Genomic DNA, 230,686 nt, shown 5'->3' on the forward strand with positions numbered 1-230,686 from the left:
TTGGCTTGGCTTGGCTTGGCTTGGCTTGGCTTGGCTTGGCTTGGCTTGGCTTGGCTTGGCTTGGCATGGCTTGGCTTGGCATGGCATCAGCCAAACAAACGGCCCGGCAGGATGACCTGCCGGGCCGTTTGTCTTGTTCACTGCCGGCCTTCGCGCCGCCGCGCGCCGCCACTCGGCATGAACTACTGAATGACTTTCGCGCCAGACGCCGGAGCCGGCGCGGCCGCGGGCGCGGCGCCGGTAGCGGCGATTTCGTTCGATGCGCCGCCGTTCTTGTCGAGCGGAATCTTCACCGTGTGGACGGCGCCGTTACCGAGCGGAAAATCGGCCAGCGCGCTACGCGCCAGATACGGCATGGCCCGCACGAGCGACGACTCGCCTCCCGAATTGCGCGCCGTCACGTTGTACACCTCTTTGCCGGTTGCCCGCTCGGTGATCCGTATGCCCAGCAGATGCGTGAAGATCGGATAGCTCTGGTTCACATACGTAGTGGGAAACGGTCCCCACGGACCCCAAGGATCGAATGGCCGCCCCCAATACGGCGCGGGCCAGGGGTTGTAATACACCGGCTCCGCGACCGTCACCATATCCGAACGGATGCCGTACGACAGTCCGACCAGATAGCGCGCCTGGCCGCTATCGACCTGGCGGAAAGCATGCGTGGCGAGTTCATTCGCGACAAAGCGCTCGTAGGTGCTCAGTTCGAGATTGTTCTGCTGGTCCGCGGCCCGTGTGAATGCATAGGTGCGGGTGGCGTCGTTGCCGCTCCAGTCGGAGAAGGCCGTGACCTGAGTGGTCACGTAGGTCGTGCAGCCGGAAAGCAGCACCGTCAGCGCGGCTAGCAGCAGCGTGGCGCGGCGGGTCCATCGATCGAATTTCATGGTCTACCTCGTGAAGCTTCTCAATGTCTCTGTATTGTCCGTCATGACCGGCCCCGCAGGCGCGCAGGCTTTTTCATCACGCGGGCGCCCGATAATACGCTGACCGGTAAATTCGGTAAAAAGTTCGCTCCGCACAATTTGCCGAGGCTTTGTACAATGGCTCGACATGCCCGGCTCGCGCGCCAGAAGCGCGCCTGCCGACTCGAGTTCCAACACTACAGAACGCCATGGCCGATACCGCAACGCCCAATGTGATTCGCCGCGCCGACTACGCGCCGCCCGCCTTCCTGATCGACACCGTCGCACTGGAGTTCGATCTGGTTCCCGAACGCACGGTTGTCCGGAACACGATGCGCGTGCGTCGCAATCCGGAGGCGTCGCGCGCCGCGCATCTGGAACTGATGGGCGAACAGCTGGAGTTCGTCAGCGCCGCGATCGACGGCCAGCCGTTCACCAATGCGCACGCGCACGAACACGGCCTGCTGCTCGACAATGTGCCGGACCAATTCGAACTCACGCTCACCAGCATTTGCAATCCGGCTGAGAACACCACGCTGTCGGGCCTCTACGTGTCGGGCGGCAACTTCTTCACGCAGTGCGAGGCCGAGGGCTTCCGCCGCATCACTTACTTCCTCGACCGCCCGGACGTCATGGCGACCTTCACGGTCACGCTGCGCGCCAGCAAGGCCGATTATCCGGTGTTGCTGTCGAACGGCAACCTGCTCGAAGAAGGCGATTTGCCGGACGGCCGCCACTTCGCGCGCTGGGAAGATCCGTTCAGAAAGCCGAGTTACCTGTTCGCGCTGGTCGCCGGCAAGCTCGTCGCGCTGGAAGAACGCGTGAAGAGCGGCTCGGGCAAGGAAAAGCTGCTGCAGGTGTGGGTCGAGCCGCACGATCTGGACAAGACCCGTCACGCCATGGATTCGCTGATCCATTCGATCCGCTGGGACGAGGAACGCTTCGGGCTCGAACTCGATCTGGACCGCTTCATGATCGTCGCGGTGAGCGACTTCAACATGGGCGCGATGGAGAACAAGGGGCTCAACATCTTCAACACGAAGTACGTGCTGGCGAATCCCGAAACGGCAACCGACACCGACTTCGCGAACATCGAGGCCGTGGTCGGCCACGAGTATTTCCACAACTGGACCGGCAACCGCGTGACGTGCCGTGACTGGTTCCAGTTGAGCCTGAAAGAAGGCCTCACGGTATTCCGCGACCAGGAGTTCTCGGCCGACATGGCGGGCGGCGCAACGGACGAAGCCGCGCGCGCCACCAAGCGCATCGAAGACGTGCGCGTGCTGCGTCAGATGCAGTTCGCCGAAGACGCGGGCCCGATGGCGCACCCGGTGCGCCCGGAAAGCTACGTCGAGATCAACAACTTCTACACGATGACCGTCTACGAGAAAGGCTCGGAAGTCGTGCGGATGTATCAGACCCTGTTCGGCCGCGACGGCTTCCGCAAGGGCATGGATCTGTACTTCAAGCGCCATGATGGCCAGGCCGTGACCTGCGACGATTTCCGTCACGCGCTCGCCGACGCGAACGGCCGCGATCTCGCGCAATTCGAGCGCTGGTATAGCCAGGCCGGCACACCGCGCGTGTCCGTGCGCACGCAGTACGACGCCGCGCAGAAACGTTACAGCGTGACGCTCACGCAAGGCTACGGCGAAGGTGCGCCGGCCGCGCGCGAAACGCAAAAGGGTCCGCTGCTGATTCCGTTCGCGATCGGTTTGATCGGCAAGGACGGCCGCGACCTGCCGCTGCAACTGGAAGGCGAAGCGCAGGCCGGCCACGCGACCACGCGCGTGCTCGAATTCACGCAGACCGAACAGACCTTCACGTTCGTCAACGTGGCGCAAGAGCCGCTGCCCTCGCTGCTGCGCAATTTCTCTGCACCGGTGATCGTCGAATACGACTATTCGGCGGAACAGCTGGCGTTCCTGCTGGCGCACGACAGCGATCCGTTCAACCGTTGGGAAGCCGGCCAGCGGCTCGCCACGCGCGAACTGCTCACACTCGCCGGACGCGCCGCCACGGGCGTGTCGCTGCAACTCGACGATTCCGTGGTCGCCGCGTTCGCACGCGTGCTGACCGACGAAACGCTCTCGCCGTCGTTCCGCGAACTGGCATTGATGCTGCCTTCGGAAGCGTATCTGGCCGAACAGATGGCCGAATCGAATCCGGCCGCTGTGCATGCCGCGCGGCAATTCGTGCGCGAGCGTCTCGCCAATGCGCTCAAGAGCGACTGGCTCAAGGTGTACGAGCAGCATCGCACGCCGGGCGCATACGAGGCCACGCCGGAAGCGTCCGGTCATCGCGCGTTGAAGAACCTCGCGCTCTCGTATCTCGCTGAACTCGACGATCCGGCCGAAGCCGTGCGTCTCGCGTCCGCGCAGTACGACTCGGCGAACAACATGACCGACCGTGCGGCGGCATTGTCCGCGTTGCTCAATGCGTCGGCGGCCAATGGCGGCAGCGCCGAGGCGCAGCAGGCGCTGGACGACTTCTATCGGCGCTTCGAAAAGGAACCGCTCGTGATCGACAAGTGGTTCGCGTTGCAGGCCACGCAGCGCGGCAGCGCGCAACGTCCGGTGATCGACATCGTGCGCAAGCTGATGGCCCACCCGGCCTTCAACCTGAAGAACCCGAATCGCGCGCGCTCGCTGATTTTCAGCTTCTGCGCGGCGAACCCGGCGCAGTTCCATGCCGAAGACGGTTCGGGCTATGCGTTCTGGGCCGATCAGGTGATCGCGCTCGACGCCATCAATCCGCAAGTGGCCGCCCGCCTCGCCCGCTCGCTGGAATTGTGGCGCCGCTTCACGCCGACGCTGCGCGACGGCATGCGTGCGGCACTGGAGAAAGTGGCCGCGCAGGTGAAATCGCGCGACGTGCGCGAGATCGTGGAGAAAGCGTTGGCATGATGCGCGCCTGAGTGCTGTTGTCGCTTCAAAGAGCCGGCACCTGTTGCCGGCTTTTTTTCGCCTTGCGCTCGCCCACAAGGCGCCGCGCGGCTGCAACGTTGGCCATCCGGACGACTGGTCGGCTCGCGCCGGTGGGGTGAAAGTAAACGCATTCACTTAACGGTTTACGTTTAACGCATCGCGTTATATCATCCCATGATCACGACATTCGGCGACAAAGCTACGGCGAGAATTTTTCAGGGCAAGTTCGTGTACTCACTGCCGCTTCACATGCAAACGCTCGCCTACCGCAAGCTGCTCATGATCGACGCCGCAGAGTCCGTCCGCGACCTGCACGCGCCGCCGGGCAACCGGCTGGAAGCGCTGCAAGGCCAGCGCAGCGGGCAATGGAGTATCCGGATCAATGCGCAATGGCGCATCTGTTTTCATTTCGTCGACGGGGAGGCGCTCAATGTCGAGATTGTCGACTATCACTGACTATTGGGAGACCGGCATGGTCATCAAACGCTCCGATCTGGATAACATCGATTTCTCGGATATCGACACTGGCAAGAGCATCCCGGAAATCCATCCGGGCAAGATTCTGTACAGCGAGTTCCTCGAACCGCTCGGCATGTCCGTCAATGCGCTGGCGCTGGCGCTGCGCGTACCGGCGCCGCGCATCAACGACGTGGTGCGCGGCAGGCGCGCCGTCTCGGCCGACACGGCGCTGCGGCTCGAACGCTACTTCGGCGCCAGCGCGCAGTTCTGGCTCAACCTGCAAATCGCTTACGACCTGCGCGTCGCCACCGCCGCCGCCGGCGAACAGATCGAACGTGAAATCGAACCCATGCCGAAGGCGGACCGCCCGAAAATGCCCAAGGTGTCGAGCGAACACGCCCGGGCCGCGGCGCTTGCGGCGAGCGTAAGCGGCAAACTTACGGCCGGCAAAGCGCGCCGCAAAACCTGATTTTCGCCACGCGTCGGTATGCCCGGCGGCATTGCCGCACACGGTTCGCGCGCAAAAGCACGGAGCGGACACAACGAACGGTTAAAATCGGAATATTCCTCAAGCCTTCCCGGAGTACAGCAATGGCTTTGCAACGTCGTACCACTCTCACGAAGTACCTGATCGAGCAGCAGCGCGAGACCAACAACCTGCCGGCCGATCTGCGCCTTTTGATCGAAGTCGTCGCGCGTGCGTGCAAGGCGATCAGCTATCACGTCAGCAAGGGCGCGCTGGGCGATGCGCTTGGCACGGCGGGCAGCGAGAACGTTCAAGGCGAAGTGCAGAAGAAGCTCGACATCCTGTCGAACGAAATCCTGCTCGAAGCGAATGAATGGGGCGGCAACCTCGCGGGCATGGCGTCCGAGGAAATGGAGCAGTTTTTCCCGATCCCGGCGAACTATCCGAAGGGCGAATACCTGCTCGTGTTCGATCCGCTCGACGGCTCGTCGAACATCGACGTCAATGTTTCGATCGGCACCATCTTCTCCGTGTTGCGCTGCCCGGACGGCCAGCAGCCTACGGAACAGTCGTTCCTGCAACCGGGCACGCAGCAGGTCGCCGCGGGTTATGCGGTGTATGGTCCGCAAACCGTGCTGGTGCTGACCACGGGCAACGGCGTGAACTGCTTCACGCTCGACCGTGAGCTCGGGTCGTGGGTGCTCACGCAAAGCGACATGCGCATTCCGGTCGAAACGCGTGAATATGCGATCAACGCTTCGAACGAGCGTCACTGGTATCCGCCGGTCGAGCAATACATCGGCGAGTTGAAGGCCGGCAAGGACGGCTCGCGCCAAAGCGACTTCAACATGCGCTGGATCGCGTCGATGGTGGCGGACGTGCACCGTATCCTGAACCGCGGCGGTATCTTCATGTATCCGGCCGACAAGCGCACGCCGGACAAGCCAGGCAAACTCCGCCTGATGTACGAGGCGAATCCGATGGCGTTCATCGTCGAGCAGGCAGGCGGCGCTGCGACCAATGGCGAGAAACGCATTCTGGACATCCAGCCGAAGAGCCTGCATGAGCGCGTGGCCGTATTCCTCGGCTCGAAGAACGAAGTGGACCGGGTCACCCGCTACCATCTCGAAGCAAAAAAGTGAGTTCAGGGGCTTGCCAAACTCCTAAAGAAGTCCATATAATCTCGTTTCTCCTGATGCCGGAATAGCTCAGACGGTAGAGCAGCGCATTCGTAATGCGAAGGTCGGGGGTTCGATTCCTCTTTCCGGCACCAACAAGATTCAAGCAAAAAGCCCAGTCCTCGTGACTGGGCTTTTTGTTTTCCAAGCCTGCTTTCCCGCCTCTGCGCTCACTACAGCGAAAGCACACCGCACCGCCGTCTCATCCTCAAAACCCCGGCCGGTCGAACTGCGCCGTCACGAAAAGATTACGCGCCACGATCGAGTCTTCCACACGCGCCGGCTCCGCCCGCTGAGGGCCGTAGGCCGCGACCGCTTCCTGCGGCGCCGAAGAAAACCACAAAATCCGGCCGGCGCACTCGATTCCGACCTGACGACCTTTCCAGTACACAGCGTTTTCCATGGCGAAACTCTCCGAAGGGCGAAGACTGCCATCTTCCGCGCTGGCGGCGGCGCGTCCGTTATCCACCGCACCCTGCATCTCAGATAGCTGTTATCCATGATAGGCGGTGGATCCTGCTTAACGTAACGCGTGCGCCGCCCTTACCGTTCACTGGCATCATCACCAATTCGTCGGGCATGTTCCGTGCAATCTCTCAAGCGTTCGCCCGCCCCAGCAGGCCTCGCTCATCCGCTATTCATCGATATGGACGCCATTCGCAACAAGCCTCGCCCGGCACCGCCCGCTTCCGGCTCAACCACATTCACTGGTTTCGTGCGCGTGCGCGGCGCTCGGGAACACAACCTGAAAAACGTCGACGTGCAAATTCCGCGTGACGCGCTGGTCGTGTTCACCGGCGTGTCCGGTTCGGGCAAATCGTCGCTAGCGTTCGGCACGCTTTACGCCGAGGCGCAGCGGCGCTATTTCGAATCGGTCGCGCCGTATGCGCGGCGCCTGATCGAGCAGGTCGGCGTGCCTGAAGTCGACGCCATCGAGGGCCTACCGCCCGCAGTTGCGTTGCAGCAGCAGCGCGGCACGCCGAGCGCACGCTCGTCGGTGGGCAGCGTGACCACGCTGTCGAGCCTCGTGCGCATGCTGTATTCGCGCACTGGCGACTATCCGCCGAAGCAACCCATGCTGTTCGCCGAAGACTTCTCGCCGAACACGGTGCAGGGCGCCTGTCCGACTTGCCATGGACTTGGCCGCGTGTACGAAGTCACCGAAAAGTCGATGGTGCCCGACGACTCGCTGACCATTCGCGAGCGCGCGATTGCCGCGTGGCCGCCCGCATGGCACGGACAAAATCTGCGCGACATTCTGGTGACACTCGGCTACGACGTCGATACACCGTGGCGCGACTTGCCGAAAAAGGACCGCGACTGGATCCTCTTCACCGACGAACAGCCCACCGTGCCCGTCTACGCCGGCCTTACTCCCAAGGAAACCCGCGCCGCGCTCAAACGCAAAGACGAGCCGAGCTATCAGGGCACTTTCACCGGCGCGCGCCGCTACGTGCTGCACACGTTCGCGAACACCCAAAGCGCCCTGATGAAAAAACGCGTGTCGCAGTTCATGGTCGGCAGCGTGTGCCCGACCTGCCATGGCAAGCGGCTCAAGAAAGAAGCGCTGTCGGTGAAGTTCGCCGGACTCGATATCGGCGAATTCTCACAATTGCCGCTCGCGCGGCTCGCCGCGATGCTCGAACCGATCGCGCGCGGCGAATGGCCGGAACCGGACGCCGCGAATGCTGGCAACAGCGCGAGCAAAACCACCGGTAAAGGCAGCGTGCTCAGCAAGAGCGCCATGCGCGATGCCGTCGATAAGCGGGTCGCGGCAGGCGGTTCCGCGCACAAAGCCTCGCCCGACGTACGACGCACGCCGAACCTGTCGGAGGAGAAGCGCGTCGCTGCCCAGCGCATCGCGGCCGAACTGCTCGAACGCCTGACGACGCTGGTCGATCTGGGCCTCGGTTACCTCGCGCTGGAGCGCAGCACGCCCACGCTGTCTTCCGGCGAATTGCAGCGCTTGCGACTCGCCACGCAGTTGTCGTCGCAATTGTTCGGCGTCGTGTACGTGCTCGATGAGCCATCGGCCGGCCTGCATCCCGCCGATGGCGAAGCGCTCTTCAGCGCGCTGCAGGGATTGAAGGCGGCGGGCAATTCGCTGTTCGTCGTAGAACACGATTTGCAGATGATGCGGCGCGCCGACTGGCTGGTCGACGTCGGCCCGGCGGCCGGCGAAGCCGGCGGCCATGTGGTGTATAGCGGCCCGCCCGCCGGACTCGCGCAGGTCGAAGCGTCGCAAACGCGTCGCCATCTATTCGCGCCGCCTGCGCCGGTGAAACGCAGCCCGCGCGAACCTGCCGGCTGGCTGCGGCTCGCCGGCATCACGCGCAACAATCTGCATGGACTGGACGCCGCGTTTCCGCTCGGCTGCCTGACGGCCGTTACGGGCGTGTCGGGCTCGGGCAAATCGAGTCTCGTCAGCCAGGCACTGCCCGAGCTGGTCGCAAGCCGCCTTGGACGCGTCTTCGACAATCCGGACGACGACGAGCAAGACCCGCTGCTCGCCGCGACCAACGTGCCGACCGGCGGCCACATCGCCGAAGGCATGGATGCGGTACGGCGGCTCGTGCGCGTCGACCAGAAACCGATCGGCCGCACGCCGCGCTCCAACCTCGCCACCTACACTGGCCTGTTCGACCACGTGCGCAAGCTGTTCGCCGACACGCCGCTCGCCCGCAAGCGCCGCTACAGCGCGGGCCGCTTTTCGTTCAACGTCGCGCAAGGCCGTTGCCCGACTTGCGAAGGCGAAGGCTTTGTCAGCGTCGAACTGCTTTTTCTGCCGAGCGTCTATGCGCCTTGCTCGACGTGTCACGGCACGCGCTACAACACGCAGACGCTCGAAATCACATGGCGCGATAAAAACATCGCCGAGGTGCTCGGCCTGACCGTCGACGCCGCCTGCGACTTCTTCGCCGACGAAGGCAGCGTGATGCGCGCGTTAAACGTGCTGCGCGACATCGGCCTCGGCTATCTGCGGCTTGGCCAGCCGGCCACCGAATTGTCCGGCGGCGAAGCGCAGCGCATCAAACTCGCCACCGAACTGCAACGCGCGCAACGCGGCGACACGCTGTACATCCTCGATGAACCGACCACCGGCCTGCATCCCGCCGACGTCGACCGGCTCATGGTCCAATTGCAGGGACTCGTGGATGCGGGCAATACGGTGGTGGTCGTCGAGCACGACATGCGGGTCGCCGCGCAGAGCGACTGGGTCATCGACGTCGGCCCGGGCGCCGGCGACGCCGGCGGCAAGATCGTGGCGAGCGGCACGCCGGCCCAGGTCGTGCAGGTCAAAGAAAGCCGCACAGCCGACTATCTGCGGCAGCAACTCGTAGCGTGATTGCAAAGGAAGCGTGCGCGCTAGCGAGCGCCGCGCTTTTCGTTCAGCCAAGTTCAAGTCGACTTCACCGGCAAACCAGCCGCCTACCCGGTGCCGGTGAAAACTCCCACGCCTAACGCACATGAAAAGCGAACGACAAAAGCCCACCGTTCGCACTGCGCCGCTGGGCCGATTTATTCACGCACAAATCAAGAAAAGTGTTTTTCTCGTCAACGAAACCCGCAAACCGATCGTTTACGAAACAATGAGGGCTGAATGTGCCCGGACTGAAGCGCTCGGTAATTAACGAACGTTCGGCCCATTAAGAAGAAAATCCTGCCGATGCGGCAGCGCACAAAATCCGCGACTACTGGCTGATATAACTCAGTAGAAAGTGAGTGCCGCACAAAAACCGCGGCTATGCGCTCAATCGCCCGTGGGACAAGGCTGGGAAGGACGTCGAAGAATTAGCGGACTGGTCTGACCGGCAACGAACCAATCGGTGCATCAACAGTGAACCGATAAATTCTATTCAAACATTCCGTTCCATTGTTGGCCTGTGCCGTTAAAGCAACAAACAAGATGTGACCCGCATCAGGCTCTGGTGCAAAACGGGGACCGAGGCAGATAATCGGTTTGTAAAGGAGAAAGATCATGGATGCCAAACCACCGAAAGTTCCGACCCCGGATAAAGTCTTTTGCCCGGATCCGGAACCCGCTGGCGTCGAGTTTCTGGGTGCAGAACTGCCTGAGCACGTTCGCGCCTTTTTCGACGAACAACGCAAGTCGTGCGATTCGAAGTAACTGTGCAGTTGCGCGATGCAGCATCGGAGTCCGCGCGCGCGGCGCGCGGCGCGCGGCGAATGCTTGCACGCGTCCAGTTTCTCGTGTTTTGCCCGATATCGTGACGCGGGGTAAATCCGCCTGATTGGCACGAGCCTGGTCGAGCGGCTCGCGCATGTTTTTGCTCGCCTTCTGGATGCCAGGCGGAAGTATTGCCAGCATTGCCGGCGTCGTTTGCTTTCGGCGCCGTTAGCTTTCGGCGCCGTTAGCTTTGCGTGAAAACGAAGAGACGCCGTACGAGCGGCGCATCGTCTATTCTTCTGGTTTTTCCTCCGCGGCCGTTTGGCCACTGCCATCTTCCATGAATCGTTCGTACCGCTTCGGCGCGTCATGCGCGCTCGCGCTCTTCGCTACCCTCGCATTCACGCCAGTTCCCGCTCTCGCGGATGGCGACGACACTGCGCTCACCAATCTGATTGCGCTCGCTTCGCAGCGTCTCGCGCTCGCGGAACCGGTGGCGCGCTGGAAGTGGGCGAATCACCAGGACATCACCGACACGCCGCGCGAGAAAGCGCTCCTCGCCGATGTCGAAAAGCGCGCCGTCGCGGCAAACGTCGACCCTACATTCGCCCGCGCCTTCTTCCAGGATCAGATCGACGCCAGCAAGGAGGTGCAAAACGCCCTGTTCGAGTCGTGGCGCAGCACGCAAGCGCCGCAAGGCCCCGCGCCCGATCTGGCGAGCAGCACGAGACCGCAGTTGGACCGGCTGACACAATCGCTCATGGCCGGCCTTGCACGCGTGCAACCGCTGCGCGCTGCTCCGGATTGTCCGTCGCGCGTTGCGCAATCGCTAGCCAACTGGAAGTCGCTGACGCGCTACGATTCGCTTCGTTCGAGCGCCTTGACTCGCGCCCTTGGTCACGTGTGTGAAACGGGCGGAGTGGGCGCGACGGGCTAATGGGTGGCGGCGTGGAGCGCGCAGCCTGAAGCTTGACAGTCTGGCGCAGCGGCCGCGTGTACTTGTCCGTCCTGAACGGCCGGAGATCTATAGGCTGGAAACCAAGCGAGGTACAACGAAGCCGCCCAATTCCCAACCGGCTGACTCTGTCAAGCTACATTCGCCACGGGCGTCACGCTCGATACGCCCAGCGGCATCACACGCAAGCCGCGGGCAAGATGGCTTTGCAAAATGCGGTACGTCGACAGTTCAAATGCTCCCTCAGCGTTCGACGCATGCAATTCGGCGGCCTGCGCGAGCGACGCCGCATGGCCCACATAGCGCCACCGGTCGACGACATGAAACGCGCGCGCCTGCGACGCCTCCTCCCGCTCCTCGAAGACGATCGGCCCCTCGAACGGCCAGGGCGCATCCGCCGGATCGCTCTTTGCGACACGCGGCAACCTGTTATGGCCGGGGCGCAACTTCGCGATCCATTGCGCCTCGGCCAGCATGGCGCCCAATTCGCCGCCGGTTGCCCGCCACTCGACACGCCGCACCTGTTGCGCAAGCCGGATATCTTTGGACGAGCGCCGCTCGCCGGTCAGGTGTGAACGCAGTCGCTGACGCACGCGCACACTTCGTCCGACATACAGCGGCATGTCCTGGTCTCCGTAGAATGCATACACGCCACAACCTGCAGGCGCGGTGTCGAGCAGATCTTCCGTGATGTCGCCGGCAAGCCGATACCGCCGCGTGCTGCGCTCGATCTGGGCGCGCAGTACGTCGAGCGGCACGAGGCCGTGCAGACGCTGCCAGAATTGCCAGATCAGATCGGCGTCGGCGAGTGCCCGGTGACGGTCAGACGGCACGAGCGTGTGGCGTTCAACCAGAGCGTCGAGACCGTGGCGTTTCTCGGCCGGGAACAATGCGCGCGACAAACGCACGGTGCACAGCACATCGGGATCGAACGCCAATCCTGCCCGGCGAAACTCGCCGCGCAGAAAACCACGATCGAAACTGGCGTTATGCGCCACGAACAGTTTGCCGTTCAGACGCTCAAAAAGAGCGGGGGCGATAGCCTCGAAAGTCGGCGCTCCCCGCACCATCGCATTCGTGATGCCGGTGAGCTGCTGGATAAACGAGGGAATCGGTTGTTGAGGGTCGACCAGACTGCTCCAGCGCGACACGCCGGCAGGTCCGACTTCGACCACGCCGACCTCGGTGATGCGATGCTCGGCAGTCGAGCCGCCAGTAGTTTCAAGGTCGACGAATACGATCGGACCATTCAGGGCCGGTTCCGGCAAAAACTGTTCAGACATGGAAAAGGATACTTTGGACGCGTGGCTTTGCGGCAAGTATGCACCAGTTGGCCCCGGTGGACCCGGACGGCATCGTATTACGTTTGCCCCGCGAGGCGCGAACACACTGTTTTCGCGCGGGCGAGCGGCGGCACTAAAACGATCACTCGTTATGTTTCTTCGCGGCGAACTTCCAGGAACTGCGCCGAAGGTATTCGGTGATTCTCTGTGCCATTCAAATCATTCCGCACCAGATAGTCAAATCAGTCTTCCGCGGAAAGACAATAAACGACATAAAAAACCCTCGCGTTTTGCGAGGGCCTGCACGCACTGCGCTGTTAGGCGGAACACGGATCAGCAGAGCCGGCTATTACAGCGGCTGGATGTTCGCTGCCTGCTTGCCCTTCGGGCCCGCCTTGACGTCGAACGAGACGCGCTGGTTTTCTTTCAGCGATTTGAAACCGTCAGCGCGAATCTCCGAAAAGTGCGCGAAGAGATCTTCGCCGCCCGAATCCGACGTGATGAAGCCAAAGCCCTTAGCATCGTTGAACCATTTGACGATACCCGTTTCCATTTTCCAGTTTCCCTCAATGATTTTTTAAAATCGGGCATTGCCCTCATGCCGAATATCACCTGCCCATGCGACAGGATCTGTCGGGCGATAATCGGAATTGCCGTTATACGGGGAACGACGAAATTCCGTCAAGCGAAATTTTCATATACGTTTATCGCGCTACCCGATAAAGCTGCCTCATTTTAATAAAATCCCTCATTACATTATTCAGTAAAAACCGAATAACTACACGTCATTATTACTTGTCCGGTTGCGAAGCATGCTCTAAAACGGGAAAAACTTCCGTGGTATGCGAGTCATGTAACAATCCATGTTTTCAGTAAGTGTTTGTCCGACTTGCTGCATCGCATTCACGACGGGATGATTGAGAGCAGTAGTCAGTAGTAACGCGCTTTAGGAGATTGCCATGCTGTTCAACGAAATTCGTCGTCTCGTGACCTGGCTGACCCACTCGCACGCGAACACGCCTTCCGGCGCATCCGCGCCGCTCGCCGAAACACCGTCCGCATTCGAATTCGATCCCATGTGGCACGGCGATCATTGGCAGAACCTCCTGTCGTCGCCCATGGACGCGCGCCGCTATGTCATGGAGGACTGGAGCGTCGCCACCACGGACAACTGGGACGAACAGGACGGTACTGCGCCGGCACACTGATCGCATTTGCCAATTAGCGAGTGCGGCGCGCGGACGAAAAAAAGCGCGACTGGGAAGTCGCGCCGACAAAGGTTTGGAGATCTTTCTCGTCAACGAAAAAGTCTGCTTCGGAAAGCAGAACTTTCAGTATAGCGTTTCAGCCCATTTCGATTATTCACACAAATAACAATCATCTATTTCAGTAACAACAACAATCCTATTTTTACGAATTATTGCGTTGTTTTTTTGCATCGATTATTGTCGCGGATCAGCAACGCAAGTTCACCTCCTCGCATTCCCCATCCCTTCAAAACCGCCGGAAGCCTTTGTTTATAAGGCTTAAACTGCATTCGCATATCGTTTCCGAACGCGTAATACTTTATTGCGCAAATCGGAACGTCCAATTCGCGAAGTGTCTCTCTACACTCTGCCTAACCGGAAACCGGCGCGATTTGGTTCACCGCGCTTCTCACTCGGATTACGCCTCTCGCAGCGCCCGCGTGAAGGTCTCCTTAAGCCTGGGTTCATACCCACTCTCGCTCTCGGAGTTACAAAATGAAAAAGACACTCATGGTCGCGGCCCTCACGGGGGTTTTCGCAACGGCTGCTCACGCCCAAAGCAGCGTCACGCTGTATGGCTTGCTCGACGCCGGCATCACCTATACGAACAACCAGCACGGTCATAGCAACTGGCAAGAAACGAGCGGCTCGGTGAACGGCAGCCGCTGGGGCCTGCGCGGTTCCGAAGATCTTGGCGGTGGTCTGAAGGCCATTTTCACGTTGGAAAACGGCTTCGGCATCAATGACGGCACGCTCAAGCAAGGTGGCCGCGAATTCGGTCGTCAAGCGTTCGTGGGCCTGACGAGCGATCAGTTCGGCTCCGTCACCCTGGGCCGTCAATATGACAGCATGGTCGACTACGTCGGCCCGCTGGCTCTGACCGGTACGCAATACGGCGGCACGCAGTTCGCGCACCCGTTCGACAATGACAACCTGAACAACTCGTTCCGCGTCAACAACTCGGTCAAGTACCAAAGCGTGAACTACGGCGGCTTCAAGTTCGGCGCGTTGTACGGCTTCTCGAACCAGGCCGATGGCTTCGCGAACAACCGCGCCTACAGCGCGGGCGCATCGTACAACTGGGGCGGCCTGAACCTTGCCGCTGCTTACCTGCAACTGAACAGCAACGGCGCGACCAGCGCGGCTGCGGCGTTCAACTCGGGTGGCGCGGTGTCGAGCGACAACACGTTCTTCGCGGGTCGGCAGCAAACGTGGGGCGCGGGTGCCAACTACTCGTTCGGCCCGGCAACGGTCGGCCTGGTGTACTCGCAAACCAACCTGTCGAGCCTCGCCGGTATCGGCGCTAGCGCATCCGGTCAAACGGGCGGTATCGGCTTCGCTAACAACAGCGCTCACTTCCAGAACTTCGAAGCGAACGCTCGTTACGCGCTGACGCCGGCGGTCAGCATTGCCGGTTCGTACACGTACACCCGCGCAAGCCTGGCTGGCACGCGCCCGCACTGGAACCAGTTCAACCTGCAAACCGCGTACGCGCTGTCCAAGCGTACCGACGTGTATCTGCAAGGCGAGTACCAGCAAGTCAACGAAAACGCTATCGTCGATGCCGACATCAACGGCTTGGCCGCTTCGAGCAACAACAAGCAAATTGCTGTGACCGCAGGTTTGCGTCACCGCTTCTAAAGCTGCGTAGCGTAACCGCAGTGTCGAAGGCGCCGTTTGCGGCGCCTTTTTTTATGCCGCGTCGCCCGAGGTTCCTGGTTAGAACACGATAGACCGCGCATTGGAGCCCGGCCTAACCGCCGGCATCAGGCGGAGGATATTTGACGTCCAGTATGTCGATCGGCTGCGGGCCGGCAGGGGTATACAACGTCACCGTATCGCCGATTTTCGCCTTCAGCAGCGCCCGCGCAATCGGCGAAATCCAGCTCACGTGGCCGATATCCAGATCGACTTCGTCGACACCGACAATCGTCACCGTGTGCACCTCGCCATCTTCGGTCGCGTACTCGACAGCCGCGCCGAAGAACACCTGGTCGACGTTCTCCTGCTTACTGCTGTCGACGATTTCAGCAAGATCGAGGCGCTTGGTGAGAAAACGGATGCGTCGGTCGATCTCGCGCAAGCGGCGTTTGCCGTAGATGTAATCGCCATTTTCGGAGCGATCGCCGTTTGAGGCGGCCCACGAGACCAGCTTGACCACTTCCGGCCGCGCGACGTCGATCAGATGCAGCAGTTCGTCGCGCATGCGCCGGTAGCCGGCGGGCGTGATGTAGTTTTTTGTACCAGCGGGCACGTCCGGCTGGGCGACGTCGAGATCGTCGTCATTCTCTTCGCTCGACTCTTTGACAAAGGCCTTGTTCATGATGGTCCGGTAACTGCAGCAAGCGACTGCCTATCAAGGGTACACGATCACGACTATGAGACAAATCGCAGTTACATGCTTCCCTTTTTCAAAACCTTTGCTATAATCTCGTTTCTGCGTGCGGCTGTAGCTCAGTTGGATAGAGTACTTGGCTACGAACCAAGGGGTCGTGGGTTCGAATCCTGCCAGCCGCACCACTTATTCGAGGGCCTTCCTCCTGGAAGGCCCTTACGTTTTACCCAGTTTCAGTGCAGTAAGTAAGCATCACCCGTTTAGCGTGCGGCTGTAGCTCAGTTGGATAGAGTACTTGGCTACGAACCAAGGGGTCGTGGGTTCGAATCCTGCCAGCCGCACCACCTATAGAGGGCCTTCCGATCGGAAGGCCCTTTGTTTTTGCCGCTCAGCTTTTTGTCCCCCAGCCTTTTTGTCCCGCAGCACCGCCCTCGCAGCTTCCCGCCGCGGCGCAGCATGCTGCCATTACCGTGGCGGTGACTGAATATCCCCGATCTGCCCGTCCGGGCTGGGCGCATCTCCAAACGAATGTCCCGCCACGTGATCGCCGGCGATTTCCCGCTCGCCGATCGGTTGCGCCCGGCCGCCGGTCAGCGCCTGCGCCTCGTGCAGCACATCGCCGACGGTATCGCCGAAACGGCTTTCGACGAACGCCCGCAAGAGCGCGACCCGCAATGAGTCGCCCCGCCCTTCCACCGTGCGGTGCCCGCCTTCGAATTCCGCGATGCAGTGAGCCGCGCCGCGGTGGGTTCTCTCGCGCACCTCGAGCCGCTGCGCGCGCTCCAGTACCGCCGCCGCCGCCTCCCACGACGTGGACGGCGTGAAACGGCCATCCCACGGACGCCCGCGGTCATTGCCGCGAATCGACACGGTTTCGCCGCTATCGGTAAAGTGGATTTCGCGCACGAAGTCGTGCAGGCTGCGGGCGACCCAATAATCGAGCGCCAGTCCGGTGAGGTCAGCTACATTCACAAGCGTTCTCCCTGAGTTTCGGGTGAGACTCGCGCGTAGCCGGTGCGTTCAGATTCGAACGAAGAGATTGGACGCGCCCCGAAAACGACTCAGGGCAACTGCCGCCGATCAGTAATCCGCCCGCTCGCGGTCGATCCGCATCCCGCCGTCGTGACGGTGATGCCCTTCTTCGCTCGGTCGCTCCCGTGCAATGCGCATGACGTCCGGGTTTGTCCGCACCCGTCGCATGACATTGGCCAGGTGCACGCGATCGCTGACCTGGATCACGAAGCGCAACACGGTGGATTCCTGCGACAGATCCTCGTCCATTGCAATGTGGACGATGTTGGCGTCCGCCGACGTGATATCCGCCGCCACGCGGGCAAATACACCCTTAGTGTTCTTGACCAGCACTTTCACCGCGACGTCGAACAGACGGCCCGGTTGCGGCGCCCATGCAACGTCGATCCAGCGGCCCGGATCGCGCCGGTGGATACGCTGCGCAACACGGCAATCCGTAGTGTGGATCGCCATGCCGAGGCCAATGCCGATATAGCCCATGATGTCGTCGCCCGGAATCGGACGGCAGCACGCGGACAGCTGCACCGACATCCCCTCGGTCCCGGTGATGACGACCGGCGGCGCATGCGGCGCGTTGCTGTCGGAGCGCGAGCCGTCGTCGTCGGCGTCGCGGCCGCTCATCAGCACTTCGATGCGCTTGGCCATGACCGCCGCGACGCGCCGGCCGAGACCGATGTCCGCGAAAATTTCCTGACGGTTCTTGTTGCCGGTCCACTGCACGAGCTTTTCCCACGCTTCCGGCGTCACATCCGAGAGCGCCAACCCATAGCCCTTCAGCGACTGATCGACCAGACGCTCGCCGAGCTGAACGGATTCGTTCAGCCGCATGGTCTTCAGGTAATGGCGGATCGCCGAGCGAGCCTTGCCGGTGCGCACAAAACCGAGCCATGCCGGATTCGGCTTCGAATAAGGGGCGGTGATAACTTCGACGATATCGCCGCTCTTCAACTCAGTGCGCAGCGGCAGCAGTTCATTGTTGATCTTCACGGCGACGCATTGGTTGCCCAGGTCGCTGTGGATCGAGTACGCAAAGTCGAGCGCCGTGGCGCCGCGCGGCAGCGCCATGATCTTCGACTTCGGCGTGAACACGTAGACCGCGTCCGGGAACAGATCGATCTTGACGTGCTCGAGAAATTCGCTCGAATCGCCCGCTTCGCTTTGAATGTCGAGCAGCGACTTGAGCCATTGATGCGCGCGCTTCTGCACATCGTTCAGATCCGCGCCGCCGTTCTTGTACAGCCAGTGCGCGGCCACGCCCGCTTCGGCGATTTCGTGCATCTTGCGCGTGCGCACCTGAAACTCGATCGGCGCACCGAACGGGCCGACCAGCGTGGTGTGCAGCGACTGATAGCCGTTCACCTTCGGGATCGCGATGTAATCCTTGAACTTGCCCGGCACGGGCTTGTACAGCGCATGCAACGCGCCGATGCAGGTGTAGCACTCCAGCGCGCTATCCACGACCACACGGAAGCCGTACACGTCGAGCACCTGCGAGAACGACAACTGCTTGTCGCGCATCTTCTTGTAGATACTGAAGATGGTTTTCTCGCGACCAGTGACTTCGGCGTCGAGCTTCGCATCGGCAATGGCGCGCTGCACCGACTCGAGAATCTTGCCGACCACTTCACGCCGGTTGCCGCGCGCCGCCTTGACGGCTTTTTCGAGCGTGGCGTACCGATGCGGATTGAAGTTCGCGAAGCTCAGGTCCTGCAGCTCGCGATAGGTATTGTTCAGGCCGAGCCGGTGAGCGATCGGCGCGTAGATATCCAGCGTTTCGCGCGCCACGCGCCGGCGCTTCTCCGGCGGCACCGCGCCCAGCGTGCGCATGTTGTGCAGCCGGTCGGCGAGCTTCACCAGGATCACGCGGACGTCGCGCGCCATGGCGAGCAGCATCTTGCGGAAGTTTTCCGCCTGCGCCTCTTCGCGATTGCGAAACTCCATCTTGTCCAGCTTGGACAACCCATCGACCAGTTCCGCGACCTTCGCGCCGAAACGCTCGGCGAGTTCGGCCTTGGTCACGCCCTGGTCTTCCATCACGTCATGCAACAGCGCCGCCATGATCGACTGCGCGTCGAGATTCCAACCGGCGCAGATTTCCGCGACGGCGACCGGATGCGTGATGTACGGCTCGCCACTCTGGCGGTACTGGCCGAGGTGGGCTTCGTCGCTGAAATGGAAGGCCGCCTTGACGTCCTTGATCTCTTCCGGCTGCAGATAGCCGGACAAGGCGGAGGTCAGCTTGGCAATGGAGACGACGTCATGCCGGCGCGGTTGCTCCGGCGTGGCGGTCGGGCCGAACAGATGGCGAAACGACTGTTCGAGGACCGCGTCGATGTACTTGCGTGCAGACGAGGGTGAGTCGACGTCGTGTTCCACTTCCGTGGCGGTGGGCGGGGTAGCACTCATGTTCGCCTCCGTAGCGGTTAGGGTTGGACGCCGGTCTGCACGTGGATCAATTACAGGTGTGGCAATGCGCAATCGAAAACGGAACAGTGCGCCTTAAACAGGCACCTTCTTCAGCATTTCGACGCCGACCTGACCCGCCGCGATTTCGCGCAGCGCGACGACCGTGGGCTTGTCGCGGCTTTCGATCTTCGGCGTGTGGCCTTGCGCGAGCTGACGCGCGCGATAGGTTGCGGCAAGCGCGAGTTCGAAACGGTTCGGGATCTGTTTGAGGCAGTCTTCGACGGTAATGCGGGCCATGTTGGGTTCCTTCTCAGTATGTTGCTTATTCTACCTTATGTGCTGGCGTCACCGCCGCGCTCACGCGTGTGGCAGGTGAATGCCGAGCTGCACGAAAAGCTGCGTGTGGCGCGCGTATTGCGAGGCGAAGCGCGAACGCGTCGCCGCCACGAGACATTGCAGTTCGCTGAGCGCGCGATCGAACTTCTCGTTGATCACCACGTACTCCGCTTCCGCCGCGTGCGCCATCTCACTGCCGGCCGCGAGCAGCCGCCGCGTGATCACGTTCGGCTCGTCCTGGCCGCGCTTCTTCAGACGCTCTTCGAGCGCTTCGAGCGAGGGCGGCAAGATGAAGATTTCGACCGCGTTGTGAAACTGCTTTTTCACCTGCTGCGCGCCTTGCCAATCGATTTCGAGCAGCACGTCATGGCCGCTTTTCATCTGGTCTTCGATCCACACGCGCGAGGTGCCGTAGTAATTGCCATGCACTTCCGCGCTTTCCAGAAACTCACCGGCGTCGTGCCGCCTCATGAAATCGTCGACGGTCGTGAAGTGGTAGTGCTCGCCGTCCTGCTCTTTCGGACGCGGCGGGCGCGTGGTGTACGAAATCGACAGACGGATCGCGTCGTCGCCGGCGAGCAGCGCGTTCACGAGCGTCGACTTGCCGGCGCCCGAGGGCGCGACGACCATGAACAGGTTGCCGGGGTAAGCACCGGCGTACGGATTGCGCGGCGTTTCGCGGGTGTGGTGGTCGGTCATTTGTGTGGTGCTCCAGCCTTATTCCAGATTCTGTACTTGCTCGCGCATCTGCTCGATGAGCAGCTTCAGGGTCATCGACGAATCCGCCAGTTCCTTCGCGGCCGCCTTCGAACCGAGCGTGTTCGCTTCGCGGTTGAGTTCCTGCATCATGAAGTCGAGGCGCTTGCCGACCTTGCCGCCCTTCTGGATCACGTGACGCGTTTCGTTCAGGTGAGCCGTGAGGCGCGACAGTTCTTCCGCGATGTCGATACGGATGCCGTACATCGTCACTTCCTGGCGAATCCGTTCGTTGATTTCTTCGCGCGAGACGCTCGTCGCCGCCGTATCCGGCGCGGCGATGCCCAGCGCTTCCTGCAAGCGTTCGACAATCTTCTGCTGATGCTTGGCGATCAGTTCCGGCACGAGCGGCGTGATCTTCGTGACGATCGCTTCCATTTCGGTGACGTTGGCGAGCAGCATGGTCGCCAGTTGCGCGCCTTCGCGGGCGCGCACGTCGATCAGGTCGGTGATGGCCTGCTTGCCGCAGGCGAGCACGGCGTCGCGCAGCACTTCGGGCGCCACGCCGGTTTCGGCCAGAATGCCAGGCCAGCGCAAAATTTCGCCGGTGCGCAGGCGCCCTGCTTCCGGAAAAGTGGAGAGCACCGTGCGTTCGAGCAGCGCGAGTTGCGCAAGCGCGTCGCGATTGATCGATCCCGCGTTGGCGGACTGTTCGCTGCGTTGCAGATTGATACGGATATCGACCTTGCCGCGCGACAGCTTGTTCATCAACATTTCGCGCAGCGTGGGTTCGCACACGCGCACGTCTTCCGGCATACGGAAGTTCAGGTCGAGAAAGCGTGAGTTCACGGTGCGCAGTTCGACCGATACGCTCACGCCGCCTGTGCCCGAGGCCGGGACGAGTTCGCGCGTGGCGCTCGCATAGCCAGTCATGCTGTAGATCATCGTATTTCTCGCGATTGTGGCCATGCGTTCGACGATGGCCGGAGACTCGAATCGCCCGGCGTGTACGAGACGCGGGGCGGGGAAACGCCATTATCCCATTTTTGGCGATGAGCCCCTTGGAGAGCCAAGGCACATGCGGGCAGCCGCCTCGCCCGATCGGCTGTAAAATCGCGCTTTCCCTCCTGCTTTTCTTCCTGACCGATTCCAACATGACCAACGACACCCAACGCCCCAGCGGCCGCCAGGCCAATCAGCTGCGCGACGTGCGCATTACGCGCCACTATACGAAGCACGCGGAGGGTTCCGTGCTGGTCGAATTCGGCGATACGAAAGTGATCTGCACGGCGAGCATCGCCGAGAGCGTGCCGTCGTTTCTGCGCGACCGCGGCCAGGGCTGGCTCACTGCCGAATACGGCATGCTGCCGCGCGCCACGCACACCCGCAGCGACCGCGAAGCCGCCCGCGGCAAGCAGACTGGCCGCACCCAGGAAATCCAGCGCCTGATCGGCCGCGCGCTGCGCTCGGTGTTCGATCTGGAAAAGCTCGGCGCGCGCACGCTGCATATCGATTGCGACGTGATCCAGGCCGACGGCGGGACGCGCACGGCCAGCATCACCGGCGCGTTCGTAGCGGCGCATGACGCGGTGGCCAAACTGCTGGCCACGGGCCGCATCGAAAGCTCGCCGATCACCGACTTCGTCGCGGCGATTTCGGTAGGCGTGTACGACGGACTGCCGATGCTCGACCTCGACTACGACGAAGACTCGCAGTGCGACACCGACATGAACGTGGTGATGACGGGCGCGGGTGGCTTCGTCGAAATTCAGGGCACCGCCGAAGGCGTGCCCTTCTCGCGCGACGAAATGAACGCGCTGCTGGATCTGGCAAGCGACGGCATCAATACGCTGATCGCGAAGCAAAAAGCGGCGCTGGAGCAAAAGGGTGAATGAGGTGAGTCAAAACAATGGCGCAGCCGCATCCGCTTCGCCGTTGAAGAAAGTCGTGCTGGCGTCGAACAACGCGGGCAAGCTGCGCGAGTTTGCGGCGTTGCTCGGCGCGGCCGGCATCGACCTGATTCCGCAAGGCGAGCTGAACGTGCCGGAGGCTGAGGAGCCGCACCCCACGTTCGTTGAAAACGCGCTGGCCAAGGCGCGCCACGCTGCGAAGCTGACCGGCCTGCCCGCGCTCGCCGACGACTCGGGCCTCTGCGTGCGCGCGCTGCGTGGCGCGCCGGGCGTCTATTCGGCGCGCTACGCACAACTCGCCGGCGGCGAAAAGAGCGACGCGGCGAATAATGCCCATCTCATGTCGGCGTTGCGAGGCGAAACCGACCGGCGCGCGTATTACTTCTGTGTGCTGGCTTTGGTGCGTCACGCGGACGATCCCGAGCCGCTGATCGCCGAAGGCCGCTGGCATGGCGAAATGCTGGACGCGCCGCGCGGCGCACATGGTTTCGGCTACGACCCGTACTTCTTTCTGCCCGCGCTGAATGCGAGCGCCGCCGAACTCGAACCGGCGGTGAAGAACGCCAGCAGCCATCGGGCGATTGCGTTGCGGCAACTGCTCGAGCGCCTGACGGAGGAAGCGTGATTCCGATCAAACCCGTGCCTGCCGATATCGGCAACGGCGTCATCAAGGCCTTCACGTCGCCGGGCAGCATCCGGTTGACGTCGCTGCCGCCGCTGGCGCTGTATGTGCATTTTCCGTGGTGCGTGCGCAAGTGTCCGTATTGCGATTTCAATTCGCATGAATGGAAAGGCGACACGTTCCCTGAAAACGAGTATCTCGACGCCTTGCGCGCCGATCTCGAGATGGCGTTGCCGCTCGTCTGGGGACGGCAGGTGCATACGGTGTTCATCGGCGGAGGCACGCCCAGTCTGCTTTCGGCGGCCGGGCTCGATCGGCTGCTATCGGACGTGCGCGCGCTGCTGCCGCTCGACGCCGACGCGGAAATCACGCTCGAAGCCAACCCCGGCACGTTCGAAGCCGACAAATTCGCGCAGTTTCGCGCGAGCGGCGTGAACCGGCTCTCGGTGGGCATTCAGAGTTTCAACGAAGCGCATCTGAAGGCGCTCGGCCGCATTCACGATTCAGCGCAGGCGCGCCATGCCGTTGAAGTGGCCTCGACCACCTTCGACAACTTCAATCTCGACCTGATGTTCGCGCTGCCGGGGCAGACGCTCGCCGAATGCCAGGCGGATGTCGAGACGGCGCTGTCGTTCGCGCCGCCGCATTTGTCGCTCTATCACCTGACGCTCGAACCGAACACGCTGTTTGCAAAGTTCCCACCCGCGCTGCCCGACGACGATGCATCCGCCGACATGCAGGACTGGATTCATGAGCGCACAACGGCCGCGGGTTACGCGCGTTATGAGGTGTCGGCGTATGCGCAGCCGCACAGGCAGAGCAAGCACAATCTGAACTACTGGCGTTTCGGCGATTATCTCGGCATCGGTGCGGGCGCGCATACCAAGCTGTCGTTTCCGAATCGCGTGCTGCGCCAGGCGCGCTACAAGCATCCCACCACGTTCATCGAGCAGGCGAAGGCCGGCACGGCAGTGCAGGAAGAGCATGAAGTCGGCACGCGCGACCTGCCGTTCGAGTTCATGCTGAACGCGCTGCGACTGGTGGAAGGGTTTCCGGTGCATCGGTTCATCGAGCGCACGGGCATGTCGATGACGTCGATCGAACCGGCTTTGCAGGAAGCCGAACGGCGCAAGCTGATCACGCGCGACCACGAAAAAATTGCGCCGACGCCGCTCGGCCAGGCTTTCCTGAACGATTTGCAGGAGCTGTTTCTGAAAGATCCGCAGTGATTGCGGATCGACAGCATGCCGCAGCGAGGTTTTTTCAGGTTACAATTTAGGGCTTGGAGGTGTGGCCGAGTGGTTTAAGGCACCGGTCTTGAAAACCGGCGAAGGAGCAATCTTTCCGTGAGTTCGAATCTCACCGCCTCCGCCAGAACATCAATGAAACGGGCCTTTGGGCCCGTTTTCATTTGTACCGCATCTGCGCGGTCCTGGCTGATCAGCCTTCGTTGCACGAGCGCTGCATGCGCGACAAGCGCCGCCAGAAGGTCTAGACTTCACAAAATCCGATTTGCCATCCAGCCCGCCTTGAGCGGGCTTTCGCACATTCAGCTATCGAAATTGAGGTGCGAAATGGCAGGTACAGCGCGGCGCCGGGCAGACCGGGCGCGAATTATGAAAAATCGGCGCTTCTATTGGTGGGGGCGTCGCCTGACTTCCGAGGAACTCGGTAAGGTCGTCGATACACCTACCCCATGCAGTTGCTGGATGTGCGGCAATCCGCGGCGGCATCTGAAAAAAGACAAGCTCTCCGTATGGGAGAAACGGTGGTTTCAGGAGGTTGAGGACGTGTCTTAGCAAACAGAAAATCCGATCCTTGGGATAACCACTGCGAACACGGAAGCCGCAGGGAAAGCCAGTTAGCGGACCGATGGCGGTTTGAACCGGGCCTTTCCTATAACGCCACAACGACGCCACAACGCAACTGAAGTTGAACAGTGATGTGACGTGAACTAGCCTTAACGTCTACCCGGAAGCAAGACTGCCGCGTCGAACCTGCGCAAGAGGTCCGAGCCCTCGCAGCGAACGTTCGACCCACGTGGTCCCAGCCCGCGCTCCGGGACGCTAACAAAGGAAATCCATTCGAGTCAGGATGTCCGGAGTGCCGCGCTCCCCTGGATTCCTTCGCGCCGGCACTTCAGCAGGCGAGGTCGTCGCCTTGATGGCGAGATAACGGAGGCAACATGTCACTGGACAACATCAAGACCATCATCGTCGTAATGATGGAGAATAGGTCGTTCGACCATGTGCTTGGCTACCTGAGCCTCAAGGGAAAGGATGTCAACGGACTCTCGGCCGATCCCGCCTGGCAGCAGAATTTCACGAACCTCTACGACGGCAAGACCTACCCCATCCATGCTCTTTCACCGTCGACCCAACTCATCCCCGACCCTCCGCATGACCGCACGCCGATTTCGACACAAATAAACACCCCCTGCGCGAACGGAGGCTGCCCGGAACTGGGCGGATTCGTCGCGAGCTACGCGACACAAAATCCTCCGCCAGCCGACCTTTCGATGGTAATGGGCTACTACTCCGCCGACGCACTGCCTGTTTTCGATTTCTTCGCCAGGAATTTCATGGTGTGCGATAGCTGGTTTGCGCCGCTTCCCACGGGAACTCAGGCAAATCGCCTGATGGCAATGTCGGGAGAGAGCGCGATTAGCGACAACGTTTCGGGTTTTCTTCCTGAGCAGTCCCTGGTTTATGACTGGCTGACCGCACACGCTGCGAGTTGGTGCGTCTACCAGTCGGGAGGATTTTTCCCGTTCTTCAGCCTGATGCCCAAGTGGCTACCTGAAATCGTGACTTCTCTCGCCTTGCCGCTAAACGGCAACGGAGGCAGGTTCAGGCGATACTCGCGCTTCAAGGCAGACTGGACGAACGGTGCGAACATGCCTCAGGTCATTTTCATCGAGCCGGAATACACCGACGGCCCGCATCTCGCACCGAATGACGATCACTCACCTACCGGCGTCGCTCCGGGGCAAGCGTTCCTTGCCGGCATTTATCAAACCATCTCCGCGTCCAAACGCTGGGATGAGACGCTGATGATTGTCACGTATGACGAGCATGGGGGATTTTTCGATCACGTCAGTCCCCTTGCGATTCCCACCGACGTCGCCGGCTATCAGTTCCAAACCACCGGGCTGCGGGTACCGGCGTTCCTGATCTCGCCCTACGTGACACCGGGCGGCGTCCATTCCGGCAACCTGGACCACACGTCGATACTTCAGCTTCTCGCGGACAAGTTCAATGCGGGTGGCACGTACTCCGCTCCAGTCAGCGCGCGCACACAGCTTTCGAAACTCAGCTCCGCGCTTTCTGAAGTGAAAACGCCGGGCCCTGCTCCCAAACTGAATCTGCCGACACCAAAGAGCTCGCCTGTCGCGCCGCCCGTCACGCCGCCAGCCGACCTCTCCGCATGTGCGCAAGCCTTTCGCAGCGTCGCGCTGAAGGTTCAACAGGACCATCCGGAGCTGCTGTCTTCGCCGAACTGGGGAGACCTTGCGGGCGTTGTTGCAACCTATAAAGGCGGGTCGTGAAAGAAGCTGGCGCCGTCTATTGCTTGACCACACGGAGAAACCTAGTCCCGTGGATGGCGATGACAGTTTGCCGCAATGCGCGCAACCAATGGCGCCACGCGAGGATTGAATACCGGGATTGAACTGCCACGACATTCAGCGCGTGCAACGATGGCATCGATCGTGACTCGTGCGACCGCGCGTTGCGCCCGTCTCGCGAAGTGCTTCAAGCGACGGTCGCTGACTGGATACCGCGCCCACACCAGCGCAGCGAACCAACCGATCACCGTCCACCCGAGCAGGATGTTCACCATGGTCACCGCGAAGGCATATTCCCGATCTCTGGCGTCCGCAATCATGGATGGAACCAGATAAAGCATCAGCGCACCCAACAGAGCCGCACCTTCAATAAACTTCAGCATTTCGACACCTCGCTACAGCCTTGGCCAGCAAACCACGCTCAAGTTAGTGACGTGAGTACACGCTACCAACCGCCACGTCAGGTTGACGACTGCCCGACGCGAATGTTTGCGCCACCACACCACCATACGAATCACTGACAGAACCAGCCGCATCGTTGCGTTCCACTGCAATGGTTTGCGCGCTCTGGCCTCGTTGTGAAGCAGGAGCCCCGACTGAAGGACGATAGGAAGGTGCCGGCCCGTAGCCGCTGGCGAACGCGGGCGCAGCGATCGCGCTGGTAACTGCGATGAGCAACGCCGCAAGAAGTTTGCTTTTCATGGTGAATCCCCAATCCGGTTTCAAGAGCGCCGCACGCCGGTTAAGACGCGCGCCGCTGACAAGATTGAGTTTAGTTGGGACCTATCTTTTTTCTATGCCGATAGCGTGAAATCACAATTGCTACCAGCCGAACAATGTGGCGCTGGCCCTGGCATGTGGAGCGTGCGGGTATGACCAGGCGGTTAGCCGATTTGCGCAAGCGTTTTGTCGATTTCGTCTGCTTGCGGGACCCGTTGCAGGTCCCGCTTTCACGCGCACGGTCGAAAGATTCAGCGACCACGCGGCTTGATATCGCTCATTGCCGATGTTTTGCCGTCACCTAAACCAGCGCGGTCGCCTCGACCTCGATCTTGAAACCGTAATGCAGTTGAGGAACCGGCACGACGGCACGTGCGGGTCGAGCCTCGCCCGCCCACCGCGCGTAGATCTGATTGAAGCTCATCCAGTGCTCGACATCGACGATGTAGACGCGCACCTGCACCAGTTGCGCGATGCTACTGCCCGCGCTTTCGAGCGCAGCTCGCACATTGGCCAACACCTGTTCGGCCTGAACCTCGAACGAAGCCTCGGAGAGCTTGTCGCCTTGCGCGGTGATCGGCAGTTGTCCCGAGACGAACACGAAACCATTCGCGATTGCGACGTGGCTGTAATGACCGCCCGGCTTGGAGAGCGTAGCGGGATTTTCTGTATGTGGAAGATGCGAGTCGTGTTGACTACCAGACATGAAGACCACTCCAGATGTGACGGCGCATGACGCTGCACGCGGCACATTCGCGCGAGAGCATGCCATTACGCCGAAGCGATGAAGCGACGACGCGAGAATCATGCGACGTGGAAGCGCTGGCCGTTTCCGGCACAACACCTCACACGATTGGCACACCTCGATGCGAGAGCCGCTCGACCGCGCACGTCTCGCGTTGGACGTCACACGCCAAGCATCTCGAGTTTCTCGCGCGCATCCGCGCAACGGCGATTCAGGTCGCGATGCATCAGTTGGCTGTCGAGCAGCGCCGATACATCAGACAAGCCGTAATCAAAGCGCAAGACGTATTCGATGTCCGTGTAATCGTGATAGGCGCCGCTGTCCGCCAGCTTCTGCGCTTCAGCGAAAGCAGCGTGTTGCCGTTCGCCGTTCATCAAATCTCTGATCGCCATGATTGCCGCTCCGAGGAACAGTGGCTCCATCATAGCAATGCAAATTGAAACGCACGGTCGCGCGCGCGCAACACCTGGTGTTTTCCGTAGACGCCGCGCGGTTCGCGCCTCATTGCCCTTTAAACGGCCGCGACAGGCGCCTTGGTTCCATGCCACCTGACAACCAGGATCCGGCCGAGATAACAGAGCAAGCCTGCCACTCCCACCGTGACGCCCATGCCTTTGGGCGAGCCGTCCTGCCAGAGTCCAACCGCGAGACTCGACAAGGCGCCGAGGGCCAACTGGACGGCGCCGAACACGGCGGCCGCGGCGCCGGCATTCACCGGATAGCGATGCATCAGATCGGTCGTGCAGTTGGCGGACAGAATACCAACCACGCCGACCACGAAGAACAGGCCGAACACGATCGACCACAGACCGCCCCATCCGGTCAGCGATACCAGACAGACAAACAGCGAGGCAATGCAGCTCACGGTTGCGGCGAACGATATGATCGGCAGCGAACCGAGCCGGCCGACGAGTCGCGTATTCATGAAGTTGCCGAACATGATGCCGACGATATTCAGCGCGAACAAAAACCCGTAGTGCTGCGCGGACACATGGAAATACTCGATGTAGACGAACGGCGTCGCCGTGATATACGCAAACATCGACGCGAACGCCATGCCGCCGCACAGCATGAGCCCCCACGCAACCGGATCGCGCAACAACTTGCCATACGCGCCGAACGATTTCAGCAGCGCCGACTGGGCGCGCTTCTCGCGCGGCCACGTTTCCGGCACCTTGAGAAACGCGGTGACCGCACACACCGTGCCGAACAGCGTGAGCACGACGAAGACGACACGCCAGCCGCCGAGCAGCAACAACTGCCCGCCGATCAACGGCGCAAGCAACGGCCCGATCGACGTGACGATGGCGAGCATCGAGAGTACGCGGGCGGCATCGGTCGGACCGTGGGCGTCGCGTGCAATGGCTCGGGCCAGCACCGAAGCCGCGCCCGCGCCCAGCGCCTGCACGAAACGGAACGTGACCAGGGAACCGATCGAGAACGACAGCGCACAGGCCACGCTGGCCAGCGCATACATGACGATGCCGCCGAGCAGCACCGGCCGGCGGCCATACGTATCCGACAACGGACCGTAGAGCAGCATGCCGATCGAAAAGCCGAACATGAAGCTGGTGAGCGTGGTCTGCGCGGCGCCGGTGCTGATAGCGAATGCCTGCGCGATAGTAGGCAGGCTCGGCAAATACATATCGATCGAAATCGGCCCGCACGCGGCGAGCGCGCCGAGCAACAGAATCAGCCGGCCATCGGGCCGGCTTCTGGTGACGTGAGACATGGGATTCCAGATGAAGCGCCGCGCCGCCATCGGCAGCGCAACAGGTGAAACGGGGACAGCAGCAGCGTGATAGATTCAATTGTACTCGACGGTTAACCGCCTGCGGCTTCGGGGACGATGGCGACGGTGGGCGCGGGTCGGGTACGGCCGCGTCGAGGAAGCCGGTCGGTTACTTCGTTAGGCGGCCCCGGGGACTTCTCACGGCGCAGCCCGCCGCACATCGGCCACGCACGGCAGGCGCACCGCCGATCGGCTATGCTGCCGCCTGAACGGCTGCGGCCACATTCCAAGTGTTCGCGGCGCTCTTCCCCACTATTCCGCTCATTCCGCGATGACCGCATTCCTGCTGATCTGGAGCCCCAAAAAATGGCCCTGGCCCGAGTTGCCCGACGTGGCCAAACGCGTCTCTACCGGCGTCGCGGTGGCTGACGTGTGGGGCTGCGGATTTGCGCGCAGCATCCTGCCAGGCGACCGAGTCTTCCTGCATCGGGTCGCGCAGGAACCAAAGGGCATTTTCGGCTCCGGTTATGTGACGCGTGCACCGTACGAGGTTCCGGATGCGGCGACGAAACGGGGCTACCGTTTATGCATCGACTTCGTATACGACTGGCTGGTCGATGCACACGAAGGCGTGGTGATCTCACGCGAGACGTTGCGCACGCATCCTTTCTCGGTACAGACATGGGACGCACAGAGTTCGGGCACCGTGATCAAGCCGATCGCCGAAGGCGCATTGGAAAAGCGCTGGGCGGAGCTGACCGGCAAACGCAAACCGCCGAAGTTCGATACGCCGGCGGGCCCAACCCATTCGAGTAAGGTCACGGCTCACGCGGCAGCGAAAAAGCGCGCAGCCACCAAAGGCCCGCGTAAAAGCTGAGAGAGCCGCACGCGCCACGAGCGCGTGCGGGAAACCTGTTCACGCTGACTCCGGTACAATTTCTCCACTTATCCCAGCGCCGCGCGACTCGCCGACAGGCGATCTGCGCCGCTGCGCAACCCCAATTCCAGTCATCGCCATGTCCAAAAACGAAACCCTCTTCGAACGCGCGCAACGCACCATTCCCGGCGGCGTGAACTCGCCGGTCCGCGCTTTCCGCTCGGTCGGCGGCACGCCGCGCTTTATCGAGCGCGCGCAGGGCCCCTACTTCTGGGACGCGGACGGCAAGCGTTATATCGACTACATCGGCTCATGGGGCCCGATGATCCTAGGCCATGTCCATCCGGAGGTTCTCGAAGCCGTGCAGCGCGTGCTGGGCAACGGCTTTTCGTTCGGTGCGCCGACCGAATCGGAAGTGGAAATCGCCGAGGAAATCTGCAAGCTGGTGCCCTCCATCGAACAGGTGCGCATGGTGTCAAGCGGCACCGAAGCGACCATGAGCGCGCTGCGCCTCGCTCGCGGCTTCACGAACCGCAGCCGTATCGTCAAGTTCGAGGGCTGCTATCACGGCCATGCGGACAGCCTGCTGGTGAAGGCCGGTTCGGGCCTGCTGACCTTCGGCAATCCGACTTCGGCGGGTGTGCCGGCGGATATCGCCAAGCACACTACCGTGCTCGAGTACAACAACGTCGCCGAACTCGAAGAAGCGTTCAAGGCATTCGGCAACGAGATCGCCTCGGTCATCGTCGAGCCGGTGGCCGGCAATATGAATCTGGTGCGCGCCACGCCCGAGTTCCTGCAAGCGTTGCGACGCCTGTGCACCGAGTACGGTTCGGTGCTGATTTTCGACGAAGTGATGTGCGGCTTCCGCGTCGCCCTGGGCGGCGCGCAAGAGGTCTATGGCATCACGCCCGATCTGACCTGTCTTGGCAAGGTGATCGGCGGCGGCATGCCGGCGGCGGCTTTCGGCGGCCGGCGCGACATCATGGCCCACCTAGCGCCGCTCGGCGGCGTCTACCAGGCGGGCACGCTGTCGGGCAACCCGATCGCGGTGGCGGCCGGCCTGAAAACATTGCAACTGATCCAGGCACCGGGCTTCTACGACACGCTCGCCGCGCGCACCACGCGCCTCGTGCAAGGTCTCGCGGGTGCCGCGCGTGAAGCCAAGGTGCCGTTCGCAGCCGATTCGCTCGGCGGCATGTTCGGCCTCTACTTCACGGATTCGATTCCGACGAGCTTCGCCGAAGTCACGAAAAGCGACGTGCCGCGTTTCAACGCGTTCTTCCACAAGATGCTGGACGCCGGCGTGTACTTCGCGCCGTCGGCCTATGAAGCGGGCTTCGTTTCGATCGTTCACGACGACGCGATCGTCGACACCACGATCGAAGCCGCTCGCGGCGCGTTCGCCTCGCTTGTGGCCTGAGCGCGGCGAGACGACGCATCGTTAAAACTGCAGCTCATGACAGCCTAGTCACCGTACCCGACCGGACACCGATGTTTTCGCAAACCGATTTCGTCCATATGGAACGCGCGCTCGCGTTGGCCAAGCGCGGCATGTACACCACCGACCCGAATCCCCGGGTCGGCTGCGTGCTCGTCAAGAACGGCGAGGTGATCGGCGAAGGCTTCACCCAACCGGCCGGTCAGGATCATGCCGAGATTCGCGCATTGAAAGATGCACGCTCGCGCGGCCACGATCTGCGCGGCGCCACGGCTTACGTGACGCTTGAGCCATGCAGTCACTTCGGACGCACACCGCCGTGCGTCAACGCACTGATCGAAGCTCAGGTCGCGCGCGTGGTCGCGGCGATGGAAGATCCCAATCCGCTGGTATCCGGACGTGGCCTCGCCATCTTGCGCGACGCCGGCATCGAAGTGCGCTGCGGACTGCTCGCCACCGAAGCATACGAATTGAATATCGGCTTCGTCTCGCGCATGACCCGCGGCCGCCCTTGGGTTCGCATGAAAGTCGCGGCCTCGCTGGACGGCCGCACCGGCTTGCCTTCAGGCATCAGTCAATGGATTACCGGCGAAGCGGCACGCGCCGACGGCCACGCCTGGCGCGCTCGCGCGTCGGCGATCCTGACCGGCATCGGCACCGTGAGAGAAGACGATCCGCGCATGACGGTGCGCGCCGTCGACACGCCGCGCCAGCCACAACGCGTATTGATCGACAGCCAACTCGATGTGCCGCCGCAGGCACAGATTCTGGCCGGTGCGCCAACGCTGATCTTTTGCGGCAATCTCGATCAGCGCCATGCCGAGCGCGCCACCGCGTTGCGCGAACGCGGCGCCGAAATCGTGCAACTGGCGAACCCGGCCGGCAAGGTCGATCTGCCCGCAGTGCTGAAAGTGCTCGGCGAGCGCAACGTGAACGAACTGCACGTCGAGGCGGGCTACAAGCTGAACGGCTCGCTGCTGCGCGAAGGCTGTGTCGACGAACTGCTGGTATATCTCGCGCCGAGCCTGCTCGGCATGGATTCGATGAGCATGTTCAGTCTGGGCGCGCCCGAAACACTCGAGGCCCGCGTCAAACTGAACTTCCACGCGGTCGACCGGATCGGCGACGATTTGCGGATTCTCGCGCGCTTCATGGCCGAGCCCGCGCCGGAGTCAGCACCCGAACCCGAACCCAAGCCCGGCGGCGATCCCGCGTCCCAACCCGTTTCGAAATGATCAAGGATTAGCACGATGTTCACTGGAATCGTCGCGGCCGTGGGCCGCATTGAATCAGTCAAGCCGCTCGGCACGGACGGCGACGCGGGCGTGCGCCTGAACGTCGAAGCCGGCGGCCTCGATCTCGGCGACGTGCAGCTCGGCGACAGCATTACGATCCAGGGCGCCTGCATGACCGTGGTCGCCAAGACCGGCCATTCGTTCGAAGTCGACGTGTCGCGCGAAAGCCTGAACTGCACGGCGGGCCTCGGCGAAACCGGCGAAGTCAATCTCGAGAAGGCGCTGCGCGCGCACGACCGGCTCGGCGGCCATATCGTTTCCGGACACGTGGACGGCCTCGGCACGGTCACGCATTTCGCGCCGGTCGGCGAATCGCACGAACTGCGCGTGCTGGCGCCGCGCGAGATCGGCCGCTATCTGGCGTACAAAGGTTCTATCACCGTCAACGGCGTGAGCCTGACCGTCAACTCGGTTAAAGATCGCGACGACGGCTGCGAATTCTCGATCAACCTGATTCCGCACACCGTGGAAGTGACCGCGCTCAAGCGGCTGCGTGAAGGCACACAGGTGAATCTGGAGATCGATCTGATCGCGCGGTACGTGGAGCGCATGCTGAACGCGCCCAAATAACAGGCCGCAAGCCCGGCCACGCATGGGCTGGCGGCGGCGCCCTGCCGCTTTCAGCCGGTTCATGCGTCTATCGTTTTCAACGAGCATAGCAACGGCGGACGGCTCATCGCCAGTCGGCCAAACGGCCTATGCCGTTCGGCGGAGGCGACTTGGGCTCGCGCGTGGCGTAAAATACGCGCTTTCTTCGAAACTCTCGCCAACATGACGCTCGCCTCCACTCCAGAGATCATCGCCGAACTGAAAGCCGGCCGGATGGTGATCCTCGTCGACGAAGAAGACCGCGAAAACGAGGGCGACCTCGTGATCGCCGCCGAATTCGTCACGCCGGAAGCGATCAACTTCATGGCCCGCTACGGCCGTGGCCTGATTTGTCTGACGCTCACGCAGGAACGCTGCAAGCTGCTGAACCTGCCGCTCATGACCTACCGCAACGGCACCCAGTACGGCACCGCGTTCACCGTGAGTATCGAAGCGGCTGAAGGCGTCACGACCGGCATCTCGGCGGCCGACCGCGCCCGCACGATCGCTACGGCGGTCGCGCCGGACGCCAAGGCCGAGCACATCGTGCAGCCCGGCCACGTGTTCCCGATCATGGCCCAGCCCGGCGGCGTGCTCGTGCGCGCCGGCCACACCGAGGCGGGCTGCGACTTCACCGCGCTGGCAGGCCTCACGCCGGCCGCTGTGATCTGCGAGGTCATCAACGACGACGGCACGATGGCGCGCCTGCCGGACCTGCTGGAATTCGCCAAAGAGCACGGCCTGAAAATCGGCACGATCGCGGACCTGATCCACTATCGCAGCCGCACCGAGTCGATCGTCGAACGGATTTGCGAGCGCACCATGCAGACGGCGCACGGCGCGTTTCGCGCGGTCATGTATCTCGACCAGCCGAGCGGCCAGCCGCATATCGCACTTGTGCGCGGCACGCCCTGCGCGGATCAGGACACGCTGGTGCGCGTGCATGAGCCGCTGTCGGTGCTGGATCTGCTCGAAGTGGGCGAATCCACCCACTCATGGACGCTGGACGCGGCCATGAAAGAGATCGCCAGACGCGACTGCGGTGTGATCGTACTGCTGAACTGCGGCGACTCGAAGGACCATCTGATCGACGTTTTCAAGGCGTTCGACTCGAAGGAAAGAGCGGAAGCACTCAAACGCCGGCCGGTCGACTTCAAGACGTACGGCATCGGCGCGCAGATTCTGCGCGAGCTCGGTGTCGGCAAGATGCAGGTGCTGTCGAACCCGCGCAAGCTGGGCAGCATGTCGGGCTACGGTCTCGAAGTCACGGGCTTCGTACCGATGCCGGGCAGCACCGCGCAGGCTCCGCAACAAGGCTGATCCGACCATTCACGCGCTTAGCGCCCACTCAAAACACCACGGAATTCTCATGGAAATCGGACAATACCAACCGAATCTCGACGGCGACGGACTGCGTATCGGCATCGTCCAGGCGCGCTTTAACGAACCCGTTTGCAACGGCCTCGCGGACTCCTGCATCGAAGAACTCGAACGCCTCGGCGTGACGGGCGAAGACGTGCTGCTGGTCACCGTGCCGGGCGCGCTGGAAATCCCGCTGGCGCTGCAAAAGCTCGCCGAAAGCGCGCAATTCGACGCACTGATCGCGCTCGGCGCGGTGATTCGCGGCGAAACGTACCACTTCGAACTGGTTTCGAACGAAAGCGGCGCGGGCATCACCCGTATCGGGCTCGACTTTGGCATTCCGGTCGCGAACGCGGTGCTGACTACCGAGAACGACGAACAGGCGGTTGCACGCATGACCGAAAAGGGTCGCGACGCAGCGCGCGTGGCCGTCGAAATGGCGAATCTCGCCGTCGCGCTCGAACAACTCGGCGGCGATGACGAGGAAGAAGACGAAGAGGAAGAGGCATGAAGAGCGCACGCCGACGCTCCCGCGAACTGGCCACGCAGGGGCTTTATCAGTGGCTGCTGTCGGGCTCGCCCGGCGGTGAAATCGACGCGCAACTGCGCGGCGCACAAGGCTTCGACAAGGCCGACCACGAGCATCTGGACGCCATCCTGCACGGCGTGATCCGCGATTCGGAAGCACTGTCCGCGGCCATCGCCCCGTGTCTCGACCGTCCGATCGAGCAGCTCTCGCCTGTCGAACGCGCCGTGCTGCTGGTGGCCGCGTTCGAGCTGAAGAATCACCTCGATATTCCGTATCGCGTGGTGATCAACGAAGCGGTTGAACTCGCCAAGACGTTCGGCGGCGCGGACGGCTATAAGTACGTGAACGGCGTGCTGGACAAGCTGTCGGCGCAACTGCGCGTGGATGAAACGCAGGCGGCTCGCAAGCGTTGAGCGCAAGGCGCATGGCTTACTGTGTGAGTCTTGCCGTGTGCCCTGCTGAACGCAGCGAAACAAAACCGCTTGCAAGGACGGCGTGTCGCGCGGAAACACACGCGCAACACGTAGTCCCGTTTTTGCTCCTGAACTGGATTTGATCGTATGAACTCCGTGACCGAACCCTTGGTACGGCTTGCCGCACGCGTGGACGCCATCCAGCCTTTCTATGTGATGGAGCTGGCCAAGGAGGCCGCGCTTCTCGAGCGCGACGGACGCGACATCATTCACATGGGAATCGGCGAACCCGATTTCACGGCGCCCGAGCCGGTCATCGAGGCCGCCGCGAGCGCGCTGCGCCGCGGCGTCACGCAATACACCAACGCGCTTGGCCTGCACGCGCTGCGCGAAGCGATCTCAGCGCATTACGCCGACTTCTATGGTGTCAGCGTGGATCCGGCGCGCATCGTCGTCACTGCCGGCGCGTCGGCAGCGTTGCTACTGGCTTGCGCGGCGCTGGTCGATCGCGACGACGAAGTGCTGATGCCCGACCCGTGCTACCCCTGCAACCGTCATTTCGTGATCGCCGCCGAGGGCAAGCCGGTGATGGTGCCGAGTGGTCCGGCGGAGCGTTTCCAGCTAACCGCCGCCGACGTCGAGCGGCTCTGGAACGAGCACACCCGTGGAGTATTGCTCGCGTCGCCGTCGAATCCGACCGGCACGTCGATCGAACCGGCTGAACTGGAACGCATCGTCAAGGCCGTGCGGGCGCGTGGTGGCTTCACTATCGTCGATGAGATCTACCACAGGGCCTGAGTTACGACGCCAAGCCCGTCTCGGCGCTCTCATTCGGCGACGACGTGGTGACCGTCAACAGCTTCTCGAAGTACTTCAACATGACCGGCTGGCGCCTGGGCTGGCTGGTGGTGCCGCCCGGCATGGTGAGCGCGTTCGAAAAGCTCGCGCAAAACCTGTTCATCTGCGCCTCTGCGCTCGCCCAGCACGCGGCGCTCGCCTGCTTCGAGCCGGAAACGATCGCGATTTACGAAGCTCGGCGCCTGGAGTTCAAGCGTCGCCGCGACTTCATCGCGCCGGCGCTGCAATCGCTCGGCTTCTCGGTACCGGTCATGCCCGACGGCGCGTTCTACGTGTACGCCGACTGCCGCACGGTCGCGCATCCGGCAGCCGGCGACAGCGCGGCGCTCACGAAGGCCATGTTGCACGATGCCGGCGTGGTGCTGGTGCCGGGCATGGATTTCGGTACGCATGCGCCGAAGGACTACATCCGGCTTTCGTACGCCACCGCGTATCCGAAACTGGAAGAAGCGGTCGAGCGATTGGCGAAGCTTTTCGGAAAAGGCTGAGCGAAGCAACACACTTCTCAATCAGCAGACGAAAAAAAAGGACACTCAACCGGGTGTCCTTTTTTGTTGCGGCTGCTGCGTCGAGCCGCCAGCGCTGCCAGAGTTACGCTGCCAAGCTTCGGCCCAACCTCAAGCGCCCAACTCCGAAGCCGACGCCACGTGCTTCGTGACGTTGGAGCTCGCATCATCCTGCTCGGAGGAAACCGGCGTCTTCACCGAAGTCGCCGCGCTCAACGGATGGCTACCCTCGAGCGTCACCTGCACGCGCTTGCCGTTGCTGGCAGCCGCGCCGCTGCTGGTCGACGCGGTCAGAACCGGCGCCTGCGGTGCGTTGATCGGCACCTTGCGGCCACGCGCCACGTCGCGCAGACGACCACGCTCGGCCATCACCTTGGCGCCGTAGCCGCCATCGTCCTGCGAGGTCGAGCCGACATACAGGCGCAAGCCGCCCGGAAGCGAGCCGCCGCGGGCGATGCAATCCTTCAGCACCAGTGCGCCGACCTTGATGTTCGCGACCGGTTCGAGGGCCGCGCTCTGGCCGCCGAAGTACTGGAATTTGTCCGAGTGCACCTTCGACATGACCTGCATCAGGCCTTGCGCGCCGACGCCGCTCTCGGCGTACGGGTTGAAACCCGATTCGATCGCCATCACGGACAGCAGCAACAGCGGATCGAGACCAACTTCGCGGCCGGTGTCGAACGCGGCTTTCACGAGCTCGCTGACGGGCTCCTGAGCGACGCGATAGCGCCGTGCCAGATAGGATGCAACCAGATCCTGCTCGCGGGTCGAGACCAGCACGCGATCGTCACGCGCGTCGGCGGACACGCGTTGCGACGGAATCAGCCGCGCCAGCGCGGTGACGCTTTGCATGGTGCGCGGGTCGAGGCCATTCAGCGCCGCAACGCCCATACCGGTCGAGCCGGAGGCGTCGAACGCGCCGTCAAAACCCGTGTTGCTCGCAATAACGGCCGTGTTGCCGTTGCTAGCGTTGTTCGTGCTGCTCACGGCATCGGAACCGTTCGAGCTGGCCGACAGCGAGTCGTCAGAGGGCGCGCCTGCGGGCGGTCCGAAAGCCGGCAGCGGGTTGCCCTGCAGCAAACGGGCGGGGCCGGCTTGCACAGCGGCGGAGATGACCGGCATCAACTTGGCGGCAAGCGTGCCGCGCAGGGCCGGCATCAGCCACAGTGCGACTGTCAGCACGACGGCGATACCGCCCACGATGCTGAACAGGTGATGACTCATTCGCGTCCCGCGACGCAGCACACCACGCACAACTTGCGCAATACGCTCATCGGGACGCCACGATAACCAGGCGTTCATTCAGATCTCCCATGTTGCATGATCCGCGAACCCCGCCAGATGAAAAGGCGGTACAGCACATTCGCAGAGTCAAGACATCGCGTGCTCTGTCTGGTTAGGGCAGCAGCGACGTCGGGAAAACGGCAAATACCGTCTGTGGGGAGCCATCCTGAAACGGGTCCGCGGCATGTCAAAAAAGCATGCGGGCGGTGGCTCCCACGCGAAAAACCAGCGTCAGTTGGCGCTGGCGAAGACTTCAATAAGGCCGTCAGATACCGTGCAGGGGTTCGGTAAACGGTGACGCGTTGCGTCTGATGGGACCGGGGGCAGTGGTAAAAAGGTTCACGCCCTGCAACCAATGTGGACGGATTCTATGCAGGGTTTTATAGATCGTCAACACTATAGATAGGCAAAAGTATAACTAATTGTAATAAAGAACGGCGTTCAGCCGGTCCAGAACCATGCGGCATGCGCCTTTTGAGGCATCGCCAGTCCTCCGTCTCGCCTAGCCCGTTTAGCCGAGCTACGTGCGCCAGCCAACACAGGTAAAATCGACAATCGTTCTGGCGCCGCAAAGCCTGCCGCGCCCCTCCTTTTCGCCGCTTGCGCGGCAATGAACCGCACCAGATGAAATACAAAGACCTGCGCGATTTCGTCGGCCGTCTCGAGACGATCGGGGAACTGCGCCGCATCTCACAAAACGTCTCACCTGTGCTGGAGATGACCGAGTTGTGCGACCGTGTGCTGCGCGCCGGCGGTCCGGCTTTGCTCTTTGAGAGCAAGGCGCAGCATGGGTTCCCGGTACTTGGCAACCTGTTCGGCACACCCCGGCGGGTCGCGCTCGGCATGGGTGTCGACGCGCAAGCGGGCGAAGGTGACGGCGCCGCACTCGAGTCGTTGCGCGACGTGGGCCGGCTGCTCTCCGCGCTGAAGGAACCGGAGCCGCCGAAAGGCCTCAAGGACGCCGGCAAACTGTTCTCGCTTGCGAAGGCGGTGTGGGACATGGCGCCTAAGACCGTGAGCGCGCCGCCCTGCCAGGAAATCGTCTGGGAAGGTAACGATGTCGACGTCGCCAGGCTGCCAATTCAGACCTGCTGGCCGGGCGACGCCGGCCCCCTGATTACATGGGGCCTGACCGTCACAAAAGGTCCGAATAAGCCCCGACAAAATTTAGGCATATATCGCCAGCAACTGATCGGGCGCAACAAACTGATCATGCGATGGCTCGCGCATCGCGGCGGCGCGCTCGATTTCCGCGAGTTCGCACTACAGAATCCGGGCAAGCCTTATCCTGTGGCGGTCGTTCTGGGCGCCGATCCGGCAACCATCCTCGGGGCGGTCACGCCGGTGCCCGATACGCTTTCCGAATACCAGTTCGCCGGCCTGCTCCGTGGCGGCCGCACGGAACTCGCGAAGTGCATCACGCCGGGCGTCGACGGATTGCAGGTGCCCGCGCGCGCCGAAATCGTGCTGGAAGGCTTCATCTATCCGCAGGAAGGCACGCCCTCGCCCGCTCCGGCAGGCGCGCCGCCGCGTCCGGTCAAGGGCGCGTCGGCGGCCTACGAACATGCGCTCGAAGGCCCGTACGGCGACCACACCGGCTACTACAACGAGCAGGAGTGGTTCCCCGTCTTTACGGTCGAGCGCATCACCATGCGGCGCGATGCGATCTATCACTCCACCTACACCGGCAAACCGCCTGACGAGCCCGCTGTACTCGGCGTCGCGCTCAACGAAGTGTTCGTGCCGCTGTTGCAGAAGCAGTTCACCGAGATCACGGACTTCTATCTGCCGCCTGAAGGCTGCAGCTACCGCATGGCCATCGTGCAGATGAAGAAGAGCTATCCCGGTCACGCCAAACGCGTGATGTTCGGCGTATGGAGCTTCCTGCGGCAGTTCATGTATACGAAGTTCATTGTCGTGGTGGACGAGGACGTGAACATCCGCGACTGGAAGGAGGTGATCTGGGCGATCACCACGCGCATCGATCCGGCGCGCGACACCGTGCTGGTGGATCGCACACCGATCGACTATCTGGATTTCGCCTCGCCCGTCGCCGGGCTCGGATCGAAGATGGGTCTCGACGCGACCAACAAATGGCCGGGCGAAACCGATCGCGAATGGGGCCGCCCAATCGTGATGGACGAGGCCGTCAAACACCGCATCGATACCTTGTGGAACGAGTTGGGCCTCTAAGACAAGCCGTACAACAAGACTGAAATAACAAAGCTAACGGAGCAGTTGCGCGGATGCATGCCTTTTCAATGATGTCGGATGGATTCTTTCTGTCGTTGTCGCTGTGCCTGGATATCGGTCTTGTGAACGTCGCCATGATTTCGCTGACGCTTTCGCATGGCTTCAAACCGGGCTTCTGGCTCGGCCTCGGCTCGTGCATCGGCGATCTGATTTATGCGGCGCTCGCGCTCGCGGGCATGGCGGCCTTGCTGCAGTTCGAATCGGTGCGCTGGGTGGTGTGGATCGGCGGCGCCGCGATTCTGCTCTTCCTGACCTGGAAGATGGCGCGTGAAGCCATGTACCCAGCCACGGCGCCGGCGGTGGCCGGCGAGGCGGACGCCAATGCGCCGCATCTGTCAGCGTGGCGCGGCTTTTTGCGGGGCGTCTTGCTGGCGGTGTCGTCGCCTTCGGCGATTCTCTGGTTCGCTGCAGTGGGTGGCGCGCTGATCGCGAAAGCGGGCGCCACGAGCGTGACCACTGCGCCGGTGTTTCTGGGCGGATTCTTTCTCGGCGGTCTGTGCTGGACGATCTTTATCTGCGGGCTCGGCAGCCACGGACGCAAGCGCGCCGGCACCGGTTTGCTGCGCGCCTGTCACGTGCTGTCCGCGTTGCTGTTTGCTTACTTCTCGTACAGCGTGATCGTCAACGGGTATCGCGATCTGATCGTGCAAACCGCGCACGCGGCAAGCTGATGCAAAAACGGCTCGCATTGTGCGAGCCGTGTTCGATCAGATATCACGCACCACGTCCGGCAAGCGCAACGACACCCGCCGACGCGCTGTATCAGGCCAGATACTGCGCGAGCTTTTCCAGGTCCACGTTGCCGCCGCTCACCACCACGCCGACACGCTTGCCCTTCACCGGCACGATGCCATTGAGTACCGCGGCCGCGGCGAGGCAGCCCGTCGGTTCGACCACGATCTTCATGCGCTGCGCGAAAAAGCGCATGGTCTCGATCAATTGCGCGTCGCTAACCGTTTCAATACGCGCGACCAGCTTCCGGATGATCGCGAACGTATAGTCGCCGAGATGCGTGGAAGCGGCGCCGTCGGCAATTGTGCGCGGCGTGTCGATATGCACGATCTCACCACGCGCGAGCGACTGCTGGCCGTCATTGCCCGCTTCCGGTTCAATGCCGATCACCGTGCAAGCCGGGCTCAATGCCGACGCGGACAACGCGCTGCCGCCGATTAGTCCGCCGCCGCCGAGGCACACGAAAAGCATGTCGAGCGGGCCCGTTTCATCGATCAGTTCTTTCACGGCCGTGCCCTGCCCGGCGATCACATGCGGATGGTCGTACGGCGGAATCAGCGTCATCCCGCGTTCCTCGGCGAGCCGCCGGCCGATTTCTTCGCGGTTTTCCGTATAGCGGTCGTAGGTGATCACCTCTCCGCCGTAGCCTTTGGTCGCCGCGACTTTGGCCGCGGGCGCGTCGTGCGGCATGATGATCGTCGCGCGAATGCCGGCGAGGCGCGCGGACAATGCAATCGCCTGAGCATGGTTGCCCGACGAATACGTCAGCACGCCGGCTTTGCGTTGCTCCGCGTCGAAATGCGAGATCGCGTTATAAGCGCCGCGAAACTTGAAGGCACCCATGCGCTGAAAATTCTCGCACTTGAAAAACACCGACGCACCCGTTCGTTCGTTGAACGTGCTCGAGGTCAGAACGGGGGTGCGGTGGGCGACGCCTTCGAGACGCGCTGCGGCGTCGAGTACGTCGTCGAAAGTGGGAGCGGGAAGCGCTTGCATCGGCGAAACTCTCCAGGAGCGGTGGCGAAACAGCCATTCTCCCAGCTTCGACCGAGGTTTGGAACGTTGGCAGCGAAGCGAAAACACAAACGGCGTAACCCGGCATTCAAGCCGGCGTTACGCCGTCGATACAGCCACCGCCCTGCTTTCCGCAATTAGCGGCGATAGTAACCGTGGCCGTAGTAACCGCGATAATAGCCGTGGTGATAATAGGGACGGCCGTAGCCATATCCACCCACTACCACTGCGGGCGGCGGCGCGTAATAAACCGGCGGCGGCGCATAAACCGGCTGCGGTGCGTAATACACGGGCGGCGGCGCAGCATAAACCGGGTAGGCGGGCGCAATTGGAACCCCAATGCCGATCCCGACAGAAACGTGCGCCTCAGCGGCACCGGCAAGTCCCAAGCCGAGTGCTGCGGCAACGACAAACGGAACGATCTTTTTCACTTTATTCTCCTGGCGCGGCCTACCGAGGTCGCCAACTTCGCATGCCCTGCATGCCATGAAATCAATGTATCGAAAAAGATCAGGCCTATCTGTTCGCATTTGTTGCAAATTGCAATCGGCCAGAAGGGTTCGTAATTTCCGCTGAGGCAATGCGCCGCGCACGAGCTTCGCAAAGCGCTGAAAACTCAGGGATTCACCGGCTCAAGCGCAGGGCAATCTGGCGCGATCCTGGCTTGCCGCCAAGCGGCATTCGCGTTCCAGTAATCTTTGATTACAAATTAGATTCAATCCTGACGGCATCGATTGATGCCTCAAAATGAAAAATGCCCGGCCAACGGACCGGGCATTCGTTACTGGCGAAGGGCGCTACGTCAGCCGACCTTCACGTAGGCAAATTCGCGGGACACACTCGGCGGAACGTAGGCACCGCTAATCCGCACGCGCGGCGTCAGGCGCTTTTTCTGGTCCCACCAGCGACGGCGCTGTGCGTGAGTCAGGAACCGCAAGTGCTTTCGGTAAGAAAAAATATTCATCGTGAACCTCCCGAATCTGACTGCGAGACGAAATACCCAGAACAGCAACTGCCAAACCGGCTAACCAGACTGATGCAGCAATTGTGAGCAGCTTTCAAGCCTGCGGGGCGCATCGCGGCGGATGACCGGCCAAACGCGCCATATCGCGCTCGCACTGATCGGAGCAAAGTCGCCGCCAAAGCGAGCCACAGGCGTAATGGATGCGCGATACTTCAGCTTTCCCGGTTAAATATTCCGTCTGGAGCAGGCAACCATGACCCAGTCCTCTTTGCCGCGCCTCGGTTTCATCGGCGCGGGCCGACTCGCGCGTTGTCTTGCGCTGAGCTTTTCACGGGCCGGTTACCCGGTCGCAGCGGTAGCCAGCCGCTCGGCGGCCTCGGCCGGCAGGCTTGCCAGTCAAATCGAGCATTGCACGGCATTCGAGAACCCTCAACAGGTGGTCGACGCCGCCGACATCATCTTTTTAGCCGTTCCCGACGACAGCATCGGTACGTCAGCGCACACACTCCGATTCAGTCCGGACGGCGCGGCTGGCCCGCACGGCAAGGCGCTCGTTCATTGCAGCGGCGCTTCGTCCATCGAATTGCTTGCCCCGGCGCGGGACCAGGGCGCCGCGATCGGCGGCTTTCATCCACTGTACCTGTTTAGCGGCGACCTCGCCGATCTCGAGCGCATCGCAGGCTGTTCGGTGACGATCGAGGCCGATAGCGCGCTCAAGGACGAGCTGACGGCGCTGGCCGTCGCGCTGCGCTGCCATCCGCTGTCGATTCCGGCGGGCGGCCGCATGCTTTATCACGCGGCGGCCCACTACGCCGCCAGCTTCGCGCTGTGCAGCCTCGCGGAATGCGTCGCGCTGTGGCGCACGCTGGGCTTTGCCGAAGAGGACGCGCTGCGCGCTTTGCTGCCGATGCTCTCCGGCACCATCGAAACCGCGCGCGACAAGGGTCTGCCCAATGCGCTCGCCGGCCCGGTGTCGCGGGGAGACACGGGCGTCGTGCAGAAACAGTTGGCGTTGCTGGAAGGCCTCGGGGGCGACCACGCGGCACTCTACGGATTGCTCACGCGGCGCGCGGTGGGGCTGGCGGAACGCCGCGTGACGCCGCCCATCGCGATCGAGGCGATCTCCGAGGCCGTGGAAGAATCGCTCAACCGGTCGCTGAATCAGGCCGCAGCAGGTGCAAGCGTCAAGTAAGCCGTGATAATGTGACGTCCGGCGCCGCGCGCAATCCGCCAGCGCCGCGCATCGGGACCAACAGACGAGAACGCACAATGATCAAGGTCAGCATCCTCTATCCGTACCGGGAAAACGGCCATTTCGACGTGGACTATTACTGCGTCACGCATATGCCGCTAGCGGCCAGGCTGTTCGGACCGTCCCTGAAGGGCTGGTCGGTCGATGTCGGCATCAACGCCGGGCCGCCCGGAACGCCGCCGCCGTACGTCGCCGCGGGTCATTTCCTGTTCAACAGCGCGGACGACTTCTACACAGTCTTCAAGCCGGCTTCCGAACAACTATTGGCGGATATTCCCAACTACACCGACGGCGGCAACGGCGCGATTCTGATCAGCGAGATCAGAATTTCCGTGTGATGCCCCGCGGAAGCGGAACGGATGGCGGCCTTTAATACTGACAGGCGTCGTCGAACGTGAAGCCGCAGCCGCGCACGGCTGCTCGAAACAACGCATCACGCGCTCCATAGCGGCAAGAGCGCGGGCAATCCAGATGAAACCGCCGGCGCGCCGCTCGGAAAGCGCCGGTACCCTGCGGCCGATCGGCGGCCGTTATACGAAGGAAAAGGACACGAGATGTTTGGCGATATCGCCCGTTTTCTGCTTAATACCGTCTTCACGCTGTTCGGCGCGGCGCTCTTGCTGCGCGCATGGCTGCAGGTCGTGCGCATGCCGCCCTACAACCCTGTTACGAACGCCGTGCTGCAAGCCACCAACTGGATTGTGCTGCCGTTGCGGCATATTCTGCCGAGCACGCACAAGATCGACTGGGCGAGCCTTGTCGCGGCGCTTCTTGCGGCTATCGTGTATGTAGTGCTGATGGTGGTCCTGACCGGCGCCGATCCGCTCACGCTTTTGCCGACACTGCTGATCGTGGCGGTGCTGACGCTGATCAAGTGGGCGCTGAATCTGATCATCTGGATGACGATCCTGATAGCGCTGCTGTCGTGGCTCAATCCGCGCTCGCCCGCCATGCCGATTCTGTACCAGTTGACGGCGCCGTTTCTGAATCCGTTGCGCCGCGTGGTGCCGCAGCTCGGCGGCATCGACCTCTCGCCGATCCTGCTGTTCGTGATCGTGCAGGTACTGCTGATGGTGGTCACGCGCGCGGCCGTTCAACTGACTTACTTCGTGATCTGATCCGCCCGTTGCAAGCCGCAATCAGCCGCCGCCAGCCTGGAAAGGCGGCGGCGGCTTTGCTTTCTGCGTCGCTTAGGCGCCCTATCAAGCAGACTCTCTGGAGCAAGGCTGCCGGCAGGTTGGCAAAGATTCATCACGCGGTCGGCGCCGAACAAGCTATTCACCTCACAAGTGTTTCCTTGGCGAACAAACTCTTCGGCAGCGCATCGATCTCCGGTTTGCCAAACCGCGCGAATCCCGCGTAGAATGGCGTGCTCTGCGGGCGTCGTATAATGGTAATACCCTAGCTTCCCAAGCTAGAGCCGTGGGTTCGATTCCCATCGCCCGCTCCAGATATCTTCCATTCGCCCTGTGAACAATCGGGCAACTCCGCGAAAGTATCTGCCTTTATCGCTCCTCCGGTCCGGGCCGCCTAACAAGGCTTTTTCTTCATCATCCCATTCAACAATTGATTCGCTTGCCATAGCGGGTGAGCAGACGCGGAATCGAAATGGCGGCGGCGATCGAAATGGCATTCGCCCGGATAATCGTCCTGCGAAAATACCTTACACAATTATTAAATTGATTGGACCGGGCTCTTCATTATTAAAACGTACTGTTTTAGCCGCTTTCCCTAACCCGCCGCCGCGCGCTTCGTCTGGACGCACCCTTTTCGGGTGTGCTACCTTACGCGCACTTGCAACGCCCGCTCCACTTTCCTGCTGATGCGTTCAGTGGAAATCCAGCACGAGCCGCCTCCATGAAGGCGGCTTTTTTGTCGTGGCGGCGGCCCCGCGCTGCGCTTCTTAGGCGCTGCGTGTGCCGGTCGCGCGTGCGACTCGCGCCCACTGCCACGCGAGCGCGTACAAGCGCCGCGCGGCACGCCAGGCAAGCCGCATAGCCCTCACCCTTGTAGCAGTATCGAAGATGATCCACGATCCAAACGAAGCCGCCCCGCCGGACGAACTCCCGACGCCCTCCACCGAAGCCGAAGACGCACTCGCCGGCGAAGCCGCGCCGCAAGAAGAAGCCTTGCATCGGCGCCGCATCCGCAGCTTTGTCACGCGCGCTGGCCGCGTCTCGACCGGCCAGCGCCGCGCGATGGACGAACTCGGCCCGCGCTTCGTGGTGCCCTTCGCGCCGCAGCAGCCGGACTGGAACGCCGTGTTCGGCCGTGAGGCGCCACGCGTGCTCGAAATCGGCTTCGGCATGGGCGCGACCACGGCGGAAATCGCCTCGCACCGTCCCGACGATGATTTCCTCGGCGTCGAAGTGCACGAGCCGGGCGTGGGCGCGCTGCTGAAGCTGATGGGCGAGCAGAACGTGTCGAACATCCGCATCATTCAGCATGATGCGGTCGAAGTGCTCGAGCAGATGATCGCGCCCGACAGCCTAGACGGCGTGCACATCTTCTTCCCCGACCCGTGGCACAAGGCACGTCACCACAAGCGCCGGCTGATCCAGCCGAAATTTGTCGCGCTGCTCGTATCGCGCCTGAAGCCGGGCGCCTATCTGCATTGCGCGACCGACTGGCAGAACTACGCGGAACAGATGCTCGAAGTGCTGGGTGCCAAGCCGGCGCTGGAGAACACCGCCGACGGCTATGCGCCGCGTCCCGAATACCGCCCGGTGACGAAATTCGAGCGGCGTGGGCTGCGGCTCGGCCACGGCGTGTGGGATCTGGTCTACCGCAAACGCGGCGCCGAGTAAGACTGGCAATTCGCCTGATCCGGCGATAAGGAAAGGTCCGGGAAGGGTCCGCAAAGGCAAAGGTCCGCGAACGCGGACCTTTTTTCATGGCGCGAGCAAAACGAAGCGGCTCACTCCGTCCAACTCAACGCGCCGCTATAGCCGACCAGCAGAATCAGCAATCCGAAGGCGATCCGATACCACGCGAACGCGGTGAAATCGTGCGCCGCGATATAGCGCAACAGCCAGCGCACGCAGGCAAAAGCACTGACGAACGCGGCCAGGAAGCCGAGCGTGAAGGTGCCGAGTGCGTCGACGGAAAGCAGATGCCAGTCTTTGTGCAACTCGTAAGCGGTCGCGCCGAAAATGATCGGAATCGCAAGGAAGAACGAAAACTCGGTGGCGACGCGCCGGTCAAGACCGAACAGCATCCCGCCGATGATCGTCGAGCCCGAGCGCGACATGCCTGGAATCAGCGCAAAACACTGCGCGAGGCCGACTTTCAGCGCGTCAAGCGCGCTAAGGTCGTCCACGCTTTGCACGCGTGCCGCCGTCTCGCCACGGGTGCGCTGACGCGCTTCCGCCCACAGAATCACCACGCCACCCGCCACCAGCGCGAACGCGACCGGCACGGGCGAGAACAACGCGGCCTTGATGGTCTTTTCGAATAGCAAGCCGAGCACGATCGCCGGAATCGTGGCGATGATCACGTTCAGCGTGAAACGGCGCGCATCGGGCCGGCTCGGCAGGCCCGCCACCACACTGCCGATGCGGCGGCGAAACTCCCAGCACACGGCGAGAATCGCGCCGAGCTGGATCACGACATCGAAGGTTTTCGCGTGCTCATCGGTAAAGTTCAGCAGACTGCCCGCGACGATCAAATGCCCGGTGCTCGACACGGGCAAAAATTCCGTCAACCCTTCGACGACGCCCAGAATCAGCGCCTTGCAAGCCAATAGCCAGTCCATCCCTGCCCCTTTATCGCTGTATATAGTCGGAACGAACAGGGCCGACACGGAATGACGCGGCCCTGCCGGCCGCGCACCGCGTCATTTTTCGACGATTTGTACGCGTATGCCGTTTGTAAGGATGGTAATTGTACCGGGTTCGTAATTCACACCGGCAAATTGCAGCTGTTCAGGCTTGAAGGTGTAGATCGGATAGTTGGCCAGCAACTGCGTGGCGAGCAGCCCCGCCGCGGCATTGATCTGCTGCGTATAGGCCTGCGCCTGCCCGCTCACGCTGACGTTGTCGACGTTCGGCGACCTGAGCACGACCGATTTGCTGGCGGCGTCGTAGGCCAGTTCGCTCGACAGCATGAACACGCCATCCACCGGCTGCGGCATGAAGGGACTGGCGAAACGTGCGTCGAGCTTCACCGAGACGCGGTTTGCATCCGGCAGGAAACCGACCACGGGGTTGGCCAGCGCGACTTCGAACACCTGCGAGACCGTGCGTTGATACGGGAATTTGCGCTGCACCGCGTCCTGCACCTGCTGCTGCGAGAACGTGTAGTGCGAAGGGATGAACGGAAAAGTCGGCGTTGCGCAGGCCGCAAGCGAAACGGTGATGCCGAGCGCGCTGGAGCCTGTCAGCGCGGCAAGCAGGAAGCGGCGCCGGGCCGGCGCAGCGGGTCGAGTCATGCGAAATCTCCTGTGGAAACCCTTTCGGACATGCGATTGCGTGGTTCGTTTTCGGCGTGCGGCGCGTCGCTCATGCGTGCGCTCGCGCGCGTTTATCAGCGGGCCGACTGTTGAACGTGCGGTTGAGTCTGAGCTTCGAGCTGCGTGAGCCACGCGAGTGCTTCGCCGCGATTCGTGCCGCACATTTCAGTCTGCGGTTGCAAACCGGAACAGCACGCCGGCCGCTCCGGCCGGCCGAAGATCGCGCAGCGCAGGTCGTCGCCGAGTTGTACGCAGCGCACGCCGGCCGGCTTACCGTTCGGCATGCCCGGAATGGGACTCGAAATCGACGGCGCAATACAGCACGCGCCGCAATCGGGGCGGCACGCATGATCGGTCACGTGGAACGCGGACTCGCCCTTCACCGCGTACTTCGAGATTTCAGACACTTCATTCACCGCGTTCTTCCTGAACCCGACAACGGGCAATGCATTATCAGACCCGCATTGTGCCACTGCATTCCATGCGACCTTTTTACGCAATCGCGCGCGTGCGCGCTCACGTACACTCGGGGGCATCCTAAAGGCCATGTTCAAGAAGCGTCCGCGCTGTTCGATCCGGTCTCGCGAATCACACCGGTTCCGCCTCTTCCTCGATGGCCGTCTGCCCTCGAGCCCCCCATGTCCACCGACAACACGCTGTTCCGCCCCGACCTGCTCGCCAAATACAGCGCGAACGGCCCACGGTATACGTCCTATCCGACCGCCCTGCAGTTCCGCGACGATTTCGATCCGGCCGACTATTTGCGCGCCGCTGCGGACCCGGGCGCATCGTCGACGGATCTCTCGCTGTATTTCCACATTCCGTTTTGCGACACCGTGTGTTTCTACTGCGGCTGCAATAAGGTCGCCACAAAAAACCGCGCCCACGCCCGCCCGTACCTCGATCAATTGAAGCGCGAGATAGCCTTGCAGGCGGCCTGTTTCGACACGCGGCGTCCGGTATCGCAACTACATTGGGGCGGCGGCACGCCGACGTTTCTGTCGCACGATGAGACGGCCGAACTGATGGCCGCCACGCGTGAGCATTTCACACTGCTGCCCGACGCCGAAGCCGAGTATTCGATCGAAGTCGATCCGCGCGAAGCGTCGCCCGAGACGATCGCGCATTTGCGCAAGCTCGGCTTCAACCGGCTGAGCCTCGGCGTGCAGGATTTCGATCCGGTCGTGCAGCAGGCCATCAACCGTATTCAACCGCTCGAGATGACCGCGTCGGTCATGCAGGCCGCGCGCGACACCGGCTTTCACTCGATCGGCGTCGATCTGATTTATGGGTTGCCGCATCAAACGGTCGAGAGCTTCAGCCGCACGCTCGACACGATGATCGAACTCGCGGCCGATCGCCTCTCGGTATTCGCCTATGCCCACATGCCGCAACTCTTCAAGATGCAACGGCAGATGGACCCCGCCACACTGCCCTCGCCTGATGCCCGGCTCGCGATCCTGCAGCGCGTGGTCGAACGTCTGACGGGCGCGGGCTATGTGTACATCGGTATGGATCACTTCGCGCTGCCCACCGACGAACTCGCGCGCGCCCAGGCGCAGCGAACCTTGCATCGCAACTTCCAGGGCTACAGCACGCGGGCCGATTGCGATCTGATCGGCTTCGGCGCATCGTCGATCGGCAAGGTCGGCGACGTCTACGCGCAAAACGCCAAGGACCTGCCTGGCTATGCGGCGGCGGTCGATTCAGGCAAGCTCGCCATCGCGCGCGGTGTGCGCCTGACCGCCGACGACCGACTGCGCCGCGACGTGATCACCCAGTTGATGTGCAACCTGGAGTTGCGCTTCGATGAATTCGAAGCGGCCTATGGCATCCACTTCGCCAACGCGTTCGAGCCGGAGCTGGAGCGTTTGCGCGGCTTCGAAGAGGACGGCCTGGTGTCGCTCGGCGCGCGTAAGCTCGAAGTGCGAATGGCCGGCCGCATGCTCGTGCGCAACATCGCAATGGTGTTCGACCGTTACCTCGGCCAACAGGCACTCGAACGGTTTTCGCGTACGGTGTGAACGCTTTGACGCGGATGAAAGCAACTGGCTTGCCCGTCGTCCAATTTTCGGCCATAATCTGCGTCTTCGCCGCGCGCCAGCTTCTGACGCGTGCGCTGCAAGACCTGCCCAGGTGGTGAAATTGGTAGACGCAGGGGACTCAAAATCCCCCGCCGCAAGGCGTGCCGGTTCGATTCCGGCCCTGGGCACCAAAGAATTCGAAACCGCAGCGAAAGACCGCAGTTTCAGCATCCCCTCGACCCCGCCAGCACATGCTGCCCGCGGGGTTTGTCGTTTCTGGCCGGCATGAAAACCTTGGCTGGCCTCGACAAAGACCTCGAAGAATTTCAGTGGCGTGAGCGCGACCATCGCCTCTCACGCCATTCGCCCACTTTATCGCCCCACGATTCCCGCGCCGCCGTGTACCGCGGCGCGCCGGCGCTTGAACACATACCCGGCCCACATCACCACGAGCCACGCCGGCACTAGCCACACGGACACGGAAAGACCCGGCGTCATCGCGAGAATCACGAGGATCAACGCCATGAACGCGAGGCAGATCCAGTTGCTGACCGGGAACCAGAACGACTTGAACACGAGCGTCTCGCCGGCCGCGACCATCGCCTTGCGCGATTTCAGATGCGTCAGGCTGATCAGCGCCCAGTTGAGCACCAGCGCCGCCACCACCAGCGCCATCAGCAAGCCGAGCGCTTCGGCGGGAATCAGATAGTTGACGATCACGCACGTGAACGTGGCGAGCGCCGACAAACCGATCGCCATATACGGCACGCCGCGCCTGTCGACCCTCATCAGCGCGCGCGGCGCATTGCCCTGCTCCGCGAGACCATAGAGCATGCGGCTATTCGCATAGACGCCGCTGTTGTACACCGACAGCGCCGCAGTCAACACCACCACGTTGAGGACGTTCGCGGTCAGCGTCGAACCGATCTGCGAGAAGATCATGACGAACGGACTGCCACCGGCCGCCACCTCGTTCCACGGGTACAACGACAGCAGCACCGTCAGCGAACAGATGTAGAAAATCAGAATCCGGTAGATCACCTGATTCACGGCCTTCGGAATGCTCTTCTGCGGCTCGTCGGCTTCCGCCGCCGTAATGCCGATCAGCTCCAACCCGCCGAATGAGAACATGATGACCGCGAGCATCATGAAGAGGCCATGAAACCCATGCGGGAAAAAGCCACCGTGGCTCCAGAGGTTGGCGATCGACGCTTGCGGGCCGCCGTGTCCGCTGATCAGCAGATAGCCGCCGAACACGATCATGCCGATCACCGCCACGACCTTGATGATCGCGAACCAGAACTCGGTTTCGCCGTAGGCTTTGACGTTGGTGAGATTGATCGCGTTGATGCCGGCGAAGCAGACCAGCGCTGACACCCAGGTCGGCACGCCCGGCCACCAGTAGTGAACGTAAGTGCCGACGGCGGTCAACTCGGCCATGCTCACGAGCACATACAGCACCCAGTAATTCCAGCCGGACAGAAAGCCCGGAAAATCGCCCCAATACTTGTAGGCAAAGTGGCTGAACGAACCGGCCACGGGTTCCTGCGCCACCATTTCGCCCAACTGCCGCATGATCATGAAGGCGATGATGCCGCCGATCGCGTAGCCGAGAATCATCGACGGGCCGGCAGCCTGCAACACGCTGGCGGAGCCGAGAAACAAGCCGGTGCCGATCGCGCCGCCCAGCGCGATCAGCTGGATATGGCGATTCTTGAGCCCCCGCTTCAGGCCGTCTTGCTGCTGTGCACTATTCAAATTGCGCCCCAGTGTATGGATATCGATCACCCGATCGGACTTATGGTCCGGCCCGGCAGAACCTGAAATTTTACCGTGGCCGATATTACCTAAATACTGGGAGCAACCCGCGCTTGGTTCTGCGCCGCACGCAACGTCGAGGATAGTGATTGTCACTGGCGCAGGGCTTCTGTATGTTGCCCTAGTCGAGCTTTCAGCCTCCGGAGATTCAACATGTCGCCCAAACGCCTGCTTTGCGCCGCTGCTGTGTGTCTCTGCTTTCCGTGGGCTGTTGCTCTCGCCCAAACCAACGCACCGGTCACGGCACCCACCGCCACGCCCACGGTGGAACCCGCTGCCGAGCCGCCGAGCCAGCCGCGCATGGAGACGGCCGCACCCGAAGCGCCGGCGCCTGCAGCCATGGCGCCTGCCACCCCGCCCGCCAAGGCCGCCGCCGCACCGCCTTCCGCCGCGCCCATGACCGGCCCGGTGCGCAACGTCGTACTGGTGCACGGCGCGTTCGTCGACGGATCGAGCTGGAATGGCGTGGTCGCCAAGCTGCAGCAGAAGGGCTATCACGTGAGTTCGGTGCAGAACCCGCTCACCTCCCTCGCCGACGATGTCGCCGCGACCCGCCGCGTCCTCGCGCGCCAGGAAGGACCGACGATGCTGGTCGGGCACTCGTGGGGCGGCGTCGTGATCACCGAAGCGGGCGCGAACGCGCCGAACGTCGCCGGCCTCGTCTATATCGCGGCGATCGCGCCGGACCTGCACGAGTCGACCGTCGATCTGATGAAGCGCGCCGCGCCGATGCCCGCGGGCGCGAGCATCATCAAGGATCCGAGCGGCTTTCTCTGGCTCGACCGCACCAAATACCACGCCGACTTCGCGGCGGACGTTCCCGAGAACCTGACACGCGTGCTCGCCACCGCGCAGGTGCCGATCGCGGCGACGGCCTTCAGTGAAACGGTCAGTCAGGTCGCATGGAAAGAAAAGCCGTCGTGGTATGTGATCACGACGCGCGACCGTGCGGTCTCGCCGGAAGTCGAGAGATTCATGGCTGAGCGGATGGGCGCGAAAGTCGTGCCGATGGCGTCGAGCCACCTGGCTCCGGTGTCGCACGCAGGCGCGATTGCCGACGTGATCGATCGCGCGGCGCGTGAACTGAGCCGGCAGCAATAGGTCTGTTCAGGCGTATGCGCGAGTGTTGTCGCCCAGACGCCGGCTCGATGCGCTCCGGGGATTTGGTTCGGATTCCGTAGATTCCCGTGCTTAGCGCAATTAGCGCAATCAGCGCAACATGAACGACATCGCCGACAGGCAATTCAGCATGCGCACCACGTGTTCCGCCGACGCCGCGCTAAAGCGCAATGTGACCGCGTCGACGCGCGTGAGCGTCGGCCATTGGCAGAACAGATCGGCAAGCCCGCTGGTTTGCACGCGCAGCTCGCATTCCATCGGCTTGACTTCGGCGCGTGTGGATCCCAGCGCATGGCCGTCGGCCAGATGCTGCTGAACCACCTCACGCGCGGTACTTTCTATGGCAGCGCGAGCGCTTGCCGGCGATTGCGTGACGCCGCTTGCCTGCCCCGTCGCGTGCTTGGTGACGACAAAACGCGCGCCCGGAAAACGCGGCGCGGTTTCTTGCGCGAACACATCGTCACCGGATAACAGCGCGACGCGTGCGCCATATTCTTCCGCCAGCGCGCCATATAGGCCCGCCTCGCCCACCTCGACGCCGTTCAGCGAAACGCGCGCGAACGCAAAACTGTTGATCGTGTGCGCGAGGATGCCGTGCGTTTGCGACATGGCGTGATAGCCGATCATGAAGACCAGCGCCGCGCCGTATTCGAGCCCGGCCATCATGCCGAGCGTGCGCGGCTTGCCGAGCACCACCTGAGCGCGTGCATCGAGCAGGTCCGGAAGCAGATTGCGAAAGCCCCCGTGAGAATCGTTGACCCACACCTGTGTCGCGCCGCCGGCGAACGCGCCTTCGATTGCGGCGTTGGCTTCGAGCGTCATCCAGCGGCGCGCGGCTTCGTATTCGCCGTTGCCCGCGCGCGTTTGCTCAGGATGAAACACGCCGGCAATGCCTTCGATGTCGGCGGAAATGAGGACTTTCATCAGGGAGTGCGCTTGAGTAGTTGAGCAAGATCGGGAACGCTGTCACGCAGCGACAGCCGCCGATGGCCATCGCGCCCGGTCACGGACGCGGCACGCCACAAGGCGTCGAGAATCGCCTGCTCGACGCTGTCCGCGCAAGCGCGAAAGAGCGGATCCAGACGCTCGTCCGCGAGCAACCGTGGCGGCGTCACGAAGTCGGCCCCGTGAGGCACGGTATGCGCCGTTGAAAACGCCAGCGCGATATCGCCGCTGCCGTGGCCGTACACCGAGCCGGTGCGCGCGAGACCCGCTGCCGCGCGCAACGAGAGGCGCTTGAGCTGGCGCGCGTCGAGCGGCGCGTCGGTGGCGACGATCATGATGATCGAGCCTTGCTCGGGTTTCGTCGCCGGCGTGGCTGACAATGCCGTGGCTTCGGCTTTGGCCGCGCGTTCCGCGAGCACGCGGCCGAGCGGCGTGCCGTCGATGGTCAGCATCGGCAGGCGGCCGAAGTTCGCCAGCACGAGTGCGCCGACGGTATAGCTGCGGCCTGCCGCGCTCGCCACGCGCGACGCGTTACCGATACCGCCTTTCAGATCGAAGCACGACATGCCCCGGCCCGCGCCGACCGAGCCGCTCGCGACATTCGCGCTGGCGGCCGCATAAGCGTCGTCGAAATGCTGTGCAGTGACGGCCAGCGCCTGAATGTCGTTCAGGTAGCCGTCATTGCATTCGAACACCACCGGATTGACTGTCGACCACTCGCGTCCGATCCGCGGATTCGCGCGCACGGCCGCGCGAATCTGCGCCTGCGCGACGGCCGCGACGCCGAACGTATTGGTCAACGCGATCGGCGTTTCCAGCGTGCCGAGTTCTTCCACTTGCACGAGCCCGATGCTTTTCCCGAACCCGTTGATCACCGAGGCCGCCGCGGGCACCTTGTCGAGAAACGGATCGCCACGATGCGGGCGGATCACGGTCACGCCGGTTTGCACGGCGCCTTCATCGAGCGTGCAGTGTCCGACTGTCACGCCCGGCACATCGGCAATCGTGCCGAGCGGACCTGCCGGCAACGTGCCGATATGCGGCGCGTTTTCAAACTCGGGAGAATTCATGGCCGGTCGAGCTTCGGATCGAGCGCGTCGCGCAGACCGTCGCCGAGCAGGTTGAACGCCAGCACGGTCAGGAAAATCGCCAGACTCGGAAACAGCGCGATATGCGGCGCCGTCACCATGTCGGCGCGCGCTTCATTGAGCATCGCGCCCCACTCGGGTGTCGGCGGTTGTGCGCCGAGGCCGAGAAACGACAGGCTTGCCGCCGTGATGATGGAGGTGCCGATACGCATCGTGAAGTACACCACCACCGAAGAAATCGTCCCCGGCAAAATGTGCCGCACGATGATCGTCCAATCCGACGCGCCGATGCTGCGCGCCGCTTCGATATACGTGAGTTGCTTGAGCATCAGCGTATTGCCGCGCACGAGCCGCGCGAACGCCGGAATGCTGAAGATCGCGACCGCGCAGATCACGTTGATCATGCCGTTGCCGAGAATCGCCACCACGCCGATGGCGAGCAGAATGCCGGGAAACGCGAACAGCACGTCGGCGACGCGCATCGTGATGCGATCCCACCAGCCTTCGTAGTAGCCGGCCAGCAGGCCGAAGAACGTGCCGATCACCGCACCGATCGCAACGGACAGAAAGCCCGCTTCAAGCGAAATGCGCGAACCCGCCAGAATGCGGCTGAAAATATCGCGGCCCAGCGAGTCCACGCCGAACCAGTGCGCCGCGGACGGCCCCGCGTTCAATGCGTCGTAATCGAAGAAATTCTCCGGGTCGTACGGCACGATATGCGGCGCAATGATTGCGACCGCGATCAACAGCAGCACGAAGATGCCGGCGGCAAGCGCTACATGCTGCTTACGGAATTTGCGCCAGAATTCGCTCCACGGCGTGCGGATCGCGCGTTCGGCTTTGACGGTGCTGGCCGCATTCGGCTCGGTGGCGGTCGTGCTCATGCGGGCCTCACTTGAAACGGATAGTCGGGTTGATCACGGCGTACAGCACGTCCACGACCAGATTGATAATGATGAATTCCAGCGAGAACAACAGCACTTCGGCCTGAATCACCGGATAGTCGCGCATCGACACGGCATCCACCAGCAGGCGTCCGAGGCCCGGCCAGTTGAACACCACTTCGACCACGATCGAGCCGCCCAGCAGAAAGCCGAATTGCAGGCCCATCATCGTAATGACGGGAATCATCGCGTTACGCAGGCAATGTTTGACGATCACGAGGCGTTCAGGCACGCCCTTGGCGCGCGCGGTGCGCACGAAATCTTCATTCATCACTTCGACGAACGACGCGCGGGTGAAGCGCGCCATCACCGCCGCAACCGCCGCGCCGAGCGTGAGCGACGGCAGCACGTAGCTCTGCCACGAACCGTCGCCGACAATCGGCAGCCAGCCGAGCTTCACCGAAAAGATTTCCATCAGCAGCATGCCGAGCGCGAAGGCGGGAAACGAAATACCCGACACCGCGAGCGTCATGCCGAGCCGGTCCGGCCAACGGTTACGCCACACCGCGGAGACGATGCCGATGCCCATGCCCAGCACGACCGCCCACACCATGCTGGCAAGCGTGAGCAGCAGCGTCGGCATGAAGCGCTCGCCGATTTCCTGGCTGACCGGGCGCTTGCTGCGCGTCGAGATGCCGAAATCGCCGTGCGCGATCTTCACGAAGAAGTTGGCGAACTGCTGCGGCATCGGCTTGTTCAGGCCGAGGTCGGCACGCACCAGCGCGACCGTCGCCTCGTCCGCATCGGGACCGGCGGCGAGCCGCGCCGGATCGCCCGGCAACAGATGCACGAACAGGAACACCAGCACGGCGACGATGAAGAGCGTCGGCAGCAGGCCAAAGAGACGTTTGACGAGAAAGTTCAGCATGAAACCCAATCCGGCAATGATGCGGGCAACGAAAGATTCTGTGCGGCGGTCGAGCGACCGTGCGTGGCGGCGTGCCAGTGAAACACGGCACGCCCGCGCGCACGGTCAGCTCATCACTTGATCGCGATTTCGTCGAAGTTGAACGAACCGTCCGGCGCCACGTAAGCACCCGACAGACGCTTGCTGCGCGCATACACCACCTTCTCCTTGACGAGGAAGATCCACGGCGCGTCGGTCCAGATGCGTTTTTGCGCGTCGGTGTAAAGCTCGGCTTTCTTCGCGCGGTCGGTGGTTTCGAGCGCCTGCTTCAGATCGCTGTCGACGGTGTCGTTCTTGTAGTAAGCGGTGTTGACCATCTTCGGCGGGAACGAGACGGACGCGAGCAGCGGCGTGATGGCCCAGTCGGCTTCACCCGTCGACGACGACCAGCCCGCGTAGTACATGCGCACCGGCGCGGTCGCCGCGTCCTGCGCGCTTTCCACCTTGGCGACGCGCTGACCTGCTTCGAGCGCTTCGACCTGCGCCTTGATGCCGACCTGCGCGAGTTGCTGCTGCACGAACTGGATCACCTTCTGCGCGGTCGAGTAGTTATACGCGGACCACAGCGTGGTTTCGAAACCGTTCGGATAGCCCGCTTCCTTCAGCAGCTCACGCGCCTTGGCCGGATCGTACGGCCACGGGCCCTGCTTCACCGCATAGTCGACGCCTTGCGGCACCACGCCGTCGGCCGGCGTCGCGTAACCGGCGAACACGACCTTGGTGAGCGCGTCCTTGTTGACCGCATAGTTCAGTGCTTCACGCACCTTCGGATTGTCGAACGGCTTCTGGTTCACGTTCAGGCTGATATAGCGCTGAATGATCGACGGCGACGCGATCAGATCGACCTTCGGGCTCGTCTGCAATTGCGCGGCCTGTTCGAACGGCACCTGGAATGCGAAATCCGCTTCGCCGGTACGCATCAGCGCAGCGCGCGTGTTGTTGTCGACCACCGGCTTCCAGTCGATCGCGTCGACCTTCGGGTAGCCCTTCTTCCAGTAGCCGGCGAACTTCTTCACCGTCAGATCGCCCGCCGGGTCCCACTTCACCAGTTCGAACGGACCCGTGCCGACCGGATGGAACGCGATGTCCTTGCCGTACTTCTTCAGCGCGTCCGGCGAAATCATCACCGCCGACGGATGCGCGAGCACGTTCACGAACGCCGAGAACGGCGCCTTCAGCGTGATCTTCACCGTGTACGGATCGACCACTTCGGTCTTCTCGATACGGTTGAACATGTTGTAGCGCTTGAGCTTGTTCGCCGGATCGGTCACGCGGTCGAAGTTCGCTTTCACGGCGGCGGCGTTGAAGTCGGTGCCGTCCTGGAACTTCACGCCGTGGCGCAGTTTGAACGTGTAGACCTTCGCATCCGGGCTCGCTTCGTAGCTATCGGCCAGCACGTTGACCAGCTTCATGTCCTTGTCGAAGCCGAAGAGTCCCTGATAGAACGACTTCGCGACAGCTTGCGAGAGCGTGTCGTTGGCGTCGTACGGATCGAGCGTCGTGAAGGTCGAGGCGACGGCCATCACGGCCGTGGTGTCGGCGTGCGCCGCATTGCCCGCGAGCATCGCGAACACCACCGCGCCGCCGCTGATCAGCGCGCGCAAACGAAACGGAGAAGACGGGACCAGCAGGTTCATGAGGTTGGCTCCAGGCTGCGAAATGAAAACAGGTTGTGATGCTGCGAGAAGAAGTGTGTGGCTTGGGTTTTTTGTGCCGCTCTTTGGTAAGTCTCTTTAGTACCGCTCTTTAATACGCACCACCCACGCGATGCTGGGCAACGAAATGATCCGGCCCGACCGCGACGAGCGGCGCCACGACCGGTTCATCGCTCAGCGCGCGGATCGGGCTCGGAATCTCGTCGGCGGCGAGCATGCGTTTGGCGTGACGGCGCGCCGGATCGGCGACCGGCACCGCGCCCATCAGCTTGCGCGTGTAGGGATGCTGCGGCGCTTCGAACACCGCGCGGCGCGGACCGATCTCGACGATCTGGCCGAGATACATGACCGCGACGCGATGACTGACGCGTTCGACCACGGCCATGTCATGCGAAATGAACAGATACGCGACGCCCAGTTCACGCTGCAGATCGAGCATCAGGTTGACGATCTGCGCCTGCACCGAAACGTCGAGTGCGGAGACGGATTCATCGGCGATCACGACTTTCGGGTTCAATGCCAGCGCGCGTGCAATCGCAATGCGTTGCCGTTGACCGCCGGAAAATTCGTGCGGATAACGCCGCGCGGCTTCGGGCGGCAGGCCGACTTTTTCGAGCAGCCAGGCCACGCGCGCCTGCGCTTCGGCGCCCTGCGCGACGCCGTGCACGAGCAGCGGCTCCATGATCGAAAAGCCCACTGTCAAACGCGGATTCAGCGAGGCGAACGGGTCCTGAAAAATAAACTGGATGTCGCGACGCAGCGCCTGTAACGCGGGGCCCGACAGCGAACTGATTTCCTTGCCGTTGAATTCGATCGACCCGCTTTGGCTTTCCACGAGGCGCAGCAGCGAGCGGCCCGTGGTGGATTTGCCGCAACCCGATTCGCCGACCAGTGCCAGCGTTTCGCCGGGCCGCAAATCGAAGCTGACTTTTTCCACCGCGTGGACGCGGCCGGTTACGCGGCCGAACAGCCCGCTCTTGACTGGAAAGCGCGTAACCAGATCGCGCACGCGCAGAATCGGCGGCGTGGTTTCCCGCACCAGCGGTTGAGTTTCTTCGGCGACGGCGGCAGCGGGACGCACGGCTTGATCGGCGCCGCTCAAACTGGCCTGCTCGACAGTCAGGATCGGAAATTTGGCCGGCTGATCCGTGCCTTGCATTGCGCCAAGACGCGGCACGGCAGCGAGCAACGCCTTCGTATAAGGATGCGACGGCGCGGCGAACAGCGCGTCGGACGCGCCCTCTTCCACCTTCTCGCCGCGATACATCACCAGCACGCGGTCCGCCACTTCGGCGACCACGCCCATGTCGTGCGTGATGAAGATCACGCCCATGTTCATCTCGTCCTGCAAGCCGCGAATCAGTTGCAGAATCTGCGCCTGGATCGTCACATCGAGTGCGGTGGTCGGCTCGTCGGCGATGAGCAACGCGGGCTTGCACGACAGCGCCATCGCGATCATCACGCGCTGGCGCATGCCGCCCGACAGTTGATGCGGGAAACGCGCCGCCACGCGCCGCGCTTCCGGAATACGCACGAGTTCGAGCAGGCGCAGCGTTTCGGCGTGCGCGGCGGAACGGCTCTTGCCCTGATGCAAGGCGATCGCCTCGCTGATCTGATCGCCCACCGTGAAGACCGGATTGAGCGAGGTCATCGGCTCCTGAAAGATCATCGCGATGTCGGCGCCGCGAATCGAGCGCATCGTGCCCGACGACGCTTTCGCGAGGTCGAGCACGCTGCCGTCGCGGCGCCGGAAAGCGATGCTGCCGCCGGCAAGGCGCCCACCGCCGTGCTCGATCAGCCGCATCAACGCGAGTGAAGTAACCGATTTGCCCGACCCCGATTCGCCGACGATCGCGAGCGTCTCGCCGCGCTCGACCGTCAGCGACAGATTGCGCACCGCGTTGAACGTGGTCTCGCCGCTGCGAAAGGCGACTGACAGATCGTCGACCGCGAGCACGCGCTGCGGCGGCAAGGTGTCGATAAGCGGACGGGCAGTGTGCGATGGAGTCGGCACGGTGGTTCCTTTGAATTCGAACGCGGCTAACGAAATGTCAGGCGAAGGGTCAGGCGCCAGGCGGACGCACGACTAGCGGTAAATCGCCGTCACCGGCGTTTCACCGAGCCGCGCAAAGCCGCGATACATGCCTTCGGTATTGAACGGCAGCGTGACGTTGCCGCGCGCATCCACGGCGATCAGTCCGCCGCGGCCGTCGATTCTCGGCAGGCGGTTCATCACCACGTCGTCGGCCGCTTCCTGCAGCGACACATTGCGGTAGGCCATTTGCGCGGCGACGTCGTAAGCCGCGACCATGCGCATGAACATTTCACCCGAGCCGGTGGTCGAGACGGCGCAGGTCGCGTCGTCCGCATAGCAGCCCGCGCCGATCAGCGGCGTATCGCCGACCCGGCCGACCTGCTTGTTGGTCACGCCGCCCGTCGATGTCGCCGCCGCCACGTGGCCGTGCTGATCGAGCGCGACCGCGCCGACGGTGCCGAACTTGCGGTTCGGGTCGATCGGTTCATGCGGTGTCGGGTCGTCGTCATTCGCCGACGGTGCGGCGGCCAGCGTCGCGCCGTCGTGATCCAGCATGGCGCGCTGCTGATCGCGCGCGAGCAGCCATTGACGATGGCGCGCTTCGGTATGGAAATACTCGGGCTCGACGAATTCGAGCCCTTGCGCGGCGGCAAATGCTTCCGCGCCTTCGCCTGTAAACAGCACATGCTCGCTGCGTTCGAGCACGCGCCGCGCCGCCAGAATCGGATTGCGCACGCGCTTCACGCAGCAGATCGCGCCGGCGTCGAGGGTGCGGCCGTCCATGATCGCGGCGTCGAGTTCGTGCGTGCCCGCCGCCGTATAAACGGCGCCGCGGCCCGCGTTGAAGAGCGGACAGTCTTCGAGCAGGCGCACGGCTTCGCTGACGGCGTCGAGCGCGCTGCCGCCGTCAGCGAGCACGCGCTGGCCGGCGCTCAGCACCGCATGCAAAGCGGCGTGGTATTCGGCTTCGGCGTTAGCCGACATCGACGCGCGCAGGATCGTCCCTGCCCCGCCATGAATGGCAATGACTGCGTTGGAGTTCATCGTTTGGTTTTGCTTGTGCGAGTAGTACGGGCGGTTCGAATGGTCCGAGTGGTTCGCGTCGCGTTGCGCGCGGGCCGTGCGTTCGTGCCGGTGGATTCGGCTTGCGGGTCGACGAGCCACGGCAGCAGGAATTCGCTGACCTCGGCGGCGGCTTTCACCGAGCGTTTGGCCCGATACGCCACCGCGTCGCACAGCGCTTCGATGACAGCGAGCACGGCCGAATCGGCGTTCGCCGCAAGCCGCCGATCCGCGCGGATGTACAGCGAAAGGTCGGCGAATTGTGCGAGCGGCGAGCGCGGACTGTCGGTCAGCGCGAGCACGCGAGCGCCACGGCCTGCCGCGCGGTGCGCGAGCTCGATCGTGTCTTCGACGTAGCGCGGAAACGCGATACCGATCACCAGATCGCCCTCGTTGCAGGCAAACAGACGCCGCGCGGCATGCGAAGGTCCGCCCATCAGCGCGAGCGACTGCACGTTGTCGTGATACGGCATCAACCCATGTTCCATCAGGCCCGCGAGGAACGCGCTCGCGCCGTAGCCGAGCACGAATACGCGGCGCGCGGCGATGATCGCTTCGACGGCGGCTTCGGCCGCGACGCTGTCGATTGCCGTGCGGGTGGCGTGCAGGTTATTGGCGGCCTGTTCGAGCGACGCGTCGACCACGTCGTCACCGGCTGCGAGCGACTCCTGCGCACTGCGCAAACGCTCGACCGGCGCGAGCGTTGCCTCGAAGCCGCGAACCAGCGCCTCGCGAAACTGCGGATAGCCGTCGAAACCGAGCGCGCGGGCGAAGCGATTCGCCGTCGCCACCGACGCGCCGACCACGCTGGCCAGTTCGTCGATCCGCATGGTCGCCGCGCGAAACAAATTGGCCAGCACGTATTCGCCCATGCGCCGATGAATCGGCGTCAAGGTCGGCATGGCGGCGGCGATACGCGCGGCGATGGCCTGCTCGGCGGAGTTGGTGGCCACGGACGGTTGATGAATCATGCGAGCGGTGCGGTGTCCCCGGCAGGACTTCCCGCCGGGCGTAATGAAAATGAATGAAAGTATATTTACATAGAAATCCCATCCGAAAAAATTCATTTTCATTTTCGAGGGTTTTCACGGATGAACCGCGTCCGAAAGACGCATCCCATCCACGCAGGCGCGCGGCCGCCTGAAAATCGGTTTTCAGCAAACCGCGGCGCTTTGCTCTGGAATGCGCGCGAGCCGCGCCGCCGGCGACATGAAGATGATCAATGCCTGCGCGAGGAAGGCTGCCGCCGCGGCGACCAGACACGCGTCCATGCCCCAGCGCGAACTGATCGCCGCGCCGAGCAATGCGCCGAGCGGCCGCGCGCCATACGTCGCGGTACTGTTGAGCGCGGACACGTGGCCCATCATCCGTTCGGGCGTGATGGCCTGGCGCAGGGTGGTCGAGCCGACCACCCACAGAATCGGTCCGGCGCCGAGCAGGAAAAAGCTCGACATGGCCAGCCAGAACGACGGCGCAACGAGCGTCGCCACCATCACGAGCGAGGCGAGCAATCCGCACGACGGTCCGATGATCAGCACACGGCCGAACGCAAGGCGCCGCGCAATGGCGGGTGCGGCCAGCGCGCCGCACACCATGCCGACACCGTAGGCGCCGAGCGTCACGCCAACCGCGGAAGCGGTCAGACCCAGCCGATGCACCGCGTAGGGCACGTACACCGCTTGCAGTACGAAGAAGCCGAGGTTGAAGAACACCGCCGTCGCAAGCATGGGACGCAGCAGCGCATCGCGCAGCACGAAACGCGTACCGTCGCGCAGTTCCAGCATGAAGTGTCGCTGCGGCGCCGCCACGCGCGGCGGTTCACGCAAGCCCGCCAGCAACGCGACGGCCAGTGCGGACAGCGCGGCCGCGCAGCCATACGCCCAACCCGCGCCGATCCAGCCGACCAGCAGGCCGCCGAGCGCCGGCCCGGCCGAATACGCCACGCTGCGCGCGAGTTCGAGCCGGCCGTTCGCGCCGGCGTACGCTTCGCGCGGCACGAGCGCGGGCACCAGTGAAGGCGCGGCGACGTTGTAGGCCACCGTGCCGGTCGCGGCGATGAAACCGAGCGCGGCGAGAAGCGGCAGGCTCAGCGCGTGAGTCATGACGAGCAGCAGCACGCACAGCATGGCGAACACGCGCACGCTTTCGGCGAGCGTCATCAGCGTGCGGCGCGAGCGGCGGTCGGCCCAGACGCCGAGCGGTATCGACAGCAACAGGAACGGCAACGTCTGCGCGGTTTGCAACAGGCCCGTGTCGCGCGCGTCGGCGCCGAGTGCGAAGACCGCCACGAGTGGCGCGGCCGCGAGGCTGATCTGCTCGGCGGATTGCGCGACGAGGTTCGACCACGCGAGCCGCCTGAATGCGGCCGGCAAACGCTGCGCGGATGAGGTGGAAGAGGTAGCGAGCATCGATGAACTCCGGCGACGTGAATGAAGTGAAGCAAAGGCGTTCATCGTGGTCCGACTCGCGCAGCGGGGCGCTCCGCTTCTTGCGGTGTTATTCTTCGCTCGCCATGAATCTCGAAAGCATTCTCTTCACTCAAGGGTTCGGCTCGCGCCGTCAATGCCGCGCGCTGATCGCCGACGCGCGCGTGAGCATCGGCGGCGCAGTCTGCACCGATGCCGACGCCGATTTCCCGACCGGCGACTCCACGTTTTCCTTCAGCGTGGACGGTGTCGTCTGGCCGTATCGCGAGCACGCCTATCTGCTTCTGAACAAGCCGGCGGGCTACGAATGTTCGCGTGATCCGCAGCATCACCTGAGCGTGTTCAGCCTGTTGCCGCCGCAGTTCGCCGAGCGCGGCGTGCAATGCGTGGGACGGCTGGATCAGGACACGACCGGCCTGCTGCTGCTCTCTGACGACGGCAAGTTCGTGCACCTGTTCACCTCGCCGAAACGCAAGGTGCCCAAGGTGTATGTCGCCACCACACGCCATCCAGTCGACGACGCGCAATTGAGCGCGCTGCGCGACGGCGTGCTGCTGCACGGCGAGGCCAAACCGATTGCCGCTGTGGACGCCCAGGCGCGCGGCGCTCACACGCTCGCGCTCACCGTGATGGAAGGCAAGTATCACCAGGTCAAGCGGATGATCGCGGCAGCGGGCAACCGGTGCGAGGCGCTGCATCGCGAGCGGATCGGCGGCCTCGCGATGCCCGAAGCGCTCGCACCGGGCGCATGGCAATGGCTCGACGAAACCGACCTCGGATCTTTACGGAGCGGGTAAACCGGTAGTGGCCCTTTAAGGCCTTGATGCAACAGGAAAACGCGTGCGCGTCTGTGCACTCAGCGTGCATGCCGCGGGCCCAGGCGCTGCGCCGCAGCATGATCTTGCTTACATGTCGCCCTATACTCGTTTAAACAAAGACTACAAAGAGTTCAGGGAGGGCACCATGGTTATCCACGACAGCTTTCAGATTTCGTCCGTGATGGTTGCTTTTCTGTGCTTCGGGCTGGTCCTGATCGGCGGATTGCTGGTCATGATGCGGCTGCGGCACAACTATCAGCCGAACCTGATCGGCGCACTGATCGGCGCGATGCTCTGTTTCGTGCTGCTGGAAGCATTGCCTGCGCTGACGTAGGCATCGCGAAGCCGCGCGGCGCCGAGGCAGCGGGCACGGCGCGGGCGGAATTGTCCGGGCGATGCCTGGGAGGATGGCTTTTTGCCGTGCTTTTCTTCCTTCTCTTGCGTGCAGGCTGTCACGCCTTCACGCCTTCACGCCTTCACGCCTTTAGGCCTTTACGCCTTTACGCCTTTACGCCTTTACGCCTTTACGCCTTTACGCCTTTACGCCTTCACGCCTTCACGCAAAAAATCTTCGACGCTCGGATAGCGTAAGCGCACCCTCAATTCCTGTTTGAGACGCCGGTTCAGGAGCCGCCTCGACTCACGCATGAAAGACAGCAAGGTCGGCTCGATCTGCCGCTCCGCTTCGGCCCGCGTAATGCGCGGCGCACGCGGCAGTCCGAACGCATCGGCCACTTCGTCGAAGTACTCGCCCATTTTTAGCGATGAGTCGTCGGACGCGTGGACCACCCGCCCCGGCCGTCCGTGCGTGGCGAGTCGCACGAGGATCGCGGCCAGATCGTCGGCGTGAATGTGATTGGTGTAGACGTCGTCGGCATCGATCAGGGCGGGCGTGCCTCTTTCGAGCCGCGCGAGCGGCAGACGATTGCCCGCATAAATACCCGGAATTCGCGCGATGCTCGCCGCAACAGCGCCGCGCGCCGTCGCGCGCCGCAATTGCCGCTCGGCCGAGACACGGCGCTTGGCGCGCGCGTTGGCCGGCTGCGTCACACGCGTCTCGTCGATCCACGCGCCGCCGCAGTCGCCATAGACGCCCGTCGTGCTCGCGTACACCAGGCGCACGGGTGCGTGCGAACCGGCGGTCCGGCGCACCCCGTCGGGTACAATATCGGCTGTTTCAGATCCCGCCCACGAGGCACGAACGCGGCGCAACCGTCCAACTGGCGCCACCATGCCACGCGCGGCCCGTAGCGCTGAAGCGCGGCGCGCGCCTAGCGTAGCGAGCAAGGCGCGGGTACGGCGGTCGTCGTCGCCGGATTTCTGCGGCGGCGCGAGATGCAGCACCGTCGGCGCGAGGCCCGCGAGCCGTTTCAGGCTGCGGCGCACATCGAGATCGCCGACCAGCGGCGTGACGCCCGCCGCGCGAAGTTCGGCGCTGCGCCCGGCATGACTGGTCAGTGCAAAGACGTGCGCGCGCGGTTGTAGCAAGGGCACGCAGCGCATGCCCACATCGCCGCAACCTACGATCAACACACGTGGCCGGCGGAAGTTTCGTGTCGCTTTCATGGTGGACGCATTGTAGCCGTCAAGCGCGACAGGTATCGCGCGGTGGATACGGCGAGTCCGATAACGATTACCGACTTTTCGATTTCGAACACTCTATGGCATTTAACGTCACGCTCCGGCAAACCGGCCGGCAGTTTCAGGTGGAACAGGACGAACCGGTGCTGAGCGCCGCCTTGCGCCAGGGCATCGGCCTGCCCTACGGTTGCAAGAACGGCGCCTGCGGCTCATGCAAGGGCACTGTGGTCAGCGGCGAAATCGAGCAGCGCGCGCATTCGTCGTCGGCTTTGTCGAACGACGAAAAGACGCGCGGCATGGCGCTTTTCTGCTGCGCGACCGCCTGCACCGATCTCGAAGTGGACATTCGCGAAGTGGCCGGCGTCGGCGACGTGCAGGTCAAGAAGCTGCCGTGCCGCGTGAACGCAATCGAGCGCAAGGCCGACGACGTCATCGTGCTGAAGCTGCAATTGCCCGCCAATGAGCGTCTGCAATATCTCGCCGGTCAATACCTGGAATTCATTCTGAAAGACGGCAAGCGTCGCAGCTATTCCATGGCGAATGCACCGCACGCGGAAGGCCCGATCGAATTGCACATCCGTCACATGCCCGGCGGCGCTTTCACCGATCACGTATTCAACACCATGAAAGAGCGCGACATTCTGCGCTTCGAAGCGCCGCTCGGCACGTTCTTCCTGCGCGAAGATTCGGACAAGCCGATCGTGCTGCTCGCGTCGGGTACGGGCTTCGCGCCGCTGAAGGCGATCATCGAGCACGCGGTGTTCAAGAACCTGAACCGGCCGATGACACTTTACTGGGGCGCACGCCGCAAGAAAGATCTGTATCTGCTCGAACTCGCCGAACAATGGGCGCGCGAGATTCCGAACTTCAAGTTCGTGCCGGTACTGTCGGAGCCGGACGCGAGCGACGCATGGACGGGCCGCGTCGGCTTCGTGCATCGCGCGGTGATCGAAGACTTGCCGGACCTGTCGGCGTATCAGGTGTATGCGTGCGGCGCGCCGGTGATGGTCGAGTCGGCGCAGCGCGATTTCACGCAGCATCATGGACTGCCGGAAGACGAGTTCTACGCGGATTCGTTCACGAGCGCAGCGGATCTGGCCAATCCGGTTTGATGGGAGGGGCATTGGCGCGTGAGCGTCGATGCTCGCCGTGTGCGTTTCGGGAAGCGCGGCTATGCAAACAGCCGCGCTTCGCGCATTGATGTTTCGCGGCGACGCATGTCTCGATTCCGAGCCAAACCATGCCCGCCTGACAAGCAGATCAACCCGCCGCCGTCACATCCGCCGTCACATCCGCCGTCACATCTTAGTCAGCCGCACATCCTATAATCGGCAAGCAACATCGCTTCTTTCGGCGGAAGAAATATCCGCCCGACGCAAATTCATGGTTTACACCAGCGCTTTCCTTGTCGTATTCTTTCGCGCATGAACCGCATCCAGTCCGAACTTCGACGTCGCCGCTCGCCGCTTCCCTAGGGACGCCGCTGGCTTCGTCACGGATTCGCGCCACACAAAGGCGCAAGCTGTTCGAATCATGAAAGCCACGGCATGCCGTGGCTTTTCTGTTTTTCCGGCTCTTATTTCGTAGTTGGCCAACTTCATCCACCCTTCACCCCCGCTGTCTGGAGCCTGCCGTCATGAATTTCAATGAGTATCCGATCGAGTCGCTGATGTACATCACGAACCGGCCCGAAATCGTTTTCACGCACGGCAAAGGCTCGTGGCTCTACGACAACAACGGCAAGCGATATCTGGACTTCATCCAGGGCTGGGCGGTGAACAGTCTCGGTCACTGCAACGACGGCATGATCGAAGCGCTGAACAAACAGGCGCAATTGCTCATCAACCCGTCGCCGGCCTTCTACAACGAGCCGATGGCAAAACTTGCCGACCTGCTCACCCAGCACAGCTGCTTCGACAAGGTGTTCTTCGCGAACAGCGGCGCCGAAGCCAACGAAGGCGCAATCAAGCTCGCGCGCAAGTGGGGCAAGAAGTTCAAGGACGGCGCGTTCGAGATCATCACGTTCGACCACAGCTTCCACGGCCGCACGCTCGCCACCATGTCGGCCAGCGGCAAGCCGGGCTGGGACACGATCTACGCACCGCAAGTGCCGGGCTTTCCGAAGGCGGACCTGAACGACATCGCGTCGGTCGAGAAGCTCATCAACGCGAAAACCGTTGCCGTCATGCTCGAACCGATCCAGGGCGAAGGCGGCGTGATTCCCGCGACGCGCGAGTTCATGCAGCAACTGCGCGAGCTGACGAAAAAGCACAACCTGCTGCTGATCGTCGACGAAGTGCAAAGCGGCTGCGGCCGCGCGGGCACGCTGTTCGCGTACGAACTGTCGGGCATCGAGCCGGACATCATGACGCTCGGCAAGGGCATCGGCGGTGGCGTGCCGCTCGCGGCGCTGCTCTCGAAGGCAGAGGTCGCCATATTCGAAGCGGGCGACCAGGGCGGCACCTACAACGGCAATCCGTTGATGACGGCAGTCGGCTATTCGGTGATCTCGCAGCTCACCGCGCCGGGCTTCCTCGAAGGCGTGCGGGCGCGCGGCGAGTATCTGCGCTCGAAACTGCTGGAGTTGTCGGAAGAACGCGGCTTCAAGGGCGAACGTGGTGAAGGCCTGCTGCGCGCGCTGCTGCTTGGCAAGGACATCGGCAACCAGATCGTCGAAAAGGCGCGCGACATGCAGCCTGACGGCCTGCTGCTGAACGCGGCGCGTCCGAACCTGCTGCGCTTCATGCCGGCGCTGAATGTGACCACCGAAGAAATCGACCAGATGATGGCGATGCTGCGTTCGATTCTCGACACGCTGTAATCGACCCGGACCGCGTATATGACGTCGAGCGCAACATTATCGATCCGATGCTTCGACGCGAGCGACACCGATGCCGTGGTCACGCTGTGGCAACAAGCCTTCCCGGAGTATCGGGACGTCACGAAGCCGCAGCGCAATCCGCATCTGTCGATCGCCAACAAGCTGGCGACGCAGCCGGAGCTGTTCTTTGTCGCGGCGCTCGGCGAACGCATCGTCGGCACGGTGATGGGCGGCTACGACGGCCATCGCGGCTGGCTGTATTCGCTCGCGGTGGATGAGTCGCTGCGCCGTCATGGAATCGGCACGCGCCTCGTCGCGCATGTCGAAAACGCGCTGACGCAGCGTGGCTGTCCGAAGCTGAATCTGCAGGTTCTATCCGCGAAGGCCGACGTGCGCGCGTTTTACGAGGCGCTCGGTTATCGCGCCGACGCGGTGATCAGTCTCGGCAAACGCCTGGGTGAACTGGCGGATCCTGCGGCCGCCAGCGCCTAGATTAGCGTTGCGCCCAATGAAAAAGGTCGCATGCGAAAACGCATGCGACCTTTTTTCATATGCACGGCAAACTAACCAGGCTTATTCACCCAGATAAGCCGCCCGCACCTTCGGATCATCGAGCATCTGCTTCGCGTCACCCGACATCGTGACCAGACCCGAGTCCATCACGTAGCCGCGATTCGCCGCCTGCAACGCCAGACGCGCGTTCTGCTCGACCAGCAGCACGGTCATGCCTTCAGCCGAAATCGCCCGCACCACTTCGAAGATCTTCTCGACCATGATCGGCGACAGACCCATCGACGGTTCGTCCAGCAGCAACAGCTTGGGACGCGAGATGATCGCGCGCGCCATGGCCAGCATCTGCTGTTCGCCGCCCGAGAGCGTGCCCGCGTATTGCGTCGCGCGTTCTTTCAGACGCGGGAAGAAGCCGAACATGCGATCCACGTCTGCCTTGATGCCGTCCGTGTCGGTACGCAGATAAGCGCCCATCTGCATGTTCTCGACGATCGACATGCGCGCGAAGATGCCGCGCCCTTCCGGCACCATCGCGAGACCGCGCTTGAGCAACAGATGCGGCGGAATGCCCTTGATCGACTCGCCCATGTACTCGATGTCGCCGATCGTGTACGGCTTCAGCCCCGTGATCGCCTTCATCGTCGTGGTCTTGCCCGCGCCGTTCGCGCCGATCAGCGTGACCAGTTCGCCCTGCGCGACTTCGAGATCGATACCCTTGACTGCCTGAATGCCGCCGTAATTGACCTGCAGGCCCTTGATTTTCAACATTGCCGTTGCCATTAGTGGACCCCCGCACCCAGATAAGCTTCGATCACCTTCGGATCCTTCTGCACGTCCTGCGGCAGACCCTGAGCAATCACCTTGCCGTAGTCGAGCACCGTCATCTGGTTGCACAGACCCATCACGAGTTTCACGTCGTGTTCGATCAGCAGGATCGTCTTGCCGTCGGCGCGGATCTTGTCGAGCAGCTTGGTCAGCTCGACCTTTTCCGTCGCGTTCATGCCGGCAGCCGGTTCGTCCAGCGCGAGCAGCTTCGGATCCGTTGCCAATGCGCGGGCGATTTCCAGACGGCGCTGGTGACCGTACGACAGATTGCGCGACGTGTAGTCCGCGTACTGCGCAATGCCGACGTACTCCAGCAGTTCGATCGCGCGTTCCTTGATCTCGCGCTCTTCCTTGCGCTCGGCCGGCGTCTGGAACACCGCGCCCAGCAGACCGTGCTTCGTGCGCACGTGGCGCCCGACCATCACGTTTTCCAGCGCGGTCATTCCGCCAAAGAGACGGATGTTCTGGAACGTACGCGCAATGCCCGCCTTCGCCACCTGATACACAGCGGTCGGCGTGTACGGCGTGCCGTCGAGCTTGAACTCGCCCGAATCCGGCGTGTACAGGCCCGTAATCACGTTGAAGAAGGTGGTCTTGCCGGCGCCGTTCGGGCCGATCAGACCGTAAATCTGGCCCGACTTGATCTCGAGACCGACATCGGACAGCGCCTGCAAGCCGCCGAAGCGTTTGTTCACGCCTTTGACGGACAGTCGAATGTTATCGCTCATATTTATTCTCCCAGTCCGTTAGGCCCGCACCGGCTTCTTGCCGTTACGCTTCGACAGTTTCGCGATCTTGTCTTCATGCTTGGGCGACGGCCACAAGCCTTCGGAGCGGTACAGCATGATCAGCACCATGGCGAGTGCGTAGACCAGCTGACGGATCACTTCCGTATCGACGATTTCGTGGCCGAAGATCATGTTCTGCAGCGGACCCATCGTCGAGCGCAGGAATTCCGGCAGCACCGCGAGCAGCACCGCGCCGAGAATCACGCCCGGGATGTGGCCCATACCGCCCAGCACCACGCACGCCAGCACCACGATCGATTCCGGCAGCGTGAACGATTCCGGCGACACGAAGCCCTGGAACGAACCGAACATCGCGCCCGAGAGGCCGCCGAACGACGCGCCCATCGCGAAAGCCAGCAGCTTCACGTTACGGGTGTTGATGCCCATTGCCTTGGCGGCGATTTCGTCTTCGCGGATCGCGGCCCATGCACGGCCGATTCGCGAGTGCTGCAAACGCGTACACACCCAGATCACCAGCAGCGCGGCGAGCACGAACAGGTAGTAGTACGAGTAGACCGACGGGAACTGGAAGCCGAACAGCGAGTGCGTCTGCGCGAGGCTGAAGTCGCCCACGTGCACCGGGTCGATCGCCGTGATCCCCTTCGGGCCGTTGGTGATGTTCACCGGACGGTCGAGGTTGTTCAGGAAGATCCGCACGATTTCCCCGAAGCCCAACGTCACGATGGCGAGGTAGTCGCCCCGCAGACGCAGCGTCGGTGCGCCGAGAATCACGCCGAAGAACGCGGCAACCGCCATCGCACAAGGCACGATGATGAGGAACGGCACATGCAGGCCATTCGGCGCGAGATGCGCGATCCACTCGAACTGCGACGCCAGGTGCGGTGAGCTCAGCAACGCGGACGTATAGGCGCCGACCGCGTAGAACGCGATGTAGCCCAAGTCGAGCAGGCCGGCGAAGCCGACCACCACATTGAGGCCGAGCGCGAGCATCACGTACAGCATCGCGAAGTCGAGCACGCGGACCCAGTAGTTGCCGCCTGCCGTGCCGATGATCATCGGCGCCGCGATCACGAAGATCGCGGTGATGATGCCCACCGTCAGCGTCTTGGTGAGGTTCTTCTCAGGGATGAGCGTCGTGGACGGCTCGATCGGTTGAATTGAGGTCATGTTTGCTTTCTCCCAGGATCAGGCGCGATCCGCAACGCGTTCGCCGAGCAGGCCCGACGGACGGAACACCAGCACGATGATCAGCACGATAAAGGCGAACACGTCCTGATAGTTACTACCGAACACACCGCCGGTGAGGTTGCCGATATAGCCGGCGCCAAGCTGTTCGATCAGGCCCAGAATCACGCCACCGACCATCGCGCCGCCGAGATTGCCGATACCGCCGAGCACCGCCGCGGTAAAGGCCTTCAGGCCGGGAATGAAGCCCATATAGAAGTGTGCGTTGCCGTATTCCGACGCGATCATCACGCCGGCCAGAGCGGCGAGCGCCGAGCCGATCATGAAGGTGGCCGAGATCACGAAGTTCGGGTTCACGCCCATCAGCGACGCGTTACCCGGGTTCTCGGCGATCGCCCGCATCGCACGGCCGAGCTTGGTCTTGTGAACCAGCAGCAGCAGGCCGCCCATCACGAGGAACGCCACCACGATGATCACGATTTCGGTCATCGAGATCACGGCGCCAGGCGTCGTGTCCGTGGCCTTGATCACGTTCAGCGGGTCGGTGGGCAACAGCTGCGGGAACGGCAGCGGATTGCGCGACCAGATCATCATGGCCAGCGTCTGCAGCAGGATCGACACGCCGATCGCGGTGATCAGCGGGGCGAGACGCGGTGCTTTACGCAACGGCCGGTAGGCGACGCGCTCGATCGTGTAGCCGACCGCCGCGCACACAATGGCCGCGATGATCAGTGCGATGACGAGCGTCGGCACATTGCCGAGGCCGGGGAAGTGGTTCTGCAGCACGCCTATGGCTGAGAGCGCAACCATCGCGCCCACCATCAACACATCGCCGTGAGCGAAGTTGATGATGCCCAGAATGCCGTAAACCATCGTATAGCCCAGTGCGATGATGGCGTAAACGCTGCCAAGCACCAGCCCGTTGAGAACCTGCTGGATGAAGATATCCATTTAATGCTCCTTAGCCCGTGCGACTGGATTCGCGTTCTTCATCAGCCGGTGGGCGGTGATGCGGTACGCCAATCTCAACGGCACTGCGGGTACTGATGTAAAAGACCGGTAAGGGTTATCCGCTGCCGGTTCGCCTTGGCGACTGGATGACAGTCGCGGGCTCGCCTTGGGCGGATGCAAAAACGGCACCGTTGGGTGGTTTCGGTGCCGTCAGGCTGAACGTCCCGTCATCACATCTTCACGACGTCGAGGACCGTTTTTTTACCGTCCTTGAAGTCGTAAAGCGTAATGGCGCCCTCTTTCAAATCACCCTTGTCGTCGAACGCGATGTGACCGATTAACCCGTTGTAATCGGTCGACGGCATCGCAGCCAGCACCTTGGGCGCCTCGATCGAATTAGCGCGCTTCATTGCATCGACAATCACGTACACAGCGTCATACGTGAACGGTGCGTAAATCTGCACCGGTGTGTGGAAGCGGTCCTCGTACTTCTTTTCGAAGTCCGCTCCCTTGTCCATCTTCGAAAGCGCGAGGCCCGCTTCCGAACAGACCAGGTTTTGCACGGCGGTTCCCGCCAGCTCACCCACCTTGTCGGTACACACACCGTCGCCGCCAAGGATTTTTGCCCTGATACCGAGCGCTGCCGCCTGCTTCGTGAACGGCCCGCCCGTCGCGTCCATGCCGCCGAACATGATCACGTCCGGCTGAACACTCTTGATCTTTGTGAGGATGGCCCGGAAATCCGTGGCCCGGTCGTTCGTCGCTTCCCGCGCGACGATCTTCGCTCCGCTCGCCTGTACGGTCTTCGCGAATTCGTCCGCGAGCCCCTTACCGTAGGCGGTTGCATCGTCCACTACCGCGATGCGTTTGGCGCCCAACGCCTTCGTGGCGTAATCGGCGAGCGCCGGACCTTGCTGCGCGTCGGTGGCGACGACCCGGTAGGTCGTCTTGAAACCCTGCTGCGTGTACGCCGGATTCGTCGACGACGGCGAGATCTGCACGATGCTGGCATCGCTATAGATCTTCGAAGCCGGAATCGACACGCCCGAATTCAGGTGACCGACCACGGCCACCACATGATCGTCGACCAGCTTTTGCGCGACCGCCGTGCCCGTTTTAGGGTCCGCGGCGTCGTCTTGCGCATCCAGCACCAACTGGATCTTGTGGCCGTCAATGGTCAAACCCTGCGTATTGATTTCCTCGACCGCCAGACGCGCGCCGTTTTCGTTGTCCTTACCGAGATGCGCAATCCCGCCCGTCAAAGGGGCCGCATGACCGATCTTCACGATAGTCGCTTCAATAGCGGGTGCCGATACCGCCTTCGCCGCCGATGCACCCGCTCCCGCCTCGCCATCCTGTTTCTTGCCGCACGCAGTCAACAACACGACCGCGGCCGCGATGGACACGGCGTAAGCAAACTTGACTCGCATTAAGTAGGTCTCCTGCGCCTTGCAAAATCTATTGTTCGGGGACCCTAAGGCCTTGAGAACGCGCGCATTGTAACTCCAATTTTGCGACGGGCAATATTGTTGAACCGGTGGGGTTTTCCTGCATTGCAACCTTATTTTGAGAACGAAACCCACTAAAAGGCGCAACCCGGTTGCGACTGTTTTTCGTGCATCAGTTGCACCATCGTCGCACCCAATGGCATCAAGTGTTGCGGCGAATTTCCTGCACGCCCGATTTCACCGAGCCTCGCGTTAGGTATTACGTTTCTACCGATATCGAGATACACGCACTATCTTAGTGCGTCAAAAAAACACGTAGTCCGTTTGCCCCCTATAAAACGGGGCCGCATCACAGTTAAAGGTATAAAAATTCGGATCACATTTCAAAGAAATTTGTGTGAGAGGACACCAAAACAGGCTGAAACCGATGATCTGACACCTTTATTCTTGCCTGCTGTCTGAGGTTCGGACATAAAAAAAGCGCGCCCTTGGGCGCGCTTTTCTTTCAGCAGTCAGCGGATTGTCAGGCTGGCAGACCCAAACCACGCGGCAGCGGAAATGCGATGTTCTCCTCGATGCCTTCCAGCGCGCGCACGTTGCGCACGCCGAGCTCACGCAGACGGGCGATCACCGCCTGCGCCAGCACCTCCGGCGCCGAGGCGCCAGCCGTGACACCAATGCGGCGTTTGCCTTCGACCCACACCGGATCGATCTGATCGGGCGAGTCCACCATATAAGCAGGCACACCGAGCTTTTCGGCCAACTCGCGCAGCCGGTTGGAATTCGAGCTATTCGGGCTGCCCACCACGATCACGACGTCGCACTGCGGCGCCATGAACTTCACCGCATCCTGGCGGTTTTGCGTGGCGTAGCAGATATCCTGCTTTTTCGGTTCGCGGATGGACGGGTATTTGGCCTTCAAGGCGTTGATGATCTGCGCGGCGTCGTCAACCGACAGGGTGGTTTGCGTAACGAAGGCGATCCGCTCGGGATCGGCCAACTGCAACGCCTGCACGTCTTCGATGTCTTCCACCAGATGCATGCCCTCGCCCGCCTGGCCCATCGTGCCTTCCACTTCAGGATGACCCTTGTGGCCGATCATGACGATGTCGAAACCGTCCTGGCGCATCTTCGCGACTTCGATATGCACCTTGGTCACGAGCGGACACGTAGCGTCGTACACACGCAGCCCGCGAGTCTCGGCCTCGGAACGCACAGCCTTCGACACGCCATGCGCGCTGAAAATGACCGTATTGCCGGCCGGCACCTCTTCCAGCCGCTCAATAAAGATCGCACCCTTCTTGCGCAGATCCTCGACTACATAGGCGTTGTGGACGATTTCATGACGCACGTAGATCGGCGAGCCATGCAGCTTGATAGCCCGCTCGACGATCTCGATCGCCCGGTCGACGCCGGCGCAGAACCCGCGCGGCTGCGCCAGCAGGATCTCGGTTTCAGCAAGAGTCGTGTCCGTGATGCTCATGTTTACAGAATCCCGATGATTTTCACTTCGAACGCCAGCGTCTGGCCGGCAAGCGGGTGGTTGAAATCGAACAGGGCCGACGTTTCGCCGACTTCTTTCAGGACGCCCGCGTAACGACCGCCACCCGGCGCGTTGAATTCGACCAGATCACCCGGCGAAAAATCCTCGCCGATCATGCTGTTTTCTCGCAGCGTGGCGAGCGAAACGCGTTGGATCAATTCCGGATTGCGGGGACCGAACGCCTGGTCCGGCGCTAGCTGAAAGGTCGAATGGTGGCCGACCTTCAAACCCAGCAGAATATCTTCCAGCGGCGGCGCCAGCTGGCCGGCGCCGAGCAGCAGCGTGGCCGGCTTGTCGCTGAAGGTACTGATGACTTCGGCGCCATCGGCAAGGGAAAGCCGGTAGTGAAGCGTCACGTGTGAACCGGGTTTCACTTCGGAAATGTCGATGATGCTCATGCAATGCTCGCTCAGTCGAAGCGCGCTGCACGCGTGCGCCGCTGGCGCAGTCGACGCGTGTGGCAAACCGTCGGGGTGCCGTGCGCAAAGCGCCTATTGTAAGCCACATAGCGGGCGGCGGCTTGCGCGCGTCGCGCGCATTGCCGCGCGGCCGCAGCGCAGGGCCATGCCCCAAACCCCAAGCGGAGGACACTATATATATGGCAGATCACGCCACCCTGATTGACGATGCACCCGTTGTCACGACCGCACACAACCCCGAACTGCCCGACCCGGAGGCTTGCGGCGCGCCTGCGGCGAGGCCGCTAGTGCGAGGTAAATGGCTTAAAAACGACATGCCGCGCGAGCGGCTGATCGAACAGGGGCCCGGCGTGCTGTCGGATACCGAGATGATCGTGCTGATACTGGGCTCGGGACTGCCGGGCCACGACGTTTTCAATGTCGCGCGTGCGTTGCTGAACCGCTTCGGCTCGCTGCGCGCGATGCTCGATGCGACCTACACGGACTTCGACGGCCTGCGCGGCATTGGCCCGGCGAAAAAAGCACAGCTGCTCGCCATCATGGAAATGGCGCGACGCTCGCTAGTCGGTAAAATGCGCACGCGCTCGCTGATGAATTCGCCCGAAGCCGTGGAAAGCTACCTGCGCCTGCTGATCGGTGGCCGTGCGCAGGAGGTTTTCGTGTCGCTTTTTCTCGACGCCCGGCATCGGCTGATTCGCTGCGAAGAAAGCGCCCAGGGCACGCTCACGCGCATGGCGGTGTATCCGCGAGAAATCGTGAGGCGCGCACTGTGCCTGAATGCGGCCAGCCTGATCGTCGCGCATAATCACCCCTCGGGCGCCGTCCAGCCAAGCGCAAGCGACTGCCGGTTGACGCACACACTGCGCGACGCCCTCACCCTGATCGATGTGCAACTGGTCGATCATCTGGTGATCGGCGCCGACAGTGTCTACTCCTTCGCCCGTGCTGGCTGGCCGTGACACGGCGCGAACCGGGTCGCGCAGAGGTCGCGCCATATGCGGCATCGCAAATAAGGTTTGATTTTGCGGCTTTTTTTCTGCTAGAATTCCGGTTTGCCTATTTCCAACCCCCTGTTCCGAAGCCACCAAGGCGTTCCGGAAAGGAAACGTGTCTAAAGTTGTATCAACAACTCGGCGCGGCTCTTTTCGGGAAACTTTCACGGCGTTCGAACTCAGAATTAGCGTATTAGGAGTGCTCTCATGGCACGCGTATGCCAAGTAACTGGGAAAGCGCCGATGAGCGGCAACAACGTTTCCCACGCGAACAACAAAACCAAGCGCCGGTTCCTGCCGAACCTGCAAAACCGCCGTATTTGGGTGGAAAGCGAAAACCGTTGGGTGCGTCTGCGCGTTTCGAACGCCGGCCTGCGCCTGATCGACAAGAACGGTATCGACGCTGTGCTCGCAGATCTGCGCGCACGCGGTGAAGCCTAAGGAGTAAATCATGGCGAAAGGCGCACGCGACAAGATCAAGTTGGAATCGACCGCAGGCACGGGTCACTTCTACACGACGACGAAGAACAAACGCAACATGCCGGAAAAGATGCTGATCAAGAAGTTTGATCCGGTCGTCCGTAAGCACGTTGAGTACAAGGAAACCAAGATCAAGTAAGTCTTGGCTCCTGCCTGACGAAGGCAAAAGACATGCAGAAAAGCCTCGCACTCGTGCGAGGCTTTTTTGTTTTTGGCTGCCGTCTTTGTTCTGGTCTTTGCGTTGCCGCATCTCCATTTGCGTCGCCGTCTCTCCATATTCTCCCACGCGAACAGTCTTATGCCGTTCGGCCAGCTTTCCCTCGTCCGTCGCGGCGCGTATCCTTTCTCGTTTTAGCGGCGAGCGAATCGCACGCCGTCAACGCAAAACGAAAGACGGAGATGTAGGCAATGGAATTCGATGTGGCGATTGTCGGTAGCGGTCTGGCGGGGTTGAGCGTGGCGCTCAATCTTGCGCAGAACCGGCGCGTTGCAGTGGTCGCCAAGCGATCGATGACCGAAGGCGCGAGCGACTGGGCGCAGGGCGGCATCGCGGCGGTTCTGGACTCGGCGGACAGCATTGAGAATCACGTGAGCGATACGCTGATCGCCGGTGGCGGCCTGTGCGACGAGGCGGCAACGCGCTTTATCGTCGAACATGGGCGTGCCGCGATCGAATGGCTAATCGCGCAAGGCGTGCCGTTCACCAAAGACGACGCCGCCGAGCTCGGTTTCCACCTCACGCGCGAAGGCGGCCATAGCCATCGCCGGATCATTCATGCAGCAGACGCCACGGGCCATGCGGTAGTGGCCACGCTCAGCGAGCGGGTGCGCCGTCATCCGAACATCACGCTGCTCGAAGATCACTACGCAATCGACCTCATCACGTCCGACCGCCTCGGTTTGCCAGGACGGCGCTGCCACGGCCTTTACGCGCTCGATCTGCAAAGCGGCCGCACCGTCACGATCGAGGCGCCGCATACCGTGCTCGCCACTGGCGGCGCCGGCAAGGTGTATCTCTACACCACGAATCCCGACACCGCGACCGGCGACGGCATTGCAATGGCGTGGCGGGCCGGTTGCCGCGTGTCGAATATGGAGTTCATCCAGTTCCATCCGACCTGCCTGTTTCATCCATATGCGAAGTCGTTTCTGATTTCGGAAGCAGTACGCGGCGAAGGCGGCATTCTCAAACTGCCGGACGGCACGCGCTTCATGCCGAACCACGACGAACGCGCCGAACTCGCGCCGCGCGATATCGTCGCGCGGGCGATCGACTTCGAAATCAAGAAGCGTGGCATTGATTGCGTGTATCTGGACATCAGCCATCAACCGCCGGAATTTCTGCGTGAACACTTCCCGACAATTCTGGCGCGCTGCCTGGAATTCGGCATCGACATCACCAAGGAAGCGATTCCGGTCGTGCCGGCCGCGCACTACACGTGCGGCGGCGTCGTGACCGATCTGGCAGGACGCACTGACCTGGCCGGGCTCTATGCCGTCGGCGAAACGTCGTGCACGGGCCTGCATGGCGCGAACCGGCTTGCCAGTAATTCGCTGCTGGAGTGCCTCGTGATCGGACGCTCCGCAGCACAGGCTATCGAAGAAGAAGGTTTTAGCGCCGCCGTCCATGCGCCGCTGCCGGATTGGGACGAGAGCCGCGTGTCCGATCCGGACGAAGAAGTCGTGGTTGCGCACAACTGGGACGAACTACGCCGGCTGATGTGGAATTACGTCGGCATCGTACGGACCGACAAGCGCCTCGCACGAGCCAAGCACCGGCTCGCCCTGCTGCGTGACGAGATCCACGAGTATTACGCGAACTTCAAGGTGAGCCGCGACCTGCTCGAATTGCGCAATCTGGTCGATGTAGCGTCGCTGATCGTCGAGGGCGCGCGTTCGCGGCGTGAGAGCCGCGGCTTGCACTTCAGCCGTGACTGGCCGGCGACATTGCCCAAGGCGCTGCCGACGGTGCTCTCGCCGGAGCATGTCCGCAACCGCAACGTGTGACTGGGGTGAGCTGAAACGAAAAGGCCATCGCCGGCGTGATGCGGCGATGGCCTTTTCGCGATTCACTACAACCGGCTGCTTTTGAACGTCAGACGATCCGCATCGAGTAATCCGTTGCGCGCACATCTTTGGTCAGCGCGCCGATCGACACACGATCAACACCGGTTTCCGCAATCGTGCGCACCGTATCGAAGTTCACACCGCCCGACACCTCCAGCACCGCTCGCCCTGCCGTAATGCGCACTGCTTCGCGCATCGCATCGAACGAAAAATTGTCCAGCAGAATGGATTGCGCGAGATGTGACAGTGCGGATTCCAGTTGCTCGAGCGTCTCGACTTCGATCTGGATCGACACACCGGCATTCAGAGCCAGCGCCGCGTCCATGGCCGCGCCCACACCGCCAGCCGCGGCAATGTGGTTTTCCTTGATAAGAATGCCGTCGTACAGCGCGAGACGTTGATTCGCCCCGCCGCCCACGCGAACCGCGTATTTCTGTGCGAGCCGCAAGCCCGGCAACGTCTTGCGCGTATCGAGTACGCGCGTTCGCGTGTGAGCGATGGCGTCGACATAACGGCGTGTCGCGCTTGCCACGCCCGAGAGCAATTGCAGGAAGTTCAGCGCGTTGCGTTCCGCCGTCAACAATGCGCGCACGGGTCCGCGCATTTCACAGACCGTTGTATCGGCCTTCATGGCGTCGCCTTCACGATAGCGCCACTGGACTTCGATACGCGGATCGACCTGGCGCATCACCGCGTTGAACCACGGCACGCCGCATAGCACCGCATCCTCACGCACGATGATGCGCGCGTCGCGCACTTCTTCCGCGGGAACGAGCCGGCCCGTCTGGTCGCCCGCGCCGACGTCTTCGGCCAGTGCATCGGCGACGTTGCGCGCCAATGCGGCGTCGAATGCCGCACCGTACTGCGCCTGAATTTCAGCGAACAGCGGCGACACCGCGTCGACTTGATTGCGCTCAACCGCCCCCATTACGCTGCTCCCACATTCGAATACAGTTGGGTGTCGCGTGCAAGATCGCCGCTCGCCTGCACGCGCTTCTTGTGACGCGCCGCGAAGTCCAGCATCCGGTCGATCGGCAAACGCGCCCGCTCGCCGATCGCACGATCGACGAAAATCTCGTTGTGCCCGCGCTCGAGCACATCGGCCAGATTGGCGAGGCCATTCATCGCCATCCACGGGCAGTGCGCGCAACTCTTGCAGGTCGCGCTATTGCCGGCGGTCGGCGCGGCAATCAAGGTCTTGCCGGGCGCGGCGAGCTGCATTTTGTGCAAGATGCCGAGATCGGTCGCCACGATGAAATGCGTCGCGTCGAGTTTCTGCGCGGCGTCGATCAACTGCGTGGTCGAGCCGACCACATCCGCCTGCGCAACGACGTTGGCTGGCGACTCCGGGTGGACCAACACTTTCGCGCCCGGATATTCAGCGCGCAGCAAATCGAGTTCGATGCCCTTGAATTCGTCGTGCACCAGACACGAACCTTGCCACAGCAGCATGTCCGCGCCAGTCTTGTTCTGGATATAACTGCCCAGGTGGCGGTCCGGCGCCCAGATAATCTTTTCGCCACGCGCGTGCAGATCGGCAACGATCTCCAGCCCGATCGACGACGTCACCATCCAGTCGGCGCGCGCCTTCACAGCAGCGCTCGTGTTCGCATAGACGACCACGGTGCGATCCGGGTGCGCGTCGCAAAAAGCCGAGAATTCATCGACCGGACAGCCCAGATCGAGCGAGCAGGTCGCATCCAGGTCCGGCATCAGAATGCGCTTATCCGGACTCAGAATTTTCGCCGTCTCGCCCATGAATCGCACACCCGCGACGACGAGCGTTTGCGCCTCATGATCACGCCCGAAGCGCGCCATCTCCAGCGAATCGGCCACGCAGCCGCCGGTCTCGTCGGCAAGCTCCTGTAATTCCGCGTCGACATAATAGTGCGCGACAAGCACCGCTTTCTCGCGCTCGAGCAATGCGCGGATGCGTGCCTTCAGCGCCACCTTCTGTTCCGCCGACGGCATGTCGGGCACCTTCGCCCACGCCTGCCCGATTCCGCAGGTTGTGCCCTGCGCCTGCGGCCGGTCGTATTCGACGGTCCTGATCGCCTGCTGATCCATGATCTCCTCTGCCTTCGCTCTGCCGCCGCGGACTATCAATCGCGTGTCGTTGCAGTTTCCGCGGCCCAAAAAGCAAAACCCCGCCAACGCGGGGTTTTGTGACGTACTGAGATTTTAATGGATTTCGCTATCAGGCATAACGGCGCAATCTCATCGCGAACTCTTGCAGCGCTTTAATGCCGCTTTGCTCAGCGCGATGACACCAGTCCTGCAACTGGATCAGCAACTGATCGCGCGATGCATTGGAGCGTTCCCACATGGCGGCCAACTCATTGCGCATGTCGATATACGTCTTGAGTTTCTGGCTGCTCGCGAAAATTTGCGGCAGTTGGCGCTTCTGCGGTTCGTCGAGACCGGCTTCTTCCTTGTGGAACCAGCTACGCGCACCGCGCATGAGCTGATATTTTTCGCGCGCACCGACCTCCTTCAAATGCGCCAACTCCTGACGATAGGCGCGCTTGAGCGCCTTGCCGTAACGCGCCATGACTTCGTAGCGGTTGGCCAGCACGGCTTGCAGCGTGTCCTGATCGAGCACCAGCTTACCCGTGGTCAGGCGCGGCGTAGGCGCAACCTTCTTCACCTTGGCCAGACGGAAAGCCGACAGGATACGGATGTACATCCAGCCGATATCGAACTCATACCATTTGTTCGACAGCTTGGCCGACGTCGCATACGTGTGATGATTGTTATGCAACTCTTCACCGCCAATGATGATGCCCCACGGGAAAATGTTGGTGCTGGCATCCGACGAATTGAAGTTGCGGTAGCCCCAGAAGTGCGCCAGGCCATTGACCACGCCGGCAGCCCAGAACGGGATCCACACCATTTGCACGGCCCAGATCGTCAAACCGACGACGCCGAACAGCGCGACGTTCAGCACCATCATCAGGCTTACGCCGAGGATCGGGTACTTGGTGTAGACGTTACGCTCCATCCAGTCGTTCGGCGTGCCGTGACTGAACTTGCGCATCGTTTCTTCGTTTTTCGCTTCGGTGCGATACAGTTCCGCGCCTTCGAGCAGCACCTTCCAGATGCCGCGCGTTTGCGGGCTGTGCGGATCTTCTTCCGTCTCGCATTTGGCGTGATGCTTACGGTGAATCGCAGCCCATTGGCCGGTCAACATGCCCGTGGTCATCCACAGCCAGAAACGGAAAAAATGACTGACGACCGGATGCAGCTCCAGCGCTCGGTGCGCCTGGCAGCGATGCAGATAGACCGTCACGCCGATGATCGTGATGTGCGTCGCGATCGCCGTGTACAGCACGAGTTGCCACCACGAGAAGTGCAACAGACCGTGGGCAAGAAAATCGAGCAAAGAATTCAACAAGGCAATTTACCTGTGGAACGAGAGGTACGAGATACACGCAAATTGCGCGTGTCAAGAAAGTGAAAGCATACAGCGGGATTGGACGATATTCTACTGGAACCGTTCCAAGTGTTTGTAACAAATAGGGATTTTTTGTGCGGCATCAACAGGAGCAGCGCCTCAAAGGCCTATCCAGGACCCGGCGGCGCGCTCGAAGTGCCCGTCAGTGGGCGCTGTCCGCCTGATCGACCGATGAGTCGGTCATTGTTACCGGATGCGGCATGCCGTCGCGCACGTTGCCGACGATTCGCACTTCGCGCTGAGCGAACGGAATCGAGATGTCGTGCTCGGAGAACAGTCGCCAGATATTGCGATTGATGGCCGAGCGCACGCCCGAGGTCCCGGTGGCCGCGTCCTCGATCCAGAAACCCAGTTCGAGGTTGATGCCGTCCGCGCCGAAATTCGCCAGATACGGGGTCGGCGCCGGCTCCTGCAGCACCCGCGGCACGTCGGCGGCGGCCTGCGCGAGCAGCGCCATGGCCTGCTCGACATTGCACGTGTACGCGACCTGCACGGCCACCTTCGCGTAGCCGCGCGTCAGATATGACGACTGGTTCTGCACCACGTCGGTAATCAGTTTCTCGTTCGGGATCAAGGTTTCGATGCCGTCGAGCCCACGCACCACGGTGTAGCGTGTGCGGATCTGCGTGACCATGCCCTGCAGGCCGCTCACGTTGATCGTGTCGCCAATGCGCAGGGACCGGTCGATCAGGATGATGAATCCCGACACGTAGTTGCTGGCGATCTTCTGCAGACCGAAGCCCAGCCCAACACCCAGCGCGCCGCCGAACACGCCCAGCACGGTAATATCGATGCCGACCAGCGACAGACTGATCAGCACAGCCGCCAGTACGAATGCCGCCCGGCCCACCCGCGCCACCACCACTTTCAGATTGGCGTCGAGCGTTTTCGAGCGCATCAGGCGGTCTTCGAACGCGGATCCGAGCCACATCGCGACGATCATCGTCACGCATACCCACAGCAGGCCCGTGATGAGCGAGAGCAGCGTCATGTGCGCGTTGGCGACGCGGAACTGAACGCTCCCCATCCACGCAATCACGTCGTCCTGGATGCCGATGACGGTCAGCACCATGCCGATCCAGACGATCAGCGAGACGATCTTCTCGACGAGGAAGAGCCACGGATGAGTCTCGCCGTCATGGCTGAAAACCCGCCGCGCGAAGAAAAACACAATGTAAATCAAGCCGATGCCGAACAGCGGCACCAGGGCCAGATCGAGCAGCGCAGTGTGCATGAACTGCCCGGTGATCGATCGCGCGAGCCAGACGAGGCTCGCACCAATCAACGGAAAAAAGGCGCGGTTCAGGCTTTCCGCGCCGAAGCGCAAGGTCTGGTAACGCGTCTGACGACGCAGATCCAGCGCGCGGCGCAGCAGGCGGGCGAGCAGCCACGCGATCGCCAGCGTCCCGAGCAGGACGCCGACTTGCCACAGCATGACCGGCTGACCGAAGTCGCGCGCGAGGTCGCTGAACATATGAGGAAAAAGACGGTTTTGCATGATGTCGCTGAACTCGCCGACGCCCTGCCGGGTTCAGGAAACGAACCCGCGAGCGCCGGCAAAAGCCTCTTGCTTAACTCTGGCGTTCCAGCACGGCGGCGAAGAAACCGTCCGTTGCGTGGCGGTGCGGCCACATGGAAAGGTAATCGCCCATTTCCAGATCGATGCGCTGCTCGGCCAGCACGTCGCGCGCGGGCACCAGAGCGAAATCCGGATGATCGGCGAGGAACTGCTGCACCACCGCTTCGTTTTCTGCTTCCAGAATCGAGCAGGTCGCGTAGACGAGACGGCCGCCCTTCTTCACCAGCCGCGCGGCGCTCGCCAGGATCGACGCCTGCTTCGGCGCCAGCTCGGCCACCGATTCCGGCGACTGGCGCCACTTCAGGTCGGGGTTGCGGCGCAGCGTGCCGAGGCCGCTGCACGGCGCGTCGACCAGCACGCGGTCGATCTTGCCCGCAAGGCGCTTGATCTTGGCGTCGTGTTCACTGTCGATCAGCACGGGGTTCACATTCGACAAGCCGCTGCGCGCGAGGCGCGGCTTGAGCTTGGCGAGACGCCGCTCGGAAATATCGAACGCATAGAGCCGCCCGGTGGAGCGCATCGCCGCGCCCAGCGCGAGCGTCTTGCCGCCCGCGCCCGCGCAGAAGTCGACGATCATCTCGCCGCGTTTGGGCGCGACCAGCGAGCACAGCAGTTGGCTGCCTTCGTCCTGCACTTCGACCCAGCCATGCTGGAACGCGTCGAGCTTGGTGAGCGGCGGCTTGCCGACCACGCGCACGCCGAATGGTGCGAACGGCGTCGGGCCGGCCTCGATGCCGGCCTTCGACAACGCGTTCAGCACGTCGTCGCGGCTCGCCTTGATCGGGTTCGAGCGCAGATCCAGCGGCGCCGGATAGTTCAGCGCCGCGGCCAGTTGCGCCAGCTCATCGGGTTCGAAACGCTTGCTGAGCGCCTGATAGATCCAGTCGGGCAGATTCAGGCGAATCCGCAGCGGCAGGCTTTCAGGGTCGATCTTCGCGACGTGTTCGAGCCATTTCGACTCGGACTCGGACACGAAAGGCTTGAGCGCCGTGCGCCCCGCCGTCTGCATCAGGCCGAGCAAAGCCATACGGCGCGCCGGGCTGCCGGCGCCGCTCTCCGCCAGATGGGCGAATTCCATCCGGCGGCGCAGCACCGCGAAAACCGCCTCGGCGATCACGCCGCGTTCGCCGTGCCCGAGCTTCGGGTGAGCGCGGAAGAAACGGCTCGTGGTGGCGTCGGCCGGGCCGGTGAATTTCAGGACTTCAGCCAACAAAGTCTCAGTTTGTCCAATCAGAAAACCATGCAATCTCATGCGCCCTCTCCGGCGGTGTGACCGGCAAAGAGCCATTGCGGCTCCGGCGGCGTAAGCGTGACACGCAGGCCGTTCAGAGCAAGGCGCCCTTCGACGAACCAGCGCACCGCGCGTGGATAAATAATGTGTTCGGTTGCCAGCACGCGTTCGGCGAGCGTGGCGGGGGTGTCGCCCGTCTCGACGGGAACCGCCGACTGCACGACGATCGGCCCGTGATCCAGTTGCGACGTGACAAAATGCACGGACGCGCCGTGCAGCCGCACGCCAGCGTCGAGCGCCTGCTGATGGGTTTTCAGGCCCGGAAAGCTCGGCAGCAGCGACGGATGCACATTCAGCATGCGCCCGGCGTAGCGGTCGACGAAACCGGCTGTCAGCACGCGCATGAAACCGGCGAGCACCACCAGATCGGGCGCGAAGCTGTCGATTTGCTGGGCCAGCTCGGCGTCGAAGCTGTCGCGATCGGGAAACTGGCGGTGGTCGACCACCGCCGTGGCAATGCCGTGCGACGCCGCGAACGCAAGGCCCGCGGCATCAGGACGGTTGGCAATCACGGCGGCGACTTGTGCGGGCCAAGCCTCGTCCGAGCAGGCTCGAACGATGGCTTCCATGTTGCTTCCCCGTCCGGAAATCAGGATGACGAGTTTTTTCATCCGCGGATTTTATCATTCGGGGACACCGAAACCGTGACGCGCCGCCGTCCACTGCGCTGAACGTTTATAATCGTTTGTTTTGCGGCACCCCGGCCGCGTCACCTCAAACCCGCTATCGTGAGAGTCTTCCGCGGTCTTCCCAATGCTGAAAGCCGTGCGCCCTGCGCACTGACCATCGGCAACTTCGACGGTGTCCACCGCGGCCATCAGGCTCTGCTCGCCCATGTGCGGGCGGCTGCCGATGCGCGCGGCCTGCCCGTCTGCGTGATGACCTTCGAACCGCACCCGCGCGAATTCTTCAACCCGGCGGGCGCGCCGCCGCGTATCGCCATGCTGCGCGACAAGCTCGAGGCACTGCGCACCAACGGCGTCGACCGGGTGGTGGTCGAGCACTTCAATCACACGTTCGCGAGCCAGTCGCCGGACGCGTTCGTCGAGCGGATCATCGTCAACGGGCTGCATGCGCGCTGGGTGATGATCGGCGACGACTTCCGCTACGGCGCAAAACGCGCTGGCGACTTCGCGTCGCTCAAGGCCGCGGGGCAGCAACACGGTTTCGAAGTCGAACAGATGGCCACGGTGGCCGATCCGTCGGGCGCGCGCATTTCCAGCTCGGGCGTACGCGCGTCGCTGGTAGCGGGCGACCTCGACTCGGCGCGCGCCGCGCTGGGCCGTGACTATGTGATCAGCGGCCACGTCGTGCACGGCATGAAGCTCGGCCGCGATCTCGGCTTCCCCACGCTGAACCTGGCGATCGCCCACAAGCGCCCGGCGCTCATGGGCATTTTCGTGGTGCGCGTGCATGGCGTGGCGGACGAACCGCTGCCGGGCGTCGCGAGTCTCGGCCTGCGTCCCACGGTCGACGATTCCGGCCGCGTGCTGCTCGAAGTCCATCTGCTCGACTGGCATGGCGACGCTTATGGCAAACTCGTGCGCGTCGAATTTCTGAAGAAGCTGCGCGACGAGGAAAAGTACGTCGACCTCGAAACGCTGACCGCTGCCATCAAGCGCGACGTCGTCAACGCCCGCGCGTGGTTCGCGGCCGTCGGCGCGGGCACGCCGGGCAGCCGTTCTACCGGCTTCGCCACCTCGGCCACTGACCGAATTAGATAGCCGCCGCGGTACCCGCGGGCGCACCGAGTGCCCAGGGTACCCTCGCCGCGCGCATCGAAGGGCGTCCGTGAATCACGCGACATGCCTGCCGGGCGCGCCCAACGCCCTCGCGCATCGTGCGCATTCCGCGCCCTGGCGCGCATAGAAAGAATTCACCGCGACCTCATCATGAGCAACAAGAAAGCCGATTCGAAACCGCAGTCACGCTACCCGGTCAACCTGCTCGACACGCCGTTCCCGATGCGCGGCGACCTCCCCAAGCGCGAGCCGCAATGGGTCAAGGAATGGCAGGAGCGCAAGGTCTACGAGAAGATCCGTGCCGCCAGCAAGGGCCGCAAGAAGTTCATCCTGCACGACGGCCCGCCGTATGCAAACGGCGACATCCACCTCGGCCACGCGGTGAACAAGATCCTCAAGGACATGATCGTCAAGGCGCGTAATCTGGCGGGCTTCGACGCGGTCTACGTGCCGGGCTGGGACTGCCACGGCATGCCGATCGAAATCCAGATCGAAAAGCAGTTCGGCAAGTCGCTGCCGGCCGCTGAAGTCATGCAGAAGGCGCGTGCCTACGCGACCGAGCAGATCGAGAAGCAGAAGGTCGGCTTCCGACGCCTGGGCGTGCTCGGCGACTGGGACAATCCGTACAAGACCATGAACTTCACGAACGAAGCCGGCGAAATCCGCGCGCTCGCGAAGATCATGGAAAAAGGCTACGTGTTCCGCGGCCTGAAGCCGGTGAACTGGTGTTTCGACTGCGGCTCGGCGCTCGCCGAAGCGGAAGTCGAGTACAAGGACAAGACCGATCCGACCATTGACGTGCTATTCAGCTTCGCCGAGCCGGAAAAGACCGCGCAAGCGTTCGGCCTGAACGCGCTGCCGCGCAACGAAGGCGGCATCGTGATCTGGACCACCACGCCGTGGACCATCCCCGCTAACCAGGCGCTGAACCTGCATCCGGAAATCGTCTACGCGCTGGTCGACACGCCGCGCGGCCTGCTGATCCTCGCCGAAGAGCGCGTTGAAGCCTGCCTGAAACTGTATGGCCTGGAAGGCACGATCGTCGCCACCACGCCGGGCGCGAAGCTCGTCAATCTGCGCTTCAATCACCCGCTCGCCTCCGCGCACCCGGGTTACAAGCGCACCGCGCCGGTCTATCTCGGCGACTACGTGACGACCGAAACCGGCACGGGTGTCGTCCACTCGTCGCCGGCATACGGTGTGGAAGACTTCGTGTCGTGCAAGGCGCACGGCATGGCGGACTCGGACATCATCAATCCGGTAATGGGCGACGGCCGCTATATCGAATCGCTCGCGCTGTTCGGCGGCCTGTCGATCTGGGCGGCCAATCCGCAGATCGTCGAAGCGCTGCAAGGCGCGGGCTCGCTGATGCGCACCGAGAAGTACACGCACAGCTACATGCACTGCTGGCGCCACAAGACGCCGATCATCTACCGCGCCACGTCGCAATGGTTCGCGGGCATGGATGTGAAGCCGAACGATACCGACAAGACGCTGCGCGAAACCGCGCTCGAAGGCATCGAGAACACCGCGTTCTATCCGGCGTGGGGCAAGCAGCGCCTGTTCAGCATGATTGCGAATCGCCCGGACTGGACGCTGTCGCGCCAACGCCAATGGGGCGTGCCGATGGCGTTCTTCGTGCACAAGGAAACCGGCGAACTGCATCCGCGTACGCTGGAATTGCTCGAAGAAGTCGCGCAACGCGTCGAAAAGGCCGGCATCGAAGCGTGGCAATCGCTCGACCCGCGCGAGCTGCTCGGCGACGACGCCAACATGTACGAGAAGAACCGCGACACGCTGGACGTATGGTTCGATTCGGGCACCACGCACTGGCACGTGCTGCGCGGCTCGCATAAAGACGAACTGCAATTCCCGGCCGACCTGTATCTGGAAGGCTCGGACCAGCACCGCGGCTGGTTCCACTCGTCGCTCCTGACCGCCTCGATGCTCGACGGCCGCCCGCCGTACAACGCGCTGCTCACGCACGGCTTCACCGTGGACGGCGAAGGCCGCAAGATGAGCAAGTCGCTCGGCAACGGGATCGATCCGCATGAAGTGGCGAACCGCCTCGGCGCGGAAATCATCCGCCTGTGGATCGCGTCGACCGACTATTCGGGCGAACTGGCGATCTCGGAAGAAATCCTGAAGCGCGTGACCGAAGGCTATCGCCGCATCCGCAACACGCTGCGCTTCCTGCTCGCGAACCTGTCGGACTTCGACTTCGAGAAGAACGCGCGTCCGGTCGAAGACTGGCTGGAGATCGATCGCTATGCGGTGGCGCTGTCGGCGAATCTGCAAAACGACATCCTCTCGCACTATGAGAAGTACGAGTTCCACCCGGTGGTCGCCAAGCTGCAGACGTTCTGCTCGGAAGACCTCGGCGGCTTCTATCTGGACGTGCTGAAAGACCGTCTGTACACGACCGCCGCGGACTCCGTGGCGCGCCGTTCGGCACAGACCGCGCTGTATCACATCGCGCACGGCCTGCTGCGTCTGATGGCGCCGTTCCTGTCGTTCACCGCGGAAGAAGCGTGGAAGATCTTCAAGCCGAACAGCGAGACGATCTTCACCGAAACGTATCACGCGTTCCCGGCCGTGCCGGACGCCGGCGCGCTGCTCGACAAGTGGACGCTCCTGCGCGCCGCCCGTAGCGACGTGACCAAGGCGCTGGAAGAAGCGCGCGTGGCGAACCTGATCGGTTCGTCGTTGCAGGCGGAAGTGGAAATTCGCGCGAGCGGCGCGCGTTACGACGCGCTCACGAGCCTCGGCGACGACCTGAAGTTCGTGCTGATCACCTCGGCGGCGAACGTCGCGATGGTCGGCAGCGAAGCGGAAGAAGGCGTCGAGGTCATCGCCTCGAAGTATCTGAAGTGCGAACGCTGCTGGCATTACCGCGCGGACGTCGGCGCGAACGCCGAACACCCCACGCTGTGCGGCCGCTGCTTCAGCAATCTGTTCGGCAACGGTGAAACCAGGAGCGCGGCATAATGGCGAGAACCATGTCGAAAACCGCGTCGAAAACATCTGCTGCAAACGGTTCGCTGGCGCCCTGGCTCGGGGTCGCGCTGATCGTCATCCTGTTCGATCAGTTGACGAAAATCGCGGTCCAGAAGGTGTTCGCCTACGGTGTCGCGCATGAGGTCACGTCGTTTTTCAACCTGATCCTCGTGTACAACCGCGGCGCGGCATTCAGCTTCCTCGCCATGGCGGGCGGCTGGCAACGCTGGGCGTTCACCGCGCTCGGCGTGGTGGCCGCGCTGGTGATCTGCTACCTGCTCAAGCGTCACGGCGGCCAGAAGATGTTCTGCACGGCGCTTGCGCTGATTCTCGGCGGTGCGCTCGGCAACGTGATCGATCGGCTCGCGTACGGCCACGTGATCGACTTCCTCGATTTCCACGTACGCACGTGGCACTGGCCGGCGTTCAATCTCGCCGACAGCGCGATCACGGTCGGCGCGGTGCTGCTCGTGCTCGACGAACTGCGGCGCGTACGCGGCAGCGCACGCTAAGACAGCAGGCGCTCGCGCTCAGGCTTGCGCACCAGTACGGCTTGAAAGGCGCGGCGGCGGGGATGCAACGCCCCGCCCCGCTGACCGCCACCACGCTTTGTCGGAGGCTTTCGTTGGCAACCGCAGAACTCGCAGGAAAACATCTCGTCCTCGGCATGACGGGCGGTATTGCCTGCTACAAGATCGCCGAACTCACGCGTCTGTTGACCAAGGCCGGCGCGACCGTGCAGGTCGTCATGACCGAAGCGGCCACGCAGTTCATCACGCCCGTCACCATGCAGGCGTTGTCCGGCCGCCCGGTCTACACGAGCCAGTGGGACGCGCGCGTACCGAACAACATGGCGCACATCGATCTCTCGCGTGAAGCCGATGCGATCGTGATCGCGCCCGCCTCGACCGACTTCCTCGCCAAACTCGCGCACGGCATGGCCGACGACCTGCTGGCGACGCTGTGCGTGGCCCGCGATTGTCCGCTGCTGGTCGTGCCGGCCATGAACCGGCAGATGTGGCAGAACCCGGCGACGCAGCGCAACGTCGCCCAATTGCGCGCGGACGGGGTCGAAGTGCTCGGCCCCGATTCCGGCCCGCAAGCGTGCGGCGAAACCGGCGACGGGCGCATGCTCGAAGCGGCCGCCACTTACGAAGCGATCGCCTCGTTCTTCGCACCGAAAATCCTGGCTGGCCGGCGCGTGCTGCTGACCGCCGGGCCGACGTTCGAACCGCTCGATCCGGTGCGCGGCATCACCAACCGCTCCAGCGGCAAGATGGGCTTTGCGCTGGCGCGTGCCGCGCAGCAGGCCGGCGCCGAGGTGCATCTGGTGGCCGGCCCGGTCGCACTGGAAACGCCTTGGGGCGTGTTCCGTCAGGACGTGCAAACCGCCCAGCAGATGCACGACGCGGTCATGCACTCGGTCGCGGATGCCGATATCTTCATCGGCGTGGCCGCGGTGGCCGACTGGCGCGTCGATCACGCCAGCGAGCACAAGATCAAGAAAACGGCGGATCGTGCGCTGCCGAGCTTCGCTTTCGTCGAAAATCCGGACATTCTGGCCTCGGTGGCCAAACTGCCTCATCCGCCGTTCGCGGTCGGCTTTGCCGCGGAAAGCGGCGATCTCGAAGTCCATGGCGAAGAAAAGCGCGTGCGCAAGAACGTGCCGCTGCTGATCGGCAATCTCGGTCCGCTGACTTTCGGCCTCGACGACAACGAGGTGATCCTGTTCGAAGCAAGTGGCGTGACCAAGCTGCCGCGCGCCGACAAGCAGACGCTCGCGCGCGCCCTGATCGCGGAAATCGCGAAGCGTCTGCCCGACACAAGTCTGATTCGCTGAGCCATTCCAGCGGCACGTCAGTGCGGTCGCCGGGAGTCGCGGTAGCGAATTGAATCATCTGGAGCGGTACTGACATGACGCGACTATCCGTACTCGATCAAACGCCGGTGATCGCCGGGCACTCGGTGGCGGACGCGATTGCCGCCACGGTCGAGCTCGCGCAACTCGCCGACGACCTCGGCTACACGCGTTACTGGTGCGCCGAACATCACGGCCTGCGTGGCGTGTCGAACCCCTGCCCCGAAGTCATGCTGGCGCGCCTCGGCAGTATCACGACGCGCATCCGGCTGGGCTCCGGCGGCGTGATGCTGCCGTACTACAGTCCGTTCAAGGTCGCCGAGCAATTCATGATGCTCGAGGCGTTGTTCCCCAATCGCATCGATCTGGGCGTGGGGCGCGCGCCGGGCGGCGACATGCGCACCGCGCAAGCGGTCGCTGCCGGCGACTACAATCGCGGCGATATTTTTCCGCAGCAAGTGGCCGATCTGATCGGCCTGATGAACGGCACGTTGCCCGACGATCACATTGCGAACGGCGTACTGCTGCAGCCGCAAATCGATACGCGCCCGCAAGTGTGGATGCTCGGGTCGAGCGAATTCGGCGGACTGCTGGCGGCGCAACTCGGCATTCCGTTTGCGTTTGCGCACTTCATCAACGCGCACTTCGGCCATCAGGTCGCGCATGCCTATCGCGAGCGCTTCAAGGCCGGCCAGGGCATACAGCAACCGTATCTGGCGGCTGCCGTGTTCGTGATCTGCGCGGACACCGAGCAGGAAGCCGCGGACCTGGAAAAAGCCGTTGATCTGCGCCGCGTGCAAATGGCCTACGGTCTGAACGAGCCGATTCCGTCGATCGAACAGGGCATCACGCAGGAGTATGGCGAGCGCGAGCAGCTGGTCATCTCGCGCGAAAAACCGCGCAGTATCATCGGCACGCCGGGAACCGTCACCGAACGGCTCCATGCGCTCCAGGAACAGTTCGAAGCCGACGAGTTGATCGTGCTCACCGTTGCGGGCAGCTATCGCGCCCGACTGCGTTCCTATGAACTTCTTGCCGAAGCGTTCCAGCTCGAACGCGCGGCCTCCACTCCGTAACCTTCGAACCTGCATGAAACTCGACCTGAAAATCCTCGACGCGCGCATGCGCGACCAGCTCCCGGCTTACGCCACTACCGGCAGCGCGGGCCTCGACCTGCGCGCGTGCCTCGACGAACCGTTGACGCTCAAACCCGGTGAAACCGCGCTAGTGCCGACGGGTCTGGCCATTCACGTCGGCGATCCCGGCTATGCCGCATTGATTCTGCCGCGCTCGGGATTGGGTCATAAGCACGGGATCGTGCTAGGCAATCTCGTCGGGTTGATCGATTCGGATTACCAAGGTCAACTGATGATCTCGACATGGAACCGTGGCGAGAGCACGTTCGTGCTGAATCCGATGGAGCGCCTTGCGCAACTGGTGATCGTGCCCGTCGTTCAAGCGGAGTTCAATATCGTCGACGACTTCGAAACCAGCGAGCGCGGCGCCGGCGGTTTCGGCAGCACGGGCAAGCATTAAGCTAGATTTCCCTAAAGCCGTGCTGGCTTAGCCCGATCCAGCACGGCTCTCTCTCCCCCGCCTCAAGCCTTCCTCGCGCCTTTCTGCGGCGCGAATCAAATTCGGAGTTATCCGATTTGGACCTTCACGCCCCCCACCTATAAATCAACCACCAGCAGCACCGATCTATCCGGCCACATTCACTGATTCATTGTCGGCCACCTCACGCTTGCGCTTCCCAGTTCCATCAAAGCCAGATAAAGGAGGTTCGCGTCACGAGTAGTGCTTTCAATTTATGGATTTACTTAGCTATCCCTATCATAGTCAGCGTGGTGCGGATAGTTACTCTTCCGGACAGCTCTTTCTTCGCCCACCCCGGCGATCAATCAGTGCTCGCCGGATAAACCTGAATGGAGCCAGTATGAAGATCGAATATGATGCAATCGTCGGCCCGGGTGCCAATGAATGGTATGGCACGATCATCGTCTCCAACCTGCGCTATGAAGATGGCAGCGCGGTCAGCGTCAACCAGTTCCTTGCATTCAACTTCCATTCGCCGGCCAACCTGGACGCCACGGCCATCCAGCCTCAGTTCATCAGTTGGGTGGTCGGCGCGACTACCGTGGAAGCGTCGCAAGTCGGCGACAGCGACGTCAACGTGACTGTGAAGATGGCGTTCACGACGTCATATACGATGCAGCCGCCCGATCAGATCACTATTGGTATCAACGGCAATCTTGTTGCCGATCCGCACACCTGGCTCGATTCATTCGTGTTCGCGGCCGATCAGGCGCCGACCATCTTCGGCACGGTGTCCGCCGCGTGCGCAACCGCGCCAGACCAGGCTCTCGCGAGCGTGACGCCCGTTCTCACGCTCGCCCAAGGCAGCATGATCTCCACCTTGCCGCTAAGCTATGGCGAGAGCGTCACTGCGAGTCTGCAACAAGGCGTCTATACGGTGAGCGGTGACAGTGTCTCTACTGACGATGAGACTGTCGTCGCGCCGCTTGTCATCCATCCCACTTCGGTTGAAGTCGTGGCCGGCAACACCTCGACGATCGAAGCATCCTTCGGGCCGGTCGAACGCTATTGCGCGCTCGATATTTCGATCGGTTCGCTCACCGGTCTGTCGAGCGAAACGCTCAGCGTCACGCTGATCGACAATAAGACCGGCAACACGCTCGCCGAATTCGATGCAAAGACCAACAGCGTGACGTCGCTGCGCAAGCTGCCGCCCTCGGGCACCGCGCGTGTTTCGCTACAGAACGTCGCGCTGAACGATGTCAACTACTCGTTCAAGGTGCCGGATATCACGCTGACGAACGCACTGCAGAAGGTGAGCATCAACGATTCCATGGTGACGAGCAAGCCCGTCAACACGTCGGGATACGTCAAGGTAGCGATCAAGATCACGGCCGAACAGACACTCGATCGTGAGATCGACTTACGCCTGATCGGCAGCCATATGAATTATCTGCAGACGGTCACCGTCAAGTCGCAGCAGACCGCTTTCTCGGCGCTCGTGCAGTCGGGCCACTACACGGTGGAGACCAGCGACTTCCTGTCGGCGGGCATCGTGTATGCCGTCAACGCGCCAGCGCAATTAGCCGTGAGCGGTGGCGGCAAAGTTGAACTCGACGTGAGCGTCGATGCATCCGCGAACCTCCGCGTGCGTGGTTTCCCAGCGTACCTGTGCTTCGGCGGTTGCGCCGATTTGCAGCCGAGCAATCTGGCGGACTTTGCCGCGGCGCGCGCGACATCGCTCTTCGATTACGCCGGCACAGACGGCGCCGGCGACTCGAACGTCTACCTGGCCGACGACGTCCAAACGCGCACGACGATCACCCTCGCCCGCAACGTCGAAGCGCAACTGGACAGCATTCAGCCCGTGCTGCCGGTGATGGTGTCGTACACCTGCAACCTGTCGCTCGGCAACACGCCGGGGATCCTCGCGAACGCCGACGCTCACGCGCACAGCTTCGCAAACTACATCCTGGCGCTGAACATCGCGACCGAGTCGATCGACGACGAGCACCCGGTTCCGGCAGGCTTCATCGTGAACCCAGACTTTCTCGGTGCGTGCGAGCAGGCCAACTTCGGCCCGACCTACTCGATACCGGTGCGCGGGCCGCTGCAAACCGCGCTCGACCATTGGTCGCTCTCACTGGAGATTCCCGGCAATATCACCGAAGACATCGCCGGCTACGTCCTCGCCGTGAACTGGCTGACGCGCACGGTGGCGCCAAGCGTAACTTTCGGCTGGCAGATCAATCTCTGGGGCGTCGGCTACTCGCAGTGGATCTATGAGGATACCGATATAACGTCGCAAATGGCACAGCAAACGGCCGACTATGTCGCCAGCCTCGGCGTGTACGACGGGCCGTACGCTCCCGACTTCCTCGCGATCGACCGCTACGAAGCCGACGATTTCACACAACGCGCGTACGTGAACGGCTATTGCTATGGCCCTCGCGAATGGCAACGCTATTTCGATTTCTGCAAGACGGTTAGCCGCGCACTCAAAGTGCCGGTCATGCCGTGGCAGATTCCCGCGAGCCGCATTCCGAACACGACCGACCCGGTCGCGGCCGATTTCGACTCCCAGCATTGGGGAACCGGCGGCAGTTGCCTGCTCGGCGATCCGGCAATCGGCTCCGACTACCGTAACGTACACCCGACCGTTCTGGCGTTGACATTCCCATCGGTGTTCCAGCAATCCATGGGCGCTACCGCCGAGGATATGTTCCTGCGCTCCGAACCGTTCGACATTTCGAATCCAATGTATGGCGACTTTCCGTTGCGCGGCATTTTCACCGTCCTGCTGGGCGGTGGCGCAACAACCGGCATCGTCTCGGCAATCGGCAATCCCGAGGCGTGGGCACGAGACAAACTGAACGCCTACATGAACAGTCCAGTTAGTTTCGATCAATAGCATCGGCCAAAAAAAACGGCGTGGACTTGAGGTCCACGCCGTTTTTTAGTACTACCGTGTATGCGCCTATTCGACTTCCACCGCTTCCGGGTTCGGATTGCGCGGCGCCGGATGTTCGTCGAAGGTCAACTGCACCTTGTCTTCCGCATCCACGTCGACCGTCACGCGACCGCCGTTCATCAGCTTGCCGAACAGCAGTTCGTCGGCCAGTGCACGACGGATCGTGTCCTGAATCAGACGCTGCATTGGCCGCGCGCCCATGAGCGGGTCGAAACCGTGCTTGGCGAGATGCTTGCGCAGCGCATCGGTGAAGAGCGCGTCGACCTTCTTCTCGTGCAGCTGATCTTCCAGCTGCATCAGGAACTTGTCGACCACGCGCATGATGATTTCCTCATCGAGCGAGCGGAAGCTGATCACCGCATCCAGACGGTTACGGAACTCAGGCGTGAACATGCGCTTGATATCGACCATTTCGTCGCCGGTTTCCCGACGATTCGTGAAGCCGATCACCGACTTGCCCATCGCCTCGGCGCCCGCATTCGTCGTCATGATGATGATGACGTTGCGGAAATCCGCCTTGCGGCCGTTGTTGTCCGTCAGCGTGCCGTGGTCCATGACCTGCAGCAGCACGTTGTAGATGTCCGGATGCGCCTTCTCGATTTCGTCGAGCAGCAGCACGCAATGCGGCTTCTTCGTGACAGCCTCGGTCAGCAGACCGCCCTGGTCAAAACCGACATAGCCCGGCGGCGCGCCGATCAACCGGCTGACCGCATGACGTTCCATGTATTCCGACATGTCGAAGCGGATCAGCTCAATGCCCAGCGTGAACGCCAGTTGCTTCGCCACTTCCGTCTTGCCAACGCCGGTGGGGCCGGAGAACAGGAACGCACCGATCGGCTTGTCCAGCTTGCCGAGACCCGCACGCGCCATCTTGATCGCAGCCGACAGCGCGTCGATGGCCGGGTCTTGCCCGAACACCACGCTCTTCAGATCGCGATCCAGCGTTTGCAGCTTGCTGCGATCGTCTTGCGACACGCTTTGCGGCGGGACACGGGCGATCTTCGAGATGATTTCCTCGATCTCGTTCTTGCCGATGGTCTTCTTCTGCTTCGACTTCGGCAGGATGCGTTGCGCCGCGCCCGCTTCGTCGATCACGTCGATCGCCTTGTCCGGCAGATGACGATCCGTGATGAAGCGTGCCGACAACTCAGCCGCCGCCGACAGCGCACCCGACGAATACTTCACGCCGTGGTGCTCTTCGAAACGCGACTTCAGGCCACGCAGGATCGCCACCGTCTGTTCGACGGTCGGCTCGGTCACGTCGACCTTCTGGAAACGGCGCGACAATGCCGCGTCTTTTTCGAAGATGCCGCGATATTCCGTGAACGTGGTCGCGCCGATGCACTTCAGCGTGCCCGACGACAACGCCGGCTTCAGCAGGTTCGACGCGTCCAGCGTGCCGCCCGACGCAGCGCCTGCGCCGATCAGCGTGTGAATTTCGTCGATGAACAGGATGGCGTGCGGACGTTCCTTCAATTCCTTGAGGACCGTCTTCAGGCGCTGTTCGAAGTCGCCGCGATACTTGGTGCCGGCGAGCAGCGCGCCCATGTCGAGCGAATACACCTGCGCATCCGCCAGAATGTCCGGCACTTCGCCGCGCGTAATTCGCCACGCGAGGCCCTCGGCGATCGCGGTCTTGCCGACGCCCGCCTCACCCACCAGCAGCGGATTGTTCTTGCGGCGGCGGCACAGCACCTGGACCACACGCTCGACTTCCGACTCGCGCCCGATCAGCGGATCGATGCGGCCGTCTTTCGCCATCTGGTTCAGATTCTGCGTGAACTGCGCGAGCGGGGTTTCCTTCTGCGCGGCAGCTTCGTCGGACTCGGCATTCGCGTCGCTCGCTTTCGCGGCGTCCGTGCTGCTCGTCTTGGCGATGCCGTGCGAGATGAAATTGACCACGTCCAGACGCGTCACGCCCTGCTGCTGCAGGTAGTACACCGCGTGCGAATCCTTCTCGCCGAAGATCGCGACCAGCACGTTGGCGCCGGTCACTTCCTTCTTGCCATTCGAGGTGGACTGAACATGCATGATCGCGCGCTGGATCACACGCTGGAAACCCAGCGTGGGCTGCGTGTCGACGTCGTCCGTGCCAGGCACGGTCGGCGTGTTGTCATGAATGAAGTTGCGCAGGTTCTGGCGCAGATCCTCGATATTGGCCGCGCATGCACGCAACACCTCTGCCGCTGTCGGATTGTCCAACAGTGCCAGCAAAAGATGTTCGACCGTTATGAACTCGTGCCGCGCCTGGCGTGCTTCCATGAACGCCATGTGCAGGCTGACTTCCAGTTCCTGGGCAATCATGCTTCCTCCATCACACACTGCAGCGGATGCCCGGCCTGCCGTGCGTGGGTAACGACTTGCTCGACTTTGGTCGACGCGATGTCCCGCGTATAGACCCCACAAACTCCCCTGCCTTCGCGATGCACCTTCAACATAACCTGTGTTGCGGTTTCACGATCTTTATTGAAGTATTCCTGCACGATCATCACGACAAATTCCATTGGCGTGAAGTCGTCATTCAGCAGCACCACTTTGTACATGGATGGCGGCTTGAGCTTTTTCTCCTGCCGCTCCAGTACGGTGCCGTCCTGCTTGTCCGGGATAATCGCCATACACCCATTCTAAACAACTAGGACAGGCCCGCAATCCTGTCAAAACCCGGCCGACTGGCCGTGAGCCCGTTCGCGACCGCCTGATGGGTGATTCCCCCCTCGAGCGTGCGTTAAATCGACGAGCCGATTGCGGAGCCGGCCCCTATCCTGTGATGCTTGCGGCCGTGCTGCGCCGCAGTCGGATCGAGTATCGCACAACCTGCCGTAGCTGGCTGAGAGCTCGCCCGGCCTCGTCGGCACCGGGGCAACCCGCTGAACAGCATGTGAGTCGATTATGCGACTTTTCAAGACAGCCCGCTTGCGCAACCGCACATAACGAAAGCGGGAAAAACCCTGGAAAGTGCCTGTTTGCAACGCGGCAACGGCATCTCAAAATTTTCTTGACACCCGAATAAAGAGCCTCAACAATCAAGCTGGCACTTTTTTCACCAAGCCATAATTTCGAAAAAATGCCGATGGTGAGCTTGTGAGGAGGGAGCGGCTGCATCGCGCGGTCGTCGAGCTTTTCGAGGGCTCGTGGTAGTGACATGAGTTACAGGGGAAGTTGGAATGGCAACTGGTACGGTCAAATGGTTCAATGACGCAAAAGGTTTCGGATTCATCACGCCTGACGAAGGCGGCGAGGATCTGTTTGCACACTTCTCGGCCATCCAGATGAATGGGTTCAAGACCCTCAAGGAAGGCCAAAAGGTAACCTTCGAGGTCGTGCAAGGCCCGAAAGGCAAACAGGCATCGAACATCCAGGCACCTGCCTGAATCTGGTCGATTCCCGTCCTTTGAAACCCGGCTTCGTGCCGGGTTTCTTTTTTTGAGCGTCGCATTCTGACTGGGCTGGTTGTCCTCGGGTTGAGCTCGGCGCACGCACGTCCCATATATCGGGTAATCGTTCGGTCTGCTGTCGACTGAGGCGCCTCGCGCCGGACCAATGCGGCATCGCAAACGCTGACGCGCGCAGCCCCGCGCGAGCCAAAAACAAACAACCCCCGCCGCCTTGCGGCGCCGGGGTTGGAAGTTAGAACCGGGTCAGGCCAACGCGAACCGCTTACAGATTCTCGATCAGCACCTGACCAAAGCCGGAACACGACACCTGCGTCGCGCCTTCCATCAAGCGCGCGAAGTCGTATGTGACGCGTTTTTGCAGAATCGATTTTTCCATCGACTTGATGATCAGATCCGCCGCCTCGGTCCAGCCGAGATGGCGCAGCATCATTTCCGCCGAGAGAATTTCCGAGCCCGGGTTCACGTAGTCCTTGCCGGCGTATTTCGGCGCGGTGCCGTGCGTGGCTTCGAACATCGCGACCGAATCCGACATGTTCGCCCCAGGTGCGATACCGATACCGCCGACCTGCGCGGCCAACGCATCCGACACATAGTCGCCATTGAGGTTCAGCGTGGCAATCACGTCGTACTCAGCCGGACGCAGCAGGATCTGCTGCAGGAACGCGTCGGCGATCACGTCCTTCAGAACGATGTCGCCACCCGTCTTCGGATTCTTGATCTTCATCCACGGGCCGCCGTCGATCAGTTCCGCTGCAAACTCTTTTTGCGCCAGCGCATAACCGTAGTCGCGGAACGCGCCTTCGGTGAACTTCATGATGTTGCCCTTGTGCACCAGCGTGACCGAGCGGCGATCGTTATCGATCGCGTACTGGATCGCCTTGCGCACCAGACGCTCCGTACCTTCACGCGACACCGGCTTGATGCCGATCCCCGATGTTTCCGGGAAGCGGATCTTCTTCACGCCCATTTCTTCGCGCAGGAACTTGATGACCTTCTTCGCCTGTTCGGATTCAGCCGGCCACTCGATACCCGCGTAGATGTCTTCCGAGTTCTCGCGGAAGATCACCATGTTGGTCTTCTCCGGCTCACGCACCGGCGAAGGCACGCCCTTGAAATACTGCACCGGCCGCAAGCACACGTACAGGTCCAGTTCCTGGCGCAGCGCGACGTTCAGCGAGCGGATGCCACCACCCACCGGCGTGGTGAGCGGGCCCTTGATCGAAACGACGTATTCCTTGAGCACCTGTAGCGTCTCTTCGGGCAGCCACACGTCCGGACCGTACACCTTGGTCGACTTCTCGCCGGCGTAGATTTCCATCCAGTGGATCTTTCGCTTGCCTGCGTATGCTTTTTCCACCGCGGCGTCCACGACTTTGAGCATGACCGGCGTGATGTCGAGGCCGGTACCGTCGCCTTCAATGTACGGAATGATCGGCTGGTCCGACACGTTGAGCGAGAAATCGGGATTGACGGTGATCTTGTCACCACCGGTCGGAACCTTGATGTGCTGATACGACATGATCGGACTCCAGTGAAGGCTGTGCTGAAAGCTGATGGGAGACTGCGAAAACGGAACGCTCCTCGCTACGCGCAATGCCGCACGCCGGCAAGCGGCCTGGCCGCTATTCTAGCCCACGCAACCGCCACGCCGAGCCCGCAACGGCTCGGGGTTTTCCAACATGCACGAACGCGGGCCGGTGAGCTGCGAGTCTTATGTCTTATATAAGACAAGGAACGTGTCACGGGGCATTATGCTTTATTATCCCGCCATTTACTATCGGTCCGGCACCGCTCGAGGCGCAGCGGCCTCGCCCGCCGCCCCGGCGTCTCGTACCTCTTATTTCATCACTATGCGCCTTCTCGCCCTGAACAAACCGTTCGGCACCATTTGTCAGTTTTCGCCGCACGAAACGCGCGCGTCGCTGGCCGACTGGATCAAGGCGCCCAACGTCTATCCGGCGGGCCGACTCGACTCCGATAGCGAGGGTCTGCTGCTTCTCACCGACGACGGCGCGCTACAAGCACGCATCGCCGAACCGCGTCACAAACTCGTCAAACGTTATTGGGCGCAAGTGGAAGGCGCGGTCGATGCGGCCACGCTCAAGAAGCTCGCACGCGGCGTCGACCTCGGCGATTACGTCACGCGGCCCTGTCGTGCCGAATACGTGGAGCCGGCTGACACGCTCTGGACGCGCACGCCGCCGATTCGTTATCGCGCCGCGATACCGACCACATGGATCGAACTGTCGATCACCGAAGGCAAGAATCGCCAGGTGCGTCGCATGACTGCCGCCGTGGGGTTCCCGACCTTGCGCCTCGTGCGCGTGGGCATTGGCGCGCTCGACGTGTTTTCGCTCGGACTGCAACCGGGCGAAAGCGTCGAATTGCCGCTGAAGGCGCCGTGGGAAGGCATGGCGTGATCATGCGCACGCGCATGGCCGGGTGCTGCTCGACAATGCGCCACGCTCTCGTTTCACGCTGCGCTTCACCTTCAGCTTGAAACCGCTAACTCGTTGTATCCGCAAACAAAATAACGCGTGAAACCACCGCAAAAAAAGCGTGAAACAATCGCGAATGCGGCAACGCTGCCGCACGTGATTTGAATCAATCCATCGGCATATAAGTTTTCCACAAAATTCGCGTCAACCGGTGCGCGAGCTCAGGCGTTATTCGACGCAGATGCCGCCCGAAGCTATCCGGCATTCAGCCTTAAGGGCCTTTGTGCAAGCCGCTCTTGCGGTAAGTGCTGGGAGTCTGAGCGCTAACGCAGACGTGTCGAAAATTTGTTCGATACGGCTGTCAACCGAAAGGTGGATGGCACGTTTACCGACATGACTCCATATATAACCGGGTCATTTGGTTAATTAACTAAAGCTGAGGATTCACAAAATGAACAAACTGATCGCCACTCTGGTCGCTGGTCTCTTCGCAACGGCAGCATTCGCACAAGCTTCGGCACCGGCAGCAGCTTCGGCAGCTCCGGCAGCAGCAGCTTCGTCGGCAAAGAAGACCACGAAGCACGCTCACAAGAAGTCGCACAAGAAGGCAGCAGCAGCTGCTGCAGCTTCGGGCGCTTCGGAGTAAGTTTGTTGTAAAAACGCAGTCAAGAACTAGCTTCATTGCCGTTCTTACGGCGTTGAAAGGCAGATCACCGCAAGGCGATCTGCCTTTTTGTTTTTGACGCGCTCGCGTAACATTCGCGGGTTAATTTCCAGCAAGGAGTCATGCCGTGCGATTTCCCATGCGCTCGTTGATTGCGCGTTTCGCTGTTGCCGTTGCACTGCCGCTCGCCGCGTTGTCCGCCTCGCTCACATTGGTTGCGACCACTGCCGCGCCTGCTCACGCGCAGCAAATGCCGGCCGGCGCGAAACAGCCGAGCGAATTTCCCCGCGCGAAGCTGACCGCGGGCATGTTCGTGATCGACGCCGCTGTCGCCGCGAACGACGCGGACCGCGAGCAAGGCCTCATGTATCGCACGAGCCTCGCGCCGAACGAAGGCATGCTGTTCGTCTTCAACGAAAACGCCGTGCACTGCTTCTGGATGAAGAACACGTTGATTCCGCTGTCGATTGCGTTCATGCGCGCCGACGGCACGGTCACCGACATCGACGAAATGCAGGCCGAGACCACCAACAATCACTGCCCGAAGAACAACGGCGTGTATGCGTTGGAGATGAGCAAGGGCTGGTTCACGTCGAAGGGCATCAAACCCGGGATGAAAATCCAGGGCCTGCCCGCCGCGCAATAAGGCGCGCCGGCAGCGCGCGATTATTCGCGAGCGTTGCCGCTGCCGTTTCGTCACACCGCTTTCCGGAAGCCGGCGCCTTGTCATGAGGCGCCGGCTTTTTTGTTGCCGCGCCGCGGCAACGGGGCGTTGCCATATTGCGTCGTCTCGCCGAATCGCGTCGCTTGGCCGTATCGCCCCGCATGGCGCCGTCTCGCGCCGCACCGCCGCGCCGGGATCAGGCGGCCCGAAGCCTTGCCAGCGGGCGTTCGCGCCCGAGCGGCGAGATTCCTGCAAAAGACGGGCCGACGCGCTATCCTAGTAATCTTAGTAAAGCAGCATCCAAGGCTCCCCGGACAGCACAGACTGCTGCCGGGCAAGCGTTTCAGGCGCGCCATTCCAAGGAGGTTCACGTGCCCCGCAAGACTCCCATCGAGCGCTACCGGAATATCGGCATCAGCGCTCACATCGATGCCGGCAAAACCACCACCACTGAACGCATCCTGTTCTACACCGGCGTGACCCACAAGATCGGCGAGGTTCACGACGGTGCGGCAACGATGGACTGGATGGAACAGGAGCAGGAGCGCGGCATCACCATCACGTCGGCGGCCACCACCGCTTTCTGGAAGGGCATGGCCGGCAACTATCCGGAACACCGGATCAACATCATCGACACCCCCGGACACGTCGACTTCACGATCGAAGTGGAGCGCTCCATGCGCGTGCTCGACGGCGCGTGCATGGTGTACGACTCTGTCGGCGGCGTGCAACCGCAGTCGGAAACCGTGTGGCGTCAGGCGAACAAGTACAAGGTGCCGCGCATTGCGTTCGTCAACAAGATGGACCGCGTGGGTGCGGACTTCTTCCGCGTGCAGCGGCAGATCGGCGACCGCCTGAAGGGCGTCGCGGTGCCCATCCAGATTCCGATCGGCGCGGAAGAACACTTCCAGGGCGTGGTCGATCTGGTCAAGATGAAGGCGATCTTCTGGGACGAAGAAAACCAGGGCATCAAGTTCGAGTACCGCGATATTCCGCCGGAACTCGCGGCGACCGCAAAAGAATGGCACGACAAGATGGTCGAGGCCGCGGCCGAAGCGAATGAGGAACTGCTCGATAAATACCTCGGCGGCGAAACGCTGACCGAAGAGGAAATCAAGCAGGCGATCCGCGCGCGCACCATCGCCAACGAAATCGTGCCGATGCTGTGCGGCAGCGCGTTCAAGAACAAGGGCGTGCAGGCCATGCTCGACGCGGTGATCGACTATCTGCCCTCGCCGGTGGACGTGCCCGCGATCACTGGGCACGACGAACATGACAACGAGATCGAGCGTCATCCGAACGATACCGATCCGTTCTCGGCGCTCGCCTTCAAGATCATGACCGATCCGTTCGTCGGCCAGCTGATTTTCTTCCGCGTCTATTCGGGCGTGGTGAATTCGGGCGACACGGTCTACAACGCGATCAAGGAAAAGAAGGAACGCCTTGGCCGGATCCTGCAGATGCACGCCAACGAGCGCAAGGAAATCAAGGAAGTCTACGCGGGCGACATCGCCGCGGCCGTCGGCCTGAAGGAAGCGACCACGGGCGACACGCTGTGCGATCCGAACAACGTGATCATCCTCGAAAAGATGATCTTCCCGGAGCCGGTGATCTCGCAGGCCGTCGAGCCGAAGACCAAGGTCGACCAGGAAAAGATGGGCATCGCGCTGAACCGTCTTGCTCAGGAAGACCCGTCGTTCCGCGTGCAGACAGACGAAGAATCCGGCCAGACGATCATCTCGGGCATGGGTGAGTTGCACCTGGAAATTCTGGTCGATCGGATGAAGCGCGAATTCGGCGTGGAGGCCACCGTCGGCAAGCCGCAGGTCGCGTATCGCGAGACGGTGCGCAACAAAGCCGAAGATGTCGAAGGCAAGTTCGTCAAACAGTCGGGCGGCCGCGGTCAATACGGCCACGCGGTGATTACGTTGGAGCCGGCGGCGCAAGGCAAGGGCTACGAATTCGTCGACGCCATCAAGGGCGGCGTGATTCCGCGCGAATTCATTCCCGCCGTGGACAAGGGCATTCAGGAAACGCTGAAGGCCGGCGTGCTGGCGGGCTATCCGGTGGTCGACGTGAAGGTGACGCTGACCTTCGGTTCGTACCACGACGTGGACTCGAACGAAAACGCGTTCCGCATGGCCGGCTCGATGGCCTTCAAGGAAGCGATGCGCAAGGCCAAGCCCGTGCTGCTCGAACCGATGATGGCCGTTGAAGTCGAAACGCCGGAAGACTTCATGGGCAACGTAATGGGCGATCTGTCGAGCCGTCGCGGCATGGTGCAAGGCATGGAAGACATCGCCGGCGGCGGCGGCAAGCTGGTGCGCGCCGAAGTGCCGCTCGCGGAGATGTTCGGTTACTCCACGTCGCTGCGCTCCGCGACGCAAGGCCGCGCGACTTATACGATGGAGTTCAAGCACTATGCGGAAACGCCGAACAACGTCGCTGAAGCCGTGATCAACGCGAAGCACAAGTAAGCTCTTTACCAAGCTCTCTGCCGCGAAGGCGTCGCACGCCAACGGCTACAAGCCCGCCCCCTGTGGACGGGCTTTTTTTCGTCCGCTGCACCGCACACAGGGCTTCTTCACACGCACGTTTTTGAACGTGCAAAAATGCCGGACGGCGCCGTGCCGAACGCCGGGACATACGCTCACGAGGAGACACATCATGAGTCAGGATCACGAACATCCGCATTACAACGCTGCACCACCGGCCGGCCCGGTCGATTGGCGCGAGCACGGCGTGAAGGTCATCAAGGGCGATCAGCTCGATACCAACACGGCGCAAACGCCGGGCATGAATCGCGCGGCGGCGATCAATGCCGCGCGCGTCGGCGCGCAGAAGATCTGGGCCGGCACCGTGACGATCCATCCGAATGCGAAGACCGGCGCGCATCATCATGGCGCGCTCGAAAGCGTGATCTACGTGGTGCGCGGCCAGGCGCGCATGCGTTGGGGCGAGCATCTGGAGTTCACCGCTGAAGCCGGTCCCGGCGATTTCATCTTCGTGCCGCCGTATGTGCCGCATCAGGAGATCAACGCGAGTACCGACGACCCGCTCGAATGCGTGCTGGTGCGCAGCGATAACGAAGCGGTGGTGGTCAACCTGAACATCGACGCGGTGGAACAGCCCGAGACGGTGTTCTGGGTCGATCCGATTCACAAGCATCCGCACGATCATTAACTCCTGCCCACGCGACTCATGACGCCGACCGCTTCGCTGCGCTCTCGCCTTTTCACCCTATACGCCGTGCTGATCGCCGCCAATCTCGGCGCATGGGCGTGGGCGCTGATCGCGTTTCGCCATTACCCGCTATTGCTCGGCACGGCGCTGCTCGCCTATGGCTTCGGCCTGCGCCATGCGGTCGACGCCGACCACATCGCGGCAATCGACGCCGTTACGCGCAAGCTCATGCAGGCCGGCAAGCGGCCGCTCGGCGTCGGGCTGTCGTTTTCGCTGGGGCATTCGACGATCGTGATCGTGGCGACGATCGGCATCGCGTGGACCGCGCATTCGCTGCACGGCCGTTTCGAGTCATTCAAGGCAGTAGGCGGCACGATCGGCACGCTCGTCTCCGCGAGCTTCCTGCTGGTGCTGGCGGCCGTCAATCTCGTGATTTTGCGTGATGTCTGGCGCCGCTATCGGCTCGTCCAGCAGAGCGGCGAATTGCCTGCTCAAACGCCGGATTCGATTGCGCCGGCGGGTCTGCTGTCACGCGCGTTGCGCCCGCTCTTCAGGCTCGTGACGAAAAGCTGGCACATGTACCCTGTCGGCGTGCTGTTCGGCCTCGGCTTTGATACCGCAACCGAAATCGGCTTGCTGGCGATCGCCGCATCGGAAGCGGGTAAAGGTCTGCCGCTTTATTCGATTCTGGTGTTTCCCGCCCTCTTCACCGCCGGCATGACGCTGGTGGATTCGACCGACAACGTGTTGATGGTCCACGCCTACGGCTGGGCCATGGACGACCCGAAACGCAAGCTCTACTACAACGCGAGCATCACGTTCGTGTCGGCGGTGGTGGCGATCGTGATCGGCGGCGTCGAAGCGTTGGGTCTGCTGTCGGACAAGCTCGGTCTGAACGGCGGCTTATGGGATGCGATCGCCAGCGTGAACGAACGCTTCGGCATGCTGGGTTACGGCATCGTCGCCGTGTTCATGGCGTGCTGGATCGGCTCGGTGCTGTTCCATCGCTGGCGGCGTCCGGGCGCGCTCGCGCGGTAAATCCAACAGCTTTTACGTACCGCGATCGGTAACGTTTCCATCGTGGCATCGGCCATCGCGTTGCTGCGGCGGCGAGTACATCATCCGCTCGCCGCATGCGAACCGCGCATGCCTCGCGCCACAGGAGCGTCGAGCGTTGTGATGACGATACACAGCGGCCCTTTTATCCGCGAATCGTGAACCTCGCGGCGCCGCAAGCGCGCCGAATCCATGAGCAATCGCTTACACTGAGACCGCTTCGCATTGCCGCTTTCGTCATTGCAATAGCTTCACCATGTCGCGCATCGGCGCGGCCCTTCAGAACCGGCAACAGAACGGACTGGACACTCCATCGATGAAGACTCCCGCGAACCGACTTCTCGCGCTCGACGCAGCCCGCCTCACCGCCGACGCTTACGGCAACCACGCCATCGACGAATTCCTCGCCGGCCGCATTACGCGCCGCGACCTGCTGCGCTATGCCAGCGTGATCGGTTTGTCGCTGGCCGGCGGCGGCGTGCTGAATGCGCCGCAAGCGCGTGCGCAAGGCACCGCGGCCGCGTCGAATCAGACCATTCGTGTCGCGCACCTGACGCCTGCCGGCGCGGTCGATCCGCTCACCGTTACGGACGCCGCCAGTCTTGCGCTGCTGAATCAGACCGGCGAATTCCTGATCGACGACGACGGCGAAAAGCTCGTGCTGAAACCGGCACTCGCCCTGTCGTGGAAACCGAACGACAAGGGCGACGTGTGGACCTTCAAGCTGCGTCCGAACGTCAAGTTCCACGACGGCCAAACGTTCACCGCCAAAGACGTGGTCGCCACGTTCGACCGTCTCGCCGATCCGGCGAGCGGCTCGGCGGCGCTTTCCGTACTCAAGGGCGTGCTGTCCAAAGGCGGCGCCAAAGTGGTCGACGACCACACGGTCGCGTTTCATCTGGATGCGCCGAACGGTAACTTCCCGTATTACGTTTCCTCGGACAATTACAACGCCGTGATTCTGCCCGCGAACTACGCGGGGGGTTATGAAAAGAGCTTCATCGGCACGGGTCCGTTCAAGCTTGAAAAGTATCAGGCGAAGGTCGGCGCGTCGTTCGTGCGCAATCCCGATTACTGGGGCGACAAAGCGTTACCGCAACGCGTACAGTTCTCCTTCTACGCCGACGAACAGGCTCAACTGCTCGCACTGCAAGGCCATCAGGCCGACGTGATGGGCACCTTCACCGTGCAGGGTGGCGCCGGCATTCTGAACAATCCGGATTACAAGGCCGTGGGCGTGAAGTCGAGCGCGCACCGGCAGATTCACATGCGCAACGACAATCCGCTGTTCAAGGACAAGCGTGTGCGCCAGGCGCTGGCGTTGTCGCTCGATCGCGACGTGCTGGTGCGAGGCCTCTTCAAAGGTCGCGCGCAACTTGGCAACGACAGTCCGTTCGCGCCGGTGTTTCCTTCGTCGGATGCAGGTGTTGCGCAACGCAAGATCGACGTCGCGAAGGCGAAGCAATTGCTTGCACAAGCCGGTGTGCCGAACGGCTTCGACGTGACGCTGACCACCGAAAAATACATGGAGATTCCCGATCTCGCGGTGGTCGTGCAGAACGCGGCGAAAGCCATTGGTGTACGTATCAATCTGAAGGTCGAAAGCCAGTCGCTGTATTACGGCGCGGGCACGCCGGGCAAATCGGATTGGCTCGATTCGCCGCTCGGCATTACCGACTACGGTCATCGCGGCGTGCCGAACGTTTTCCTGAATGCGCCGCTCACCAGCACCGGCACGTGGAACGCGGCGCACTTCAAGAATCCGCAATACGATCAACTGGTCGCGCAATTCGTCGCCGCCGTCGATCTCGGCTCGCAGAAGAAAATCTCCGGGCAGATCCAGACACTGCTGCTCGATGAAACGCCCATCATCATTCCATTCTTCTACGATCAACTGATCGCCATGCGCAAGGGCGTGAACGGCGTGCGCTTCACCGCGCTCGCGCAGCTCTATTTCGACCGCGCGGTGTTGAGCGCGTAATGTTGAAGCGCCGGCGCGCATTCGGCAGGAGAGCACGATGTCGACCACGGTGACCCCTTCCGCACCGCCTGCGTCGAGCGGCAACGCGGGCCGCGTCGTGCGGTTTCTGGCGACGCGTGTCGGCTTGTCGTTGATCACGCTATGGCTACTGTCGGTGATCGTCTTCGCGGGTGGACAACTGCTGCCCGGCGACATCGGCCGCGCGGTGCTCGGCCCGCTCGCCGATGCGCGCGCGGTCGCCGCGCTCAATCATCAACTCGGCGCGGACCGTCCGCTAATGACGCAATACGTCGAGTGGATTTCGCATTTCGTGCGTGGCGATATGGGCCTCTCGTATGCGTATCGCGAGCCGGTCGGACCGTTTATCGCCGACGCGCTCGCGCATTCCGCCAAGCTCGGTTTGCTCGCGTTCATCGTGGTCGTGCCGCTCGGCATTGCGGGCGGCGTGTGGTCGGCTATGCACGCGGGACGCTGGCTCGATCGCACGATCAGCATCGCGGGACTGTCGGCGACGGTGGTGCCGGAATTCGTGTCCTCGATCGTGTTGATCCTGGTGTTCGGCGTGTGGCTGCGCTGGCTGCCGATCGAAGCGTCGTATCCGCCCGAAGCGAGCGCACTCGAACAGTTGCGTCATCTGGTACTGCCGGTGTTGCCGCTCGTACTCGTGTTCTTCGGCTACATAGCGAGAATGGCGCGCGCCGGCACCGTCGAGGCACTCGATGCCGACTACACACGCACCGCGATTCTCAAAGGCCTGCCGCGTCATATCGTGATCTGGCGGCATGTGTTGCGCAACGCGTTGCTGCCCACCATCACGGTCGCCGCCACGCAACTCGGTTATATGATCGGCGGCCTCGTGGTGGTCGAGACGCTGTTCCACTATCAGGGCATCGGCTCGCTGATCTACAACGCCGCCAAGGCCAAGGACTTTCCGATGCTCGAAGCAGGCGTACTGACAATCGGCGTGGTCTATACCGCTGCCAATCTCGTCGCGGATGCGCTGCATGTCCTGCTCAATCCGCGGCTGCGGGTGAGGAGCGCCGAATGAGCGCCATCGTTCCGCCGGCCGCGCCGCCGACTCCGGGCCCGACTCCAGGCCCGACTCCAGGCCCGAATCCAGGCCCGAATCCAGGCCCGACTCCAAGCCCAACTCCAGGCCCGGCTGCCGAGCCGCGCTTCGACCAGTTGCGTGTGTTGCTGCGCTCGCCCACGTTCGTGGTGGGCGTGGTGATCGTCGCTTGGTGGATCGTTTGCGCCATCGCCGGGCAATGGATCGTGCGCATCGACCCTTACGCGTCCGACCCGCTCAATTCGCTGACGCCGCCTGACAGCACGCACTGGTTCGGCACCGATCAACTCGGCCGCGACGTGTTCTCGCGCGTGATCGTCGGTGCGCGCGACATCCTCACCATTGCGCCGCTCGCCACGCTGCTCGGCACGGTGGCGGGCACGGCGCTGGGATTGATCGTCGGCTACTTTGAAGGCTGGGTCGACAACGTGGTCGGACGCGCGATCGACGCCGTGCTCGCGCTGCCGCTCGTGATCGTCGCGCTGCTCGCGCTGGCCGCGGTCGGCGCGTCGAACTTCACGGTCATCCTCGTGATCGGCATCACCTTCACGCCGATCACCGCGCGCACCGTGCGCGCCGCCGTGTTCGCCGAACGGCATCTCGACTACGTCGCGGCGGCGCAACTGCGCGGCGAGCGCGCCCCCTACATCATGTTCGCCGAGATTCTGCCGAACGTGCTGCCGCCCATCATCGTCGAAGCGACGGTGCGGCTCGGTTACGCGATCTTCGCGGTCGCCACGCTGTCGTTTCTCGGCTTCGGCATTCAGCCGCCGTCGGCCGACTGGGGTCTCGCGCTGTCCGAGTCGTACACGCTAATGGCGGGCGGCGCGTGGTGGACCGTGGTGTTCGCGGCCGGCGCGATTGCGAGCCTGGTGGTCGGCGTGAATCTGATCGCCGACAGCGTGCAAGGCGTGCTCGACCAATGAACGGCCCGCCGCCCTCCTCGTTCCCCGCCTTCGACGTTTCGAAGAGCGATCGCACGGATGCGCTGACCGTCATCGGACTGACGGTCACGTACCGCATGCGCGGACGTGATCGCGAGGTGCTGCAGGACATTTCGTTTCGCGTGCGGCGCGGCGAAGCGTATGGTCTCGTCGGCGAGTCGGGTTGCGGCAAGTCGACCGTCGCGATGGCGACGCTGCGCTATCTGCCGCGCAACGGCAAAGTGAAGGCCGGCAAGATCATCATTGCCGGCGAGGACGTGCAGAAGCTCGACGCCGACGCGCTACGCAACATGCGCGCCAAAGCGATTTCGATGGTCTATCAGGACCCGGGGCGCGCGCTGAATCCGTCACTGACGGTCGCGCGGCAAGTCTCCGAGGCATTCGAAGCCGCCGGCGTCGCGCGCGACGAAGCGTTGCGGCGTACGCTTGAAATGCTGCGGCGGGTGCGCATCGCCGCGCCCGAGCGCGTGATGGACAGCTATCCTCATCAATTGTCGGGGGGCATGCAACAGCGTGTGGTGATCGCCATGGCGCTCGCCTCGAACCCCGCGCTGCTGATTCTCGATGAACCGACTACCGGGCTCGACGCTACTGTCGAAGCCGAAGTGCTCGACCTCGTTGCGCAGTTGCGCGCGGAACTCGGCACGGCAGTGCTCTTCATCAGCCACAACCTCGCGGTGATCGGGCGCATGTGCGAACGCGTCGGCGTGCTTTACGCGGGCAAGCTGGTCGAAGAAGGCGCGACGCAAGATGTCTTCACGCGGCCGCGCCATCCCTATACGGTCGGACTGTTGCGTTGTCTGCCCACGGCCGGACGCAGCAAAGATAGCGAGCGGCTCGACACGATTGCCGGCAGCCTGCCGTTGCCGGGTTCGGTAACGCAGGGCTGCATTTACGCGGACCGCTGCCGCCTCGCCGACGACCGCTGCCGCCGCGAGGCGCCGCCGCCGCATCGCGTTGGCGCCGCGCACGGCGATCAGATGTCGCGCTGCCATTACCACGAACGCGCGATCGAATTGCCGCGTGCAAGCGCGCAAACGCTGCCCGAGCACGACGGCGCGCCGTTCGACGGCAAGCGTCCGGCTATCGTGCTGCGCGCGCAAAACCTCTCGAAGACGTTCCATGTGTCCGGCACTCCGCTGCGCGCCGTCGACAATGTTTCGATCGATCTCGCCAGCGGCGAAACGCTCGGCCTCGTCGGCGAATCGGGTAGCGGCAAGACGACGCTTGCCAAGCTGATGCTCGGCCTGCTCACCCCGGATCCGGGCAGCGTGCTCGAACTCGACGGTGCGCCGCTCGCCGCGCGCGTGACACGGCGCAACGACGCTCAGGTCAAGTCGCTGCAGATCGTATTCCAGAATCCGGACTCGGCGCTCAATCGCGCGCATTCGGTGAAACGGCTGATCGGCCGCGCACTGTCGCGCCTCACTACGCTGCGCGGGCCGGCAATCGATGAACGGCTCGCCTCGCTGGCGGCGGCCGTGCGATTGCCGCAGCGCTATCTCGGCTCGCGCACGCGGCAACTGTCCGGCGGACTCAAGCAGCGCGTGGCGATAGCTCGCGCGTTTGCAGGCGAGCCGCGCGTGGTGGTTTGCGACGAACCGACTTCCGCACTCGACGTCTCCGTGCAGGCCGCGATTCTGAACCTGCTGGCCGATCTGCAACGCGAACGCGGCGTGAGTTACGTTTTCATCTCGCACGATCTGCATGTGGTGCGCTATCTGTCGGATCGCATCGCCGTGCTGTATCTGGGCAGGCTGCTGGAAATCGGACCGGCTGCGGAGGTGTTTGGCGGACCGCATCATCCTTATACCGAAGCGTTGCTGTCTTCGGTACCGACGCTCGATGGCCACGGCGGCACAACCCGCATCCGGCTCTTTGGCGAGCTGCCGAGCGCGGCATCGCCGCCGTCGGGCTGCGTGTTCCACACACGCTGCCCGCGTAAGCTCGGCGCGATCTGCGAACAGCAGGATCCGCCTTTCCTCGACGCCGCTGTGGGCAACACCACAGGGCCGTCCGCGCATCGAATCCGTTGCCACATTCCTGTCGATGAATTGCGTGCACTGCAAGCCGTTTCTCGCGACGATGCGGACCACGCCGCCAGGAAGATCCCGGGCAACGGCTCGGAAAACGCGCCCGAGAATGCCGGGCGCAACGAATAGCGCCACATGATGCGGCCTCGCGGCCGCATATTTCATCGCCGAAACGTTTTCGCCTGTTTTTCGCTCGTGCGCATCGCACCCATCCAGTACCTGCTCAACGAGCGCGCCCGTGGCGCGGCCATTACTTGAACAATCGGGCGCGCAAACGCACGAGACCGGAACCAAACCGGGGCGATCGCCTCATATCAGATTCAACGTTCGATATGAGGGCACCACAACATGCAACGAAATACCCTACCCTCCGCGGCACACGCGGCCTCCGGCCTGTTGATGGCCGCCGCGCTCGGCCTCGCATCGCTCGCTCATGCGCAAACGCCGGCGCAAAAAACTCCCGCGCAGACGGCACAGACGGCACAAACAGCGCAAGGGGCACAAGCCGCACAGCCACTGTCGCCGACGCTGTCACAAGCCGCACCACCAGTCGATCCCACTTTCTCCGCCTATTCGCTCGCGCAGACCTGCAAGCAGAAAAACGACAACGTCGCGCAAGGCCAATGCGTCGGCGCAATTCGCGGCATCATCCACGGCTATCAGTACGGCGTGCTGTTCCTCGGTCAGCGCGCCGCCCTGCCGGCCAATGAAACGCAGCGCGTCTCGCTGTGTCTGCGCAATACGCAGGTGTCGTCGATCGTCGACGAATTCGTCGCGGACGCCGCCCAGGTCAACGAAGATTCGCTCAAGCACACCCCCGCCGAAGTCGCGGTGCTGGGTTCCGTGCACATGCACCACAGCTGCAATTGATCGCTCGCGCGCAGCGGGGCCGTTGCATGTCAATCCGAATCGATGACACGCCTGCAGCGGCCTGTTGCGCACCAGACGATCGCCGCGCCTACAGCATTTCTAACGGACGCTTGCCGCGTGGTGGCTTGAAGTAAGCGTCGATAGCAGCAAGTTCGTCGGCGCCGAGTTGCAGTTGTGACGCGCGGTGGTTGTCGCGCACATGCTCGACTCGTCCCGACTTCGGAATCGCGAACACGCAGGGCTTGAGCAACACCCATGCGAGTGCCACCTGGAACACGGAGACGCCGCGCGCGTCGGCAATATCGTCAAGCGGTGAGCGTTTCGGCAAGCGTGCATGATCGATCGGGCTGTACGCCATGGCCGGCATCTTGCGCGCGGCGAGCCACGGCAGCAGATCGAATTCCGGCCCGCGCCGCGCCACGTTGTAGAGAATCTGATTGGTCGCGCAAGCGTCGCCGCCCGGCGTGTCGGCGAGTTCTTCCATGTCCTCGGTGTCGAAATTGCTGACGCCCCAATGGCGAATCTTGCCCGCCCGCCGCAACGCCTCGAATCCCTCGACCGTTTCCGCGAGCGGCACCGAGCCGCGCCAGTGCAGCAGATACAGATCGAGCTGCTCCGTCTTCAAACGCTTGAGGCTTTGCTCGCAGGCCGCGATCACGCCGCGCCGGCTGGCGTTATGCGGATACACCTTGCTGACCAGAAACACCTTGTCGCGCAACCCGTTCAGCGCGGCGCCCAGCAGCGATTCGGTCGCGCCATCGCCATACATTTCCGCCGTGTCGATCAACGTCATGCCGAGTTCGACGCCGCAGCGCAGCGCGTCGATTTCAGCGGCCCGCCGCGCCGGTATTTCCCCCATCTCCCAGGTGCCCTGCCCCAGTTTCGGAATGCGTTCGCCGTCGGGCAGGCTCACGCTTGCGATATCGCTCGTCATGCTGACTCCTCGAAGTGGCTCAATGGTCGGCAATGCCGCGGCGCAGGTGAATGCGCGGCGCATGCCACGAAGAACATAGCGACGAGTTTAGCGGTTCGATGGGCATTGGATCGGGCACCAGGCAAAAGCCCGCTATAACGCAGCGCGCCGATGTCATAGAATTGCCCCTTGCCCTTCTTGCGTGAGCTCCATGACCTCTGCCTCGGAAGACCGCTGGCGCGACCTGCGCCCGGACCCGGAAAACGACACGCCGCTATACCTGCAACTTGCTCGCAAGCTCGGCGCCGCCATCCACGAGAACCGCTGGAACGCCGGCGAGGCGCTGCCCTCGGAACGCGTGCTCTCGGAGGCGCTGGGCGTATCGCGGATCACTTCACGCAAGGCCATTGCCTTGCTGGTCGAGCAGGGTCTGATTCGGCGCACGCAGGGCGCAGGCAGTTTCATCACGCCGCGCTATGAAGATCCGCTGTCGCGTCTGTCGAGCTTCAGCGAAATGCTGCGGCGGCGGGGTTTTACACCGAGTTCGAAGTGGCTGTCGCGCGAAATCCTGCCGGCGAACCGCGACGAGGTGATTCAGCTCGGCTTGTCGCCGGCCGCGGCGGTCACGCGCCTGCGGCGCTTGCGACTGGCCGACGGCATCGTGATGGCGGTGGAAAATTCCACGTTCCCCGCCGCGGTGATCCCCGATCCTCAAGCAATCGGCGATTCGCTTTACACGTACCTCGAGAATCGCGGTCTGTCGATTGTCCGCGCGCTCCAGCATTTTCGCGCGGTGAACGCGAGCGAGGAAATCGCGCAGCAGATGAGCATCGCCCCGAACGAGGCGCTGCTGCTGATCACGCGCGTGGGCTACACCGCCGACCAACGGGCTATCGAGTTGACCGACACTTACTGCCGCAACGATTACTACGACTTCGTGGCGGAATTAAGGAAGTAGGTTTTCGAGTCTTTGTGCCGTGGGCGGGTTGTTTGCCGGGCAGTTCCCGCACAGTTTTCGCGCAGTTTCCGTTCACGCCCTCGCAAGCACTTTAGCTCTCACACCCACGCTGCCTCATGTGCGCCCACTCGGGTCGGCGGCAGCGCAAAATACGCAGGCGTCTCATCCAGCACTTCGGCCGGCTGCACGCCCAGCACACTTCCAAACTCCGACTCCACGGTTGCGAGACAATCGCGCACATCTTCGAGCGCGACGTCGGGCGCTTTCCAACCCTCGGGCATCTGCCCGAACGACTGCAACCACCGGCCTGTTTGTGCGAGCGAGACGCGCACATGCCAGCTTCCCCCTTCAGTAGCCCGCCGCGCCAACGCGGCCATCGCACCGAAGGCAGCCAGATAGCCGGTCGCATGATCCAGCGCCTGACACGGCAGATGCTTAGGCTCGTTCCACCCTGCCGCCTGCCGCTCGGTAAAGGCAATTCCGCTCGCCGACTGGACCAGACTGTCGAACCCGCGCCGCTGTGCCCAAGGCCCCTCGTGACCGTAGGCCGACACCGAAACGTAGACGATCCCTGGCCGCACACGCGCCATCTCCTCGGCACCGAAACCGCGCGCGGCCAGCGCCCCCGGGCGATATGCCTGGAGAAATACATCGGCGTCGCCGGCGAGAGCCCGCAACGCCTCGCGCCCCGCCGGCTCGCGCAGATCGACGAGCGCCGAACGCTTGCCGCGTCCGTTGTCGATCACCAGCGGCGCGATATTCGGCAGATGCGGCCCGTTGATCATCAACACGTCCGCGCCATGCTGCGCGAGCGCACGCCCGGCGACAGGCCCGGCAATGATGCGCGACAGATCCAGCACGCGCACACCCGCCAGCGGCCGGTCCGCGCCGCGCTCACGCGGCGGCTCGACCGGCGCGTCGCCGATGCGCTCGATCTCGAAGAGCGGCAAGCTCGCAATCGCTTTCGCCTGATCGAGCGCGGCCCACTCTAGCGGCGTGCGAATCAATGCGGCGCATAGGCCCGCGTCGGCGAGCGTCTGGTCGAGCGTCGCGCCGTCCCAACCGCGAATCGCCGAGGCCACCGCCTCCCGATCGTTCGCGCAGCCGAGCACCGTCAATACACCCTGCAAGTGATGCGGGAAGTTCGTATGCAACTGAATCCAGCGGCCGTCGCGTGTCTCGTAGAAACCCATGACCGGATCGCGCAGGGCAGGCGGCGGCCCGTCGTTGATTCGCAAATAACGTTCGCTGCGAAACGATGCCAACGCACGTCGCATCTCCACCGTCACGTGTTGCCGCCGGCCCGTGCGCAGACGGTGATATTCCGCGGCCGCCAGTCCGGTCGCGGCGATGCTCGCCGAGGCCAGGCTGCCGACCCGGTAGACCGATGGCAAACCAGGATCGGCGCCGGTCAGCGTGACCGACCTCAGCGCAGTCGGGTCGCATCCGGCAAGCGTCCAGATATGTTGGAGAGCAGGTTCGGGCGTCATGGCGTTTCATCACGGAGCGGGAAGAAGTGAACCGAGTCTAGAAGTCCGCGACGTTGCAATCAATCTTGATTATGATAATCAATATATATTGATTTCTTCGGTTTCCGTCCTTTCCCATGCCGACCTCGAATTCCCTCACCGCCGCTGAAGCCGCCGCCGCGCTCGGCATCAGCTTGCCGACGCTCTACGCCTATGTGAGCCGAGGCATGCTGAGTTCGTCGCCGGATGCGCAAGGCAAGCATCGTCTCTACGACGCCGGCGAAGTGCGCCGCCTCGCGCGTCGCAAGGAAGACGGCAAGCGCGCGGGCAAGGTCGCGCAGAAGGTGCTGGATTGGGGCGTGCCGGTGCTCGAATCGTCGATCACGCTGGTCGCCGAGGGCCGTCTGCTGTATCGCGGGCACGACGCCATGGAACTGGCGCGAAGCGCGTCGCTGGAGGACGTCGCCGCGCTGCTGTGGGAATGCAGCGTGAAGCGGATCGCCGATGCGCCGGCCGTGCCGTTCGCGACCGCGCAGTGGGCCGCGTGGCTCAAGCTGTGGAGCGACAGCACGCCGCTCGATCGCGCGCTCGTGCTGTTGCCGGCCGCGGCGGCGCAAATGCCGCGGGTGTGGGCGCTCGGGCGTGACGCGCAACTCGATACGGCTTGCGCCGTCACGCGTCTGCTGGCTGCCGCGATGATCTCGGCGACGCCGTCGAACGAGCCGCTGCACCGGCAACTCGCTTCAACGTGGCAGGTGCGCAACCGCCAGCAGGCCAACTTGCTGCGCGCGGCGCTGGTGGCGTGCGCGGATCACGAGTTGAACGCGTCGACTTTCACGGTGCGCTGTATCACGTCGACAGGAGCGCATCTGTTCGGCGCGGTGGCGGGCGGCCTCGCCGCTTTGTCGGGTCCGCGTCATGGTGGCGAAACGGTGCGCATCGCCGCGCTACTCGAAGAAGCGTCGCGCGCGCCCGATCTCGACCGTTATCTGGCGAACCGGCTCGCGCGTCATGAAAACGGCGTGCATGGGCCAATCCTGTCGGGCTTTGGTCATCCGCTTTATCCGGAAGGCGACCCTCGTGCGCGGCTGCTGCTCGGCATGCTCGCCGACTGCGCGCCGGCTCGTTCGCCGTTAGCGGATGTGCTCGGATTGGCTCGCGCGGTACGCGACACGACCGGCGCGGAGCCGACTCTGGACTTCGCGCTCGCCGCCATCGAGCGGGTGCTGGCGTTGCCGGCCGGCAGCGCCTTCACGCTGTTCGCGGTAGGCCGGACCGTCGGCTGGATTGCCCACGCCATGGAACAGGCGCGCGACGGCCGGTTGATCCGGCCGCGGGCGCGCTACATCGGGGAATACGAGGCTGCCGGGCCGAATTGAGGCGCAGCGCCCCCGGTGCTGATACTCGACGAATCGTCAGGCCGTGCCCAGCCAGCGCGGCAGCCAGCTCAGCACCGGAAACCCCGACGCCGGCCTGTTAGCGGGACGTTCGGAACCGCTTGCCAGCGCAAAGCGCGCGCCGGTCTGCCCCGCGCTGATCCACGCCACGACCCGGCGCGGCAACTCGATCGACTCGCCGGCGGCAAGCCAGTGATCCTCGCTGTCACCCTCGACGGTCAGCCAGATCTCGCCCGAGATCACCTTGAAGATCGACGGACGCGCGACACGCCAGGCCGACGCGGGCTCGCCATGTTCCAATTCGAAAATCCGGACTTCACGCATCGCTTTTCTCCTTCAAAGAGCTTTTCTGTTGTACCGATTATTGACGTGCGATGATCGGATACCCATGCACAGTTCCGAACACTTTGGTCGGAACTGTTCAGTCAAAAAACCGGACAGTTGGCGTGAACCGCGTGTCGTTCGCGAGTGGAAAGCCCGTGCGCACCCGCCCTGCTCTCCGGCGAAGGAAGATATCCGCATGAAACTCGAAATCCAGCTTGATCGGGACAACGGCGTGCCGCTGACCGAGCAGATCGTCGCGGGCGTCACGGCGTGGATCCGCTCGCGTACCGCCCACCCAGGTTCGAAGCTGCCGTCGATTCGCCAGTTCGCCACCGATTACGGCGTGAGCCGCTTTCCGGTGATCGAGGCTTACGACCGGCTGGTGTCGCTCGGCTATATCGACTCGCGCCACGGCTCGGGCTTTTACGTCTCCGACCGTCAGCCGGCGAGCACGCATTGCCAGGGAACGACGGATCCGCGCCGTGCCGAAGACGAATCGGATCATCTCCTGCAGCAGTTCAACCACCCCGGCGAAACGCTCAAGCTGGGTAGCGGCTTCATCCCCGAAGCGTGGCGCGACATGGATGGAATCGCGCAGGCGATCCGCCACGTCTCGCGCACCGACCCGGCGAGCATGGTCGATTACGCCACCCCGCTCGGCAACCTGACTTTGCGCGAACACCTGCAAAGCCGCATCGGCCAGTTGGGGATTCAGGCGGACGCGTCGCAGATCCTGATCACCAATGGCGCAAGCCAGGCATTCGATCTGCTGATGCGCTACATGCTCAAGCCAGGCGACACGATCTTTGTCGAAGACCCCGGCTACTACAACCTCTACGGACTGCTGAAGCTGCATGGCGTGAAGCTGATCGGCATTCCACGCACGCGTAACGGTCCCGACCTGGACGTGATGCAGGAGCAGTTGAAGTCGCACCGGCCGAAGCTGCTGTTCATCAACACCGTGTTCCACAATCCGACCGGCACCACGGTCGCGCCGCAGGTGGCTTTCCGGCTATTGCAGCTCGCGCGCGAGCACGGGTTCTCGATTATCGAAGACGATATTTACGCCGATTTTCAGACCGACCTCACCGACCGCCTGGCCACGCTCGATCAGCTCGAACACGTGATCTATCTGGGCGGCCTGTCGAAGACGCTGTCGTCGTCGCTGAGGATCGGTTGTGTGGTGGCTAGCCACGCGATCATCAAGGATCTGGTCGATATCAAGATGCTGACGAGCATCGGCGGCTCGCGTTTTGCCGAAGCGGTCGCCGTGTCGATGCTGGAACGCGGCGCCTATCGCAAGTATCTGGAACGCCTGCGACGGCGCATGCGCGACGCGCTCGGCTCGACGATTCAGACGCTCGAAGACGTCGGCTGGGACATTTTCGACAAACCTGTGGGCGGCAAATTCGTGTGGGCTCGCGTGCCGCACGTGGCCAATGCGGAAAGATTGGTGGAGTGCGGTGCGCCGCTGGGCGTGACCGTGGTACCGGGCAACTACTTCCGGCCGAATATGGAGGTCAGTCCGTGGACCAGGATTCATATCGCGTTTGGTAACGACCCACGTGCGCAAGCGTTCTTTCGTGCTGCGGTGGCGTTGCCGGCTTCGGGGTGAGGTTTTGGGGTGAGGTTTTGGGGTGAGGTTTTGGGGTGAGGTTTTGGGGTGAGGTTTTGGGGTGAAGCCGCACAGTGAGGGCTCGGAGTGAGACGCTGAACCGAGGCGCCAGGGTGACCAATCGCCGCGTTTCCGACTCGCTGCGACTTCCCCGCCCTGCGCCGCGCGGCGCTTTTCCCTAGAATAGCGAGTCCCAGCCCGTCCTGCGCGCCCAGCCGCCCTCCATGTCCACGCCGACTCCGCCCGCCCTCGCGCCCACTACGCCCAGCGCGCCTTCGCCCCGCTCGCTCACCGTGATGCTGTGGGTCGTCGCCACCGGCTTCTTCATGCAGACGCTCGACTCGACCATCGTCAACACCGCGCTCCCGGCGATGGCGACGAGCCTCGGCGAGTTGCCGCTGCGCATGCAATCGGTGGTGATCGCCTATTCGCTGACCATGGCCGTGATGATCCCGGTATCCGGCTGGCTCGCCGACAAATTCGGCACGCGCCGCGTGTTTTTCAGCGCGATCCTCGTGTTCGCGGTCGCTTCGTTGTTGTGCGCGAACGCGCACACGCTGAATCAACTCGTGGCCTTCCGCATCATGCAAGGCGTGGGCGGTGCGATGCTATTGCCGGTCGGTCGCCTCGCGGTGTTGCGCACCTTTCCGGCTGAGCGCTATTTGCCGGCGCTTTCATTCGTGGCGATTCCGGGCCTCATCGGACCGCTAATCGGCCCCACGCTCGGCGGCTGGCTCGTGAAGATCGCATCCTGGCACTGGATCTTTCTGATCAACGTGCCGGTGGGCATCATCGGTTGCATCGCTACGTTCATCTTCATGCCGGACAGCCGCAACGAGCACGTCGGCAAGTTCGATATGAAAGGCTACTTGTTGCTGATCGTGGCCATGGTGGCGATTTCGTTCGCACTCGACGGCCGTACCGAATTAGGCATTCAGCACGCCACGGTGCTGGTGCTGCTGATCCTGAGCCTCGCCTGCTTTGTCGCCTACGGCTTGCACGCCGTGCGCGAGCCTTCGCCGATTTTCTCGCTCGACCTCTTCAAGATCCACACGTTCAGCGTCGGCCTGCTCGGCAATCTGTTCGCGCGAATCGGCAGCGGCGCGATGCCCTATCTGATCCCTCTGCTATTGCAGGTGAGTCTAGGCTATAGCGCCTTCGAAGCCGGCATGATGATGCTGCCTGTGGCGGCCGCGGGCATGGCATCCAAACGTCTCGTGACCACGTTGATCATCAAGTACAGTTACCGGCGCGTGCTGATTGTCAACACCGTGTTGGTCGGCTTGACGATGGCAAGCTTCGCGCTCACCTCCGCGAACCAGCCGCTGTGGCTGCGGCTCGTGCAACTGGCATTCTTCGGCGGCGTCAACTCGATCCAGTTCACCGCAATGAACACGTTGACGCTCAAGGACCTGGGCACCGGCGGCGCGAGCAGCGGCAACAGCCTCTTTTCACTGGTCCAGATGCTGTCGATGAGTCTGGGCGTGACCGTGGCCGGCGCCCTGCTCGCCACGTTTACAGGCCTGTTGCCGCGTGTGACGGCCGCCAATTCGCTGCCCGCGTTTCACGCGACGTTCCTGTGTGTCGGCATCATCACGGCAGGCTCGTCGTGGATCTTTGCGCAACTGTCGCCGGACATCCGCACGCCCGCGAAAAAGACCGATCCTTCCGAACGAACCTGATGTGTGTCGCCCCAGCCGCGCGCTCCGCCACCGACCCGCAACGGGGCGCGGGCCGCACCAGCGAAGTGCGAATCGTCGCGTTCGCGCCCGCGCTGGCGCACAATCGTCTTATCTGAGTGTGACAGTCGGGCATGCGTGCTGTGTTTCCGGACGCGCATAGTTCTTGCTCGCCTATCCTGTAAACTGACGCTTTGCGCGTGCGGACTCATGTCGAGCATGCAGGCGCGCCGCCACCCCACACGACTGACATGATGAGCATGATCGAACTCGATCCTCCCGGTTTCCAGCCGCCGCGCCCAATGGCCGGCGATGAGGGTTCCCGGCGCACCGTTCTGTACGGCGGCTACACTGTTTTCAGCGTGTTCCAGCCGGTTTTCTCCGTGTCGCACCGGCGCGCGATCGGTTATCACGCGTCGCTGCGCGCCCGGGACGAACACGGGTTGCAAGTGCCGTCGCACGAGGTGTTCACACAGGCCGCGCGGCGCGGCGATCTGCTCGAACTCGGGCGGCTCGCTGAATCCCTGCATCTGGGCAACTTCAACGCGTTCGACAGCCACGACGAATGGCTCTTTCTGAGCCTGCACCCGGCCGCGCTGATGGACACCAGTTACGGCGACGCGCTGCTTGCCGGCCTCAAGGCGCTCGGCCTGCCGCCGCAGCGCGTGGTGCTGGAAGTTTCCGAACAGGCGGGCGGCGAAACCACGCGCTTTGCCGAAATCATCGATGCGCTGCGTAAATCCGGCTTTCTGATCGCGCTCGACGGTTTTGGCGCGAAGCATTCGAACATTGACCGCGTGTGGAATCTGCGGCCGGACATCGTCACGCTCGACCGCTGCATTCTCGCGCAAGCCAGCGAACACTCGCACATTGAGCGCGTGCTGCCGGGCCTCGTCTCGCTGCTGCACGAATCCGGGCAACTGGTGCTGATGGGCGGCCTGAGCACCGAACGCGACGCGTTGATCGCGCTCGAATGCAACGTGGACTTCGTGCAAGGCGCATTCTTCGCTGGTCCGAGCGTCGAGCCGGTCAAACCGCAAGCGGCGGCCGGCTTGATGGACTCGCTCTCCGCAGCGCTACGTGAACGGGTTGGCGCGCGTGAGCGCGCACAATCCGCGCGGCTCGCACCGTACGTTACCGCGCTCGAAACCGCAGCCGCGCAACTGGTGGCCGGCGAGTCCGTTGCGCAAGCCACCGCCTCACTCCTCACGCTCGGCGAGACGGCACGCTGCTTCGTGCTGGACGGGTCGGGCCGGCAGATCGGCGACAACGTGCTGCCCCCGGGGCGCGCCTCGCAACGCGCCAAGCGCTTCCGCCCGCTGCTGCATTCGGAAGGCGCGAGTTGGGAGCGCCGGCCGTACTTTATCCAGGCGATGCGCATGCCCGGTCAGGTGCATCTCACGCCTCCCTACCTGTCGATCAACGAAGCTCACCTGTGCGTGACTGCCTCGATCGCCGCACACACGCCGACTGGTACACAGGTGCTATGCGTGGACATCAACTGGGAAGTCGCGGCCCACCGAAATTGAGGTCACAGCGGTCTGCTGGATCCGCGCAAGCAGTTGCCTGACCGCTGCGCGGCCCAGCATGCGGTTAATGGCACGCAAGCGCGCCGCGCTCGTCACCACGCGCATGGCGATGATTCTTGTGGAGCCGTCCGCAAGGCTATTCGTGGACACGTCGAGGACCCCCACGACCTCGCCCTCGAAGAACAAAGCGACACACAATGTTCCCGCGACCGACACCGTCTCGGCGCTGCTCGCACGCTCGACGAGCGACGTTACCGTGCCCATCCACCCTGCCACTGCCGGTTCCGAGGTGCCGACCGGCGCGTCGCTGAAGACCTCCGGCGCGTCACCAAAGAGCCGCAACAGGCCGGCTCGATCCTGCGCCTCCAGCGCCGCGCGCAAGCGCTCCACGATCTGTGCATGCGCGGCCGGATCAGGCCGCTCAACCGGGGCACCCGCCCGTTGCAAACGCGCCTTGGCCCGATGGACGATCTGCCGGCAGGCGGCCGGCGTGCGCTCGAGAATGGCCGCGATCTCCGCATAGTCGCAGTCGAAGGCTTCGTGCAGCACGAACGCCGCTCGTTCGTCAGGCTTGAGCCGCTCGAGGAGCAGCATCACGCCATACGACATCTCCGCTGCACGCAAAGCCAATTCCTCTGCCGAGGGCGCGACCTCGTCGAGCCACGGTTCCGGCAACCAGCCCGCGGTTTGCGACGCGCGTTCGCGCTGCACGTGCCGCAGCCGGTCGATCGCCGCGCGCGTGGTGATCGTGGTGAGCCAGGCAACAGGTGTCTGCACGTCTTGCGTGTCCGCGAGGTGCCATTTCAATCCCACGTCTTGCACCACGTCTTCTGCTTCGGCGCGGCTGCCGAGCATTCGGTAGGCCAGCGCAAACAGGCGGGCACGCGCGGCCTCGAAACTGGATGCCTTCTCGATTGCTTGTTCCGTCATATATAGACCTCCAGTTCGTGCGTGGTGTAAAGCGCGCGGCGCGCTGCCTGCGAACTTGTCCGGGCGCGCGCCAACAACGTCATTCTTTTCATCTTGACGGCTGGGCATCGAACGATGTGACAGCTTCGCGTAAAAAAATTTCTGTCACGTCGCCCATTGCCGCGCCGTCATAGGGACAACAACCCGCGCAATGAATGCGCTGGCGCTCCAGCACCCGCCGTCACCCACGCGGCATAAACGAGGTCGACATGCATTCCAGCTATCCAACCATCACCGGCCTTGGCCTCGTGCCAACCGTGATCGAACAATCCGGCCGCGGCGAGCGCGCTTATGACATTTATTCGCGTCTGCTGCGCGAGCGCATCGTGTTTCTGGTCGGGCCCGTGAACGAGCAGTCGGCCAGCGTGATCGTCGCGCAACTGCTGTTTCTGGAGTCCGAGAATCCCGACAAGGATATTTCTTTTTACATCAATTCGCCGGGCGGTTCCGTGTACGACGGCCTCGCGATCTACGACACCATGCAGTTCATCAAACCGGAGGTATCCACTTTATGCACGGGCTTCGCCGCGAGCATGGGAACCTTCCTTCTCACCGCCGGCCAGCGTGGGAAGCGGTATGCGTTGCCGAACGCACGCATCATGATTCACCAGCCGTCAGGCGGAAGCCAAGGCACGGCCGCAGACGTCGAAATTCAGGCGAAGGAGGTGCTTTATTTGCGAGAGCGCCTGAATACCATAATGGCTGAGCGCACCGGGCGCAGCATCGAGGAAATCGCGCGCGACACCGACCGCGACAATTTTATGTCGGCACATGCCGCCCGTACTTATGGTCTCGTCGACGAGGTGCTGGAAACGCGCGCGGCGCTCTCTACTACGTCGCTTTTACACGAACGCTAGTGCGGTGGTCCCGTGGTCCGGTGGTCGAGCCATCGCGCCGTGTCGGGCCGCTGCACCGAACCGTTTCGGCACTGCGCGTGCCGCAGCGTAAACCGCGCTGAAAAACCCTTGGAAAACGTCGCAAGGAGCGTGGGCCGGTGCGGGTTCGCACCGCCTGCATCGGTGCGAGTGGAACACAAAAGCTGATCACCTCCGCTGGAATCGCTATCATGGTCGCGATTCGTCGAATTTGACGATCGCTTCAATGGAGATATACATGGCGTCATCCAACGAAACCGTCAGCATGGCGCTATTCTGCGACTTCGAAAACGTCGCGCTTGGCGTGCGCGATGCGAAATACGACAAGTTCGATATCAAGCTGGTGCTCGAACGGCTGCTGCTCAAGGGCAGCATCGTCGTGAAGAAGGCGTACTGCGACTGGGACCGCTACAAAAGTTTTAAAGGCGCGATGCACGAGGCCAATTTCGAATTGATCGAAATTCCGCACGTGCGCCAATCGGGCAAGAATTCCGCTGACATCCGGCTCGTCGTGGACGCGCTCGACCTTTGCTACACAAAGTCTCACGTCAACACGTTCGTCATCATCAGCGGCGACTCCGACTTCTCGCCGCTGGTGTCGAAGCTGCGTGAAAACGCCAAGCAGGTGATCGGCGTCGGTGTGCAGCAATCCACGTCGGATCTGCTGGTTGCGAACTGCGACGAGTTCTTTTTTTACGATGACCTTGTGCGAGAGAGTCAGCGTACGGTCGCCAAACGCGAGTCGTCGCGTCCGCCACACGCCGCCCAGCCGGCGGCCAAACGCGCGCCCGACGAAGAAAAGACTCGCAACAAGGAAGACCTAGAAAAACGCCGTACCAAGGCGGTCGAAATTGCTGTGCAAACGTTCGACGCGCTTGCGTCGGAGCGCGGAGACAGCGGCAAGATCTGGGCGTCGGTGCTGAAGAACGCGATCAAACGCCGCAAGCCGGATTTCAACGAAACGTACTACGGTTTTCGCGCCTTCGGCAATCTGCTGGAAGAAGCGCATGCTCGCGGGCTGCTCGAATTCGGCCGCGACGAGAAATCGGGCGCGTATGTGTATCGCAGTACGGCCGCGACCGTCGCGGGCGAAAACGCGAGCGAAACCACCGAAGCTTCCGAGTCGGCGGAACAGTTGTATGAAGCGCAGGTAGCCGAAGTCGTGAGCGCCGAGTCGGGCGGCAAACACGAGTCGCGCCGTCGTGGGCGAGGCAATCGCAAAGCGGGCCGCGGCCAGCAGGAAGCCGTCCATGAAGAGCGTAGTGCTGTCGAACACCTCGCCGGCGCACAGGCTCAAACGGAAGACCTGCCCACGCAAACGCCGAAGAACAGCGAGTTCATTTTTGAACTACCGGAAGCGCCGATAGCGTCGGCGGAAACTTCGACGGCTGAAGAGACAGGCGGCGTTGACAGCGGAGCCAACGAGCCGCATGCAGGCGACAAGCAACCCGCGCGTCGTAAAGAGCGCGCCCCCCGCAAGACGGCCGCGAAAAAAGCAAAGAAGGCTGCGCCGAGAAGCATCGAAGATATTCCGGAGATTGCAACCCCCGCCGAAACGGTGGCCCCTGCCGCCACAGCGGAAGAAGCGTCAGCGCCAGCAAAAAAGACCGCGCGCAAAACCGCGGCGCGTAGTCGTCGTCCGCGCAAGTCTGCTGCGACGAGCGACACGCAATGAGCGTTGCAAACCGGCGCGCTGCGCGCCGGTTTGAAGTGGGTTCAACGGGAAAATGAAGGACTTCGCCCTGAACGGGCGGGACGTACCCCGCACACGGCGTGATGCGTCGCAACGTGAGTGAACCCCGCATCAAGCAGTAGGCCGTGTTTGAACTGCATCACTAATCGTTGGGTAGGAGTTCAACTTTTGGGGTGCAGTTCAGTTTGCCGAAACCGAACAGGGCTCTTTCTCACGCGCCCCGAACCGTCACAAACGGCTAACCGCCGACGCTACGTCTCGCCGCCCATGCGAGCAAGCTCGACCGCAACCGCAACCACGCCGCGCCGCCCCATGTAAGCCCCTCTTCCGCTCACAGCAACCCGAACACCGCCACGCCATTGGTCGCGCCCACGTACACCTTGCCGCGCGCGATCATCGGCGTGATGAATTTGTTGCCCGCGCCCCATTGGTCGCGCGTGCCGGCCTGATTGCTGTTGTACAACTCGACGGCAAGATTACCCGCGTTGTAAGCGTGTAAAGCGCCCGTCGTGCCGTTTTCCGCCGCCCAGACGATGCCGTTGCTCGCACCGTTCGCCGACACGGCGGGCGTCGCACCTGGATAAGCAAAGGTAGTCGGACTCTTTGAGGCGGCGGTCGTCGCGAGGAACGCCCCCGCGACCGGCAACGCCTTCAGGTTGTCGTTCAGACCGCCGTAATAGACCACACCGTTGTAGTAAGCCGGCGATCCCCAGATGCCGCCCGCCAGAGTGCCGATCAACTCCTGCCAGATGTTGTTGGCGCTCGGGCTGAATTTGCCCATCGAATCACGATCGACGACGTAAATGTGGTTGTCCTTGCCGGCCGCCACCGCGAGATGTTTGACCACCCCGCCCGCTGTCGTCTGGTCCGGCAACACCATCGCGCCGCCCGAGCCGAAATCGTTGTCCGTGCCCGCTTCCTCGACCACGTTGGACATCGCGAAGTAATCGGTCACCTGCAGGTTGCCCAAGGAGAGTTTCATCATCGAGTTGCCGAGGTCGCCATCGACAGGAAAGCCCTGTGCATTGAGCGAAGTGCCGAACGTACCGTTGCCGTCCACGACGTAGAGCGACGTGCCGTCCGACGCCATGCCGGAGCCGGCCATCCAGATCGAGCCCTGACTGCCGTTCGGCGTGATGTTGAGCGCACTGGTCTGTTTCAGCGTGTCGGCGCTATACGCCATCAGCCAGCCGGTGTATGCGCCCGACATGCAGTGCGCGGTCCAGCCCATGTAGATGTTGCCGCCAACCAGCGTGAGCGCCGCGCGTTCCGTGTGCAACGAAGGGTTGAAGGTAATCACGCCGTTAATGCTGCCCGCGCCGTTACCCGGGTAAGTTGCCGAAATCTCCGTCGGGCCGCCCAGCACTTCAGCGCCGGTCGTCAGATCGAGCGCGTGCAGCCGGTGATGGATGCCCCCGCCACTGTCTTTCGTCATGGCCACGGCATACAGCACGCCATTCGCGCCGCGACTGCGGTCGATAACCGGCGTCGACGTAATGCCAATCTCCGGGGTGATGTCCTGGCAACCGCGGTCGTCGCTGGACGTTTCGCCGCTGCCGGTCAACGAGACCTTCCACAGTTGCACGAACGATGTGGCGTCATAGGCGTAGACGCTGTTGTGTTCGGTGACCACGTACACCACGTCGCGCGATGCACCGCCGATCGGCAGGTTCGTGACGAAAAGCGGCTGACCGTCGACCTTGCCGTCTGCTGCAAGAAACGCGACTTTGCCGAAGTTTGTCGAATTGACGTTCGCCGGCGTGAGCGTAGTCTCGGCGAGCATCTGACCGGTACGGCCGAGATCGTTGTGATGCATGAGGACGTCGGTGGCGTAGGCCGCCGCTGCCGCCGCAGTAGCTCCCGTACTGCTCGTTCCAGTGCCTGTGCCCGTTCCGGCGCTGGTGGTCGAGCCAGTGCCGGTGCTACTCATTCCGGAACCGGTGCCGCTGGTCCCGGTGCCACTGGTGCCCGTACTGCCCGAACCCGAGCCGCTTGCCGATCCGCTACCACTTCCACCCGCTGCCCCCGAAGCCGTAGCGGGCGCGCCGCCGCCACCACCGCCACCGCCACCGCATGAAACGAAACAAGTGGCAACGGCGATCAGCGCCGCCACTGTCCCTCGGCGGGACCATACGCCCAGCACGGACGTCTCAACGCCAGCTTGCGAGATTCGCATATTCGCCTCGTCTCCTGAACGATGCGACGGTCAGCTCCGCACAACGAACGGTGTGCGTGGAGAATCACGTCGCGTGCCGTAAGAGAGGAGTTCGCCACGTGCGTCTTCCGATCGTTGAATGCGTTGGTTGCCCTTACGGTGGATTAACCGTACGCTGTTTGCAAAGGTGTTTGCCGCCATCGTTTCGCCTCTCGCCGCCATACATGGCAATACCTGAGGGGAACGCGGCCTGGCTGCAGCAGGCGCTGGACGGAACTCGATCAGTAGTACGGATAAGGGGCATACATTACCGGCGGCGGCCCGTAGTAGCGGGGCGGCGGAGCAACATATACCGGCTGCGGCGCATAGACCGGCATCTGCGGCTGCGCGATCGTGTTGCCCTTCGAAGTCATGCACTGCGCGTACGCTGCGTCGTACCGCGCCTGCATGCTGTTGGCCGAATACTGTGCGCCGTTTGCGCCGGCCGCGCCGCCGAGCAGCAAGCCGCTGCCCGCGCCAATGGCCGCGCCCGCGCCCGCGTTGCCCGCCGCCGCGCCGATGAGCGCGCCGACCGCGGCACCGCCCAGCGTGCCCACCGCAGCGCTATTGACGCTGTTCGTGGTCGAACTCTGCGCCGCGCCGGCCGCGTCAGACGAATGGTAGGCGTAGTCGCGGCAACTATAGTCGTCCTGCTGGAACTGATTGAGCGGCTCGCCGCTGCGCGGCAGCGCGACAATGGAAGGACCGCTCGGCGGCACTACCGCACAGCCGCCAAGGAGCGCCAGAGCAACCGCGCCCGCAGGCAGCGCGACGCGTATCGATTTAAGACTTGAGATCATGGGGGCGCACGTTTCTTCATGAGAGAAACATACGGTAGGCCAATTTGCGTGCGCCTTGTTTACGAGATAGTTACCGTATTTTTACCGCGTATATCGAGATGCGCCGCCGACAGGCTGAAAACGCTTTGAGCGCCTGATTGCCGTTACCAACTGTGACAAAGATGATCCGGCTCGCCACATGCGTCAAAAGGCCCCGTCAGAGGAACTGAGCTGACGGGGCGATTCGACCTATCGGGCGATGTCGAAGCGGTCGAGATCCATCACTTTGGCCCAGGCTGCAACGAAGTCGCGGATGAATTTTTCCTGTGCGTCTTCGCTTGCATAGACTTCGCACAGCGCTCGCAGTTGGGCATGCGAACCAAAGACCAGGTCGACGCGCGTGCCCGTCCATTTGAGCTCGCCGGTCTTGCGATCACGCCCCTCGAACACATCACGGGCAGAGGAAAGTGGCTTCCACTCCGTACCCATATCGAGCAGGTTACGGAAGAAGTCGTTGGACAGCGTCTCTGGCCTGTGGGTGAATACGCCGTGCGAATCCTGCCCCGCGTGAACATTCAACGCGCGCAAGCCGCCGATCAGCACCGTCATCTCCGGCGCGGTCAACGTCAGCAATTGCGCCTTGTCGATCAGCAACGCTTCCGCCGGGGCGCGGTACTTGGCCTTCAGGTAGTTGCGAAAGCCATCGGCAAGCGGTTCGAGCGCCGCGACGGATTGCACGTCGGTCTGCTCCTGCGAGGCGTCCATGCGGCCCGGCGTGAAAGGCACGCTCACCTGATGACCGGCGCTCTTCGCCGCCTGCTCGACGGCGGCGCCACCGGCCAGCACGATCAGGTCGGCCAGCGAAATTTTCTTGCCGCCAGCCTGCGCGCCATTGAACTCGCTCTGGATGCCTTCGAGAACTTTCAGCACCTTCGCCAGTTGCTCAGGCTGGTTCACCGCCCAGTCTTTCTGCGGCGCGAGGCGAATGCGCGCACCGTTGGCGCCGCCACGTTTGTCCGAGCCGCGGAACGTGGAGGCCGACGCCCATGCCGTCGACGCCAGTTGCGAGACCGACAGTCCCGACGCGAGAATCTTCTGCTTGAGCGAGGCGATGTCCTGCTCGTTCACCAGCGGATGGTCGACCTCCGGAATCGGGTCCTGCCAGATCAGTTTTTCGGCCGGCACTTCCGGTCCGAGATAACGGGCATACGGCCCCATGTCGCGGTGAGTCAGCTTGAACCAGGCACGGGCGAACGCATCGGCGAGCTGGTCCGGGTTCTCCAGGAAACGCCGCGAAATCTTCTCGTAGGCGGGGTCGAAGCGCAGCGAGAGGTCCGTGGTGAGCATCGTCGGGCGCAGCTTCTTCGAGGGATCGTGAGCATGCGGGATCGTTTCGCCGGCATCCTTGGCGACCCACTGATGCGCGCCGGCGGGACTCTTGGTCAACTCCCATTCGTACTTGAAGAGGTTTTCGAAGAAGCCGTTGCCCCACTTGGTCGGCGTGGTGGTCCAGGTCACTTCCAGACCGCTGGTGATCGTGTCGCCGCCCTTGCCCGTGCCGAAGCTGTTCTTCCACCCAAGCCCCTGGTTCTCGAGATCGGCGGCCTCGGGTTCAGGGCCGACGTTGTCGGCCGGACCTGCGCCATGCGTCTTGCCGAACGTGTGACCGCCGGCGATCAGCGCGACGGTCTCTTCGTCGTTCATGGCCATGCGCGCGAAGGTTTCGCGAATGTCGTGTGCCGCAGCGAGCGGATCCGGATTGCCGTCGGGACCTTCCGGGTTCACATAGATGAGGCCCATCTGCACCGCACCCAGCGGATTTTCCAGGTTTCGCCCGCTGGTGTCGCGGCTCACCTCTTCGCCGTGCTTTTCTTCGTCAGCGACGATCACGCCACCGTCGTCGTTGTCGCCGGCTGCGCCTTTGCCATAGCGGACGTCGCCACCGAGCCAGGTCTTTTCATTGCCCCAGTAGACGTCCTGGTCCGGCTCCCACGTGTCCTCGCGACCACCCGCGAAACCGAACGTCTTGAAGCCCATGGTTTCGAGCGCGACGTTGCCGGTGAGAATCAACAGGTCGGCCCAGGAAATCTTCTGCCCGTACTTTTGCTTGATCGGCCAAAGCAGGCGGCGAGCCTTATCCAGGCTGACGTTGTCAGGCCAGCTGTTGAGCGGCGCGAACCGTTGCTGGCCGCGCCCTGCGCCGCCGCGGCCGTCGCCGATTCGATAGGTGCCCGCGCTGTGCCACGCCATGCGGATGAACAGCGGGCCGTAGTGGCCGAAGTCCGCGGGCCACCAATCCTGCGAGTTGGTCATCAATGCCGCAAGGTCCTTCTTCACTGCCGCCAGGTCGAGGCTCTTGAACGCCTCGGCATAGTTGAAGCTGCTGTCCAACGGGTTCGACTTGCCGGAGTGCTGGCTGAGCAGATCCAGCCGCAACTGCTTCGGCCACCAGTCACGGTTCGTGGTGCCGCCGCCGGCGGCATGATTGAACGGGCACTTTGCTTCGCTTGACATGCGTTACCTCCTTGGGAGACGTAAACCGGGATGTTCTACTGTGGCGTCAGACCGCCAGGCGCGACGACGATCCGGCGCTGGCGGGTCTGCCTGAAACCTCGTGGTGCGCGCTTTCTGACGTTCCGCTGCTGATCACCCGCGGCCGGTGGCCGTGCTTCGACGCGGGGTATCGTGGCGTGCAATCGGACGAGAATGGCTCACCGTTTCAGATCTGTTGGGAACTAAAATATACGTGAGAGTTTCTCGCAATAGAAAGCGTTTCCTGCAATGGTATTGATAGGTCGTGACTATAACGTGGCCACCGGAAAGGCGTTTGCTCGGTGCCAGGATGGAAAACGCCCCGGCCGCAATGAGCACGCTGCACGGCAGCAGGGATAACACAACGACCCCGGGAAACGGCACTCCCGCATCATGTTTCGAGTCGGGCCGACGACATGACCGCTCGCCCAATCAAAGAGAATCGTTCCTTCCGGGCAACGCGAAGTGTGTCTGGATGCTCGGCAATCGCTCGCGCCCCTCGCGAGCCATCGCGCATGGCAAACCGCGTGGATTGCATTGAAGCCTGGAGAATCAGCCTGAGTATTGATTAGGCATCCGATACGTTATCGAAGCACAAACACACGCAAGGCCCGTGTTCCTGCTAGCCCGCCGAACGACCAAACAGGGAAAAATGCTTTGACGCTTTGTGCGGGGCGTCGTCGCCGATCACACCGAATTCGATCGGAAAACGCATGTAGAAAACGTGCACGTTTTCGGCGCGCACAATATCGAGAAGCTGCTGCGCTTCCGCTTCCGTCACGGCAAGAATGATCTGAACCGGCTGATCGTCGAGTTTGAGCATATGCGCCGCGTGACGCGAACCGGCGTGGCCGATCCCTTCGGCACAATTGATGACGGTCGCGCCGCCGATCCCGAGTCGACGCACCTCATGCAACAGCCATTCGCATACGGTCTGATGGCCGTGCTTCCGGTTGTGTTCCGTATAGAACGTCAGTTGATAGCCGTTCATCGTGCCTCTCCGCTGCCGGACGCGGGGTCGCGCCCCGCTTGATTCATTCTAGTCTATCGCCCACGCGACACACGAGCATGCCCGGCACTGTCGCGCCCGCGCGGCGACCGGTGTCTCTGCAGGACATCGGCATAAAAGCGGACGCTACTCGCCGCCCTGTTGTGCGTCTGCGCCAAGCACTTCGTATTCGATAGGACAACGCGTGTAGAAGAGGTGAACACCGCCATGCCGCAGGCTATCGAGTAGTGCGTCGATGCGATCATCCGCCGCCGCCGCCGTGACGACCACCGGTTGGTCGACCAACTCGAAAAAACGCGCGGCGTGGTACTTGCCGTGCGCGTCGATGCTTTCGCTCACTTCGATCACCGTCGCACCCTCGATGCCGGCCGCCTTCGTCCTTTCGAGAATCCAGTCGACGATGGTCATGTGGCTCTTGCGGTGGCTCTGGTTGGCTGCAAACAGCGTCAGTTGACTGCCTTTCATGAGGAACTCCGATTGGGCTCCATGATGCATGCATGAATTGTCGATTCGCGCAGAAGGCCGCGACAGGCTACGACTTCCTGATCGAGGAGACTCGCAGACTTCGACCTTCGATTCTCTCGACACTCATACTACCCCCGAGCAACCGCCTCGCTCGAATGCCTTGTGAAATGAATCGTGTGAACCAATTGTGTAAAACGAATCGCGGGCACAAAAAAGCCCTCTCGCGGAGGGCTTTCATATTGGCGACAGTTTGCAAAGCTTATTGCGGCAGACCGCATCAGCCTTTGCTCAACCGCAAACTCACGCGAAGTTCTTCGACGCGAATTCCCAATTGACGATGTTCCAGTACGCTTCGACGAACTTCGGACGCGCATTGCGGTAGTCGATGTAGTAAGCGTGTTCCCACACGTCGATCGTCAGCAGTGCTTTCGCGTCGGTGGTCAGCGGCGTGGCGGCGTTGCTCGTCGACACCAGGTCGAGCGAACCGTCAGCCTTCTTCACGAGCCATGCCCAACCCGAGCCGAACGTGCCGACTGCGGTCTTGGCGAATTCTTCCTTGAACTTTTCGAACGAACCCCACTTGGCGTTGATCGCGTCAGCGAGCGCGCCGGTCGGAGCACCGCCACCTTGCGGCGACAGGCTGTTCCAGAAGAACGTGTGGTTCCACACTTGAGCCGCGTTGTTGAACACGCCGCCCGATGCCTTCTTGACGATTTCCTCGAGCGACAGGTTCTCGAACTCCGTGCCCTTGATCAGATTGTTCAGGTTGGTCACATAGGTCTGGTGATGCTTGCCGTAGTGAAACTCGAGCGTCTCTTCCGACATGTTCGGAGCGAGTGCGTTTTTCGCGAACGGCAGCGGCGGGAGCGTATGTTCCATGGTGCTTTCCTTCTGTCTGTATCTGTTGTGGGGGAGTCTGCGGATAACGCTTTAGAGCACTCGATTGTAGGCGAGTTGGAAAAACCCCGCAAACCAACGGACTTTATGTCCGGCATCGGCGAACATGCCGCACACATAGCGTGATTAATGCCTTCGCACACGGTGTGCCCGATCGTTGCCATCGTCAAAAAGGACGTCCGCTCACACCGTCGGCGAAGTGTCAGAAACCGTCCGTCAGGCGCGGCTGCACATCCGCGAGCGCAATGTCCGCGCTGCCTTCCGCGAGATGCACCGTCAAACGCCGCCCCGGCTTCAACGACGACGGCGCGCGCACCGCGCGCCCGCTCTGGGCGTCGAGGACGGCAGCATAACCACGCTCCAGCGTACGCTGCGGACTGAGCACTTCGAGACGCGCGGCAAGCGTGTCGATGCGCGCGGTCTGACGTTCATGCTGGCGTAACAAAGCCGCGTCCAGACGCTGCGCGAGATTGCCGAGCTTCGCCTGATGCCCGGCGAGATCCGGACGCCAGCGCTGCCAGCGCATCTGTAGCAGCGAAAACCGCGCTCGTGCGTCACGCACCGGGCGCGTACCCGCCGATGCGAGCCGCACACTCAACTGCTGCACATGCGTGCGCTGCCGCGCAAGACGTTCGGCCGGCGACACCAGCCGGCGCGCGAGCCAGTCGAGTTGCTGGGCGCGCCGCTCCATCATGCGGCCGAAGCCGCGGGCGAGCGTCGCGTGGCGATGGTCGAGCTCACGCAGCAGCAGCACGCGCTGCGGACTCACCAGTTCGGCGGCGCCGGTCGGTGTCGGTGCGCGCACGTCGGCGGCAAAATCGGCAATCGTGAAATCGGTTTCGTGACCGACTCCGCTCACCACCGGAATGGCGCTTTCCGCAATCGCGCGCGCCAGGACTTCTTCGTTGAACGCCCACAGGTCTTCGATCGAGCCGCCGCCACGGCAGACGATCAGCACGTCGACTTCGCGCCTTGCGTTGGCGGCGTCGACCATCGCGGCGAGCTTGGCGCTCACGCCCACACCCTGCACCGGCGCCGGATAGACGATCACCGGAATGTGCGGCGCGCGGCGCGACAGCGTGGTCAGGACATCGCGCAAGGCCGCGGCCTGCAACGATGTGACAATGCCGATCGCTCGCGGATGAGGCGGCAACGCGCGTTTTCGCTCGGCGGCAAAGAGACCCTCGGCTTCGAGCTGCGCTTTCAGCCGGAGGAACGCTTCGTAAAGACGCCCCTGCCCCGTGCGCCGCACCGCTTCCACATTCAATTGCAGTTCGCCGCGCGGCTCGTACATCGTCACCAGCGCGCGCACTTCGATGCGATCGCCTTCGCGTGGCGTGAATTCGGCGTATTGCGCCCGCCCGCGGAACATCACGCAACGCATCTGCGCCTGCGCGTCCTTGATCGAGAAATACCAATGGCCGCTTGCGGCGCGGGTGAAGTTCGATACTTCGCCGGCGACCCAGACGAGCGGAAACGAGCGTTCGAGCATCGTGCCGATCGCGCGATTGAGCGCCGAGACGGGAACGACGACTTCACCGCCGGGCGCGGCCGACGAGGAAAAAGGGCTTTCGGGATTCATGCGAGGAATAGGGGTGGCTGGCCGGACAGACGATAGACCGAGCGGCCATTGCCGTCCAGCGTGGCGCTCCAATTGTTAAAAGTGTCCACATGGCGGGACCTGCCAGACGAATCCCGCCAGACTGCCCGCGCAAGCGCATGAATTCAAAGCATGTCGTTGATTTATATGGCGTTTACATCTCACTAAAGAGAATGATTACCGATCACGAGCGCACGGACCGGCCCTCTCCGCTCATCGGATGGCAGGTTCTCCACAAAGTTATCCACAGGCGGTGCCCGACATCGTCAGGGCCGTTTCGACGCGCGCCGCCCCGCAGGCGACTTGCCGGGCGGGACGCACGCGCGCTAGAGTGGCGGGTTCGACGGCATGCCGAACGTCCTCGTGGCGTCCGGAATTGAGGCACCCTCGCCCTGTGCCGCCCTGTTTCGCCTTTGGCCTCATTCTCGACAGTCCGGAGAACCGCGTTGATGCTTGCCCCGCGTTTTGCGCCTAGCTCCTTCATGCCGCCGTCCCCACGCTTTCCGACGGGCGGCGCGCCGCTCGTCCGTGCGACCCGCCCATGAGCGAAATTCACAACCGTCTCGAAGCACGCCTTGCGCGCGAATGGCAGCAGCGTGGCCCGCTTGCATGGGCGCTGACGCCGTTCGCCTGCGTGTTCGGCGCGATCGCCGCCGCGCGCCGCGCCGCCTTTTCGTTCGGCTGGTTGAAATCGGTTCGCATCGGCGTGCCTGTGGTGGTGGTCGGCAATGTGACCGTCGGGGGCACCGGCAAGACGCCCACGGTGATCGCGCTCGTCGAAGCGTTACGCGCCGCGGGCTTCAAGCCCGGCGTGGTGTCGCGCGGCTACGGCGCGCGCGTGACGAGCCCGACACGGGTCACGCCTGCATCGGCGGCGAGCGTGGGCGGCGACGAGCCGCTGCTGATCGCCCGCCGTACCGGCGCGCCGGTCTGGGTCTGTCCGGATCGCGTGGCGGCTGCGCAGGCGCTGTGCGCCGCGCACCGCGAAGTCGACGTGATCGTGAGCGATGACGGCTTGCAGCATTACCGGCTCGAACGCGATGCCGAACTGGTCGTGTTCGATCACCGGCTCGGCGGCAATGGTTTCCTGCTGCCGGCCGGCCCGCTGCGCGAGCCCTTGTCGCGCCGCCGCGATGCGACGCTCGTCAATGATCCTTACGCGCGCACGCTGCCCGCGTGGCCGAACACCTTCGCGTTGAAACTCACGCCCGGCGACGCGTGGCATCTGGACAATCCCGCGTTGCGCCGACCGCTCGCGCAATTCAGCGGCGATCGCGTGCTGGCCGTGGCCGGCATCGGCGCGCCGGAGCGGTTTTTCGCCACGCTGCGCGCCGCCGGCCTGACGCCGGCCACCCGCGCGTTGCCGGATCATTACGCGTTCGAACGCAATCCTTTTACCGACGTGGACGCCGACGCCATCCTGATAACAGAAAAGGATGCGGTAAAATTAGGGTCCTGGCACGACGCGCGCATCTGGGTAGTCCCGGTCGAAGCCGCGCTCGATCATCGCCTCATCGCATTAGTTGTGGAGAAAGTCCGTGGACGCTCGCCTGCTTGAAATTCTCGTCTGCCCGATCTGCAAGGGCCCGCTCAGCTACGACCGCGCCGCGCAGGAACTGATCTGCAACGCGGACAAGCTCGCCTATCCGATCCGCGACGGGATTCCCGTCATGCTCGTCGACGAAGCGCGGCAAACCGTGGAAGGCACGCCGGTCGATCTGAATCCGGGTTCCGTGGCCTGAAGCCGGGCCGACTCGCACCGGGCGGCCGCCATGCCGGCGCCCCTTGTGTTTCGATCCGCATCCGCCGTCTTTCCGGTCCGCGCCCTTGCAGTTTGCGCGGCCACCTTCCCGCGGTTTCATCGCCGCCCGCCGTTCCGCCCGTCTCTGCGCCTGTCCTGCCGATGACCCACGCCAACACCACCACGCCTCCGTTCATCGCCGTCGTCCCGGCCCGGCTCGCCTCGACGCGTCTGCCCAACAAGCCGCTCGCCGATATCGGCGGCAAGCCGATGGTGGTGCGGGTCGCGGAACGCGCGCGCGAATCGGGCGCGCAGCAGGTGCTGGTCGCCTCGGACGCGCAAGCGGTGCTCGACGCCGCCCGCGATCACGGCTTCGAAGCCGTGTTGACGCGCGCGGACCATCCGTCCGGCACGGACCGCCTCGCGGAAGTCGCGGCGCAATTCGGCTGGAGCGACGACACGATCGTGGTCAACGTACAGGGCGACGAGCCGCTGATCGATCCAGCACTCGTGTGCGGCGTGGCGTCGCACCTTGCGGCGAGCAGTGGTTGCGCGATCGCCACTGCTGCCCACCCGATCACCGACCCCGCCGAAATTTTCAACCCGAACGTCGTCAAGGTCGTGCTCGACGCGCGCGGTATCGCGCTGTACTTCTCGCGCGCGCCGATTCCCTGGGCACGCGACGCGTATCAGCCGCACTGGCCCAATGTCGCGTCGATGCCCACTCCGCCCGCGCCCGCGGTGGTTCATCGGCATATCGGCCTGTACGCGTATCGCGCGCAATTCCTGCGCACCTACCCGAGCCTCGCGATCTCGCCGATCGAACAGGTCGAAGCGCTCGAACAACTGCGCGCGATGTGGCATGGCGAGCGGATCGCGGTGCTCGTCACCCACGACGTGCCGCTGCCCGGCGTCGACACGCCCGCCGATCTCGCGCGCGTGCAGGCTTTATTCGGGTCTTGAGCGCAAAAACCCATGGCATAATCGGACGGTTGTGCGCGCCTCCCGAGACAAACGAGGTTCAGGGTTTGCCCGGTCGCGCCGTTGCGGTCCTGCAGCGCCGTTTCTTTAACGTGCAGCGCGAGACTCGTACCGGCGCCGACGCGGAGCCCTTCGAGACATCGTGGGACGGCTGCAGCGCCACCAAAGAATTCACATAGATCTGGAGATAGCACATGCGTTTGATCCTATTGGGTGCGCCCGGCGCGGGTAAGGGCACTCAGGCGACCTTCATCAAGGAAAAGTTCGGCATTCCGCAAATTTCCACCGGCGACATGCTGCGTGCGGCCGTCAAGGCAGGCACGCCGCTCGGCCTCGAAGCGAAGCGCTTCATGGATGCCGGCGAACTGGTCACGGACGAGTTGATCATCAACCTGGTGAAGGAACGTCTGCAGCAGGCCGACTGCGCGAACGGCTACCTGTTCGACGGTTTTCCGCGCACCATCCCGCAAGCCGAGGCGATGAAGCAGGCCGGCGTCGCGATCGACTACGTGCTGGAGATCGACGTGCCGTTCGACGAGATCATCGTGCGTATGAGCGGTCGCCGCTCGCACGCCGCGTCGGGCCGTACGTACCACGTCAAGTTCAATCCGCCGAAAGTGGAAGGCGTGGACGACGTAACAGGCGAACCGCTGATCCAGCGCGACGACGACAAGGAAGAAACGGTCAAGAAGCGTCTGGAAGTGTACGAGGCGCAAACCAAGCCGTTGATCGAGTACTACAACACCTGGGCGAAGAATGGCGATTCGTCGACCTCGTTGAAGGCGCCGCAGTATCGCCGCATTTCGGGGCTCGGCAGCGTCGAGGAAATTCGTGAACGCGCATTCGAGGCATTGAAGTAAGCGCATTTTCGTTTGCGTTTGTTTCAATAGGACCCGCCCTTGCCGGCGGGTTTTTTATTGCATTGCGCGGATGCAGTGCCCGTTCTCTGCGCGCTGCACCTCGCATTACTTAGCCATCCATAATGGTTTGCTTTCAGCCCGTCGCGCTTTCCGCGTTGCAGCATAGTCGTTACAATCGATCATCGAAAAAATATTCGATCTAGACACTACTGAAACGTAGCAAAGGAGAAGACATGGAGATTCGTGACAATGTGTTCCTGATCACCGGCGGTGCGTCAGGCTTGGGCGCAGCCACGGCGCGCCTGCTCGTCGAAAATGGCGGCAAGGTGGTGCTCGCCGACCTGAACGTGGAGGCCGGCGAGGCGCTCGCCAGGGAACTCGGCGGTGTCTTCGTCAAATGCGACGTCAGCCGCGAAGACGACGCCACGCAAGCCGTCGATGCCGCCACCAAACTCGGCACGCTGCGCGGCCTCGTCAATTGCGCGGGTGTCGCGCCTGCCATCAAAACGGTCGGCAAGGACGGCCCCCATCCGCTCGATTCGTTCGCGCGCACCATCTCGATCAACCTGATCGGCACGTTCAACATGATCCGGCTTGCCGCCGCAGCCATGTCGAAGAACGAGCCGAATGCGAATGGCGAGCGTGGCGTGATCATCAATACGGCGTCGGTGGCCGCCTATGATGGCCAGATCGGCCAGGCGGCTTACGCCGCGTCCAAGAGCGGCGTGGTCGGCATGACGCTGCCCATTGCCCGTGACCTGTCGCGCAACGCAATCCGCGTGATGACCATTGCGCCGGGCATTTTCGAAACGCCCATGCTGCTCGGCATGCCGCAGGAAGTGCAGGACGCCCTCGGCGCGATGGTGCCGTTCCCACCGCGTCTCGGCAAACCGGCAGAGTACGCGATGCTGGCCAAGCAGATCTTCGACAACCCGATGCTCAATGGCGAAGTGATCCGCCTGGACGGCGCGATCCGCATGCAGCCGAAGTGAGCGTCCATGCGGCGTGCCGTCTGAAAGGGGCGCGTCAATGAAAAACGCCTGCATACGAATGTATGCAGGCGTTTTGTTTTGAGCCGTACCAGCGGGCGCTACCCCCACTGCGCACTGCCTAGTCGCGATCGTTGTGCTGGGTGCGCTGACGCAGTTCGTGCAATTGCGACTCGACCACGGTCGCGTCTTCGGCATCCGGCCGGTCGCCGAGATAACGCTCCAGGTCTTCGAGCGCGGGGCGCAGGTAATCGAGCCGTGCATACGCGAAGCCGCGGTCGCGCACTTCTTCGATACTCTCCGGCAGCAGGATCACGAGACGCTGCTGCACCGCCAGCAAACGCTGCCAGCGTTCCGTCTGAAGATACGTGGACTTCAGGTTGCGCAGCATGCGGGCGATGATCTCGCGGCGCGTGGCCGGTTGCAGCAGCATGCGCAGCGCCCTGCTCACCGATTCGCCCGCCGACGCGACATAAGGCTCCAGCATCTCCACCATCTCCGACTCGGACAGCGAATGTCCGCTGGTCGGATCGAGCATCACGTCGCCGTCGGGCGTGGTCACGCGCAACAGGAAGTGGCCGGGAAAAGACACGCCGCGCGCCGGAACGCCGATCTGCTCAGCCATCTCCAGATACAGCACGGCCAGCGAAATCGGAATGCCGCGGCGCCGCTTGAGCACCGCGTTCAGATGGCTGTTGTCCGGGTCGTAATAGTCGTTGAGATTGCTGGCGAAACCCAGCTCGCGAAAGAAGAACCGGTTCAGAATGCCGACTTTCTGCTTGATGTCGGCGTCGTCCGGCATGCGCCGCTGCAGACGCACCACCAGCTCGTCGATCTCGGCGAGCGTGGCTTGCAGATCGAGGTCGGGATAAGCATCCTGCGCGAGCGAGAGCGCCGCCTCGGTCAACGGAAGACTGTCGTCTTCGGCAACCAGCGTGCTGAAATAGTCGAGAACTCGCGTCATCGTGATCACTTCGCTCGCCTTTTGAAATACGCGTACTTGAAGCCCATCAGCCAAAGCATACCGAAATATAGCGCGGCGAACAGAACGAGGCACGCTGCGAGCAACGCCATGCGGTCGACCGGCCGGCTATGCAAGCCGATCCAGTCGAAGCTGATCGCCAGCCAGTGCATCGCGCCAGCCAGCACGAGGCAGGCGCCGAGCAACTGCACGAAGAATTTGAGCCAGCCGCTCGACGGCGTATAGATGTCGCGTTTGCGCAGGCCGAGAAACAGCAGCAGCGCATTACCGCAAGCGCCGAGCCCAACGCTCAGCGTCAAACCTGCATGAGCGAAGATCGGCACGAACAGATAGTTGCTCAACTGCGTGAGAATCAACACGCCGACACCGATCTTCACCGGCGTCTTGATGTCCTGCTTGGCGTAGAAACCCGGCGCGAGGATCTTGATGAGAATCAGGCCGATCAGCCCGACGCCGTACGCGGACAGCGCGCGAGAGGTCATCACCACCGAGTTGCCGTCGAACTTGCCGTAGTGGAACAGCGTGGCGGTCAGCGGCTCTGCGAAGAAAAACAGCGCGACGGCGCTCGGCGCGGCGAGCAGAAAGGTGACGCGCAAGCCCCAATCGAGCAGCGACGAATACTCGTGCGGATCGGCGTCGACGTGCGCCTTCGAGAGGCTCGGCAGCAGGATCGTGCCGAGCGCGACACCCAATAGCGCGGTCGGGAACTCCATCAGCCGGTCGGCGTAGTTGATCCAGGACACCGCCCCCGGGCCGATGCGCGACGCGATATTCGTGTTGATGATCAGGCTGATCTGCGCGACCGAGACGGCGAACATCGCGGGCACCATCTTGGACAGCACGCGCTTCACGCCGCGATGCGCGAGCGCCTTCACCGGATTCAGGCCGATGCGCGGAATCATGTCGATCTTCTTCAGACCCGGCAGTTGCACGACGAACTGCAGCACGCCGCCCGCGATCACCGCCCACGCGAGCGCATAGACCGGCGTTTGCAGGCGCGGCGCGACGAACACGGCGGCGACGATGAACGCGACGTTCAGCAGAACCGGCGCGAATGCGGGCAGCGAGAAGTTCTTGTACGTATTCAGCACGCCCGACGCCAGCGACGTCAGCGAAATGAAAATGATGTACGGGAACATGATGCGCGTCATGGTGACCGCGAGCGCGTACGCCTGGCCCTCGTGCGCGAGGCCCGAAGCGACGATGAACACCACGCCCGACGCGCCGACCACGCCGATGAGCGAGAGGACGGCGAGCGCCCAGGCGAGCACCGTCGACGTGGCGTCGACCAGCGCCTTGGTGGCGTCATGGCCTTGCTGATTCTTGAACTCGGCGAGGATCGGCACGAAGGCCTGCGAGAACGCGCCTTCAGCGGAGATGCGGCGCAACAGGTTCGGAATGCGGAAGGCGACGTAGAACGCGTCAGTGTATTGACTGGCACCGAACGCGCGTGCGATCAGCGTTTCGCGGGCCAGTCCGGTCACGCGCGACAGCAGCGTGAAGCCGCTGACCGTCAGCAGGGCTCGGAATAGATTCATGGGGCGCTTATTATACGGGTGCCGCAAGTGCGGACGACGAGCCGGAACGCGATTCGGACCGATTTGCCGCGCAGACGTTCGATCCGACAGGCGGATTGGCGCGTTTTTTGTGGTCCGCCCGCGCGGCGGCGCCCTGTCGGACATGCCCCGCAGCCCACTTCCAGACGGACTCCGGCCAGACTTCGGCCGGCCGCCCCAGCATCGCCGCCAGCCGGGCGCCAGGCTTTACGCCACGGGGCGGCAGGACTTCGTAGCGCTTTCCCGTTGCCACGTGCCTGATTTTGTTGCTATAATCGCCGGTTTCGAAGCTCGCTCAACTTTCAGTCTATTTCCAGACGAGGCCGCGGCCGGCGACACGCCACCTGCGAACATCCTCGAATAGCCCGAAAACACAGGCCTGCCTTCACGTAGTCCGATCGATTTTTTTCGACACTTTTGCGCTCTTGGGCAATCGCTTCCAAGAGTTCGATCTAAAAGCAGCACCTCACCACTTGAAGGTCAGGTACTGGAAACAGGAACAGGATAAGGAACCGTCATGGCTAACTCCGCACAAGCACGCAAGCGCGCCCGCCAGGCCGCCAAGGCAAACTCGCACAACTCGGCACTGCGCTCGAAGTTCCGCACGGCTATCAAGGCTGTCCGCAAGGCGATCGACGCCGGCGACAAGGCTAAGGCCGCTGAGATCTTCCAGGCATCGTCGAAGACCATCGACATCATTGCCGACAAGAACATCGTTCACAAGAACAAGGCTGCTCGCCATAAGAGCCGCCTCGCTGCAGCCATCAAGGGTCTGCAAGCGTCCGCAGCGCAGTAATTCCGGTCAGCCCGCTTCGGTGGGCTACCTCCTGTTTCCGCTGCACAGAAAGGCCCGCCTCGGCGGGCTTTTTTGCTTGGCACCGGCGCAGGCCGATGGTGCGCCCCACTCGCCGATGCCGATGCTTCGGCCGCAAAAAAACCCGCTGCTGGCGGGTTTTTGTTTTTGCCGACTCGACTGGCTTGCGCCTTAGCGCGTGTTCTTGGTCTGCTGCGTGCCATGCTCCGGCGGCAACTCGCAAGCCTCGGTCACGATAAGGTCGTTGTCTTTCGCGAAGTTGAGGACGAAGTCGAAAGCCATCGGCTCGATGTCACGCAAGCGCGAATCGAGAATCACGCATTTGAGGTCGCCGAGCATGGTCGGCCGGACGTAAAGCGAGTACTGCATATAAGCGTTCGGCCCCTTCCTTGCACCGGGGCCGAAGCATGCCATGACGCCTGCGAGGCGCTCCGACCAGTCGCTCGGCCGAAACTTTTTTCCCGTCGACGTAATGCCCTGAATGAAATATTCGGTTGGAGCTGCTTCGGCCATGTAGGAATACCTGTGTGACTGCCCAGCGGGATGACGGCAAAGCGAACGGCGAAGCGGCTTTGAATTGCCTGGACTCGCCGACCATGCCGCGATGGCGAACCACACCACCAGAACCGCGAAGGGCCGGCTGAGCCGCCTTTGCGCTTGTCATGACGGCACACCGCGAGCAGGCCTTTCCGAGCCGCGCGAGCCGTGTCCCGCAAGCGAAATACCGGCCTGCTGGGCTTTGGGATAACCCGTAGATTATAGCGCAGCGGACCTTTTTCCGCAGCGCACACAAGACAAGTCTGAGATATCGGCGACGCTTTCAGCCGGCTTACCTGGCCTTTTGGCCGACTCGTCAAATCGGGCGAAATCCTTTATGCTGCATTGAGTTACCACAAACGACGGCGGCGCCGTCCGGCAATCCTGCCGGGTGAGACCGCCGTATTTGTTTCATGACCGCCAAGAAAATTCGCCACTACCTGCAGTTCAAGCATTTCTCGCTGGAAGACTACGAGTACGTGCTGGAACGCGCGCGCATTCTGAAACGCAAATTCAAGAACTACGAGACCTACCATCCGCTGCACGATCGCACGCTGGCGATGATCTTCGAAAAAAATTCGACACGCACGCGCCTGTCGTTCGAAGCCGGCATCTTCCAGTTGGGCGGTCACGCCGTTTTCATGAGCACGCGTGACACGCAACTCGGCCGCGGCGAACCGATCGAAGACGCAGCGCAAGTGATCTCGCGCATGGTCGACATCATCATGATCCGCACGTTCGGCCAGGACATTCTCACCCGCTTCGCCGAGAATTCGCGCGTGCCGGTAATCAACGGGCTGACCAACGAATATCACCCGTGCCAGGTGCTGGCGGACATCTTCACGTACTTCGAGCATCGCGGTCCGATTCGCGGCAAGACGGTTGCGTGGGTCGGCGACGCCAACAACATGCTGTACACGTGGATCGAAGCCGCGCAGATTCTCGGCTTCAAGCTGCGACTGTCCACGCCGCCGGGCTACAAGCTCGACCGCGCCATGGTCGCCGCCGAGAGCGCGCCGTTCTACGAAGAATTCGACGATCCGAACGAGGCCTGCACGGGCGCCGACCTCGTGACCACCGACGTCTGGACCAGCATGGGCTTCGAGGCCGAGAACGAAGCGCGCAAGAAAGCCTTCGCCGACTGGTGCGTCGACGCCGACATGATGGCGCGTGCCAATGCAGATGCGCTCTTTATGCACTGCCTGCCTGCCCATCGCGGCGAGGAAGTCAGCGCCGAAGTGATCGACGGCCCGCAAAGCGTCGTGTGGGACGAGGCGGAAAATCGTTTGCACGTGCAAAAGGCCTTGATGGAATATCTGCTGCTCGGCAAGCTGAATCACTGAGCGAGCCGCTGCCCGGCATTTAATGCAGCACCTAATGCAGCATCTGCGTGTAGCGCGACGGGGCCTTGAATACGAGGCAAGGTGTCCACGTTTAGCGCCACGCATCGAGCCGGCGTCCACTGCTCAAGCGGACCCGGCTTCATCACCGCACTGCCCCAAAAACGCGGGCAACCGGCGGTTTAGTGTCAAAATAGTGGTTTCCCGCGCTCCGGGACCGCCGGCGCGCCTTGTTTTCCCGCTTTCTCCAGCTACGAGTTCACCATGAGCGATATCAAGAAAGTCGTGCTCGCCTATTCGGGCGGCCTCGACACCTCCGTCATCCTGAAGTGGTTGCAGGACAATTACGACGCCGAAGTCGTCACGTTCACGGCCGACATCGGCCAGGGCGAAGAGCTGGAACCGGCGCGCAAGAAGGCCCTGCAACTCGGCATCAAGCCGGAAAACATCTTTATCGAAGACCTGCGCGAAGAGTTCGTGCGTGACTTCGTGTTCCCGATGTTCCGCGCCAACACGATCTATGAAGGCGAGTATCTGCTGGGCACGTCGATCGCGCGTCCGCTGATCGCCAAGCGTCAGATCGAAATCGCGCGCGCCACTGGCGCACAAGCGGTCTCGCACGGCGCAACCGGCAAGGGCAACGACCAGGTTCGCTTCGAACTCGGTTACTACGCGCTGGAACCGGGTATCAAGGTCATCGCGCCGTGGCGCGAATGGGATCTGCTGTCGCGTGAAAAGCTGCTCGCGTACGCCGAAAAGGCTGGCATTCCGATCGAAATGAAGCACAAGCAAGGCGGCGCGCCGTATTCGATGGACGCGAACCTGCTGCACATTTCGTTCGAAGGCCGTCACCTGGAAGATCCGAAAGCGGAAGCGGAAGCCGATATGTGGCGTTGGACCGTGTCGCCGGAAGAGGCGCCGGACCAGGCTGAATACCTCGACATCGAGTACGAGCACGGCGATCCGGTTGCGATCAACGGCAAGCGTCTGTCGGCCGCGGAAATGCTCACTGAGCTGAACCGCCTGGGCGGCAAGCACGGCATTGGCCGTCTGGATCTGGTGGAAAACCGTTACGTCGGCATGAAGTCGCGCGGCTGCTATGAAACGCCGGGCGGCACGATCATGCTGAAGGCGCACCGCGGCATCGAGTCGATCACGCTCGACCGTGAAGTGGCTCACCTGAAAGACGACCTGATGCCCCGCTACGCGGCGCTGATCTATAACGGCTACTGGTGGAGCCCGGAGCGCCGTGCGCTCCAGGTGCTGATCGACCATACGCAAGAGAAGGTCAACGGCTGGGTGCGCGTGAAGCTGTACAAGGGCAGCGTGTCGGTCGTCGCGCGCGATTCGAAGGAAACGCTGTTCGACAAGACCATCGCCACTTTCGACGACGACGGCGGCGCTTACAACCAGGCCGACGCTGGCGGGTTCATCAAGCTGAACGCACTGCGTATGCGGATTGCGGAAAACGCTCGCCGCCAGCGCGATTGATGAAGCACGGCTTGGCAGCAGGCTAACTTCGCGCTAGCGAAGTTCAGCGCCGAAAGGCGCGGCCGAAGCCAAACGCAAAAAAGGCGCCGGGAGGAAACTCCCGGCGCCTTTTTTATCACCAACACATTCGCAACAACACGTCCGCACCGACCAACCCGACTCAACCCATCACAAACAAACCGGCTCCGCCTCCAGCTCCACCCCAAACCTCTCCAGCACATCGCGCTGAATCGCTTTCGCCAGCGCCAACACCTCCGCGCCGCTCGCGCCGCCGCGATTCACCAGCACCAGCGCCTGCCGTTCGTGCACGGCCGCCGCGCCCATCGCGCGACCTTTCCAGCCGCATCGATCGATCAGCCAGCCCGCGGCAAGCTTCACCCGGCCATCCGGCTGCACATAGGACACGACTTCCGGCTCCCGGAGCTTCAGCGCCTCGAACTGCGCCGCCTCGACCACAGGATTCTTGAAGAAGCTGCCGGCATTGCCGAGCTCCAGCGGATCGGGCAGCTTGGCGCGCCGCACCGCCACCACCGCATCGAAGATAGCCTGCGCGGTCGGCGGCGTATCGGCGTGGCCGTTCGCGGCCAGTTCGCGAGCGAGATCCGCATACCCGGCGCGCGGCTGCCAGACCTTCGGCAAACGGAACGTCACCGACGTAATCACGAAACGCTCGCGCCCTTCCCGCTTGAAAAAACTGTCGCGATAGCCGAAGCGGCAAGCCTGCGCGTCCAGCTCGACCACGGCGCCCGTGGCCAGCTCCACCGCGCGCAGCGACGCGAAACGCTCGCACATCTCCAACCCGTACGCGCCGATGTTCTGGATCGGCGCCGCGCCCACCGTGCCCGGAATCAGCGCGAGGTTCTCGAGGCCAGCCATGCCTTGCGACAAAATCCAGGCCACAAACTCATGCCACGGCTCGCCGCCGGCCGCTTCGACGTACCATGCATGATCGTCTTCACGTACCACGCGGCGGCCCCGCAGCGCGACCAGCAACACCAGGCCGCCAAAGTCGCCGGTCAGCACGACATTGCTGCCGCCGCCGAGCACGAGGCGCGGCAGCCCGGCTGCGCGCGGATCACGCACCGCGGCCATCAATTGCTCTTCTCGCTCGATGCGGCACGCAAACTGCGCGCGAACATCGAAGCCGAAGGTGTTGTGCGGCTTCAGCGGATAGCCGGCAACGAACGCGGCAGATTCGGAGTGGGACATCGGAATGAGAACAGTGAAACGACGAATGAAACGACGAAATAAGCAGCCTATGAAAACGGCTTCGGACCCGGGCTGCGCGGCAATGCGCGGCGGCCTTGGGCAAAAGGGAGCGGCGTCGGTAAAATGACGTCCGGTCCGTGATTATAGCGAGTGCCTCATGAGCAGCCGGCCGGCTGCGTCGCGCACCGCAGCACTATTGGGAGAAAGCAATGCCATCGTTTGACGTCGTCTGCGAAGCGAACATGATCGAAGTCAAGAACGCGATCGAGCAGTCCAACAAGGAAATTTCAACGCGCTTCGACTTCAAAGGGTCGGACGCGCGCGTCGAACACAAGGAAAACGAAATCACGGCCTACGCGGACGATGATTTCAAACTCGGCCAGGTAAAAGACGTGCTGCTGTCGAAAATGGCCAAGCGCAACGTGGACGTGCGCTTCCTCGACTACGGCAAGATCGAGAAGATCGGCGGCGACAAGGTCAAACAGGTCATCAAGATCAAGAAAGGCGTGTCGGGCGATCTGTCGAAGAAAATCGTGCGCCTCGTGAAGGACAGCAAGATCAAGGTCCAGGCGAGCATTCAGGGCGACGCGGTGCGCATCACCGGCGGCAAGCGCGACGATCTGCAAAGCGTGATCGCCATGCTGCGCAAGGACGTGACGGACACGCCGCTCGACTTCAATAACTTCCGCGACTGATGCGTCGGCGCGCGAACGCCGCGCGCCAATGCATCAACCCGTCAGACGTCGCTCCCCGCCGCCGGCTTTGCCGCCGCATCCGCCTTCTTCTTGTCGCCAATGCGGCTCTCCTGCCCGCGCATCAGCTTGGCGATGTTGCCGCGATGGCGCCACACCAGCAGCGAACTCATCACGACGATCGCCAGCGCGATGATATGCGGCCCGAACAGGAAGCCGTCGAAGATCGGCGCAAATACCGCCGCGGCCAGCGCCGCCAGCGACGAATAGCGCGTGAAGAACGCCACGATCAGCCAGGTCAGCAAGGTCGCCACGCCGAGGATCGGATTGATCGCGAGCAGCACGCCCGCCGCGGTCGCCACGCCCTTGCCGCCTTTGAAGCGGAAGAAAACCGGGTACAGGTGACCGAGAAACACGGCAACCGACGCAATCGCCACCGAAGTCTCGTCGAGCCCATAGCGCGCGCCGAAATGCACGACGAACCACACCGGCAGCCAGCCCTTGAACGCGTCGCCGATCAGCGTGAGAATCGCGGCCTTCTTGCTGCCGCTGCGCAGCACGTTGGTGGCGCCCGGGTTGCCCGAGCCATAGGAGCGGGGGTCGTCGAGGCCCATCGCGGCGCTCACGATCACGGCAAACGACACCGAACCGATCAGGTAGGCAACGACAGCAACGATCAGGTTTTGCATCTGGGACTCTTAAAAGGATCGGCGGTCTGAAACTCGATACCCCAACCGCAACAGGGCGCGCAACTCGGAACAAAGCGGCGCACATTCTACCGAACGCGCGCGCCCGGAAAACATTCAGGCAAACGTCAATCGACGCTCGCGCACTGAACCGCCTTTGCCGCCAGCAACGCCGTCAACACCTTCGGCTCGATGCTGACCAGGAAACCGCGCCGCCCGCCGTTCAACCAGATCTTGTCCATCTCGAGAATGCTCGACTCGACATACACCGGCATCTGCTTCTTCGTGCCGAACGGCGAGGTGCCGCCGATCAGGTAGCCGGAATGCCGGTTCGCCACTTCAGGCTTGCACGGCTCGACGCGCTTCGCGCCAATCTGCCGCGCGAGGTTCTTGGTGCTGACGGTGCGGTCGCCGTGCATCAGCACGATCAGCGGCTTGGCGTGCTCGTCTTCCATGACCAGCGTCTTCACGACGTGATGTTCGTCCACGCCGAGCTGACGTGCCGATTCTCCGGTGCCGCCATGCTCGACATAATCATAAGGATGTTCGCCGAAAGTGACGCCGTGGCGGCGCAGAAACTGCGTGGCTGGCGTTTCGGAGACGTGTCGGGATTTGCTCATCGGCGCATTGTAATGGCGACTTTCCGCAACGGCTATTTGCTGAATGGTCAATTGTGCGGGACCGGCGATTATGGCACGATCGTTCGAAAATATTCCGGCGCACCGCACGCCGGGCAACGAGCCGTTCCAAGGAGACAGCGTTGAACCCAGATTCGTCCACCCGTTCCACGATCGACATTCCCGCGCTGCTGGCCGCCCTGCCCGCGCGTATCGCCGACATTCCGGCGCTCGCCGCCGCGCGCGATCCGCAGCATATCGCCTTGATCGAGGATGCGCGCCGTTTGAGCAGCGCGCAACTGCTGCAAGCCGTCGACGCCGCTACCGCGCTCCTTCGCGAATGGGGCTTGCGTGGCGGCGATCGCGTGATGATCGTCGCGGAGAACAGCATCGCGCAGATCGTCCTGCTGTTCGCAGCCGCGAGGCTCGACGCGTGGGCGCTGGTGTCGAACGCGCGCCTGTCGGCGGGCGAACTCGATTCGATCCGCGCTCATGCGCAGCCTCGCGTGGTCGCCTACGCCACCGAAAGCTCGACCGATGCCCAGCAGCACGCGCAGCGGCATCAAGCCAACGCGGCGCCGGCTATCACGCCGGACATCGGCGCGTGGTCATACAGCGTGGACAACGCGGCGATAGCCGAACCGGTCGAAGCTGAAAACCACCGCCAATGCGCCGCGCTGATTTACACCACCGGCACGACCGGCGCACCGAAGGGCGTGATGCTCTCGCATCGCAATCTGCTCTTCATTGCCGCAATCTCGAGCCGCCTGCGCAAAGTCGGCCCGGACGATGTCGTTTATGCCGTGCTGCCGATTTCGCATGTCTATGGCTTCGCGTCGGTGTGCCTGGGCAGCCTGCACGCAGGCGCGACTTTGCGGCTCGTGCCGCGCTTCGCGCCGGATGCCGTGCGCCGCGCCCTCGCCGAAGAACGCGTATCGATCTTCCAGGGTGTGCCGGCCATGCACGCCAAATTGCTCGAGCATCTGCACACGCACGGCCACACGTGGTCCGCGCCGCGATTGCGCTTCGCGTATTCCGGCGGCTCGCCGCTCGACGCCGCACTGAAAGCGCAGGTGGAAAGCGTCTACGGTCTGCCACTGCACAACGGCTACGGCATGACCGAGAGCAGCCCGACCGTGTCGCACACCATGCTCGACGCGCCGCGCAGCGACTGCTCGGTCGGCGAGGTCATTCCGGGCGTCGAGGTGCGTTTCGTGGGACTCGACGGTGTCGATGCCGCGAAAGGCGAGATCGGCGAGCTATGGGTGCGCGGTCCGAACGTGATGCTCGGCTACTACCGCAGCCCCGAGCAGACGCGTGCGGTCGTGACCGAAGACGGCTGGCTCAAAACCGGCGATCTCGCGCGCCAGGACGCGGACGGCGCCTTGCATATCGTCGGGCGCAGCAAGGAGTTGATCATCCGCTCGGGGTTCAATGTGTATCCGGCCGAGGTCGAGCATGTGTTGAACGCGCATCCGCAGGTCGTGCAGTCGGCGGTGGTCGGGCGCGCGGTGGAAGGCAACGAGGAAGTGGTGGCGTTCGTCGAGTTGATGGCCGGCGCGGACGTCACGCCCGCCGAATTGATCGACTGGTGCGGCGAGCGTCTCGCGCCGTACAAGCGGCCAGCCGAAGTCAAGGTACTCGCCGCGTTGCCGGCTGCATCGACCGGCAAGATTCTGAAGCATCGGCTGCGCGAGTTTCTCTGAACGAGAGCCAAGCCAGAAGAAACGCAAATCACCCTCGCGGATGATGCTGCGCATGCAGTGACTTCAACCGTTCGCGGGCCACGTGCGTGTAGATCTGCGTGGTCGAAATATCCGTGTGGCCGAGCAGCAGTTGCACGACACGCAAATCGGCGCCGTGATTGAGCAGATGCGTGGCGAACGCGTGCCGCAACGTATGCGGCGACAAAGGTGCATTCACACCGGCCGCCAACGCATGGCGTTTGATGATGTTCCAGAACTGCTGGCGCGTCATGCCCTCCGCGCGGTTCGTCACGAACAGTGCATCCGTTGCGCGTGCGCCGAGCAACACGGGCCGCGCCTCGCGCAGATAGCGTTCGATCCAGCCGTGCGCCTCTTCGCCGAACGGAATCAGGCGCTCCTTCGAGCCCTTGCCCATCACACGCACCACGCCCTCGTTCAGTCCCACTTCCACGGTTTTCAGCGTGACCAGTTCGGTCACGCGCAAACCGCTCGCATACATCAGTTCAAGCATCGTGCGATCACGCAGGCCCAAAGGCGTATCGACGTCGGGCGCGCCGAGCAGTGCTTCGACTTGCGCTTCGGTGAGCGTCGACGGAAAACGCGGCGGCTGTTTCGCCGAGCGGATGCGCACCGTCGGGTCGACCTTCGTGCGATGCTCGCGCACGGCCCAACCGTAGTAGCGGCGAAACACCGAAAGCCGCCGGTTCGCCGAAGTCGATTTGTCCTTCTGGCGTGCAGCGCTATACGCGTTCAGATCGGCTTCGCTCGCGGTGTCGAGTGAAGCGTCGCGGCTCTGCGCGAGCCATTCGCAAAAGAGACGCAGATCGCGGCGGTATGCGTCGAGCGTGTTGCGCGACAGGCCATGTTCGAGCCACAGTGCGTCGCAGAACGCATCGATCGATGCCGAGCTTGCGACAAAGAGAGGGGACGCGGCGGGCGCGTCGTCGATCAAGGTATCGCTCATGCGTAGGGAATGCCTTCATGCGCCAGCAGCCAGCGCTTGACGTTGCGGAAGAAACCATCTTCGGCGTGATTCGCAAAACCGCCGATGCCGCTCGAACTTACCACCCGATGGCAGGGAATCACGATCGGAAAGTAATTCGCGCCGCACGCCTGACCGACCGCGCGCGGCGCGCTGCCGAGTTGCCTCGCCAATTGCCCATAGGTCAGCACGACGCCCGGCGCAATGTCGCTGATGGCCTGCCAGACGCGCTTCTGAAATGCGGTGCCGACCGGGGCAAGCGGCAACTCGAATTTCGCCGAAGCACGTTCGAAATACCGTTCGATCTGTTCGGCCGCCAGCCGCGCCAACGGCGTGTCGGGCGCGACGCTTTGCATGGAATCCGGCAGATAGACGATCTCGCGCACGGCCTCGCCTTCGAGACGGATGCCGACCTTGCCGAACGGCGCATCGATCACTGCGTTGAACATGATTGCCTGCTCCTTGCTGGCGCGGCGCTCCGATTTGCAAGGTTGGCGCACTTGCATGTCGTGCGTCACGCTGCACACGCCGAACCCAATAGTGTGCCGCTACTTTACGCCGCTTCCAACGCCCATTCCACATGCTCGCGCACAACGGCCGAAGCGTCGCCGGCCCGCGATTTCAGCGCCTGCACGATCGCCTCGCGCGCCGGCTCGCTCAAAGTATCGCGCGACGCACGCAGCGCGTTGCCCATGCCCACCGCGAGATTGCGCAGCCAGCTCTCATAGCCGATCCGGCGAATCGCACTGCCCTGCATGCGCGTATCGAACTCGTCCGCGCTCCACGAGAAAAGCTCGACAAGCGACGCGCGATCTAGTCCATGCCGCACGTCGAAATCGGCGACCGGCGCGGCCTGTGCGAACTTGTTCCATGGGCACACGAGCTGACAATCGTCGCAACCGTACACGCGATTGCCGATCAGCGGCCGCATTTCCAGCGGAATGCTGCCCTTCAATTCGATCGTCAGATAGGAGATGCACAAACGCGCATCGACCTTGTAAGGCGCGACGATCGCGCCGGTCGGACAGGCGCCGAGGCAACGTGTGCAACTGCCGCAGTGCGAGCCCGGCGTTTCGGGCGCGACCTCGGGCGAGGTTTCGGCATCCGTCGGCAACGGCACATCGACATAGATTTCGCCGAGAAAAAACAGCGACCCGGCGTCGCGCTGCAACAGCAGCGTGTGCTTGCCGCGCCAGCCGATGCCGGCCTTCTGGGCAAGTTCTACCTCCAGCACCGGCGCCGAATCGGTAAATACGCGGTAGCCAAATGCGCCGATCTCCGCCTCGATTTTTTCGGCGAGATGTTGCAGACGGTTACGCATGACCTTGTGATAGTCGCGGCCGCGCGCATAGATCGACACCACCGCCGCCGACGGGTCCGCGAGCCGCGCATGCTCGGCTGCGCGCCAGTCCCGGCTGTCCTGCATCAGCGGGCCGTCATGCAAAGCGCTTTCGGGCGCCTTTCCGCTCAGTGTCTGAGCGGGCAAATAAGCGATGCGCGCGGTAATCACACGTCGCGTGCCGGCCACAAGCTCGAAGGGCCGCGCGCGTTTCATGCCGTGTTTCGCCATATAATCCATCTCGCCGTGGCACCCCGCTTCCAGCCAGGCTGCAAGCGGCGCTTCGGCCGCGGAGAGATCGGTGTCGCTAATGCCGATTGCTCCGAAACCCAGTTCACGGCCCCACGTTTTGATGTTCAGCGCGAGCGCATTCAGCGCCGTTTCATCGAAATGACGCTCGGCACGCGCATCGTCGTCAGACGCAGGCGGGCAGGAAACAGGGGACTCCGGACTTCGGTTCATCACGCCATTTTACGAGAATGCCTGACAATCCCGATCTCGCGATCCAACCGCCCGCCAATGTCCTGCTCGAACGCACCTTCGCGCTCGCGGACGAAGCCGCCACACTCGCGTTCGGCGAGCGCTTCGCGAAGGCGATCGAAAGCGTGCGTGAAGCGTCGCAACACGCGCCGGGCGTTCAAGACAACACGGCATTCCACGGGCTGCAAGTGCAACTCGTCGGCGATCTTGGCGCCGGCAAAACCACCCTCGTGCGCGCCACCTTGCGCGGCCTCGGCCACACCGGCCGCGTGCGCAGTCCCACCTACACACTCGTCGAACCCTACGTGCTCGAACGCCCCAGCGGGGAACTCGCGCTCTATCACTTCGATCTGTACAGATTCACCGATCCGGCCGAATGGGCCGACGCGGGCTTTCGCGAGTACTTCGACAGCGGCGCCGTCTGCCTCGTCGAATGGCCGCAACGCGCGGGGCGTCTCTTAGGCGTGCCGGATCTCGTCTTCTCGCTCGACCTCGACAATGAGAACCAAGGCGACGGCCGTGTACTCGTCGCACGGGCATACAGCGAACCAGGAAAGGCATGTCTCGAAAGATGTTGATCAAACCGTTCCGCTCGATCGAATCGGCGGCTACCGCAACGCATAACTGGCGGCGCCGGCAGATTCTGCGCGCGGGTGCGTCCACGCTCGTGCTCGGCCTCGTCGCGCCGCGTCTCGCGTGGGCCAGCTCGGTGCTCGGCGTGCGGGTCTGGCCCGCGCGCGACTACACGCGCGTCACGATCGAATCCGATCAACCTTTGCAGAACGCCCAGCAGTTGCTGCAGGGACCAGACCGGCTGGTGGTCGATCTGAGCGGCCTCGATCTGGATCAGGCGCTCAAGGACCTCGTGTCGAAGATCACGCCGAACGATCCGCAAATTCAATCGGTGCGTGTGGGGCAATATCAGCCGCATGTGGTGCGCATGGTGTTCGACCTGAAGGGCTCGGTGAAGCCGCAGGTGTTCACGCTGCCACCGGTCGGCGCATACAAATACCGGCTCGTGTTCGACCTGTATCCCGCGGTCGCGCCCGATCCGTTGATGGATCTGCTCGCGCAGACAGAACGCAAGCAGCAGACGTTGAACGACCAGAACGCCGCGCCACCGCCCGCCACCTTGAGTGGCCCGGGCACCACGCCGCCCGCCGCCGACAACAGCGAGGCATTCTTCGAGCGTTACGCGCAGAACGGCGGCAGCGGGTCCACGCCGAGCGTGCCGCGTCCGCCGGTGCATGTCACGCCAACGCCCGCTCCGCCGATCGTCGGCAAGCCCGCCACGCCGGCGGCACCGTCCACGGCCATCGCGCGCAATAAAGGCAATAGCGCTAGCACGCTGGGCGCGGACGACGCCGGCAGCGACGATACCTACGCGTTCACCACGCCAAAATCCGGCAAGAGCAACACGGTGCGTTTGCTGACTGTCGCGATCGACCCGGGTCACGGCGGCGAAGACCCGGGCGCGATCGGCGGCTCGGGCACCTACGAGAAACACGTCGCGCTCGACATCGCCAAGAAGCTGCGCGCGAAGATCGACGCGCAACCGAACATGCGCTCCATGATGACGCGCGACGCCGACTTCTTCGTGCCGCTGAACGTACGTGTGCAGAAAGCGCGCCGCGTCGGCGCGGACCTGTTCGTATCGATCCACGCCGACGCGTTCACCACGCCCGACGCCAAGGGCTCATCGGTGTTCGCGCTGTCCGAGCATGGCGCGTCGAGCGCCGCGGCGCGCTGGATGGCGAACAAGGAAAACTCGTCGGATGAGATCGGCGGAATCAACATCAAGTCCGCCGACGCCACCGTCAACCGCGCGCTGTTCGATATGTCCACTACCGCGCAGATTCGCGACTCGATGCGCTACGGCAACTTCGTGCTGAAGGAAATCGGCGGCATCAACAAGCTGCACAAGGGCTCGGTCGAACAGGCGGGGTTCGCGGTGCTGAAGGCGCCGGACATTCCGTCGATCCTCGTGGAAACCGCCTTCATCAGTAACCCGGACGAAGAGCGCCGCCTGAACGACGACGCGTATCGCGACAAGATGGCCGATGCGATCATGACCGGCATCAAGCGCTATTTCGCGGCGAATCCGCCGCTCGCGAAGAACCGCATGACGTGATGCTTTCGCTTGCAACGATGCAATGAAATACGGCCGCTCGATGCGGCCGTAGTTTCGTTGGCGGTAGTGGTTGTCGGTGCTGTGCCGTGCTCTGGTTTGCGCTCTGGTTCCCGTTTTGTCGTCCGCGCTTTTTTGTCCGCTTTTTCGTCCTCAATCGGACGCGCCGGTTGCCCGGCGCGCCGGTGAAAACCGCTGCACGACCCAGCCGCCGAACACGTTCACGGCCAACCCTGCCATCACCAGCAAAGCGCCGGCGATTTGCGCCGCGGACAGTTGCTCGTCGAGAAACAGCGACGCCGACGCGAGCCCGACAATCGGCACCAGCAGCGAAAACGGCGCGACCTGGCTTGCCGGATAGCGCGACAGCAGGCGGCTCCACAATCCGTAGCCGATCAGCGTGGCGATGAACGCGAGATACACGATGGCGAAGATCGACATCGCGCTGATGCCTGAAAGCGCCGCGACGATCCGCTGCGGCCCCTCGAACGCATACGACAGCGCGAAAAACGGCAGCGGCGGAATCAGGCTGCCCCACACCACGAGTCCGACGAGATCGACCTTGCCGACCTTCTTCGTGACGATGTTGCCGAGCGCCCACGAGCACGCGGCGCACAAGGTGAGGACAAATCCGGCCAGCGTCATGGCATGGCCGCCTTGCAGGCCGATCACGGCAAGCCCGCCCGCCGCGATCACCAAACCCACGACATTCGGCAAGCGGAACCGCTCATGCAGGAAGGTAGCCGCGAATATCAGCGTAAAAAACGCCTGCGCCTGCAACACCAGCGAAGCGAGTCCGGCCGGCATGCCGACATACATGGCCGAGAACAGAAAAGCGAACTGCCCGAATGAAATCGTCGCGCCGTACGCGAGCAGCCAGCGCCACGGCAGGTTGGGCCGTTTGATGAAAAACACCGCCGGCACCGCGGCGAGCGTGAAGCGCAGCGCGCCGAGCAGCATGGGCGGCACGCCATGCAGGCCGACCTTGATCACGACGAAGTTGACGCCCCACGCCACGACGACAACCAGCGCGAGCAGCAAATCCTTGGGCGACATCCCGGTCTCCAATTGATTGTTCGATCCGGCAGTTTAGCGGAGCCGGCAACGGCAAGCGACGGGCCGCGCTACGGATTCCCGGAGCGTCGACATGGCGCTCAGCCCTCATCATTGCGTCCTCCGCAGTAGAATCGTCCATTCAGCAAAAATTTCCTCCCACCTTCCCAGCCGAGTCTGCCCATGTCTTCCTCGATCAAAGCAGTCCTCAAGCCGCACCTGCGCGACGTCGGCAGTCTGACCGTGCGGCGCGTGCTGCCGGCCATGGCGGCGCGTCTGATCGGTCCGTTCATCTTCTTCGACCATATGGGCCCGGCCACCCTCGAACCCGGTGTCGGCCTCGACGTGCGCCCGCATCCGCATATCGGCCTCGCCACGGTGACCTATCTGTTCGAAGGCGCGATCATGCATCGCGACAGCCTCGGCTCGGCGCAGAAGATCGTCCCCGGCGACGTCAACTGGATGACGGCTGGGCGCGGCATCGTCCACTCCGAGCGCACGCCGGAAGAGGACCGCGCGAGCGGCCTGACCATGCACGGCATTCAGACGTGGGTCGCGCTGCCGCTCGAAGACGAAGAGATCGAGCCATCGTTCGCCCATCACGCGGCGGACACGCTGCCGGTGGTCGAGCGCAACGGCGTGACGCTGCGGGTGATCGCGGGCACGGCGTTCGGCGCGACCTCGCCGGTCGCGACGTTTTCGGGCACGCTGTATGTCGCCGGCGAATTCGCGCCGGGCGGCGCCTTCGCGCTCGAACCGGAGCACGAGGAACGCGGCGTCTATCTCGTGGACGGCGATCTGGAAATCGACGGCACGCCGCTCGAAGTCGGCCAGATGGCCTTGCTCGCGCTCGACGAAACGGTCACGCTGGCGAGCACCCACGGCGCGCGCGTCATGCTGCTCGGCGGCGAGAAGCTGGAGGGCGAGCGCTTTATCGAGTGGAATTTCGTCGCCAGTTCGCGCGAGAAAATCGAAGCCGCGAAGCTCGCATGGACCAATCAGGAAATGGGCAAGGTGCCGGGCGAAACCGAATGGATTCCGCTGCCCCAGCGTAAATGATCGCCAAGGCGCGCAAGTAAGCGCAACTGAGCGAGAATCGGCGCAAGCGCGCTCGGCCCGCATTGAATCCGCGGCGTTCGGCCCCAAATAATCAATAGACCGTTTTATCGACGAGGACGCAATGGACACCACTCTGGCCACCTTCGAACAGGACGTCATCACGGCGTCGACACTGGCCCCCGTGCTGGTCGATTTCTGGGCGCCCTGGTGCGGCCCGTGCAAGACCCTCGGCCCGATGCTCGAAAAGCTCGAAGCCGAAGCCGCCGGCAAATGGAAGCTGGTGAAAGTCAACGTAGACGAAAACCAGGAACTGGCCGCGCACTTCCAGGTGCGCAGCATTCCGCACGTCATGGCCTTTGCTGACGGACAGCCGGTCGATCAGTTTGTCGGTGTGCTGCCTGAAGGCCAGTTGCGCGAGTTTATCGAGCGGCTCGTGCCGCAAGGCGCTGACGCCGCGCGCCTCGAGGCGCAAACCGCACTGGCCGAAGGCCGCCGCGACGATGCCTACGACGCGCTGCAAGCCGCCCTCGCCTACGACCCGGGTTTCGACGAAGCACGCATGGACCGCATTGAAATGCTGCTCGAAGACAACCGTATCGACGAGGTCCGCAACGAAATCGATCTGCTATCGCCGAAAACCACGCAAGGTATCGACGCGCGTTTCAACGCGATCAAGACGCGCCTCGACGCCGTGGACGCCGCCGCGGACTTGCCGCCGACCGATGCGCTGGAAGCCAAGGTCGCCGCCGACCCAACCGATCTCGAAGCGCGCTTCGATCTGGCCAGCGCGTTTATCGCCCGCCTCAAATACGCGGAAGCGCTCGAACAACTGCTGGCGATCGTGCAACGCGACCGCACGTTCCGTGACGATATCGGCCGTAAGACGATGCTGTCGGTGTTCGATCTGGCCGCGCATCAGCCGGAGCTGGTGGCGCAATGGCGGCGCAAGCTGAGCGCCGCGCTGTACTGATCCGCCTGATCAGTGTTCGGGCGTGGCCGCTGTGCCGCGCCTGAATGCCCACAGGTCTCAATTCCCGAAGACGCCGCGGCATTTGCCGCGACGTGAATCACCTCAAGCCGTCGCCTGCTTCGCCAACGCCCGCAGCACATGCGCGGCCGCGGCAAAACCGAAGCTCGCCGTCACACACACGCTCGAACCAAATCCCGCGCAGTTCAAACCGACCGGTCCCGTGTGTCCCGGCGACGTGCTCACGTGCTCGGCTTCCGTGTCGATATCGCAGACGGCGGCTTCCGGATAGATCAACGGTTCGTCGGAATACACCGCGCTCACCTTGAACCTGGCCTTCGGCCCGCGCGGAAAACCGTGCTGCTTGCGCAACTGTCCGCGCACTTTCGACAGCAACGGGTCCTGGATCGTCAGCGCGAGATCGTCGATGCGAATGCGCGTCGGATCGAGTTGACCGCCCGCGCCGCCAATCGTGATCAACGGCTGTTTCCTCTCCACGCACCATGCGATCAACGCGGTCTTGGTGCGCACGCTGTCGATCGCATCGATCACGTAGTCGAAGCCGCCGCCGAGGGTGGCGTCGAAATTGTCCGGCTCGACGAAGTCTTCGATCAGGCGCACATCGCAAAACGGATTGATCGCCGCGATGCGTTCCGCCATCGCTTCGACCTTCGGTTTCCCGTAGTTGCCGTCGAGCGCGTGGATCTGCCGGTTAGTGTTGCTCTCGGCGACGTTGTCGAGGTCGATCAGTGTCAGCGTGCCGACCGCACTGCGCGCGAGCGCCTCGGCCACCCACGACCCCACGCCGCCAATGCCGATCACCGCCACGTGCGCTCCTTCGAAGGCGGCGAGCGCCGGTGCGCCGTACAGGCGGGCAATGCCGCCGAAGCGCCGCGCGCGGTCGGCGGTTTCACTCCCGTCGAGGCTGGTAGTAAGATCGGATGGCGCGGTGGTGCTGGACATGATGGCAGGGCTCGTTGGTCAGGCAAAAATACAAGGTGGCGACGCGAATGCATACGCAGCCCCGTATTTTGCCTGAACGCACCAAGTTGCATCGCCGGGTAGAGAACAACTCAAAGGCTCGCGGCGCGTCGGCATGCTCCGCTCACCACGCTAGACCTTGACTTGGCTGCGCGCAAAAAATTAGCGCCTTGGCTATACTGGTTAAACTGTAGCGTTCGCATAAGAACATGACCTCACTCGCCGAACTTCGAAAAAACTATTCGCTGGGTTCTCTGGACGTCGGCGATGTCGACCGCAACCCGTTTCGTCAATTCGATACGTGGTTTAAACAGGCCGTGGACGCTCAACTGCCCGAACCGAACACCATGACGGTGGCCACGGTCGACTCGCGCGGCCGGCCCTCGGCGCGCATCGTGTTGATCAAAGGCGTCGACGAGCGTGGCTTTGTGTTCTTCACCAATTACGAAAGCCGTAAAGGCCGCGAACTGGCGGCCAATCCTTACGCAAGCCTGCTGTTCTACTGGATCGAACTGGAGCGTCAGGTACGCGTTGAGGGGCGCATCGTCAAAACCAGCGCGGAAGAAAGCGACGGGTATTTCGCGTCGCGTCCGCTCGGTTCGCGTATCGGCGCGTGGGCATCGAATCAAAGTCAGCCAATTGAAAGCCGTTCGCAGCTCGAAACGCGCGAACGCGAATTCAGCCTGCAATACGGCGACCAACCGCCGCGTCCGCCACATTGGGGCGGCTATCGTTTGGTGCCCGAAGCAATCGAGTTCTGGCAGGGCCGGCCGTCACGTCTTCACGACCGTTTGCTCTACACTCGTTCGAACGAACATAGCGACTGGCAAATCTCCCGCCTGTCGCCCTGAATCGGAATACAACGCCGGCAAGTGCGCTGCCAACGCAGCAGCGCGCGCCGGCCGGATGGCATCTCGCGGCATGGGAGCTGCGCCGCATCGAGCTGCAATCCACACAAGCTTTGCTTTAATTCAACGGACACGGAGAGATCACATGTTCTGGGAGAAGAAGCTGGCGCAGTGGGTGGAAGATGTAAAAACCAAAGCTAACGTTCCGGCGCGCCTCGTGCTCTGGGACGGTCAGCAACACGACTTCGGGCAGTTCGCCGCGCCTCAGGTCACGCTACATGTCAAAAGCGCCACGGCGCTGCCCTATCTGCTCGAACCGAGCCTCGACAATCTCGGCGAGGCGTACGTGAAAGGCAAGATCGACATCGAGGGCAAGCTGTCGGACATCATCAATGTCAGCTACGAATTGGCGCGCAATACCGTCACGACCGCGGGCAAGCTGGCGCGCGTGCGGCGCTACTTCAATCATTCGAAGGCGTCGGACAAGAAGGCGATCGAGTATCACTACGACGTCTCGAACGAGTTCTACAGACTCTGGCTCGACGAGAACATGGTGTACTCGTGCGCGTACTTCGAGAACGGCGACGAAGATCTCGCCACCGCGCAGATCAAGAAGATCGACCACATCCTCACCAAGATCCAGTTGCAACCGGGGCAGCGCCTGCTCGATATCGGCTGCGGCTGGGGCGCGCTCGTTTTGCGCGCGGCGCAGAAGTTCGGCGCGAAGTGTGTGGGCGTGACGCTCTCGCAGAACCAGTTCGACCTTGCCACCGCCCGCGTGAAAGCCGCGGGCCTGGAAAGCCAGATCGAGATTCGTCTGCAGGATTACCGCGACGTGCAGGGGCAGTTCGATCGCATTACGAGCGTCGGCATGTTCGAGCACGTGGGCCGCAAGAATCTGCCGGGCTACTTCGAGAAAATCCGCGATCTGCTGGTCGACGACGGCGTCGCCATGAATCACGGCATTACCTCGAGCGATTCGGACAGCGGCGAGACCGCGCTCGGCGGCGGCGAATTTATCGACCGCTATGTGTTCCCCGACGGCGAGCTGCCGCATATCAGCCTCGCACTCGAAGCGATGCAGCGCGGCGGGCTCGAAGCGGTTGACGTCGAAAGCCTGCGCCGTCACTATGCGCACACGCTGAACATCTGGGCGGAAAATTTCGAAACGCATGCGGAAGAAGCCCGCAAGCTGGTCGACGACGAGAAATTCCGTATCTGGCGCGTGTATCTGGCGGGTTGCGCCTACGCGTTCGAAAACGACGACGTCTCGATCTACCAGGTGGTGTGCCGCAAAGCCGGCCGCAGCGCGAAAACCCTGCCGTGGTCGCGCCGCTATATGTACGACAAACCGCTGTAATCCGGTTGCGCCGCGGCGCCGTGCATGAGCGGGCGACGCGGCGCAACCTTTGAACAGCAGGTCGAACACCGATGGACCAGAGCGGGACAAGCGAAGTTGAACAGCCGGTTGAAGGCGAATCGGGCGCCGCAGGCGAAGCCGTGCAGTTCGATCTGTTCGGAATGCCGGTGGAGCCAGCGCCGCAGAAGGCCGATGCCCGAGTCAAGCAGGCGCGCGGCAGCGCTGGGGCCGCCGCCGTATCGCAGCCAGACGAAGGCGACGCCCCGCCTGAAGCCGACACCGCGAACGTCCCTACCGACACCCCGAAAAAGCGCCGCACCCGCGAAATCCTCGCCGCCCCACCCTCGCCCGAGTTGCTCGCGCTCGCGGCCCAACTCCCTGCGCAGATCCACCTCGGCACGTCCACATGGTCGTTTCCTGGCTGGAACGGCATCGTCTACGGCGACGAATACAGCAACAGCAAGCTCTCCCGCGAGGGTCTCACGGCCTACGGCGCGCATCCGCTGCTGAAAACGGTCAGCATCGACCGGTCGTTTTATCAGGCGCTCACGGTCACCGAATACTTGCGCTACGCGCAGCAGGTGCCCGAGCACTTCCGCTTTATCGTCAAAGCGCCGATGACGATCACCGACGCCACGGTGCGCGCCGAACGCGGCGAGCCGGTCTCGATAAACCCGTGTTTTCTGAACGCGCAAATGGCGATCGACGACTTCGTTACACCTTGTCTCGAAGGCCTCGGCGCCAAGGCCGGCGCACTGGTGTTTCAGCTTTCGCCACTGCCGGACCAGATACTGGCGCAGCCGGCGGCGTTCATCGAACGGCTGGCCGAATTCCTGACAGCCTTGCCGAAGCTGCCGGAAGGCACCTGCTACGCAATCGAGATCCGTGACGCGAGCCTGCTCACGCCGCGTTTCATCCGTACGCTCAAGACCGCGGGCGTGCGCTATTGCGTGGGCATTCACGCGAGTATGCCCGATCCACTGCGCCAGGCTGCAGCGCTCGCACTGCTGGACGGCGAACCGGCCGGACCGCTGATCGTGCGCTGGAGCCTGCACGGTGGCTTCAAATACGAACAGGCGAAGGCCAAGTACGAGCCGTTCAACCAGTTGGTCGACCCGGATCCCGCAACCCGCGAGTCACTCGCCGAACTGGCCGCGCGCTATGCGCTGGCCGGCCAGCCGGTGGTAATCGCGATCAACAACAAGGCGGAAGGCTCGGCGCCTCTGAGCTGCCTGGAGTTGGCGCGGGCCATTATCGAGGCGTATGCGCGGCTGGCTCATGAACACGAGCATGAACCTTCGCACGACAATGCGTCCGCGCCGCCCAACGAAAACGACTGCCCGCCACACTCGGAAACTTAACAAGCAGCGTGTGACCGGCGGCTCAGCTCGTTAACCCACCCTGACCCGGTGAGCAAACTTCTGACGAAACTTCGCCACTTTCGGCGCCACCACGAAGGAGCAATACCCTTGATTCGGGTGGTGCGCGAAATAGTTCTGGTGATAGGCCTCGGCAGGCCAGTAGTTGCCGTCGAGCGGCAGGACCTGGGTGACGATCTGCCCGTCGTAAATCTGCTGTTCGCCAATCTCGCGGATCGCCTGCAGCGCGATTTCCCGTTGCGCTTCGGAGTGCGTGAAGATCACCGAGCGGTATTGCGTGCCGACGTCGTTGCCCTGCCGGTTCAACTGCGTCGGATCATGGATCGCGAAGAAGATGTCGAGAATCTCGCGGTAACTGATTTTGGCCGGATCGAAGTCGACCTTCACGACTTCGGCGTGGCCGGTCTCGCCGTCGCACACCTGCTCATACGTCGGTTGCCGGGTCTGGCCGCCCGCATAGCCCGACTCCACCGCGTTCACGCCTTCGACGCCCAGGTACACCGCTTCGAGGCACCAGAAACAACCGCCGCCAAGAGTGGCGACTTCGCCTGTCTGACTCATGCTGCCCGCTCCTTGAACTCACAATCGCACAATCGGCCGATGCCGGTCCACGCTTCGCCGCAACACTCGTTCCACCCACGAGCTTTCCAGCTTAGCGGTTTTTTCATACAACGGATGGGGTCGCGGCCAATCCGCCGCGATTGCAGTTAAAATTGGGACAAATCGACGATTTTCACTATGACTTTCGAATCATTTGTTTTCGGCCGCGCGCGCGACAGCTTCATCCCGGGCTTCAGCCGGTTTGCGCCAGAGGCCTGCGCCCAATGAAGCGCGCCAGCCCGCCCAACTTCGACCAGAACGCCTTTAAACAGGCGCTCAGCCAATTCGCCACCGGTGTCACCGTCATTACAACGCGCGCGGCATCCGGCCAATTGATCGGCATCACGGCCAGTTCGTTCAACTCGGTTTCGCTCAATCCGCCGCTGGTGTTGTGGAGTCTCGCCACGCGCTCGGCGTCGATGCCCGTCTTCCGCGCCAATAGTCACTACGTGGTCAACGTGCTGGCCGCGTCGCAGCTCGATCTGTGCAAACGCTTTGCGACCGTGAAGGGCGACCGCTTCGAAGGCGTGTCGCATGCGGAAGGCGACACCGGCATGCCGGTGCTGGACGGCGCGCTCGCCTGGTTCGAATGCCATAACCGCAGCCGCTACGAGGAAGGCGACCACGTGATTTTCGTCGGCGAAGTGGAGCGCTGCGGCGTGCATGAGAATGCCGCCGAGATCTCGCCGCTCGTCTTTCAGAACGGCCAGTTTCACGGTCTCGAGCCGCTTTGACCGCGCGGCCGCCCTCGCACTCAGCGATCGTTATGCGTGGCGCCGTGCCCACTGCTTTTCTTCACTAACGAGACGGGCACGCCCGAATCTTCCTTGAGTGTCTGCAGCACGATATTCGAACGAATATCCATCACGCCCGGCGCCTTGTAGAGCCGCTGCAGCACGAAATCCGAATAATGCTTGAGGTTGTGCGCGAGAACTCGCAGCAGATAATGCGTCTCGCCGGTCACCACGAACGCGCCGACCACTTCCGGCCAGTCGCGCACCGCTTCCGCAAACCGCTCGTGCCAGTTCTCCTGGTCGTTGCGCATGGACACCTGCACGAACGCTTCCAGTTCAAAACCCAGCACTTCGCGGTTCAGACACGCGCGGTAATGTTCGATGACGCCCTGCTCTTCGAGCAGCCGCAGGCGTCGCAGGCACGCTGACGGCGAGAGCGAGATGCGCTCCGCGAGGTCGAGATTGCTGATCCGTCCTTCTTGCTGAAGCACCGTCAAGATACGGCAATCGGTGGCGTCGAGCGAGATCGCGTTCATATTCGGTCTCCCTTTCCCATTTATATCAAATTATGTTCCAAGACACGGCGTAGAAGGAGATTTTTTCGCAATCACATTTCGCGGCAAGCCACCTATCATTCCCTGATAGACACAAACCGCCGATGCGACTATGCCAACACTCTGGGACATCACCCCCGCCGTCGATACCGCCACGCCCGTGTGGCCGGGCGATACGCCGGTGGGTATCGAGCGCGTGTGGCGCATGGAGGCGGGCTCGCCCGTCAACGTCGCGCGGCTGACGCTGTCGCCTCACACCGGCGCGCACACCGACGCCCCGCTGCACTACGACGCCGCAGGCGCCGCGATCGGCGAAGTCCCGCTCGATGCGTACCTCGGCCGATGCCGCGTGATTCATTGCATCGGCGCCGCGCCTGTTGTGACGCCACAACACCTGAATGGCTCGCTCGACGACCTGCCGCCGCGAGTCTTACTGCGCACTTACAGAAACGCGCCGACTACGGCCTGGGACAGCGCGTTCTGTGCAGTCGCGCCGGACACGATCGACCTGCTGGCTTCGCGCGGCGTAAAGCTGATCGGCATCGACACGCCGTCGCTCGACCCGCAGGAGTCGAAGACGATGGACGCTCACCACCGGATATGCGCGCATCGCATGGCGATTCTCGAAGGCATCGTGCTCGACGACGTCGCCCCCGGCGACTACGAACTGATCGCGCTGCCGCTCAAGCTGACCACGCTCGACGCAAGCCCGGTGCGCGCAATATTGCGCGCGCTGCCCGAGTCTCACTGACTACCTCTGATCTGACTGACGGAATCACCATGAACCACCGTGAAGAAGCATTGGCGCTCGATAGTGCCGACCCGCTGGCGGCGTTGCGCGATCAATTCGCGCTGTCGTCGACGACCATCTATCTCGACGGCAACTCCCTCGGCGTGCCGCCGGCCGCCGCCGCGCAGCGCGCGCAGACCGTGATCGCCGCCGAATGGGGCGAAGGCCTGATTCGCAGCTGGAACACCGCGGGCTGGTTCGCGCTGCCGCGCCGCCTCGGCAACAAGCTCGCGCCGCTGATCGGCGCGGCGGAAGACGAAGTAGTCGTCACCGATACGATTTCGATCAACCTGTTCAAGCTGCTGTCCGCCGCGGTGCGGGTGGCGAATGCGCGAGATCCGAAGCGTCGCGTGATCGTTTCTGAGCGCTCGAATTTCCCGACCGACCTGTACATTGCGCAGGGGCTGATCGAACAGCTCGACCGAGGCTACGAATTGCGTCTGGTCGACGATCCTTCCGAATTGCCTGCCGCGATCGGCGACGACACCGCGATTGCGATGATCACGCACGTGAACTACCGCACCGGCTACATGCACGACATGGCCGCACTCACCCAACTGATCCACGACAAAGGCGCGCTCGCGCTGTGGGACCTCGCGCATTCAGCGGGTGCGGTGCCGGTCGATCTGAACGGCGTTGGCGCGGATTACGCGGTCGGCTGCACGTACAAGTATCTGAACGGTGGCCCCGGTTCGCCCGCGTTCGTCTGGGTGCCCAAGCGCCATCAAAACGAATTTTCGCAACCGCTGTCCGGCTGGTGGGGACATCGCGCGCCGTTCAAGATGGATCCGGCGTATCAGCCCGACGAGGGCATCGGCCGCTTTTTGTGCGGCACGCAGCCGATGGTGTCGATGTCGCTCGTCGAATGCGGACTCGACGTGTTCCTGCAGACCGACATGCAGACGATCCGCCAGAAGTCGCTGGCATTGACCGATCTGTTCATCGAACTCGTTGAAACGCGTTGCGGCGAGTTTCCGCTGAAGCTCGTGACCCCACGCGAGCATGCGCAGCGCGGCTCGCATGCGAGCTTCGAACATCCGCATGGTTATGAGGTGATGCAGGCGTTGATTGCACGCGGGGTGATCGGCGATTATCGCGAACCGCATGTGCTGCGGTTTGGTTTTACGCCGCTGTATACGCGCTTTGTCGACGTGTGGGACGCCGTGGAAACCTTGCGCGATGTCCTGACGCAAGAGACCTGGCGTGCGCCTGAATTTGCCGCACGCGGCGCTGTGACCTGAGGAGCGCGCGATGACCGATCACATGCAAACACCGGGGTTGCCGGAAGAGAAACCGGCACAGGGATGTCCGTTCGGGCATGGGAGTGTGGCTTCACATTCGGCCGCCCCGGCCGTTTCCGCCGCTAAGTCGGGCGATGGCTGGCACGACGCGCAGCTCGATTTTTCGGAGTCGATGAGTTACGGCGATTATCTGTCGCTCGGGACGGTGCTCGATGCGCAGCATCCGTTGTCGCCGGATCATAACGAGATGCTGTTCATCATTCAGCATCAGACGAGCGAGTTGTGGATGAAGCTCGCGTTGTATGAGTTGCGCGCGGCGTTGCAGGCCGTGCATCGCGATGAGTTGCCGCCCGCGTTCAAGATGCTCGCGCGTGTGTCGCGGATCATGGAGCAGCTCGTGCAGGCATGGAGTGTTCTCGCGACGATGACGCCGTCCGAGTACACGGCGATGCGGCCTTATTTGGGGAGTTCTTCCGGGTTTCAGTCGTATCAGTATCGGCAGATCGAGTTTTTGCTCGGCAATAAGAATGAGCTGATGCTGAAGCCGCATGCGCATCGGGCTGATGTGCTGGCTGAGGTGACAGCTTCGCTGGAGGCGCCTTCTTTTTATGATGAAGTGGTGCGGTTGCTGGCGCGGCGTGGGTTTGCGATTTCGCCTTCCCGGCTTGAGAGGGACTGGACACAGCCTACTGTGCACGATGCTTCTGTTGAAGCAGCCTGGCTGGAGGTTTATCGGAATCCTTCGCAGTATTGGGAACTGTATGAGATGGCTGAGGAGCTTGTCGATCTCGAGGATGCGTTTCGGCAGTGGCGATTCAGGCATGTCACTACCGTTGAGCGGATTATTGGGTTTAAGCAGGGCACCGGTGGGACTAGTGGGGCTACTTATCTGCGCAAGATGCTCGATGTGGTTTTGTTTCCTGAGCTTTGGCATGTTAGGACTATGCTGTAGTTAGGGCATTTGCCTCGGCGGCTGGCCTTTTTTTGGGGTGTGCTCTTTGGGGGTTGGCCTTTTCTTGATTTGTTTGTGGTCTATTCGCGTTGCCCCTGTGCGGGGCGGCACCTACTTTCTTTGCCGCGGCAAAGAAAGTAGGCAAAGAAAGCCGCTTTGAACCGCCAGCCCTTAAGCGGGTCCCCCGCGCAGCCACGGTAGTGGTCCATCTGGAATTCGTGTTCTCGCACACTCGGCGTGAGTGACAAGGCTGTCATTCTTCCCGCCTCGCACTGCGCGCTCGCCGGAAGGGTCTGTTCAAAACCAAGGGTTCTATCGGTGCGCGGTGGGAGCCCTCGGCTTCGCCTCGGCGATGCCACGCAATGGCCTCGGGCCAACGGTGTCGCATGCAATCGAATCGTTCGGTTCGAGCCTTAAAAGCTCAAGGGTCGTGACGCTGATAGCCGCGATGGAATGATCTCGCGCACGAGAATGACCGTCACATGCCCCAAACAGCGGCTCGCTATTTCACAATCAGTGCGTTTCTGTGCTGACGCTTCTCGGGCGCTGTAGTCTTTTATTCGCGCACTCCTCCAGGAAATTTCAGAAATCGACGTGGTGCGCGCGTTTTAGCCTATTCAGGTGATCACGTGCGAAGCGATGTGATTAAACTCATTCTTGTCGTGTGCTTCACGACAGCAGGTATAGCAGCCTGTTATGCGTAGTATCCCGTGCGTTTGTGCAAGCAAATGTGCGGCTGCCTTTGCACGCCTTTCTTCGATGGGCGGGCCGTGGTGGGGGAGCCTCGCGGCTCGCCGGTTTCTGGTACTACGCACCGGTCTGCTAAACCCATCAATGTGCCCGCTCACCACCGCGCAAGCGACTGTCGGGCGATCCAGTCAAGTTTCAGGGAGATCGCGCCATGAGTAAATCAGCCAAGCATTCACGAACCACATCGCGCCCACCTGTTGACGCACTTCAATACGAGAAACTCGCGCTGTCCGCATTCGGACTGATTGAACGTCAACTGACTCAACTGGACAAGTTAGTCACGCTTTTGTCTTCAATAGTTAGGAGTCCGGCTGTGACGAGAGAGGAGAGGCAGCAACAGCGAGAGTTGCTGGAGTTGCTGCTCGACACTGGCGAGGATTACCAGCGCGAGGTTGAGATTGACCGTGAACTGTACCAGGTGATCGCGCTGGACGCGAAGGGAATCCCTCAAAGCCGGATTACGGCACGCCATGCGGCAAACCTGTTGATGAAGGCGACGCGAAGGGCGCCAGAGGGCCGCGAACGTACTGGCGCAACGAAGCAGATGGAGAACGGGCGAGTGCGATTCAAGACGCTCGCGTGTCGAACAGCAGCGGCACATTGAGAGCGGCCCACTCCTCGCAGACCGGAAGGCATTAACGGCCTTTTCGCCGAGGCGAAGCCGACGGCCCCCACCTCTCCCCGACAATCGTGCAGGTTTTGAGCCACCCGTTCCGGCGAGCGCGGAGCGCGAGGCGGGAAGTATGACGGCCTGAACCTGTCCGTATTTTTGTGGGCGAGGCGGTTAGCGGAATTAACCGCGTGCCTGAGTAAAACGCTCACCAAACAGAATAGCGAACTGATTCATGGCGCTCGACCAGTCGAATGCCGTTCGCACGGACTTGTTAAGCACATTGCGCAGCGCCAGCCAGAGCAACTTGATGGCGGCCTCGTCGTTGGGGAAGTGGCCGCGGGTCTTGATGATCTTGCGTAGTTGCATGTTCAGACTCTCAATGGCGTTCGTGGTGTACACCACCCGGCGTATGTCGGGCGGAAACACGAAGAACGGCGTGACGTTCTCCCACGCCCGTCGCCACGACTGCACGATGGTCGGGTACTTCGCGCCCCATGGCCCTTCGGCAAAGGCCTCCAGGGCCTGCTGCGCGGCCTGTTCGTTCGCGGCGGCGTAGACCGGACGCAGCGCTGCGGCGACGCTTTTGCGATCCTTGTAGCTGGCGTATTCCAGACTGTTGCGGATCAGGTGCACGATGCAGGTCTGCACGGCCGTGCGCGGGTACGCCGTGCCGATCGCCTCGGCCAGCCCCTTCAGGCCGTCGACCACCGCGATCAGGATGTCCTGGCAGCCCCGGGTCTTCAGTTCGTTGAACACCTTGAGCCAGAACTTCGCACCTTCGGTCTGCTCGATCCACAGGCCGAGCACGTCGCGCTGACCGTCGGCCTGGATGCCCAGCGCCAGATACACTGCCTTGTTGCTCACCACGCCGTCGCCACGGATCTTCACGCGCAGCGCGTCGAAGAACACCACCGGATACATCGGCTCGAGCGGACGGCTCTGCCAGGCGAGCGTTTCGGCCATGACTTCGTCGGTGACCGAGCTGATGAAGTCGGGGGAGACCTCGGTGCTGTAGCTTTCGGCCAGAAACGCCTGAATCTCGCGCACGCTCATGCCCCGGGCGTACATCGCGATAATGCGCTCGTCGAAGCCCGTGAATCGGCGCTCGTGTTTGGGAATCAGGATCGGCTCGAAGCTGCCATCGCGGTCGCGCGGCAGATCGACCCTGACCGGGCCGCGCTCGGTGATCACCGTCTTGCCGCTGGCGCCGTTGCGCTCGTTGGTCTGCTCAGAGGGCCTGGGCTGGCCGGGCCGGTAGCCCAGATGCATGCTCATCTCGGCGCCCATCGCCCGCTCGATCAGTGCCTTGTTGAACGCCAGCATCAGGTCCTGAACCTCGGCGGGCGTCATCGGGCCCTTCACCAGTTCATCGAGCAGCGCTTCTGGGCAGTGCAGGCAGCGGCCCGCGGGCCGCTGCCTGCGAGGCGACAGTGCGTCTCTTCTTCATGATTGGCACATCCATGATCTTCATCCTTCATGATATGCCTCGCCCACGAAATTACGGATAGGCCCGCAGCGGCACATTGAGAGCAGCCACTGCCCGCAGACCAGAAGCCTTTACCGGCCTTTCGCCGAGGCGAAGCCGACGGCCCCACCTCCCCCAGCCAATCCCACTGGTCTTAAGCCGACCGTTCCGGCGAGCGCGCAGCGCGAGGCGGGAAGAATGACGGCCTTGTCACACGCGTCGAATGTGCGAGAACACGGATTCCAGATGCACCACTACCGTGGCTGCGCGGGGGACCCGCTTATGGGCTAGCGGTTCAAAGCGGCTTTCTTTGCCTACTTTCTTTGCCGCGGCAAAGAAAGTAGGTGCCGCCCCGCACAGGGGCAACGCTAATAGACCACTAAGAAAGCAAGGAAAGGCCAACACCCTAAAACCAGAAACCCGAAACCAGCAGTCATCAAACATCCCCTGCCGCATGCCCCCCACCTCAAACAACCATCGACCGCCCCACCCCTCCTTCTGAACCATCACGACTACCCCCATTCAACTGCTGATAACGCCGAAACTTCGAAGGCGCCATCCCCTTCACCGCCAGAAACTGCCGGTTGAAATTCGACAAATTATTAAACCCCGCCTTGAAACAAATATCAGTGACGCTCAACTCATCTTCGGTGAGCAACTGACAAGCCAGATTGATCCGCATCCGATTCACATACTGCACAAACGGCAACCCAGTATGCCGCCGAAAATACCGCGAAAACGCGCTGACACTTTGCCCCGCGAGCTGCGCGAGATCCGACTCCCGCAACTCATTAGCGAGATTCCCCCCGATATAAGTGAGCACATGATTGATCCGAGTCGAAGCAAACCCACCAGGATCGGCCTGATAAGCAGGACTCGCCAGCATCTCACGATCTTCAGCGTTCACCAGAATGTCGAGCATCGACATGAACAGCACGAGCCGACGCAACCCACGCGCCGCCAGCAACTCAAGAAACAGCGGCTGGATCGCCGCGCTCGTCTGCGCACCGAACGACACGCCACGCCGTGAATCCGCGAGCAGTGCCTCGACCTGACGCCACTCCGGAAAACTCTCAACGCAGCTCGACACGAACTCCTGCCCGAACTGCACGACCAGATTGCGCTGCGCAATGCTTTCCCCTTGCGGCACTTCACTCACCCAGTTGTGCGGCAAGTTCGGTCCGATCAGCACCAGATTGCCAGGCGTGAAGCTGCTGATGTGATCGCCGACGAACATCTTGCCGGTCGTCGCCACGATCAGATGAATCTCGTATTCGGGATGAAAGTGCCAACGCACGGTGCGATACGGATAACCGTGCGACCACACTTTGAACGATTCGTCGCGGCGCACGGCCACGAGTTCGAGATCGGGTTGCACTGTCTGCCTCCATGAAGCGGCCTGCCAACGGCGCCGCCGGTCTTTGTCTTATATAGCGAACCGTAACCCTCTAACGCGCTCTTCACCACTAAAAATGAAACCGCGGATCGATACTTTTTTGCATTCGGGTTAGTCCTGGCGCATCGCCTGTCAAATTTGATGCAACGCAATACATGCGGCAACGCACTTCCACCACACAACGGCGTCCCGCGAGCCACGTCGAAAAGCCCCGCTGCGCCGCGCTGCGCCACAAAAAAGCCTGTGGCTCCGCCTTGACTTTCGTTTCAGCCGGTACGATCATTCGCTCACACACAGAGCAAATGCTCCATACCGAGACAACGCCAGGCCTTCCAGGTTTCTTCGCTACCCGGGGCGCGGACGCGATGCGTCTGGTTGGAGGCACTCACGAAAAAAACGCACGCTTCGAATCGTGCGAGCAAGGACATTCAGGAGACGCACATGAACAGCGGGCAAGGCAGCGGCGCTGCCGCACACGTGATCCTGCACATCGGCGCGGGATCGTTTCATCGCGCGCATCAGGCGTGGTATCTGCATCGGTTGAACGAGGCCAAGGTGCCCGGCGAGCCGCACTGGTCGCTGACGGTCGGCAACATCCGCAGCGATATGAATGCGGTGCTCGAAGCGCTCGCCGCGCAAAACGGCGTCTACACACTCGAGACCGTCACGCCCCAAGGTGAGCGCGCGTACGAAACCATTCGCTCGATCGAGCGCGTCGTGCCGTGGACCGAAAGCCTCGACGCGCTGATCGAAGCGGGCGCCGACCCGGCCTGCAAGATCATCGCGTTCACCGTCACCGAAGGCGGCTATTACCTCGACGAAGATGACGAACTCGACACCGCCAACGCCGATCTCGCCGCCGACCTCGAGGGCGGCCACACCACCATTTACGGCGCGCTCGCAGCGATTCTCGACGCGCGCATGAAACGCGGCGCGGGCCCCGTCACGCTGCAGACCTGCGACAACCTGCGCAGCAACGGCGAACGCTTCCACGCGGGCATGAGCGAGTTTCTCGAACGACGCGGCGCGGAGGAACTCGCGCAATGGTTCGACGACAACACGGCCTGTCCGAGTTCGATGGTCGATCGCATCACGCCGCGTCCCACGCCGGATGTGCGCGAACGCGTCAAGGCCGCCACCGGCGTCGACGACGCCTGCCCGGTAATGGGCGAAGCGTTCATTCAGTGGGTGATCGAGGACCGGTTTATCGCGGGCCGCCCGGCATGGGAAAAGGTCGGCGCGGAACTGGTCGACTCGGTGATGCCGTACGAGGAAGCGAAGATCCGCATTCTCAATGCGCCGCACAGCTGCATCGCATGGGCGGGTACGCTGGTCGGGCTGAACTACATTCACGAAGGCACGCTCGACCCGGACATCAATCGATTCGCCTTCGACTACGTCACGGAAGACGTGATTCCGTGTCTCACACCGAGTCCGCTCGATCTCGAACGCTATCGCGATGTGGTGCTGGAGCGCTTCAGCAATCCGTATATCCAGGACACGAACCAGCGCGTGGCGGCGGACGGCTTTTCGAAGCTGCCGGGCTTTATCGCGCCGACGTTGACGGAGTGCTTCGAGCGCGGCGCCACACCGGCGGCGACGGCAATGCTGCCCGCGCTGTTCTTCCGCTTTCTCGAACGCTGGAACGCCGGCAAGCTGCCGTACACGTATCAGGATGGCGTGATGGACGAGCGCGTGGCGCGCGGCTTTTTCGCGGCGCCCGATCCGTTGAAAGCGTTCGCCGCCGACCGGCTGCTATGGGGCAGCATGGCGCAGACGCCGGAACTGGAATCGGCGCTGGAGGGCGCACTGGCGCGTGTCGATGTATGGCTGGCCAAACGCGGCGCGATTTGAGCGCCGACCGCGCCGGCCTCATCCATTGAGCTCAACAAGCGCCGCGCGTCGCGCGGCATCGAAACACGCGCTGCCAGGCTTAATGCGCATGGCACCGCGTGCCATGTGCGGCTAAAGTAGCGCATCTCTAACGACGAAGGTTCCGCGCCCATGTATCTCGGCATCGACCTCGGCACGTCCGAAGTGAAAGTTCTGCTGCTCGCCTCCAACGGACGCGTGATCGGCACCGCAGGCTCGCCGTTTACCGTTTCGCGCCCTCATCAGCGCTGGGCCGAGCAGAATCCCGAAGACTGGTGGGCGGGCACGCGCAGCGCGCTCGCCGCCCTGCGCGCCAAACATCCCGACGAGTTCGCGCAGATTCGCGGCATCGGCCTGTCCGGTCAGATGCACGGCGCCGTGCTGCTGGACGCGCAGGACCGCGTGTTGCGGCCCGCGATCCTATGGAACGACATGCGCAGCGACAAAGAATGCGCGGAATTGACCGAACGCGCGCCGGAGTTGCACAGCGTGGCCGGCAATCTCGCCATGCCTGGTTTCACCGCGCCGAAGCTGCTGTGGGTCGCGCGCCATGAGCCGGACATTTTTGCGCGGACCGCCTGCGTGCTGCTGCCGAAGGATTACTTGCGCCTGCAATTGACCGGCGGCAAGGTGTCCGATCCATCGGACGCGGCCGGCACGCTGTGGCTCGACGTCGCCAAACGCGACTGGTCCGATTCGCTGCTCGCGGCCTGCAACATGTCACGCGCGCAGATGCCGAGCCTGTGCGAAGGCAGCGAGCCGTCCGGCACGCTGCTGCCCGAGGTGGCGCGCGAATTCGGCCTGAGCGACGGCGTGATCGTCGCGGCCGGCGGTGGCGACAACGCCACCAGCGCGATCGGCATCGGCGCGACGCAACCCGGCGACGGCTTCGTTTCGCTCGGCACGTCGGGCGTGTTGTGCGTGGTCGGCGACAGCTTCCGGCCGAATCCGGCTTCGGCGGTGCATGCGTTCTGTCACGCGATTCCGGATCGCTGGCATCAGATGAGCGTGGTGCTGTCCGCCGCGAGCTGCCTGCGCTGGGTCTGCAAGCTCACCTCCACCGACGAGCCGACCCTGCTTGCCGAAATCGAGGCGCTCCCGGCCGACGCGTTGAACACCGCGCCGCTCTTTTTGCCCTATCTGTCCGGCGAACGCACGCCGCACAACGACCCGTATGCGCAAGGCGTGTTCTTCGGCATGAATCACGCAACTGATCGCGCGCTGCTCGGCTACGCGGTACTCGAAGGCGTCACGCTCGCGCTCACCGACGGCCTCGACGCGCTGCGCGCGGCCGGCACCGAAGCGAAGGCGCTATCCCTGCTCGGCGGCGGCGCCCGCAGCGACTACTGGGCGCAATTGCTGGCCGACTCGCTCGATACGGCGACGCGCAAGCACGGCGGCGGCGAAACCGGCGCGGCGCTCGGCGCGGCACGTCTCGGCTGGCTGGCGGCCGGCGGCGATCCGGCCACGGTGCTGACCAAGCCGCCGATCGAAAAGGAGTTCACACCGAACCCGCGCCGCCACGCCGAATTGCGCACGCGGCTCGAAGCGTTTCGCGCACTCTATCGCCATGTGCGGCCGCTGTTCGACCCCGCGCGGCAGCCGCTTGCCTGACCGGCAATCCGCAGCCGGTTTGCGCGCCAGGTGTAGTTAAAGCGCGCAGACCGGCTGCTATCATCGGCGCACTTCAAGCGAACCGTCACCGTGCCCAAGTCCACAGAAAAATTAGATCTTGCTACCCGCGCCGCGTGGCTCTACTACGTCGCCGGCAATACCCAGAACGAGATCGCCGAAAAGCTCCAGGTGTCGCGTCCGGTCGCGCAGCGGCTGGTCGCCTTCGCAGTGGAAAAGAATCTGATTCGCGTGCGTGTCGATCATCAACTGGCCGATTGCCTCGCGCTCGCCGATCAACTGTCGAAGCGCTACGGTTTGAGCATGTGCGAAGTGGTGCCGGTCGACAGCGATACGTCGGAGGAAGTCGACCGCAAGCTGGCGGTGGCCGGCGCGCAGGTGATGGAACGCTATCTCGGCGAAGAAAAACCGATGGTGGTCGCGGTGAGCAGCGGCCGGACGCTGAAGGCCGCGGTCGATCAGATCGCGCAACTGGACCGTCCGCAACACCGGTTGGTATCCATGGTCGGGGCGATCGCCCAGGACGGCTCCTCGAACCGCTACGACGTCGCGCTGCACATTTCGGAGAAGACCGGCGGCAAGCATTTTCTGCTGCCCGCGCCGCTGCTCGCCGATAGCGAAGCGGAGCGCGCGCAGTGGTGCAATCACCGGCTGTACCGGATCGTCGAATCGCTGTCGGCGCAGGCCGACGTGGCGTTCGTCGGCATCGGCAATATCGGGCCGAATTGTCCGTTGCACGAAGACGGCTTCATTACGTCGGCGGAAGTGAAGGAATTGATGCAGAACGGCGCGGTGGCCGAAATGCTCGGACTGCCGATCGATTCGGCCGGCGCGCACGTCGAATCGCCGATCGGCCGGCGCGTGACGAGCATCGCACTGGATTCGCCGCCACGGCGTCCCACCATCGGCTTCGCCGGCGGCGAGCGCAAGCGCGAGGCGCTGATTGCGGTGCTCAAAGGCGGCTGGCTCTCCGGACTGGTCACTGACGAGTCGTGCGCGCGAGCCGCGCTCGAAGCCTGAGCGGACGTTCGCACACCGTCGGACGCAGCGCCGAAAGCGGTCCACGTTCGTCTTACATGACCGGCAAGCCTTCGGTGATGATGATGCGATAGTCGGCGCCTTGCAGGCGCGTGTCGCTGACGGCCTGATACTCCGGGCTGTGATACCAGGCGAGCGCTTCATCGTAGCTGGTGAATTCGAGGATCAGAATGTCTTCGATCGCCGGACCTTCCACCACTTCCCTGCGCCCATGGCTCGCCAGCATCATCACCGGATGCTGCTCGAAGGTTGCAGGCGCAACCTGTTTGTACTCTTCCAGTTTGGCGGGATCGAGCGTTTTCTCGCGCGTAATGACGACATAGGCGGGCATGAGCGTTCCCAGAGCGTGATTGAAAAGGAAAGCGGCGCGCCCGCCGCTTTCCCAATCGTCACGCGGCTAGCACTTCAACGATCTTACGCTGGAATGCTTTGCCTGCGCTGTCGAACAAATGGCAATGCTCCGGCGTCGCGCCGTTTTTTTGGGGCTTGCCGGTTCGGCAGCGAAACATCACACCATCGGACGTGACCGACTGCGCATGCCGAAAAATCAGGCCCGCGCCGCAGACGTGCCGGCGGGCAACCACTCGTGCTCGAAGTGGTAGTTCGGCGAGCCGGTACCGCCTAGCGCCCGACCAATGCCGGCGACCGCCTTGGAAACGGCATAACCGGCGAGATCGGGTAAGACGTGACAAAGCCGCCCGCAGGGGCCGGCCAGGTTGAACAGCTGGCCGACCGAGGAAATGAGCGGCGTATTCAGAAAGTCGTTGCTCCTGGACACGCAGTCGATCATCGCTGAGCCGATCAAACTCATCGCGCTCTTCGTGTTCGAGTCCGCAGATTGGTCAGGCTTGCCGCATTTGGAAGGATATGAAGCCGTCGACATCTCGTTCCGGCTGGTGACCATCGAGGTTGCGCTCATGACATCTGAGTCGCGTACCCGTTCGCGAGTGGCGCTGGAGCCAGCGCAGTGGCGTTCCGTATTGCCGAAGGTGGCGTTAAACCCGGACATCCGCTGCTCACGCTCGTGACCGCCGCACGTGGACATGGCAGATGGCACGTCCGAAGCATTCGAATTGCTGAATCGCGCACTGGAAAAATACGTGTCGATTTTCGTCGACGTGAGTCGTTGCATGCTGATTTCCTCTGTTGATTTTGCGTGCCAGATAACCCGTCTGGCCGGGTATTGGTCAGCGGCTCGCGACGAGTCACCGTTCAATGCTGGAGCCGGTTGAAAGCGGGTCCGCTGCCGATCGCGCGGACGCGCTCGCCGCCTGCGTTAAGGGAGCAGACAGTCAAGCAGCGTGGAAGAAAAGATGCGGTGCGGATCGTGGCGGTTAAGCGTATTGCGCGCCGTGTTCCAACTGGCCCCTGACGGCTGTCCCTCGGAATACAGATTCGGAATCGTGCTGCCAATCATCACGCTGTCCTGCCACGCGGCGGCATTTGTATAGGCCCAGCCTTTCGACCATTCGGGGCGCACGGTCGCATATGAGCCTGCGTAGTTCGACATCATCCACTGCTCGATTTCCCGATAGAAACCGTTCGCCGCCGGCGTGCCGGGCATCGTCAAAATATCGAAGTAGACGGCGATGTTCCACTCCGGATGGTCTGGGCGCGGCTTGAGTGCGGCAAGCGACGGCGTGGCGGCACCCGGCCCGGCATCGGCCGGTTGGTCGAGCCCGGTCACGCGGATTTCGACCGGGCCATTCATTGGGTATTCGCCGCGTTGCCTGTAGGCCTCGACCCGGTTCTGATAGAACTGCACGAACTCGTGGATGATGCGTTGCACGTCAGCACGCCGGGCAAGCACGGCGTAGCCGTTTGCGGTCACGCGCAGCGTCGAAGGACGGACGTATTGCAGAACGTTGCGCGACCAGCCCCAGATGTCGCCACTGAACGTGACGCCCAGCCCCGCCATGACGATACCCATCTGCAGCTGCCCAAAAGCCGGCGTCAGGTGGCGTTCGCCCCCGATCACGATGCGTTTGATCAGCTCCGCCAGCGGCTGCGGGATGGAATCGGAAAATGAATAGTTATAGGGCTTCGTTACCTCCCGCGAGAAGAGCGGCTTGCGGGATTGCACCGTCCACACCTTGAGCCACGGGCAACTCGTGAACGGAAACCAGATCGCCTCCATCCGGCCTGTGCGGTCGAGGAACGAGTCGATCGTACGTCCCCCGGACTTCGCCGGGGCGAACAGTTCGGATGCCGGAATATCCACGAAACTCTGGCAGCGCAGCCGCTGGTTGACGCCCGCTTCGAGCGTCGCCTCGACGATCAACGCGCGGCCGAGATGAACGAGGAACGCGCCGATGTCCGGATCGGATCGCTTGAACGTGCGCAGCGCATACTGCTGTTTCTGGGCATCGAACACGACCGCCGTAAGCGACAGGATCAGATTGCTCAGCGAGCCGTAGGTATGCCCCTTCAAAGCGGTTTCGCCGGAAGCGGGTATGGCTGTTCCGTGCGCACCGATCGCAAGAGCGCCGCCTAGCGTAATGTCACCTGGAGCCGGCGAGGCCGTCACGCCCAGACCGAATTTTTCCAGCGTGGCGAGTAACGCTTCCATCGAAATGCCGGTTTGCGCCGTGACGCGTGCGGGCTGAGATGACGTGTCCACGGTTACTGCGTTGAGCGACCTCGTCATGTCGAGCAGGACGACTTGTGACGCCCCGCTGGTCCGGTCGATCGTCAGCGGGGACCAGTTGTGCATATAGCCGCGCGGCCTGATGCGATATCCGTTCGCGCGCGCCCAATTGACAATCGTGACCACAGCGGCGGGCGTGTCGGGCGACGCTGTCCAGACGTCCGCTATCGCGATTTCACCGCTCCAATTCTGGAATGCCTGCTTATACAGCGGAATACCGGTGGGAAAATTGGCCGGAACTGGCGCGGCACCTTGCGCGTGCGCGGCGATCTGATAAACCGGCGTCCATCCGGTCACGACTCCAGCCACCGAGAGCCGGGCGATATCAGCAATGAATTTACGTCGTGGCGGTGGTGTAAGAACATCTTGAAGAGAGTGGGTCACGTTCGCTCGAATGCCTGTTGATGGGAAGAAGATTTCAGTCCCCATGCTATTTTCTTTAGGCGTTCGCGAGGCGATGACTATTCATGACATGACCGTGACGATCACGATAAACGCGGTTGACCGGATGCGGCGAGCTGTTGCGGTGAGCCGATGGGATAGGCGGGACGTTAGCGTTTGCGCGCCACTCGATTGATCAGGATGGATCTGTCGAGCAACGCAGCCACGCATTACTGATGAAAAAAATGCCGCGCTCGAAGGGCGCGGCATAGAGTCGTTGCAGAGTTCGGAAGTCAGGGCCGCAAGAAGGCGGCCCTTGGAAAACTTACGCGGCCAGCACTTCGACGATCTTGCGCTGGAATGCTTTCCCCGCGCTGTCGAACAAATGGCAATGCTCCGGCGTCGCGCCGAGTTTTTGGGTCTCGCCCTTGGTATGCCGCTCGAGCGGCGGAATCCGCGCGATCAGCCCGTCCGGCGCAACGCTCGACTCTGCATACAGATACGCCGCGTCGCCGAGCGATTCGACCGCCATGGTGCGGGCCGAAACGCCGTCCTCGGCCATGCCGACATGCAGATGTTCGGGGCGAATGCCGACCGTCACCTTGTCGCCCTGTTTGACCGCGGCCGGTTCCACCGCGACGCGCTGGGTTTCGCCGGTTTCATAGCGCACCGTGACACCATCATGCGTGACCGACTGCACGACACCTTCCATGAAATTCATCTTCGGCGAACCGATGAATCCCGCGACAAAACGGTTGGCCGGCGCGTGATACAGCATGGTCGGGCTGCCGACCTGTTCCAGATTGCCCGCCGACAGCACGACGATCTTGTCCGCCAGCGTCATGGCTTCGACCTGATCGTGCGTCACGTAGATCATCGTGGTCTTCAGTTCGTCATGAAGACGCGCGAATTCGAGGCGCATTTTCACGCGCAACGCGGCGTCGAGATTCGACAGCGGCTCGTCGAACAGAAATACTTTCGGCTTGCGCGTAATCGCGCGGCCGATCGCCACGCGCTGACGCTGTCCGCCGGACAACTGCTTCGGCTTGCGGTCGAGCAGATGGTCGATGTGCAGGATCTTCGCCGCGTTGCGCACGGCCGCGTCGATTTCCGGCTTCTTGGTGCCGGCGAGTTTCAGGCCGAACGCCATGTTGTCGTACAGCGTCATGTGCGGATATAGCGCGTACGACTGGAACACCATCGCAATGCCGCGCTTGGCGGGTGCGACGTCGTTCACGCGCATGCCGTCGATGGTCAGATCGCCGCCGCTGATATCTTCGAGGCCGGCGATCATCCGCATCAGCGTTGATTTACCGCAACCGCTCGGGCCCACGAACACGACGAACTCGCCGTCGGCGATATCGAGGTTGATGTCGCGCATCACTTCGTTGTCGTCGTACGCCTTCCGGATGTTGCGCAGAGTTACGCTTGCCATGATGTGTCTCCGTGTAATGCTATGTGTTGCTTGTCCGTTGCTTCGGTTGCCTGAATTTCCCCAGGCTGCCGCGTTGATTCGTATCCCGGTGCCTCGCTTTCCCGTGCCACGTATGCCGTCTACGGCGCGGCGGCCGTCACGCTCAGCGTCCATTGCGCGACCAGTTCCGGCAGCTGCTGCATGTCGTCGAATACGTGACGCGCGCCCGCCGCATGGAGCTTGTCGATCTGCGCATCGCTCGCATGACCGCCGCCTATGAAACCGAGCACCGTCATACCCGCCGCGCTCGCCGCCGTCACGCCCGTGACGCTGTCCTCCACCACGAGGCACCACGAGGGCGCGAGGCCGAGCCCCCTCGCCGCCGCCAGATAAACATCGGGCGCGGGCTTCGGATTCGGCACCGTATCGGCGCAGAACAGGCGGTCGCCGAAAAACCTCTCGAGGCCCGTGCGCGCCAGCACCGATTCCACATACGGGCGGAAGCTGTTGCTCGCGCAACCTTTGGTGAGCGGCACCTGAGCCAATGCGGCCTCGATGCCGTCGACTGTCGGTGCCTGCATCGCCGCCGCTTCCACCGCGCGGCGAATCGCATCGATATCCTCGAGCGTGAGGCTTCTGCCGAGCTGCGCGGCGGTGCCTTGCAGCACTTTCTCGATGCGCAGTCCGAGCAACGGCAGCACCACCGGTTCGACATCGGTGCCGGGCCAGAGCGTTTCGAGTTCGCGCACCAGCATGCGCGCCGCCACGGCTTCACTGTCGATCAACACGCCGTCGCAATCGCAGATCAGCGCGAAATTGCCTACCGCCGTGCTTCCACTCGTGCCTGACATCATTTGACCGCCCCGAACGTGAGGCCGCGCACCAGTTGCTTCTGCGACAGCCAGCCGACAATCAGAATCGGCGCGACCGCCAGCAACGAAGCGGCGGACAGCTTGGCCCAGAACAAGCCCTCAGGACTCGAATACGAGGCGATGAACACAGTCAGCGGCGCGGCGTTCGAACTCGACAGGTTGATGCTCCAGAACGCTTCGTTCCACGACAGGATCACGAGGAGCAGCGCAGTGGAAGCCAGTCCCGGCAGCGACATGGGCATCAGCAGATACACGATTTCCTGCCACGTCGCGGCGCCGTCGATCCGCCCGGCTTCGAGAATGTCGCGCGGAATTTCGGCGAAGTACGTGAACGACATCCACACCGCGATCGGCAGGTTGATGAGCGTGTAGACGATCACGAGACCGGATACCGTATCGAGCATGCCGCTGTTTTTCCACAGCAGATAGATCGGCACCAGCACGCCGACCGACGGCATCATCTTGGTCGAGAGCATCCACAGCAACACTTTCTGCGTGCGGCGAGTCGGGAAAAACGCCATCGCATACGCGGCCGGCACGGCGAGTATCAGGCACAGAATCGTCACGCCCGCCGAGATCAGCACCGAATTCAACGCGAACGAAAAATAATTGCTGCGCGCGAACACCTCGCGGAAGCTATCGAGCGTCGGGATGAAAAACAGCGACGACGAATAGGCCTGCTGCTCCGTTTTGAACGCGGTGATCGTCATCCAGAAGATCGGAAAGAACAGCAGCAACGCGACGAGCCAAGCGATCACGCCGGGGATGCCGCGGCGAATCGCGGCGAACGGCGACTTGGCCGGCACGGTCATGGGTGTCGTGCTCGACACCGGGGTAGAGGCAACCTGGCTCATTTTTCGTACTCCCCTTTCAGGTTCTTCGCGAGCATCCGCACAAGGAAGAACGACACGATATTGGCCAGCACGACAGCGAGAATGCCGCCCGCCGAGGCGAGACCGACGTCGAACTGTTGCAGGCCCAGCGAATAGATCAGGTACGACAGGTTGGTGGTCGCGGTGCCCGGACCGCCGCCCGTGGTCGTATAGATTTCGGCGAAGATCGACAGCAGGAAAATGGTTTCCATCATCACCACCACCGCAATCGCCCGTTTCAGGTGTGGCAGCGTGATATAGAAGAACATCGAGAACGGACCCGCTCCGTCGATCCGCGCCGCTTCCTTCTGCTCCTGATCGAGCGACTGGATCGCCGTGAACAGAATCAGGAACGCAAACGGCAGCCACTGCCACGCAACGATCATGATCACCGCCGTCAGTGGATATTCAGCGAACCAGTCGATCGGCTGCATGCCCATGGCGCGCATGCCCTGAGCGATCAGGCCATACACCGGATGCAGGATCATGTTCTTCCAGATCAGCGCGCTCACGGTCGGCATCACGAAGAACGGCGCGATGGCGAGCAGCCGCGCGATCCCTTGCCCGTAAAACTTGCGGTCGAACAGAATCGCCATCAGCACGCCGCCGACCACCGTGATCACGAGGACCGAGATGATCAGTTCGAGCGTGTGTCCGATCGAAGGTCCGAACGACGGATCGCTGGCAAGATACTTATAGTTGTCGAAACCCGCGAAGCCTTTGAGGTCCGGGTTCAACAGGTTGTAGCGCGAGAACGAAAACCAGATCGTCATCGCGAGCGGAATCGCCATCCACAGCACCAGCACGGCAACCGAAGGCGAGACTAGCCAGCGGGCGGAATTGGCTTTGCGAGTTTCGCGTTCTTTTTCTGTCTGGGGTTGGGCATGCATGAGAGGTAGGCGCAAAGGACGCATGATTGACCACCTGTTCGGTAATGCGCGGGCCGCCGCCTGAAGCCGCATGAAAACCGCAGCGACACCCTGCGATGTCGCGGCGCCCGCGCGGCGGAAACGGCCCGCTGTGCTGCGTGGGCCGGCTGACGGGCGTCAGCCGGCGCGTGCCACGTAACGCTCGTGGCTTACTTCTGGTAGCCGGCCTGCTTCACGGCGCGATCCGCCGTGGCGTTGCCCGCTGCCAGCGCCTGGTCGACCGTCATCTGACCGGCAATCGCGCCGGAGATGCTCTGACCGACCACGGTGCCGAACGACTGGAACTCAGGAATCCCGACGAACTGCACACCGGTGTACGGCACCGGCTTGAGGGTCGGATGCTCCGGATCCGCCGTTTCGATCGCCTTCAGCACGAAGTCGCCGAACGGTGCTGCCTGCTTGTACTCGGGGCGAGCGTAGGTGGATTGACGCGTTCCCGGCGGCACCGAGGCCCAGCCCTCGTCCTTCGCAACCAGTTCGATGTACTCCTTCGACGTGGCCCACGTGATGAACTTCTTCGCCGCGTCAGCCTGCTTCGACGACTTCGGAATCGCCAGCGCCCAGGCCCACAGCCAGTGCGAGCCCTTTGGCGTGACCGCGATCGGCGCCGCGGCGAACCCGACCTTGTCGGCGATCTGCGACTGCTGCTTGTTATAGAGCATGCCGGCAGCGACCGTCGCGTCGATCCACATTGCACACTTGCCGGAAGACATCAGCGTGAGGTTCTCGTTGAAGCCGTTCGAGCTCGCTCCCGGAGGGCCGTCTTTCTTCAGCAGATCGACATAGAACGTGATCGCCTTCTTCCATTCCGGCGAGGTGAGCTGCGCGTTCCACTTCTCGTCGAACCAGCGGCCGCCGAACGTGTTCACCACCGTCGTGCCGTAGGCCATGTTCTCGCCCCAGCCCGCCTTGCCGCGCAGACAGATGCCGTACATGCCGTTGGCCTTGTCGGTGAGCTTGTCGGCGAATTGCGCGATCTGGTCGTAGGTGGGCTGATCGGGCATCTTCAGGCCCTTGGCCGCGAACAGGTCCTTGCGGTAATACGTCATCGAGCTTTCGACGTAGAACGGCAGCGCATACAACTGGCCGCCGCTCGAGAGGCCGTCGCGGGCCGTCTTCACGACGTCGTTCAGATCGTAATCGGCGGGCAGATTGGTGAGCGGCGTGAGCCAGCCGCGCTTGCCCCATTGCGGCGTTTCGTACGCGCCGATCGTCATCACGTCGAACTGGCCGCTGCCGGTCGTGATGTCGGTGGTGGCGCGCTGACGCAGCACGTTTTCTTCGAGAATCACCCAGTTCAGCTTGATGTCCGGATTCGCCTTTTCGAATGCGGGCGAGAGCTTCTTCAGCTCGATCATGTCCGGATTGTTCAGCGTGGCGATCGTCACCGTGGCCGCCGACGCGCTCAATGCAAAGCATGCGACAGCGCCGGCACTGACCGCCTTTAGCGTGGATTTGAGAGCTGGCTTCATGTGTTGTCTCCTTTCTCGTACGTTATGTAGTGCAGCGTTTGTTCTACGAAAATGACGATGAACGGCGCGGACTCAGCTCATCCAGTTGCCGCCGTCCACGTTCAGGGTTTGCGCGGTGATGTAGTCGGCATCCGCCGACGCGAGAAACAGGGCGGCGCCGGTCAGATCGTCCGGCACGCCCATGCGGCCGAGCGGCACCGCTTCGCCGACAAGGCGTTTCTTCTCGCCGAGCGGCCGGTTTTCATAGCGTGCGAAAAGTGCGTCGACTTCGTTCCACATCGGCGTATCGACGACGCCCGGCGCGATACCGTTCACATTGATCTTGTGCGGCGCGAGCGCCAATGCCGCAGACTGCGTGTAGCTGAGGACGGCTGCCTTAGTCGCGCAGTAGTGCGAGACGAGCGCCTCGCCACGCCGGCCGGCTTGCGACGACATATTGATGATCTTGCCGCCACGGCCCTGCTCGACCATCTTCTGTGCGACGGCTTGCATCAGGAAGAACATGCCCTTCACATTGACCGCGAAGAGTCGGTCGAACACGTCCCAGGATTCGTCGAGGATCGGGCGCATGTCGAAGAGCGCCGCGTTGTTGAACAGAATGTCGACCTGGCCGAAGCGCTCCAGCGTGCTCGCCACGATGCGCTGGATATCCTCGCGGCGCGTGACGTCGGCGCTCACGCTCAGCACGCGTTCGCCGTAAGCGGCACGCAGCGCGTCGCCGAAACTGTCCGCCGGCTTCACGTCGACCAGCACGCAGCGCGCGCCTTCGTCCAGATATCGGCGGGCTACGGCTTCACCGATTCCGCTTGCCGCGCCCGTCAGAATGGCCACCTTGTCTTGCAATCGTGCCGCCACTGCTTGTCTCCGGTTCGTTTCGCTTCTTGAGGCGCGGTGAGCGAACGCTCGTTGCGCGAACAATTGCTCTGTTTGTGATCGAATGATCGGACACGCACCGGGTCATGTCAAGGCGCCCGAGCAGATTTCGATGGTGCAGCGCGGCAGGACATCAGGTGGCCTTCCCTGCTTCGAACCACACTAATACGAGAAATCGAAGACAGCCAATCTCCATTCCACTCAACCCGCTGACAAAGATTCGAGATACGTTATATCATTGCGAACTCGCTTCGCTTCGAAGCCTTCGCCGCTTGATCGCCTTTTCGTCAGGAGCTCCTCGCTGATGGCCACATCGATTGCAGAACGCCATGCCGTGCGGCTCGCGCATGCCGAAGCGCATGCTACGTTGCACGGTCTCGCGCTGACGCCGCTGCGTCGTCAGGTGTATGAGGCGATCGTCGCCAACGAGCGGCCGATCGGCGCTTACGAGTTGCTTGACGCGCTCGAACCGCAGCGCGGCCGCGTGCCGCCCACGACCGTGTACCGCGCGCTGGACTTTCTGCTCGCGCATGGCTTCGTCCATCGGATCGAATCGAAGAATGCATTCGTGGCCTGCTGCGAAGTCGGCGTGCCGCATCGCAGCCAGTTCCTGATGTGCGACGGCTGCGGTGCGACCGTCGAGATTCCCGGCGACGATCTCGCCGAACAGTTGTCGCATAGCGCGCCGGCACATGGCTTCGAAGTGCACCGCCAGGTCGTCGAACTCAGCGGGCTGTGCGCACTGTGTGCCCGCGCGGCGCGGCCCGCGGGTGCTTCGGCATGAAACGAGGCTTCAAGCCGGCATAAAACCGGCACACCCTTCCCAACGTTTGTGGTTCTTTCAACTCTCACGCAGCAGGACAGAACAATGAAGAAATTCGGCTCGATGTTGAACGGGGCGCAGCGAGCGCTGAAGCTGTCGAAGTACCTCGCCGCGAGTGCCGCGGTGTTCGCGTTCGGCCACGTCGCAATGGCCGCGGATGCAAAAATTCCGGTGGTCGCCGCGGAAAATTTTTACGGCGACGTGGTGCAGCAACTGGGCGGCGATCGCGTCGACGTGACGAGCATTCTCAGCAATCCGGACCAGGATCCGCATCTGTTCGAAGCCAGCCCCAAGACGGCGCGCGCGTTGCAGCATGCAAGCCTTGTGGTCTACAACGGCGCCGACTACGATCCGTGGATGGCAAAATTGCTGGCTGCGTCGAAGGGCACGAAGCGCGTCACGATCGTCGCCGCCGATCTCACCGGCAAGAAGAGCGGCGATAATCCGCATCTCTGGTACGACCCGGCCACCATGCCGAAAGTGGCGCGCGCGGTGAGCGAAGCGTTCGTCGCGGCTGACCCGGCGCACAAGTCGGCGTACGATGCGAACCTCGCGAAGTTTCTCGATTCGCTGAAACCGGTCGACGCCAAGGTCGCCGAGCTGCACGGCCGCTACGCGGGCGTGCCGGTCACGGCGACCGAGCCGGTGTTCGGCTATATGTCCGACGCGGTGGGCCTGACCATGCGCAATCTGCGCTTCCAGCTCGCCACCATGAACGACACTGAAGCCAGCGCGGCGGATATCGCTGCGTTCGAAGGCGATCTGCGCGAAAAGCGCGTCCGTGTTCTGATCTATAACAGCCAGGCAACCGAGGCCCTGACCAAACGCATGTTGAAGCTCGCGCAGCAATCGAAGGTGCCGACCATGAGCGTCACCGAGACCGAACCGGCCGGCAAGACCTACCAGACGTGGATGCTCACGCAGCTCGACGCGCTGGGCACGGCGTTGGCCACGGGCGATGCCAATGCGGCTGCGTCGGGCGCGAAAGGAAAAACTCAATGACTCAGACTGGCCGCAGCGCGCCAGCGCCTGCCCCCACCACCACACCCGTGCTCGAACTCGAGCACGTGACGCTCGAACTCGGCGACCGCACGATTCTGCGCGACACCGGCTTCGTGGTGAATCAGGGCGAATTCATCGGCGTGCTCGGGCCGAACGGCGCGGGCAAGACCACGCTGATGCGCGCCGTGCTCGGTCTCGTGCCCGCCGCCCACGGCGTGATCCGCGTGCTGGGTCAACCCGTCGAGCGCGGCCACGCGTCGATTGGCTATATGCCACAGACGCGCAGTGCGCTCGCCGGACGCCGCGTGCGCGGCCGCGATTTCGTCGCGATGGCCGCCGACGGTCATCGCTGGGGCTTGCCGCATGCGGACGCCGCCACTCGCGCCGACGTCGAGCGTGTGCTGGATCTGGTCGGCGGGCGCAAGCTCGCCGAGCGGCCGCTGTCCGAGCTGTCGGGCGGCGAGCGTCAACGGCTGCTGCTCGCGCAATGTCTGCTCGGCAATCCGAAACTGCTGTTGCTCGACGAACCGCTGATCAGCCTCGACCCGCATCATCAGAAAAGCGTGGTCGAACTGGTGCGGCGCGTGCAGCAGGAACTCGGCATCGCCGTGCTGTTTTCGGCGCATGAACTGAATCCGCTGCTGAACTCGATCGATCGCGTGCTGTATCTCGGCAGCGGCGTGGCCGCGCTCGGCACCGTCGACGAAGTGATTACGCGGCCGGTGCTGTCGCGTCTGTATGGTTCGCCGATCGACGTGATGCGCGTGAATGGCCGCATCTTCGTGATGTCGGGCGATGTCGAAGTCGAAAAACACGACCACGAGCACGAACACGACGAAGACGGCGGCCACAGCCACTCGCACGCGCATTCACATTCGCATGGCCGCTCGCACGGCCACTCACACCAGCACGACTCAAGCGACGGACACACGCACGATGTTTGAATACGATTTCATGGTGAACGCATTCGCGGCGTCGGGGATCGTCGCGGTGCTGGCCGGCGTGGTCGGATATTTTCTCGTGCTGCGCGGGCAGACCTTCGCGGGCCACGCGCTCTCGCACGTCGGCTTCACCGGCGCGACCGGCGCGGTCCTGATCGGCATCTCGCCGATCTGGGGGATGATCGGCTTCACGCTCGCGGCGGGCGTCGGCATGGGCGCGCTCGGCGAGCGCCTCGCCGGACGCGATGTGGCGATCGGCGTGATCCTTTCGCTGTCGCTCGGCTTCGGCTTGCTGTTTCTGCACTTTTTCACCGCGTATGCGACCCAGGTCACCGCGCTGCTGTTCGGCAACGTGCTCGGCGTGAATGCGTCGACGCTCGTGGTGCTGGCGGCCCTGGGCGTGGTGAGTCTGCTGGCGCTCGCGGCGATCATGCGACCGCTGCTGTTCGCTTCGTTGCAGCCGGAACTAGCCGAGGCCAAGGGCGTGTCGTTGCGCCTCGTGTCCGTGCTGTTTCTCGCGATTGCCGCGCTCGCCGTGGCGGCATGTACGCAGATCGTCGGCGTGCTGTTGGTGTTCACGCTGATGGTCGGCCCGGCCGCCGCCGCGCAAAACATGACGACGCGCTTATCGGCTGGCCTCGTGCTCGCCGCTGTGTTTGCGTTGTTGCAGGCGTGGCTCGGCTTGACGCTCGCGTTCTACACCGATTGGCCCACGAGCTTCTGGATCACCGTGTTGTCGGCGCTGGTGTATGGCGGGAGTTTGTTGCGACGGCGTTGAGCGAGGACGAGGACGATGGCGGTGACGCACCGGCACACCGCCGCCATCGTCCTGCGAGAGACTTCAGCCGAGCAGCACCTTCGCGTGATGTGCGAGATGATCCTCGATGAACGTCGAGATGAAGTAGTAGCCGTGGTCATACCCCGCGTGACGGCGCAATGTCAGCGGCTGACCGGCTGCCTGGCAAGCGGCTTCGAACACGTCCGGATTCAGCTGCTCCGCGAGGAACTGATCCGCGAGGCCCTGATCGACCAGAATCCCCGCCGAAAACTTGCGTGACGCCTGCGCCACCAGCTCGCTCGCGTCGTACTGTTTCCACGCTTCGCGGTCGTCGCCCAGATAGCCGCTGAACGCTTTCTCGCCCCACGGGCAGCGCGTCGGCGCGGCGATCGGCGCGAACGCCGACACCGATCGATAGATCTCAGGGTTGCGCAACGCGAGCATCAACGCGCCGTGACCGCCCATCGAATGCCCGAAGACGCCGAGCCGCGCGCCGTCCACCGGCAGATTCGCGAGCACCGTTTCGCGCAGCTCGTCGCGCACGTACGAGTACATTCGATAGTGCTGCGCCCACGGCTGCTGCGTGGCGTCGACGTAAAAGCCCGCGCCCACGCCGAAGTCCCACGCCGCGCTTTCGCCCGGCACGCCCGCGCCGCGCGGACTGGTGTCCGGCGCGATGAGCGCAATGCCGTGCTGCGCCGCGAAGCGCTGCGCGCCGGCTTTGACCGCAAAGGTCTCTTCCGTGCACGTGAGTCCCGCGAGGTAGAACAGCGCGGGCACGTTCGCGTTGGCTTGCAAAGCCTGCGGCGGCAGATAGATGGAGAAGCGCATCGGCAGGCCGATGGTCTGCGAGTCGTGTTTATAGATGCGCTGCTCACCGCCATGACAGGCGTGCGACGACAGAAGTTCAAGCATGCCGATGCTCCTCGTTACGCCGCGTTAGTACAGCACGACCGAGCGGATCGACTCGCCCTTCTTCATCAGATCGAAGCCCTCGTTGATGCGTTCGAGCGGCAGACGGTGCGTGATCAGATCGTCGATATTGATCTTGCCTTCCATGTACCAGTCGACGATCTTCGGCACGTCCGTGCGGCCACGTGCGCCGCCGAACGCCGAGCCCTTCCACTCGCGGCCCGTCACCAGCTGGAACGGACGCGTGCTGATCTCCTCGCCCGCCGCCGCGACGCCGATGATGAACGACTGGCCCCAGCCCTTGTGCGTGCACTCCAACGCCTGGCGCATCACCTTGGTGTTGCCGATGCATTCGAACGAATAGTCCGCGCCGCCATCGGTGAGTTGCACGATGTGATCGACCACGTTCTCGACTTCGTTCGGGTTGATGAAGTGCGTCATGCCGAACTTCTTCGCGAGTTCGACGCGGCCCGGATTGATGTCGACGCCAATGATCTTGTCCGCACCGACCATCTTTGCGCCCTGGATCACGTTCAACCCGATGCCGCCGAGGCCGAACACCACCACGTTCGCACCCGCCTCGACCTTCGCCGAATACACGACCGCGCCCACACCCGTCGTCACGCCGCAGCCGATGTAGCAGATCTTGTCGAACGGTGCGTCTTCACGCACCTTCGCGACCGCGATTTCCGGCACGACGATGTAGTTCGAAAACGTGGACGTGCCCATGTAGTGAAACAAAGGCTTGCCGTCGAGAGAAAAACGCGAGGTGGCATCCGGCATCAAGCCCTTGCCTTGCGTCGAACGGATGGCCTGACAGAGGTTGGTCTTGCGCGACAGACAGAACTTGCATTGCCGGCACTCCGGCGTGTAAAGCGGAATGACGTGATCGCCCTTTTTCAAGGTGCCGACGCCCGGACCCGTATCGACGATCACGCCCGCGCCTTCGTGGCCGAGAATCGCCGGGAAGATGCCTTCCGGATCCGCGCCGGAGAGCGTGTAGTAATCGGTATGGCAGATGCCCGTGGCCTTCACTTCGATCAGGACTTCACCGGCGCGCGGACCTTCCAGATCGACTTCCTCGATCGTCAACGGCGCGCCAGCTTTCCATGCGATTGCTGCTTTGGTCTTCATCGTGAATGCTCCTGTGAGTCTGTCAATGCAAGGCGCGTCGCGCGCCGACATCATTGCGGCGCACACGTGCTGCGATTCGGTACTGCGGTTGATGCGTGTGTCAGGCTCAGGGCGCACAGCGGCGCCGCCACCCGGCGCAGTGCGCCGAGCGACACCTTAGCGTGCGAAACACGTCATGGTATTGCAAAGTGCGTCACGGCATTGTCTGAACTCGACATGGTTTCGCTCAGCGCTGAGGTTTGTCGGCGAACCATGTCTCGACACGTCCGTAGAGATCGAGAAAGCGGGTGTAGCGTTCTGCAAGCGCTGCATCGCCTTGCGGACCGGCGACACGAGTCGCGCCAGGCGCGAGCGCGGCGAGATCGCTCGCGTGCCAGTGCCCGCTTGCGAGACCGCCGAGCATGGCCGCGCCGCGCGGCGCCGCGTTCGGACAATCGACCGCGTGCAGCTCGACATTCAACGCATCGGCCAGCAACTGGCGCCAGCGCGCGTCGATGGAACCGCCGCCCGCCAGCTTCAATTCCGTCACCGTCGCGCCGCTCGCGCGAATCGCGTCGAGGCCGGCGCGCAGCGAGAACGCGACGCCTTCGAACGCGGCGCGCATCATCGTGCCGCGCGTGTGATCGAGCGCGAGGCCGAGCCAGCCGCCGCGCGCCATCGGATTGAGCCAAGGCGTGCGTTCGCCCGTGAGGTAAGGCAGGAACGTGAGGCCGGATGCGGCCGTTGGGCTCGCAACCGCTGCGTCGCCGAACGCATCACGATACGCATCGGCCCACTCATAGGAGAGCCAACCGCGTACACGTTCGAGCGCGATGCCGACGTTCTGCATCGCCGCCATTCGATACCAGTGATCGCTCGCTGCCCGATAGCGGTGCAAGCCCCTGACCGCAGCGGGCGCGTGTTCGGCCAGCACGACGATTTGTCCGCCGGTGCCGGTGGTGAGCAAGGCGTCGCCGTCGCGAGCGAGTCCGCTGCCGAGAGCGGCGCAAGGCGTATCGGCAGCCCCGGTTGCGAGCACGATGCCGGCGCGCAGACCCAGCGCCTGCGCCGCCTGCTCCGATAGCACGCCCCCAGCGGCATAAGACGGCGCGAGCGGCGCGAACCACTCATGCGGAATTCCGAGCCGGGCGAGCAGCGCCGCGTCCCACGCGCCGGCGGGATCGGCGAGCGCGGTGGCGCAGGCATCGGACGGATCGGTCGCGATCGCGCCGCCCAGCGCGACGCGCAGCCAGTCTTTCGGTTGCAGCGCCCAACGAGTGCGGCTCGCGGATTGCGGTTCGTGCAACACGATCCAGCGCAGCAGCGGGCCGGCCATGCCGGGCGCAACCGGATTCGGCTGCGGCTCGGGCCACTCGCCGAGCAAGGCCAGCGCGCGCGTGTCGGGCCACAACATGGCGGGCCGCACGGCTTCGCCCGCTGCGTCGATCAGCACGACGCCGTGCATCTGCCCGGAAAAGCCGATGGCCCGCACATCGCGGCGCAATCCGTCAGGCAAACGCGCGGCGGCTTCGCATAGCGCGCGCCACCACGTTTGCACCGACGCCTCGGCCCAACCCGCATGCGGCGTTTCGATTGCATAGGCGACGCTCGCCACCGCCTGCTCGCGACCGTTTTCGTCGACGATCGCTACTTTGAGAGAGCCGGTGCCGAGGTCGATGCCGAGAAAACTCATGGATGATTGTGCGTGAAATTGTGGACCGAGATGGGCACGCGAAAGCGTGCTCAAAAAGCGTATTTTCTCTGCCCGGCGCACCGCTTCGGAAACGCGCCCGAATGCACGCAAACAATCCCGAATCGCGGGTTAACCCGTCCACGCTGCGAGCCGCGTCAAAACAGGACTATGCGCTCAGTGAGATACACCTCATTGATTCTCACACATATCGCGTCAAGCCGGGTTCGTGCTGCGCGCGGCCTCGCATCGCTGCTGCAAGGGGCTGACCGCCGATGGGCGACGTTCACACCTTTATATTGGCTTTCAAAAGGCGCGCTCGCATATCGTCACCGGGAATGCCGGAATAGGCCCCAGTGGTCTTGTTGCACCTTTTCGTCCCCGATACCTTGGAGCCATCCCAAAAACCAGATGGTGGAGACAGACGATATGCAATCGAACACGGTTCACCCGTGCGACGAGAGACTGCCCGCAGGCCAGTTGCTCACCCTCGGCATTCAGCACGTTCTGGTGATGTACGCCGGCGCGGTCGCGGTCCCGCTGATCATCGGCGCGGCGCTCAAGTTGCCGAAAGATCAGATCGCGTTCCTGATTAGCGCCGACCTGTTTTCCTGCGGCATCGCCACGCTGATTCAGACACTCGGTCTGTGGATTTTCGGCATCCGTCTGCCGGTCATCATGGGCTGCACGTTCGCGGCCGTCGGTCCGATGGTCGCGATCGGCACCAATCCTTCGCTCGGCATTCTCGACATCTTCGGCTCGACCATCGCGGCCGGTGTGGTCGGCATCCTGCTCGCGCCCGCGGTCGGCAAATTGCTGCGCTTCTTCCCGCCGGTCGTGATCGGCGTGGTGATCTCGGTGATCGGTCTGTCGCTGATGGAAGTCGGCATCAACTGGGCGGCCGGCGGCGTAGGCAATCCCGATTACGGCAATCCGGTCTATCTCGGTCTCTCGTTGATCGTGCTGATGCTGATTCTGTTGATCAACAAGTTCGCCAAGGGTTTCCTCGCCAATATCTCGGTGCTGCTCGGCATCGTCGCAGGCTTCGTGATCGCGCTGGTGCTCGGCCGAGTGAACATGGAAGGCGTCACGCATGCGCCGTGGGTCGGCTTCGTCATGCCGTTCCACTTCGGCCTGCCGCACTTCGACCCGCTGTCGATCGCGACGATGGTCACCGTCATGTTCGTCACCTTCATCGAATCGACCGGTATGTTTCTCGCGGTCGGCGACATGGTGGATCGTCCGGTCGATCAGAAGACGCTGGTGCGCGGTCTGCGTGTCGACGGTCTGGGCACGTTGATCGGTGGCATCTTCAACTCGTTCCCGCATACCTCGTTCTCGCAGAACGTCGGCCTGATTGGCGTGACTGGCGTGAAGAGCCGTTTTGTGTGCGCCATGGGCGGCGTGATCCTGGTGCTGCTGGGTCTGTTCCCGAAGATGGCGCAAGTGGTCGCATCGGTGCCGCCGTTCGTGCTCGGCGGCGCGGGCATCGTCATGTTCGGCATGGTCGCGGCGAACGGCATCAAGGTGCTCTCGAAGGTCGACTTCGTGAAGAACCATCACAACCTGTTCATCGTCGCGGTCAGTATCGGGCTGGGTCTCGTGCCGGTGGTGTCGCCGCACTTCTTCTCGAAGCTGCCGCCGGCGCTCTCGCCGCTGCTGCATAGCGGGATTCTGCTGGCTTCGGTGTCGGCGGTCGTGCTGAACCTGATCTTCAACGGCGTGAAGAGCGAGAAGAAGGCACGCTGCGAAATTCGCAGCGCCGGTCACGATTTCGACGGACGCGGCGGCAATGAACCGCGAAGCGACGAGATGCTGCGCGCCGCGGACCTGCACTGAGCGGCACGCAATCAGGCGCCGCGCGAGCCACTTCGCGCGAGCGCCGCGGATAAAAAAAGCCACGGCATGCCGTGGCTTTTTTTATGACCGGCTGCGCACGACGGTTTCGCTGAAACAGAGAACCGCCGTACGCGCCTCAAACTACAAGACTTAACCCGCCGTAGCCGCCGAAGCCGCCACCGGCGCACTCGCTGCGCCGTAGTCAACCGGTGCGTCGGCCGGACGCGGCTGATCGCCGTTATGCTCGACCCAGCCGCCACCAAGCGCCTGATACAACGTCACGAGGTTCTGCAGACGTTCCATCCGGGCAGTGACCAGCAACTGCTGCGACGAATACAGATCCGTCTGCGCGGTCAGCACCGACAGATAACTGTCGACGCCGTTCGTATAGCGCAGATTCGACAGATCCAGCCGGCGTTGTTCCGCAAAGGTATTGCGCTCCAGCGCCTGGATCTGCTGATCGTAGGTGCCGCGCGCCGCCAAGGCATCCGCCACTTCGCGGAAGGCCGTCTGGATCGCCTTCTCATACGTGGCGATCTGGACTTTCTTCTGGATGTTGGCGAGATCGAGGTTGGCGAGATTCTGTCCGCCCTCGAAAATCGGCAGCGTGATCGACGGCGCGAAGCTCCACGCGGCCGAACCCGGCTTGAACAGACCGCCGAGCGACGGACTCAGCGTGCCGAAGCTGCCCGTCAGCGACACCTTCGGGAAGAACGCGGCACGCGCTGCGCCAATGTTCGCGTTGGCGGCCAGCAGATTCTCTTCGGCCTCCATGATGTCGGGACGACGCGTCAACAGATCGGACGGCAGACCCGCCGGAATGTCCGTGAGCAGATTCTGGTTGTCCAACGTCATGCCCGGCGGCAGATCCTCCGGCAACGGCTCGCCGAGCAACAGCACGAGCGCGTTATCCGCCTGAGCCCGCAGACGCTGCTGCTGCTGCAGGTTGGCCAAAGCCTGCTCGACCACCGTTTGCGACTGACGCAGATCCAGTTCCGAACCCGTACCGTTGTCGAATTGCAGCTTGGCGATCCGATACGATTCCTGCGAAGTCTTCAGCGTGTTCTGCGTGACCTTCAACAGATCGTCGAGTTCGAGCACCGTCATGTACTGGTTCGCGACCTGCGAGACCAGCGAGATTTCCGCCGCCTTGCGGGCTTGAGCCGTGGCCAGGTACTGCGCCAACGCCTGATCCTTCAGGCTTTGAATCCGCCCGAAGAAGTCGATTTCCCACGACGCATTCAGACCCACCGAGTACGAGTTGGAAATCGTCTGGCCGAAGGTCGACAGGTCCTTCGGTGTTCGCGATTTGCTTTGCGAAGCCGCAGCGTCGAGCGTCGGCAGCAATTCGGCGCGAACGATCCGGAACTGCGCCGCCGACGCCTGCATGTTCAGCACCGACACGCGCAGATCGCGGTTGTTCTTCAGCGCGATCTCGATCAACCGCTGCATGCGCGGATCGACGAAGAAATCGCGCCAGCCGATATCCGCCGCGGCCTGGCCGTTGGCGGTGCGCGCGGCGCCGGTCGCGCCGGGCTGTTGCTGGACCGGCTGGGTCGCGCCCGGCTGCGTGTCGTACACGCCGCCGGTCGGGAAGGTGCTCGTCGTGGGCACGGCGGGGCGCTCGTACTTCGGCGCCATCGTGCACCCAGCGGCGAACAGCGCGACCGCCACTGCAATCAGAGAGTGTTTTTGCATCTCAATGTCCGTCCTTGCCCGAGCCTTCACCAGTTGAACCGCCACCTTGCGGGTCATGCGGATGGTGCTGGTTGTAGTGTGCGAGCGCCTCATCCGGGTCTTCCTTCTCACCGCCGAATTTCGCGCGGATCACCACGAAGAACATCGGGATCATGAAAATCGCGAGGAAGGTCGCCGTCAACATCCCGCCGATCACGCCGGTACCGATCGCGTGCTGGCTGGCCGAACCCGCGCCGTTACTGATGGCGAGCGGCATCACGCCGAGAATGAACGCGAGCGAGGTCATCAGAATCGGACGCAACCGCAGACGCGCTGCTTCCAGCGCGGCCTCGATCGGCCCCATGCCTTCACCCTGCTGCAACTCGCGGGCGAATTCCACGATCAGAATCGCGTTCTTCGCCGACAGACCCACCGTGGTCAACAGACCCACCTGGAAGAACACGTCGTTCTCGAGCCCACGCAGCGTCGCGGCCAGCAGTGCACCGATCACGCCGAGCGGCACCACCATGATCACCGAGAACGGGATCGACCAGCTTTCATACAGCGCCGCGAGACACAGGAACACGACGAGAATCGAGATGCCGTACAGAATCGGCGCCTGCGAACCGGACTGGCGTTCCTGCAACGACAGACCCGTCCATTCGTAGCCGACACCCGCCGGCAGCTTCGCCACCAGCGCTTCCATCGCCGTCATGGCCTGACCGGTCGACTTGCCCGGTGCCGCCGCGCCCTGGATTTCCACTGCGGAAATACCGTTGTAGCGCTCCAGCTTCGGCGAACCGTAGGTCCACGTGCCGCTGGCGAACGACGAGAACGGCACCATGCCACCCGCGGTATTGCGTACGTACCACGCGTTCAGGTCTTCCGGTTTCATACGGAACGGCGCATCGCCTTGCAGATACACCTTCTTGATCCGGCCATCGGTATCGAGGAAGTTGTTCACGTACTGCGACGCCCATGCGATCGAGAACGTCTGGTCGATCGCGGACAGCGACACGCCGAGGGCCGAAGCTTTCTCGTGGTCGATGTTCACCTTGAACTGCGGCGTGTCATTCAGGCCGTTCGGACGCACCTGAGCCAGCGTCGGATCTTTCGCCGCCATGCCCAGCAACATATTGCGTGCTTCCATCAGCTTTTCGTGACCGACGCCCGCGCGATCCTGCAATTCGAAGTCGAAGCCCGCGGCGGTGCCGAGTTCAGGAATCGACGGCGGATTCACCGGATACACCAGCGCGTTCTTGTAGCTGCCGAAGTGCATGAAGAGACGGCCCACCAGCGCCTGCACCTTCTGGTCCGAGTGCTGACGCACGGCGTAGTCCTTCATCCGCACGAACACGAGACCCGCGTTCTGGCCGCGACCGGCGAAGCTGAAACCGTTCACGGTGAAGGTCGATTCGACGATGCCCTTCTCGGTATTGAGCAGGTAGTCGGACACGTCCTTCAGCGCGCGCGCCGTGGTTTCCTGCGTCGAACCCGACGGCGTTTGCACCAGCACGAACATCGTGCCCTGGTCTTCGTCAGGCAGGAACGACTTCGGCAACTTCACGAACAGCAGGCCAACCGCGAAGATCACCACCATATAGATGATCAGCCAACGGCCCGAGCGCTTGATCACGTGGTGCACGCCCGAGTGATACTTGTCGCGGCTCCGGTTGAAGGTGCGGTTGAACCAGCCGAAGAAGCTGGTGGTCTTTTCCTGGTGACCCTTTTCGATCGGCTTGAGGATCGTCGCGCACAATGCCGGCGTCAGAATCAACGCGACGAGCACGGACAGCACCATCGCCGCCACGATCGTCAACGAGAACTGCCGGTAAATGGCGCCGACCGAACCGCCCGAGAACGCCACCGGCACGAACACCGCCGACAGCACGAGCGCCACGCCCACCAGCGCGCCGGTAATCTGATCCATTGCCTTGCGGGTGGCGTCACGAGGCGATAAGCCCTCCTCCTGCATCACCCGCTCGACGTTTTCCACCACCACGATCGCATCGTCCACCAGCAAGCCGATTGCCAGCACGAGCCCGAACATGGACAGCGTGTTGATCGAGAAGCCCACCAGACCCATGATCGCGAACGTGCCCAACAGCACCACCGGCACGGCGATCGTCGGGATCAGCGTGGCGCGCAGGTTCTGCAGGAACAGGTACATGACCAGGAACACCAGCACGATACCTTCGAGCAGCGTCTTGACCACTTCCTCGATCGACAGGCGCACGAACGGCGTGGTGTCGTACGGATACTGCACGACCAGACCGTGCGGGAAGTACTTCGACAGTTCGGCGACCTTCGCGCGCACCGCCTTGGCGGTGGCCAGCGCGTTCGCGCCGGTTGCGAGCTGAATACCGAAGCCTGCCGTCGGCTGACCGTTGTACTTGGTGTCGAAGTTGTAGTTTTCGCCACCCAGCTCGATGCGCGCGACGTCCTTGATACGAACTTGCGAACCGTCCGTGTTCACCTTCAGCAGCACGTTGCCAAACTGCTCAGGCGTATTCAGCAGCGTGGCTTCCGTGATAGTGGCCTGCAGCACCTGGCCCGGCACCGACGGCGTGCCGCCGAGCGAACCGCCCGCGACCTGCACGTTCTGCGCCGTCAACGCGGTTTCCACGTCCACCGGCGTGAGGCCGAAGTTGGTCAGCTTGTTCGCGTCGAGCCAGATCCGCATCGCGTACTGCGAGCCGAACAGCGTCACCGTGCCCACGCCGTCGATACGGCTGACCGGATCCTGAATGTTCGACGCGACGTAGTTCGCCAGGTCGTACTTGTTCATGCTGCCGTCTTCGGACACGAACGCCATGACCAGCAAGAAGCTGCTGCTCGACTTCGTGACCTTGGTGCCCAGCTGCTGCACGGCTTGCGGCAAGAGCGGCGTGGCGAGTTGCAGCTTGTTCTGCACCTGCACCTGCGCAATGTCAGGATTGGTGCCGGCCGCGAACGTCAGCGTAATGGTTGCCGTACCCGAATCGTCCGAGGTGGACGACAGGTACAGCAAGTGGTCGAGACCACTCATCTGCTGCTCGATCACCTGCGTGACGGTGTTTTCCACCGTTTTCGCCGAGGCGCCCGGGTACGTCGCGCTGATCTGCACAGCCGGCGGCGCGATGGTCGGGTACTGCGCGATCGGCAACGTGAAGACCGACGCGATACCCGCGAGCATCAGAATGATGGCGATCACCCATGCAAAAATCGGGCGATCAATGAAGAACTTTGCCATGAGGCGGGCTCCCTGTTATTACGCGCCCGATGCGGCGGAGGCAGGTTGTGCCGTCTGCGCAGCACCGCTGGCGGCCGGCGCGCCCTGAGCGGAGGCGTCGGAAGCGGGTGTGGCGGGAAGTTGCGCGGCGACGGTCTTGACCTGCATGCCGGGCTTCGCCTTGTCGGTGCCCTGCACGATCACGCGGTCACCCGGATTCAGGCCGCTTTCGACCACCCAGTTCGAACCGTAAGTGCCCGCCGTAGTCAACTGCCGCAACACGACCTTGTTGTCGTTACCGACGACCAGCGCGGTCGGCTGACCCTTCTGGTCGTGCGTCACGCCGACTTGCGGCACGACGAGCGCGTGGTCGTTGACACCTTCTTCGATGCGCGCGCGCACGAACATGCCCGGCAGCAGCACCTTGTCGGCGTTCTTGAAGATCGCGCGCACCGTGACCGAACCGGTTCCCTGGTCGACGGTCACGTCGGTGAACTGCAGCTTGCCCTTTTCCGAATAGGTGCGGCCGTCTTCGAGAATCAGCGACACCTTGGCGGCGTCCGGACCGCTCGTCTTCAGACGGCCTTCCTGCATCTCGCGGCGCAGCTTCAGGCCGTCGAGGCTCGATTGGGTCAGATCCACGTACACCGGGTCGAGTGTCTGCACGGTGGCCAGCAGCGTGGCGGCGCTCGCTTGCACGTAAGCGCCCGGCGTGACTTGCGAGATGCCGACCTGGCCGCTCACCGGCGACACGACGTCCGTGTAGCCCAGATTGATCTGCGCCGTGTCGACCGCCGCCTTGCCCGCGGCCACGTCTGCCGCGGCCTGGCCTTCCGAGGCCACCGCGTTGTCGTAGTCCTGCTTGCTGACCGCGTTGGCGGCAACCAGCACCTTGTAGCGATTGGCCTGCGCGGTGGTGGACACGAGGTTGGCCTGCGCCTTCGCGAGCGTTGCCTTGGCGTTGTTCAGCGTGGCGATGTACGGCGCCGGATCGATCTTGTACAGACGCTGCCCCGCTTTGACCTGGCTGCCTTCGGTGAACTCGCGGCGCAGCACGATGCCGTCGACTCGTGCGCGCACTTGCGCGACGAGGAAGGCGCTCGTGCGGCCAGGCAACTCGGTGACGACGGGCACGGCCGTCGGCTGGACAGTGACAACGCCGACTTCGGGCGTTTGTGGCGGCGGCGCAGATTGTTTTGGCCCGCACGCTGCCAGCAATACGGCAGCCGTCGCGGCACTGATTAAGCGGAATGGAACCCGTTCGACGCGCATGGAGCGACCTCTGTCTAAGACTGAGAGAATGAAAAAGTGCGTGCATCCCTACGCCGGGGACGGTTGCGCACACATGCGTCTCGCGACGCTGACCGGATGCCCCATGCACGCAAACCGAACCTGCTGGGCATCCTCAACGAAATGCGCCATACCGGGGAAATGCCGCACGGCGCCGCCCATTCCGGCACGGCGCAAAGAGCGTTTTGAAAGGCAACAGTGACGGATATTAACGTGTCGTCACGGCTTGGGCTATCCGATCGTGGGATGCTATTATATATACATTCACGAATGCATGTAAAAGTGCGTTTACATCTCTTGCAGGCGGGGGGCTTGCAAGATCGCATCACAATTCGCTCAGGCGTAGACAGATTGTCATCGGGCGCACTTAAAAGTGCCCGGGAAAACCCCACAGTCAGGGCAGGTCATTCCAACATGGTCCGAAGAACCAAAGAAGAGGCGCTGGAGACGCGCAATAGCATTCTCGACGCCGCCGAGCGCGTTTTTTTCGAGAAGGGTGTTTCGCGTACGTCGCTCGCCGACATCGCGCAGGCTGCCGGCGTTACGCGCGGCGCGATTTACTGGCACTTCGCCCACAAGAGCGATCTGTTTACGGAGATGTTCGACCGCGTGCTGCTGCCGCTGGACGAACTCAAAGCCGCCTCGCTCGACCCCAACGAGCCCGATCCGCTCGGGCGCCTGATGGAAATCTGCAAGGTCTGCCTGCGCGACACGGCTAACGATCCGCGTCGCCGGCGCGTGTTCGACATCCTGTTTCTGAAATGCGAGCTGGTCGAGGAAATGGGCCCGGTAATGGTCCGCTATCAGACCAATATGCGCGAAGGGCTCACGAAAATCGAAGGCGGTCTGCGCAACGCCATCTCCAAGGGGCAAATGCCCGCGGATCTGGATACGAAGCTGGCGGCGGCCATGGTGCACGCGTTTGTCAGCGGTTCACTGCGCGACATGCTGTTCCTGCCCGACGCCACGGATTTCGGCGCCCACGCCGTACAGATGGTTGAAGGCATGTTCGACGCGCTGAAGCTGAGCCCGGCGTTGCGCAACGGGCATGCGCGGCGAACAGCCGGCGCTTAGTTACGCCGCGGCCCGCCTGGCCCGGGCCTGCTGATTCGAGGCATAGATATTGCCGCGCGGGAGCGCTGCCCCGCCTTCCACTGCCCCGATCCACTCGTCCGTGCTCGCCACCGCCGCGAAGCGCGACTGCAGCACCACGCTGAATACCCGGTGAATCTCCTGCGCGCTGGCGAAACCCGCGCTGTTTTCATACGGCACCGAGCCCGTCGCGTCGTGCAGAAACTCGACGGCGAGCCCGGCGTGAACCGCGTGGTTGATGGTCGACGCGTCGCAGTTGTGCGTCATATAGCCCGTGACCGTCAGCGTGTCGATTTGACGCGCGGCGAGCCAGTCGGCCAGATCGGTGCCGGTAAAGGCGCTCGGCAGGGACTTCTCCACGTAATGATCGCGAGCCCGCTCGCCCACCACCGGATGCAGTTCCGCCCCACTGCTGCCACGCGCGAATAACGGCGAGCTGGCCGGCGCCAGATTCTGCACGACCACCACCGCCACGCCCGCGGCGCGCGCCGCATCCATTGCACGGCCAATGTTGGCGAGCGAGCTTTGCACGTCCGGGTATTCGATCGGCAGATCGCCGCTCACGTATTCGTTCTGCACATCGATGACGATCAGCGCGCGGCGCGGTGTGGCGGTCATGGCAAGACTCCTCGGTCGGGTAAAGGGATGGTTGGCGCCGCGCAGACTGATCCGGTCGGGGTTGGCCTGAGAACGAGCCGCGGCGATAACTGCATTGTTCCCCCGCCGCCCACGTCGCGACAGCGACCCGAATGACAAGATTCGCTAGAATCGGGCCATCGTCGGATTTCACGAGGTGACTGATGGCCACGCCCGTTTCTTCTGCCGCGACGCACGGCGCAGCGCCCCGGCACGTCGTCGCGGTGGTCGCCTTCGACCGCATCAGTCCGTTCCACCTCTCGGTGCCGTGCGTAGTGTTCGGCGAGGACCGCAGCGGCGGCGGCGTGCCGGAGTTCGACTTCCGCGTCTGCGCCGCCGAAACGGGCGCGCTGACCACCACGGCCGGCTTTTCGATCGGCGTCACGCATGGACTCGAAGCCCTGGCCGATGCCGGCACGATCATCGTGCCGAGCTGGCGCGACCCAGCCGAAACGCCACCGGCCGCGCTGCTCGATGCGCTGCGCGCCGCCCATGCGCGCGGCGCACAACTGGTCGGGCTGTGTCTCGGCGCATTCGTGCTGGCGGCCGCCGGCATCCTCGACGAGCGGCCGGCCTCGACGCACTGGGCATGGGCCGACGACTTCGCGCGCCGCTATCCGCGCGTGCGCCTCGACCCCAACGTGCTCTATGTCGACGACGGCAACGTGCTGACCTCGGCCGGCACGGCCGCCGGCCTCGACTGCTGTCTGCACGTGATGCGCAAGATGTGCGGCGCGCAAGTGGCCAATCATGTGGCGCGCCGGCTGGTGGTGCCGCCGCATCGGCAAGGCGGCCAGGCGCAATACGTTCAGCAGCCCATGCCGCCGAATGTGCGCGGCGACCGGCTGTCGGGCCTGCTCGACTGGGTCAGCGGCAATCTGGCATTGCCGCACACGCTCGACTCGCTGGCCGGGCGCGCGCTGATGAGCCGCCGCACTTTCACGCGACGCTTCCGGCTCGCCACCGGCACGACCGTGGGCGCATGGCTGCTGGCGCAGCGGCTCGCACGCGCGCAGCAACTGCTGGAGGGGACCGACGAGTCGGTGGAAGCGATCGCGGGAATCGCGGGCTTCGGCTCGACCGCTTCGCTACGCCAACATTTCGCGGAGGCATTTCGCACGTCGCCGTCCGCATGGCGAAGAGAATTTCGCGGCGTCTAACCGCGCGAACGCGGCGCTAGTTGCGCCGACGACGTTTCGTAGCAGCCCAACGGAATTTCGTAGTCGCGCCGGCGCGACAGCAGCGATACGCGCCCCGCGCACCCGGAACGACGCCAAAGCGACGCCAGAGCGACCCAGCGACGAATATCAATGCTCGCTGATCCAGCGCGCCACATACAACAGCAGCGCCACCAGAAAGATCATCGCCGCCCAGGCCCAGTTCGGCACTGCGTGCGGACTGGGCTCGTGATGCGAGACCCCGTGCGAGTGTCCATGCGACGCACTTGCCGCGCGACCGGGCAACGCATTGCCGTGGTCCGGGCGCACGCGCCGCGCCATGCCGCCGAGTGTGATCGGCCGCAGAAACACATGCTGACGGCGCACCGCCGAGCCCCGCGCACGGTTAGGCCCTTGCCCATGCTTGGCGCGCACGACAGCGTCGAACTCGGAGAAGAAGTCGTCGGCCAGTTGATGCAGGGCGTTTTCGAGTTGACGTGTCGGCAGTTCGGCGAGCGGGCCGGACGAGGTTGCCCAGATCGTGTAGTCGATCCGCGTGCCGCGCGCCTTGTCGGCGCCATGCCCGCCTTCGTCGGCGCGCAAGCGCACTTCGATCTGACCGCGCAACGCGCCGATGCCTTCGGCGCGCGCCTTGAAGTTGATGGTGCGGCGCTGTGCGTCCGCCGGTCCGGAATCCTGCCCGGCCACGTGGGCGCGTGCTTCATAACGCGCGCGCAGTGGGCCGAGCGGCACCGTCATGATCAGCTCGTATTCGCCATGCGCAAGGCGCGTGAACGACTCGCAGTTGTCGAGGCTGGCGCGTAATAGCGCGAGGTCTTGCAACGCCTCCCAAACCTCAGACGGCGCAAGCGGAATCCGTAACGCGTCGTTCAGTTCCATGGCAGCCTCCCCGATGAACGCGCGACAGCGGGATCAGGACGTCTGATCGATGCGGTCGACGCGCGATGCGTAAAACGCGAGATACCCTTTGATCGTGGCCGCCGACTCGAGCGGCGTTTCGTAGCTCCACACGGCGTTTTCGATCAGGCCGTCTTCCGTGCGCAGATGGAAGTACGACGCCTCACCCTTGAACGGGCAGTGCGACGTATGCGCCGAGCGTTCGAGCCGCGCCATGTTCACGTCCGAACGCGGAAAATAGAACACGTCCGGCAAACCGGTTTCCGCCAGTGTCAGTCCCGCCTGCGTATCGGCCATGGTCACACCGCCGTGTATCACCCGCACCCGGTGATGGTTGCCGGTGATCACGATGGTGTGCCCGCCCGCACTCGTGCCGGGGCTTCCGTGAGGTGTCAAGGCATCGCTCATGTCTCGGCTCCGTGATGGTGTGCGGTCGTGCAAACAGTAAAGCCACGGGGCGTGCCCGTGGCTTCATTATCGGCCAAAGTCCGGCCGATTGCGCGACGTTCCTGCGCGGAATACGAAGCTAGCCGCAACTCCGCGCAAAACGGCCTCACGCTTATTGCGTGTTCCAGTAGAACGCGGCCTTGGCGGTACCCTTGGCCGGGATCGTCACCGCCTTGGACTGGTCGCGATCCTTGTATTGCGCATGCACCGTGTAGCGGCCCGGGCGCAGTTTGACCAGCATATACGGCCCGCGTGACGTAGTTGTCAGCACTTCGCCGTTGTGCGCATCGACCACGCGCACGTGGACGTCGGCGAGAAAGTCGGAACCGGGGCCGGTGAAGCGCAGCGACAGTGGCCACTGGCTTTGCGCCTGCTGTAACGCCTTAGATTCGTCGAGGCCGACGCCGCCCGACACGAACGAGACATCGCCTTGCTGCTGGATTTGCGGCAGGCCGCCACCATTGGCGTTACCCGCGCTGGTTTGATCGGTGGTCGTGCCGCCGGTCGTGTCGCTTGCCTGCTGTGCATACGCGCCACCCGCCAGACCGAGCGTGAGCGCTGCGCATACCGCAGCGGCTACGAGCCTTCGCTGATTGCGTTGGGTTTTCATCGGTTCGCTCCTTGTTGAGGTCTTATCCCTGCTTCTCCGGCACCCCGCGATGGGCCCGGACCAAGGTAGACGCAACCTGCGTGCCAAGCCGCCGGCGCGTCCTCTGGAAAACCGCTGCGCGCCACGCCGGGTAGCGCGCAACGCCCTGCTTCAATAGTTGGCACCAAATGAAAATTGCCGGTCCGCTGGCAGTAAATGCAACGGGACCGGCAAGCATTACTTCAATTCGCGGGCGAATCGGCTAGCCGTCGGTCAAACCGCCGCCCGGCCGCCGACCGGTACAGCCGCCGCGCTCACCCGATCAGCCGAGATCGACCGGAACGAAGATCTGCGCGTTATCGCGCTGGATCAGCAACGCGATGCTGTTGCCGGCACCGGCGATCATCTGCTTCAACTGATCGACGCTCGAAATGGGCCGGCCGTTGACCGCCAGAATCACGTCGCCCGGCTGGATGCCGGCGCTTTCCGCCGCGCCGCCTGACTGCTGCACGAGCAGACCGTGCGACACCGACGCACCGCTCTTTTCTTCCGGCGTCAGCGGCCGCACTGCCACGCCGAGGCGGCCTTGCAACTGGGTCGGCTGATCGGCCTTGTCTGACGCCACCTTCGCATCCGACAACGAGCCGATGGTCACCTTCAGGTCCTTGGTGGCCTTGTCGCGCCATACCTGCACGGTCGCCGAACTGCCCGGCGCGAGACCCGCAACCTGCGACGGCAGATCGGACGAGTCGCCAACGGGCTCGCCGTTCACCGACAGGATCACGTCGCCCGGCTGCAGACCGCCCTTGGCGGCCGGGCCGCCCGGATCGACCGAGCTAACCAGCGCACCTTGCGGCCTCTGCATGCCGAACGAATCGGCCAGCGTCTGGTTCATGCCCTGCACCGCCACGCCGAGGCGGCCGCGACTCACGTGACCGGTCTTGACGATGTCGTCCTTGACCTTGATCGCTTCATTGATCGGGATAGCGAACGAAAGGCCCTGGAAGCCGCCCGTCTGCGAGTAGATCATCGAATTGATGCCGATCACTTCGCCTTGCAGATTGAACAACGGGCCGCCCGAGTTGCCGGGGTTCACCGGCACGTCGGTCTGAATGAACGGTGTGTAGTTTTCGTTAGGCAGCGAGCGCGACTTGGCGCTGATGATGCCCGAGGTCACCGTGTTGTCGAAACCGTAAGGCGAACCGATCGCGACGACCCACTGGCCGACCTTGCTCTGACGCGGGTCGCCGATCTTCACGGTCGGCAGATTGCTCGCGTCGATCTTCAGCACGGCCACATCGGACTGCTTGTCGGCGCCGACCACCTTCGCGCGGAATTCGCGCTTGTCGGTCAGCTTCACCGTGACGACGTTCGCGCCGTCCACCACGTGCGCATTGGTCAGGATGTAGCCGTCATTGCTGACGATGAACCCCGAGCCCAGGCTCGCGCTCGGCTGATCGGGCGCATCGCCGCCGTCGCCGCCCTGCATGCCGGGCATGCCGCCGAAGAAGTGCTTGTAGAACTGGTAGAACGGGTCGCTCGGATCGATCGGCAACTGGTTGCCGCCGCCGTTGCCATTACCGGAATTGCCGCGCAGCGCCGTCTGCTTGACGACATGTTTCGCGCTGATGTTGACGACCGCCGGACCGTAGGTTTCGACGAGGCCCGAGAAGTCGGGAATGCCGGTTTTGGCGGCGGCTTCGGCGGGCATCATCGCGGCTTGCGCCGGTGTGATCACCTGCGGCGCGGGCACGTCGCGATGCCCCGCCACATAGCCGGCGGAGAGCGCCACGGCGACAGCCACTGCAACAGCGCTGCGGGACAAGGTTTTCGCGTTCATCGTGTACTCCTGACTGGGAGAAAGAGACTTTGGATGTCTCGAAGCGTACGTGGCGTCACTTAAAAGAGTCTTAAGCAGCGACAGATCGCTTCCATCCTGTTTTCGAGGCGCTATTGCAGCGTTGCACAAGCCTCGATCAAAGCCTCTTACGAACTGAAAGCCCGTCCTTCAAAAACGCACGCTGACCTGCAAGCCGCCCGCCGGCGATTCGTCGAGCGAGACGGCCGCATGATGCTGCACGGCGATGCGGCGCACGATCGCGAGACCCAGACCGCTACCCGCCACGTCGGTCCGCGTGCGGTTCGCACTGGCGCCCGCGCGATAGAAACGGTCGAACACGCGATCGCGTTCCGCCGGATCGATCCCCGGGCCGCTGTCGGCGATCCGCACGACCGGGTGTCCCTCTTCCACACGCAGAACGACATCCACATGTCCGCCGCGCGGCGTGTATTTGGTTGCGTTATCCACGAGATTGTTGAACATCACGCGCAGCGCGTCGGCGTCGCCGATCACGGTGGCGGACTCTGTCGCCTCGATGCCGAGATCGACGCCGCGATTCTGCGCGAGCGGCGCGTAAGCCAGCACACATTCTTCGAGCAGCGCGCGCAGATCGATCGCGTCGGTGGCGGCGAGTCCGTCCGGCTCGGAACGCGCGAGCGCCAGCAGTTGTTCGGCAAGACGCGTGGCGCGCGTCACGCCCGCTTGCAGATCGGTGAGCGCTTCGCTGCGGCCGGCTTCGTCTTTCGCGCGCGCCACGAGTTGCGCCTGAATCTGCACGGCGGCCAGCGGCGTGCGCAATTCATGCGCCGCGTCGGCGACGAATGCCTTCTGAATATCGAGCGCGGTGGCGAGCCGTTCGAGCAGCCCGTTCAGCGCGCGCACGAGCGGCTGCACTTCGAGCGGCAGACGCTGGTCCGGCAAAGGATCGAGTGCCTCGGGATGACGCGCGTCGAGTGCGCTCGTGACGCGCCGCAGCGGCCTGAGTCCGCGTCCGACGATCACCCACACCGCGAGCCCCAGCAACGGCAGCAGCACGATCAACGGCCACAGCGTGCGCAGCGCGACATTCGCGGCAAGCCGGTTACGCACGGACACCGGCTGCGCCAGTTGCACCACGTTATCGCCGACGATCGCGCCATACACGCGCCACTCGCCGCGATCCGTGTGCTCGGTCGAAAAGCCGAGCTCGGCGCGCGGCGCGAGCGGCGCACGCGGACGCGAGTAGTACATCAGCACGCCGTTGCGATTCCAGATTTGCAGCACGATGCCTTCGTCGCCGGTGTCGCGCGAACCCAGCACCTGCGAGAACGGTTCCGACGGCAGCGCCGCGGCGATCTGCTCCAACTGGTAATCGAAGAGTTCGTTGGCTTCGGCAAGCGCTTGCCGGTAGATCAGCCAACCGGCGATGCCGACACCGAGCAGCACCAGCGCCAGCAGCCAGACCAGCAATTGACGGCGGATCGAACGCATCGGCTCAGGCGTCCTTAGCGATCATGTAGCCCAGACCGCGTACGTTGCGGATCAGGTCCGCACCGAGTTTCTTGCGCAGCGCGTGAATGTAGACCTCGACGGTATTGCTGCCGATCTCCTCACCCCAGCCGTACATTTTTTCTTCGAGCTGGCTCTTCGAGAGCACGGCGCCGGGACGCGCGAGCAGCGCCTCGAGCAGCGCGAATTCACGCGCCGACAACGCCACCGGCGAGCCGTCGAGCGTGACCTGATGCGAGGCGGGATCGAGCGTCAGATTGCCGAGGCGGATGGTCGAATCGCTGCGCCCGGATTGACGGCGAATCAGCGCGCGCATGCGGGCGCCGAGTTCGTCGAGATCGAAAGGCTTGACGAGGTAGTCGTCGGCGCCGGCGTCGAGGCCCTTGACGCGATCCGCCACGGCGTCGCGCGCGGTGACGATCAGCACCGGCAGCGCATGGCCGCGCGCGCGCAGCGTGCGCAGCACGTCGAGACCGTCACGCTTGGGCAGCCCCAGGTCGAGCAGTACGAGATCGTAAGGCTGGCTGGCCGCCGCGCTGAGCGCCGCCTCCCCGTCTTCCACCCAGTCGACCGCGAAGCCTTCGCCGCGCAGCGCCTTGCGCACGCCTTCGGCGATCATCCGGTCGTCTTCGACTAGCAAGATGCGCATGGTTATCCGTTCCGAATCGTTCGATGATGCCGCATTCTAGCGCCCGCCTCAGGCATGTGCGGCGCGTGGCGCATTTTCCACCGCAGCCTCGCGGCATGTCACTACAATGGGCGCTTTGCGTCGCGCGGCCGGCGATTCGTCCGTGTATCACGCGACGCCCTGCCGCAACCCGGATTACCGCGTGCCCCACGCCCTGACATTTTGCTTTTTCGCCCGTCCATGACGCACGCTTTTCTGTCTTCTCTCGCACGCCGCGTGCGCCTTGCCGCGCGGCGTCCGGGTTTCCCGTCTGCTTCTACTGCTTCCACTGTTCCCACTGCTTGCGCATCTCGGCTGCCTCGCCGCTTCGCGCCGCGCGCGAGCGCCTGGCTACTCGCCTGCGTCGCGCTCGGCTGCAGCGCCTCGCTGCCGCTCGCCGCGCAGGCTCGCGTCAAGGCCGCGCATCCGAGCGTCAACGTCACCACGGTATTGCCGCCGCAAGTGATGGCCGGCTTGCAGCGCGCACACGTGCCGCTGTCGTCGATCAGCGTGGTGGTGGAGAAAGTCGGCGACCGCACGCCGATCGTCGCGCTGAACGCCGGCAAGCCGATGATGCCCGCCTCGACCATGAAGCTCGTCACCACCTACTCGGGGTTGTCGATCCTCGGCCCCGACTACCGCTGGCGCACGAGCGCCTATACGGACGGCACGGTCGACGCCAACGGCGTGCTGCACGGCAACCTCTACATTCAGGGCACGGGCGACCCGAAGCTCGTGCCGGAAGAACTGATCGATCTCGTCCAGAAGATTCACAAGGCGGGCATCAACGGCATAGACGGCGCGCTGGTGCTCGACAAGCGCTACTTCGATCCGTCCACGCGCGACCTGCCGCCGTTCGACGACGACGCCACCGCGCCGTACAACGTCGGCCCCGATCCGCTGCTCTACGCGTTCAAATCGCTGTCCTTCACACTGACGCCGTCGCCCGACGGCAGCGTCGCGATCGACGTGCTGCCCGCGCTCGCGCAGTTACAGATCGACAACCAGATGCACGCTGTCAACGGTCCATGCCGCGGCGACGCGGCCTCCGTGTCGCCCACCGTCACGCCGCAGCCGAACGGCACCGTCGTCGCCTCGTTCGACGGCGACTACTCGGTGCGCTGCGGCCCGCGCACGATCAACGTCGCGGTGCTCGATCACTCGGCATTTTTCGCGGGCGGTTTTCTCGCGCTATGGCAACAGACCGGCGGCACGTTCAGCGGCGCGACGCGCGAAGGCGCCGTACCCGTGGGCGCCAAACTCGTGGCGACACACCAGGGGCCGATGCTGTCCGACATCGTTCGCGACATCAACAAGTTCAGCAACAACACAATGGCGCGCAATCTGTTCCTGACGATCGGCGCGGCCGAGGAAAAGGGTCCCGCCACGCCCGCCAAGTCGGCGCGTGCAATCGAGGCGTTTCTGCGCCGCGACAGCATCAACATGGAATATCTGACGCTCGATAACGGCTCGGGCCTCTCGCGCGACGAGCACATCACTGCACTCGCGCTCGCCGATCTGCTGCAACGGGCCAACGCGAGTCCGGTCGCGCAGGTGTTCGTGGAGTCGCTGCCGATCGCGGGCGTGGACGGCACCATGCGCAACCGGCTGACCAACCAGGGCGCGGGCGGCAACGCGCATATCAAGACCGGCACGTTGCGCGACGTTCGGGCAATCGCGGGCTATGTGGCCTCGGCTGACGGCAATAGTTACGTGGTCGTCAGCCTGATCAACGATCCGCATTCGGAAGCCGCTCGAGCTGCGCATGATGCGCTGCTCGAATGGGTGTACCAGGGCCCGTCTCAAGGTTTCACCAAAGTTTCCGATCCCGTCGTCGAACCGCGCAGCAGCAAGCCCAGGAAAAACCCGCACCAGCGCGGCGCTCACTGAGTGTTCCTTCTAGCGAAGCCGCGCGCGGCAACGTCCTCTAGCGTGTACGCTGTCGGGCAGTGTTTGAGGCGCGCGTAAAACGCTGGACGTGGCGCCGGGACCGCACACCGCTGACGGTCCCACTCGAACAATAACGACAACACCGCTCGCGCACGGCGCGGCGACCAGGGACCACGGAGGAAGACACCATGCAATTCGATGCCGAATTGCTGCTGCTCGCCATGGCGCCAGTCTTTCTCGCATGCATCGGCTGGGAGGCGTGGCACCTGTTGCGCACGCGCCCTGGCGCGCAACTCTATAGCTGGCGCGACACGCTCTGCAACACGGCGCTCGCGCTGATGCACCAGGGCGCCGACAAGCTCGCGTGGCTCGCCGTCATTCCCGTCTACGCGTTCTTCTACGATCACTACCGCATCTACACGTGGCAGGCGAGTTGGGTCTCGTTCGTTGTGCTGTTCGTCGCTCAGGATCTGCTCTACTACGTGTTCCATCGCTGCAGCCATCGCGTGCGCTGGCTATGGGCCGCGCATGTCGTGCATCACTCGTCGGAGCGCATGAATTTTTCGACCGCGTTCCGCCAGAGCCTGATGTATCCGATCGCGGGCATGTGGCTGTTCTGGACACCGCTTGCCGTGCTCGGCTTTCCGCCGAAGCAGATCGTCGCGATCGTGCTGATCAACCTGGGCTTTCAGTTTTTCGTGCATACGCAGGCCATCGGCAAACTCGGCTGGCTCGAATACGTGTTCAACACGCCGTCGATCCATCGCGTGCACCACGCGCGCAACGACCGCTATATCGACCGCAACTATGCCGGCGTGCTGGTGATCTGGGATCGCCTGTTCGGCAGCTATGTCGAGGAAGACGAGCGCGATGCGCCGGTCTACGGCATCGTCGAGCCACTTCACACGTACAACCCGCTGAAGGCGACGTTTCACGAATGGGCGTCGATGGGCGCCGACTTCGCGAGCGTGCGCGGCTGGCGCAACAAGCTGCGCGCACTGTTTGCGCCGCCCTCGTGGGCGACGGATTATCACGCGCGGCGCGCCGCCGGTTCATCGGCGTCGCACGCGGATTCAAGCGGAAATTCGAGCGAAGCGATTCGCGTGAATCAAGACCATACGGCCGCGTTTCAAACCCCGCGCAGGCCGTAGAAGATTCTGTAAGCTGTCGTCACGCCGCCTAAGCGGCGGGCGCTGCCTGCAACACATGGCATAAGGGCCAAACATACGAGGAGATGTAGTCAACATGAAGCAAACAGCATCGCGGAAACAACATTGGCTGCGCGTGACGCAGATCGCCATTGCCAGCACGGCGTTCGCCCTGCTCGCGGCTTGCGGCGGGGGTAGCGACAACAACAATGCGAGCAGCACGCCTGCGGGCGGCGTCAAGTTGCAGGTCGTGTCGTTCGGCGACAGCCTCTCGGACGTCGGCACGTACGCGCCGGTGATTCAGGGGAGCTTCGGCGGCGGCCGCTTCACGACAAACCCGGGTGAAGTGTGGACCCAGAAGGTCGCGGAATACTACGGCGACACGTTGAAGCCGGCGTACCTCGGCGGCTTTGGCCAGCCGCTGGTCGCAGCGGGCGGCTACGGTTACGCGCAGGGCGGCTCGGACGTCGTGAACGCGCAAGGTCAAGGTTGGGCGCCCAATAACATGGCCGCGACTACCGTGCCGGTCGTGACGCAGGTGGCTAACTACCTGGGTGCGCATACGAGCTTCAATGCGAACCAGCTCGTGCTGATCAACGGCGGCGCGAACGACATCTTCCAGTTCGCGGGGACCACCACCAATCTGACAGCGCTCGGCGCCGCGCTCCAGACGCAATACCCGCAACTCGTGCAGGCCGGCAAACTGCCGAACTCGCAGGCGGGCCAGGTCGCGTTTATCGTCGGCTACCTGCAGCAGTTGCCCAACCCGCAGATCGCGCAGGCCGCCACCCAGCTCGCGGCGCAAGTGCAGAACATCGTCAACTCGGGCGCGACCCACGTGGTGGTGTCGACGGTGCCGGACATCGGCAATACGCCGCTCGGCGTGTCGGCCAACGCGTCCACGCCTGGCACGGCCGCGCTACTGTCCGGGATTACCGCGGCGTATAACTACCTGCTGGTGCAGAACCTGACGGCCCGCGGCCTGGTGGGTACGGGCAAGGTCATCGTGGCCGACGCCTTCACGTGGCTGGATCAGCAGTTGCCGAACTACCAGGCGCTGGGCTTCACGGTGTCCAACACCGGCACGGCGTGTAACCTGGCGTCGATGCAGAGCAACGCAACCGCTTACGCCACCGCGAACCCGAGCGCAACGAACGGACTGACCCCGGCTCAATACGGCGCACAGTTTGGTTCGTCGCTGTTCTGTTCGCCGCAGACCTACACGGTGGCTGGCGCTGACCAGACTTACATGTTCGCGGATACGGTTCACCCGAGCACGCACCTGCACGCGTTGTTCGCGCAGTACGTGCAGCAGCAGATCGCGGCAACGGGGTTGGGCAAGTAATCAGGTAACGCGGCAGGTAACGCGGCGGATCCGGCGATCCGCCGTCGCCTTTGCGGGGAAGCCTGGCCCGGCTGAGTTCAACCGGGCGCTGTCGATGCTATCCCTGCGCTTCGAACGCAGCGGCCGCCCGCCCCAACCGGTCATTCACCGCGATCCACTCGATCGTATCCGGCAGCTTCTCGATAAGAATTCGCGAGACGTTCGCGCGGTCGAGAGCCCTCAGCAAGCCATATAGTTCACGCGCGTAGACATGCGGATCTTCCGGTGCGGCGATGAAATGCACGCCCTCGGCATCGGCCCAATGTCCCGCACGGGAAGCGCGCGCAACCAATGCCACGCGTTCATCCGCTTGCCGCGCGGCAAGCAAAGTCTCCAGCGCGTTGAACGGCAATAGCGCCAACGGCGTGCTCGGCGCGTAATGCGCCTTCAACGTGCCGGAAGCGCGCGGCGCAGTCGCGTCCGAACCGTCTGGCAAGCGCGGCGCCTCGCCGAGCACTTCGGCGATATCTTGCGGCGTCACGCGCCCCGGCCTCAACAACGCCGGAAAGCCGCGCGACAAATCCAGAATGGTCGATTCGATACCGACGTCCGACGCGCCGCCGTCCAGCACATGAATCGTGTTGCCGAACTCGTCCCGCACATGTTGCGCCGTGGTTGGGCTCACATGACCGAAACGGTTCGCCGACGGCGCCGCGACACCGCCATGTCCGCCGCGCAATGCGCTGAACGCCTCGAGCAAGGCTTGCGCGACCGGATGCGACGGACAGCGCAGCCCCACCGAATCCTGGCCGCCGCTGACCGCCGCCGGAATGCGCGCGGCGCGCTTCAGGATCAACGTGAGCGGCCCGGGCCAGAACGCGTCGATGAGCCGCTGTGCCTCCGCGGGCAAGTGCTCGACCCAGTAGTTCGGATCGCCGTGCGGCGCGAGATGCACGATGACCGGATGATTCGCCGGCCTACCCTTCGCCGCGTAAATCCGCGCGACCGCGTCGGGATTCTCCGCGTCGCCGCCGAGCCCGTACACCGTCTCCGTCGGAAAAGCGACCAGCTCTCCCGCGTCGAGCAGAGCCGCCGCGTGTTCGATCTGCGTGGCGCTCACAGGCAATGCGCCTTCGGCGGGTTTCTGTTGATCCGGCATGGCGCTCGTGTCAGCCCGTGATGATATGCAGGAGACGCGCGCAATCGCGCGCAGCCGTACGAGCTTCTTCGAGCGTAGCCGCCGTGAAGTTCACGTGACCCATCTTCCGGCCACAACGCGCCTCCTCCTTGCCGTACAGATGCAAACGCGCGGCCGGCATCGCGGCGACTTCCTGCCACGGCGGCGTGACAGCCGGGCGCTTCGGGCCGTCCGGAAACCACACGTCGCCGAGAATGTTCAGCATTACGGCCGGCGAGTGCTGGCGCGTGTCGCCAAGCGGCATGCCGGTCATGGCGCGCACCTGCTGCTCGAACTGGCTGGTCGCGCAGGCGTCGACGGTGTAATGGCCGGAGTTGTGCGGACGCGGCGCCATTTCATTGGCGACTAGCGAACCGTCTTCGAGGATGAAAAACTCGACGCACAGCACGCCCACGTAGCCGAGCTTGTCGGCGATTTGCAGCGCGGCCTGTTGCGCTTGCTGGACCAGTGTCGGGCTCGCGTCCGGCGCCGGGACGATGGTGTGCGACAGCACGCCGTCGCGATGCGTGTTCTGCGCAAGCGGATAGACCACCGAGGCGCCGCTCGCCGCCCGCGCGATCAGCGCGGACACTTCGAACTTCAGCGGCAAGCGCTTTTCCAGCACGCAGGGCACGCCGGCGAGCGAAGCATGCGCCTCGCGCACTTCCTCGGCGTTGCGCACGCGAATCTGGCCTTTGCCGTCGTAGCCGAGGCGCGCGGTCTTGAGAATACCCGGCAGCACGGCTTCGAGCCTGGCGTCGTCGAGCGCGGCCAGCGCGTCCGACGATTCGATCACCACGTGCGGCGCGACCGTCACGCCCGACGAGGCGATGAAGCGCTTCTCGGCAATGCGGTCCTGGGCCACGGCGACGCAGCGGCCGGCCGGACTCACGAAGGTGGTCCGCGCGAGGAAATCGAGGCTCGCGGCCGGCACGTTCTCGAACTCGGTGGACACTGCGGCGCACAGCCGCGCGAGTTCGGTCAGCGATGCTTCGTCGGTGTATGCCGCGCGCAGATGGCGATCGGCGACGGCGCCCGCCGGACTGTTTTCGTCCGGATCGAGCACGGCGACGCGATAGCCCATGGCCTGAGCGGCAAAACAGAACATGCGGCCGAGCTGGCCGCCACCGACCATGCCAAGCCATGCGCCGGGCAGAATCGGTGAAACCGGTGTGTTGTCTGGGTTCATCTTAGTGGTCGGTCGCGGCCGGGTGCTGTGTGCAATGCGTGCTTGCAATGCGATGGCAGGCACCCGGCCGGGGGTCGGACAGGGAACGTCTTCAAGCAATCAGTCTGTGCGCTTACAGCGCCGGCAGCACCATGGCGTGGGCCGCTTCATTCTGGCGCACGCGGAATGCAGCCAGCTTCTCCGCATACTCGTTGCTCGTGCCGCTCAGGAGCGACACGGCGAACAGCGCCGCGTTCGCCGCGCCGGCTTCACCAATCGCAAACGTGGCGACCGGCACGCCCTTGGGCATCTGCACGATCGAATGCAGCGAATCGACGCCCTTCAGGTACTTGCTCGCCACCGGCACGCCGAGCACCGGCACCGTGGTCTTGGCGGCCAGCATGCCCGGCAGGTGCGCCGCGCCGCCCGCGCCCGCGATGATCGCGCGAATGCCGCGCTCGCGCGCGCTTTCAGCATAGGCGAACATTTCGTCGGGCATGCGGTGCGCGGACACGACCTTGGCTTCGTAGGGCACGCCGAATTCCTGCAGAATGGCCACGGCGTTTTTCATGACTTCCCAGTCGGAACTGGAGCCCATCAGCACGCCGACAACCGGCGCGCCATGCGTGTGGGCGGTTTGAGCTTCACTCATCTTACGGCTTCCTTGTTTCTTGAGAGCGCCCCCGACCGGTCGCTTCGCGCCGGATTCCGGGAGGGCGATCCCTCAATCCCTCAAGGCGTCTTCCTTCGGGGCGAGGGACTTTCTTTGGCGAGGGACTTCCCGCGCAGCGGCACCCCTGGGGCGGCCTTTTCTCAGGCTGCGCAAATCCAGGCGGTGCGCGTAATCAGGCGAGCTTATGTCCGGTCAGGCGCTCGAGCGCTTCCTGATACTTCTCGCCCGTCTTCGTGACCACCTCGTCCGGCAGCTTGGGCGCCGGCGGCTCTTTCTTCCACGGCTGGGTTTCGAGCCAGTCACGCACGAACTGCTTGTCGAACGACGGCGGGTTGGTGCCGACCTGGTACTGGTCCGCCGGCCAGAAACGCGACGAATCCGCGGTCAGCGCCTCGTCCATCAGGTACAGCTTGCCGTGGTTGTCCAGACCGAACTCGAACTTCGTATCCGCGATGATGATGCCGCGCGTGGCCGCGTAATCAGCGGCTTCCTTGTACAGCTTGATCGAGATGTCGCGGATCGTGGCCGACAGTTCGGTGCCGATGCGGCGCTCCATCTCGTCGTATGTGATGTTTTCGTCGTGGTGGCCCATTTCGGCCTTGGCCGCCGGCGTGAAAATCGGCTCGGGCAGCTTCTGCGCGTTCTGCAGACCCGGCGGCAGTTCGACGCCGCACACCGAACCGGTTGCCTGGTAGTCTTTCCAGCCGCTGCCGGCCAGATAGCCGCGCACCACGGCTTCGACGAGGATCGGCTCGAGGCGCTTCACCACCACCGCGCGGCCCTTGACCTGCTCGACTTCGTCTGCCGCCACCACGGATTCGGGCGCGACGCCCGTGAGGTGGTTCGGCACCACGTGCTTGAGTTTTTCGAACCAGAAGTTCGCCATTTCGTTGAGCACGCGGCCCTTATTCGGAATCGGCTCGCCCATGATGACGTCGAACGCCGACAGACGGTCGGTCGTGACGATCAGCAACTGGTCGTTGCCCACCGCATAGTTGTCGCGGACTTTACCGCGGCCGAGCAACGGCAGCGAGCGGAGCGTGGATTCGTAGAGGGTAGACATCGTCGTGGTTCGCTAAAAGTGAGGCAAAAAGTGTGACCGGAACAAAAGGGAAACGCCGTTCCCCGGATGATGCGGGAACGGCGATCTAACGACAACCTGGCCAAACGGCCAGGTGCAGCGCATGTTGATAGCTTAGCGGACGACTTGCGCGAGCTCGCCCGATTTGTACTTCTCCGCGATTTTATCAAGCGTGACCGGCTTGATCTTGCCGGCCTGGCCTTCGCAGCCGAATTGCGTGTAGCGCTCGATACAGATCTTCATCGCCGCTTCGCGCGCCGGCTTCAGGTAGTCGCGCGGATCGAACTTGCCCGGGTTGGTCGCCATGTAGCGGCGGATCGCGCCGGTGATCGCCAGACGCAGGTCGGTGTCGATATTGACCTTGCGCACGCCGTTCTTGATGCCTTCCTGGATTTCCTCGACCGGCACGCCGTAGGTTTCCTTCATGTCGCCGCCGAATTCGCGGATTTCAGCCAGCAATTCCTGCGGCACCGACGACGAACCGTGCATGACCAGGTGCGTGTTCGGAATGCGCTGGTGGATCTCCTTGATGCGCTGGATCGACAGAATGTCGCCCGTGGGCTTTTTGCTGAACTTGTACGCGCCGTGCGACGTACCAATCGCGATAGCCAGTGCGTCGCACTGGGTCAGCTTGACGAAGTCGGCAGCCTGCTCCGGATCGGTCAACAGCTGCTCGCGCGTCATCGTGCCTTCCGCGCCGTGGCCGTCTTCCTTGTCGCCCTTCATGGTTTCCAGCGAACCGAGCACGCCCAGTTCCGCTTCCACCGTGATACCGATCGAATGCGCCGCTTCCACGACCTTGCGCGACACCTCGACGTTGTACTCGTACGATGCGACCGTCTTGCCGTCGGCTTCGAGCGAACCGTCCATCATCACGCTGGTGAAGCCGCTGCGGATTGCGGCCATGCAGACCGCCGGCGACTGGCCGTGATCCTGGTGCATCACGACCGGAATATGCGGATACGATTCGACCGCGGCTTCGATCAGGTGGCGCAGGAACGCCTCGCCCGCGTACTTACGCGCGCCGGCCGATGCCTGCATGATGACCGGTGCGTTGACCTTGTCGGCCGCCGCCATGATCGCCTGCACCTGCTCCAGGTTGTTCACGTTGAATGCCGGAAGGCCGTAGCCATTTTCAGCGGCATGGTCCAGCAGTTGACGCATTGATACGAGAGGCATGCTTAACTCCTTAGATTGAAACGAATTCTTGTGCCGTCGGCATCTTTTGGGCGATTTTATCGCGAAGCAAGCCGCATACCCGTTCACACCTTCCCTAAAGCGCGGAGCGGTCCTACCCGCTGCAACGCGCGATTGGAGCCGGTGCGCCGCCTCTCGCGGGGCATGGCAGCCTGCTTCGCCCAATCAACTGCGTGCCGATCGAGCCATGTGGGTCGATCCGATCAATACGGCTCGCCCACCCGTACGATCTTCAGCGTATTCGTACCGCCGGCCTGCCCCATCGGCTCGCCGACAGTCAGCACCACCATATCGCCGCGCGACGCGTAACCCTTGCTCACCACGGTTTCCAACGCCTGCTGCAACGCCGTGTCGCGGTCGGTGTTGGTGTCCAGATGAAGCGACGTCACGTTGCGATACAGCGCCATGGCCCGTTCGCTGCCGACCCGCGGCGTGAGCGCGAAGATCGGCACGTGGGTCGAGTGACGCGACATCCACAGCGCGGTCGAACCGGATTCCGTCAACGCTACGATCGCCTTCGCGCCCAGATGGAACGCCGTGAAGAGCGCGCCCATGGCGATCGACTGGTCGATCCGCGTGAACGTGCGGTCGAGGAAATCCTTGTCCAGCTCCGACTGCTCCGACTTCTCGGCTTCGATACAGATCGCCGCCATGGTCTCGATGGTCTGCACCGGATATTTGCCCGCCGCCGATTCCGCCGACAGCATCACCGCGTCCGTGCCGTCCAGCACGGCATTCGCGACGTCCGACACTTCGGCGCGGGTCGGCACCGGCGCGTGGATCATCGACTCCATCATCTGTGTGGCGGTGATCACGAACTTGTTCGATTCGCGTGCCATACGAATCATGCGCTTTTGCAGCGCCGGAACTGCGGCATTCCCCACTTCCACGGCCAGATCGCCGCGCGCCACCATGATGCCGTCTGATGCGTCGAGAATCCCTTGCAGCGCCGGAATGGCTTCCGCACGCTCGATTTTGGCGATCATCTTCGGCTTGATGCCGAACGGCGCGCCGGCGATGTTCGCCAGCTGGCGGGCCATTTCCATGTCGGTGGCGTTCTTCGGGAACGATACCGCGACATAATCGACGCTGAGCGACATGGCGGTGCGAATGTCTTCCATGTCCTTGGCGGTCAGCGCGGGCGCCGACAGACCGCCGCCCTGGCGGTTGATGCCTTTGTTGTTCGACAGCTCACCGCCGATCTTGACGACCGTGTGGATCTCGTTGCCGATCACGCGCGAGACGTCCAGCACGATCAGGCCGTCGTTGAGCAACAGCACGTCGCCCGGTTTCAGGTCGCGCGGCAGGTCCTTGTAGTCGAGACCGGCGCGTTGCTCGTTGCCGAGTTCGCAGTCCGCGTCGAGCACGAACGGCTCGCCGGCGACCAGCATGATCTTGCCGTTTTCAAATTTGCCGACCCGGATCTTCGGGCCTTGCAGGTCCGCCATGATGGCGACTTCGCGGCCGGCCTGGCGGGCCGCCTCGCGCACGAATTCGGCGCGCTGGCGGTGGTCGTCGGCGGTGCCGTGCGAGAAATTGAGCCGCACCACGTCCAACCCTGCCTGAATCATTTGCAGCAGGATTTCCGGCGTATTGGAAGCCGGTCCGATGGTAGCGACAATCTTGGTGGCGCGATGCATGAGTCTCCTCGTCTGGGTGAGATCGCTGGAAAGAGCGCTGCGAGTCGGATGCGGAGGCTGCGCACCGAAGGATGCTGCCGGGGGCTGCGCGCCGGTTGAAACCAGCGTCGCTTTATGGGGTGAAGCGGTATTCGAGACCAGCACGGGGCGCGCTGGTGGGGGGACGAGTTCTTCGTCGGGGAGTTCTGCGGACGGCGAGGCGGTCTCTCCAGCATCTGCGCTGGACAATTCCGCTGCCTCACTGACAGTGGTCAACTCCGCGAACGCGAGGGACGCCCCGGATACTTCCTGCTGCTGGCTAGCTGAACCGACCGCGGCATCAACCGCGGACTCGAGCGCTGCCGGCGTGGCCGCGGAGCGCGCCGCGCGCTCCCCTGCCGATTCTGCCGCGAGATTGCGCGGCTTGCCGCCGCGCACTTTTGCAGACTTTGCCGTTGGGGAGCGCGTCGCCACGTTAAGCCCGCGATTCCAGAACTTCGACCGCCGGCAGCTTCTTGCCTTCGAGGAACTCGAGGAAAGCGCCGCCGCCTGTCGATATATAGCTGACCTTGTCGTGGATGCCGTACTTGGCGATCGCAGCGAGCGTATCGCCGCCGCCGGCAATCGAAAACGCCGCCGATTTGGCGATGGCGTCCGCCAGCGTCTTCGTGCCGTTGCCGAACTGGTCGAATTCGAACACGCCGACCGGACCGTTCCACACGATCGTGCCGGCCTTTTCCAGCTGCGCGGCGAGCACCTTGGCCGTTTCCGGCCCGATGTCGAGGATCAGGTCGTCGTCTTGAACATCGGCGACGGCCTTGACTTCGGCCTTGGCGGTCGGCGAAAACTCCTTGGCCGTGACCACGTCGGTCGGGATCGGCACGGAAGCGCCGCGGGCTTTCGCGGCGTCGATGATGGCTTTGGCTTCGTTCACCAGATCGGCTTCGGCGAGCGACTTGCCGATTTTCAGGCCCGCGGCCAGCATAAACGTGTTGGCGATGCCGCCGCCCACGATCAGCTGATCGACCTTGTCGGCGAGCGACTTCAGAATGGTCAGCTTGGTCGACACTTTCGAGCCGGCCACGATCGCCACCAGCGGACGCTTCGGCGCGCCGAGCGCCTTGCCGAGCGCTTCGAGTTCGGCGGCGAGCAGCGGGCCGGCACATGCGACGGGCGCGTACTTGGCGATTCCATGGGTGGTGGCTTCGGCGCGGTGCGCGGTGCCGAATGCGTCGTTCACGTAGATATCGCAGAGCTTCGCCATTTTTTGCGCGAGCTCGTCGGAATCTTTCTTTTCGCCCTTGTTGACGCGGCAGTTTTCCAGCAGCACGACCGAGCCCGGCGCGACGTTCACGCCGTTTTCCACCCAGTTCGCCACCAGCGGCACGTCACGGCCGAGCAGTTCGGCCAGACGCCTGGCGACCGGCGCGAGCGAATCTTCCGGCTTGAAGTCGCCTTCGGTCGGGCGGCCCAGGTGCGACGTGACCATCACGGCGGCGCCTGCGTCGAGCGCTGCCTTGATCGCCGGCACGGAGGCGCGGATACGGGTGTCTTCGGTGATGTTGCCTTGATCGTCCTGCGGCACGTTCAGATCGGCGCGGATGAACACGCGTTTGCCGGATAGCTTGCCTTCGGCGATCAGATCGGAGAGACGCAATACCTTGTTCATGGGCGTGTGTGTGCGAGTTGATGGAAAGGCGTTGGCGGACGGCGCGCGGCACTCGAACGCGGCGAACTCCAGCGCTCAGGCACGGTAGCGGCTCCACTGAATCGGGTGCCGGCGGCTGGGCCGCGGCTTCGCGCGCCTTGCAGCGGCGCGGTTATCCCGGAAATGGCCATTTTAACTGATCCACACTGCCTTCTGACCCGCGACTCGGCGAATGTCCCGTATTTGAAGGATGCGACGCGCATGCCGCGTTGCAACATTTCCTGCCTCGCCAGCTACATGAAGAGGCGCAATAAGGTGAACACGACCATTCCGACGACAATCGTGCCGAGCATGGTGCGCCGCCACAAAAACCACGCGAGACCCGCCAGCGTGGCGTAGAACTCATGGTTCGACAGCGCGAAAGACAGGCCGTCGGGCGTTGCCAGCACATCCGGCAACACCACGGCGGCCAATGCCGCCGCCGGCGCATAGCGCAGCATGCGCTGAACCCGCGCCGGCAAAACGGTGCGCTCGCCGCCGATTAGAAACATCGCGCGTGTCACGGCGGTGACGAAGGTCATGCCGAAAATGGCCAGCCAGATCTGCGTGGACGTCATTGGGAACCTCCGGCGTTGTTGCGGATGCGGCGCAGGTCCGCGCGCTCGACCATCAGGTCGGCGGCGCTGCCCGCGACGATCGCCGCGATCACCGCGAGCGGCAGCGCGAGCCGGTACGGCAGGTCGAACGCGAGCAGCGACACCACGCCGGCAATCGTGACCGCGACCAGCGTGGAGCGCGTCGCGATCGCCGACACCATGATGGGCAGCAAAGCCAGCGTGCCCGCCAGCGCGAGGCCCCAGTTGTCCGGAATCAGGCTTGCCAGCAGAATCCCGGCGATCGACGACACCTGCCACGACAGCCAGCTGCACAGCGCCATGCCCCAGTAGTACGCCTCCTTGCCGGGCACATAGCCGGTCGGAAAGCTTTTCTTCTGGAACAGCAGGTAGATCACGTCACCGTTGAAATAGCCCAGCACGATGCGCCGCCACATCGACAGATAGGAAAAATGCGGCGCCAAACCGACGCTGAAGATCACGAAACGCGTATTCACCATCGCGGCGGTGAGCAGCACGGTCCAGACCGGCAGCTTGGCGGCGAGCAGCGGCAGCACCGCCAGTTGCGACGAGCCGGCATAGCACAGCAGCGACATGGTGAGCGCCTGCGGCAGCGTCAGCACCGACTTGCTCATGGCAATGCCGGTGACGAGACCCCAGGAGAAAATC

Annotated in this window: 201 protein-coding genes, 6 tRNA genes and 3 pseudogenes (1 of these 210 cut by a window edge); 104 read left to right on the forward strand and 106 right to left on the reverse strand. The window is 62.9% G+C overall.

Annotated elements, in window-relative coordinates:
- Positions 1-182: 182 nt before the first annotated feature.
- Positions 183-881: a DUF4136 domain-containing protein gene (locus P0D68_RS09545; protein ID WP_091799894.1), complete on the reverse strand. Its 699-nt coding sequence runs from the start codon at positions 879-881 to the stop codon at positions 183-185.
- 227 nt (positions 882-1,108) lie between these two features.
- On the opposite strand from P0D68_RS09545, the gene pepN reads away from it, so the two are divergent.
- The 5 genes from pepN to P0D68_RS09570 all read left to right on the forward strand — a co-directional run bounded on the left by pepN (position 1,109) and on the right by P0D68_RS09570 (position 6,024).
- Positions 1,109-3,805, forward strand: coding sequence for an aminopeptidase N (gene pepN, locus P0D68_RS09550; RefSeq protein ID WP_408296329.1), 2,697 nt, complete (start codon positions 1,109-1,111; stop codon positions 3,803-3,805).
- Between the two features lie 195 nt (positions 3,806-4,000).
- On the forward strand, positions 4,001-4,282 hold the full coding sequence (locus P0D68_RS09555; RefSeq protein WP_091799887.1) for a type II toxin-antitoxin system RelE/ParE family toxin: 282 nt from the start codon (positions 4,001-4,003) through the stop codon (positions 4,280-4,282).
- A gap of 16 nt (positions 4,283-4,298) precedes the next feature.
- Positions 4,299-4,754, forward strand: coding sequence for a HigA family addiction module antitoxin (locus tag P0D68_RS09560; RefSeq protein ID WP_091799884.1), 456 nt, complete (start codon positions 4,299-4,301; stop codon positions 4,752-4,754).
- A gap of 122 nt (positions 4,755-4,876) precedes the next feature.
- Positions 4,877-5,893 carry a class 1 fructose-bisphosphatase gene (locus P0D68_RS09565; RefSeq protein WP_091799881.1) on the forward strand — a complete coding sequence of 339 codons (1,017 nt, stop codon included), beginning with the start codon at positions 4,877-4,879 and terminating at the stop codon, positions 5,891-5,893.
- Positions 5,894-5,948: 55 nt separating this feature from the next.
- Positions 5,949-6,024 (forward strand) — tRNA-Thr (locus tag P0D68_RS09570).
- Positions 6,025-6,137: 113 nt separating this feature from the next.
- Here P0D68_RS09570 and P0D68_RS09575 read toward each other — a convergent pair.
- On the reverse strand, positions 6,138-6,332 hold the full coding sequence (locus P0D68_RS09575) for a hypothetical protein (protein ID WP_091801068.1): 195 nt from the start codon (positions 6,330-6,332) through the stop codon (positions 6,138-6,140).
- A gap of 243 nt (positions 6,333-6,575) precedes the next feature.
- On the opposite strand from P0D68_RS09575, the gene P0D68_RS09580 reads away from it, so the two are divergent.
- A complete protein-coding gene (locus tag P0D68_RS09580; RefSeq protein ID WP_408296487.1) occupies positions 6,576-9,275 on the forward strand; it encodes an excinuclease ABC subunit UvrA in 2,700 nt (899 codons plus the stop codon).
- 573 nt (positions 9,276-9,848) lie between these two features.
- On the opposite strand, the gene P0D68_RS09585 is transcribed toward P0D68_RS09580, so the two are convergent.
- Positions 9,849-10,259, reverse strand: coding sequence for a hypothetical protein (locus P0D68_RS09585; protein WP_408296498.1), 411 nt, complete (start codon positions 10,257-10,259; stop codon positions 9,849-9,851).
- A gap of 139 nt (positions 10,260-10,398) precedes the next feature.
- Between P0D68_RS09585 and P0D68_RS09590 the strand changes: the two genes are divergently transcribed.
- The gene (locus P0D68_RS09590; protein ID WP_408296324.1) at positions 10,399-10,995 is read left to right on the forward strand and encodes a chorismate mutase; all 597 of its coding nucleotides are present in this window, start codon (positions 10,399-10,401) and stop codon (positions 10,993-10,995) included.
- Positions 10,996-11,144: 149 nt separating this feature from the next.
- Here the strand turns inward: P0D68_RS09590 and P0D68_RS09595 are convergent, their stop codons facing one another.
- Together P0D68_RS09595 and P0D68_RS09600 are read right to left on the reverse strand one after the other, a co-directional pair.
- On the reverse strand, positions 11,145-12,296 hold the full coding sequence (locus tag P0D68_RS09595) for an exonuclease domain-containing protein (protein ID WP_408296321.1): 1,152 nt from the start codon (positions 12,294-12,296) through the stop codon (positions 11,145-11,147).
- A 349-nt stretch (positions 12,297-12,645) separates the two neighbouring features.
- The gene (locus P0D68_RS09600) at positions 12,646-12,849 is read right to left on the reverse strand and encodes a cold-shock protein (RefSeq protein ID WP_007180812.1); all 204 of its coding nucleotides are present in this window, start codon (positions 12,847-12,849) and stop codon (positions 12,646-12,648) included.
- 406 nt (positions 12,850-13,255) lie between these two features.
- Here P0D68_RS09600 and P0D68_RS09605 point away from each other — a divergent pair, with 406 nt between their 5' ends.
- Both P0D68_RS09605 and P0D68_RS09610 read left to right on the forward strand, forming a co-directional pair.
- Positions 13,256-13,504 carry a hypothetical protein gene (locus P0D68_RS09605; protein WP_408296318.1) on the forward strand — a complete coding sequence of 83 codons (249 nt, stop codon included), beginning with the start codon at positions 13,256-13,258 and terminating at the stop codon, positions 13,502-13,504.
- 534 nt (positions 13,505-14,038) lie between these two features.
- Entirely contained in the window at positions 14,039-15,184 is a 1,146-nt protein-coding gene (locus P0D68_RS09610) for a porin (protein WP_408296315.1), read from the forward strand.
- A gap of 112 nt (positions 15,185-15,296) precedes the next feature.
- On the opposite strand, the gene greB is transcribed toward P0D68_RS09610, so the two are convergent.
- On the reverse strand, positions 15,297-15,866 hold the full coding sequence (gene greB / locus P0D68_RS09615) for a transcription elongation factor GreB (RefSeq protein ID WP_408185369.1): 570 nt from the start codon (positions 15,864-15,866) through the stop codon (positions 15,297-15,299).
- Between the two features lie 120 nt (positions 15,867-15,986).
- Between greB and P0D68_RS09620 the strand changes: the two genes are divergently transcribed.
- Together P0D68_RS09620 and P0D68_RS09625 are read left to right on the forward strand one after the other, a co-directional pair.
- A tRNA-Arg gene (locus P0D68_RS09620) sits at positions 15,987-16,063 on the forward strand.
- 82 nt (positions 16,064-16,145) lie between these two features.
- Positions 16,146-16,222, forward strand: a tRNA-Arg gene (locus tag P0D68_RS09625).
- Between the two features lie 121 nt (positions 16,223-16,343).
- On the opposite strand, the gene P0D68_RS09630 is transcribed toward P0D68_RS09625, so the two are convergent.
- The 5 genes from P0D68_RS09630 to P0D68_RS09650 form a co-directional block, all read right to left on the reverse strand.
- Entirely contained in the window at positions 16,344-16,850 is a 507-nt protein-coding gene (locus tag P0D68_RS09630; protein WP_091799857.1) for a phage protein NinX family protein, read from the reverse strand.
- 108 nt (positions 16,851-16,958) lie between these two features.
- The gene (locus P0D68_RS09635; protein ID WP_408296311.1) at positions 16,959-19,316 is read right to left on the reverse strand and encodes a RelA/SpoT family protein; all 2,358 of its coding nucleotides are present in this window, start codon (positions 19,314-19,316) and stop codon (positions 16,959-16,961) included.
- Positions 19,317-19,409: 93 nt separating this feature from the next.
- On the reverse strand, positions 19,410-19,613 hold the full coding sequence (rpoZ, locus tag P0D68_RS09640) for a DNA-directed RNA polymerase subunit omega (protein ID WP_006025620.1): 204 nt from the start codon (positions 19,611-19,613) through the stop codon (positions 19,410-19,412).
- Positions 19,614-19,673: 60 nt separating this feature from the next.
- On the reverse strand, positions 19,674-20,351 hold the full coding sequence (gmk, locus tag P0D68_RS09645) for a guanylate kinase (protein ID WP_091799852.1): 678 nt from the start codon (positions 20,349-20,351) through the stop codon (positions 19,674-19,676).
- An 18-nt stretch (positions 20,352-20,369) separates the two neighbouring features.
- Entirely contained in the window at positions 20,370-21,293 is a 924-nt protein-coding gene (locus P0D68_RS09650; protein ID WP_091799848.1) for a YicC/YloC family endoribonuclease, read from the reverse strand.
- Positions 21,294-21,502: 209 nt separating this feature from the next.
- Here P0D68_RS09650 and rph point away from each other — a divergent pair, with 209 nt between their 5' ends.
- The 5 genes from rph to P0D68_RS09675 all read left to right on the forward strand — a co-directional run bounded on the left by rph (position 21,503) and on the right by P0D68_RS09675 (position 26,427).
- Positions 21,503-22,243 (forward strand): ribonuclease PH, encoded by a 741-nt coding sequence (gene rph, locus P0D68_RS09655; RefSeq protein WP_408296307.1) that lies wholly within the window; start codon positions 21,503-21,505, stop codon positions 22,241-22,243.
- On the forward strand, positions 22,236-22,883 hold the full coding sequence (gene rdgB / locus P0D68_RS09660) for an RdgB/HAM1 family non-canonical purine NTP pyrophosphatase (protein WP_408296304.1): 648 nt from the start codon (positions 22,236-22,238) through the stop codon (positions 22,881-22,883). Before rph ends, rdgB begins: the two co-directional genes overlap by 8 nt.
- Entirely contained in the window at positions 22,880-24,109 is a 1,230-nt protein-coding gene (gene hemW / locus P0D68_RS09665) for a radical SAM family heme chaperone HemW (RefSeq protein WP_091799839.1), read from the forward strand. The genes rdgB and hemW overlap by 4 nt, the downstream gene beginning before the upstream one ends.
- Positions 24,110-24,164: 55 nt before the next feature.
- Positions 24,165-24,254 (forward strand) — tRNA-Ser (locus tag P0D68_RS09670).
- Positions 24,255-25,065: 811 nt separating this feature from the next.
- The gene (locus P0D68_RS09675) at positions 25,066-26,427 is read left to right on the forward strand and encodes an alkaline phosphatase family protein (protein ID WP_408296300.1); all 1,362 of its coding nucleotides are present in this window, start codon (positions 25,066-25,068) and stop codon (positions 26,425-26,427) included.
- Positions 26,428-26,468: 41 nt separating this feature from the next.
- Here P0D68_RS09675 and P0D68_RS09680 read toward each other — a convergent pair whose 3' ends face one another.
- The 5 genes from P0D68_RS09680 to P0D68_RS09700 form a co-directional block, all read right to left on the reverse strand.
- Positions 26,469-26,828: a superinfection immunity protein gene (locus P0D68_RS09680; protein WP_091799836.1), complete on the reverse strand. Its 360-nt coding sequence runs from the start codon at positions 26,826-26,828 to the stop codon at positions 26,469-26,471.
- A gap of 43 nt (positions 26,829-26,871) precedes the next feature.
- Positions 26,872-27,147, reverse strand: coding sequence for a hypothetical protein (locus P0D68_RS09685; RefSeq protein WP_408296297.1), 276 nt, complete (start codon positions 27,145-27,147; stop codon positions 26,872-26,874).
- Between the two features lie 319 nt (positions 27,148-27,466).
- Positions 27,467-27,871, reverse strand: coding sequence for a RidA family protein (locus P0D68_RS09690; protein WP_408296294.1), 405 nt, complete (start codon positions 27,869-27,871; stop codon positions 27,467-27,469).
- A 200-nt stretch (positions 27,872-28,071) separates the two neighbouring features.
- Positions 28,072-28,302, reverse strand: coding sequence for a hypothetical protein (locus P0D68_RS09695; RefSeq protein WP_038457419.1), 231 nt, complete (start codon positions 28,300-28,302; stop codon positions 28,072-28,074).
- 119 nt (positions 28,303-28,421) lie between these two features.
- A complete protein-coding gene (locus tag P0D68_RS09700; protein WP_408296291.1) occupies positions 28,422-29,642 on the reverse strand; it encodes a Bcr/CflA family multidrug efflux MFS transporter in 1,221 nt (406 codons plus the stop codon).
- 331 nt (positions 29,643-29,973) lie between these two features.
- On the opposite strand from P0D68_RS09700, the gene P0D68_RS09705 reads away from it, so the two are divergent.
- The 8 genes and pseudogenes from P0D68_RS09705 to P0D68_RS09740 all read left to right on the forward strand — a co-directional run bounded on the left by P0D68_RS09705 (position 29,974) and on the right by P0D68_RS09740 (position 37,493).
- The gene (locus P0D68_RS09705) at positions 29,974-30,519 is read left to right on the forward strand and encodes a hypothetical protein (protein ID WP_091799827.1); all 546 of its coding nucleotides are present in this window, start codon (positions 29,974-29,976) and stop codon (positions 30,517-30,519) included.
- A 139-nt stretch (positions 30,520-30,658) separates the two neighbouring features.
- On the forward strand, positions 30,659-31,942 hold the full coding sequence (gene hemL, locus P0D68_RS09710; RefSeq protein WP_408296288.1) for a glutamate-1-semialdehyde 2,1-aminomutase: 1,284 nt from the start codon (positions 30,659-30,661) through the stop codon (positions 31,940-31,942).
- Between the two features lie 71 nt (positions 31,943-32,013).
- Complete coding sequence (ribD, locus tag P0D68_RS09715; RefSeq protein ID WP_408296285.1) at positions 32,014-33,195, forward strand: bifunctional diaminohydroxyphosphoribosylaminopyrimidine deaminase/5-amino-6-(5-phosphoribosylamino)uracil reductase RibD; 1,182 nt, start codon at positions 32,014-32,016, stop codon at positions 33,193-33,195.
- 15 nt (positions 33,196-33,210) lie between these two features.
- A complete protein-coding gene (locus P0D68_RS09720) occupies positions 33,211-33,825 on the forward strand; it encodes a riboflavin synthase (RefSeq protein WP_091799818.1) in 615 nt (204 codons plus the stop codon).
- Between the two features lie 201 nt (positions 33,826-34,026).
- Positions 34,027-35,163, forward strand: coding sequence for a bifunctional 3,4-dihydroxy-2-butanone-4-phosphate synthase/GTP cyclohydrolase II (gene ribBA, locus P0D68_RS09725; protein WP_408185176.1), 1,137 nt, complete (start codon positions 34,027-34,029; stop codon positions 35,161-35,163).
- A gap of 49 nt (positions 35,164-35,212) precedes the next feature.
- The gene (ribH, locus tag P0D68_RS09730; RefSeq protein ID WP_007180751.1) at positions 35,213-35,716 is read left to right on the forward strand and encodes a 6,7-dimethyl-8-ribityllumazine synthase; all 504 of its coding nucleotides are present in this window, start codon (positions 35,213-35,215) and stop codon (positions 35,714-35,716) included.
- On the forward strand, positions 35,713-36,147 hold the full coding sequence (nusB, locus tag P0D68_RS09735) for a transcription antitermination factor NusB (protein WP_091799810.1): 435 nt from the start codon (positions 35,713-35,715) through the stop codon (positions 36,145-36,147). The genes ribH and nusB overlap by 4 nt, the downstream gene beginning before the upstream one ends.
- 147 nt (positions 36,148-36,294) lie before the next feature.
- A pseudogene (locus P0D68_RS09740) lies at positions 36,295-37,493 on the forward strand (pyridoxal phosphate-dependent aminotransferase).
- Positions 37,494-37,622: 129 nt separating this feature from the next.
- Here the strand turns inward: P0D68_RS09740 and P0D68_RS09745 are convergent.
- A complete protein-coding gene (locus P0D68_RS09745; protein WP_408296280.1) occupies positions 37,623-38,813 on the reverse strand; it encodes a transglycosylase SLT domain-containing protein in 1,191 nt (396 codons plus the stop codon).
- Between the two features lie 606 nt (positions 38,814-39,419).
- Between P0D68_RS09745 and P0D68_RS09750 the strand changes: the two genes are divergently transcribed.
- Complete coding sequence (locus P0D68_RS09750; RefSeq protein WP_408296277.1) at positions 39,420-40,988, forward strand: UbiD family decarboxylase; 1,569 nt, start codon at positions 39,420-39,422, stop codon at positions 40,986-40,988.
- Positions 40,989-41,041: 53 nt separating this feature from the next.
- A complete protein-coding gene (locus P0D68_RS09755; protein WP_091799802.1) occupies positions 41,042-41,719 on the forward strand; it encodes a LysE family translocator in 678 nt (225 codons plus the stop codon).
- Positions 41,720-41,810: 91 nt separating this feature from the next.
- Here P0D68_RS09755 and P0D68_RS09760 read toward each other — a convergent pair whose 3' ends face one another.
- Positions 41,811-42,776 (reverse strand): threo-3-hydroxy-L-aspartate ammonia-lyase, encoded by a 966-nt coding sequence (locus P0D68_RS09760; RefSeq protein ID WP_091799800.1) that lies wholly within the window; start codon positions 42,774-42,776, stop codon positions 41,811-41,813.
- Between the two features lie 155 nt (positions 42,777-42,931).
- Positions 42,932-43,225: a hypothetical protein gene (locus P0D68_RS09765; protein WP_091799798.1), complete on the reverse strand. Its 294-nt coding sequence runs from the start codon at positions 43,223-43,225 to the stop codon at positions 42,932-42,934.
- 786 nt (positions 43,226-44,011) lie between these two features.
- Here P0D68_RS09765 and P0D68_RS09770 point away from each other — a divergent pair.
- The 5 genes from P0D68_RS09770 to trmB all read left to right on the forward strand — a co-directional run bounded on the left by P0D68_RS09770 (position 44,012) and on the right by trmB (position 47,817).
- The gene (locus tag P0D68_RS09770; RefSeq protein ID WP_408296272.1) at positions 44,012-44,950 is read left to right on the forward strand and encodes a Rossmann-like and DUF2520 domain-containing protein; all 939 of its coding nucleotides are present in this window, start codon (positions 44,012-44,014) and stop codon (positions 44,948-44,950) included.
- Positions 44,951-45,027: 77 nt separating this feature from the next.
- Entirely contained in the window at positions 45,028-45,348 is a 321-nt protein-coding gene (locus P0D68_RS09775; RefSeq protein ID WP_408296269.1) for an EthD family reductase, read from the forward strand.
- Positions 45,349-45,564: 216 nt separating this feature from the next.
- A complete protein-coding gene (locus tag P0D68_RS09780; protein ID WP_408468330.1) occupies positions 45,565-46,128 on the forward strand; it encodes a YggT family protein in 564 nt (187 codons plus the stop codon).
- Between the two features lie 258 nt (positions 46,129-46,386).
- Positions 46,387-46,460, forward strand: a tRNA-Gly gene (locus tag P0D68_RS09785).
- 574 nt (positions 46,461-47,034) lie between these two features.
- Positions 47,035-47,817, forward strand: a complete 783-nt coding sequence (trmB, locus tag P0D68_RS09790) for a tRNA (guanosine(46)-N7)-methyltransferase TrmB (protein ID WP_408296221.1) — start codon at positions 47,035-47,037, stop codon at positions 47,815-47,817.
- 110 nt (positions 47,818-47,927) lie between these two features.
- On the opposite strand, the gene P0D68_RS09795 is transcribed toward trmB, so the two are convergent.
- From P0D68_RS09795 to P0D68_RS09805, 3 genes are all read right to left on the reverse strand, one after another.
- On the reverse strand, positions 47,928-48,764 hold the full coding sequence (locus P0D68_RS09795; protein WP_408296218.1) for an undecaprenyl-diphosphate phosphatase: 837 nt from the start codon (positions 48,762-48,764) through the stop codon (positions 47,928-47,930).
- An 81-nt stretch (positions 48,765-48,845) separates the two neighbouring features.
- Positions 48,846-49,439, reverse strand: coding sequence for a DUF1439 domain-containing protein (locus P0D68_RS09800; RefSeq protein WP_091799781.1), 594 nt, complete (start codon positions 49,437-49,439; stop codon positions 48,846-48,848).
- Positions 49,440-49,534: 95 nt separating this feature from the next.
- On the reverse strand, positions 49,535-49,876 hold the full coding sequence (locus P0D68_RS09805) for a YkgJ family cysteine cluster protein (protein WP_408296215.1): 342 nt from the start codon (positions 49,874-49,876) through the stop codon (positions 49,535-49,537).
- A 222-nt stretch (positions 49,877-50,098) separates the two neighbouring features.
- Between P0D68_RS09805 and hemN the strand changes: the two genes are divergently transcribed.
- Together hemN and P0D68_RS09815 are read left to right on the forward strand one after the other, a co-directional pair.
- On the forward strand, positions 50,099-51,484 hold the full coding sequence (hemN, locus tag P0D68_RS09810; protein ID WP_408296212.1) for an oxygen-independent coproporphyrinogen III oxidase: 1,386 nt from the start codon (positions 50,099-50,101) through the stop codon (positions 51,482-51,484).
- 106 nt (positions 51,485-51,590) lie between these two features.
- Positions 51,591-51,675, forward strand: a tRNA-Leu gene (locus P0D68_RS09815).
- Positions 51,676-51,856: 181 nt separating this feature from the next.
- On the opposite strand, the gene P0D68_RS09820 is transcribed toward P0D68_RS09815, so the two are convergent.
- Positions 51,857-53,242, reverse strand: coding sequence for an amino acid permease (locus P0D68_RS09820; protein ID WP_408296209.1), 1,386 nt, complete (start codon positions 53,240-53,242; stop codon positions 51,857-51,859).
- A 213-nt stretch (positions 53,243-53,455) separates the two neighbouring features.
- Between P0D68_RS09820 and P0D68_RS09825 the strand changes: the two genes are divergently transcribed.
- A complete protein-coding gene (locus P0D68_RS09825) occupies positions 53,456-54,403 on the forward strand; it encodes an alpha/beta fold hydrolase (protein ID WP_408296206.1) in 948 nt (315 codons plus the stop codon).
- Between the two features lie 108 nt (positions 54,404-54,511).
- On the opposite strand, the gene P0D68_RS09830 is transcribed toward P0D68_RS09825, so the two are convergent.
- From P0D68_RS09830 to P0D68_RS09870, 9 genes are all read right to left on the reverse strand, one after another.
- On the reverse strand, positions 54,512-55,345 hold the full coding sequence (locus P0D68_RS09830) for a M55 family metallopeptidase (protein WP_408296203.1): 834 nt from the start codon (positions 55,343-55,345) through the stop codon (positions 54,512-54,514).
- On the reverse strand, positions 55,345-56,436 hold the full coding sequence (locus P0D68_RS09835; protein ID WP_408296200.1) for a DmpA family aminopeptidase: 1,092 nt from the start codon (positions 56,434-56,436) through the stop codon (positions 55,345-55,347). The genes P0D68_RS09830 and P0D68_RS09835 overlap by 1 nt, the downstream gene beginning before the upstream one ends.
- Positions 56,433-57,338: a glutathione ABC transporter permease GsiD gene (gene gsiD, locus P0D68_RS09840; RefSeq protein WP_091799766.1), complete on the reverse strand. Its 906-nt coding sequence runs from the start codon at positions 57,336-57,338 to the stop codon at positions 56,433-56,435. Before gsiD ends, P0D68_RS09835 begins: the two co-directional genes overlap by 4 nt.
- A gap of 7 nt (positions 57,339-57,345) precedes the next feature.
- Entirely contained in the window at positions 57,346-58,266 is a 921-nt protein-coding gene (gsiC, locus tag P0D68_RS09845; RefSeq protein ID WP_091799763.1) for a glutathione ABC transporter permease GsiC, read from the reverse strand.
- A 113-nt stretch (positions 58,267-58,379) separates the two neighbouring features.
- On the reverse strand, positions 58,380-59,942 hold the full coding sequence (gene gsiB / locus P0D68_RS09850; protein WP_091799760.1) for a glutathione ABC transporter substrate-binding protein GsiB: 1,563 nt from the start codon (positions 59,940-59,942) through the stop codon (positions 58,380-58,382).
- A 109-nt stretch (positions 59,943-60,051) separates the two neighbouring features.
- Positions 60,052-61,974, reverse strand: a complete 1,923-nt coding sequence (locus P0D68_RS09855) for a dipeptide ABC transporter ATP-binding protein (RefSeq protein ID WP_091801057.1) — start codon at positions 61,972-61,974, stop codon at positions 60,052-60,054.
- Between the two features lie 72 nt (positions 61,975-62,046).
- Positions 62,047-63,039 (reverse strand): isoaspartyl peptidase/L-asparaginase family protein, encoded by a 993-nt coding sequence (locus P0D68_RS09860; protein ID WP_408296195.1) that lies wholly within the window; start codon positions 63,037-63,039, stop codon positions 62,047-62,049.
- Complete coding sequence (locus P0D68_RS09865; protein ID WP_408296479.1) at positions 63,036-64,028, reverse strand: MurR/RpiR family transcriptional regulator; 993 nt, start codon at positions 64,026-64,028, stop codon at positions 63,036-63,038. Before P0D68_RS09865 ends, P0D68_RS09860 begins: the two co-directional genes overlap by 4 nt.
- A gap of 183 nt (positions 64,029-64,211) precedes the next feature.
- Complete coding sequence (locus tag P0D68_RS09870) at positions 64,212-65,465, reverse strand: MFS transporter (protein WP_408296192.1); 1,254 nt, start codon at positions 65,463-65,465, stop codon at positions 64,212-64,214.
- A gap of 104 nt (positions 65,466-65,569) precedes the next feature.
- On the opposite strand from P0D68_RS09870, the gene P0D68_RS09875 reads away from it, so the two are divergent.
- Complete coding sequence (locus P0D68_RS09875; protein ID WP_408296189.1) at positions 65,570-66,280, forward strand: pseudouridine synthase; 711 nt, start codon at positions 65,570-65,572, stop codon at positions 66,278-66,280.
- Between the two features lie 166 nt (positions 66,281-66,446).
- The gene (locus P0D68_RS09880; RefSeq protein ID WP_091799746.1) at positions 66,447-66,635 is read left to right on the forward strand and encodes a hypothetical protein; all 189 of its coding nucleotides are present in this window, start codon (positions 66,447-66,449) and stop codon (positions 66,633-66,635) included.
- Positions 66,636-66,841: 206 nt separating this feature from the next.
- Here P0D68_RS09880 and P0D68_RS09885 read toward each other — a convergent pair whose 3' ends face one another.
- Entirely contained in the window at positions 66,842-67,867 is a 1,026-nt protein-coding gene (locus P0D68_RS09885; RefSeq protein WP_408185234.1) for an NAD-dependent epimerase/dehydratase family protein, read from the reverse strand.
- Positions 67,868-67,962: 95 nt separating this feature from the next.
- Here P0D68_RS09885 and P0D68_RS09890 point away from each other — a divergent pair, with 95 nt between their 5' ends.
- The 3 genes from P0D68_RS09890 to P0D68_RS09900 all read left to right on the forward strand — a co-directional run bounded on the left by P0D68_RS09890 (position 67,963) and on the right by P0D68_RS09900 (position 71,195).
- Complete coding sequence (locus tag P0D68_RS09890) at positions 67,963-68,994, forward strand: CDP-6-deoxy-delta-3,4-glucoseen reductase (protein ID WP_091799741.1); 1,032 nt, start codon at positions 67,963-67,965, stop codon at positions 68,992-68,994.
- 524 nt (positions 68,995-69,518) lie between these two features.
- Positions 69,519-70,703: an acetylornithine transaminase gene (locus P0D68_RS09895; protein ID WP_408296184.1), complete on the forward strand. Its 1,185-nt coding sequence runs from the start codon at positions 69,519-69,521 to the stop codon at positions 70,701-70,703.
- 18 nt (positions 70,704-70,721) lie between these two features.
- Positions 70,722-71,195 carry a GNAT family acetyltransferase gene (locus tag P0D68_RS09900; protein WP_408296181.1) on the forward strand — a complete coding sequence of 158 codons (474 nt, stop codon included), beginning with the start codon at positions 70,722-70,724 and terminating at the stop codon, positions 71,193-71,195.
- Between the two features lie 81 nt (positions 71,196-71,276).
- Here P0D68_RS09900 and P0D68_RS09905 read toward each other — a convergent pair whose 3' ends face one another.
- The 7 genes from P0D68_RS09905 to P0D68_RS09935 all read right to left on the reverse strand — a co-directional run bounded on the left by P0D68_RS09905 (position 71,277) and on the right by P0D68_RS09935 (position 78,312).
- Positions 71,277-71,993 (reverse strand): ABC transporter ATP-binding protein, encoded by a 717-nt coding sequence (locus P0D68_RS09905; protein WP_011489615.1) that lies wholly within the window; start codon positions 71,991-71,993, stop codon positions 71,277-71,279.
- Positions 71,993-72,766 (reverse strand): ABC transporter ATP-binding protein, encoded by a 774-nt coding sequence (locus P0D68_RS09910; RefSeq protein ID WP_091799729.1) that lies wholly within the window; start codon positions 72,764-72,766, stop codon positions 71,993-71,995. The genes P0D68_RS09905 and P0D68_RS09910 overlap by 1 nt, the downstream gene beginning before the upstream one ends.
- Before the next feature lie 18 nt (positions 72,767-72,784).
- Positions 72,785-73,954 carry a branched-chain amino acid ABC transporter permease gene (locus tag P0D68_RS09915; protein ID WP_091799727.1) on the reverse strand — a complete coding sequence of 390 codons (1,170 nt, stop codon included), beginning with the start codon at positions 73,952-73,954 and terminating at the stop codon, positions 72,785-72,787.
- 18 nt (positions 73,955-73,972) lie between these two features.
- Positions 73,973-74,923 carry a branched-chain amino acid ABC transporter permease gene (locus P0D68_RS09920; RefSeq protein ID WP_091799725.1) on the reverse strand — a complete coding sequence of 317 codons (951 nt, stop codon included), beginning with the start codon at positions 74,921-74,923 and terminating at the stop codon, positions 73,973-73,975.
- 230 nt (positions 74,924-75,153) lie between these two features.
- Complete coding sequence (locus tag P0D68_RS09925; protein ID WP_091799723.1) at positions 75,154-76,353, reverse strand: branched-chain amino acid ABC transporter substrate-binding protein; 1,200 nt, start codon at positions 76,351-76,353, stop codon at positions 75,154-75,156.
- A 541-nt stretch (positions 76,354-76,894) separates the two neighbouring features.
- The gene (gene ispH, locus P0D68_RS09930) at positions 76,895-77,854 is read right to left on the reverse strand and encodes a 4-hydroxy-3-methylbut-2-enyl diphosphate reductase (RefSeq protein WP_091799721.1); all 960 of its coding nucleotides are present in this window, start codon (positions 77,852-77,854) and stop codon (positions 76,895-76,897) included.
- 2 nt (positions 77,855-77,856) lie between these two features.
- Positions 77,857-78,312: an FKBP-type peptidyl-prolyl cis-trans isomerase gene (locus P0D68_RS09935; RefSeq protein WP_091799719.1), complete on the reverse strand. Its 456-nt coding sequence runs from the start codon at positions 78,310-78,312 to the stop codon at positions 77,857-77,859.
- A gap of 200 nt (positions 78,313-78,512) precedes the next feature.
- Here P0D68_RS09935 and radC point away from each other — a divergent pair, with 200 nt between their 5' ends.
- The 4 genes from radC to nadB all read left to right on the forward strand — a co-directional run bounded on the left by radC (position 78,513) and on the right by nadB (position 81,812).
- Positions 78,513-79,292: a RadC family protein gene (radC, locus tag P0D68_RS09940; RefSeq protein ID WP_091799717.1), complete on the forward strand. Its 780-nt coding sequence runs from the start codon at positions 78,513-78,515 to the stop codon at positions 79,290-79,292.
- Positions 79,293-79,532: 240 nt separating this feature from the next.
- A complete protein-coding gene (gene rpmB, locus P0D68_RS09945) occupies positions 79,533-79,766 on the forward strand; it encodes a 50S ribosomal protein L28 (RefSeq protein WP_007180631.1) in 234 nt (77 codons plus the stop codon).
- Positions 79,767-79,776: 10 nt separating this feature from the next.
- Positions 79,777-79,944, forward strand: a complete 168-nt coding sequence (rpmG, locus tag P0D68_RS09950; protein WP_007180630.1) for a 50S ribosomal protein L33 — start codon at positions 79,777-79,779, stop codon at positions 79,942-79,944.
- 269 nt (positions 79,945-80,213) lie between these two features.
- Positions 80,214-81,812 (forward strand): L-aspartate oxidase, encoded by a 1,599-nt coding sequence (nadB, locus tag P0D68_RS09955; protein ID WP_408185236.1) that lies wholly within the window; start codon positions 80,214-80,216, stop codon positions 81,810-81,812.
- 88 nt (positions 81,813-81,900) lie between these two features.
- Here nadB and nadC read toward each other — a convergent pair whose 3' ends face one another.
- The 6 genes from nadC to purN form a co-directional block, all read right to left on the reverse strand.
- Complete coding sequence (nadC, locus tag P0D68_RS09960; RefSeq protein ID WP_408296172.1) at positions 81,901-82,800, reverse strand: carboxylating nicotinate-nucleotide diphosphorylase; 900 nt, start codon at positions 82,798-82,800, stop codon at positions 81,901-81,903.
- Positions 82,800-83,939 carry a quinolinate synthase NadA gene (gene nadA / locus P0D68_RS09965; RefSeq protein WP_091799708.1) on the reverse strand — a complete coding sequence of 380 codons (1,140 nt, stop codon included), beginning with the start codon at positions 83,937-83,939 and terminating at the stop codon, positions 82,800-82,802. The genes nadC and nadA overlap by 1 nt, the downstream gene beginning before the upstream one ends.
- A gap of 130 nt (positions 83,940-84,069) precedes the next feature.
- Positions 84,070-85,266, reverse strand: coding sequence for a DesA family fatty acid desaturase (locus P0D68_RS09970; RefSeq protein WP_091799705.1), 1,197 nt, complete (start codon positions 85,264-85,266; stop codon positions 84,070-84,072).
- 202 nt (positions 85,267-85,468) lie between these two features.
- Positions 85,469-86,824, reverse strand: coding sequence for a mechanosensitive ion channel family protein (locus P0D68_RS09975; protein WP_408296167.1), 1,356 nt, complete (start codon positions 86,822-86,824; stop codon positions 85,469-85,471).
- A gap of 73 nt (positions 86,825-86,897) precedes the next feature.
- On the reverse strand, positions 86,898-88,157 hold the full coding sequence (locus tag P0D68_RS09980; RefSeq protein ID WP_091799699.1) for an RsmB/NOP family class I SAM-dependent RNA methyltransferase: 1,260 nt from the start codon (positions 88,155-88,157) through the stop codon (positions 86,898-86,900).
- A complete protein-coding gene (purN, locus tag P0D68_RS09985) occupies positions 88,154-88,807 on the reverse strand; it encodes a phosphoribosylglycinamide formyltransferase (protein ID WP_091799696.1) in 654 nt (217 codons plus the stop codon). The genes P0D68_RS09980 and purN overlap by 4 nt, the downstream gene beginning before the upstream one ends.
- Before the next feature lie 117 nt (positions 88,808-88,924).
- Between purN and P0D68_RS09990 the strand changes: the two genes are divergently transcribed.
- From P0D68_RS09990 to P0D68_RS10020, 7 genes are all read left to right on the forward strand, one after another.
- Positions 88,925-89,920, forward strand: a complete 996-nt coding sequence (locus tag P0D68_RS09990) for a bifunctional riboflavin kinase/FAD synthetase (RefSeq protein ID WP_091799693.1) — start codon at positions 88,925-88,927, stop codon at positions 89,918-89,920.
- Between the two features lie 168 nt (positions 89,921-90,088).
- Positions 90,089-92,926: an isoleucine--tRNA ligase gene (gene ileS, locus P0D68_RS09995; protein ID WP_408185240.1), complete on the forward strand. Its 2,838-nt coding sequence runs from the start codon at positions 90,089-90,091 to the stop codon at positions 92,924-92,926.
- Between the two features lie 11 nt (positions 92,927-92,937).
- A complete protein-coding gene (gene lspA, locus P0D68_RS10000; protein WP_091801052.1) occupies positions 92,938-93,447 on the forward strand; it encodes a signal peptidase II in 510 nt (169 codons plus the stop codon).
- 113 nt (positions 93,448-93,560) lie between these two features.
- Entirely contained in the window at positions 93,561-94,775 is a 1,215-nt protein-coding gene (gene coaBC / locus P0D68_RS10005; RefSeq protein ID WP_408185241.1) for a bifunctional phosphopantothenoylcysteine decarboxylase/phosphopantothenate--cysteine ligase CoaBC, read from the forward strand.
- A gap of 74 nt (positions 94,776-94,849) precedes the next feature.
- Positions 94,850-95,869 (forward strand): LLM class flavin-dependent oxidoreductase, encoded by a 1,020-nt coding sequence (locus P0D68_RS10010; RefSeq protein ID WP_408185242.1) that lies wholly within the window; start codon positions 94,850-94,852, stop codon positions 95,867-95,869.
- 13 nt (positions 95,870-95,882) lie between these two features.
- Positions 95,883-96,329 (forward strand): dUTP diphosphatase, encoded by a 447-nt coding sequence (dut, locus tag P0D68_RS10015; RefSeq protein WP_091799679.1) that lies wholly within the window; start codon positions 95,883-95,885, stop codon positions 96,327-96,329.
- Between the two features lie 400 nt (positions 96,330-96,729).
- On the forward strand, positions 96,730-99,240 hold the full coding sequence (locus P0D68_RS10020) for a hypothetical protein (RefSeq protein ID WP_408296160.1): 2,511 nt from the start codon (positions 96,730-96,732) through the stop codon (positions 99,238-99,240).
- A 66-nt stretch (positions 99,241-99,306) separates the two neighbouring features.
- On the opposite strand, the gene clpA is transcribed toward P0D68_RS10020, so the two are convergent.
- Complete coding sequence (gene clpA, locus P0D68_RS10025) at positions 99,307-101,604, reverse strand: ATP-dependent Clp protease ATP-binding subunit ClpA (protein ID WP_011489636.1); 2,298 nt, start codon at positions 101,602-101,604, stop codon at positions 99,307-99,309.
- Positions 101,601-101,915: an ATP-dependent Clp protease adapter ClpS gene (gene clpS / locus P0D68_RS10030; protein ID WP_006050100.1), complete on the reverse strand. Its 315-nt coding sequence runs from the start codon at positions 101,913-101,915 to the stop codon at positions 101,601-101,603. The genes clpA and clpS overlap by 4 nt, the downstream gene beginning before the upstream one ends.
- A gap of 549 nt (positions 101,916-102,464) precedes the next feature.
- Here clpS and P0D68_RS10035 point away from each other — a divergent pair.
- Complete coding sequence (locus P0D68_RS10035; RefSeq protein WP_007180614.1) at positions 102,465-102,671, forward strand: cold-shock protein; 207 nt, start codon at positions 102,465-102,467, stop codon at positions 102,669-102,671.
- Positions 102,672-102,957: 286 nt separating this feature from the next.
- Here the strand turns inward: P0D68_RS10035 and icd are convergent, their stop codons facing one another.
- Entirely contained in the window at positions 102,958-104,214 is a 1,257-nt protein-coding gene (icd, locus tag P0D68_RS10040) for an NADP-dependent isocitrate dehydrogenase (protein ID WP_091799670.1), read from the reverse strand.
- 331 nt (positions 104,215-104,545) lie between these two features.
- On the opposite strand from icd, the gene P0D68_RS10045 reads away from it, so the two are divergent.
- From P0D68_RS10045 to P0D68_RS10095, 11 genes are all read left to right on the forward strand, one after another.
- A complete protein-coding gene (locus tag P0D68_RS10045) occupies positions 104,546-105,115 on the forward strand; it encodes a pseudouridine synthase (RefSeq protein ID WP_408296157.1) in 570 nt (189 codons plus the stop codon).
- A gap of 469 nt (positions 105,116-105,584) precedes the next feature.
- Positions 105,585-105,779, forward strand: coding sequence for a hypothetical protein (locus P0D68_RS10050; RefSeq protein ID WP_408296154.1), 195 nt, complete (start codon positions 105,585-105,587; stop codon positions 105,777-105,779).
- 145 nt (positions 105,780-105,924) lie between these two features.
- Positions 105,925-106,443: a DUF192 domain-containing protein gene (locus P0D68_RS10055; RefSeq protein WP_091799663.1), complete on the forward strand. Its 519-nt coding sequence runs from the start codon at positions 105,925-105,927 to the stop codon at positions 106,441-106,443.
- A gap of 389 nt (positions 106,444-106,832) precedes the next feature.
- Positions 106,833-108,938 (forward strand): elongation factor G, encoded by a 2,106-nt coding sequence (fusA, locus tag P0D68_RS10060; RefSeq protein WP_091799660.1) that lies wholly within the window; start codon positions 106,833-106,835, stop codon positions 108,936-108,938.
- A 190-nt stretch (positions 108,939-109,128) separates the two neighbouring features.
- Entirely contained in the window at positions 109,129-109,644 is a 516-nt protein-coding gene (locus tag P0D68_RS10065; protein WP_408296149.1) for a cupin domain-containing protein, read from the forward strand.
- 18 nt (positions 109,645-109,662) lie between these two features.
- Positions 109,663-110,682 (forward strand): HoxN/HupN/NixA family nickel/cobalt transporter, encoded by a 1,020-nt coding sequence (locus P0D68_RS10070; protein WP_408296146.1) that lies wholly within the window; start codon positions 109,663-109,665, stop codon positions 110,680-110,682.
- Between the two features lie 334 nt (positions 110,683-111,016).
- On the forward strand, positions 111,017-112,681 hold the full coding sequence (locus P0D68_RS10075) for an ABC transporter substrate-binding protein (protein WP_408296143.1): 1,665 nt from the start codon (positions 111,017-111,019) through the stop codon (positions 112,679-112,681).
- A gap of 37 nt (positions 112,682-112,718) precedes the next feature.
- Entirely contained in the window at positions 112,719-113,729 is a 1,011-nt protein-coding gene (locus P0D68_RS10080) for an ABC transporter permease (RefSeq protein WP_408296140.1), read from the forward strand.
- Positions 113,726-114,676, forward strand: a complete 951-nt coding sequence (locus tag P0D68_RS10085) for an ABC transporter permease (protein WP_408296137.1) — start codon at positions 113,726-113,728, stop codon at positions 114,674-114,676. The genes P0D68_RS10080 and P0D68_RS10085 overlap by 4 nt, the downstream gene beginning before the upstream one ends.
- Positions 114,673-116,856 (forward strand): ABC transporter ATP-binding protein, encoded by a 2,184-nt coding sequence (locus P0D68_RS10090; protein WP_408296134.1) that lies wholly within the window; start codon positions 114,673-114,675, stop codon positions 116,854-116,856. The genes P0D68_RS10085 and P0D68_RS10090 overlap by 4 nt, the downstream gene beginning before the upstream one ends.
- A gap of 219 nt (positions 116,857-117,075) precedes the next feature.
- Positions 117,076-117,597 (forward strand): hypothetical protein, encoded by a 522-nt coding sequence (locus P0D68_RS10095; protein WP_408296131.1) that lies wholly within the window; start codon positions 117,076-117,078, stop codon positions 117,595-117,597.
- An 88-nt stretch (positions 117,598-117,685) separates the two neighbouring features.
- Here the strand turns inward: P0D68_RS10095 and P0D68_RS10100 are convergent, their stop codons facing one another.
- Positions 117,686-118,531: an aldo/keto reductase gene (locus P0D68_RS10100; RefSeq protein ID WP_408468342.1), complete on the reverse strand. Its 846-nt coding sequence runs from the start codon at positions 118,529-118,531 to the stop codon at positions 117,686-117,688.
- A 190-nt stretch (positions 118,532-118,721) separates the two neighbouring features.
- Here P0D68_RS10100 and P0D68_RS10105 point away from each other — a divergent pair, with 190 nt between their 5' ends.
- Complete coding sequence (locus P0D68_RS10105; protein WP_091799633.1) at positions 118,722-119,468, forward strand: GntR family transcriptional regulator; 747 nt, start codon at positions 118,722-118,724, stop codon at positions 119,466-119,468.
- A gap of 98 nt (positions 119,469-119,566) precedes the next feature.
- Here P0D68_RS10105 and P0D68_RS10110 read toward each other — a convergent pair whose 3' ends face one another.
- The gene (locus P0D68_RS10110) at positions 119,567-120,958 is read right to left on the reverse strand and encodes a CoA transferase (protein WP_408296125.1); all 1,392 of its coding nucleotides are present in this window, start codon (positions 120,956-120,958) and stop codon (positions 119,567-119,569) included.
- A 116-nt stretch (positions 120,959-121,074) separates the two neighbouring features.
- Here P0D68_RS10110 and P0D68_RS10115 point away from each other — a divergent pair, with 116 nt between their 5' ends.
- The gene (locus P0D68_RS10115; protein WP_408296122.1) at positions 121,075-122,316 is read left to right on the forward strand and encodes a citrate/2-methylcitrate synthase; all 1,242 of its coding nucleotides are present in this window, start codon (positions 121,075-121,077) and stop codon (positions 122,314-122,316) included.
- 36 nt (positions 122,317-122,352) lie between these two features.
- On the opposite strand, the gene P0D68_RS10120 is transcribed toward P0D68_RS10115, so the two are convergent.
- Positions 122,353-122,658: a DUF2917 domain-containing protein gene (locus P0D68_RS10120; protein ID WP_408296119.1), complete on the reverse strand. Its 306-nt coding sequence runs from the start codon at positions 122,656-122,658 to the stop codon at positions 122,353-122,355.
- A gap of 196 nt (positions 122,659-122,854) precedes the next feature.
- On the opposite strand from P0D68_RS10120, the gene P0D68_RS10125 reads away from it, so the two are divergent.
- The 3 genes from P0D68_RS10125 (at position 122,855) to P0D68_RS10135 (ending at position 127,481) form a co-directional block, all read left to right on the forward strand.
- Positions 122,855-124,273, forward strand: a complete 1,419-nt coding sequence (locus P0D68_RS10125; RefSeq protein ID WP_408296116.1) for an aminotransferase-like domain-containing protein — start codon at positions 122,855-122,857, stop codon at positions 124,271-124,273.
- Between the two features lie 224 nt (positions 124,274-124,497).
- On the forward strand, positions 124,498-125,955 hold the full coding sequence (mdtD, locus tag P0D68_RS10130; protein ID WP_408296113.1) for a multidrug transporter subunit MdtD: 1,458 nt from the start codon (positions 124,498-124,500) through the stop codon (positions 125,953-125,955).
- Between the two features lie 251 nt (positions 125,956-126,206).
- On the forward strand, positions 126,207-127,481 hold the full coding sequence (locus P0D68_RS10135; protein WP_091801047.1) for an EAL domain-containing protein: 1,275 nt from the start codon (positions 126,207-126,209) through the stop codon (positions 127,479-127,481).
- Here P0D68_RS10135 and P0D68_RS10140 read toward each other — a convergent pair.
- The gene (locus P0D68_RS10140) at positions 127,437-128,411 is read right to left on the reverse strand and encodes a sigma-70 family RNA polymerase sigma factor (protein ID WP_408296110.1); all 975 of its coding nucleotides are present in this window, start codon (positions 128,409-128,411) and stop codon (positions 127,437-127,439) included. The genes P0D68_RS10135 and P0D68_RS10140 overlap by 45 nt on opposite strands.
- Before the next feature lie 248 nt (positions 128,412-128,659).
- Between P0D68_RS10140 and clpP the strand changes: the two genes are divergently transcribed.
- Both clpP and P0D68_RS10150 read left to right on the forward strand, forming a co-directional pair.
- Positions 128,660-129,307: an ATP-dependent Clp endopeptidase proteolytic subunit ClpP gene (gene clpP, locus P0D68_RS10145; protein WP_408296474.1), complete on the forward strand. Its 648-nt coding sequence runs from the start codon at positions 128,660-128,662 to the stop codon at positions 129,305-129,307.
- A gap of 256 nt (positions 129,308-129,563) precedes the next feature.
- A complete protein-coding gene (locus tag P0D68_RS10150) occupies positions 129,564-131,000 on the forward strand; it encodes an NYN domain-containing protein (protein ID WP_408296107.1) in 1,437 nt (478 codons plus the stop codon).
- 349 nt (positions 131,001-131,349) lie between these two features.
- Here the strand turns inward: P0D68_RS10150 and P0D68_RS10155 are convergent, their stop codons facing one another.
- The 7 genes from P0D68_RS10155 to xseA all read right to left on the reverse strand — a co-directional run bounded on the left by P0D68_RS10155 (position 131,350) and on the right by xseA (position 140,476).
- Positions 131,350-133,194, reverse strand: a complete 1,845-nt coding sequence (locus tag P0D68_RS10155; RefSeq protein WP_408296104.1) for a PQQ-binding-like beta-propeller repeat protein — start codon at positions 133,192-133,194, stop codon at positions 131,350-131,352.
- A gap of 260 nt (positions 133,195-133,454) precedes the next feature.
- Entirely contained in the window at positions 133,455-134,012 is a 558-nt protein-coding gene (locus P0D68_RS10160) for a glycine zipper family protein (protein ID WP_091799601.1), read from the reverse strand.
- Between the two features lie 228 nt (positions 134,013-134,240).
- Positions 134,241-136,505 carry a catalase/peroxidase HPI gene (gene katG / locus P0D68_RS10165; RefSeq protein WP_408296101.1) on the reverse strand — a complete coding sequence of 755 codons (2,265 nt, stop codon included), beginning with the start codon at positions 136,503-136,505 and terminating at the stop codon, positions 134,241-134,243.
- Positions 136,506-137,145: 640 nt separating this feature from the next.
- Positions 137,146-137,514, reverse strand: a complete 369-nt coding sequence (locus tag P0D68_RS10170) for a DUF190 domain-containing protein (protein ID WP_408296098.1) — start codon at positions 137,512-137,514, stop codon at positions 137,146-137,148.
- 144 nt (positions 137,515-137,658) lie between these two features.
- Positions 137,659-137,997, reverse strand: coding sequence for a DUF190 domain-containing protein (locus P0D68_RS10175; protein ID WP_408296095.1), 339 nt, complete (start codon positions 137,995-137,997; stop codon positions 137,659-137,661).
- A gap of 300 nt (positions 137,998-138,297) precedes the next feature.
- On the reverse strand, positions 138,298-138,876 hold the full coding sequence (gene sodB, locus P0D68_RS10180; RefSeq protein WP_091799589.1) for a superoxide dismutase [Fe]: 579 nt from the start codon (positions 138,874-138,876) through the stop codon (positions 138,298-138,300).
- 220 nt (positions 138,877-139,096) lie between these two features.
- Positions 139,097-140,476, reverse strand: a complete 1,380-nt coding sequence (gene xseA / locus P0D68_RS10185) for an exodeoxyribonuclease VII large subunit (protein ID WP_408296092.1) — start codon at positions 140,474-140,476, stop codon at positions 139,097-139,099.
- A 559-nt stretch (positions 140,477-141,035) separates the two neighbouring features.
- Here xseA and lpxK point away from each other — a divergent pair.
- The 5 genes from lpxK (at position 141,036) to P0D68_RS10210 (ending at position 145,068) form a co-directional block, all read left to right on the forward strand.
- Positions 141,036-142,052 (forward strand): tetraacyldisaccharide 4'-kinase, encoded by a 1,017-nt coding sequence (gene lpxK, locus P0D68_RS10190; RefSeq protein ID WP_408296089.1) that lies wholly within the window; start codon positions 141,036-141,038, stop codon positions 142,050-142,052.
- The gene (locus P0D68_RS10195) at positions 142,033-142,236 is read left to right on the forward strand and encodes a Trm112 family protein (protein WP_007180583.1); all 204 of its coding nucleotides are present in this window, start codon (positions 142,033-142,035) and stop codon (positions 142,234-142,236) included. The genes lpxK and P0D68_RS10195 overlap by 20 nt, the downstream gene beginning before the upstream one ends.
- A 161-nt stretch (positions 142,237-142,397) precedes the next feature.
- A complete protein-coding gene (gene kdsB / locus P0D68_RS10200; protein ID WP_091799580.1) occupies positions 142,398-143,198 on the forward strand; it encodes a 3-deoxy-manno-octulosonate cytidylyltransferase in 801 nt (266 codons plus the stop codon).
- A gap of 212 nt (positions 143,199-143,410) precedes the next feature.
- Positions 143,411-144,076 (forward strand): adenylate kinase, encoded by a 666-nt coding sequence (gene adk / locus P0D68_RS10205; protein WP_408296085.1) that lies wholly within the window; start codon positions 143,411-143,413, stop codon positions 144,074-144,076.
- A 233-nt stretch (positions 144,077-144,309) separates the two neighbouring features.
- On the forward strand, positions 144,310-145,068 hold the full coding sequence (locus P0D68_RS10210) for a 3-hydroxyacyl-CoA dehydrogenase (protein WP_408296082.1): 759 nt from the start codon (positions 144,310-144,312) through the stop codon (positions 145,066-145,068).
- 118 nt (positions 145,069-145,186) lie between these two features.
- Here the strand turns inward: P0D68_RS10210 and P0D68_RS10215 are convergent, their stop codons facing one another.
- Positions 145,187-146,029: a SirB1 family protein gene (locus P0D68_RS10215; RefSeq protein WP_091801044.1), complete on the reverse strand. Its 843-nt coding sequence runs from the start codon at positions 146,027-146,029 to the stop codon at positions 145,187-145,189.
- A gap of 5 nt (positions 146,030-146,034) precedes the next feature.
- Entirely contained in the window at positions 146,035-147,585 is a 1,551-nt protein-coding gene (gene murJ, locus P0D68_RS10220) for a murein biosynthesis integral membrane protein MurJ (protein ID WP_408186048.1), read from the reverse strand.
- Positions 147,586-148,120: 535 nt separating this feature from the next.
- Between murJ and rpsT the strand changes: the two genes are divergently transcribed.
- A complete protein-coding gene (gene rpsT / locus P0D68_RS10225; protein WP_012434165.1) occupies positions 148,121-148,399 on the forward strand; it encodes a 30S ribosomal protein S20 in 279 nt (92 codons plus the stop codon).
- A gap of 189 nt (positions 148,400-148,588) precedes the next feature.
- On the opposite strand, the gene P0D68_RS10230 is transcribed toward rpsT, so the two are convergent.
- Positions 148,589-148,930, reverse strand: a complete 342-nt coding sequence (locus P0D68_RS10230; protein ID WP_091799568.1) for a DUF3579 domain-containing protein — start codon at positions 148,928-148,930, stop codon at positions 148,589-148,591.
- Between the two features lie 437 nt (positions 148,931-149,367).
- On the opposite strand from P0D68_RS10230, the gene argF reads away from it, so the two are divergent.
- Both argF and P0D68_RS10240 read left to right on the forward strand, forming a co-directional pair.
- Complete coding sequence (gene argF, locus P0D68_RS10235; protein WP_408296077.1) at positions 149,368-150,297, forward strand: ornithine carbamoyltransferase; 930 nt, start codon at positions 149,368-149,370, stop codon at positions 150,295-150,297.
- Between the two features lie 261 nt (positions 150,298-150,558).
- Positions 150,559-151,785: an argininosuccinate synthase gene (locus P0D68_RS10240; protein WP_091799562.1), complete on the forward strand. Its 1,227-nt coding sequence runs from the start codon at positions 150,559-150,561 to the stop codon at positions 151,783-151,785.
- Between the two features lie 168 nt (positions 151,786-151,953).
- Here P0D68_RS10240 and murB read toward each other — a convergent pair whose 3' ends face one another.
- Entirely contained in the window at positions 151,954-152,994 is a 1,041-nt protein-coding gene (gene murB, locus P0D68_RS10245) for a UDP-N-acetylmuramate dehydrogenase (RefSeq protein ID WP_408296073.1), read from the reverse strand.
- 209 nt (positions 152,995-153,203) lie between these two features.
- Here murB and P0D68_RS10250 point away from each other — a divergent pair, with 209 nt between their 5' ends.
- Positions 153,204-153,689, forward strand: a complete 486-nt coding sequence (locus P0D68_RS10250; RefSeq protein ID WP_007180572.1) for a YajQ family cyclic di-GMP-binding protein — start codon at positions 153,204-153,206, stop codon at positions 153,687-153,689.
- Positions 153,690-153,730: 41 nt separating this feature from the next.
- Here the strand turns inward: P0D68_RS10250 and plsY are convergent, their stop codons facing one another.
- A complete protein-coding gene (gene plsY / locus P0D68_RS10255) occupies positions 153,731-154,375 on the reverse strand; it encodes a glycerol-3-phosphate 1-O-acyltransferase PlsY (RefSeq protein WP_408186046.1) in 645 nt (214 codons plus the stop codon).
- A gap of 125 nt (positions 154,376-154,500) precedes the next feature.
- Positions 154,501-154,992, reverse strand: a complete 492-nt coding sequence (ybaK, locus tag P0D68_RS10260) for a Cys-tRNA(Pro) deacylase (protein WP_091799554.1) — start codon at positions 154,990-154,992, stop codon at positions 154,501-154,503.
- Positions 154,993-155,132: 140 nt separating this feature from the next.
- Here ybaK and P0D68_RS10265 point away from each other — a divergent pair, with 140 nt between their 5' ends.
- Positions 155,133-156,695, forward strand: a complete 1,563-nt coding sequence (locus P0D68_RS10265) for a class I adenylate-forming enzyme family protein (protein ID WP_408296068.1) — start codon at positions 155,133-155,135, stop codon at positions 156,693-156,695.
- A 28-nt stretch (positions 156,696-156,723) separates the two neighbouring features.
- On the opposite strand, the gene xerD is transcribed toward P0D68_RS10265, so the two are convergent.
- The 3 genes from xerD to queG all read right to left on the reverse strand — a co-directional run bounded on the left by xerD (position 156,724) and on the right by queG (position 159,478).
- Positions 156,724-157,659 (reverse strand): site-specific tyrosine recombinase XerD, encoded by a 936-nt coding sequence (xerD, locus tag P0D68_RS10270; RefSeq protein ID WP_408296065.1) that lies wholly within the window; start codon positions 157,657-157,659, stop codon positions 156,724-156,726.
- Positions 157,656-158,126, reverse strand: a complete 471-nt coding sequence (locus P0D68_RS10275; protein ID WP_408296062.1) for a methylated-DNA--[protein]-cysteine S-methyltransferase — start codon at positions 158,124-158,126, stop codon at positions 157,656-157,658. The genes xerD and P0D68_RS10275 overlap by 4 nt, the downstream gene beginning before the upstream one ends.
- Before the next feature lie 104 nt (positions 158,127-158,230).
- Complete coding sequence (gene queG, locus P0D68_RS10280) at positions 158,231-159,478, reverse strand: tRNA epoxyqueuosine(34) reductase QueG (RefSeq protein ID WP_408296059.1); 1,248 nt, start codon at positions 159,476-159,478, stop codon at positions 158,231-158,233.
- 17 nt (positions 159,479-159,495) lie between these two features.
- Here queG and tsaE point away from each other — a divergent pair, with 17 nt between their 5' ends.
- Entirely contained in the window at positions 159,496-160,074 is a 579-nt protein-coding gene (gene tsaE, locus P0D68_RS10285) for a tRNA (adenosine(37)-N6)-threonylcarbamoyltransferase complex ATPase subunit type 1 TsaE (RefSeq protein WP_091799537.1), read from the forward strand.
- Positions 160,056-161,627 (forward strand): N-acetylmuramoyl-L-alanine amidase, encoded by a 1,572-nt coding sequence (locus P0D68_RS10290; RefSeq protein WP_408296056.1) that lies wholly within the window; start codon positions 160,056-160,058, stop codon positions 161,625-161,627. The genes tsaE and P0D68_RS10290 overlap by 19 nt, the downstream gene beginning before the upstream one ends.
- Before the next feature lie 150 nt (positions 161,628-161,777).
- On the opposite strand, the gene P0D68_RS10295 is transcribed toward P0D68_RS10290, so the two are convergent.
- Positions 161,778-162,680, reverse strand: coding sequence for an EamA family transporter (locus P0D68_RS10295; RefSeq protein WP_408296053.1), 903 nt, complete (start codon positions 162,678-162,680; stop codon positions 161,778-161,780).
- 180 nt (positions 162,681-162,860) lie between these two features.
- Here P0D68_RS10295 and P0D68_RS10300 point away from each other — a divergent pair, with 180 nt between their 5' ends.
- The gene (locus P0D68_RS10300; RefSeq protein WP_408296050.1) at positions 162,861-163,736 is read left to right on the forward strand and encodes a pirin family protein; all 876 of its coding nucleotides are present in this window, start codon (positions 162,861-162,863) and stop codon (positions 163,734-163,736) included.
- Between the two features lie 121 nt (positions 163,737-163,857).
- Positions 163,858-164,706 (forward strand): thioredoxin, encoded by an 849-nt coding sequence (trxA, locus tag P0D68_RS10305; protein WP_408186038.1) that lies wholly within the window; start codon positions 163,858-163,860, stop codon positions 164,704-164,706.
- A 102-nt stretch (positions 164,707-164,808) separates the two neighbouring features.
- Here trxA and tcdA read toward each other — a convergent pair whose 3' ends face one another.
- On the reverse strand, positions 164,809-165,666 hold the full coding sequence (tcdA, locus tag P0D68_RS10310) for a tRNA cyclic N6-threonylcarbamoyladenosine(37) synthase TcdA (RefSeq protein WP_091799522.1): 858 nt from the start codon (positions 165,664-165,666) through the stop codon (positions 164,809-164,811).
- Positions 165,667-165,893: 227 nt separating this feature from the next.
- Here tcdA and pdxH point away from each other — a divergent pair, with 227 nt between their 5' ends.
- From pdxH to P0D68_RS10325, 3 genes are all read left to right on the forward strand, one after another.
- Complete coding sequence (gene pdxH, locus P0D68_RS10315) at positions 165,894-166,535, forward strand: pyridoxamine 5'-phosphate oxidase (protein WP_091799519.1); 642 nt, start codon at positions 165,894-165,896, stop codon at positions 166,533-166,535.
- A 142-nt stretch (positions 166,536-166,677) separates the two neighbouring features.
- Positions 166,678-167,892, forward strand: coding sequence for a class I SAM-dependent methyltransferase (locus P0D68_RS10320; protein ID WP_091799516.1), 1,215 nt, complete (start codon positions 166,678-166,680; stop codon positions 167,890-167,892).
- Positions 167,893-167,963: 71 nt separating this feature from the next.
- Positions 167,964-169,253, forward strand: coding sequence for a DUF72 domain-containing protein (locus P0D68_RS10325; RefSeq protein ID WP_408296045.1), 1,290 nt, complete (start codon positions 167,964-167,966; stop codon positions 169,251-169,253).
- Between the two features lie 30 nt (positions 169,254-169,283).
- Here the strand turns inward: P0D68_RS10325 and msrA are convergent, their stop codons facing one another.
- A complete protein-coding gene (gene msrA / locus P0D68_RS10330) occupies positions 169,284-169,832 on the reverse strand; it encodes a peptide-methionine (S)-S-oxide reductase MsrA (protein ID WP_408296042.1) in 549 nt (182 codons plus the stop codon).
- 263 nt (positions 169,833-170,095) lie between these two features.
- Here msrA and P0D68_RS10335 point away from each other — a divergent pair, with 263 nt between their 5' ends.
- Entirely contained in the window at positions 170,096-170,605 is a 510-nt protein-coding gene (locus tag P0D68_RS10335; RefSeq protein WP_408188003.1) for a flavin reductase family protein, read from the forward strand.
- Positions 170,606-170,625: 20 nt separating this feature from the next.
- Here P0D68_RS10335 and P0D68_RS10340 read toward each other — a convergent pair whose 3' ends face one another.
- A complete protein-coding gene (locus P0D68_RS10340; RefSeq protein ID WP_091799504.1) occupies positions 170,626-171,141 on the reverse strand; it encodes an Lrp/AsnC family transcriptional regulator in 516 nt (171 codons plus the stop codon).
- A gap of 130 nt (positions 171,142-171,271) precedes the next feature.
- On the opposite strand from P0D68_RS10340, the gene kynB reads away from it, so the two are divergent.
- From kynB to P0D68_RS10360, 4 genes are all read left to right on the forward strand, one after another.
- Positions 171,272-171,910: an arylformamidase gene (gene kynB, locus P0D68_RS10345; protein WP_408296038.1), complete on the forward strand. Its 639-nt coding sequence runs from the start codon at positions 171,272-171,274 to the stop codon at positions 171,908-171,910.
- 29 nt (positions 171,911-171,939) lie between these two features.
- On the forward strand, positions 171,940-173,190 hold the full coding sequence (gene kynU / locus P0D68_RS10350) for a kynureninase (RefSeq protein ID WP_408188001.1): 1,251 nt from the start codon (positions 171,940-171,942) through the stop codon (positions 173,188-173,190).
- 10 nt (positions 173,191-173,200) lie between these two features.
- Entirely contained in the window at positions 173,201-174,142 is a 942-nt protein-coding gene (kynA, locus tag P0D68_RS10355; RefSeq protein ID WP_408188000.1) for a tryptophan 2,3-dioxygenase, read from the forward strand.
- 901 nt (positions 174,143-175,043) lie between these two features.
- Positions 175,044-175,496 carry a hypothetical protein gene (locus P0D68_RS10360; protein ID WP_408187999.1) on the forward strand — a complete coding sequence of 151 codons (453 nt, stop codon included), beginning with the start codon at positions 175,044-175,046 and terminating at the stop codon, positions 175,494-175,496.
- Between the two features lie 189 nt (positions 175,497-175,685).
- Here the strand turns inward: P0D68_RS10360 and P0D68_RS10365 are convergent.
- Both P0D68_RS10365 and P0D68_RS10370 read right to left on the reverse strand, forming a co-directional pair.
- A pseudogene (locus P0D68_RS10365) lies at positions 175,686-176,955 on the reverse strand (IS256 family transposase).
- Positions 176,956-177,451: 496 nt separating this feature from the next.
- A pseudogene (locus tag P0D68_RS10370) lies at positions 177,452-178,348 on the reverse strand (AraC family transcriptional regulator); the annotation flags it as partial.
- Positions 178,349-178,807: 459 nt separating this feature from the next.
- On the opposite strand from P0D68_RS10370, the gene dalD reads away from it, so the two are divergent.
- From dalD to P0D68_RS10385, 3 genes are all read left to right on the forward strand, one after another.
- Positions 178,808-180,220, forward strand: a complete 1,413-nt coding sequence (gene dalD, locus P0D68_RS10375; RefSeq protein ID WP_408296033.1) for a D-arabinitol 4-dehydrogenase — start codon at positions 178,808-178,810, stop codon at positions 180,218-180,220.
- Between the two features lie 150 nt (positions 180,221-180,370).
- Positions 180,371-181,852, forward strand: coding sequence for a xylulokinase (gene xylB / locus P0D68_RS10380; RefSeq protein WP_408296030.1), 1,482 nt, complete (start codon positions 180,371-180,373; stop codon positions 181,850-181,852).
- A 90-nt stretch (positions 181,853-181,942) separates the two neighbouring features.
- Entirely contained in the window at positions 181,943-182,890 is a 948-nt protein-coding gene (locus P0D68_RS10385) for a sugar-binding transcriptional regulator (protein WP_091799490.1), read from the forward strand.
- A gap of 52 nt (positions 182,891-182,942) precedes the next feature.
- Here P0D68_RS10385 and P0D68_RS10390 read toward each other — a convergent pair whose 3' ends face one another.
- The 9 genes from P0D68_RS10390 to P0D68_RS10430 all read right to left on the reverse strand — a co-directional run bounded on the left by P0D68_RS10390 (position 182,943) and on the right by P0D68_RS10430 (position 192,350).
- The gene (locus P0D68_RS10390) at positions 182,943-183,239 is read right to left on the reverse strand and encodes a DUF1330 domain-containing protein (protein WP_011489704.1); all 297 of its coding nucleotides are present in this window, start codon (positions 183,237-183,239) and stop codon (positions 182,943-182,945) included.
- A 216-nt stretch (positions 183,240-183,455) separates the two neighbouring features.
- On the reverse strand, positions 183,456-184,124 hold the full coding sequence (locus P0D68_RS10395) for a hypothetical protein (RefSeq protein WP_408296026.1): 669 nt from the start codon (positions 184,122-184,124) through the stop codon (positions 183,456-183,458).
- A 60-nt stretch (positions 184,125-184,184) separates the two neighbouring features.
- Positions 184,185-185,984 (reverse strand): cholesterol oxidase substrate-binding domain-containing protein, encoded by a 1,800-nt coding sequence (locus P0D68_RS10400; RefSeq protein WP_408296023.1) that lies wholly within the window; start codon positions 185,982-185,984, stop codon positions 184,185-184,187.
- A gap of 277 nt (positions 185,985-186,261) precedes the next feature.
- Positions 186,262-187,371 (reverse strand): ABC transporter ATP-binding protein, encoded by a 1,110-nt coding sequence (locus P0D68_RS10405; protein WP_091799482.1) that lies wholly within the window; start codon positions 187,369-187,371, stop codon positions 186,262-186,264.
- Between the two features lie 119 nt (positions 187,372-187,490).
- The gene (locus P0D68_RS10410) at positions 187,491-188,204 is read right to left on the reverse strand and encodes an HAD family hydrolase (RefSeq protein ID WP_408296019.1); all 714 of its coding nucleotides are present in this window, start codon (positions 188,202-188,204) and stop codon (positions 187,491-187,493) included.
- Complete coding sequence (locus P0D68_RS10415) at positions 188,201-189,034, reverse strand: carbohydrate ABC transporter permease (protein WP_286162061.1); 834 nt, start codon at positions 189,032-189,034, stop codon at positions 188,201-188,203. Before P0D68_RS10415 ends, P0D68_RS10410 begins: the two co-directional genes overlap by 4 nt.
- A gap of 38 nt (positions 189,035-189,072) precedes the next feature.
- Positions 189,073-190,008, reverse strand: coding sequence for a carbohydrate ABC transporter permease (locus P0D68_RS10420; RefSeq protein ID WP_408296016.1), 936 nt, complete (start codon positions 190,006-190,008; stop codon positions 189,073-189,075).
- A 164-nt stretch (positions 190,009-190,172) separates the two neighbouring features.
- Positions 190,173-191,495 carry an ABC transporter substrate-binding protein gene (locus P0D68_RS10425; RefSeq protein WP_091799469.1) on the reverse strand — a complete coding sequence of 441 codons (1,323 nt, stop codon included), beginning with the start codon at positions 191,493-191,495 and terminating at the stop codon, positions 190,173-190,175.
- Positions 191,496-191,567: 72 nt separating this feature from the next.
- The gene (locus P0D68_RS10430; RefSeq protein WP_408296013.1) at positions 191,568-192,350 is read right to left on the reverse strand and encodes an L-iditol 2-dehydrogenase; all 783 of its coding nucleotides are present in this window, start codon (positions 192,348-192,350) and stop codon (positions 191,568-191,570) included.
- A gap of 322 nt (positions 192,351-192,672) precedes the next feature.
- On the opposite strand from P0D68_RS10430, the gene P0D68_RS10435 reads away from it, so the two are divergent.
- The 4 genes from P0D68_RS10435 to P0D68_RS10450 all read left to right on the forward strand — a co-directional run bounded on the left by P0D68_RS10435 (position 192,673) and on the right by P0D68_RS10450 (position 195,912).
- Complete coding sequence (locus P0D68_RS10435; RefSeq protein ID WP_408296010.1) at positions 192,673-193,152, forward strand: Fur family transcriptional regulator; 480 nt, start codon at positions 192,673-192,675, stop codon at positions 193,150-193,152.
- A gap of 84 nt (positions 193,153-193,236) precedes the next feature.
- The gene (locus P0D68_RS10440) at positions 193,237-194,193 is read left to right on the forward strand and encodes a metal ABC transporter solute-binding protein (protein ID WP_408296007.1); all 957 of its coding nucleotides are present in this window, start codon (positions 193,237-193,239) and stop codon (positions 194,191-194,193) included.
- The gene (locus P0D68_RS10445) at positions 194,190-195,137 is read left to right on the forward strand and encodes an ABC transporter ATP-binding protein (RefSeq protein WP_091799457.1); all 948 of its coding nucleotides are present in this window, start codon (positions 194,190-194,192) and stop codon (positions 195,135-195,137) included. The genes P0D68_RS10440 and P0D68_RS10445 overlap by 4 nt, the downstream gene beginning before the upstream one ends.
- Complete coding sequence (locus tag P0D68_RS10450) at positions 195,130-195,912, forward strand: metal ABC transporter permease (protein WP_408186535.1); 783 nt, start codon at positions 195,130-195,132, stop codon at positions 195,910-195,912. Before P0D68_RS10445 ends, P0D68_RS10450 begins: the two co-directional genes overlap by 8 nt.
- Positions 195,913-195,975: 63 nt before the next feature.
- Here the strand turns inward: P0D68_RS10450 and fghA are convergent, their stop codons facing one another.
- The 3 genes from fghA to P0D68_RS10465 all read right to left on the reverse strand — a co-directional run bounded on the left by fghA (position 195,976) and on the right by P0D68_RS10465 (position 199,630).
- Positions 195,976-196,827, reverse strand: coding sequence for an S-formylglutathione hydrolase (gene fghA / locus P0D68_RS10455; RefSeq protein ID WP_408296003.1), 852 nt, complete (start codon positions 196,825-196,827; stop codon positions 195,976-195,978).
- A gap of 24 nt (positions 196,828-196,851) precedes the next feature.
- Positions 196,852-197,958 carry an S-(hydroxymethyl)glutathione dehydrogenase/class III alcohol dehydrogenase gene (locus P0D68_RS10460; RefSeq protein ID WP_020069206.1) on the reverse strand — a complete coding sequence of 369 codons (1,107 nt, stop codon included), beginning with the start codon at positions 197,956-197,958 and terminating at the stop codon, positions 196,852-196,854.
- A gap of 226 nt (positions 197,959-198,184) precedes the next feature.
- Entirely contained in the window at positions 198,185-199,630 is a 1,446-nt protein-coding gene (locus tag P0D68_RS10465; protein ID WP_408296000.1) for a xylulokinase, read from the reverse strand.
- 426 nt (positions 199,631-200,056) lie between these two features.
- Here P0D68_RS10465 and P0D68_RS10470 point away from each other — a divergent pair, with 426 nt between their 5' ends.
- On the forward strand, positions 200,057-201,466 hold the full coding sequence (locus tag P0D68_RS10470) for a nucleobase:cation symporter-2 family protein (protein WP_091801041.1): 1,410 nt from the start codon (positions 200,057-200,059) through the stop codon (positions 201,464-201,466).
- A gap of 150 nt (positions 201,467-201,616) precedes the next feature.
- Here the strand turns inward: P0D68_RS10470 and P0D68_RS10475 are convergent, their stop codons facing one another.
- Genes P0D68_RS10475 through P0D68_RS10485 form a run of 3 tightly spaced genes read right to left on the reverse strand, consistent with a single transcriptional unit; the run spans position 201,617 to position 207,626 of the window.
- Positions 201,617-203,164: an efflux transporter outer membrane subunit gene (locus tag P0D68_RS10475; RefSeq protein ID WP_408295996.1), complete on the reverse strand. Its 1,548-nt coding sequence runs from the start codon at positions 203,162-203,164 to the stop codon at positions 201,617-201,619.
- A gap of 1 nt (position 203,165) precedes the next feature.
- Entirely contained in the window at positions 203,166-206,375 is a 3,210-nt protein-coding gene (locus P0D68_RS10480) for an efflux RND transporter permease subunit (protein ID WP_408295993.1), read from the reverse strand.
- Between the two features lie 18 nt (positions 206,376-206,393).
- Positions 206,394-207,626, reverse strand: coding sequence for an efflux RND transporter periplasmic adaptor subunit (locus P0D68_RS10485; RefSeq protein ID WP_408295990.1), 1,233 nt, complete (start codon positions 207,624-207,626; stop codon positions 206,394-206,396).
- A gap of 432 nt (positions 207,627-208,058) precedes the next feature.
- On the opposite strand from P0D68_RS10485, the gene P0D68_RS10490 reads away from it, so the two are divergent.
- Positions 208,059-208,718, forward strand: a complete 660-nt coding sequence (locus P0D68_RS10490) for a TetR family transcriptional regulator (protein WP_091799436.1) — start codon at positions 208,059-208,061, stop codon at positions 208,716-208,718.
- On the opposite strand, the gene P0D68_RS10495 is transcribed toward P0D68_RS10490, so the two are convergent.
- Positions 208,719-209,354, reverse strand: a complete 636-nt coding sequence (locus P0D68_RS10495) for an isochorismatase family protein (RefSeq protein WP_408295987.1) — start codon at positions 209,352-209,354, stop codon at positions 208,719-208,721.
- 182 nt (positions 209,355-209,536) lie between these two features.
- Here P0D68_RS10495 and P0D68_RS10500 point away from each other — a divergent pair, with 182 nt between their 5' ends.
- A complete protein-coding gene (locus tag P0D68_RS10500; RefSeq protein WP_408295984.1) occupies positions 209,537-210,532 on the forward strand; it encodes a helix-turn-helix domain-containing protein in 996 nt (331 codons plus the stop codon).
- A gap of 147 nt (positions 210,533-210,679) precedes the next feature.
- Here P0D68_RS10500 and P0D68_RS10505 read toward each other — a convergent pair whose 3' ends face one another.
- The 6 genes from P0D68_RS10505 to P0D68_RS10530 all read right to left on the reverse strand — a co-directional run bounded on the left by P0D68_RS10505 (position 210,680) and on the right by P0D68_RS10530 (position 216,460).
- Positions 210,680-211,429, reverse strand: coding sequence for an SRPBCC family protein (locus P0D68_RS10505; protein ID WP_091799427.1), 750 nt, complete (start codon positions 211,427-211,429; stop codon positions 210,680-210,682).
- Positions 211,430-211,462: 33 nt separating this feature from the next.
- On the reverse strand, positions 211,463-211,855 hold the full coding sequence (locus P0D68_RS10510) for a DUF427 domain-containing protein (protein WP_408295980.1): 393 nt from the start codon (positions 211,853-211,855) through the stop codon (positions 211,463-211,465).
- A gap of 151 nt (positions 211,856-212,006) precedes the next feature.
- A complete protein-coding gene (locus P0D68_RS10515) occupies positions 212,007-212,504 on the reverse strand; it encodes a peptidase associated/transthyretin-like domain-containing protein (RefSeq protein ID WP_408186544.1) in 498 nt (165 codons plus the stop codon).
- A 301-nt stretch (positions 212,505-212,805) separates the two neighbouring features.
- Positions 212,806-214,323 (reverse strand): DegQ family serine endoprotease, encoded by a 1,518-nt coding sequence (locus tag P0D68_RS10520; RefSeq protein WP_408295977.1) that lies wholly within the window; start codon positions 214,321-214,323, stop codon positions 212,806-212,808.
- Between the two features lie 168 nt (positions 214,324-214,491).
- Entirely contained in the window at positions 214,492-215,793 is a 1,302-nt protein-coding gene (locus P0D68_RS10525) for an ATP-binding protein (RefSeq protein WP_408295974.1), read from the reverse strand.
- A gap of 4 nt (positions 215,794-215,797) precedes the next feature.
- Complete coding sequence (locus P0D68_RS10530; protein ID WP_408186547.1) at positions 215,798-216,460, reverse strand: response regulator; 663 nt, start codon at positions 216,458-216,460, stop codon at positions 215,798-215,800.
- A 219-nt stretch (positions 216,461-216,679) separates the two neighbouring features.
- Here P0D68_RS10530 and dacB point away from each other — a divergent pair, with 219 nt between their 5' ends.
- From dacB to P0D68_RS10545, 3 genes are all read left to right on the forward strand, one after another.
- The gene (dacB, locus tag P0D68_RS10535; RefSeq protein ID WP_408295970.1) at positions 216,680-218,368 is read left to right on the forward strand and encodes a D-alanyl-D-alanine carboxypeptidase/D-alanyl-D-alanine endopeptidase; all 1,689 of its coding nucleotides are present in this window, start codon (positions 216,680-216,682) and stop codon (positions 218,366-218,368) included.
- A 188-nt stretch (positions 218,369-218,556) separates the two neighbouring features.
- On the forward strand, positions 218,557-219,519 hold the full coding sequence (locus P0D68_RS10540) for a sterol desaturase family protein (RefSeq protein ID WP_091799404.1): 963 nt from the start codon (positions 218,557-218,559) through the stop codon (positions 219,517-219,519).
- Between the two features lie 94 nt (positions 219,520-219,613).
- Positions 219,614-220,861 (forward strand): SGNH/GDSL hydrolase family protein, encoded by a 1,248-nt coding sequence (locus P0D68_RS10545; protein WP_408295967.1) that lies wholly within the window; start codon positions 219,614-219,616, stop codon positions 220,859-220,861.
- A gap of 97 nt (positions 220,862-220,958) precedes the next feature.
- Here the strand turns inward: P0D68_RS10545 and P0D68_RS10550 are convergent, their stop codons facing one another.
- The 9 genes from P0D68_RS10550 to P0D68_RS10590 form a co-directional block, all read right to left on the reverse strand.
- Entirely contained in the window at positions 220,959-221,999 is a 1,041-nt protein-coding gene (locus P0D68_RS10550) for an L-threonylcarbamoyladenylate synthase (RefSeq protein WP_091799396.1), read from the reverse strand.
- A 10-nt stretch (positions 222,000-222,009) separates the two neighbouring features.
- On the reverse strand, positions 222,010-223,206 hold the full coding sequence (locus P0D68_RS10555; protein ID WP_091799393.1) for a 5-(carboxyamino)imidazole ribonucleotide synthase: 1,197 nt from the start codon (positions 223,204-223,206) through the stop codon (positions 222,010-222,012).
- A 112-nt stretch (positions 223,207-223,318) separates the two neighbouring features.
- On the reverse strand, positions 223,319-223,837 hold the full coding sequence (gene purE, locus P0D68_RS10560) for a 5-(carboxyamino)imidazole ribonucleotide mutase (RefSeq protein ID WP_007180510.1): 519 nt from the start codon (positions 223,835-223,837) through the stop codon (positions 223,319-223,321).
- A gap of 193 nt (positions 223,838-224,030) precedes the next feature.
- Positions 224,031-224,921 (reverse strand): phosphoribosylaminoimidazolesuccinocarboxamide synthase, encoded by an 891-nt coding sequence (locus tag P0D68_RS10565; protein WP_091799390.1) that lies wholly within the window; start codon positions 224,919-224,921, stop codon positions 224,031-224,033.
- A 132-nt stretch (positions 224,922-225,053) separates the two neighbouring features.
- Positions 225,054-226,118 carry a class II fructose-bisphosphate aldolase gene (gene fba / locus P0D68_RS10570; protein WP_091799387.1) on the reverse strand — a complete coding sequence of 355 codons (1,065 nt, stop codon included), beginning with the start codon at positions 226,116-226,118 and terminating at the stop codon, positions 225,054-225,056.
- A 221-nt stretch (positions 226,119-226,339) separates the two neighbouring features.
- Entirely contained in the window at positions 226,340-227,776 is a 1,437-nt protein-coding gene (gene pyk / locus P0D68_RS10575; protein ID WP_091799384.1) for a pyruvate kinase, read from the reverse strand.
- 454 nt (positions 227,777-228,230) lie between these two features.
- Entirely contained in the window at positions 228,231-229,424 is a 1,194-nt protein-coding gene (locus P0D68_RS10580; RefSeq protein WP_408186550.1) for a phosphoglycerate kinase, read from the reverse strand.
- 272 nt (positions 229,425-229,696) lie between these two features.
- Positions 229,697-230,020 (reverse strand): AzlD domain-containing protein, encoded by a 324-nt coding sequence (locus tag P0D68_RS10585; RefSeq protein WP_091799378.1) that lies wholly within the window; start codon positions 230,018-230,020, stop codon positions 229,697-229,699.
- Positions 230,017-230,686, reverse strand: partial view of an AzlC family ABC transporter permease gene (locus P0D68_RS10590; RefSeq protein ID WP_408295959.1) — the 3' portion only. Its footprint extends 77 nt past the window's final position; the window shows 670 of its 747 coding nt (coding positions 78-747); its start codon lies beyond the right edge, outside the window; it ends in the stop codon at positions 230,017-230,019. Before P0D68_RS10590 ends, P0D68_RS10585 begins: the two co-directional genes overlap by 4 nt.

It is taken from the genome of Paraburkholderia sp. RL17-380-BIE-A (assembly GCF_046028085.1).
Classification (GTDB): Bacteria; Pseudomonadota; Gammaproteobacteria; order Burkholderiales; family Burkholderiaceae; genus Paraburkholderia.

Coding starts and splice junctions, on each gene's coding strand:
- P0D68_RS09545 (WP_091799894.1), bottom strand. CDS start 881: ATGAAATTCGATCGATGGACCCGCCGCGCCACGCTGCTGCTAGCCGCG.
- pepN (WP_408296329.1), top strand. CDS start 1,109: ATGGCCGATACCGCAACGCCCAATGTGATTCGCCGCGCCGACTACGCG.
- P0D68_RS09555 (WP_091799887.1), top strand. CDS start 4,001: ATGATCACGACATTCGGCGACAAAGCTACGGCGAGAATTTTTCAGGGC.
- P0D68_RS09560 (WP_091799884.1), top strand. CDS start 4,299: ATGGTCATCAAACGCTCCGATCTGGATAACATCGATTTCTCGGATATC.
- P0D68_RS09565 (WP_091799881.1), top strand. CDS start 4,877: ATGGCTTTGCAACGTCGTACCACTCTCACGAAGTACCTGATCGAGCAG.
- P0D68_RS09575 (WP_091801068.1), bottom strand. CDS start 6,332: ATGGAAAACGCTGTGTACTGGAAAGGTCGTCAGGTCGGAATCGAGTGC.
- P0D68_RS09580 (WP_408296487.1), top strand. CDS start 6,576: ATGGACGCCATTCGCAACAAGCCTCGCCCGGCACCGCCCGCTTCCGGC.
- P0D68_RS09585 (WP_408296498.1), bottom strand. CDS start 10,259: ATGCTGGCAATACTTCCGCCTGGCATCCAGAAGGCGAGCAAAAACATG.
- P0D68_RS09590 (WP_408296324.1), top strand. CDS start 10,399: ATGAATCGTTCGTACCGCTTCGGCGCGTCATGCGCGCTCGCGCTCTTC.
- P0D68_RS09595 (WP_408296321.1), bottom strand. CDS start 12,296: ATGTCTGAACAGTTTTTGCCGGAACCGGCCCTGAATGGTCCGATCGTA.
- P0D68_RS09600 (WP_007180812.1), bottom strand. CDS start 12,849: ATGGAAACGGGTATCGTCAAATGGTTCAACGATGCTAAGGGCTTTGGC.
- P0D68_RS09605 (WP_408296318.1), top strand. CDS start 13,256: ATGCTGTTCAACGAAATTCGTCGTCTCGTGACCTGGCTGACCCACTCG.
- P0D68_RS09610 (WP_408296315.1), top strand. CDS start 14,039: ATGAAAAAGACACTCATGGTCGCGGCCCTCACGGGGGTTTTCGCAACG.
- greB (WP_408185369.1), bottom strand. CDS start 15,866: ATGAACAAGGCCTTTGTCAAAGAGTCGAGCGAAGAGAATGACGACGAT.
- P0D68_RS09635 (WP_408296311.1), bottom strand. CDS start 19,316: ATGAGTGCTACCCCGCCCACCGCCACGGAAGTGGAACACGACGTCGAC.
- rpoZ (WP_006025620.1), bottom strand. CDS start 19,613: ATGGCCCGCATTACCGTCGAAGACTGCCTCAAACAGATCCCGAACCGT.
- gmk (WP_091799852.1), bottom strand. CDS start 20,351: ATGACCGACCACCACACCCGCGAAACGCCGCGCAATCCGTACGCCGGT.
- P0D68_RS09650 (WP_091799848.1), bottom strand. CDS start 21,293: ATGATCTACAGCATGACTGGCTATGCGAGCGCCACGCGCGAACTCGTC.
- rph (WP_408296307.1), top strand. CDS start 21,503: ATGACCAACGACACCCAACGCCCCAGCGGCCGCCAGGCCAATCAGCTG.
- P0D68_RS09675 (WP_408296300.1), top strand. CDS start 25,066: ATGTCACTGGACAACATCAAGACCATCATCGTCGTAATGATGGAGAAT.
- P0D68_RS09680 (WP_091799836.1), bottom strand. CDS start 26,828: ATGCTGAAGTTTATTGAAGGTGCGGCTCTGTTGGGTGCGCTGATGCTT.
- P0D68_RS09685 (WP_408296297.1), bottom strand. CDS start 27,147: ATGAAAAGCAAACTTCTTGCGGCGTTGCTCATCGCAGTTACCAGCGCG.
- P0D68_RS09690 (WP_408296294.1), bottom strand. CDS start 27,871: ATGTCTGGTAGTCAACACGACTCGCATCTTCCACATACAGAAAATCCC.
- P0D68_RS09695 (WP_038457419.1), bottom strand. CDS start 28,302: ATGGCGATCAGAGATTTGATGAACGGCGAACGGCAACACGCTGCTTTC.
- P0D68_RS09700 (WP_408296291.1), bottom strand. CDS start 29,642: ATGTCTCACGTCACCAGAAGCCGGCCCGATGGCCGGCTGATTCTGTTG.
- P0D68_RS09705 (WP_091799827.1), top strand. CDS start 29,974: ATGACCGCATTCCTGCTGATCTGGAGCCCCAAAAAATGGCCCTGGCCC.
- hemL (WP_408296288.1), top strand. CDS start 30,659: ATGTCCAAAAACGAAACCCTCTTCGAACGCGCGCAACGCACCATTCCC.
- ribD (WP_408296285.1), top strand. CDS start 32,014: ATGTTTTCGCAAACCGATTTCGTCCATATGGAACGCGCGCTCGCGTTG.
- P0D68_RS09720 (WP_091799818.1), top strand. CDS start 33,211: ATGTTCACTGGAATCGTCGCGGCCGTGGGCCGCATTGAATCAGTCAAG.
- ribBA (WP_408185176.1), top strand. CDS start 34,027: ATGACGCTCGCCTCCACTCCAGAGATCATCGCCGAACTGAAAGCCGGC.
- ribH (WP_007180751.1), top strand. CDS start 35,213: ATGGAAATCGGACAATACCAACCGAATCTCGACGGCGACGGACTGCGT.
- nusB (WP_091799810.1), top strand. CDS start 35,713: ATGAAGAGCGCACGCCGACGCTCCCGCGAACTGGCCACGCAGGGGCTT.
- P0D68_RS09745 (WP_408296280.1), bottom strand. CDS start 38,813: ATGAACGCCTGGTTATCGTGGCGTCCCGATGAGCGTATTGCGCAAGTT.
- P0D68_RS09750 (WP_408296277.1), top strand. CDS start 39,420: ATGAAATACAAAGACCTGCGCGATTTCGTCGGCCGTCTCGAGACGATC.
- P0D68_RS09755 (WP_091799802.1), top strand. CDS start 41,042: ATGCATGCCTTTTCAATGATGTCGGATGGATTCTTTCTGTCGTTGTCG.
- P0D68_RS09760 (WP_091799800.1), bottom strand. CDS start 42,776: ATGCAAGCGCTTCCCGCTCCCACTTTCGACGACGTACTCGACGCCGCA.
- P0D68_RS09770 (WP_408296272.1), top strand. CDS start 44,012: ATGACCCAGTCCTCTTTGCCGCGCCTCGGTTTCATCGGCGCGGGCCGA.
- P0D68_RS09775 (WP_408296269.1), top strand. CDS start 45,028: ATGATCAAGGTCAGCATCCTCTATCCGTACCGGGAAAACGGCCATTTC.
- P0D68_RS09780 (WP_408468330.1), top strand. CDS start 45,565: ATGTTTGGCGATATCGCCCGTTTTCTGCTTAATACCGTCTTCACGCTG.
- trmB (WP_408296221.1), top strand. CDS start 47,035: ATGATCCACGATCCAAACGAAGCCGCCCCGCCGGACGAACTCCCGACG.
- P0D68_RS09795 (WP_408296218.1), bottom strand. CDS start 48,764: ATGGACTGGCTATTGGCTTGCAAGGCGCTGATTCTGGGCGTCGTCGAA.
- P0D68_RS09800 (WP_091799781.1), bottom strand. CDS start 49,439: ATGACTCGACCCGCTGCGCCGGCCCGGCGCCGCTTCCTGCTTGCCGCG.
- hemN (WP_408296212.1), top strand. CDS start 50,099: ATGTCCACCGACAACACGCTGTTCCGCCCCGACCTGCTCGCCAAATAC.
- P0D68_RS09825 (WP_408296206.1), top strand. CDS start 53,456: ATGTCGCCCAAACGCCTGCTTTGCGCCGCTGCTGTGTGTCTCTGCTTT.
- P0D68_RS09830 (WP_408296203.1), bottom strand. CDS start 55,345: ATGAAAGTCCTCATTTCCGCCGACATCGAAGGCATTGCCGGCGTGTTT.
- P0D68_RS09835 (WP_408296200.1), bottom strand. CDS start 56,436: ATGAATTCTCCCGAGTTTGAAAACGCGCCGCATATCGGCACGTTGCCG.
- gsiD (WP_091799766.1), bottom strand. CDS start 57,338: ATGAGCACGACCGCCACCGAGCCGAATGCGGCCAGCACCGTCAAAGCC.
- gsiC (WP_091799763.1), bottom strand. CDS start 58,266: ATGCTGAACTTTCTCGTCAAACGTCTCTTTGGCCTGCTGCCGACGCTC.
- gsiB (WP_091799760.1), bottom strand. CDS start 59,942: ATGAACCTGCTGGTCCCGTCTTCTCCGTTTCGTTTGCGCGCGCTGATC.
- P0D68_RS09860 (WP_408296195.1), bottom strand. CDS start 63,039: ATGAACTCCAACGCAGTCATTGCCATTCATGGCGGGGCAGGGACGATC.
- P0D68_RS09865 (WP_408296479.1), bottom strand. CDS start 64,028: ATGATTCATCAACCGTCCGTGGCCACCAACTCCGCCGAGCAGGCCATC.
- P0D68_RS09870 (WP_408296192.1), bottom strand. CDS start 65,465: ATGCTCGCTACCTCTTCCACCTCATCCGCGCAGCGTTTGCCGGCCGCA.
- P0D68_RS09875 (WP_408296189.1), top strand. CDS start 65,570: ATGAATCTCGAAAGCATTCTCTTCACTCAAGGGTTCGGCTCGCGCCGT.
- P0D68_RS09880 (WP_091799746.1), top strand. CDS start 66,447: ATGGTTATCCACGACAGCTTTCAGATTTCGTCCGTGATGGTTGCTTTT.
- P0D68_RS09885 (WP_408185234.1), bottom strand. CDS start 67,867: ATGAAAGCGACACGAAACTTCCGCCGGCCACGTGTGTTGATCGTAGGT.
- P0D68_RS09890 (WP_091799741.1), top strand. CDS start 67,963: ATGGCATTTAACGTCACGCTCCGGCAAACCGGCCGGCAGTTTCAGGTG.
- P0D68_RS09895 (WP_408296184.1), top strand. CDS start 69,519: ATGAATTTCAATGAGTATCCGATCGAGTCGCTGATGTACATCACGAAC.
- P0D68_RS09900 (WP_408296181.1), top strand. CDS start 70,722: ATGACGTCGAGCGCAACATTATCGATCCGATGCTTCGACGCGAGCGAC.
- P0D68_RS09905 (WP_011489615.1), bottom strand. CDS start 71,993: ATGGCAACGGCAATGTTGAAAATCAAGGGCCTGCAGGTCAATTACGGC.
- P0D68_RS09910 (WP_091799729.1), bottom strand. CDS start 72,766: ATGAGCGATAACATTCGACTGTCCGTCAAAGGCGTGAACAAACGCTTC.
- P0D68_RS09915 (WP_091799727.1), bottom strand. CDS start 73,954: ATGACCTCAATTCAACCGATCGAGCCGTCCACGACGCTCATCCCTGAG.
- P0D68_RS09920 (WP_091799725.1), bottom strand. CDS start 74,923: ATGGATATCTTCATCCAGCAGGTTCTCAACGGGCTGGTGCTTGGCAGC.
- P0D68_RS09925 (WP_091799723.1), bottom strand. CDS start 76,353: ATGCGAGTCAAGTTTGCTTACGCCGTGTCCATCGCGGCCGCGGTCGTG.
- ispH (WP_091799721.1), bottom strand. CDS start 77,854: ATGAGCATCACGGACACGACTCTTGCTGAAACCGAGATCCTGCTGGCG.
- P0D68_RS09935 (WP_091799719.1), bottom strand. CDS start 78,312: ATGAGCATCATCGACATTTCCGAAGTGAAACCCGGTTCACACGTGACG.
- radC (WP_091799717.1), top strand. CDS start 78,513: ATGGCAGATCACGCCACCCTGATTGACGATGCACCCGTTGTCACGACC.
- rpmB (WP_007180631.1), top strand. CDS start 79,533: ATGGCACGCGTATGCCAAGTAACTGGGAAAGCGCCGATGAGCGGCAAC.
- rpmG (WP_007180630.1), top strand. CDS start 79,777: ATGGCGAAAGGCGCACGCGACAAGATCAAGTTGGAATCGACCGCAGGC.
- nadB (WP_408185236.1), top strand. CDS start 80,214: ATGGAATTCGATGTGGCGATTGTCGGTAGCGGTCTGGCGGGGTTGAGC.
- nadC (WP_408296172.1), bottom strand. CDS start 82,800: ATGGGGGCGGTTGAGCGCAATCAAGTCGACGCGGTGTCGCCGCTGTTC.
- nadA (WP_091799708.1), bottom strand. CDS start 83,939: ATGGATCAGCAGGCGATCAGGACCGTCGAATACGACCGGCCGCAGGCG.
- P0D68_RS09975 (WP_408296167.1), bottom strand. CDS start 86,824: ATGCAAAACCGTCTTTTTCCTCATATGTTCAGCGACCTCGCGCGCGAC.
- P0D68_RS09980 (WP_091799699.1), bottom strand. CDS start 88,157: ATGAGATTGCATGGTTTTCTGATTGGACAAACTGAGACTTTGTTGGCT.
- purN (WP_091799696.1), bottom strand. CDS start 88,807: ATGAAAAAACTCGTCATCCTGATTTCCGGACGGGGAAGCAACATGGAA.
- ileS (WP_408185240.1), top strand. CDS start 90,089: ATGAGCAACAAGAAAGCCGATTCGAAACCGCAGTCACGCTACCCGGTC.
- lspA (WP_091801052.1), top strand. CDS start 92,938: ATGTCGAAAACCGCGTCGAAAACATCTGCTGCAAACGGTTCGCTGGCG.
- P0D68_RS10010 (WP_408185242.1), top strand. CDS start 94,850: ATGACGCGACTATCCGTACTCGATCAAACGCCGGTGATCGCCGGGCAC.
- dut (WP_091799679.1), top strand. CDS start 95,883: ATGAAACTCGACCTGAAAATCCTCGACGCGCGCATGCGCGACCAGCTC.
- P0D68_RS10020 (WP_408296160.1), top strand. CDS start 96,730: ATGAAGATCGAATATGATGCAATCGTCGGCCCGGGTGCCAATGAATGG.
- clpA (WP_011489636.1), bottom strand. CDS start 101,604: ATGATTGCCCAGGAACTGGAAGTCAGCCTGCACATGGCGTTCATGGAA.
- clpS (WP_006050100.1), bottom strand. CDS start 101,915: ATGGCGATTATCCCGGACAAGCAGGACGGCACCGTACTGGAGCGGCAG.
- P0D68_RS10035 (WP_007180614.1), top strand. CDS start 102,465: ATGGCAACTGGTACGGTCAAATGGTTCAATGACGCAAAAGGTTTCGGA.
- icd (WP_091799670.1), bottom strand. CDS start 104,214: ATGTCGTATCAGCACATCAAGGTTCCGACCGGTGGTGACAAGATCACC.
- P0D68_RS10045 (WP_408296157.1), top strand. CDS start 104,546: ATGCGCCTTCTCGCCCTGAACAAACCGTTCGGCACCATTTGTCAGTTT.
- P0D68_RS10050 (WP_408296154.1), top strand. CDS start 105,585: ATGAACAAACTGATCGCCACTCTGGTCGCTGGTCTCTTCGCAACGGCA.
- P0D68_RS10065 (WP_408296149.1), top strand. CDS start 109,129: ATGAGTCAGGATCACGAACATCCGCATTACAACGCTGCACCACCGGCC.
- P0D68_RS10070 (WP_408296146.1), top strand. CDS start 109,663: ATGACGCCGACCGCTTCGCTGCGCTCTCGCCTTTTCACCCTATACGCC.
- P0D68_RS10075 (WP_408296143.1), top strand. CDS start 111,017: ATGAAGACTCCCGCGAACCGACTTCTCGCGCTCGACGCAGCCCGCCTC.
- P0D68_RS10080 (WP_408296140.1), top strand. CDS start 112,719: ATGTCGACCACGGTGACCCCTTCCGCACCGCCTGCGTCGAGCGGCAAC.
- P0D68_RS10085 (WP_408296137.1), top strand. CDS start 113,726: ATGAGCGCCATCGTTCCGCCGGCCGCGCCGCCGACTCCGGGCCCGACT.
- P0D68_RS10090 (WP_408296134.1), top strand. CDS start 114,673: ATGAACGGCCCGCCGCCCTCCTCGTTCCCCGCCTTCGACGTTTCGAAG.
- P0D68_RS10095 (WP_408296131.1), top strand. CDS start 117,076: ATGCAACGAAATACCCTACCCTCCGCGGCACACGCGGCCTCCGGCCTG.
- P0D68_RS10100 (WP_408468342.1), bottom strand. CDS start 118,531: ATGACGAGCGATATCGCAAGCGTGAGCCTGCCCGACGGCGAACGCATT.
- P0D68_RS10105 (WP_091799633.1), top strand. CDS start 118,722: ATGACCTCTGCCTCGGAAGACCGCTGGCGCGACCTGCGCCCGGACCCG.
- P0D68_RS10110 (WP_408296125.1), bottom strand. CDS start 120,958: ATGACGCCCGAACCTGCTCTCCAACATATCTGGACGCTTGCCGGATGC.
- P0D68_RS10115 (WP_408296122.1), top strand. CDS start 121,075: ATGCCGACCTCGAATTCCCTCACCGCCGCTGAAGCCGCCGCCGCGCTC.
- P0D68_RS10120 (WP_408296119.1), bottom strand. CDS start 122,658: ATGCGTGAAGTCCGGATTTTCGAATTGGAACATGGCGAGCCCGCGTCG.
- P0D68_RS10125 (WP_408296116.1), top strand. CDS start 122,855: ATGAAACTCGAAATCCAGCTTGATCGGGACAACGGCGTGCCGCTGACC.
- mdtD (WP_408296113.1), top strand. CDS start 124,498: ATGTCCACGCCGACTCCGCCCGCCCTCGCGCCCACTACGCCCAGCGCG.
- P0D68_RS10135 (WP_091801047.1), top strand. CDS start 126,207: ATGAGCATGATCGAACTCGATCCTCCCGGTTTCCAGCCGCCGCGCCCA.
- P0D68_RS10140 (WP_408296110.1), bottom strand. CDS start 128,411: ATGACGGAACAAGCAATCGAGAAGGCATCCAGTTTCGAGGCCGCGCGT.
- clpP (WP_408296474.1), top strand. CDS start 128,660: ATGCATTCCAGCTATCCAACCATCACCGGCCTTGGCCTCGTGCCAACC.
- P0D68_RS10150 (WP_408296107.1), top strand. CDS start 129,564: ATGGCGTCATCCAACGAAACCGTCAGCATGGCGCTATTCTGCGACTTC.
- P0D68_RS10155 (WP_408296104.1), bottom strand. CDS start 133,194: ATGCGAATCTCGCAAGCTGGCGTTGAGACGTCCGTGCTGGGCGTATGG.
- P0D68_RS10160 (WP_091799601.1), bottom strand. CDS start 134,012: ATGATCTCAAGTCTTAAATCGATACGCGTCGCGCTGCCTGCGGGCGCG.
- katG (WP_408296101.1), bottom strand. CDS start 136,505: ATGTCAAGCGAAGCAAAGTGCCCGTTCAATCATGCCGCCGGCGGCGGC.
- P0D68_RS10170 (WP_408296098.1), bottom strand. CDS start 137,514: ATGAACGGCTATCAACTGACGTTCTATACGGAACACAACCGGAAGCAC.
- P0D68_RS10175 (WP_408296095.1), bottom strand. CDS start 137,997: ATGAAAGGCAGTCAACTGACGCTGTTTGCAGCCAACCAGAGCCACCGC.
- sodB (WP_091799589.1), bottom strand. CDS start 138,876: ATGGAACATACGCTCCCGCCGCTGCCGTTCGCGAAAAACGCACTCGCT.
- xseA (WP_408296092.1), bottom strand. CDS start 140,476: ATGAATCCCGAAAGCCCTTTTTCCTCGTCGGCCGCGCCCGGCGGTGAA.
- lpxK (WP_408296089.1), top strand. CDS start 141,036: ATGAGCGAAATTCACAACCGTCTCGAAGCACGCCTTGCGCGCGAATGG.
- kdsB (WP_091799580.1), top strand. CDS start 142,398: ATGACCCACGCCAACACCACCACGCCTCCGTTCATCGCCGTCGTCCCG.
- adk (WP_408296085.1), top strand. CDS start 143,411: ATGCGTTTGATCCTATTGGGTGCGCCCGGCGCGGGTAAGGGCACTCAG.
- P0D68_RS10210 (WP_408296082.1), top strand. CDS start 144,310: ATGGAGATTCGTGACAATGTGTTCCTGATCACCGGCGGTGCGTCAGGC.
- P0D68_RS10215 (WP_091801044.1), bottom strand. CDS start 146,029: ATGACGCGAGTTCTCGACTATTTCAGCACGCTGGTTGCCGAAGACGAC.
- murJ (WP_408186048.1), bottom strand. CDS start 147,585: ATGAATCTATTCCGAGCCCTGCTGACGGTCAGCGGCTTCACGCTGCTG.
- rpsT (WP_012434165.1), top strand. CDS start 148,121: ATGGCTAACTCCGCACAAGCACGCAAGCGCGCCCGCCAGGCCGCCAAG.
- P0D68_RS10230 (WP_091799568.1), bottom strand. CDS start 148,930: ATGGCCGAAGCAGCTCCAACCGAATATTTCATTCAGGGCATTACGTCG.
- argF (WP_408296077.1), top strand. CDS start 149,368: ATGACCGCCAAGAAAATTCGCCACTACCTGCAGTTCAAGCATTTCTCG.
- P0D68_RS10240 (WP_091799562.1), top strand. CDS start 150,559: ATGAGCGATATCAAGAAAGTCGTGCTCGCCTATTCGGGCGGCCTCGAC.
- murB (WP_408296073.1), bottom strand. CDS start 152,994: ATGTCCCACTCCGAATCTGCCGCGTTCGTTGCCGGCTATCCGCTGAAG.
- P0D68_RS10250 (WP_007180572.1), top strand. CDS start 153,204: ATGCCATCGTTTGACGTCGTCTGCGAAGCGAACATGATCGAAGTCAAG.
- plsY (WP_408186046.1), bottom strand. CDS start 154,375: ATGCAAAACCTGATCGTTGCTGTCGTTGCCTACCTGATCGGTTCGGTG.
- ybaK (WP_091799554.1), bottom strand. CDS start 154,992: ATGAGCAAATCCCGACACGTCTCCGAAACGCCAGCCACGCAGTTTCTG.
- xerD (WP_408296065.1), bottom strand. CDS start 157,659: ATGAGCGATACCTTGATCGACGACGCGCCCGCCGCGTCCCCTCTCTTT.
- P0D68_RS10275 (WP_408296062.1), bottom strand. CDS start 158,126: ATGTTCAACGCAGTGATCGATGCGCCGTTCGGCAAGGTCGGCATCCGT.
- queG (WP_408296059.1), bottom strand. CDS start 159,478: ATGAACCGAAGTCCGGAGTCCCCTGTTTCCTGCCCGCCTGCGTCTGAC.
- tsaE (WP_091799537.1), top strand. CDS start 159,496: ATGCCTGACAATCCCGATCTCGCGATCCAACCGCCCGCCAATGTCCTG.
- P0D68_RS10290 (WP_408296056.1), top strand. CDS start 160,056: ATGTCTCGAAAGATGTTGATCAAACCGTTCCGCTCGATCGAATCGGCG.
- P0D68_RS10295 (WP_408296053.1), bottom strand. CDS start 162,680: ATGTCGCCCAAGGATTTGCTGCTCGCGCTGGTTGTCGTCGTGGCGTGG.
- P0D68_RS10300 (WP_408296050.1), top strand. CDS start 162,861: ATGTCTTCCTCGATCAAAGCAGTCCTCAAGCCGCACCTGCGCGACGTC.
- trxA (WP_408186038.1), top strand. CDS start 163,858: ATGGACACCACTCTGGCCACCTTCGAACAGGACGTCATCACGGCGTCG.
- tcdA (WP_091799522.1), bottom strand. CDS start 165,666: ATGTCCAGCACCACCGCGCCATCCGATCTTACTACCAGCCTCGACGGG.
- pdxH (WP_091799519.1), top strand. CDS start 165,894: ATGACCTCACTCGCCGAACTTCGAAAAAACTATTCGCTGGGTTCTCTG.
- P0D68_RS10320 (WP_091799516.1), top strand. CDS start 166,678: ATGTTCTGGGAGAAGAAGCTGGCGCAGTGGGTGGAAGATGTAAAAACC.
- P0D68_RS10325 (WP_408296045.1), top strand. CDS start 167,964: ATGGACCAGAGCGGGACAAGCGAAGTTGAACAGCCGGTTGAAGGCGAA.
- msrA (WP_408296042.1), bottom strand. CDS start 169,832: ATGAGTCAGACAGGCGAAGTCGCCACTCTTGGCGGCGGTTGTTTCTGG.
- P0D68_RS10335 (WP_408188003.1), top strand. CDS start 170,096: ATGAAGCGCGCCAGCCCGCCCAACTTCGACCAGAACGCCTTTAAACAG.
- P0D68_RS10340 (WP_091799504.1), bottom strand. CDS start 171,141: ATGAACGCGATCTCGCTCGACGCCACCGATTGCCGTATCTTGACGGTG.
- kynB (WP_408296038.1), top strand. CDS start 171,272: ATGCCAACACTCTGGGACATCACCCCCGCCGTCGATACCGCCACGCCC.
- kynU (WP_408188001.1), top strand. CDS start 171,940: ATGAACCACCGTGAAGAAGCATTGGCGCTCGATAGTGCCGACCCGCTG.
- kynA (WP_408188000.1), top strand. CDS start 173,201: ATGACCGATCACATGCAAACACCGGGGTTGCCGGAAGAGAAACCGGCA.
- P0D68_RS10360 (WP_408187999.1), top strand. CDS start 175,044: ATGAGTAAATCAGCCAAGCATTCACGAACCACATCGCGCCCACCTGTT.
- dalD (WP_408296033.1), top strand. CDS start 178,808: ATGAACAGCGGGCAAGGCAGCGGCGCTGCCGCACACGTGATCCTGCAC.
- xylB (WP_408296030.1), top strand. CDS start 180,371: ATGTATCTCGGCATCGACCTCGGCACGTCCGAAGTGAAAGTTCTGCTG.
- P0D68_RS10390 (WP_011489704.1), bottom strand. CDS start 183,239: ATGCCCGCCTATGTCGTCATTACGCGCGAGAAAACGCTCGATCCCGCC.
- P0D68_RS10400 (WP_408296023.1), bottom strand. CDS start 185,984: ATGGGGACTGAAATCTTCTTCCCATCAACAGGCATTCGAGCGAACGTG.
- P0D68_RS10405 (WP_091799482.1), bottom strand. CDS start 187,371: ATGGCAAGCGTAACTCTGCGCAACATCCGGAAGGCGTACGACGACAAC.
- P0D68_RS10410 (WP_408296019.1), bottom strand. CDS start 188,204: ATGATGTCAGGCACGAGTGGAAGCACGGCGGTAGGCAATTTCGCGCTG.
- P0D68_RS10415 (WP_286162061.1), bottom strand. CDS start 189,034: ATGACCGTGCCGGCCAAGTCGCCGTTCGCCGCGATTCGCCGCGGCATC.
- P0D68_RS10420 (WP_408296016.1), bottom strand. CDS start 190,008: ATGCGTCCTTTGCGCCTACCTCTCATGCATGCCCAACCCCAGACAGAA.
- P0D68_RS10425 (WP_091799469.1), bottom strand. CDS start 191,495: ATGAAGCCAGCTCTCAAATCCACGCTAAAGGCGGTCAGTGCCGGCGCT.
- P0D68_RS10435 (WP_408296010.1), top strand. CDS start 192,673: ATGGCCACATCGATTGCAGAACGCCATGCCGTGCGGCTCGCGCATGCC.
- P0D68_RS10440 (WP_408296007.1), top strand. CDS start 193,237: ATGAAGAAATTCGGCTCGATGTTGAACGGGGCGCAGCGAGCGCTGAAG.
- P0D68_RS10445 (WP_091799457.1), top strand. CDS start 194,190: ATGACTCAGACTGGCCGCAGCGCGCCAGCGCCTGCCCCCACCACCACA.
- P0D68_RS10450 (WP_408186535.1), top strand. CDS start 195,130: ATGTTTGAATACGATTTCATGGTGAACGCATTCGCGGCGTCGGGGATC.
- fghA (WP_408296003.1), bottom strand. CDS start 196,827: ATGCTTGAACTTCTGTCGTCGCACGCCTGTCATGGCGGTGAGCAGCGC.
- P0D68_RS10460 (WP_020069206.1), bottom strand. CDS start 197,958: ATGAAGACCAAAGCAGCAATCGCATGGAAAGCTGGCGCGCCGTTGACG.
- P0D68_RS10465 (WP_408296000.1), bottom strand. CDS start 199,630: ATGAGTTTTCTCGGCATCGACCTCGGCACCGGCTCTCTCAAAGTAGCG.
- P0D68_RS10470 (WP_091801041.1), top strand. CDS start 200,057: ATGCAATCGAACACGGTTCACCCGTGCGACGAGAGACTGCCCGCAGGC.
- P0D68_RS10475 (WP_408295996.1), bottom strand. CDS start 203,164: ATGCAAAAACACTCTCTGATTGCAGTGGCGGTCGCGCTGTTCGCCGCT.
- P0D68_RS10480 (WP_408295993.1), bottom strand. CDS start 206,375: ATGGCAAAGTTCTTCATTGATCGCCCGATTTTTGCATGGGTGATCGCC.
- P0D68_RS10485 (WP_408295990.1), bottom strand. CDS start 207,626: ATGCGCGTCGAACGGGTTCCATTCCGCTTAATCAGTGCCGCGACGGCT.
- P0D68_RS10490 (WP_091799436.1), top strand. CDS start 208,059: ATGGTCCGAAGAACCAAAGAAGAGGCGCTGGAGACGCGCAATAGCATT.
- P0D68_RS10495 (WP_408295987.1), bottom strand. CDS start 209,354: ATGACCGCCACACCGCGCCGCGCGCTGATCGTCATCGATGTGCAGAAC.
- P0D68_RS10500 (WP_408295984.1), top strand. CDS start 209,537: ATGGCCACGCCCGTTTCTTCTGCCGCGACGCACGGCGCAGCGCCCCGG.
- P0D68_RS10505 (WP_091799427.1), bottom strand. CDS start 211,429: ATGGAACTGAACGACGCGTTACGGATTCCGCTTGCGCCGTCTGAGGTT.
- P0D68_RS10510 (WP_408295980.1), bottom strand. CDS start 211,855: ATGAGCGATGCCTTGACACCTCACGGAAGCCCCGGCACGAGTGCGGGC.
- P0D68_RS10515 (WP_408186544.1), bottom strand. CDS start 212,504: ATGAAAACCCAACGCAATCAGCGAAGGCTCGTAGCCGCTGCGGTATGC.
- P0D68_RS10520 (WP_408295977.1), bottom strand. CDS start 214,323: ATGAACGCGAAAACCTTGTCCCGCAGCGCTGTTGCAGTGGCTGTCGCC.
- P0D68_RS10525 (WP_408295974.1), bottom strand. CDS start 215,793: ATGCGTTCGATCCGCCGTCAATTGCTGGTCTGGCTGCTGGCGCTGGTG.
- P0D68_RS10530 (WP_408186547.1), bottom strand. CDS start 216,460: ATGCGCATCTTGCTAGTCGAAGACGACCGGATGATCGCCGAAGGCGTG.
- dacB (WP_408295970.1), top strand. CDS start 216,680: ATGACGCACGCTTTTCTGTCTTCTCTCGCACGCCGCGTGCGCCTTGCC.
- P0D68_RS10540 (WP_091799404.1), top strand. CDS start 218,557: ATGCAATTCGATGCCGAATTGCTGCTGCTCGCCATGGCGCCAGTCTTT.
- P0D68_RS10545 (WP_408295967.1), top strand. CDS start 219,614: ATGAAGCAAACAGCATCGCGGAAACAACATTGGCTGCGCGTGACGCAG.
- P0D68_RS10550 (WP_091799396.1), bottom strand. CDS start 221,999: ATGCCGGATCAACAGAAACCCGCCGAAGGCGCATTGCCTGTGAGCGCC.
- P0D68_RS10555 (WP_091799393.1), bottom strand. CDS start 223,206: ATGAACCCAGACAACACACCGGTTTCACCGATTCTGCCCGGCGCATGG.
- purE (WP_007180510.1), bottom strand. CDS start 223,837: ATGAGTGAAGCTCAAACCGCCCACACGCATGGCGCGCCGGTTGTCGGC.
- P0D68_RS10565 (WP_091799390.1), bottom strand. CDS start 224,921: ATGTCTACCCTCTACGAATCCACGCTCCGCTCGCTGCCGTTGCTCGGC.
- fba (WP_091799387.1), bottom strand. CDS start 226,118: ATGCCTCTCGTATCAATGCGTCAACTGCTGGACCATGCCGCTGAAAAT.
- pyk (WP_091799384.1), bottom strand. CDS start 227,776: ATGCATCGCGCCACCAAGATTGTCGCTACCATCGGACCGGCTTCCAAT.
- P0D68_RS10580 (WP_408186550.1), bottom strand. CDS start 229,424: ATGAACAAGGTATTGCGTCTCTCCGATCTGATCGCCGAAGGCAAGCTA.
- P0D68_RS10585 (WP_091799378.1), bottom strand. CDS start 230,020: ATGACGTCCACGCAGATCTGGCTGGCCATTTTCGGCATGACCTTCGTC.